Source organism: Ruegeria sp. CL7 (genome assembly GCF_056536445.1).
On the sequence record NZ_JBQFPQ010000001.1, the window covers coordinates 1009770 to 1235348 of the forward strand.

Sequence of the window (225579 nt, forward strand, 5' to 3'; positions counted from 1 at the left end):
TAGAGACGATGAGAATTTTGATATGCGCGTTTTGCCAGAAACTGGGTAAAAGCCACGTACACCGCAGTGGGCACAAAACGTCGCTTGGAAAGCGTCGTGTGTCGAAAATCGACCGACCCAGGCCTACATTGAAGTTTAGAACCGGCCCATCGGGTTAGGAGGAATCACAGCAATGCCTGACGTCACCATCGTGTATTGGCGCGACATTCCCGCTCAGGTCATCGTCGGCAAAGGCCGTCGGGGCGCAAAGCGGCAGTTGGAAGAACGGTTTGAACAAGCCATCGACCGTGCGGCCATGAAGGTGAACGCCAAGGACAGTGATGCCTATCTGGCCGAATGGCGCAAAGCCGAACCTTTCGCGATTGAAGGCGATCCTGCCGAGATTGCCGAAGCCGAGGCTGTGCGTCTGGAAACGGAATACGATCAGGACCGCGTCAAAGCGCTGATCGCAAATGACGGTTGGGCATGAGCCCCAGACTTTATGGGAGGCCGAAATGGCTTTGCTGAACTTCAAGAAACGTGATGCGGTCGAAAGCGGCCCAGTAAATCCGACCGTCGAAGCCTTTTTGCAAGGCTATTCGATCGAGGTCATGCCGCGTACCGCGGAAAAGGTCGACGATTTCCGCGCGCTGCTGCCCGAGGGTACACGCGTTTATATCGCCCATATCGAGGGCACGCCCATCGAAGACATGGTCAAGACGGCCAAGCGAATTGCGGCGGAAGGTTACCCTGTCATGCCGCATTTTCCGGCACGCATCATCAAGGATGCGGCGACGTTGGAGAACTGGATCGCCACGTATCAGGGCGAAGCAGGCGTTGAACAGGCGCTGTTGCTGGCGGGCGGTGTCGCCAACCCGCACGGCGAGTTCGACAGCTCGATGCAGCTGCTGGAAACCGGTCTGTTTGACAAGGCGGGCTTCAAGCGCCTGCACGTGGCGGGTCACCCCGAAGGCAACAAGGACATCGACCCGGACGGTTCGAACAAGAACGTCGATGACGCGTTGCGCTGGAAGCAGAAATTCAACGAGACAACGGATGCCGAAATGGCGCTGGCAACACAGTTCGCCTTTGACGCCAAGCCGATCATCGCCTGGGCCGACAGCCTGAAAGAAGCGGGCATCGATCTGCCGATCCATATCGGAATCGCGGGTCCGGCCAAGCTGCAAACCCTGATCAAATTCGCCATCGCGTGTGGCGTTGGGCCGTCTCTGAAGGTTCTGCAAAAGCGCGCCATGGATGTCTCCAAGCTGTTGCTGCCCTATGAGCCGACCGATGTCGTGACCGAACTGGCCAACCACAAGGCGGCCAACCCGGATTTCAACATCACGAACGTGCACTTCTTCCCGCTGGGCGGGATCAAGACCAACGCCAACTGGGCGATCAATAACGGCGGCGCTTCGGCAAAGCCTGTAAACTCCTAAGGAACGGACATGACCCGAACAGTCGTAGAATCAAAAACAAAAACAGCCGTCCTGGGCTTTGATGAACCGTTCTGCGTGATCGGTGAGCGGATCAACCCGACCGGCCGCAAGAAACTGGCCGCCGAGCTGGAAGCGGGCGACTTTTCGACCGTTGAGAAAGACGCCATTGCTCAGGTAGCGGCTGGCGCGACCGTTCTGGATATCAATGCGGGCGTTGTCTACAACTCGAACCCCAACCCGAACGAGACCGAACCACCGCTGATGCGCAAGATCGTCGAGCTGGTGCAGGGTCTGGTTGACGTGCCGCTGTGTATCGACTCGTCGGTTCCGGGCGCGCTGGAAGCCGGTCTTGAGGCGGCTGAAGGTCGTCCGCTGCTGAATTCGGTCACCGGTGAAGAAGAACGTCTGGAACTGGTTCTGCCGCTGGTCAAAAAGTACAACGTACCGGTCGTGGCGATCTCGAACGATGACACTGGTATTTCGGAAGACCCCGATGTGCGCTTTGACGTCGCCAAGAAGATCGTCGAACGCGCTGCCGATTTCGGCATCCCTGCACATGACATCGTGGTTGACCCGCTGGTCATGCCCATCGGTGCGATGGCGACCGCCGGTCAGCAAGTATTCGCGCTGGTCCGTCGTCTGCGCGAAGAACTGGGCGTGAACACCACCTGCGGAGCGTCCAACATCTCGTTCGGTCTGCCGAACCGTCACGGCATCAACAACGCGTTCCTGCCGATGGCGATGGGCGCGGGCATGACCTCGGCCATCATGAACCCGGTGGCTCTGCCGGTGACGCAGGCAAAAATCGCCGAGAAAAAAGAGGCTGTTGCCGCGGCGGGCATCATCCTGCCCGAAGGCATGGATGACGAGGCGTTCGTGCAGATGTTCGGCCTGGGCTCCACCAAGCCGCGCGCCGGTAAAGAGATGGAGGCCATCCGCGCCGCCAACCTGCTGACCAACAACGACCCGCATGGCGGCGAGTGGATCCGGTTCAACAAAGCACCGGACGAAGCGGGTGCCGCAGGACCCGTAGGTGGACGTCGCGGTGGTGGCCGTCGGCGCCGCGCCTGATCTGAACGACACAGACTGCAAAGGCCGGGCTCAGCGCCCGGCCTTTTGCATTTGACCCTGATCAATGTCGAATTTGCAGAAGGTTTCAGAATACCCTGATCCAGGATGCATTGATCAGGTGGCAGCATGAGCAAACATCACCCCCCAAAACTCTCGGATGCGGATCTGACCAGGAAACTGAACAAAAAGGTCTACTTCGATCAGCTGATCAAGTTGCAGACACGATTGGCGAGAATTCAGCAAGCTTATCTGTTTCACGGGCTCAAGGGCGTGTTGGTTTTCGAAGGGTGGGACGCTGCCGGAAAAGGGGGGACCATTCGCCGGATTAGTCAGGCCCTGGACCCGCGCAGCTTCAAGGTTTGGCCGATCGGTGCGCCCCGGAACTACTATCTCAACCGGCATTATCTGTTGCGTTTCTGGGAACGCCTGCCGCCTTCGGGTGCGATTTCCGCTTTCGACCGCAGCTGGTATGGCCGAGTTTTGGTTGAGCGGATCGAAAAGCTGACCCCGGAAACACGCTGGCGGGCCGCGTATCAGGAAATCAATGATTTCGAACGAATGCTGGTCGATGACGGGACTCGAATCGTGAAACTGTTCTTCCACATTTCACAGGAAGAGCAGATGCGCCGATTTACCGAACGGCTGACCAACCCGATGAAACGCTGGAAGCTGACTTATGAAGATTTCAGAAACCGCGAAAAATGGGATGTCGCAGAGGTGGCCGTGGATGAAATGCTGGCACGGACGTCTACGGAAGTTGCCCCTTGGCACGTGATCCCGTCCAACAACAAGAAATATGCCAGGATTACGGCCATGAAGGCTATTGTCGAGGCGTTTTCGGAAGGGGTTGATCTGAACCCCCAGCATCTGGATCACCGTACTTTGGAAGCAGCGGGCAAGACCTTGGCCGTCGACCCGTCCCTGATTGACAGCCTGCGGGCCCGAACCGAGTAAGAACCCGAAAAAGGTTGGTTACGATCCGGGTTGAACGTCTGGATGTTCTGGTGTTATTTCATCTGACAAGGCGGGTATGATGTAATGGTAGCCTGTCAGCTTCCCAAGCTGAACGCGCGGGTTCGATTCCCGCTACCCGCTCCAGTTCGGACTGTAAGGCTTTGTTAATTAATCAAAAAGGTGACGTTGCGTGGCTTAGCCACCGCCTTTACGGATCTAGCTGGCACGTGTTTCCACGGATCTGCTCAACGGGCTTGCAAAGCCGGTTCTAGCTGTTGAGGCCAAGCAAGGACTCTCTGCCAACGATGTGCGTCGGCAGTTCAACAGATTTTCCCGGTGCGTTGGATTCGATCATCTGAATCAGCGCCTGAGCAGCCTTGCGTCCCATGTCACGATGAGGAACATGGACAGTTGTCAGCGCAGGGGCGACAATGCGCGCTAGCTCGATATCATCAAATCCGGTGATCGATACATCTTCGGGCACCCGAAGTCCCATCTGCTGAGCTTGCCGTACCGCACCGACGGCCAGAACGTCGTTGCCGCACAACACCGCGGTCGGCGGGTTGTCATTCGACATGAGACGCTTGAACGCATCGGCGCCGTTTTCAATCTCGTACGAGGTTTCGATCACGGCCAGTTCATCCTGCGACAGTCCATGTCGGGACATCGCGTCTTTTATCCCCTGGATCCTAAGACGCGCACGGTCGTTGCCCTTGCTGATGCCTGAAATCGTTGCCAGGCGTGTGTGGCCCAATTCGATGATCTTGCTTGTCAAAGCCTCCATCGCCCGCCTGTTGTCAAACCCGACGGACGGTATTGGTTCGTCTGGCAGGAAAGACCACGCTACAAGGGCCGGCACTTTTCGCTTTTCGAGATAGTCGTAGATTTGCACGTCCCGGTCATGCCCGATCAGCAACAGCCCGTCCACGCCCCGTGCAACCAGCGTTCGGATCTGATCTTCTTCTGCGGCCGGCTGGTAGGCCGAGCTGGAGACCAGCAAGGTGTAGCCCTGTTTGTGGATCTCCTCTTGGAACGCCTGCAACCCCCTTGCGAAGATTGCATTTTCCATCGTCGGAATTATCGCACCTATCGTGAAAGAACGCCGTGCAGCCATCACTCGGGCCGCAAAGTTCGGCGTGTAGCCAAGGGTGTCTACGGCAGACAGAACACGTTTCCGCGTTGCCTCGACCACCTGTTGCGGGGTGTTCAGGCACCGTGACACGGTGGCAGTTGAAACGCCTGCTGCCTTGGCAACGTCATCCAGCGTCGGTGCGGACCGATGTTTTGACATTCTCGAACTCTCAATTCCGGTTCGCCTAAGTTAGTCGCATTTTTCCAGGGATGAAAGCGTTTATGTAAGCGCTTGCATTTGTGATGTAAGCGCTTACAAAGGTATCTGAGCCGATTCTGAAGGGAGTCCCGGAAATGTATCTCGCTGCATCAGTCATCGTTTTTGCGATCTATTTCGCAAATGTCGCTTTGGGTGCTTTTGCGAGCAGCGCGTTTCTTGGCGACGTTGGAGAGATGTTGGTTCTGTTCGCGGCTTCGATCCTGTTCGTTGTCGCAATTCTGAAAAAGGAAGCTGACCGGGACGCACAAGACGGCAGCTGAACTTTTGCTTGGGAGGGCAATTGATGAAAACCGACAAGACCGAACTGGCATCGGCCGAGCGCCGCAATTTTCTGAAACTGAGCGCCAGTGGCGCATTCACAGCCGCATTGGTCGCTGGGGCAGGGGGCGTTTTGTGGTCTTCCGAGGCCGCCGCGCAGACCGCGAAGGAAGAGAGCGAGCGTGAAAAGGCCGCAGATCACGTGATGACGGTGGCCACGGCTTATGTGCTTGGCGCGTCGCGCAGCTATCCGATCATGCAGCTGGACCTAAAGGAAAACATTCAGAACGCCACCAACGGCAAGGTCTATGTCAAACTGGCCCCCGGCGGTCAGCTTGGTGCAGGCGGCGCGCTGGTGCAGAAAGTGCAGGGCGGTACCATCCAGGCCGCGCAGCATTCGCTGTCGAATTTCGCGCCGTTCGCGTCGACAGTCGACCTGATCAACATGCCGTACCTGTGTGGCTCGAACCAGCGTTTCACCAACCTCGTCCATTCGGACACATGGAAAAGTGAGGTTCACCCCAAGGTCGAAGCGGCAGGGTTCAAGGCTCTGTTCTATGTTAACATCGACCCGCGGGTGGTTGCGGTTCGTCAGGGCGGCAATGCCGTGCTCACACCCGGTGATATGAGCGGGATCAAGTTCCGCGTGCCGGGATCGAAGATGCTGCAACAATACTACCGGATGGTCGGCGCCAACCCGACACCCGTTGCCTGGGGCGAGACCCCCTCGGCCATCAAGCAGGGCGTTGCGGATGCGCTCGATCCTTCGGTTGGCGCGCTCTATGTCTTTGGGTTCAAGGACATACTCAGCCATGTGACCTTCACACAGGCGGTGCCGGACAGCCAAGTTTATTCCTGCAACCTGGAATGGTTCAACTCGATGCCGGCAGATGTGCAGGAAGGCATCATGTGGGGGTCGGAAATGACCAGCCATCAGAACCTGTCCAAGGTTCCGTCGGCCCGCGCCTATGCCATGGCCGAGTTGAACAAGGCCGGGGTGCAGTTCCACTCGCTCAGTGACGACCAACTGGCGGAATGGCAGGATGCCGGCGGGTATCAGAACGCCGATTGGGATCCGTTCAAGACAGAACTGGCCGGATCGATGGAAAACTTCGAAAAGCTGGTCGAAGCCGCGGGTACTCAGGGCAAATACTACGTCCACGACGCCTAAGGCCCAAGCCGTGGGCGCCAGACAGGCGTCCACGAACTTTACTTTCAGTCAGCCCGGCAACAACCCGCCACGTCAGGCGCGGGTCAGGCTGTCCCTGCGCCGGAGGATCAGATGACCATTCTTCAAAACATAGACCGAAACGCAGAGCGCTGGTTGCTGCTGGTGTTCTACGTGATGCTGGTGATTACCATGGCCATCGAAGTGCTGCGGCGCGAGATTTTTGCTTATTCGTCGATCTGGGGTGAGGAAATCGTTCGGTATTCCTTCATCTATCTGGCCTGGATCGGTGCCGCGGCTGCGGTGAAAGAGCGGGCGCATATCCGGATCGATGTGATCATGCATTACATCGGACCACGCCCCAAGGCGGTGCTGTATATTTTCGGCGATCTCGTGATGTTCGGCGTGGCGATCATCGCGCTCTACTGGTCGTATGAGGCGGTTCATGTCTCGGCCAAGTTCGGCTCGGTCACGGATGGTCTTCGGGTCTCGAAAGTCTGGTTCCTTATGGCGGTGCCCGCCGGATTCGCCCTGATGATATGGCGGCTGATCCAATCTTTCCTGCGTGACGTGAAATCGCTTCGGGACGGCACCCCCGTCTTCGAAGGCGACAAGCTGTTTGACTGAGGAGAACACGAATGCTTTGGAATTCCCTCAATCAAACCGTTGAACTGGGCTGGGATTTTTACCTGCCGGTGATCCTGTTCGTAGGCCTGATCGCCTTGGCCGTGCCCGTTTGGGCCGCCATTGGCACAGCGGCGATCGTGATGCTGATCATGTCCGGTGATCTGCCCCTCAGCCTGGTCGGAGAAAGCCTGTTCACAGGTATCGACGCATTTGCCCTGACCGCTGTTCCGTTGTTCATTCTGACCGGAGACGTTCTGGTGCGGACCGGTCTGTCGCGCAAATTCCTGGACGTGGCCGAGGCGCTGACATGCTTTGCCAAGGGCGGGTTCGGGTCGGCCACGGTTCTGGTCTGCGGCATGTTTGCTGCGATTTCAGGGTCGGATGCTGCCGGGGCGGCTGCGGTGGGTCGCATGACCATCAACCGGCTGGTGGAAAGCGGATATCCGCGCCCCTATGCCTGTGCTCTGGTTGCGGCTGGTGCCTGTACCGGCATCCTGATCCCGCCTTCGATCGCCTATATCATCATCGGCCTCGTGCTGGGTATTTCCGCCTCGACCCTGTTCCTTGCAGCCTTGATCCCGGGTCTGGCCATCCTGGTGTCGATCCTGATCACCAACATCATCATGAACCGTCTTTATGCCTATGAGGGTGGCGGCATGATGACCATGGGGGAATGGCTGGCCAATCTGGGCAAGGCGCTGAAATCGGGCTGGTACGCGTTCATTGTGCCGGGGATCATCTTCTACGGCATCTTCTCAGGTCGCCTGACCCCGACTGAAGCCGGCGCAACGGCCGTTGTCGTCACCATAATCATGGGTTTTATCCTGCGCACCCTGACGCTGGCAGATTTTCCATCGATGCTGGTCAGTTCGGCCAAGGTGAACGGAGTCATCCTGCCGATCATCGCCTTCTCGGCACCTTTGGCCGAAGCACTTGCGATCATGGGTGTCCCGCAGGGGTTCGTGGCCTCGGTCACGTCGCTGACCGATGATCCCTATCTGTTGATCTTGCTGATGATCGGCATCCTGATCGCAGCAGGCTGCGTGATGGAGACAACGCCGAATATCGTGATCCTGGCACCAATCCTGAAACCGCTGGCCGACAATATCGGCATGAACGAGATTCAGTTCTGCATCATGATGATCACCGCGTTGGGTGTGGGCTTTATCACGCCGCCGCTGGGACTGAACCTGTTCGTCGTATCTGGCATTACCGGTGAGTCCATTCTGAAGATTGCCGCCCGGGCCGTTCCTTTCGTACTGACCATGCTGATCGTGGTGATCCTGATTGCCTACGTGCCTGCTGTGTCGACCACCCTGCTTCCTGAAATCTACCAATAGGACCTGCTGAAAATGCCTCGTGAATATTTGAAAAAGGCGACTCTCACCGCTCAATCGCATGCCTCTGAGGTGCATGATACGGTCAAGACCATCCTTGCCGACATCGAGGCGGGTGGCGACGACAAAGCACTGGAATATGCCCTCAAGTTCGACAAGTACGAAGGAAATGTCCTGATGACGCAGGACGAGATTGATGCGGCCATCGTACAGGTGCCGGAAAAACTGAAGGCCGATATACGCTTTGCCCACGACAACGTCCGTCGCTTTGCCGAGACGCAGAAGGCCACCGTGTCGGACGTACAGATGGAGATCGTTCCCGGTTTTGTTGCGGGGCAAAAGGCGATCCCGGTGGATGCAGCAGGATGCTATGTTCCCGGTGGGCGCTACAGCCATATCGCCAGCGCGATTATGACGGTGACAACGGCCAAGGTCGCCGGATGCCGTCATATCACGGCCTGTTCTCCGCCCCGTCCGGGCGAGGGCGTGGCGCCAGCGATTGTCTATGCCGCGCATATTTGCGGAGCCGACAGCATTCTGGCCATGGGCGGTGTGCAGGGCGTGGCCGCCATGACCTATGGTTTGTTCGGTTTGCCGCGCGCCAATATCCTTGTGGGGCCGGGAAACCAGTTCGTGGCCGAGGCCAAACGCATCCTGTACGGCAAGGTTGGTATCGACATGATTGCGGGTCCGACCGACAGCCTGATCCTTGCCGACAGTTCCGCGGACGCCCACGTGGTGGCAACCGATCTGGTTAGTCAGGCCGAGCACGGGTACAATTCGCCCGTCTGGCTGGTGACGGATGATCGCGACCTTGCGCAGAAAGTCATGGAGCTGGTTCCGGTTTTGATCGATGATCTGCCAGAGCTGAACCGGGAAAACGCCTCGGCCGCGTGGCGCGACTATGCCGAAGTCATTGTCTGTTCCGACCGCGAAGAGATGGCCGCCTGTTCCGATGAATATGCGCCCGAGCACCTGACGGTTCAGGCCGAGGATCTGGATTGGTGGCTGGATCGCCTGACCTGCTATGGTTCGCTGTTCCTGGGTGAGGAAACCACCGTGTCCTACGGGGACAAGGCAACCGGAACGAACCATGTTCTGCCGACTTCGGGTGCGGCCAGTTACACCGGCGGTTTGAGTGTTCACAAATACATGAAGATCGTCACCTGGCAGCGGGCTACACGTGAAGGATCGAAATCGATCGCAGAAGCTACCGCACGGATTTCCCGACTGGAAGGTATGGAAGGTCACGCTCGCGCAGCGGATGTGCGTCTGGCCAAGTATTTCCCGGATGAACAGTTCGATCTGACCGCTGATGGATGACCCGCGCACATTGTTTGACCTGACGGGCCGGGTGGCCTGTATCACCGGCGCCAGTTCGGGGCTGGGGCGGCAGGTGGCGCGGACACTTGCCGCGGCCGGCGCGCGTGTTGTCGGCGTGGCGCGGCGCGGCGACGCTTTGGCGCAGATGCAGGCTGAAATCGGCGAACACGCAGAAGCCGTTGTTGCTGATGTCGCGGATCGAGCCGGAATCGGCGGGCTGGTGCAGGTGATCAATTCCAAGTTCGGCGCACCGGATATTTTGGTGCACGCGGCCGGGGTCAACACGCGTGAGCCCGCCGACGAGGTGACACCTGATGGCTGGGATGCCACGCTTGCCCTGAACCTCAGCGCGCCGTTTTTCCTCAGCCAGGCGATGGTGCCCGAAATGAAAAGGAAGGGGTGGGGGCGCATCGTCAATTTCGCCTCGCTGCAAACGACGCGGGCCTTTCCGGGCGGCATTGCCTATGGGGCCACCAAGGCCGGGATCGCGCAATTGACCCGTGCCATGGCCGAAGCCTGGTCGCCATTTGGCATTACCGCCAACGCAATCGGTCCGGGGTTCTTTCCGACCGAGCTGACCCAGGCCGTGTTTGACGACCCCCAGCGCGCGGAACGCAACGCCGCTCAAACCTGCATAGGGCGCAATGGGCGGATGCAGGATATCGACGGGCCGATCCTGTTTTTGTGCTCGAACGCGTCCGGCTATGTCACGGGGCAGGTTCTTATGGTCGATGGAGGGTTCACAGCCAAATGAAGGCACTGGTTTACCAAGGAGTGGAACAGATGGTGTTCGGTGATGTGCCGGATGCCGAGGCCGGTCCGTCCGAGCATTTGATCCGGATCGAAGCGGTCGGCATCTGCGGCTCGGACATGCACGCCTATCTGGGCCATGATGCCCGCCGTCCGGCTCCGCTGATCCTGGGGCACGAGGCGGCCGGTGTGATTGTTGACGGGATACGTGCCGGTGATCGTGTCACGATCAATCCGCTGGTAAGCTGCGGGCAATGCGCAGCCTGCCTTGCCGGCCGGGAAAACCTGTGCCCGGATCGCCAGATCATCTCGATGCCTCCGCGCGAAGGGGCGTTTGCTCAATACGTTACAATGCCTGCCAGCAATCTTGTTGAAGTACCTGAGGATGTTTCGTTTGCCAAAGCCGCGCTGGCGGAACCGCTTGCCGTCAGCTGGCATACGGTCCGGTTGGGGATCGAGGCTCTGCATCCTGCAATGGACCGTCGCGCACTGGTGATCGGCGGCGGGGCCATCGGCCTTGCGGCGGCATTGGTCTTGCGGGCAATGGGCGTTGACGATGTGACCATCGCGGAACCAAACCAGCTGCGTCGCAACTACCTGGCGAAAATCGAAAGCTTTGCGCTGGTGGAGTCAGCCAAAGGGACTTACCCGTTGGTCATAGATGCCGTGGGGTACGCTGCGACGCGGTCGGTTGCCTCGGCCAAGGCCGAACCGGGCGGCGTGATCGCGCATGTGGGTTTGGGTGAGGATACCGGTGGTCTGGATATTCGCCGGATGACCTTGCAGGAAATCACATTCATAGGGACTTACACATACACCACCAAAGACTTTCGCCAGACGGCTCAGGCGATCTTTGACGGGCGGCTGGGGGCTCTGGACTGGATAGAAGAACGCGCTCTGGCCGACGGAGCGCAAGCGTTTTGCGATATCCGGTCTGGCGCCGTGGCCGCACCGAAGATTATCCTGAGACCCTGGGGATAGAACTGACAGAACTGGAGACCTTCATGTACACGAAAATACTGGTCCCGTTAGCTTTGGATCACGGCATATCGCAACACACGCTGGAAATCGCACGGGCCTTGTCAGGAGAGGGCGCAGAAATAATTGCGCTGCATGTCTACGAGATGCCTCAGGGATCGGTCAGCGCCTATCTGGACAAATCGGTTGTCGCCGAAGGGTTCGAACGGGCCCGTTTGCAACTGTTGCAAAAAGTCGAAGGGCTTGAAGGGGTGAGGGCCGAAATCGTCAAAGGCCATACCGCGCGGTCAATCATCGACTATGCCAGCAGCAAGAATGTCGACTGTATCGTAATCGGCTCGCACAAGCCGGACCTGAGCGACTACTTCCTTGGATCGACCGCTTCGCGCGTCGTCCGCCATGCCCCCTGTGCCGTACACGTGCACCGAAGGGCCTGAATTCCTCAATCGCGCGTCTAGCGCCCCAAACAGGACCAAAAGCTGGATCATGAACATAGACAAAAAGATCACCGACGATCTGCTGGCCAACGATATCTCGTTTGTCACCACTGTCCCGTGCAAGCAATTGGCAGGTGTCATCGCGGAAATCGACGAGCGCGAAGGCATCTATCACATCCCGTCCAACAAGGAAGACGAAGGGATGGGCCTGTGTGCAGGGGCGTGGATGGGCGGCAAGCGGCCCGCGATCATCATGCAGAACACAGCCATTGGCGTGACGATCAATACGCTGGCGACGCTGATCCAGTATTACCGGATGCCGCTGCCGATGCTGATATCGTACCGGGGGGAACTGCGCGAACCGATTGCCTGCCAGGTTGAAATGGCGGTTCACACCAAGGCGCTGCTGGCTCAGCTGAACATCCCCACCTACCACTTCCACCATCAGGCCGATGTCGAAGAGCTCGACGCGATCCTGAAATATACCTTCATGTGCAACAAGCCGGTCGCCATCCTGACCGACGCCAATTTCTGGGGAGGCTATGGCGACCAATGATCCGTTCTGAAATCCTGAAGGAAATCGCCCCGATCCTGCGTGATCAACTGGTTGTCTGCAACATCGGCATCCCCAGCCAGGAACTGCATGCCATCGACGACCAGCCAACCAACTTCTACATGCTTGGCACCATGGGGCTTGCGTCCTCGATCGGTCTGGGGTTGGCGCTGTCACAGCCGAAGCCGGTGATCGTCATCGACGGCGACGGCTCGATCCTGACCAATCTTGGCACCCTGCCAACGATCGCCAACAACGTGGCGGACAATTACATCCTGCTGATCGTGGACAATGGCTCGTACGGCTCGACCGGCGATCAGCCGACCTATGCGGGGCAGAAAACCTCGCTTGCGAAAATGGCCGAGGCCGCCGGGTGTGAGCGCGTGATCGAATGTGCCGCCGAAGACACCGGGCGCGTACTGCAAGAGGCGCTGGATGCCAAACAGATGACCATCATCGTCAGCAAATGCGAAAGCGGCAATGCCAAGATGCCGCCGATCACGATGGATCCGGTGGTCATCCGCGACCGCTTCATGAAGGCCGTTCAGGCCTGATGGGCGCAAGCGCCATCCACAGCGCCGAGGACGCCCGCCGCCTGGCGCGGCGGCGTCTTCCGTGGATGGTGTTCGACTATATTGATGGTGCAGCCGGGGCCGAGATGGGTGCCGGTCGCAATCGGTCCGCTTTGGATGCAATGACTTTGCGCCCGCGTATCCTGCGCGACGTCAGTGAAAGATCTCTGGCAAGTTCGCTGTTCGACCGGCCCGCGAAACGCCCGTTTGGTATCGCGCCGATGGGCATGTGCAATTTGTCCGCGCCGGGTGCCGACTTGATGCTGGCCCGCATCGCGGCACGCCACGAGGTGCCGCTTGGGGTTTCGACTGTGGCCTCGACCGCGATGGAGGATCTGATCGTCGAAGCGGAAGGCCATGCCTGGTTCCAGCTGTATTTCAGCGGCGATGGCAGCGGCACGTTCAAGCTGGTCGATCGCGCCAAGGCAGCGGGGTACGAGACACTGGTGCTGACCGTGGATGTGCCCGAGGTTGGCCGACGCCCGCGCGAGTTGCGTCATGGGTTCAAGATGCCTTTCAAAATGGGGCCAAAGCAGGTGATGGATTTTGCCCTGCACCCCCGGTGGTCCTTGCCGGTCCTGCTGAAAGGCAAGCCGGAAATGGCGAATTTCCGGATGGATGGCTACGATTTCGACCGCACCGAAAGCCGCGCCAAGGCCACGTGGGAGACATTGGCCCGTCTGCGCGACCAGTGGACCGGAAAACTGGTGGTCAAAGGCGTATTGGATGCAGACGACGCGCAAAGGCTCAAGTCAGCGGGCGTGGACGCCATTCAGGTCTCAAGCCATGGTGCGCGCCAGTTGGAAAGTGCGCCCGCGCCAATCACGGTTCTGCCCGAGATACGCAAGGCCGTCGGTCCGGATTTTCCGCTTTTCTACGACAGCGGGCTGCGTTCTGGTGAAGACGTCCTCAAGGCACTTGCGAACGGGGCGGACTTTGCCTTTTTCGGCCGTATCCTTCAGTTTGCAATTGCGGCCGAAGGCGAAAAGGGTCTGGCGCAGCTATGGTCGGTACTCAGCGAAGAAATCAGCATCGCCATGGCCCAGCTGGGCGTCACGTCGCTGGACGAGGTCAGACGCAACGCCTGATGTGGGTGACGGCAATGACCCGAGGTTTCCCACGGGGCATTGAACTGTCGGTTTAACCGCGGCGCCTGCGACGCCGTCCGCCACCTGCTTCGGTTTCGCCGCCGGTGTTGAAGCTTGGGTTGGGCAGTGTGACAACCTGGGCCAGTTCCGGAAACGGATCCGTCTTGTGCGGGATCGCATTGGCGGCCACGAAATGATCCTGAAACTTCGGCTCAATGGCGGTTTCGATCTTGGTGATCTCGCGCACGACGCGCTCGATCTCGGCGCGCGATCCGATGTTACACAGCGCGATACGTGCGCCGGTGCCTGCGGCGTTGCCCGCGCTCGAGACTTTTTCCAGCGGCGCATCGGGAATCATTCCCAGTACCATGGCGTGTTTGGTCGAGATATGCGCGCCGAACGCACCGGCCAGAACCACGCGATCCACCTTTTCGACCTTCATTTCGTCCATCAGCAGGCGTGCACCTGCGTACAATGCGGATTTCGCAAGCTGGATGGCACGGATGTCACCCTGCGTGACCGTGATGCGGGGGCCGCCTTCGGCGCTGGCATCGTGGATCAGATAGGCGTGTGTGCGACCTTCGGGCACGCAGCGGGCAGTGCCGGTCTGTTCCGCCGATCCGATCAGGCCGCCTTCGTCCAGCAGGCCTGCGATACGCATCTCGGCCACTGCTTCGATGATACCGGATCCGCAGATGCCTGTGATCCCAGTAGTGGCGATCTCCTGATCAAAGCCGTCTTCGTCGGACCATTTATCGGACCCGATGACGCGGAACCGGGGTTCCTTGGTGACAGGGTCGATCTCAATTCTCTCGATCGCCCCGGGTGCGGCGCGCTGGCCGGAACTGATCTGAGCACCTTCAAAGGCAGGCCCGGTGGGCGAGGAGCAGGCGAGCACGCGGCTGGTATTGCCAAGCAGGATTTCGGCGTTGGTGCCCACGTCGACGATCAGAACCAGATCCTGCGACTTTCCGGGTTCTTCAGACAGGGCCACCGCCGCGCAGTCCGCGCCCACATGGCCTGCGATACAGGGCAGGATATAGACCTGCGCGCGTGGGTTCATGGTTGTCAGATCCATGTCGCGGGCGGGCAGGGACACGCTTTCCGACGTTGCCAACGCAAACGGGGCCTGACCCAGTTCCACCGGGTCCAGCCCCAGCAGCAAGTGATGCATGACCGGGTTGCAGACGAACACAGTTTCCACGATCAGAGAGGCATCGATGCCTGCCTCTTTGGCAATCGACGTGGCCAGGTCATTGATTGCCTCGCGCACTGCCTTGGTCATCTCCTGATCGCCGCCGGGGTTCATCATGGAATACGAAACACGGCTCATCAGGTCTTCGCCGAACCGGATCTGGGGATTCATGAGGCCGGAGGATGCCTTGACCTCGCCGGTTTCCAGATCGGTCAGATGCGCGGCGATGGTGGTCGATCCGAGGTCGATGGCCAGACCATACAGCCCGCCTTCATGCAGGCCGGGCCAGATTTCGACGATACGCGCCACGCTGTCCTTGTGACCTTTGTGGACCGCCACGGTGACTTCCCATTTACCCTTGCGCAGAACCGGTTGAAGTTTGGACATCAGCGTCAGGTCCGCCGTGACGGCTTCGATGTCCCACTGTTCGCGCAACGCGCGCTCGAGCCGTTCCAGATCGCCGGTGGGCGAATGCATGTCGGGTTCTTCCACCACAACGAAGTAAAGGCGCGTGGCCGGGTCCATCGTGATGGCACGCGCGGCGGCTGCCTTGCGCACGACCTGCCGGTGCACCTGGCTTTCCGGCGGTACGTCGATCACCACGTCGCCCTGAACCGCGGCCTGACAGCCCAGACGGCGGCCCGGTTTCAGACCACGTTTGTCCTCATAACGCTGTTCGACGGCGTTCCATTCGCTTAACGCATGCTCTGACACCGTGACGCCGTGCTTGGGAAATTCACCATAGCTGGGTGTGATCTGGCACTTTGAACAGATGCCGCGGCCCCCGCAGACCGAATCCAGATCCACCCCCAATTGACGGGCTGCCGTCAGAATTGGGGTGCCGACGGGGAAGCGCCCGCGTTTGCCGGAAGGGGTAAAGACGACAAGAGGGTCGGTGGTCATCAGTGACATACCTTTTAATATTCGCGCGTATGCCGGGCAAGATATGGGTTTGCGCGAAAAGGGAAAGACCATCTGCGGCACGATCTGCACAACGAGCGTCGTTTTCTTCCACTGCAACGACAACCAGAGCCAAAGAGTTGCCCCCAAGGGCTTTTCCTTTGGTTCAATCCATGTAATAGGGTCACCGCCAAACGGGCTTTTGCATGGGGTATTCAGATGCAGATTCGTGAGGCACTTACCTTTGACGACGTTCTCCTGGTTCCGGGCGCATCTTCCGTGCTGCCGGCAACCGCGGATACGACCACGCGTGTGACGCGCGAAATCACCATGAACATCCCATTGCTGAGTTCGGCCATGGACACCGTGACCGAGGCGCGCATGGCCATTGCCATGGCTCAGGCGGGCGGCATCGGTGTGGTACACAAGAACCTTTCGGTGGAAGAACAGGCCCGCGAAGTCCGCCGGGTCAAGCGGTTTGAATCCGGTATTGTCTATAACCCGGTGACATTGCGGGTGGATCAGACATTGGCGGACGCCAACGCGCTGGTACAGCGCTACAACTTCACCGGTTTTCCGGTCGTCGACGAGCAGGGCCGCGTGGTGGGTATTCTGACCAACCGCGACATGCGCTTTGCGAACTCGGACGATACGCCGGTACACGCGATGATGACTTCGGAAAACCTGGCGATGCTACAGGAACCGGCCGATCTGGAAGAAGCCAAAAGCCTGATGCGGGCGCGCCGTATCGAAAAGCTGCTGGTCGTGGATGGTGGCGGCAAGCTGACCGGTCTACTGACGCTTAAGGATACAGAGCAGGCCGTTTTGAACCCAACCGCCTGCAAGGACCGCCTGGGTCGCCTGCGGGTCGCTGCGGCGACGTCAGTCGGGGATGCCGGGTTCGAACGATCCGAGCAATTGGTGGATTCGGGTGTCGACATCATCGTCGTCGATACGGCGCATGGTCATTCTCAGGGCGTGCTGGACGCTGTAAAGCGGGTCAAGACCCTGTCGAACGAGGTTCAGATCATTGCCGGGAACGTTGCAACAGGAGAAGCGACCAAAGCCCTGATCGATGCTGGTGCCGACGCGATCAAGGTGGGCATCGGCCCGGGATCGATCTGTACCACACGGATGGTGGCGGGGGTTGGCGTCCCGCAGTTGACCGCGATCAGCGATTGTGCGGCGGCAGCGGGCGACGTTCCGGTCATCGCGGATGGTGGCATCAAGTTCTCGGGTGACTTTGCAAAGGCGATCGCGGCCGGGGCGTCCTGCGCCATGGTCGGGTCGATGATTGCGGGCACCGACGAAAGCCCGGGCGAGGTGATCCTGTATCAGGGCCGTTCGTTCAAATCCTATCGCGGGATGGGCAGCCTGGGTGCAATGGCGCGCGGTTCAGCCGACCGCTATTTCCAGAAAGATGCAGCCAATGACAAACTGGTGCCCGAAGGCATCGAAGGGCAGGTGCCCTACAAAGGCTCGGCCAGTGCCGTGATCCACCAGCTGGTTGGCGGCTTGCGTGCGGCGATGGGGTATACCGGCTGCGCCACTATCGAAGAGATGCGCAAGAACTGTAATTTCGTGAAAATTACAGGCGCTGGTCTGAAGGAAAGCCACGTCCACGATGTTCAGATCACCCGCGAAAGCCCGAACTACCGGGTCATGTAAGCCATCCAGCAAGACACATGGCACCCGTATACGGGTGCCTATTTGCCACTTGGATCGGCCAGCCGGGCCCATTTCCACCGAGGTATTCCACAATGACACCCGCCGCCCGTGTTCAGGCCTCGATCGAAATTCTGGATGATATTCTGGCTGGCGCGCCGGTCGAAAAAGCACTCACCGGCTGGGCTCGGCGCAGTCGCTTCGCCGGATCCAAGGATCGGGCAGCCATTCGCGATCACGTATTCGACGCGCTGCGACGCAAGCGCTCGTACGCTGCGTTGGGAGGGTCCGACACCGGGCGCGGTTTGATGATCGGTGCGACCCGTGCGTCAGGCGGGGATCTGGCCGACCTGTTCACCGGCGACCGTCACGCTCCGACACTGGTTCAGGAAACGGAAGCGGCGCGGGTTTTCGTGTCCGAGGCCGAAAGATATGACATTCCGGAGTGGCTGTGGCCTCGGTTCGTTGACTCTCTGAAGGATGCCTTGGTTCCTTGCGCGATGTCATTGCAGAACCGGGCGCCCGTTCACCTGCGGGTCAACTTGCGAAAAACCGATCTGGGCGGGGCTATAGACGCCTTGAAGTCCGAGGGCGTGATCGCCCATCCGGTTCAGGTCTGCCAAACCGCGCTCGAGGTGACAGAGGGGGCCCGGCGCATTGTCCAAAGCCAGGCCTATGCCCAGGGTCTGGTCGAACTTCAGGACGCTGCAAGCCAGGCGGTCGTGGCCGCGCTGGATCTGCGGCCGGGGATGCGTGTTCTGGATTATTGCGCGGGTGGTGGCGGCAAGGCGCTGGCGCTTGCAGCGCACGAGGGCGTCGAAGTTTTTGCACATGATGTGAATGCCGGGCGCATGAAGGATATTCCGACCCGGGCGGAACGAGCAGGCGCAAAGATTACCATCCTCAACACCGATAACCTTTCAGGTGTTGATCCGTTTGATGTTGTTTTGGTTGATGCGCCGTGCTCTGGCAGCGGATCGTGGCGAAGGGCGCCGGCCGGGAAATGGGCCTTGACCGAGGATCGCTTGCGGGACCTCACCACCATTCAGTCCCGTATTTTATCCGACATTGCGCCTTTGGTGCATCCGGGCGGCCTGCTGGCCTACGCAACCTGTTCGGTTCTGAAGGATGAAAACGGCGCGATCATAGACGATTTTCTGGATCACTTTTCCCAGTGGCGGGAAACCTTCCGGAAAACGTGGCACGTTACACACGAATCTGACGGGTTCTTTACGTCGCACTTGACGCGCTGAGCTTTTGGCAAATAACAACCTAGGGTAGATTGCTGCTTTCCGAACGCCGTTAAGCGGGAATTAACCAATTTTGGCCGTTATAGCCGATAACTTTGCGCCCGAGCCGTTTTATGTCTGACACAGTAGAATTTTTCAGCGACCCATCTCTTGTCCACACGCCCTCGGCATCTCGTCTATGGTCGTTGGTGGCGGTGGCATTACTGATCAGCATTGCCCCCATGGTCGGGTTGTTGCCACCGGATTGGACCATGGGCATGATGGTCGCGGGAACTTCGCTTTTGATTGTGGCACTATGCGTCGTGATCAAAGGCCAGGTCGACGTCAGACATGCGCAACAAACCACTGCCGTCATGGCCGCGTTTGCAGAACAGGACGAGTCACCTTTCCTGATCGCAAATGCCTATGGCGACATTCTGGCATCCAACGCACCAGCGCGGGAACAATTCGGCGCGGCGAAAGGAGCCAGCCTTGAAAACTGCCTCGGTTCGACGTTCTCGACGCCTCAGGTGATTTTGTTGAGGTTGCAATCTCAGGCCCGATCATTCGGTCGGGCCCGGGAAGACTGCGTGATCAGGGGAAACACAAGCAGTGTAACCGTGTTTCAATTGGCTCCCGACATTTTTTGCTGGCGGTTTCAACAGTCAGAACAGGAAAGCTGGCAGTCTCTTGACCTGCCGGTCCTGACCATCGGATGCGCGGATGACGTGGTGCGCCCAAATCCGGCGGCGAAAAAGTGGCTTGGGCCGCGCCCCGGTCGGGTTCGCGACATCTTCGGTGATGCTGACCCCCGAGTCGGAGCCTCAAACATCATCAAGTCACAGGACGGAATGATACCGGTCGCTGTGACGGAGCTTTCCCGATCCAGCAAGGAACGAAACCTTGGTTTGGTGCCGCTCATTGAAACTCCGGCGCCCGGGGCCAGCACGTCTTTTGCAGATCTTCCGGTTCCGGTTCTCACCCTGTCTCCGGCGGGGGCCATTCTGAATGCCAACAGGCTGGCGAATAAGTTGCTTGGAAATGAAAGCCTGGAAGGCACGAACATAGCCGACATCATGCGGGGTATGGGGCACCCCATTCTGGATTGGCTGGCGCGGACGGCCGCGCAAGAAGATGCGCAACGATCCGAGTTTCTTCAGTTGACCCGAAAAGACAAGGAAGTCTTCGTACAGGTCACGCTGAGCCGTGTCGTTGTCGATGGCAAGATCTGTCTGATCGCGGTTCTGAATGATGCGACCGAGTTGAAGACTCTGGAGGCTCAATTCGTCCAAGGGCAGAAAATGCAAGCTGTGGGTCAATTGGCCGGCGGGGTCGCACATGATTTCAACAACCTGCTGACGGCCATTTCCGGGCATTGCGACCTGCTGTTGTTGCGTCACGATCAGAATGACCCGGATTATGGGGATCTGGTTCAGATCAATCAGAACGCCAACCGGGCCGCTGCGCTGGTCAGCCAGCTTCTGGCATTCTCGCGCAAACAGACTCTCAGGCCCGAAGTTCTGGATTTGCGCGACACGATCTCGGATCTCATTCACTTGTTGAACCGGTTGGTGGGCGAAAAAGTTCTGCTGACCCTCAGTCATGATCCGGTGTTAAAGCCGGTTCGGGCGGACAAACGGCAGTTGGAACAGGTGTTGATGAACCTTGTCGTAAACGCGCGCGATGCCATGCCAGACGGGGGCGAGATCCGTATCGAGACCGAGGTATTGAACCTGTCGCAACCGCTCAGCAGGGACAGGGCGACCGTCCAGCCCGGCGAATACGTTACGGTCAGGGTCATGGACAGCGGTGTGGGAATACCCGCCGACAAACTGCAAAAGGTTTTCGAGCCGTTCTATACGACAAAGCGTACGGGTGAGGGCACAGGGCTTGGGCTTTCAACAGCGTATGGCATCGTCAAGCAGACGGGCGGTTTCATCTTTGTCGACAGCACGGTGGGTCGAGGCACCGAATTCACCGTTTGTCTACCGGTTTGCGCCACGGTGGCAGAGGCTGAACAGGACATTCCGGCCCAGCCCGAAACCCAAAGCGCCCGGCAAGGAGAGGGCGTCGTGCTTTTGGTTGAAGACGAAGCGCCGGTCCGCGCCTTCGCAACCCGGGCCCTGCGTCTCAAGGGCTATACCGTGCTGGAGGCGGATTCGGCCGAGGAAGCTCTGCGGCTTCTGGAGGATCCATCTTTGAACGTCGACGTATTCGTAACGGATGTGGTCATGCCCGGCATGGATGGTCCGACCTGGGTGCGTAAAGCTCGGGAATCACGCCCGGATGCCCGCGTGGTCTTCGTATCCGGTTACACGGAAGGTGCCTTTGGCGATTCAGAACCCGAGATCGCCAATTCGACCTTCCTGCCCAAGCCGTTTTCCCTCACCCAGTTGACCGAGGCGGTTTTCCAACAGCTGAACTGAGCACCCTACAAGGCTGCATCGTGGAGCGCGAATTCCTCTACGTGTCTTTTGCGAAATTTCTGCCGTGTTTCGGGCGTCAGCGTCAGATCACCCGGTGGTGATACATTCTCTCGTGGCAGGTCGATCTGCATATTCAGTCGCGCTTGCAGGAAGTCGAGAATTTTGTCCTGGTTTTCGTATTTGAAAATATGCGTGGCGCCGCGACCATTGCTGCGGGTACGGAAAAACTGGCTTTGGCTACCAACATCGGCAAAATCCGGACGCGGGTTTGTCATATAGGCCTGCACAAACGTGTCGAAACTCATGTCTCGGGTCGAATGGACGTGACCGATCAGGTCGGCGCGGCTGCGAAATCGATACCAGCTGCCCAGCCAGTCAACGGGTTCGCGAACAACTGCCAGGATCTCCATCTCGGTATCGTACATTTTCCGAAAAGTGTTCTGGAAAAACCGATCATACCTGCGCACCGGAGCATGTTTGAGCTCGGGAGGATGAGTGACGACGATATCAGCGCGATCCCGCAACGCCGTGTGATAAGCCGTGCTGCCGGTTTTCGGAACGGCAAGGAAGGCAAGGCGTTCCTCATAGAAAACAAGCATTTAATTGCTCCAATTGTCATCCGGCTATGCGCGCAGATTGTCGTAAAGGACTTCTTAATACAATTGCTGAAGACTAAATCCCGTAAGTTTTTATTGAAATGTTCTTCTTTTGGTCCCATAAGGAACAAGAGGCGAACAAAGCAGCGATTGCCGCCCGATCAAGGGTGTGACAAAAGGGAAGGCGACAGGACAATGGCGGATCTTCTGACAATGAGCGACAAGAAAAACGCAGATAAGCAAAAGGCGCTCGACAGCGCGCTGGCCCAGATCGAACGGCAGTTCGGCAAAGGCTCTATCATGAAGCTTGGCGAAGGCGCCAAACAGGACATCGATGCAAGTTCGACAGGCTCGCTCGGGTTGGATATTGCGTTGGGAATTGGTGGTCTGCCAATGGGGCGGATTGTTGAGATTTACGGCCCGGAAAGCTCGGGGAAGACGACGCTGACGCTGCATTGCATTGCGGAACAGCAGAAACGCGGCGGCGTCTGCGCCTTTGTTGACGCCGAGCACGCGCTGGACCCGCAATATGCGCGAAAGCTTGGTGTTGATCTGGACGAGCTTCTGATCTCGCAGCCCGATACCGGAGAGCAGGCGCTGGAGATCACCGATACGCTGGTGCGCTCGGGCGCGGTCAACATGGTCGTGGTCGATTCGGTTGCGGCGCTGACGCCGAAATCCGAACTGGAAGGCGACATGGGTGACAGCAATGTTGGCGTTCAGGCCCGTCTGATGAGCCAGGCGATGCGGAAACTGACGGGTTCGATCAGCCGCTCGAACTGCATGGTGATCTTCATCAACCAGATCAGGATGAAAATCGGCGTGATGTTCGGCAGCCCCGAAACCACCACCGGCGGTAATGCACTGAAATTCTACAGCTCGGTTCGTCTGGATATCCGCCGCATCGGCGCGATCAAGGACCGGGACGAAGTTGTCGGCAACCAGACGCGCGTCAAGGTCGTCAAGAACAAGGTTGCACCCCCCTTCAAGCAGGTGGAATTCGACATCATGTATGGTGAAGGCATCAGCAAGATGGGCGAATTGCTGGATCTGGGTGTCAAAGCCGGTGTGGTCGAAAAGTCAGGGTCATGGTTCAGCTATGGCGACGAACGGATCGGCCAGGGGCGTGAGAACGCCAAACAATATCTGCGCGACAACAGTCGCATTGCCTTTGAGATCGAAGACAAGATTCGGGCGGCTCACGGGCTGGAGTTCGACATGCCTCCGGGCGCAGCCGAGGATGATGACATCCTTGAAGCCTGACGGTCGCTGACGGGGTGCGATACGTTCCCGGTCCGAGGTGTTGTGTTGAAAATACTATGAACAAGGCGGTCCCCCGGGTCGCCTTGTTTCGTTCGGACACGCCTCTGCTGTGGACACTCGTTTGACAGGGGGATAAACCTGCGGGGACCAAGTTTTTTGTGCGCCGAGAGAGCCCTATGCCAACCCTGAACGACATCCGATCGACCTTTCTGAATTACTTTGAAAAACAGGGGCATGAGGTCGTGGCGTCCAGCCCGCTGGTGCCGCGCAACGACCCGACGCTGATGTTCGTCAATTCGGGCATGGTGCAGTTCAAGAACCTGTTCACAGGATTGGAAACACGTGACTACAAGCGCGCCACCACGGCGCAGAAATGTGTGCGTGCCGGCGGCAAGCACAACGATCTCGACAATGTGGGTTACACAGCGCGCCACCATACATTCTTCGAGATGTTGGGGAACTTCTCGTTTGGTGATTACTTCAAACACGAAGCTATCCCATTCGCGTGGGAGCTGATCACCAGGGAATTTGGGATCGACAAGAACCGCCTGCTGACAACGGTCTATCATACTGATGACGAGGCGTTTGAAATCTGGAAAAAGGTCGGTGTTCCCGAAGACCGGATCATCCGCATCGCCACCAGCGACAATTTCTGGCAGATGGGCCCGACCGGCCCCTGCGGCCCGTGTACCGAGATCTTTTATGACCACGGAGACCACATCTGGGGCGGTCCTCCGGGCTCTGCCGAGGAAGACGGCGATCGGTTCATTGAGATCTGGAACGTGGTCTTCATGCAAAACGAGCAGTTCGAAGACGGCTCGATGGTCGAGCTCGACATGCAGTCGATCGATACGGGCATGGGTCTCGAGCGGATCGGTGCATTGTTGCAGGGCAGCCATGACAACTATGATACCGATCTGTTCAAGGCACTGATCGAGGCATCAGCCGATGCAACTGGCGTGGATCCTTACGGGGATCAGAACGTGCACCACCGCGTGATCGCGGACCACCTGCGTTCGACTTCGTTCCTGATTGCTGATGGCGTGATGCCCAGCAATGATGGCCGCGGCTATGTTCTTCGCCGCATCATGCGTCGTGCCATGCGTCATGCGCATCTGTTGGGCGCCAAGGATCCGGTCATGCACCGTCTTGTCCCGTCCCTCGTTCAACAGATGGGCGGTCACTATGCCGAGTTGACCCAGGCACAGCCATTGATCGAAGAGACCTTGTTGCTTGAAGAAACGCGTTTCAAGCAGACGCTGGACCGGGGGTTGAGGCTGCTGGACGATGAGGTGTCCGGCCTTTCCGAGGGGGCGCCTTTGTCTGGTGAGGCGGCATTCAAACTGTATGACACCTACGGTTTCCCACTGGACCTGACACAGGATGCGCTGCGCGAAAAAGGCCGGACAGTTGACACCGAAGGCTTTGAAACGGCGATGGCCGAACAAAAGGCCAAGGCGCGGGCTGCCTGGGCCGGGTCAGGTGAAGCCGCGGATCAGGCGGTGTGGTTCGATGTTCTGGACAGCGCCGGGGCGACCGACTTCCTTGGCTATGACACCGAGAAAGCCGAAGCTCAGGTTGTGGCACTGGTTGTTGACGGTGCTTTGGTTGACAAGATCGAAGCGGGCGACAGCGGCTGGGTCGTGGTGAACCAGACGCCGTTCTATGGCGAGGCTGGTGGCCAGGTGGGCGATACTGGCGAGATGCGTCGCCTTGAAGATCGCGATCACCTCAGCCGAGTGGAAGACACCAGAAAATTCGCTGATGGGAAGGTCTATGCGCATAAGGTGACGGTCGTCAGCGGTGCCGTTTCAAAAGGCGATGCTGTCGAGCTCGAAGTCGATCATGCGCGCCGGACCGCAATCCGGGCCAACCACTCGGCCACGCACTTGCTGCATGAAGCGCTGCGGGACACGCTGGGGGACCATGTGGCGCAGCGCGGCTCGCTGAATGCGGCGGATCGTCTGCGGTTCGACTTCAGCCATTCCAAAGCGCTGAGCCTGGAGGAAATCCGGAAGATCGAGCGTGAGGTGAACGATTTCATCCGCCAGAACTCGGCTGTCGAGACACGGGTCATGACACCGGATGACGCGCGCAAACTGGGCGCGCAGGCACTGTTCGGCGAGAAATACGGTGACGAGGTGCGTGTTGTTTCGATGGGCAAGGCACCTACGGGCAAGGGCCATGATGGCGAAACCTGGTCGATCGAACTGTGTGGCGGTACTCATGTGCGTCAGACGGGTGATATCGGCACCTTTGTCATCCTGGGTGACGGCGCAAGCAGTGCCGGAGTGCGCCGCATCGAAGCACTGACCGGGGATGAAGCGTTCCGTTACCTTTCGGCACAGGATCATCGTCTTGCGCAGGTGGCGACGGAACTGAAGGCGCAGCCGGATGATGTGGTGGCCCGCGTGAAAAGCCTGCTGGAGGAACGCAAATCATTGCAGAACGAAGTGGCTCAACTGCGTCGAGATCTGGCGATGGCCGGCGGGAACGGGCAGGGCGGCGGTGCCGAAGCGCGTGATGTGAACGGTGTGAAGTTCATAGCGCAGGCCCTCAGCGGGGTGTCCGGCAAGGATCTTCCGGCATTGATCGACGAACACAAGGCGCGTCTTGGGTCGGGGGCGGTTTTGCTCATCGCGGATACCGGCGGCAAGGCCGCGGTTGCGGCTGGCGTCACCGAAGACCTGACAGGAACCGTTTCGGCGGTCGATCTGGTCAAGGCCGCAGTAGTGGAATTGGGCGGCAAGGGCGGCGGCGGCCGCCCGGACATGGCCCAGGGCGGTGGACGGGATGCGTCGAATGCGGATTCGGCGATCAAGGCTGCAGAACAGGTTTTGGGAGGGTAAGATGGCTGCACTTTGGATTGCACACGTGACGGTGACCGATGCCGAGGCGTATGGAAAATATGCCGAATTGGCCGGGCCAGCCATTGCCAAGCACGGGGGCACTTTCATCGCCCGTGCGGCGCGTTACGTTCAGTTGGAAGGCAAGGAACGGCCACGCAACGTTGTTGCCCGTTTCCCGTCGCTAGAAGCAGCCGTCGAATGCTACAACTCGGATGACTATCAAGAAGCATTGAGTCATGCGCGCGACGCCAGCGAACGTGAATTGGTTGTGGTTGAAATCACGGAGTGAACGACTGCGTTCACGACGTGTAGCGCGGTTTGCCCGGTAAAGGGGCAGCCAATAGGCAATCATTGGCTTATACCACCACTCGGCCAAGGGAACTCAGCCCGTCAACAGGGGGCTGAGTTTAATTTTTAATTATTTCAATCACTTAACAGGCCACGCTGTCGCGTATTTGCGCGATCGGCACCCGAATTGTGGCCGCGCCACCCAAATTCTTGCGCAAAAAGGTCAGATTGACGGACGAATTTCCGCCCTTTTTCCCCTTCAACTTTTTAGGTGATTGCCTGGGCGGGGTTATTCGCGGATAGTTTCACGAATCGGAATGCGACCCTGTTTGACGTGCAATCGTGCGAAGAACATCGGATTGGGGTACAGGCATGAAACACTTCACAAATCTGGCCAAGCGGTTTGGTGCAAGACTTCTGCCGGTTTCAGTACGGGCCTTCAGCATCTGTTTTTTGGGCGTCTGCACCCTAGCCGTGGCCCCCGTCGCACATGCGTCCGGTAACGGATTTATCCCAAGTGTCGCGGCCTCTCCGCCACCGTCAGGGGCGGCCAATCTGTGCGCTGAGTACAAATGGGCCTGTGCCAAAAAACGCTCCGTATCCCTGTCCAGCCAGCAAGAACTGAAGGTTGTCGAACAGGTAAATCGGCGCGTGAACAGATCGACGCGAGAAGTCACCGATCAATCCCAGTACAAGATGACCGAGCGTTGGGCGCTTCCGACAGCCAGGGGTGGCGATTGCGAAGACTTCGCGCTGTTGAAGAAAAGGGATTTGATCCATGCCGGCGTCGATCCAAGTAAACTGTTGATCGCTACGGTTCTGGACACGCGTCGCGTGCCTCATGCGGTGCTGGTGTATCGCTCTTCCAAGGGTGATTTGGTTTTGGACAACCTCACAAACCGTATCAAACCCTGGACGGCAACGCGGTACCTGTTTCTTCGCATGCAAGACCCGAATCGGCCCGGACGTTGGGTTGGTGTGTACGGCCATAGCTGACGAAACCTGGAAATCTTTTTGAGAAACTGAATACCGGTGCAATCGTATCTTGCACCGGTAATATTGCTTCCCAATTAGAACGTTTCGCCGCCGCCTTCGTTTTCGCCGCCGCCTTCGTTTTCGCCGCCGCCTTCGTTTTCGCCGCCGCCTTCGTTTTCGCCGCCGCCTTCGTTTTCGCCGCCACCTTCGTTTTCGCCGCCGCCTTCGTTTTCGCCGCCGCCTTCGTTTTCGCCGCCACCTTCGTTTTCGCCGCCGCCTTCGTTTTCGCCGCCACCTTCGTTTTCACCGCCAGTGCCGCCACCTTCACCGCCAGTGCCACCACCGCCGTCTCCAGCGCCAGTGGTGCCAGCTCCACCGCCTGAACCGCCGCCGCCACCGAAAGCCGGGCTGCTGTCGACAGTCTCATCAGACGGCCCATCTCCGGACCGCTGATCACTTGCACCGATCGAAGCCGTGGGAAAATCAGAAAGCAAGTCTGCAAGTGGTGTGCATTCAGCTCCGACACGCGCCAGAATTTGATCGAAATCGTGCCGGCGTTGAATGTATCGGATCATGCCCGATGTTACAGCGTCGCACTCACATAATACCTGTGCGGATGCTGCGGATTGTCTGGCTGTTTGAACGGTACATGTACCTGCCGCGAAAGCTTCGCCCGCGGGTGAAAACAAAAACGTCGTAGCAACAAAAAACAGCGGGATATTGCGGGACCGGATACCCATTTGGAACTCCTCGAAACTCGATACTTTACTACGTGTTCATATGAACCATCGGAGCGAAGGTGTTTATGAACGACGTCACACAACTGGCACATTTTCACCTTAAACGGGTCTCAATCACAATATGTGGATCGAGGGAGCAGGGGAAAAATAATGCAACCTAAAGAAGAAACATCCCTGTTTTCAGAAGAAAACCGGGCGTATTGCCCGGTTGTCCGTTTTTCATCTTTTGTCCGTTTGGACGCAAAATTGCCACACTTGGGCAATTGTTTCCGATTGCGGTAGCGGTCTGCCAGGTAAATCAGGCCGACTTGGCCATCCGCTTGCGCTCGTGCGGGTCAAGAAAACGCTTGCGCAAGCGCACCGCGTTCGGGGTGACTTCGACCAGTTCATCGTCGTCAATATAGGCAATTGCCTCTTCTAGCGAGAACTGAACATGTGGCGTCAGACGAACCGCGTCGTCCGAGCCACTGGCGCGTACGTTTGTCAGTTTCTTGCCCTTCAGCGGGTTCACTTCCAGATCATTGTCACGAGAATGCTCGCCAATCACCATACCTTGATAGACATCCGTTTGAGGACCAACAAACATCCGGCCACGCTCCTCGAGGTTCCACAGAGCATAAGCGACGGCCTGACCGTTCTCCATCGAAATCAGAACCCCAGCCCGGCGGCCCGGGATCGGGCCTTTGTGCGGCGCCCAGTCTTGGAACACGCGGTTCAGAACGCCTGTGCCGCGGGTATCGGTCAGGAATTCGCCGTGATAACCGATCAGGCCACGGGACGGTACATGCGCGATGATGCGGGTCTTGCCTGCACCTGCCGGGCGCATCTCGACCAACTCACCTTTGCGGGCCCCAGTGATCTTTTCGATCACGGCGCCCGAGTATTCATCGTCTACGTCAATGGTGACTTCCTCGATCGGTTCCAGCCGCTGGCCGTTTTCCTCGCGGAACAGAACCTGCGGGCGCGAGATGCTGAGCTCGAACCCTTCGCGACGCATGTTCTCGATCAAAACGCCCATCTGCAATTCGCCACGGCCGGCGACCTCGAAAGCCTCGCCGCCGGGTGTGTCGGTGACGCGAATCGCGACATTCGATTCGGCTTCTTTCATCAGACGATCACGGATGACGCGTGACTGAACTTTCTTGCCGTCACGACCGGCCAACGGTGAATCGTTGATACCGAAAGTTACGGTGATCGTCGGCGGGTCGATGGGCTGTGCAGGCAGGGCTTCTTCGACCTGCGGAGCAACCAGAGAATCCGCCACGGTGGCTTTGCTCATGCCGGCGATGGTGACGATGTCACCGGCTTCGGCCACATCGATAGGTTGCTGAGCCAGCCCGCGGAATGCCAGTATTTTTGAGGCGCGAAAGTTTTCGATCAACGATCCGTCACGGCTCAGGGCTTTCAGGCTGTCGCCAGCTTTCAATGTGCCGCTTTCCACACGACCCGTCAGAATGCGGCCGATGAATGGATCGCTGCCCAAAGTGGTAGCCAGCATCCGGAACGGCTCACCCTTATGCGCGATTTGTTTCGGGGCAGGAACGTGATCGACGATCAGATCAAACAGTGCGCTCAGGTCCTTGCGCGGGCCGTCCAGCTCCATATCCGCCCAGCCTGAACGGCCCGAGGCATACATGGCCGGGAAATCCAACTGATCATCATCGGCGCCGAGGTTGGCAAACAGGTCAAAGCACTCGTCCAATGCGCGATCAGGCTCCGCATCCGGCTTGTCGACCTTGTTCAGAACCACGATCGGGCGCAGGCCCAGCGCCAAGGCTTTCGACGTCACGAACTTGGTCTGCGGCATCGGGCCTTCGGCCGCGTCAACCAGCAGGACGACACCATCGACCATGCTGAGGATACGCTCGACTTCACCACCGAAATCGGCGTGGCCCGGCGTGTCGACGATGTTGATGCGCGTGTCTTTCCATTCGACCGAAGTTGCCTTGGCCAGAATGGTGATGCCGCGCTCGCGCTCCAGATCGTTGCTGTCCATGGCGCGTTCCGCCACGGCCTGGTTTTCCCGGAACGCGCCGGATTGTTTGAGCAGCTCATCCACCAGGGTCGTCTTGCCGTGGTCCACGTGAGCGATGATTGCGATATTGCGCAGGTCCATGAGAGGTCAGCCTTTGAACGGGAAGTTGCCGCGCGCATAGCGCGGCGCGACAAAATATACCAGCCCTAACCGTGGATCAGTGACCGGCAGTCTTGGAAAAGAGGTGAATGATCAGGATTCCGGACAAGATCAACGTCAATCCCAGGATTGCAGGCCAATCCAGCCTTTGGCCGAACACGATGAACCCAATCACGGCGATCAGAAAGATGCCCAGACCCGACCAGATTGCATAAACGATACCGACAGGCATGTATTTCAGTGTCAGCGCCATGAGATAAAATGCGACTCCGTACCCCACGACCACAAGGACGGACGGCCAGAACCGCGTGAATTGCTGACTGGCCTGCAAGGCCGTGGTGCCGATGGTTTCCGCAACAACAGCCAGCATCAGATACAGATACGCTTGGGGCATTTTGATCCTCGAAACAGGAAAGATACCCCGCGTTGAGCATGAAACCGAAGGAGTGGGCAAGGCAATTTTGGATCTGAAGATGGAAGAAAACCACCTGAGGTCAGGTATACCTGACTATTCAGAGAATCGAATTAGTGTAATCTTCTCAGCGTATTTTAGGATTTGTATTTGAGTATTGAGTTATGACGACATTTTCGAAATCCGTAATATTTGCTGCGGGTCTGATAGTGGTGATTGGGTGGCTTGCTGACGGGGGGTCCGTCGAAGTTGAAGCAGCCAACATGGTTCAACAGTTTGATGGTAGTAGTGTTTTTTAAATACCACGTAGAGCTTAGCAGGGAAAAAGGAGCCGTCGGGCTCCTTTTTTCTTTTCTGTCTAGGGGTGTACAACCTCGACGCTTTGGAAGTGTGCTGCCAGTTGCGGTTGCAGCCAATCCCACAGCCGAGGAGAACCTGCTGCAATCGCAGGCTGCACGCGCGCCTCAAGCTGGGCATATGTAACCTTGTAATCGACCCACGACCCGCCGCCGGTTTCCAGATTGGCGACAGGTGTCTGAAACCGATCAACGGCTTTGGCGAACCTGGCGTCCGGGCTGTCTGCCGCTTCAAATTCCTGCCACAGGGCAGTGAAGGTGTTGCATTGGGTGTCGGGCAGCAGTCCGAACAAGCGCTTGGCCGCCGCTTGTTCCTTGGCTGCTTGCGCTGCGTGATCGACCTGCCCGTGGATCGGATTGTCGCCGGCGTCGATTTCGACGATATCGTGCAGCAACAGCATCTGAAGGACCCGATCAACACTGATACCTGAGGGCGCATTTTCAGCCAGGACCCAGGCGTAGAGCATGATGTGCCACGAGTGTTCTGCCGAGTTTTCGAAACGATCACCCGCCATCAGCCGCGAGGCACGCAGAACGGACTTCAGCTGATCAGCTTCGGTCAGAAACGCCAGCCGTTGCGTAAACGCGTTGGCCTGCGTATTTGCACCAGCCAGCAGGTTTGCGGCGTGCTCGTAGGCCAATGGAAAAACCTGTTCCAGATAGGCGGCGCGACCGCCTTCGAGATTTGAACGCGCTATGTCCACGTGATCCGGATCGGGGTTCGGGGCACACAGAACCTGAAACAGTGGCTGACAACGATCCAGAACCTTGGCAAATCGGGCGTCGGCGGTCTGATCCTCTTCAAATTCACGCCAGACAGCGTGAAACGTATCGGCCTGATCCTTTGGCAACAGCCCAAACAGATCTTTGGCTGCAGCTTGCTCGGCCTTGGCAACCGAGGTCCAATCGGTCTCAAGGTGAATTGGGTGGTCGCCGACAACAATTTCAACCAGGTCATGCAGCAATAGCATACGTATGACCCGATCAATCGAGACATCCGGCCTTGCCAACGGGGCCATGACCAGGGCCCACAAGGCCAGATGCCAGCTGTGCTCTGCCGAATTTTCGGGTCTGGACTGGTCAAGCAGGACATTTGCCCGCTCGACCATTTTCAGTTCGTCGGCCCGTTTCAGAAACGCGATTTGCGCCGACATTCGGTCGGTCATTGCTTTTCTATCGCCTTCTGCTTTGCACGATGCGCAGACAAGCGTTTGATCACGAACTGCCTGGCTTTCCGCTCAGCCAACCGAACACGAATTTCCGTCAGAAACGCCTCTTCCAGAGACTGAGAAGCGGCCCCGAGCACTTCACCAACTTCGACAAAGAACCTGTCTTCGCCTGTCTCATCCATAACCTTCATCGTATCTTCGGCCAGTTTGGCGGCAAGAGATGTGATGGTGTCGGACATCAGCGGGTGTTCTCGGTCAGGCGGCGTTTCACATAGTCGCTGACATTGGTGATCAGCGTGTCCATATGACGATCCTGAAAGAAGTGATCTGCACCTTCCACTTCGGTGTGCGTGATGGTGATTCCCTTCTGCTCGTGCAGCTTGTTCACCAGCGAGGTCGTGTCAGCCGGTGGCGCCACCCTGTCAGCCGTGCCGTTGATGATCAGGCCGGAAGACGGGCAGGGGGCAAGGAACGAAAAGTCATACATGTTTGCAGGGGGCGATACACTGATGAACCCCGTGATTTCAGGGCGGCGCATCAGCAGTTGCATACCGATCCACGCACCGAACGAGAAACCTGCGACCCAGCAGTGTTTCGAATTGTTGTTCATCGATTGCAGGTAATCCAGCGCCGACGCCGCATCGCTCAGCTCGCCCACGCCCTGATCATACTCGCCTTGGCTGCGACCGACACCGCGGAAGTTAAAGCGCAACACGGTGAAGCCCATGTTGTAGAAGGCATAGTGCAGGTTGTAGACCACCTTGTTGTTCATGGTCCCGCCGAACTGAGGGTGCGGGTGAAGCACGATGGCGATCGGTGCGTCTTTTTCCTTTTGCGGGTGGTAGCGGCCTTCCAGGCGGCCTTCGGGTCCGGGAAAAATCACCTCGGGCATGTGTGCTTTGGTCCTGTCTTTTTCGTGCCGATGCCCGGATATACTTGACGATAATCGTCGGGCACCTTAGAACGGTTCTAATTACATTGCTTGGCGCATACCAGCGCTGTCAGTCGGAGATACGCACTGGCAACGTCGGCGTCAATGATTTCGCGCAAATCCTGCTGAAAGGGGACATGGAATGAAGCTGTCGACCAAAGGGCGTTACGCAATGGTCGCCCTGGCGGATATTGCGCTCCAGCCGACGGAACGACTGGTGACGCTTGGAGAAATCTCCGAGAGGCAGGACATTTCGTTACCATATCTCGAGCAGCTCTTCGTCAAACTGCGCCGGGCGGACTTGGTGTCTTCCGTGCGGGGGCCCGGTGGCGGGTATCGACTGGCACGCCCGGCATCCGAAATTCGTGTCGTCGAAATTCTGGCCGCCGTGGACGAAACCGTTGATGCGCTGCAAAAAGGGGCAGGCGCGTCCGGGGCCTCGTCCGGCAGCCGCGCTCAATCATTGACCAATCGGCTTTGGGAAAGTCTCAGCGCGCATGTCTATGTGTTCCTGCATCAAACCCGTTTGTCAGATGTGATCAAGAACGACCTCGCCCCGTGCCCGGCCGTGCCGAGCCTGTTCTCTGTTGTAGATGAATGATCTGAACGGGCGGGATATGAAATGAAGTCTGCCGGCAAAAAGATGTATCCATGAAACGTGTTTATCTGGATCACAATGCAACAACGCCGCTGCGCCCCGAAGCGAGGGACGCGATGATTGCGGCGATGGATGTCTGCGGCAATCCCTCGTCGGTTCATGCGGAAGGTCGGGCCGCCAAAGCTCTGATCGAGCGCGCCCGGGCCCAAATTGCATCGGCCTTTGGGGCGGATGGGGCGGATATCGTCTTTACATCAGGGTCAACCGAAGGTGCGGCGCTGGCATTGTCGGGGCGCCAATTGCACGGCGCGGAGATTGAACATGACGCGGTAAGATCTTGGATTAATGAGGATCTTACGGTTTCCGAGGCCGGAGACGTGCAGGTAATCGCGCCTGAAATGTCGACATTGCAACTGGCAAACTCAGAGACGGGGATTGTTCAAACACTGCCGTCCGGCCTGGCCGTGACAGACGCCACACAGGCTTTTGGAAAGCTGCCCGTCGCGTTCAACTGGATGAATGCCCAGATGGCCCTGGTCTCGGCGCATAAACTGGGCGGTCCAAAGGGTGTCGGTGCCGTTGTGATGCAACGCGGAACCGATCTGGCGGCACAGATCAAGGGGGGCGGCCAGGAAATGGGCCGCAGGTCAGGAACCGAAAATGTCATTGGTATCGTGGGGTTCGGCGCCGCAGCTGAAGCTGCGATGCGGGATCTGGCCAATGGCGTTTGGGAGCAGGTCGAGGAATTTAGAAATATTCTAGAAAACGCTCTTGAGGCTGCTGTAAAATCACCTATTTTTGTCGGGAAAGGGCGGCAACGCCTGCCGAACACCCTGTGTTTTGCCGCCCCCGGCTGGAAAGGTGAGACCCAGGTCATGCAGATGGATCTGTCGGGTTTTGCGGTCAGTGCGGGCTCTGCCTGTTCAAGCGGCAAGGTTCGTGCCAGCGCGGTGCTCACCGCAATGGGATACGACGAGGTGACAGCCAGCAGCGCAATCCGCGTATCGCTGGGACCTCGGACAACGGAAGAAGATGTGCTGCGTTTCGCCGAAACGTGGCTTGAGAAAGAGAAAAAGCATCGCGCGCGCCGCGTGATCTGACGGAGGGCAAGTTATGGCCGCTTTGGACCAGACCCAGGTGAAAGAGGGTGTCGATCAGGAAACCGTGGATGCGGTGCGCGAGGTCGGAACCTATAAATACGGCTGGGACACGGACATCGAAATGGAGTACGCGCCGAAAGGTGTGAACCCGGACATCGTTCGTCTGATCTCGGAAAAGAATGAAGAACCGGAATGGATGACCGAGTGGCGTCTGGCCGCGTTTGAACGCTGGACCAAGATGGAAGAACCGAAATGGGCCATGGTCACTTATCCAAAGATCGATTTTCAGGACCAGTATTACTATGCGCGTCCGAAATCGATGGAAGAGAAACCCAAGTCGTTGGACGATGTCGACCCCAAGCTGCTGGCCACATACGAAAAGCTTGGTATCCCTTTGAAAGAACAGATGATTCTGGCTGGTGTCGAAGGTGCTGAGGATGCTCCGGCCGAGGGGCGCAAGGTTGCTGTGGACGCGGTGTTTGACTCGGTGTCCGTCGGCACGACCTTTCAGGCCGAACTGAAAAAGGCCGGTGTGATTTTCTGTTCGATTTCCGAAGCGATCAAGGAACATCCTGAGCTGGTCAAGAAGTATCTGGGCACTGTGGTTCCGGTGTCGGACAACTTTTATGCGACTTTGAACTCGGCCGTGTTTTCGGATGGGTCCTTCGTCTACATTCCGCCCGGTGTCCGCTGCCCGATGGAGCTGAGTACCTATTTCCGCATCAACGCCGAAAACACCGGCCAGTTCGAGCGCACGCTGATCATCGCCGACAAAGGTTCGTACGTGTCCTATCTGGAAGGCTGCACCGCGCCCCAGCGCGATACCGCGCAGCTGCACGCGGCCGTGGTCGAGATCATTGTCGAAGAAGACGCCGAAGTGAAATACTCGACCGTTCAGAACTGGTTCCCGGGCGATGAGAACGGCAAGGGCGGCATCTACAACTTCGTGACCAAGCGCGCCGATTGCCGGGGCGACCGGTCCAAGGTGATGTGGACGCAGGTCGAAACCGGCTCGGCCGTGACGTGGAAATACCCGTCCTGCATCCTGCGCGGCAACGAAAGCCAGGGTGAGTTCTATTCGATCGCGATTGCCAACAACTATCAGCAGGCCGATACCGGCACCAAGATGGTTCATCTGGGCAAGAACACCAAGTCTCGCATCGTGTCCAAGGGCATCAGTGCGGGCAAGGCGCAGAACACCTATCGCGGTCTGGTCTCGATGCATCCGAAGGCCAAGGACAGCCGCAACTACACCCAGTGTGACAGCTTGCTGATCGGCGACAAATGCGGCGCGCATACGGTTCCGTATATCGAGGTCAAAAACAACTCATCTCGTGTCGAGCACGAGGCGACGACATCCAAGGTGGATGACGATCAGCTGTTCTATTGCCGTCAGCGTGGCATGGATGAAGAAGAGGCCGTGGCTTTGGTGGTCAACGGGTTCTGCAAGGACGTTCTGCAAGCACTGCCGATGGAGTTCGCCATGGAAGCGCAGCAACTGGTGGCAATCTCGCTGGAAGGGTCGGTTGGCTGATGACGCGGGCGTCACGAAGCGGCATCCGGAAAGAAGACGTGTTGACCTGGCTGGGTTACGCGTTCCCGGTTCTTGGCGGTCTGCTGGGTATTGCTTACGTCAACATCAACCACATGGAATTCATCAACCCGGTTTGGGCGGTTGGCGGAGGGGCGATCCTGGGTTGGATCGTCGCGCGTCTGATCCGCAAGTTGCTGGGATAAGAAGGTTTCGGGGCCACGGTGCCCCTTGCGATACGCAAAAGGATAAAAAATGCTGGAAATCAAGAATCTGCACGTGAAGCTTGAAGAAGAAGACAAGCAGATCCTAAAGGGTGTGGACCTGACGGTTGAAGCCGGCAAGGTACACGCGATCATGGGGCCGAACGGGTCAGGCAAGTCAACACTCAGCTACGTGCTGTCGGGCCGCGACGGGTACGAAGTGACCGAGGGTTCTGCCACGCTGGATGGCGAGGACCTGCTGGAGATGGAACCGGAAGAGCGCGCCGCTGCCGGCGTGTTTCTGGCTTTCCAGTACCCGGTCGAAATTCCGGGCGTGGGCAACATGACCTTCCTGCGCACCGCCGTGAATGCACAGCGCAAGGCGCGGGGTGAGGACGAGCTGTCCGCCGCTGATTTCCTCAAGGAAGTGCGTGCCAAGGCCAAGACGCTGAAGATCGACGCGGATATGCTCAAGCGTCCGGTCAATGTGGGCTTCTCGGGCGGTGAGAAAAAGCGCAATGAAATCCTGCAAATGGCCATGCTGGAACCCAAGATGTGCATCATGGACGAAACCGACTCGGGTCTGGATGTGGATGCGATGAAGCTGGTCGCCGAAGGTGTGAATGCGCTGCGCGATGAAGGTCGCGGGTTCTTGGTCATCACCCATTACCAGCGCCTGCTGGATCACATCAAGCCCGACGTCGTGCACATCATGGCCGATGGCCGCATTGTCAAAACCGGAGGCCCAGATCTGGCGCTCGAGGTTGAAAACAACGGTTATGCCGACATTCTTGCCGAGGTGAACTGATGGCCTTGCCCGAAGTCAAACAAACCGCGACCGAGGCCCGGCTGTCTGCCTTGACCATGCCCGACGCGGGATGCACCCGCGCCGCGCGCGAAGACGCGCTGGCCCGTGTTCTGGAAACTGGTCTGCCCGGACGGCGTGACGAATATTGGAAATACACTCAACCGGACACTCTGGTCTCGCCAGACGCGCCTCCGGCTGCGGTGTTTGCCGATGATGAGCCGTTGATGTTCAGCGGACTCGACCGGCTGAACATCGTCTTCGTGGACGGTGAATTCAGCGCCGGAGAGTCGGACGACCTGACGCTGGAAGGCGTGACCATCGACCGGCTCGAGGATATCTGCTGCAAGGACATTCATTGGGCGAAAGACCTGTATGGCGTGCTTGAGACGCGCGGTCAATCGCCGGTCCAGCGTCCGCTGGCGGCGCTGAACACGGCTTTTGCGTCGGATGGTGTGGCCATTCATGTCACCGGCAAACCGTCCAAACCGATCAACCTGGTCTATCGTCATGCATCGCCGACCTCGGATGCGATCCTGCACCACGTCATTCGCGTGGAAAGCGGGGCCGAGGCCACCATTCTGGAAACCGGCCCGGCTGCGTCACGCTTCAACAAATGCATGGAGATCGACATCGCCGACAAGGGCACGCTGCACCATGTGCGCGCCCAGGGCAGGGACCATGAACGCCGGGCCGCGACCCATATGTTTACCCGTCTGGGCACGGAGTCTGTCTATAAATCCTTCACTTTGACAGTGAATGGCGTGCTGACCCGCAATGAGCAGGTCGTCGAGCTGACAGGCGATGACGCGGTGGCCCATGTGGCCGGGGCCTGTGTTGGCGATGGAGACTTCCATCATGACGACACGGTTTTCATCACCCATGATGCGGTAAACTGCGAAAGCCGTCAGGTGTTCAAGAAAGTGCTGCGCAACGGGGCGACCGGCGTGTTTCAGGGCAAGATCCTTGTGAAGGAAGGCGCACAGAAAACCGACGGTTACCAGATCAGCCAATCGTTGCTGCTGGATGATGACAGCCAGTTCCTCGCCAAGCCCGAGCTTGAGATCTATGCCGATGACGTGGCGTGTTCGCATGGCTCGACCTCGGGTGCGATCGACGAAACCGCGCTGTTCTATCTGCGGTCCCGTGGCGTGCCGGTCAAGGACGCAACCAACATGCTGACTTTGGCCTTTCTTGCCGAAGCGGTGGATGAGATCGAAGACAGCGCCTTGGCGGAAGAGATCGTAAGCCGTCTGGAAGGGTGGCTGGCGCGTCGTAGCTGATGGCCGTCTCGTCTGACATACTGGCCACATACCGGGGGCCGGGGCGCGTGGTGCGCCGGCTTCTTGAAATGGGTCAGCGGGAAGACAGGGCACTGGTGTTTGTCATGGCGTTTTGCGTTGTGGCCTTTGTCGCGCAAATGCCCAGCCTTGCCCGCAAAGCGCATCTTGAAGGCGTCGAGCTGAACATGCTTCTGGGCGGCGCTTTGCTGGGGTCGGTGTTCATACTGCCGTTGTTTTTCTACACGCTGGCGCTGATTTCCTATTGGGCGGCGCGGATGGCGGGCGGGCAGGGCACTGCTTATGGCGCACGACTTGCCCTGTTCTGGGCTTTGTTGGCATCCGCCCCCCTGGTCTTGTTGAATGGTCTGGTTGCCGGGTTCATCGGGCCCGGGCCCGCTTTGACAACTGTGGGCATCGCCTGGGTTGCTGTTTTTGTCTGGTTCTGGTTATCCGGTCTGAGACAAGTACAAAGGTCCGCTGCATGACTATCAATTCCCTCGGCGCTCTGGCGGTTCTGACGATCAGAAGCCCCGACCAAGCCGCCCGCCAGTTGTTGTCCTTGAAACCGGGGCGGGAAGGGTTGTGGCTGGCCTTTGCGCTGGCAGTGGTTTTGAACTGTCTCGTCCAGTTGGGAATCGATTTGTCGGTGCCCGTGCCGCAAGGTCAGATCGCACCGCCTCCCGAAAGTATCCCCGTTGTTTTGCTGCGATCCGCCGGAGCAATGCTGCTGAGCATCCTTGCGTTCTTCGTCGTCGGAAAAGCAATAGGCGGCAAAGCAAGCTTTGACGATCTGATGGTCCTGACGGTGTGGTTGCAGTTCCTGCAAATCGTCGCCCTTGTCATGACCCTTGTTCTAAGCCTGACGATGCCGTTTCTGATGATGATAATGCTGTTCGCGACGGCGATCCTGAGCCTTTACATCACGCTTCATTTCCTGAACGAAGCGCATCAATTCGGATCCCTTTGGAAGTCCTTCGCCGTAATTCTGTTGTCAGCCCTGATTGCGGTTCCCTTCGTCCTGTATTTAACACCGGCCGCGCCTGTCTAGGAAAACCGTATCATGTATGATGTGCAGAAAATTCGCTCTGACTTTCCGATCCTGTCACGTCAGGTGAATGGCAATCCGTTGACCTATCTGGACAACGGTGCGTCGGCTCAAAAGCCTCAGGTCGTCATCGATGCGGTGACCCGTGCCTATTCCGAAGAGTATTCGAATGTTCACCGTGGATTGCACTATCTGTCCAATCTGTCGACCGAGAAATACGAAGCTGTTCGGGGGATCATCGCCCGTTTCCTGGGGGCATCGAACGAGGATGAGATCGTTCTGAATTCAGGAACGACCGAAGGAATCAATCTTGTTGCCTATGGCTGGGCCATGCCGCGCCTGGAAGCCGGGGATGAGATCGTCCTGAGTGTCATGGAGCATCACGCCAACATCGTGCCCTGGCATTTCCTGAGGGAACGGCAGGGCGTTGTTCTGAAGTGGGTGGATGTGGACGCTGACGGGGGGCTGGATCCGCAGGCGGTAATTGATGCGATCGGCCCGAAAACCAAACTTGTGGCCGTGACGCAATGTTCCAATGTTCTGGGTACCGTCGTGGATGTCAAAGCCATCACCGAAGGTGCACATGCCAGGGGCGTCCCGGTGCTGGTTGATGGCAGTCAGGGCGCGGTGCATATGCCGGTGAACGTGCAGTACATCGGTTGCGACTTTTACGCCATCACCGGCCACAAGCTGTATGGCCCGTCGGGGTCGGGTGCGATCTACATCAAGTCCGAACGCATGGCCGAGATGCGCCCCTTTGTCGGTGGCGGTGACATGATCAAAGAGGTCAGCAAGGATCAGGTGATCTACAACGACCCGCCGATGAAGTTCGAGGCCGGAACACCCGGCATTGTCCAAACCATCGGCCTGGGCGTTGCGCTGGAATACATGATGGATTTGGGAATGGACAACATTGCCGCCCATGAATCCGGCCTGCGGGACTATGCCATGCAGCGCCTGAACGGTCTCAACTGGCTTCAGGTTCAGGGCACGCGGCCAGACAAGGCAGCCATCTTCAGCTTTACGCTGGACGGGGCCGGCCATGCCCATGATGTATCCACGATTCTGGACAAAAAAGGGGTTGCCGTCCGCGCCGGGCATCACTGTGCGGGCCCGCTTATGGATCACCTGGGCGTCACGGCGACCTGCCGTGCCAGCTTTGGTCTCTACAACACGACGGATGAGGTCGACACACTGATCGAAGCGCTTGAATTGGCGCATGATCTTTTCGCCTGATTTTGGTTTCAAAGAGGGTGCAACAATCACGATTTTCAGTTGCACCCGGATTGGAACAAGGTTAGCTAACGGCCAAGGCACCTGTAGCTCAGCTGGATAGAGCGCTGCCCTCCGAAGGCAGAGGCCAGAGGTTCGAATCCTCTCAGGTGCGCCACCATCGCTATATTTCTAAGGTTTATTGGGCAAAGCAGGAACTTCTGCACCAAATTGGGAGAAGTTCCCGGGCCGCATAGCTATCGCTAATGAAGGACAAGGGTCTTGCGCTGCTCCGGGGATATGCCGCAGCATAGCGTTATTCAACATCTGCCCCGGTCAAGCGCTTCTTTAGTTTTCGCGTTTTCGGTTTCCAGCGCCCGAAACATCTTGGCTTACAACAGTTCCAAACAGCATCTAGTGTTGAAACTACGAAAGGTGCCCTGGCTGATCCCCTCTCGGGATATTTTCCATGCGAAGACCCTTTCGGGCCATGGATAGTGTCTGCACGCCTCCGTTTTTCGCCTGCTTGCCACCACGCGAACAATCCTGACAATCATTTTGAGGCTTAACCCCTCAAGCAGTGGTTTTTTTGATGTACACTTTCCGAACGAGGCTGGCGCGCGTCAGCTCAAATGGAGGAAGGAATGTGAAAGTCATCTCTTCAAATAAGAAGCTGATAATCGTTGTCGTGATTGTAGCACTATTGGGTAGCGCGATTACCGGGGTTTCAGCTTCAAGCGTTTTAGGATGGATCTTGGTCGCCGTAATTCTGGCGTTTATCCTTGGAAAGCTGACCGATGATGAAGAACCCGAAAGCGATGATGATTCAGAAAGCGACAATGCTTCCGGTTCCAGTGTTCCCGCTGACGTCGGCGATGAAAAGTCTCGTGAGACCAGCAATTCCACTGCGGCGACAGCATCCAGCAATGACACCGGAGGCGGTGATGCCGGCGGCGGAGGGGGAGACGCGGGGATGTAACTGGCCGCCCCCGTCAAACCCCTGTCATATAAGCCGAGATCGCGAAGTCGCTGTCTTAGCCGCGCCAGGTGCGGACGACACCGCAGTCCATATGCACGAAATTGGACCCGTTATATTGACCGACACCGCCGGCCCGGCATGACATAGCAGCCTTAGCCATCTGCGAGACGGAGCGGGAAGACAGGCGCAGGTCTGCCGCTTGTCCCTTCATATGAAGCGACTTCCGGGCAACGCCGCGAGAGCGGGCGCGGAGCATGGCGTTGGTCTGAGGGGAGCGATAGCCCGACAGCAACATGTAAGGTTCGTTGACATCCAGAAGGTTGTGTGATGCCGCCATGATATCAATCGTGCGTAAATCGATGGATTTTACGTGATCCGTGCGCCAATCGCGCATGAAATGGTTCACTTCTTTGACTGCGTCCTTGATATATTTACCATCGACCCAATAAATCATGTCCAACCGTTCGCCCGTGCGACCGGAATACATGCGAATGCGACGGATATCGCCGCCGCCGCGCAAAAAACCTGCTGCTTTGGAGTAGGTGGGTGCTGCTGCGACTGCTGTTGCTGCAAACGCACCCAATAGGGCACGTCGGGTCAAGCCCGAGGAACTGCTCTTGGTCATTTTGGTTCGTCCCGTACTGTTCCTGCCTGCGCACGATGTTACGCGCGCTGTCTTAATTTTTTCCCATCCCAGATGCGGAATTTATGACACAATCGGATTCGACGGCCAAGAAGTGTTTCATAGGCACCTTTTCAAGGGGGAATTTTCGGCAGATTTTTGCGCAAATGTCACAGCCGAGCGCAGAATATTTGCAGGTGTGGGCTGCGCATCACCGGGCCGATGCAAACGCGCATCAGACGCCAACAGAAGCAATTCGGTAAGGAATTTGTGAATAGACAAGTCTGCGCAGCCAAACTCATAGTTGTTCGACGCACATATCACCAACCAAGCCATTGATTCCAAGGCCATCCAATGCTTTCTGTATTCCGAACCTGTACCAGTATCCTGCTTGCCGCCTGTTTTGCGGCCACTGCGAGTATGGCAAACACCACTTCTGAACCTGCGCACAACACGGCGTTTCAGATGGCCGTTGCAGAACATACCCCACGGGAATCGCAGATCGCAGAGTTTTACCGGACAACCGGGTTTTCGCCGATTTGGGTGGGTGAATCCGATGAGCATATGCAACGCCGGGCCGCATTGATCCAGGCACTGTCACATGCGCATCTGCACGGTCTGCCAAGGGCCGATGCGACAGTTTCATCCTTGATGCAGAAAATGCAGGATGCACGCTCGACACGCGATCTTGGCGCCGTTGAAGCGGAACTGAGCCGGGTTTTTGTGGATTTTGCCGACGCATTGTACTCGGGTTTTATTCGGCCCCGAAACATCGACGACGGGCTTGTTCGGTCGGTGGATCGTCGCAGCGCGGCCGAGCATCTGAACGCCCTGAACACACATGGCGCCGCGTATCTTGCGCAATTGGCTCCTCAAACCCGTCAGTACCGGGCTCTGATGAAACAGAAGCTGGCGCTTCAGAATTTGGTAGATCAAGGCGGTTGGGGGGCGACAGTTCCGGAAACTAAGTTGGAATTCGGGGATACCGGGCCCAATGTCGTGAAGCTTCGCAATCGGCTGGTGTTAATGGGCTACATGAAACCCTCGGCCAGCCCGTCGTTCGACGCCGCGTTGCTGGAAGGGGTCAGGGCCTTTCAAATCGCGCATGGGTTGGAACCCGATGGCGTTGCAGGCAAGGGCACGATTGCCGAGTTGAATCGTCCCGCCGTGGACCGGCTCAAGGCTGTTTATGTCGCTCTGGAACGGGAGCGCTGGTTGCCTCGGGAACGCGGCGCACGTCATGTCCTTGTCAACCAGACAGATTTTTCGGCAAAGATCGTGGATGACGGGCAAGTCACCTTTGAAACCCGTGCGGTGATCGGCAAGAACACGCATGATCGCCGCAGCCCAGAGTTCTCGGATGTGATGGAACATATGGTGATAAACCCCAGCTGGTATGTTCCGCGCTCGATCATCACCAAGGAATACCTGCCGAAGCTGAAAGCGAACCCCAACGCGGTCGGTCATATCCAGATCACGGACAGCAGGGGGCGGCAGGTCAATCGCGGGGCGGTTGATTTCAATCAGTTCACCGCGCGAAGCTTTCCTTTTGCGATGCGCCAGCCGCCCAGCAAAAGCAATGCTTTGGGGCTGGTCAAGTTCATGTTCCCCAACAAGTACAATATCTATCTGCATGATACGCCTCAGAAAAGCCTGTTCGCGCGCGAGGTGCGGGCGTTCTCGCACGGCTGCATCCGGCTGGCGCAGCCTTTCGAATTTGCATATGCGTTGCTGGCCAAACAGGAAGAGAATCCCAAGGCATTCTTTCATCGTGTTCTGAGCACGGGAAAGGAAACCAAGGTCAATTTGGAACAAAATGTTCCGGTCCACCTGATCTATCGAACGGCATATGTCGGGCCAAAAGGCGAGGTGCAGTATCGCCGTGATGTCTATGGCCGGGACGGCAAGATTTGGGAGGCCCTGCAAAAGGCAGGGGTGGCCCTGCCGGACGTTCAGAGTTAAGCACAGGGCAAATCCTGCCAAAAGGAAGCCCGAGATGCAGTTTACCATTCAACAAATCGCCGACGCTTTGGGTGCTGAATGCCAAGGCGACGGTGGCCTGACGATCGTGCGGGCGGCCGAACCGGGCGATGCTGACCCAACCGATCTGGCCATGGCCATGTCTCCGAAATACGCCGAAGCGCTTTCGAAAGGGCGCGCGCGCGCCGCCGTTCTGTGGGAGGGCGCGGATTGGCAGGACATGGGGTTGCGCGCGGCCATATTCGTGAAGCGTCCGCGCATGGCGATGGCGGGGATCACCTCAATGCTGGATCGCGGGCAAGGGATTGAACCGGGCATTCATCCTTCCGCAGTGATCGATCCAACGGCCGAAATTGGACCAGATGTGGCGATAGGACCTCTGACTGTTGTTGGTGCTCGGGCGCGAATAGGTTCGGGCTCGGTCATCGGAGCACACTGCGTGGTGGGAATGGACGCCATTCTTGGCGAACAGGCCCTGTTGCGTGAAATGGTCAGCATTGGCGCGCGCGCACAAATCGGGGATCGGTTCATCGCGCAACCCGGTGCAAGGATTGGTAGTGACGGGTTCAGTTTCGTGACCCCCGAGGTTTCTGGCGCTGAGAACGCCCGCAAAACGTTGGGCGATCAGGGCGACGCCAAGGCCCAAAGTTGGCTCCGTATCCATTCTTTGGGCGCGGTTGAGATCGGTGATGATGTCGAGGTTGGCGCCAATTGCACTGTCGATAATGGAACAATCCGCAACACGCGGATCGGTGATGGCACCAAGCTGGATAATCTTGTCCATGTCGGGCACAACACCCGCGTCGGGCGGGATTGTCTGCTGTGCGGTCAGACAGGTGTCTCCGGCTCGGTCGAGATCGGCAACAACGTCGTTCTGGGTGGTCAGACCGGAGTGGTCGACAACATTTTCATAGGGGACGGCGTTATTTCGGGTGGGGGCACGAAGATTCTGTCAAATGTGCCCGCCGGGCGCGTGATCATGGGGTATCCGGGCATCAAAATGGAGACCCACACCGATGTCTACAAGGCGCAGCGCCGACTGCCCCGAATGGCACGCGACGTTGAGGCATTGAAAAAGGCTGTTTTCAAACAGACCCCAAGCGATTAAATCATCGTCAAACTGAAAATCAGGGGATCGACATGAGCATCAGCGACCGCGTCATCGCAATCATTGCAGAGCAGGCCGTGCTGGAGCCATCGGATGTGACGCCCGAAAGCACGCTGGAAGATCTGGGAATCGACAGCCTTGGTCTGGTGGAAAGCATATTCGCCATCGAGGAAGAGTTCGACATTTCAATTCCGTTCAACGCCAATGAACCCGAGGCCAACGATTTTGACATATCCAATGTCGCTGCGATCATTTCCGGGATCGAAAAGCTCGTGTCGGAAAAGGTCTGACTGACGCTCATGAAACGTGTTGTCATTACCGGCGCAGGTACGATCAATTCACTGGGCCATTCGGTTCCTGACACGCTGGAAGCCATGCGCGAAGGCCGTTGCGGCATCTCGGAACTGGAATTTCGGGACGTTGATCGGTTGGCCATCAAGATCGGCGGGCAGGTTCGCGGCTTTGAGGCTGAAGGTCGGTTCAACCGTCAGCAGATGTCGCTGTATGACCGGTTCACTCAGTTCACTCTGACCGCCGCCAAAGAGGCCATCGATCAGTCCGGCATCGAGTTTCACGGAGAGTTGGCCGCAAAATCAGGTGTTGTTCTGGGGACCGCCGGCGGTGGCGTATCGACCTGGGATGACAATTATCGCTCGGTTTATGAGGACGGAAAGAATCGGGTACACCCGTTTGTTGTTCCCAAACTCATGAACAATGCGGCGGCCAGCCATGTTTCCATGGAACACAACCTCAAAGGCCCCAGCTTCACCGTGTCGACTGCCTGTGCGTCCTCGAACCATGCCATGTCTCAGGCCTTTCAGATGGTCCGAAGCGGCATGGCCCCGGTCATGATCACAGGCGGGTCCGAATCCATGTTGTGCTTTGGAGGCGTCAAGGCCTGGGAAGGGTTGCGCGTCATGTCCAAGGATGCGTGCCGACCGTTTAGCGCCAATCGCAACGGAATGGTACAGGGCGAAGGGGCCGGGGTCTTTGTTTTCGAGGAATACGAACACGCCCGCGCCCGTGGCGCCGAGATCATGTGCGAAGTCGTTGGTTTTGCCATGTCATCGGATGCGGCCGATATCGTGATGCCCAGCAAGCAAGGGGCTTCACGGGCCATGTCAGGTGCCTTGGCTGATGCCAGATTGAATGCAAGCGATGTGGGTTATATCAACGCGCATGGCACCGGGACGGCTGCGAATGACAAAACCGAATGTGCCGCCGTGGCGGATGTTTTCGGGCCCCATGCTGACGACCTGATGATATCGTCGACCAAATCCATGCATGGTCACCTGATTGGTGGAACCGGTGCGGTGGAACTGTTGGCATGTATCATGGCGCTGCGGGACGGTGTGATCGCACCCACCATCGGATACGAGGAACCCGATCCGGAATGCGCGCTTGATGTTGTGCCGAACGAAGCTCGGGAAGCCAAAGTTGACGTCGCGCTCAGCAATGCGTTTGCCTTTGGCGGGCTGAATGCGGTTTTGGCGCTGAAGCGGATATAACGAACAACGTACAAAACAAGGCCGCCGCATTCAGAGCGGCCTTTGTCTGCGATCTGTCAGTTTTGCAGGACTTCCAGCTGATCGTAGCCACTGGTAAATCCAGCCAGCGACATTTCGATTTGCAAAAGTTGGCTCGGGGCCAGAATTGACACCAGCGAGATTGTTGCCTCACTGCCCGCTTTCATGGCGTCTATATCGCCTTGCGTAAAGCCCAATTGCGCGACGCAGCCTACCGGGTTGCAGTGATGATAGTTGTATCTTTTACCCGGTGCGCCGTCTATGGACACAGCAATTTGTGCTTGCAGCATGGTCTCCAGCGGCACAGTCAACCTAGCTCCGGCAACGGCCTCCGCTCCTTCGGGAAGCTTGTTGATCGAGATTTCCGCAATCGGCTGGCCCTCGGCGCCGGAAAGAACTTGACGCAGCAGGCAAGGATCGTCGCCTTCTTCGGTCCGTAGACAGGTTATATTCCAAGCACCGCTTGTTTCTTTGACGTATTGCTCGCCGATACGTGGGCCAGTCTCTCCCAGATCCAGTTCTTGCGCGGCTTCGGTTTGGGCGGGCTCGGCCTGCTGCGGGCTTTCGTCGTTGGCCTCTTGGGCATAGACTGCGCTGCTAAGAAAGGCGACGGCCACTGTATTTGCGGTTAGAAGTTGCTTGATCATGAATGCCTCGACTTGATGCTTGAGCTTTTTGCTTCGTTTAACACTCTTCTGAACTGGTGTCAGGCACTAACAGAACGGCTGGTCTGAACGTGAACGGATTCTTGCCAGAACACCAGAAACCAACTGCCCTGAGACAGAAAAAGAGAGCTGCATAAGCCAGCTCTCTTTTCCAAAAGGTTCTCCCCGTCGGACTGGCCGACTTATTTATGCGCAAACCCTACGAGAGGGTCGCAGACGGGTCAACAGCTATCCTCAAATTTTAATACTGCGGTCAGAGCTTTGAAACCATTTTTGAACCTGCAAAAAAGCCGTGCCCGAAGGCACGGCCAGTCGACAGGGAGGAAGTCTGCCCCACGTGAAGGAAACAAACGCGGGGCAAATTGACTATCGCAGTCAAAGGTTAACTTTGTATGCTGGTCACGGATCGGTGAAACATAAGGCAATGTTAATGGGCAAGAATATATTTTTGGGTGGCGGAGGCGAAGGCTATGGCCAGCCGCAGGAACTGGCACTGAAATATGCCAACCGCCATGGGCTGATTGCCGGCGCCACTGGGACCGGTAAGACCGTAACGTTGCAAATCCTCGCGGAAGGGTTTTCCCAAGCCGGAGTTCCGGTGTTTCTGTCCGATGTCAAAGGTGATCTGTCGGGCCTGGCTTTGCCCGGAAGCGACGCGCAAAAACTGCATCAGGCATTTATGGATCGTGCCAAACGCATAGGGTTCGACGATTTTGCTTATTCCGCCTGCCCGGTTACGTTCTGGGATCTTTTTGGTGAACAGGGCCATCCAGTGCGGACGACGGTCACTGAAATGGGCCCGTTGCTGCTGTCCCGGTTGATGGAATTGAGCGAAGCGCAGGAAGGTATCCTGAACATCGCGTTCCGCGTGGCCGATGAAGAGGGAATGCCTCTTCTGGATCTCAAAGACCTTCAGGCGCTGCTGGTCTGGATCGGCGAGAACCGGGCCCAGCTTTCATTGCGATATGGCAATGTATCGACATCTTCGATCGGTGCGATCCAGCGGCGATTGCTGGTATTGGAAAACCAGGGTGGAACAAAACTGTTTGGCGAACCCGCGCTGGATCTGTCCGATCTGATGCGCACCGATGAAAACGGGCAGGGGATGGTGAACATCCTTGCTTCGGACAAACTGATGGCAGCGCCACGGCTTTATGCGACATTCCTGCTGTGGCTGCTGAGCGAATTGTTTGAGGAGCTTCCCGAAGTCGGTGATCCTGACAAACCCAAGCTGGTGTTCTTCTTCGACGAGGCGCATCTGTTGTTTGACGGCGCTCCGAAAGTGTTGGTGGACAAGGTTGAACAGGTTGCGCGCCTGATCCGGTCCAAAGGGGTGGGTGTCTATTTCATCACCCAGAATCCCGCCGATATTCCCGAGGATATTCTGGGGCAGTTGGGCAATCGCGTTCAACACGCTTTGCGGGCCTTCACGGCGCGTGACCGAAAGAACCTGCGTCTGGCGGCGGAAACCTATCGCGAAAACCCCGCCTTTGACACCGAAGCCGCAATTCGCGAGGTGGGCGTTGGTGAGGCTGTCACGTCGATGCTGCAGAAAAAAGGTGTTCCCGGAATTGTCGAGCGCACATTGATTCGTCCGCCGGGATCCCAGTTGGGGCCCATTTCTGATGCCCAGCGGCGGGCCATTCTCGATGCCTCGCCGATGGCGTCTAAATATGACGATGGTATTGATCGAAAATCGGCCTTTGAAATCCTCCAGGCTCGGGCCGAGGCGGCTGCCAAGGCCGCTGAACAGGCAGAGGCCGATGAAGTTCTAGAGGCACAATCACCGATGGAACGAGAGTATTCTTCGGCTCGCAGATATTCGGGAAGCCGGGTCGGCAGATCCTCGTCCCGGGTGCAACGGCGGAAAGACACGTTTGCATCGGCGATGACCGACGCAGTTATCAAAGAACTGAAAGGAACGACCGGACGCCGAATCGTTCGTGGTATTCTGGGTGGATTGTTCCGCAACAGATGACGGAACGGCGCCCATCACGGGTGCCGCAATGTTTACTTCAGACGGCGCTGGCCTTCCCGACGGCAGTAGGCGTCAGCCTCCGGCACGGACATTTTCGAAGCCGGGAAGTCAATCGCCCGGTCCCAGGTCACCCGGTCGTGACGATATAGCTGACAGGTTACGACACCTTTGGGCGTTTGAACTTTGACGGGAGTTGTTTCAAGTTCTTCCGGAGTGGGAATGCAGGCGGTTGTTACGATGGCGACAACCGGAAATAGAAGCAGTGTCTTGAACCGTGGTGCTTTCATTTTTGACTCTTTTCAAAACGTGTAAATGATCGTTACAGATCGGCGTAGACGGATGTGAGTGCCGGCGACATACCGCAAAAAGAAAACGCTGCGGTGTGTCCGTTTATTCAAAAAATCGTTAAGAATCAAGAAACCGCGCCGGATAAGAGGCGCGGTTTCGCTTATTGAAGGTGGAAGCGATCTATTTCTCTGGGATCAGCCCTCTTGGGCTGAATCTGAGAACAATCAACAGGATCAGACCCATCGTGAACAGACGCATATGTGCGGCGCTGTCCAGCAGGTGGACTTTCAATGCACTTCCGTCCGGCAAGCCGGCGGTAATGACATTCATCAGCCACAAGCCGATCGGTTCAACCTGAACCCACAGGAACCAGATGAGGAATGCGCCCAGAACGGCCCCGAAGTTGTTGCCCGAACCACCCACGATCACCATCACCCAGACCAGAAAGGTAAAGCGCAGCGGTTGATACGCGCTTGGCGTCAACTGGCCGTCCAGCGTTGTCATCATCGCACCCGCGATACCGCAAACAGCCGAACCCAGTACGAATATTTGCAGATGACGACGGGTGACATCCTTGCCCATGGCCTCAGCCGCCACTTCATTGTCACGGATTGCGCGCATCATCCGGCCCCACGGGCTTTTCAGCGCCATCTGAGCCATCCAGAGTAGAACCAGAAGCACAATCAGGAACAGCAGCGAATAACCGAGTTTGACCGAAAGGGTGGATGCGGTGACGGGGTCCAACCCCAACCATTCGGCCCGCGCCAGAAAGGCCGGGTCGTTCTGCAAATCCACTTCGTAGCCCACAACAGGGGACGGGCGTGGGATGCCGTAGACATTCTTGACGCCCCGGGCCAGCCAGTCTTCGTTTTTCATGACGGCGATAATGATTTCGGCGATACCCAATGTGGCAATCGCCAGATAATCCGAGCGAAGGCCCAGCGCCGTTTTACCGATCAGCCACGCAGCACCCGCCGCCAGCAAACCACCGGCCGGCCAGGCCAGCAGAACCGGCAGATTCAAACCGCCAATATTGCCGGCAATCGCCGGGTCGATGGCCTCGACCGCCGCAATGCTGGGATCGAACACCGCGCGATAGACAAAAAAGCCCACGACAAGAACGGCGATGATCGTCAGGGTTTGCACACGGCCTTTCGGCAGTTTCGTTGCCACCAGAACGGCGGCAACCACTGTCGCGGCACCCAGCAGCAAAGACAGAACGATGCCATAACCTCCGGCAGCCCAGGCACCGGGCGTGGGCGGCGTTGAAACCAGTACGACGGCCAGACCGCCCAGAGCGACAAAGCCCATCACGCCCACATTGAACAGACCGGCAAAACCCCATTGCAGGTTTACACCGATCGCCATGATGGCGGAAATCAGCCCCATATTCAGGATCAGGATCGCGGTGTTCCAGCTTTGCGTGAAACCGGTCAACAGGATTAGGCCGCCGACAATTGCGAAGAGCAGCGTATTTTTGACAGCGTCGGTCATACTGCTTTCCCCTTGAAAAGGCCCGTGGGCTTGAACAGAAGCACGATCAGCAGGATGACAAAGCTGACGGCGAATTTGTAATCGGTCGAGAGGAGTTGCACCAATCCTGACGGCTCAAGGTTTTCCGGCGCAAGATAGGTCAGCACCTTCTTCCAGGCGTATGTTATCGTCACTTCGGAAAACGCGATGATAAACCCGCCTGCGATGGCGCCCAGAGGATTGCCCAAACCACCCACGATGGCCGAGGCAAAGATCGGCAGCAGAAGCTGGAAATAGACGAAGGGTTTGAAGCTTTTGTCCAGCCCGTAAAGTACGCCAGCAGTTGTGGCCAGCGCCGCAACGATGATCCATGTGATCATCACCACACGTTCCGGGTTGATGCCTGACAGCAGCGCCAGATCCTCGTTGTCCGAGTAGGCCCGCATCGACTTGCCTGTGCGCGTCTTGTTCAGAAACCAGAACAGCAGCGCCACGGCAACAACGGCCACGATCACCGTGATACCTTGCGACGTCTTGATGGCCAGACCCTCGCGCAGACCGGTCATCGCCTTGAAATCGCGTGCCGAAACAATGAACCGGGCACCGTCCGAAAACCTTTGGTCGTCTGGCCCGATGATAAACCGGACCAGGCCGTTCATGATGAACATCACGCCCATGGAAACGATCACCAGAATAACGGGCTTCGCCTTTTGGTCACGGTAGAATTTGTAGACCAGCCTGTCGGTGATCAGCACCAGAACGATACAGCCCAGTATGGCAAAGGGCAGGGCGAGCAGGGCGGTTGGCAGCGGTCCAAAGCTGATCCCGGCGGCCTGCAACCCCCATGTGACCAGCACGGCGATCATCGCGCCAAAGGCCATTGTGTCGCCATGGGCAAAGTTCGAAAATCGCAGAATGCCGTAGATCAGGGTCACGCCAAGCGCGCCCAACGCCAGTTGACTGCCATAAGCGACCGCAGGCACCAACACAAAATTCGCAAGCGCAACAAGCGCGTTGAGTAGATCCATTATTTATTCTCACTGTCCGGGTGCGGTCTTATGGCATGACGGTCCGCGCAGGCACAATGTTTCCTGCGCTGTTTTGCGTCATATTTTTCTGCTGGTTGTGAAAAAAATCCACGAGAAAACCGGAAGCAGGCAAGACTATTCAATTTTGGCCTGGCTCAGTCACGCACCGGCCAATTCCGGTGAGTGACTGAGATGGTAAGAAGCGGGATCAGGCGTCCGTCTCGGTGCAGGTGCCGTGATCGGTTCCCGCGTGGGGACCCTTGACCGAGAGGTCAAAGGACATGTCGTCATAATGCACGACAAAGGTCATGACATCTTCGCCTTCAATATGGACAAACGTCATGTTACCAACGCCTTTGAACACCATCGCGTCGCCAGAAACACTTGCAGTTTCGATGTAGCCTTTGTCTCCATCCGGTGCCCGATTTAGGCGCACTTCACTGCCGTCGCGGTCCGACACACAGACAAAGTGACGTTCTTCCGCAGTTGCGGCGGTCGCACACAAGGTGGCAATGGCCACACACATCCATTTTTTCATTTTTGGGTCCTGAACAGAGTTTTTATTCAGAAGGTTCGCTTAATTTCACGGAACTTGATTTGTTTGACCGGGAAACCGTTTCCTTCACAGCGCCCGGCGTTAAACGCACAATGTGACCGGATTGCAGCCGACGCGTGGAAATCTTGGGAAGGTTGTCGAAGTTAAAGACAGCCAGATACTGAGATCAACGTGCGTTCTCTTCTAAACTCGCGACTTCAGTCGATTGCGGAAACAAGAAGGAAGTTGGAGGGCGTAATAATTGCTTTGAGAAAGCCCACTGGTTCTGTTGCTCGCCTTGGCAAAAACCCTCAACGGCCACTACTATCAACCTTTCGCGCCCAACAAGCGTCTCGCTGAGGATTGCAGTTCCAAGGTCGTAGTCGGGCTTATCAGCGTGGACGATACCTTGGTAAATATCGAGCCTCGGGCTTCCGATGCCCACACCATAAGCAAATACTGACAATATTGGGTCATGCGATATCCGAATATGTGTCCAATCACTGGTAGGGTAATCAGAACCATTTTCCTGCCAAACAATCCTGTCATCGAGCGCCGATAGGATGACCGTTCGTTGAATCTCGAACTCGCAACGGACGATCACGCCATTTCTAGACTGCTTAGCTTGCGGTGCTAGGCTCTGAGCAAACGCGATGCTACCTAACAGACATGAACAGAAAACGGCGAGTAGGCTGGTTTTCACAGGCCTCACCCCCCCAAGAAGCTCTTCCGAACCTCCGGATCGGCCAGCAGTTCCTTGCCCGTGCCGGTATAGGCATTGCGCCCCTGAACCAGAACGTACCCCTTGTCGGCAATCTCCAGAGCCTGGCGGGCGTTCTGTTCGACCATCAGGATCGGCAGGCCGGTGCGGGACACTTCGATAATCCGGTCGAACAGTTCATCCATCACGATCGGCGAAACGCCTGCCGTGGGTTCGTCGAGCATCAGCACCTTGGGCTGGGTCATCAGCGCGCGGCCAACTGCGACCTGTTGGCGTTGTCCGCCCGACAACTCTCCGGCGGCCTGATTGCGCTTGTCGCGGAGGATCGGGAAGAGGTCATAGACCTGCTCCATCGTCTGGCTGATGTCGTCGCGGCGGATGAAGGCACCCATTTCCAGGTTCTCTTCCACCGTCATCGAGGTAAAGATGTTCTGTGTCTGCGGCACGAAACCCATGCCACGCATGACCCGGTCCTGCGGGGAGAGGTTGGTGATATCCTCGCCATCCAGACGCACGGACCCTGAACGGACATCCAGCATCCCGAACACAGCTTTCATCGCCGTCGACTTGCCCGCACCGTTTGGGCCGACGATGACTGCGATTTCACCCTTGTCCACGGCGATGGTGCAATCATGCAGAATGTCCGGCCCTTTGCCGTAACCACCCGTCATGGTGTCGCCGATCAGAAACGGGCCGCCTTCGACCTTATGCGTCGCACCACTTTTGCGATGGGCCGGGGTCATGGTGCCGACACCATGCGGATTGGTGATCGAGGCGTCCTTGTTGCCCTTGTCATCCTGATAGGGGTTGTCGCTCACGCGCCTGCCTCCAGTTTGTCTTTGTTCTTCAGGCCGGTGCCCAGATAGGCTTCGATCACGTGCTCGTTCGCCTTGATCTCGTCCAAGGTACCCTCGGCCAGTACCTTGCCTTCGGCCATGCAGATGACCGGATCACAGATCTTGCCGATGAAATCCATGTCATGTTCAATGACGACGAAGGTGTATCCACGCTCCTTGTTCAGACGCAGGATCGTGTCGGCAATAGTCATCAACAGGGTGCGGTTCACACCCGCGCCGACCTCGTCCAGAAACACGATCTTGGCGTCTACCATCATCGTGCGGCCCAGCTCCAGCAGCTTTTTCTGACCACCCGAGACCTGACCCGCCTTGTGATCGGCCAGATGTTCAATCGTCAGAAACTCCAGCACCTCATCGGCCTTGGCCTTCAGCGCGCGTTCTTCATCAGCAATGCGTTTGCGGCCAAACCACGTGTTCCACAGCGACTCACCTGATTGCGCGCCAGGCACCATCATCAGGTTTTCACGGCAGGTCATCGACGGGAATTCATGTGCAATCTGAAACGTGCGCAACAGCCCCTTGTGGAACAGCTCATGAGGGGGCAGACCGGTGATATCCTCGCCGTCCATCACCACCTTGCCGCTGGTCGGCGGCAAAACACCTGCGATCACATTGAACAGAGTGGTTTTTCCTGCCCCGTTGGGCCCGATCAGGCCGGTGATCGACCCTTTCTGGATTTCCAGCGATGCCCCGTCCACCGCATGAAATCCGCCGAAATGCTTGTGCACGTCCTCGACGACGATCATCTTTTCCCCTTGCCGCCTGTTCGGCGCTGTTGTCTCGACCCCGTTTGCCGGGTGCGGTCTTTTTTCATTGAAACAGCCCGGACACAAGGCCCGGGCTGCTTGCATTCATAGCTTTTGGCGATCAATCAACGGAAGTTGACGGTCTTGTTTTCACCGTCGGTCACTTCGATCTCACGATAGGACCCCGCGCTTTCGCCGGGGCCGATCAGCTCGACACCGGACGCACCGACATAGTCGATGTCCTGACCGTTTGCCAGCAATTCCAGACCCTTGGCCAGTTCGCCGGGATAGATCTTTTCGCCCGGAGCGTTGGCGACGTCCATGATCTTACCGCCATAGTCGGCCGGATTGGTCGATCCGGCAGCCTGCATGGCCAGCATGAACAGAGCAGCAGCGTCATAGGATTCGGGCGAATAGGGCGACGAACCGTCGAACCCTGCGGCTTCGGCCATGGCGAAATACTTCTCGGCGCCTTCACCGCCCGAACCGGCGATCTGACCGAACGAACCGTTCAGGTCGGGGCCGACATTGGCCGGCAGCGAGTCACCGATCATGCCGCCGGGCAGGCCAAAGGTGTCAAACGCACCGCTGTCCAGCGCCGACTGGATGATGCCCAGACCGCCCTGATCCAGATAGCCCGCAACAACCAGAATGTCGCCACCGGCCGAGGCCAGAGCACCAACTTCGGCCGAATAGTCGGCCTTGCCATCCTCATGCGCTGCAACGATGGTCACTTCACCACCTGCTGCCTCGAAAGAGGTTTGGATCGCGTCCGCCAGACCCTTGCCGTAGTCGTTGTTGGTATAGGTCAGAGCGATCGAGTTGATGCCGCGATCCTTCAGGATATCCGCCATCACCTGGCCTTCGCGCGCATCTGAAGGCGCGGTCCGGAAGAACAGGCCGTTGTCTTCCATGGTCGACAGGCCCGGCGAGGTCGCCGAGGGCGAGATCATGACCATGCCATTCGGAATCGCGACATTCTGAAGGATCGCGCCGGTCACGCCCGAGCAATCGCCGCCGATGATGCCGGCAACACCGTCGGCAATCATGCGTTCGCCGTTCGAAGTGGCCAGACCGTTATCAATGCAGCCGGTGTCGGCGCGCGATGCGGTCACTTTGGATCCATCCAGCAGTTTTCCGGATTCGGTGACTTCCGCCATCGCCAATTCAGCGCCCGAACCCATTGCGGGTGCCAGCGATTCAATTGGGCCGGTGAATCCGAACAAAACACCAAGCGTAATGTCTTCGGCCAGCGCAGGTCCGGCCAGCAAAGCGGATGCTGCAGTTGCTGTAAGCAGCTTTTTCATATGGTTACTCCCTATTGTGAACGCATTCGTTCTGGCCACGAACCTAGGCAAGCTGCCCGGAAAAGAAAAGTCCTAACGCAATCGTGTTTTTATCGATCGGAAATCTATCTGTTTTGTTAGGGTTTGCCTAAGATTGTCCGGAGAAGTGTCAACATGCTCAGAGCTGCCGCGATTCTGTTCTTCACTATTTACAGTGAAAGCGCCTTGGCACAGGCGTTGTCGACCTCGGTCGGGAAAATTGAACTCACCGAAATGGCAGGTGGGCTGGATACGCCCTGGGCCGTCGGCATCTTGCCTGACGGCAGTTTTCTTGTCACCGAACGCGACGGAAACCTGTTGTATGTTCAGGGCGGAGAGGCGAATGCCATATCCGGCGTTCCCAAAGTCGCAGCTTCGGGGCAGGGCGGATTGCTGGACGTTACGATCCCGCGCGATTTCAATCAAAGCCGCGAGGTCTTTCTGACCTTTTCAAAACCGCAAAAGGGTGGCGCGGGCACGGCTGTCGCGGTGGCGCGCCTGTCCGAGAACGGCACGCGCCTGACGAATCTGCGGGTCATTTTCGAGGCTTCCCCCGGCGGATCAGGCGGGCGGCATTTCGGCTCACGCGTTGTAGAAGCCAATGACAGCACTCTTTTTGTAACCATCGGAGATCGAGGGGATGCGCCACAGGCGCAGGATCGCTCGAACGCCATGGGTTCCGTGATCCGTATCAACCGCGACGGCTCGGTGCCTTCAGACAATCCTTTCATCGGGCAGGCAGATATCCGACCTGAAATTTGGACCTATGGGCACCGCAACCCACAGGGGGCCGATTTGGATACGCGCGGCCGATTTTGGGTGTCGGAACACGGTGCGCGCGGCGGTGACGAGGTGAACCTTGTCAAACCCGGCGCCAATTACGGCTGGCCGGTTATCTCTTACGGCACACATTATTCCGGAGAGAAGATCGGCGAGGGCACCAGCAAGCCCGGTATGGAACAGCCGCGCCTGTACTGGGACCCGTCGATCGCGCCGTCGGGGTTGATGGTCTATTCCGGCGACATGTTTCCAGAATGGCGGGGCGACATTTTCGTGGGCTCGCTGAAATTCGACTATATCGCGCGGCTGTCCGAAGATCCGCTGCGCGAGGTCGAGCAGATCAAGGGCCCCGATACCGAACGGGTCCGTGACATCGTGCAGGCCCCGGATGGGGCGATCTGGTTCATTTCAGTCGGGCAGGGCGCGGTTTACAGGATGTCTGTCAAACAGTGACATACGAAGCATGCCAGCAGACTTTTCAATTCCATTTGCGCGTTTCCATCGTCGCAGTCACTCTGTCCAACAGGTTACACGGTTAAGGGGATATTAATGAGTGATTTCGACATTGAATTGTGCACAAGTATCCCGCCAAGAACCGAGCTGAATATGATTTTGGAGCAATATTATGCTCTTATCGCTCAAAGAATGCAGGGTATGGGGTTCGAATTGGATCCTTCCGCACCGCAAAGCGCACTGGAGGAATTCTGGGCGAACACGGATGACTACATGCCTCCGAACGGATGCCTGATCGTCGCAAGAAACCACGGTGGCAAAATCGTGGGGTGTGGAATGATGAAACGGTTTGATCAGTCTACCGGCGAGTTGAAACGTGTATTTGTAACCGAAGACGCTCGGGGCACCGGAGTGGGGCGCGCATTGATTCAAGCACGAGAACAAGCCGCCAGAGCTATGGGGCTGAAGCGGTTGATCGCAGATACACTCACCCCAAATGTGGAAATGAGATCTTTGTATCCCAAGCTCGGGTTTGTGGAACTGGACTCTCCGATCGAGACAACAACCTACAAAGATCAGCCCATGCTCCGACCGTACTTGCACTATTTCGTCAAAGAACTTTGACGCTGGACCTTAGACTGACAGTCTTCCACTTTGCGCACCACGTTCGCGATAGGGCGTGGTGTTGTAATGCGCCCGGTAGCATTTTGAAAAATGGCTGGGCGAGGCGAAACCACAGGCCAGCGCCACGTTGATGACGCTCATATCGGTCTGCATCAGCAGGTTGCGGGCTTTGTGCAGGCGCAGTTCCATGTAATAGCGCTTGGGGGAACGGCTGAGATACCGGCGGAACAGACGCTCCAGCTGGCGGGTTGACATACCCACTTCCTTGGCAAGGATCGAGGGCGAAATCGGTTCTTCGATGTTCTTTTCCATCATCAGTATAACCTGGCTCAACTTCGGATGCCGCACACCGATTCGGGTCGGAGTTGACAAACGCTGCGTGTCCTGGTCGGTTCGAATCGAGGAATAGATCATCTGATCCGCCACCGCGTTGGCCAGATCCTCGCCATAGTCATCTGCAATCAGTTTGAGCATCAGGTCAATCGACGAGGTGCCGCCCGCAGTCGTCATGCGACTTCCATCGATCTGAAAGACGGCTTTGGTCAGTTTGACCTCGTCGAACTCTTCGATGAAACTGTCAGAGTTCTCCCAATGGATCGTTGCCTTCTTATTGTCCATCAACCCGGCCTTTGCCAGAGTATAGGCCGCAGTGCAGAGGCCACCGATCCGCAATCCCCTTCGCGCTTCACGCCGCAGCCAGTTCAGCACGCGCTTGGTGGTGGCCGCCTGAACGTCCACGCCACCGCAAATCAGAACAACGTCATCTCGCTGCAACTCCACCAGATCACTGTCAAGACTGAACTCGGTCCCGGCCGAGCAAGTTACCGTTTCTCCGCCTTCTCCTATCAGCTTCCAGGTGTAAAGCTGTCTGTTCGCCATGCGGTTGGCGATGCGCAGACTGTCAAGCGCCGAAGCAAAAGACAGAAGCGAGAATTTGTCCAAAAGGACAAACACGAAATTCCGGGGTGGGGCCGCAGTGTCTTCCACCGTGACAACTTGGCGTTGCTCTTGCATGGCGAGATGTCCTTGCTTCGCTGCTGGACGTGTGATTATCCAGCCGCAGATTTGACAGCCACCATGATCAAAGCTTGTTTGCGTCGTCAAGAGGCGCAAATGGGATATGGTCACTCTTCATTGCATTTTGTATAGAGACCACCTGAAAACTTCAGCGGAGATCAAAGCTATGACCGAATGGCAAAAATCGAACTGGCGCAACAAGCCCCGGGTTCAGATGCCAGATTATACCGACGCGGCCGCGCTGGCCAAGGTCGAGGCTCAGCTTTCAAAGTATCCCCCGCTGGTCTTTGCAGGCGAGGCGCGGCGTCTCAAACAGCATCTGGGTGCCGCCGGGCGCGGCGAGGCCTTCCTTCTGCAAGGCGGGGATTGCGCTGAAAGCTTTGAACAATTCAGCGCTGATGCGATCCGTGACACCTTCAAGGTGATGCTGCAAATGGCGATGGTTTTGACTTATGGCGCCAAGGTGCCAGTGGTCAAAGTCGGTCGTATGGCCGGGCAATTTGCCAAACCACGCAGTGCCCCGACCGAAGTCGTGAATGGTGTGGAACTGCCAAGCTACCGCGGCGACATCATCAACGAATTGGCCTTCACGCCCGAAGCCCGGATTCCGAATCCCAACAAGATGTTGCAGGCCTACACGCAGGCGGCGGCGACGCTGAACCTGCTGCGGGCGTTCTCAACCGGCGGCTTCGCGGATATGAGCCGCGTGCATGCCTGGACTTTGGGTTTCGCGGATGAACAGGACGTTCAGAAATATTCCGAGGTTGCCGATCGTATTCAGGACACCATCGACTTCATGGAAGCCGCTGGAATCACTGCGGAAACAACCCATGAATTCTCGACCGTCGAATTCTACACCAGCCACGAAGGGCTGTTGCTGGAATACGAAGAGGCACTGACGCGACTGGATTCCACCTCGGGCAACTGGCTGGCTGGCTCCGGTCACATGATCTGGATCGGCGACCGCACCCGTCAACCCGACGGCGCGCATGTCGAGTTCTGCCGCGGGGTACTGAACCCGATAGGTCTGAAATGCGGCCCAACCACTACGGCCGAGGACCTCAAGGTTCTGATGTCAAAGCTGAACCCGGACAACGAAGAGGGGCGGCTGACCCTGATCGCGCGCTTCGGCGCGGGCAAAGCGGGCGAGCATCTGCCGCGTCTGATCAAGGCGGTCAAGGAAGAGGGCGCCAAGGTCACCTGGGTCTGCGACCCCATGCACGGAAACACGATCAAATCGGCCACGGGCTATAAAACCCGCCCGTTTGATTCTGTTCTGCGCGAGGTGCGTGACTTTTTCGGAGTGCATCAGGCCGAGGGAACCATCCCCGGCGGTGTGCATTTCGAAATGACCGGGCTGGATGTGACCGAATGCACCGGCGGTGTACGTGCCGTGACCGAAGAAGACCTGTCGGACCGCTACCACACCGCCTGCGATCCGCGCTTGAACGCATCGCAGTCGCTGGAACTTGCGTTCCTGGTGGCGGAAGAGCTGACCAACCTGCGTCGCAACGGCTCGAAACGCGCGGTAAGCTGAGCGCATCCGAAACACTGACAACAGCGGGCCATCGGCCCGCTGTTTCTGATCACGGCAATTGGCGGGTCTCAATCGTCGCGAGACACCACCAGATGCAGATGGCCGGCAGAGCGTTTGAATTCGCGTTGTTCCTCAGCAAAACCTTCCACAGGGCGGCGCAGTGTGGGCGCGGGTACCTGAATTTCAGAAACCGGTTTGATCCGCGTATCGGTCAGTGAAAACCGGCGCGGTGTCTTGCCGATTGCGCCATCGGCGATCATGACCCCCAAAATACGGCTGACATCCCCAAGGTCACTTTTCAGCGGCAGAAGGATCATCCGGGCCTGCATCCGGGTACGTCCCAACACCCCGTCCGAGTTCAGACTCAATTCGGCAACAGCAGGGGACGCAAATACCTGTTCCAGTACATCCTTGGTCTGTGCGCGGGCATCGGGTTGAAAGAACGCGGTCAACGGCATTCCCCGCACTTCCATACCTGCAAGCGCGTTCAGATGGCTGCCTGCCAGACGAAAACGGGCCAGGCCGGGTGCGATGCGTTCCAGGATGAAAGTATATTCAAGAACATTCTCAAGACCGCGCGGGTCGATTTGAGACCGCATCGGCACGCTGTCGCCGCTCAACAATGCGGTCCAATACGCCTCGGCCTGGCGGATCGGCGATAGGCTGCGCCCACTGTCAAAGCGATCCATTGCGACGATCTTTCCAAATTCTGACCCGGAACCTATCCCGAAAAAGGTTTTCATTTTCATCACCCTACCGTCAATTGGCCGCCTTTTTCATAAAATGCAACACAATGGAAGCATCTACGGCCCGCAAACCATTGCTAAGGGTATTTTGACTCGGGTTAATTCAATTTTGGAGCAATTCTTTAACGAATGGTTAACTTGCGCCAAACAAATGCGTCTTCAGCAAACTCTTGCTCTGCACCAGTCAATGGCATTAGGTGCGCACATGCTCGAAACAGCTGGGGAACAGGAAAGGGCCATCATGATCAGATCCATGACCGGGTTTGCCTCGGGGAAGGGAACTTTTGGCCCGCACAGCTGGTCGTGGGAACTTCGCAGCGTAAACGGTAAGGGGCTGGACATGCGTCTGCGCGTGCCCGATTGGTTGACCGGTCTCGAAGTCGCGTTGCGGGCGTCCCTGTCCAAATCCCTGAGCCGGGGAAACGTGACCCTGTCGATGCGCTTGAACCGCGAGGATTCTGCCCCGGAACTGGCCTTGAACGAAACCGCGATGGCTGCGGCCCTGACCGCTCTTGAGCGAACGGAAGCGCTGGCAGCTGCGCGCGGCATCACGCTTGCGCCGTCGCGTGCGTCAGATCTTTTGGCGCTCAAGGGGATGATGGACGCAGGAACCGAGGCCGACGATCCGGCTCCGCTTGTTGCTCATCTGACGTCCGAATTCAAAGACCTTCTGGCGGCGTTCATAGATATGCGCAAAACCGAAGGGGCAGCTTTGGCCGCGGTCTTGAACACGCAACTGGATCAGGTCGCGGAACTGACGGCGCAGGCCGCAGAGATTGCCGAGCAACGCAAAGACAAGATGACCGAGGGGCTGCGCGAGAATCTCGCGCGGGTGCTGGAGAATGCGCAGGGCGCGGATCCCGATCGTGTCGCGCAAGAGCTGGCGATGATCGCGGTCAAGGCGGATATCACCGAAGAAATCGATCGCCTGACCGCGCATGTAGGGGCCGCTCGTGAGTTGTTGGCACAGGAAGGGGCCGTGGGCCGCAAGCTGGATTTCCTGATGCAAGAGTTCAATCGCGAAGCCAACACGCTGTGTTCCAAGGCGCAAAGCTCGGACCTGACATCGGTCGGGCTGGAACTGAAAGCGGTGATCGATCAGATGCGCGAGCAAGTGCAGAATGTGGAATAAGAATGGGAACGACTGACATGGCGGACCGCCGAGGCCTACTAATCATCCTGTCTTCTCCGTCCGGAGCGGGCAAATCGACCCTGGCCAGACGGCTGATGGCCTGGGATACGGATCTGGAATTCTCGATCTCGGCGACGACCCGTGCCCCGCGCCCCGGGGAAGAGCATGGGCGCGAGTATTTCTTCCTGTCCGAGGACGAGTTCAAACAGCAGGTCGCTGATGGGCAGATGCTGGAACACGCCCATGTATTCGGAAACTTCTATGGTTCGCCTGCCGAGCCGGTCAAAAATTCGATCAATGCCGGTAAGGACGTATTGTTCGACGTCGATTGGCAGGGCGAAGTGCAGATCCGGAATTCGGATCTGGGCAAACACGCGTTATCGATTTTCATTCTGCCGCCGTCCATCCCCGAGCTGCGCCGCCGGCTGGAAACGCGCGGGCAGGACAGTGATGACGTCATCGCCCGTCGGATGCTCAAAAGCTGGGATGAAATCAGTCACTGGGGCTATTACGACTACGTCCTGATCAACGATGACCTCAAGGCAACCGAAGAAAAGCTGAAAACCATCGTCAGCGCGGAACGGATGCGCCGCATTCAGCAACCCAGGTTGCAACAGCACGTCCGCAAGTTGCAGAGAGAATTCGAGGGACTGTCATGACAGTTTACGCTTTGGGCGAGCACGCTCCGCACATTCACGACGACACCTGGGTCGCGCCGGATGCCAATCTGATTGGCAAGGTTGTGCTGGAGCAAGGAGCCTCGGTCTGGTTCGGATGTACTATTCGCGCGGATCACGAAGAAATCCGGATCGGCGAGGGCAGCAACGTTCAGGAAAACTGCGTGATGCATATCGATGCCGGTTTTCCCCTGACAATTGGTCGAAATTGCACCATCGGCCACAAGGTGATGCTGCATGGCTGCACCATAGGCGAAAACACGTTGGTCGGAATGGGCGCGATCGTCCTGAACGGGGCAAAGATCGGCCGGAACTGTCTGATCGGAGCAGGGGCCCTGATCACCGAGGGCAAGGAAATCCCCGACAATTCGCTTGTCATGGGATCGCCGGGCAAGGTCGTACGCCAGCTGGATGAGGCTGCGGCGCAAAGGATCACGTTCAGTGCGCTGCACTATCAGGAAAACATGCGCAAATTCCGCGAAACCCTGAAACCTGCGCTTTAACGCGGCGGAATGAGTGGGTTTTGACGCATGACCGAAGACGTTCTTGAGGACATTGTTCTTGCGATCCCTCTGCCGGCGCTGATGGTGGATCAGACCGAACGGATCATTGCCGCGAACACGGATGCAACGTCCCTTCTGGGCCAGAACATTGTTGGACGTCATTTTGCGACCATATTGCGACAGCCACAGGTTCTGGACGCGATCGAGCAATGCCTGACAAGCAGAAGCGCAAAGAAAGCACGTCATCTGTCCAATGACGGCGCGCAGGACACAACATACACAGTTGAATGCAGATACATGAACGGGGTCGCTTCGGAAGGGGCCGTTATGGTCACGTTTCAGGACACCACCCATCTGGAGCACGCCAGCCAGATGCGGAGGGATTTCGTGGCCAATGTCAGCCATGAATTGCGCACGCCGTTGACTGCCTTGATGGGGTTTATCGAAACCCTGCGCGGTCCGGCCCGGGATGACCCCGCCGCGCGTGACCGGTTCCTCAAGATCATGGCCGATGAGGCCAACCGGATGAACCGTCTGGTCGGGGATCTGTTGTCGTTGAACCGGGTCGAAAGCGAAGAACGTGTTCGACCCAGACAACAGCTGGAACTTACCGGTCTTCTTCAATCCACGATAAACTCGCTGCGGCCCCTTGCCGAAGACGCCGGTGTGGTTTTGTCGCTGGACGTGAAAAACGGCCCGCTTTCAGCCACCGGTGACGGCGACCAGTTGCGACAGGTTTTCACCAATCTTATCGAGAACGGGATCAAGTATGGTGCCAGTGGCGGTAGTATTACGGTACGTGTCCTGCCGGTGGACAGGGATCCGGCGATGCGCGGCCCGGCGGTCCGAATCCAGTTCATAGACAAAGGCCCCGGCATAGATGCCGTTCACCTGCCGCGCCTGACAGAGCGATTCTATCGCGCCGACAGCCACAGGTCGCGGCAGCTGGGCGGAACCGGGCTTGGCCTTGCGATCGTGAAGCATATCGTCAATCGCCATCGTGGAAGACTTCGTGTCGAAAGCGAATTGGGAAAAGGCTCTGTCTTTACAGTTATTTTGCCCCGTTGAAACAGCTTGGAATGCAAGTCTGCTTTTGATCTGACCCCGTGGGGCATTGGCGTTTCATTGGAAAAAACGCAAAAAAACCCCTGCTGTCATAAAACCGTTACGCATGTGTCACAAAAGGCTTACGCACGCGCCATAGGGGTCCCCGCAGGATCATCATGGTGGTGATCAAGCACATCTTTTCAGGGAGACTGAAATGTCCTTTGTAAAACTGTCGGCATCTGCGCTGGCTATCGCTGCCGTCTCGGCGACCACTGCTGCGGCGCGTGACAATGTTCAGATCGCCGGTTCGTCGACCGTTCTGCCTTATGCCTCGATCGTAGCCGAACTGTTCGGTGAAAACACAGACTTTCCAACTCCGGTTGTTGAATCCGGCGGTTCGTCGGCTGGTCTGAAGCGGTTCTGCGAAGGCGTTGGCGAAAACACCATCGACGTTGCAAACGCATCCCGCGCGATCCGTGAAAAAGAGATCAAAGCCTGTGCCGAAAACGGTGTGACCGACATCATGGAAGTCCGCATCGGTTATGACGGCATCGTATTCGCAAGCCAGCAGACCGGGCCTGCCTTTACCGCGTTCGAACCGTCCGACATTTTCAACGCTCTGGGTGCAAAAGTTCTGAAAGACGGCCAGATCGTTGACAACCCGTACAACACCTGGGCCGAGTTCAACCCGGAACTGCCCGATGTTGAAATCGCAGGCTTCATCCCGGGCACCAAGCACGGCACCCGCGAAGTATTCGAAGAAAAAGTTCTGCTGATCGGCTGTGAAGAAACCGGCGCCATGGAAGCCATGATCGCGGGCGGTATGAGCGAGGACGACGCTGAAGACGCCTGTCTTGCGGTTCGCACCGACGGCAAATCGGTCGATATCGACGGTGACTACACCGAAACCCTGGCGCGTATCGACACCAACCCCAACGGTATCGGCGTGTTTGGTCTGGCGTTCTACGAGAACAACACCGACAAGTTGAAGGTTGCCACCATGTCGGGTGTCGCACCGTCGACCGAAACCATCTCGACCGGCGAATATCCGGTTTCTCGCCCGCTGTTCTTCTACGTGAAGAAAGCTCATATCGGCGTGATCCCGGGCCTGAAGGAATACGCGCAGTTCTTCACCCATGACGAAATCGCCGGTCCGTCGGGCCCGCTTGCCAACTATGGCCTGGTCGCCGATCCCGAACTGGCAAAAACTCAGGACGCGATCTCCAACGAAGTCACCATGGGTTCGGGCAGCTGAGCCTGACGTCAGTTTAACGCAAATAGGGGCGACGGATCAGTCGCCCCTTCACTGTCTTTTTACTACACGCAATCGAAGGCAATGGGGGTGTTATGCCGATACTTTGGCTCTTTCTGATCGTTTCGGCGATCGCGGCTGTCGGCTATCTGTTGGGACGCAAACGCGCGCTGCAAAACGCTGGTGGTGACAGTCGGAATCTGCATTCCCTGCCATCATTTTATGGTGCAAACGTTGCGCTGAAGACGCTTGTGCCGGCCTTCGGCCTCTTGATCGTGTGGCTGTTGGCGCAGCCTTTCTTTCTCAATGCGCAGGTGTCGGGCATGATATCCGACTCCGTGATAAAGGAAGGTTCCTCTCGCAGCCTGGTGATGGCCGAAGTACGCCGCACAGCCGCCGGGCTGGACAATGCGGTTGCGCAAGGAAACCTGACCGAGAACGCCGCCAGTGATGCCGATGCGAATGTCGCCGAGATCACCCAGCTTTTGAAGGACGCGGGGCAGGTGGTGACCTCGGACATCACTCAACCGGTATTGCGCGCTGCGCAGAGCTATCGCGCCATGAGCTCGACCGGGTATGCGATCATGTCCATTGCCGTTGTCGCGGTTGCCTTGATCGGTGCCGTAGCGGGCTGGTTGCAAACCAACGCCGAATACCGTGCGCGCAACGTTGTGGAACAGGGGGTTCGTGTCCTGCTTATGGCGGCCGCGTCGGTTGCCATTCTAACAACGGTGGGCATTGTCCTGTCTCTTGTGTTCAACACCTGGGAGTTCTTCAAACTATACCCGGCGTCAGATTTCTTTTTCGGCATGACCTGGGCGCCCAGCTTTTCGGGCCGCGGCGGGTTGTCCGAACTTGGTATCTTGCCGCTGCTGTGGGGGACGCTCTACATCTCTGTCGTGGCGTTGCTGGTTGCAGTGCCGATCGGGTTGTTTGCCGCGATCTATCTCAGCGAATACGCTTCGCCCCGCTTGCGCTCTGTCGCCAAGCCGCTGCTTGAGGTGCTGGCCGGGATTCCGACCATCGTTTACGGTCTCTTCGCTTTGTTGACCGTTGGTCCGCTGCTGTTGGATGTTTTTGGTGAAAATGGCCTGGGCTGGATGAAAGCCGGCACCGCCGTCATGACTGCGGGTCTGGTGATGGGGATCATGTTGATCCCGTTTGTCTCATCGCTGTCTGACGACATTATAAACGCCGTGCCGCAGGCAATGCGCGATGGTTCCTACGGTCTTGGCGCCACGCAATCGGAAACCATCCGTCAGGTCGTTCTGCCCGCCGCGTTGCCCGGTATCGTCGGCGCGATCCTTCTGGCGGCATCGCGCGCCATCGGCGAGACCATGATCGTGGTTCTCGGGGCAGGGGCCGCGGCCCGCCTCAGCCTGAACCCGTTCGAAGCCATGACAACCGTGACAGCTAAGATCGTCAGCCAGTTGACGGGGGACGCCGACTTTGCCTCGCCCGAGGCACTGGTCGCCTTCGCACTTGGCATGACCCTTTTCATTCTAACCTTGGGGCTCAACGTGTGTGCCCTGTATATCGTGCGCAAGTATCGGGAGCAGTACGAATGACCGACACCAGTATGCAAAGCCCCCAATCCGGTCGCCATATGATCTCGCTTACGGCTCCGGATGAACGTACGACGAAACGTGCCAAAGCCGAGAAACGGTTCCGCGCTTATGGCATCGCCGCAATCGCAACCGGTCTGTTCTTTCTGGTTGTTCTGTTCGCTTCGATCCTGTCGCAGGGGATTCCGGCCTTCCAACGCACGGTCGTCAGCATTGAATTCACACTGACCGAACCGCAGCGGGACGAGGCCGAAGGGGCCCTGTTCAAGACAAAAGTCTATTCCGACTTGTTCGTCGCCCAGTTGAACAGTGAACTTGCTGAACGCGGAATCAGCGTTGATTTTGATGAGGCCGCGATCGAGCGTCTTTTGGGTAAAGTCGGCGGAACGATCCGGACCTTCTATACAGAAAACCCTGACAAGCTGGGCCAGCCGGTTCAATTCGATCTGGCAGCATCCAGCCGGGTGGACGGATACTTCAAAGGCCGCGTATCCCGCGACACGATACAAGACAGCCGGTTTCTGCAAAAAAGCGATCTGGATCTGGTCGATGCGCTGGAACAGGCCGGCATCATCAAGCAGGCATTCAACTGGCCCTTCATCACCGGAGCGGACGCAGGCGTGGACAACCCCGGCGGCGCAGGCATCGGTGTCTCGGTTGTGGGATCATTCTTCATGATGCTGGTCGTTCTGTGTCTGTCTCTGCCGATTGGCGTTGCAGCTTCGATCTACCTCGAAGAATTTGCGCCGCAGAACAAGCTGACCGACCTGATCGAAGTGAACATTTCGAACCTGGCCGCGGTTCCGTCCATCGTCTTCGGTATTCTGGGCCTGGCCGTTTTCATTCAGTTCATGCACCTGCCGCAATCGGCACCGCTGGTCGGCGGTCTGGTTCTGACCCTGATGACGCTTCCGACGATCATCATCTCGACCCGCGCGTCTTTGAAGGCCGTGCCTCCGTCGATCCGCGACGCGGCGCTTGGGGTAGGGGCGTCAAAAATGCAGGCGGTGTTTCACCACGTGCTGCCGCTGGCTGCGCCGGGCATTCTGACGGGTACCATCATCGGTCTGGCGCAAGCCTTGGGAGAAACCGCACCTCTTTTGCTGATCGGCATGGTTGGATTTGTCGCGCGCGGTTATCCTGACGGCTTTCTGGCAGGCTTTACCGAGCCGAATTCAGCCATGCCCGCCCAGATCTATACATGGGCCGCACGTGCTGACGTTGGCTTTTACGAGAAGGCGTGGGGTGGGATCATCATACTTTTGATGTTCCTGCTGACCATGAATATCATCGCAATCATCTTGCGCCGCCGCTTTGAACGCCGCTGGTAAATGGGGGCTGGAATGAACGACATGACACGAGTGGAGAGAACCGTGGACTCCAAAGACATCAAGATCAACGCCAAGAACGTACAGGTTTTCTACGGTGAAACCCACGCCATCAAGGACGTGAGCGTTGAGATCGAAGACAAGACCGTCACGGCCTTCATAGGGCCATCTGGTTGTGGCAAGTCCACCTTCCTGCGCTGCCTGAACCGGATGAACGATACCATCGATATCTGCCGCGTCGAAGGCGACATCCTGCTGGATGGTGAAGACATCTATGACAAGCGTGTCGATCCGGTCCAGTTGCGCGCCAAGGTCGGGATGGTGTTCCAAAAACCCAACCCGTTCCCGAAATCGATCTATGACAACGTGGCCTATGGCCCGCGCATTCACGGCATGGCCCGCAACAAGGCGGAACTGGATGAAATCGTGGAAAAATCCTTGCGCCGCGGCGCGATCTGGGATGAGGTCAAGGATCGTCTGGATGCACCTGGAACCGGCCTGTCCGGCGGCCAGCAGCAGCGTTTGTGCATCGCCCGGGCCGTCGCCACCGAACCCGAAGTTCTGTTGATGGACGAGCCGTGTTCGGCCCTTGATCCGATTGCGACCGCACAGGTCGAAGAGTTGATCGACGAACTGAGGTCGCGGTTTTCCGTTGTGATCGTCACCCACTCGATGCAGCAGGCGGCACGGGTCAGTCAGAAAACGGCCTTTTTCCACTTGGGCAATCTGGTTGAATTCGGTGAAACCGGGCAGATTTTTACCAATCCGATAGATCCGCGCACGGAAAGCTACATTACCGGCCGCATCGGCTAAGCACAGGTATCTGACAATGAGCGAACAACATATTGCAACTGCTTTTGATCGCGACCTCGAGGCGATCCAAGCGCATATCATGAAGATGGGCGGGCTGGTCGAGGCCGCCATCATAGGCGCGGCCCGCTCGCTGGAAACCCGCGATGAAGAGTTGGCGCAAGAGGTGCGAAAAGGCGACAAAGCCATCGACGCGCTTGAAGAACTGATCAACGAAGAAACGGCCAGGTTGATTGCGCTGCGTGCACCCACCGCCGGTGACTTGCGGCTGATCCTGTCGGTTCTGAAGGTATCCGGCAACCTTGAGCGTATTGGCGACTATGCCAAGAATATCGCCAAACGAACCACGGTTCTGGTCAATGCCAGCGAGATCAACGGAAGCGCTGCGGCCCTGCGCCGTATGGCACGCGAGGTCGAACGGATGCTGCGTGATGCACTGGATGCCTATATCCAGCGCGATGCGGAACTGGCCACAGACGTCATCAACCGTGATGAAGAGGTTGACCAGATGTATAACGGGCTGTTCCGGGAGTTTCTGACGTTCATGGCCGAAGACCCACGCAATATCTCGGCCTGCATGCACCTGCATTTCATTGCCAAGAACATCGAACGCATGGGCGATCACGTAACCTCGATCGCCGAACAGGTCGTGTATCTGGTCACCGGCGACCGCCCGGCCGAAGCCCGGCCCAAGGCTGACAACACGTCGCAAACCGTGTAGGAGACGAGTGAGATGTCCGCAGATCAACCTACCGTTCTGGTTGTAGAGGATGAAATGGCCCAGCGTGAAGTCTTGGCCTACAACCTTGAAGCTGAAGGGTTTCGGGTTTCAAAGGCTGGCAACGGCGAAGAAGCCATGCTGTTGGTAGACGAAGACTGTCCGGACATCATTGTTCTGGACTGGATGATGCCCAATCTGAGCGGTATCGAGGTCTGCCGACGCCTGAAAAGCCGCCCGGACACGCGTTCAATCCCGATTATCATGTTGTCGGCCCGGACCGAGGAAGTCGACAAAGTTCGCGGTCTTGAAACCGGCGCGGATGATTACGTGGTCAAACCATATTCCGTGGTCGAGCTGATGGCGCGCGTTCGCACGCAATTGCGCCGCGTCCGTCCTTCGACCGTTGGTTTGCGCCTGGAATTCGATGACATCATTCTTGACTCCGAGACGCACAAGGTTAGCCGGGACAACAAACCCCTAAAACTTGGGCCGACCGAGTTCCGGCTTCTCAGCACATTCATGGAAAAGCCGGGCAGGGTCTGGAGCCGCGAGCAATTGCTGGACCGGGTTTGGGGTCGCGACATCTATGTCGATACGCGAACCGTTGATGTGCATATCGGGCGATTGCGCAAAGCTCTGACGCAATATGGCGGGACCGACCCAGTACGAACCGTCCGCGGCGCTGGATACGCCTTGGGGTAACCACATCCTGCGCACATGACGCCAAAATCGTTTGAATTTTGGCAGGAGCCGTATTCGTGGGTCGCGCGCACCGTGGCGGCATTAGACATCGCATAATCGGTATTATGGTAATTAATTAGTAGTTCCTTGTAACTTGGCCGCAAAGTGAACACTCTGCCCAGAACACGCAAAACTAGTTTTGGAACGCGCCATGGAGCTCAGAGATAAAACTGTCATCGTGACCGGTGCCGCAGATGGCATTGGCCGGGGTTTGGCGGAACGTTTTGCTCAGGAAGGTGCGCGCGTCATCTGTTCGGATATTGACGAGGCCGGAGCCCGTGAAGTCGCAACCCAAACTGGCGGCGTTGCCTTCACATGTGACGTTTCGGATGAGGAACAGATCAAAGCGTTGATTGATTCCACCGAAGATACTGTTGGCCCAATTGATCTGTTCTGTGCAAATGCCGGAATCCTGACGCTTGGCGGTCTGGATGTTCCCAATGATCAATGGGAAAAAATTTGGAAAATCAACGTGATGTCCCACGTGTGGACCGCGCGCCATTTGGTGCCTCGTATGATCGGTCGCGGCGGCGGATATATTCTGACGACGGCCTCTGCGGCGGGTTTGCTGAACCAACCCGGTGCGGCGCCATACGGTGTCACGAAACACGCGGCGGTCGGATTTGCCGAGTGGCTGTCGCTGACATATGGCGCCAAAGGTCTGCGGGTTTCGGTTCTTTGTCCTCAGGCGGTTCGGTCGAAAATGACTGAAGGACATGAGGTTTCAGTAGCATCGATCGACGGAATGCTGGAACCCGAAGACGTCGCTGAAACCTGCTTACAAGCCATCCGGGAAGAACGATTTCTGGTTCTTCCGCATCCGCAGGTGTTGGATTACCTGCAACTCAAAGCGGCCGACTACGATCGCTGGCTGGGCGGAATGCGAAAGTTGAATCAACACTTTACGCCGGATACTTGACGTTTTCTCTGAACCTTCCTCATAAGACCTTCCTGAGCTACCGACGCGACCAGGGTTCCGTCTTCTGAATAGATCGATCCGCGATTAAAGCTGCGTCCCTGCCCCGTCCACGGAGAATCCATCACATACAGATGCCAGTTTTGAAATTTCACAGGTGCATGAAACCACAAAGCATGGTCCAGACTGGCGCCGTTGAACTCTCCGGAAAACCAGCTTAGCCCGTGCGGTCGCAAACCTGACGACATCAGGTTCATATCAGACGCATAGGCCAAAAGCAGGTGTTGAGTTTTTGCGTCCGCAGACGCGGCAGCCGCCATGCGAAACCAGGTTTTGTTGCGGTCATCCGACACTTCGGGGTTGAACGGATCCAGATGGTCCACCTCGCGGACTTCGATCGGGCGTTCACGCAGAAGCTCACCGCGAAAACCTTCGGGCACGCGATCCACATATGCGTGTCGAAGCTCGGATCGCGATGGGTACGTCTGCGGAGGATTCACGGTTGGCATCGGATGCTGATGATCCCAACCTTCATCCTGAACGTGAAAGGAAGCTGACATGTTCAGGATCTGCTTTCCATTTTGAATGGCGACAACGCGACGGGTTGTGAACGACCCGCCGTCACGCGCTCTATCTACCTGATAAATAACAGGTTTATCTGGATCCCCGGGGCGGATAAAATAGGCGTGCAGGGAATGGCACAACCGGTCTTCCACGGTTTTGTATGCTGCGGCAAGGGCCTGCGCGATGACCTGACCGCCGAAAATTCGGGTCGGTGTTTCTCCACCCGATCCTGTGCCGCGGAAAAGATCGACTTCAAGCCGTTCGATATCCAGAAGGTCCAATAAGATGCGTTCCGCTTCGGTCATTGTCTGCTCATGGGCTAATTGATCGAAACCCGGGTATCAGCCTAAGCAATATCATTCAATCATGGCGGCGTGCACCAAGGCCTTGAGTTCAGCCCGGGATGGATAGGAACTGGACGGCGACAATTGCGTGAAGAACACAGCCGTCAGATCGTTCTGCCAGTCGATCCAGAAATAGGTCGAGGCCATACCACCCCAGCTGAAATCACCGACGGACCCTGGCACGCGCACCCGACCCGGGTTGAGGACAATCGACCCTGCAAGGCCAAATCCCATGCCTTCCATGGGCTGTTCCGCAAAGCTCTTTGGTCCCATCGAAGCGATATCACCCGGCAAGTGGTTGCGCATAATGAAGTCCACCGTTTTCGGGCCAAACAGTTGATGCCCGTTGCCGGACCCGCGATTGCGAAGCATGTCAACGAACTTGACATAGTCATCGATTGTGGAAACCAGCCCACCGCCGCCCGAGAACGTTGTCGCATTCGCGAATGGAGAGGTTTCGTGGGCATCCACCAGCCGCAAGGTATCGCCTCCTTGGTCCGCGGAATTCAACGCCATCGCGTCGCCAGCCAGCGGCGTATAAAGCGAGGCGAACCGGTCCCCTGCCCCGTCGGGCACGGAAAACCCGGTTTCGCGCATCTCGAGGGGCGCCAGGATTTCCTGCCGGAAGAATTGTTCCAAGGTCTGTCCCGAGACGACCTCGACAACGCGCCCAACCACATCGGTTCCAACCGAATATTCCCACCGTGTTCCGGGCTGGAAAGCCAAGGGTAGCTCTGCCAGTTCACGTACGCGATCTTTCAGAAGGCCCTGATTTGGTTTGAAAATAAGGTCCTTTTCATCCATCGCCTCCGGTAGTATCCCGGGATTGAACGGATAGCTGAAACCGCCAGTATGGGTCAGCAACTGATGAAGGGTCGGGCTTGCCGCGTCCTCGGTTTGATCCAGCTTGTCCGCGCCGGGTACCAGAGCCTGCATCTGTTTGAACTCGGGAAGGAAATCCGACAGCGGCGCGTCGAGGTGAAACAGCCCACGTTCCGCCAGCATCATCAAGGCAACAGACGTGACGGGTTTGGTCATCGAGTAGATGCGTACCAGCGTGTCGCGTTGGAACGGCAAGTCCTGTTCAAGATTTCGCAGGCCGCTGGAGTGGAAAAAGACCTCATCCCCCTTGTGCTTCAGCAAAAAGGACGAGCCCGCGTATTTGCGCTGCTCAACATAGCGGTCCATCCAGATGCGAATCCGGTTCAGGCGCGTTTCATCGAACATGACTTGTTTTCGAAGCATTTTTTGAGTTCCACCAGAAGTTGACTAATATCGAGCATACGCAGGGCCTGAAACAACCGCATAACCCGGGCTGAAATGAATGGTTATACAAGCACAGCCAAGAGGCACGCCTTAAATTCAAGTGATACAGTGAAACCGATACAGATTCGCTTGTAAATTGTTGGACGGCGACGTGCCGTATTGGCCGGGAGGAATAGCATGACGCAAAGCATAGATTTCGTTTACGATTTTTGCAGCCCAAATGCCTTTCTGGCCCACAAGATGCTGCCAGAGCTGGCCGCGCGGCATAATGCCAAGATCACGTATTCCCCCGTCCTTCTGCCTGTTGTTTTCAAGGCAACGCATAACCAAAGCCCGTTTCAGGCGTTTTCCGAAAACCGCCAGAAAACCGCCTATCTTACCCACGACTTGCATCGGTTCGCGCGGCGTCGCGGGCTGAGCTTTCACATGAGCCCGCATTTTCCGATCAATACGAAATTTGCGATGCGCGGCGCCCGGCTCGCCAGCGGTAAATCATGGGAAATCAAGTACATAAACGCCATATTTGATGCCATATGGGTGCATGGGCAAAAGGCGGATGAGCTGGCCGTTCTGATTGACATTCTACACGAAAACGAACTGCCGGTTCGCAAGTTGCGCGAGGCCATGACAAGCCCTGAAATCAAACAGGACCTGAAGGATCAGACCAAATCGTTCGTGCGCCGCGGCGTTTTTGGCGTTCCCAGCCTGTTTTACGGCTCTGAAATGTTCTTTGGCAAGAACAGCTTGCCGAACCTGGAAATTGAACTGTCGAAAAACAAGAAACGAAACAAATCCAACACGTTGTGAGCAGGAGCGGCTTTGACCGCAGCGCGACTCAGAAGGCTTCGGCGAAGATATTGCCCGATGTTACAACGTTGATCCCACCAGAAACCGGGATAATCGAACCGGTTACATAACTGCCCCCTCGTCCGCACAGAAACAGCACGCACCCCGCTATATCTTCGTCACAGCCGACGCGCCCAAGCGGCACTGACTTGCCGACCTTTTCACGCTTGTCCTCATCCGCCGTAGCAAAGGCTGTCATCCGCGATACGAACGGCCCCGGAGCCAGCGCGTTGACCGTTACGTGGTAGGGCGACAGTTCCTTGGCCATGATTTTTGTCAGATGCAGTACCGCAGCCTTGGAGGCTGAATAGCTATAGGCGCCATCCCCCATGGGAACCTCTCCCATCACGGACCCGACGTTCACGACCCTGGCCGGATCGTCTGCGGTTCCGGATTGCATCAACATCGGCAGCAGCCTTTGGGTAAGCTCGAATACCCCGGCCACGTTGACCGACATCACCTTGTCCCACGCGTCATACGGAAACTGGCCCATGGGTGCTCCCCAGGTCACGCCAGAATTATTCATAAGAATATCAAGCCTTTCCGTCCGGTCCTGAATGTCCGAAACCAGTTTGGCTATACTTGCCTCGCTGCCGATGTCTCCGGCAAACCCTTCGGCACTTCCCGGTGCCTCCAGTGCATTCAGATCGGCGGCGGCCGCGACACACGCGTCCCCGTTCCGAGAAGCGATCAACACGCGCGCGCCGGCCCTGACCAACGCCTCTGAGGCCATCCGACCGATACCCGTGGCGCCTCCGGTGACCAATGCGGTTTTGCCGGGCAGCGAGAAAAGGGTATCGGGGGTCATTGTCGTGTTCCTCTGCTAAATCTGATTTCGGTTGCATTCCGACCAGATTCAAAACCTTGTTGTCTTTACAGCAATTAGCCGTCCGCTGCGTTGGCGCGAAACCGGGTTGCACCAAAATTCCACATGACAATCTTCAATCGCATCAGACACGGTTTGCAAGGATTACTCAGCGTCGCAAAGGGCCGGCCGATAAGCCCGGATAGTTTCAATGTTCGGATACTGAAACCGACGACAATGCGCCCGAAAACCTGTTTTCCCGCTAACGAAAAGCGGATGTAGATGTGCGGCCCAAGTCCAAACGGACGCGCGGCGTCGTCATGTCGAAGGACTGAACTTGGTTTACTCTTCCATCTCAAGGTCTGTTTTTAGGGCAACTGTCTGTATTCAATCCACCAAAGTCAGGTAGACAACCCGGCCTTTTCGCGTCTATGAACCAAGTATGGGGATCGTGAAAACATGCATAACGTTTTGGTATTGAATGGCCCAAACCTCAATCTGCTTGGCACACGGCAGCCCGAGGTTTACGGCAGCACGACACTACATATGATCGAGGACCGTTGCGTTCAGCATGGCGCCTCCATTGGGCTGGACGTCACCCACCTGCAATCCAATCACGAAGGTGTGCTGCTTGACGCCATTCACGCGGCCCGCGGTGTACAAAGCGGGCTGATACTGAACGCAGGCGCGTTCACGCATACGTCGATTGCCCTCATGGATGCGATTGCATCGGTGGAACTGCCGGTTGTCGAAGTGCATCTTTCCAACATTCATGCCCGGGAAGCCTTTCGGCACAGGTCCTACATAGCCCCCGTCGCACTGGGTCAGATCTGTGGCTTCGGTGCCCACAGCTATATCCTCGCGCTGGACGCGCTCGCGGCCCATCTGAAGGCGGGCAGCGCGACATGAAGCTCAAGGAATATCTTCGCTTTGTCAGCTACGCCAAAACCCTGGAAGACCTGTGGGACGCACATTGCCGCCAAATGGCCGAGTTCGGATTTACCCGCCTGATCTATGGGTACACGCAATTCCGGACGGCCACGTCCTTGGGTGACCCGGAAGATTTCGTAATCCTGACGAACCACAAACGGGCTTATGTGGACGGGTTCATCAAGGATGGTCTGTATTTTCACGCTCCGATGTTGAAGTGGGCCTTGGACAACGAAGGCGCCGCCAGCTGGAAAATGTTGCAGGACATGAGCTCGGGCGGAACGATGACCGCGAAGGAGCGCGAAGTTTTCGAGTTCAACAAATCCATGGGCGTGGTTTCCGGCTATACCGTAAGCTTCAACTCGGTTTCCATGCGCTCGAAGGGGGCGATTTCCCTGTCGGCCAATGATGGGCTGAGCCAAGAAGATGTGGATGCGGTCTGGGAAGAGCACGGCGACGACATTCTGCTTATGAACAATGTCGCCCACCTGAAAATCCTGACATTGCCGTTTCTTCCGCCGAACCGGGCACTTACCAAACGCCAACGCGAAGCTTTGCAGTGGGTTGGTGACGGGAAAACCACTCAGGATATCGCGCTGTTGATGGGACTGACATCTGCAACGGTAGAGAAGCACCTGCGACTCGCGCGTGAGGCGCTTTCGGTCGAAACGACGGCACAAGCGGTTCTCAAGGCGTCACTGCACAACCAGATGTTCATTATGGAAGCATAACCGCAATATTTTGACGCTATCCCGCGTCAGTTTACCCTAGGTAAGGAAATCACTACTTTTCAAACTAATCGTAAAAGTTGCAAAGTGAGAGTGTTCCGTGAGTGGTGGCTTTAGCCAGGGAACATTGGATTGGATCTTTGCAATAACAAAGCTCTCCGATCACTCTGACAAGGGGGCGCTTATTTGTCCGCGTACCGGTGTCGGAATTTTGGGGGGCCTCGACCATCCCCATCATGCGGGGCCCTCCAATCCTTCTCTACTTATGGAAGTATGCTTTTTGCCGGTGGCAGAAAAAAAGGGTTACGCAGTGCGTAACCCTTTAGATTTGTTGGGAAAGGCCGTTGCCGGTACTTTCCCTGTAACGTTTTAGCCTTGCGCGGCTTTGGCGACTTCAGCAGCGAAATCTTCTTTTTCAACCACGATACCTTCGCCAACTTCCAGACGGATGAAGCCGGTGATGGTTGCGCCGGCTTCCTTGGCCGCTGCTTCGACGGTCAGGTCAGGGTTCACGACAAACTGCTGGTTCAGCAGAGTCGATTCCGCGACGAACTTCTTCATACGGCCTTCGATCATCTTTTCGATCACTTGCTCCGGCTTGCCGGATTCGCGGGCGATGTCCATCTGGACCTGCTTTTCTTTTTCGACAATTGCCGGGTCCATGTCTGCTTCGGACAGGGCCGCCGGGTTCACAGCCGCGATGTGCATTGCAACCTGCTTGCCGATCGCTTCGTCGCCACCGGTCAGAGCAACCAGAACGCCGATTTTGCCCATGCCGTTGGTGGCTGCGTTGTGGACGTAGGACACAACAGTGTCGCCCGACAGTTTGGCCATGCGGCGTACCGACATGTTCTCGCCGATGGTGGCGATCTTGTCGGTCAGGGTGTCGGCAACGGATTTGCCACCCAGATCAGCAGCCAGCAGCGCGTCAACATCTGCAACGCCTTCTGCGGCAAATGCGATCTTGCCAACCATTTCCTGGAACTCGGCGTTTTTCGCAACGAAGTCGGTTTCCGAGTTCACTTCGACAGCAACACCGTTGCCACCGTTGACGTGGACTGCAACCAGACCTTCTGCTGCGGTACGGCCCGATTTCTTGGCCGCTTTGGCCAGACCTTTGGTGCGCAGCCAGTCAACGGCTTCGTCCATGTTGCCGCCGGTTTCGGTCAGCGCTTTTTTTGCGTCCATCATGCCTGCGCCGGTCGAGTCGCGCAGTTCTTTAACCATTGCTGCTGTGATTGCCATCTTTAGGCTCTCCTCAATTCAAACGGAATTGGGGCAGGTCATACCCTGCCCCATATGTCATTTACGTGACGGGCAGCTTACGCTTCGGCTTTGGCTTCCGGTGCGGCTTCTGCTTCGGCGGGCGCTTCTTCTGCAACGACTTCTTCAACCGGTGCTTCTTCGAATGCGCCAAGGTCAACGCCTGCCGCACCCATCTGAGCGGTCATGCCGTCCAGAGCGGCACGTGCGGCCAGATCACAGTACAGCGCGATGGCGCGGGCTGCGTCATCGTTGCCGGGGATGATGTAGTCAACGCCGTCGGGCGAGCAGTTGGTGTCAACCACAGCCACAACCGGGATACCCAGCTTGTTGGCTTCGGCGATGGCCAGTGCTTCTTTCTTGACGTCGATAACGAACAGCAGGTCAGGAACGCCGCCCATCTCGCGGATACCGCCCAGCGAAGCCTGCAGCTTGGCCTGGTCACGCTCCATGCCCAGACGCTCTTTCTTGGTCAGGCCTTCGGCGCCCGATTCCATCGCTTCGTCGATCTGGTTCAGACGGTTGATCGACTGGGAAACGGTTTTCCAGTTGGTCAGCGTGCCGCCCAGCCAGCGGTGGTTCATGTAGTACTGAGCCGACTTTTCAGCCGCTTCCGCGATCGGGCCAGCAGCCTGACGCTTGGTGCCAACGAACAGAACGCGGCCGCCTTTGGCAACGGTGTCACGAACGGCCTGCAGCGCCTGGTCCAGCATCGGAACGGTCTGGGTCAGGTCCATGATGTGGATGCCATTGCGCGAGCCGTAGATGAACGGGCCCATGCGGGGATTCCAACGCTGTGTCTGGTGACCGAAGTGTACGCCAGCTTCCAGCAGCTGACGCATGGTGAACTCGGGAAGAGCCATGCTATGTTTTCCTTTTCCGGTTTACGCCTCGGCGGGGGTGAAAGAAGCGAATGCTCCAACCGGCGGGCCAGATAGGGATGTCTCCCCTACAAGGCCCAAACCCCGCCTGCGGGTTTGAATGGCGCGCGTATACGGCAGGTTTGAAGGCAGCGCAAGGGTCAAACCCTTATTTTTCAAGCCGCGCCAATGCATGCGCGTGGCGCACTGCTGCCTCGCAATGGGCCGCCAGTTCCTTACGGTTGGCGAAATCCCTGACCCGGGCGGGTGCGTGATAGATCAGTTCAACGGACCCCTGCCTGCGCGCGCCCAATGTCTTGAGCAGATGGGGTGCGAAATCCATATCACCCCACCAGCCATAGAACCGGTCAGGCTGACCTTTCGGCGCGTGAAACACCACCGAGACCGGTTGAACATACATAAAATCCCGCAGCTCGTCTGCGAAGAAAGCGGCAAAAAGCGTTGTTTTAAATGGCAAAACACGCAATCCGTCGGTCGAGGTGCCCTCGGGGAAAAACAACAGCTTATGTCCGGCCTTCAGGCGTTCTTCGAAGATCGCCGTCTGCTCGCGCGCCTTTTTGCGATCCCTCTCGATGAATACGGTCCCGGTGGCCCGTGCCAACCACCCGATACCCGGCCAGTTCGCAACTTCTGCCTTGGACACGAAGTAGACCCTTTTGCGGGCGTTCAGGGCAAAGATATCCAGCCAGGATGTGTGATTGGCGACAACGGCACCGTGTTCCTTCATCAACGCGCCCGAGCAGCGAAATCCGATTCCCAGGATTCGGAACGCGTTTCGGCACACGAACTGGCTGATGAACGGTGTGACGGGACGACGAACACCACAAAGTGGCAACTCGATCAGTCGAATGGCCAATAGAACTATCAGCCCACCGAACACAAGGATGGCCAAGGGCAAGCCCCTCAGGATCACCAGAATCCAGCCGACAAAACCCAGTTCGATCGGATCCGGCGCATCCTCACTGTTCCAAAGCGGATCATTCACCGGATCAAGCTCCGCCATAGATGCGCTTCTGCCGCTCGTTCATACGGCTCGTATCCAGGATCAGGCACACATCGGTGGTGTTGAAGGAATGATCGATGAACGCCCCCTCACCCACAAACCCGCCAAGCCTCAGATAGGCTTTGATCAGGGCTGGAACCTGCACCATGGCACGGCGACGATCCAGCGCGTCCGGTGCGACAATATCCATGGTCTGAAACACGCTCGGCTGGGCGCGCACCCGCAGGTCTGGCGGCGCCAGATGATTGTGATGCAGCATCGACAGCGGCTGGGCCAGTTCCTGAACATCCGTGCCGTGAAAGCTGGCGACGCCGAACAGAACTTCGATCTGGCGTTCGGCCACATAGCGAGAGAGACCATTCCAGAGATGATACATGGCCGTACCGCCCCGGTAGTCCCTGTGCAGGCACGACCGGCCCAGTTCCAGCAACTTGCGGCCACTTTGCTTGAGAATGCTCAGATCGTATTCGTCTTCGGAATAAAACTGCCCCAACTCAGCGGCGCGATCCCCCGGTAACAGCCTGTAAACGCCGACAACTTCTCCGGTCGCATCATCACGGGCCAGCATGTGATCGAAATAGGGATCAAACCGGTCCCGTTCCAGCCCGGCCACATGATCGACCAGCGCCCCTCCTCCGCCGAGTTCGCGCACAAATACGTCATAACGCAACCGCTGCGCTGCGCGCAGTTCGTCCTGGGTTTCCGCCAGTTTGATCGTGAACGAGGGGCCAGCGTCCGGCATGTCAGACTTATCAATCCTGTTTTATCAACGCGGCTGATACCTCAGTTCTTCGGGGGAAGGCAACAAGTGGGAATCTGGTCTTTTCCGTTAACTCTTCTTAAACCAGTTTCACGGATCAAAGACCGGCATCAGGGCGATGCGTGTTCCGTCGATTACCACTTTCCCCTGCTCGCGAAAGTTTACGGTGATCTTGCCTGCGATGTTGGACTGAACCTGTCCGACACCCCATTCGGGGAAATCCGGGTGGCGAACAAACATGCCCGGTGCAAGAATAGCATTCATGTCTGTCATTTGGGGCTTCCGGTTCCTGCGGCAGATACCGCAGGAGGTATGCATGGGCAACACGAACGTCAACCTGGCTGAATTGATCGGCTCACGGATCTGCCACGATCTGATCAGCCCGATCGGGGCGATCACCAACGGGCTGGAGCTGTTGGACATGGTTGGTGCTGTCCAGGGCCCCGAGATGGAGTTGATCTCGGGCAGCGTCGGCAGTGCGGGCGCGCGTATCCGGTTTTTTCGGGTTGCCTTCGGATCAGCAGGAGAACAGCCGCTGGGCCGCGCCGAAGTGGCCGAACTGCTCAAGGACATCGAACGCACCGGACGCATGCGGGTAAACTGGTTTATGACCGAGCCCATGCCGCGCAACCAAATCAAGCTGGCGTTCCTTGCGCTCATGTGCTGCGAAAGCGCCATGCCGATGGGCGGAGAGGTTGAGATCGAGAACCAAGGCGCCAATTGGACAGTGACCGGAACTGCCGACAAGTTGAACGTAGACAATACCTTATGGAAACACGTTGCAACCGGCCGGTTCCCCAACAAGATTACCCCCGCACAGGTCCAGTTCGCTCTGTTGCCGGAAACGGCAAACGCGATGGGTCGGCGCGTTTCCGTGGAAACCGCTGCGACCCGCCTTGTGCTGCGTTTTTAATCCCGAATCGTTCCGTTCCCGCGCACCAGATATTTGAAACTGGTCAACTGGGCGGCCCCCACCGGGCCGCGGGCATGCATTTTGCCCGTGGCGATACCGATCTCGGCGCCCATCCCGAATTCACCACCATCGGCGAACTGAGTCGAAGCGTTGTGCATCAGAATCGCGCTATCTAAGCGCTCAAAGAAACGGGCCGCGGCCCTGTCATCCTCGGTCATGATACAGTCGGTATGGTTCGACCCGTAATGTTGGATATGCGCGATGGCGGCGTCGATATCGACGACGGGCTTGGCCGCGATCACGCTGTCCAGAAACTCTTTTCCCCAATCCTCCGCCGTCGCGGGAATTGTACCCTCGACTGCAAGTGCGCCTTCGGCGTGTACCTCGACCCCTGCTTTCAGCAGCGCGGCGATCACGTCACGCCCCAGCGTTTCGGCGATGTCCTGATGGATCAGCAGGCATTCGGCAGCGCCGCAAATCCCGGTACGGCGCGTCTTGGCGTTCAACACCACGTCCAGCGTTTTCTGCGGATCAGCGGCCTTGTCGACATAGATGTGCACGATGCCTTCAAGATGGGCAAAAACAGGCACACGGGCCTCACGCTGGACCAGCCCGACCAACCCCTTGCCGCCGCGCGGAACGATGACGTCGACATAGTCGGTCATGGTCAGCAATTCCTGAACCGCCGCACGGTCACGCGTCGGCACCAGTTGAATCGCATCTTCCGGCAGATCGGCGGCCTTCAGCCCCTCGACCAGGCAGGCATGAATAGCAGTCGAAGAATGAAAGCTCTCGGAGCCGCCGCGCAGAATGACGGCATTTCCGGATTTCAGACACAGCGCACCTGCGTCGGCCGTGACATTGGGGCGGCTTTCGTAGATCACGCCGATCACACCCAACGGGGTGCGTACGCGTTGGATTTTCAATCCGGTCGGGCGGTCCCATTCGGCCAGCACTTCGCCCACCGGATCGGTCTGTTCAGCCACCGCGCGCAGACCATCGACCATGCCCTGAACACGCGCCTCATCCAGCATCAGCCGATCCATCATCGCCGGGCTCAGACCTTTTTCTCGGCCGAACTCCAGATCCTTCCGGTTGGCTTCGATGATCTGCGCCCGATTGGCCCAAACCGCGTCGGCCGCTGCAATCAGGGCGGCATGTTTGCGTTCTGGGCTCGCAAAAGCCAGATCGCGCGATGCCGCTTTGGCACGTTTCCCAAGATCAGCCATCAGAGCGGGAATGCTGTCGAAATCTTTCATGTCGCGTGCCTTTCAGGTCGTCTTTTCGGTATTTACAGGGCCAGATCATCCCGGTGAATCAAGGCTGCACGGCCGGGATATCCAAGGGTCGCCTCGATCTCGGACGACTTGCGCCCCTTGATCGCGTCAGCCTCCTGCGCGGTGTAACGGCTGATCCCCTGCGCCAGCCGGCGGGCTTTGGGGTCAAGAATCGCGACAGGGTCGCCGCGCCCGAAATCGCCGGTCACTTCAACAATGCCCGCGGGCAACAGGCTTTTGCCATTTGCCAGCGCGTTGGCAGCCCCTTCATCGATGGTGATTTCGCCACGCGGTTTCATGGCTGAAATCCAACGCTTGCGCGCAGCGTGCGGATCCAGCGTTGCTGTAAACCACGTACAGTTTGCGCCATTTTCCAGCGTTTTTAGTGGGTTCAGAACCGACCCTTCCGTGATCGCCATCGCACATCCGCCCGCGGTGGCCATCTTGGCAGCCAGCAGCTTTGTCTTCATTCCGCCCTTTGACAAGCCAGAGCCCGCATCGCCCGCCATGGCTTCGATCTCGGGCGTGATCTTGTCGATTGTTTCGAAACGCGTGGCCGAGGCGTCCTCGTTGGGGTTGCCCGAATAGAAACCATCGACATCCGACAGCAGGATCAACTGGTCCGCCCCCACGGTCACCGCGATTTGCGCGGCCAGACGATCATTGTCGCCATACCGGATCTCATCCGTTGCCACGGTATCGTTTTCGTTGACGATCGGCACGACACCCAAACCCAGCAGAGTTTCCAAAGTCGCGCGTGAATTCAGATAGCGGCGGCGATCCTCGCTGTCCTCCAATGTCACCAAAACCTGCGCCGTGGTGATCCCATGAGGCGTCAACGCCTCTTCATATGCGCGCGCCAGACGAATTTGCCCGACGGCAGCGGCAGCTTGCGACTTTTCCAAAGGCAATGTCGCCATGGACAGCCCCAAAACGCCGCGGCCCAGTGCAATCGACCCGGACGAGACGAGGATTACATCTATCCCCTGCCCCTTGAGCCATGCGACATCCTGCGCCAACGAAAACAACCATTCCTTGCGCAACAGGCCGGTTTCGCGATCAACAAGCAAAGCCGACCCGATTTTGACAACCAAACGGCGCGCTGAAGTCAGGGTTGCCAAGGTTGCGTCTCCTCAGCGGATTTCTGACGAACACGATTGTCATCGATCTGGCCGCGCAACGCACGCAAAACCTCGGTTACACCTTGATGTGCAACACCGGACATCATCATCACAGGGCCGCCAACGGCCTCTTCAAGCTCGGCTTTGGCCAAATCACGTTCTTCGTCATCCAGTGCATCGACCTTGTTCAGGACGGTGATCCGGGGTTTCTGGGCCAGTTCGCCACCATAGGCCTCCAGCTCGTGGATAATTGTGCGGTAATCATCGGCAACCGTTTCCGAGGTACCATCGACAAGATGCAGCAGCACGGCGCAGCGCTCAACATGACCAAGAAAGCGGTCGCCTATCCCGCGTCCTTCATGCGCGCCTTCGATTAGGCCGGGGATGTCAGCCACTACGAATTCCACGTTGTCGACCCCCACGACACCCAGATTTGGGTGCAGCGTGGTAAACGGATAATCCGCGATCTTGGGCCGCGCGTTTGACGTGGCTGCAAGAAAGGTCGATTTGCCTGCATTCGGCATGCCCAGCAGGCCCACATCGGCGATCAGCTTCAGACGCAGCCAGATCGTGCGGTCAATGCCCGCCTGCCCCGGATTTGCACGCCGGGGGGCCTGGTTGGTGGCCGATTTGAAGTGCAGATTGCCGAAACCGCCGTTGCCCCCTTTCGCCAGTAGAACGCGCTGTCCCACCTCGGTCAGATCGCAGATGACGGTTTCTTCATCCTCATCCAGGATCTCGGTGCCGACAGGTACACGCAGGACAATGTCATCGCCATCCTTGCCGGTACGTTGCTGCCCCCTGCCCGGCTGGCCGTTCTTGGCAAAGAAATGCTGCTGATACCGGAAGTCGATCAGGGTGTTCAGCCCGTCCACGACCTCGGCCCAGACAGAACCGCCCTTACCGCCGTCCCCGCCATCAGGGCCGCCGTATTCGATGTATTTTTCGCGTCGGAAGCTGACGCAGCCGCTACCGCCGGCCCCGGACCGGATGTAGACCTTTGCAAGATCGAGAAATTTCATGGTCTGTCCCCTACTGCAAAGGCCCCATCGGCCACAAGTCAGAGTTTTTTACTGTATGTCCAGGTGGGCACATTCGCATCACGCGCCACCGAATAGCTTTCTGCATCGCCAAGATACTGGAACCCGCAATGAGTCAGGACCCGGGCCGACGCCGGATTGTCTTGAAACACGCTGGCAAACATCGTCGCGTTTTTCAGCGGGTTGGCATTTACCAGTGCTTCGACAGCCATCGACGCAATGCCAGTGTTCCAGTAGATCGGCGCCACCCAATAGCCGACTTCGGACTGGTTCCGATCCAGCCGCTTCAGCGTGATCAGACCAATCAGTTCCGGACCGCCGTCTTTGGTGGCATCCATGACCCATACGTCCTCGTCCCGGTCCTCGGCCATCGAGCGCGTCACAAAGGCCTCGGTCGAGCCGGGGGCCAAAGGATGTGCAATACTCGTCGTCATGCGTGCCACACGCTCATCGCCGGCATAGTGCTCGATCAGCCCCATATCCGACCGGCGCAGAGGGCGCAGATCGAACCGCTCGGTTTCTATGACCGGCTGATTTATTATTGTTTCAAGTTTCATGAGTGTGTTCCTCCTCCGAACAACACGAAAAGTACGGACGCAACAGTGAGACTGGCTAACGTCCACATCAGATATTTTTCCGCGGGCCGACCTTCAACCACGTGGGCAATTCTATCTCCGGCAAAAGTCCAGATCGGGTGTAAAATCACCTGGCAAAACAATAAACAGAGAGCGATCGTGAACGTCGCGTTAAGGCTGGACGTGCCAGCCGCGACAAAGCCGGTAAACCCGGCAATGATCATCGCCCAAGCTTTTGGATTAAGGGGATGAACGATCAAACCCGCCCAAAAACCGGGCACCTCTGCGGCGGTTTCACCGCGCGTAAGGCGCATGTTGGCAATTTTCCACGCAAGCCAGCAGATATACGCCGCCGAGGCGTATTTCAGCACCAAAAAGACAAACGGTGCCTGATCCGCAAGCTGCAACAGTCCAAATCCAACGGGCCAGATGATCAGCTGCTTACCCAGGATCACCCCACCCACGAATGGCAGCGCGGCCCGAAAGCCATAGCGCGCACCGGTGCCCAGCAGGACCATATTGGCGGGTCCCGGTGTGCCGATCTGACTGGCGGCGAAGATCAGGAAACTGGTGGTGGCGACCGTCATGTCCGCGCTTCCCATGTGTTCCTCTGCAGTTCCATCCACTGCAGAGCCACAGCTTCGCCGGTCGAACGCACAACGGTTTCAGACCGCGAAGTTGGAACAAAGCCAAGCTTGGACAGCACCAAACGCGAGCGTTCATTGCCAAGATGGTAAGAAGCCTTCAGGCTATTGCTGTCGCCTTTGAAGTGACGGTGAACAACGGCGCCTGCGCTTTCGGTGGCAAAACCTTGCCCCCAATAGGACTGTCCTAACCAATACCCGAGTTCGTCACCTGCAGATACAGTTCCGATCAGTTTGCCGTCTTTTTCAATCGCAAACGCATCGTAAACTTGTGACGCCAAATTGGTGACAAAGTTCTCCGCGTCTTCAATGCTAAAAGGAAACGGAATGCTGGTTACCCAGCGCGCCACATCGAGGTCATTCAGAAGCGTGACCAGACGCGACGAATCCTCACGCCGGAACCGACGCAGGACAAGACGCTCTGTTTTAATCACTTCGGTCATGAGACCACTCCTGAAAACGAGAAAGGGGACCGGCACTTTGTGCCGGTCCCCCATGAATTTTTCTTAAACCTTCTGGGTTTCGGCTTACTCTGCGGCCTCCGCCACTGGCAGGACCGAAATAAAGGTGCGGTTTTTCAGTCCCTTGTGGAACTTCACGGCGCCATCCACAGTTGCAAAGATGGTGTGATCTTTGCCCATGCCTACGCCTTCGCCCGGCCAAAACTTGGTGCCGCGCTGACGCACGATGATGTTGCCTGAAATGGCGGCCTGGCCACCATACAGTTTGACGCCAAGGCGGCGACCCGCTGAGTCGCGACCGTTACGGGAGGAACCGCCAGCTTTTTTATGTGCCATTCTCTCTCTCCTTAGCCTTTGGCCAGCTCTTTGGCCTGCTCAACCCATTCGGGTTTCACTTTGACCGTTTCGATAGCAGCAATCTGCTCGTCCGACAAGGCGGCCAGAGCGGCAAAGCTCTCGATACCGGCTTCAACCAGCTTTTTGGCAGCGGCAGGGCCGACACCGTTCAGCTTGGTCAGGTCGTCAGCGGCAGCAGCGGCGGGTGCCTCTGCTTTGGCTGCAGCTTTCTTGGCAGGCTTAGCAGCAGGTGCCGCTTCGCCAGCCGGAGCCGAACCGGTTGCAGCCTTGATGCCCGACTTGTCCGCGCCCGACGACAGGATGTCGGTGATCTTGACCAGAGTCAGCTTCTGACGGTGGCCAACGGTACGCTTCGAGCTGTGCTTACGACGGCGCTTGACGAACTTGATGACCTTGTCACCTTTGATCTGTTCGATCACTTCGGCCTGTACGCCTGCGCCTTCAACGAAAGGTGCGCCAACAACCGGAGCGTCACCGCCCAGCATCAGAACATCGTTGAATTGAACTTTTTCACCTGCGTCGGCAGCCAGCTTTTCAACGCGGAGGATATCACCCGCCTGAACCTTGTACTGCTTGCCGCCAGTCTTGAGGACCGCAAACATGCGTCTTTCCTTTGTCTAACCGCGTTCTGTGGTCCCCTTCCGGGAGTTTTCGGCCCCAAGACACTTGAAAGCCACCTCGAACAGCGCGCCCTTTTCGGGCTGTGTGAATGACCATCAGGACATCCCAAGGGTCAAATAATAACGATACCCGGCACGGAAAACCGGCCGGGATGCGCGCTTATCCATAGATCGCCGGGAAAAGTCAACACCAAAGCGTCGTCAGAGATCAGACGCCCTGAGTGTCTGTGCGACCGCCCGCCCCAATCGGAAAGAGATATCGTTGAACATCCGGTCAAAGCCGTCAAACAGCGCCTCATTCAGGGCGCGCCCGGTTTCGGTTCTGGAAAACGCAATATTCTCGCGCATCTGGGCCTCGTCCAAGGGCCGATAGGCCATCAGAAGAAAAGAATAAAGCCACGCCTCGGTTTCTGCTGCGCGGCTTTCTTTCTGTGAAAGAAGTTCGGCCAGCAATTCCTGATCGTCGCCTTGCGCATCGACATCAAGACCCTGAAAGAAGCTGAAGTCGGAACTCAGCGCCCCATGAACGTTCTTTTCGACAAGGTCATTCGCCTGGATGTACTCATCGACCAACTCGAAACGAGTCGAGTCGCGCTCAACGGACTCGTAAGCTTCGCGGGCCATGTCCTCGATGGCCTGGTCCGACATCGCCTGCCGGGCCGAGTTTTCCAGCGACACGATCGTCTGACCAAGATCGCTTTCGAAAAACAGGATCGCCTGATCAAGCTGGGCAACGGACAGACCCGCCTCAAAGGCATCCGTCAGGAATTTCTGCATCCAGACCGGGTCGTAAATATCTTTGACCTGCGCTTCAAAATAGGCGCCGCCGGTATTGTCCAACAGCGTTTCGTCAAGTTCCTCGCGGTGCCCTTGACCTTCCTGTACGAGAATTTCCATCACATGCGACAAGTGCATGGCCTGCGCCAGCCGGTCGACCTTTTGATCGGCCAGCAATTGAGCGCCCCACAGAACAAACGCAATCGCCAGAAAAACGCGGTGCATCAAATATCCTGCGCGGGATGCAGTTCGGCCATTCGGGCCGCAAGTACTTCGAACCGCATGGCCATGATTTCGTATTGGATCGCGTTCAGCAATTCATACACTTCCTGCATCAGGGGTTGTTCCAGCGCCTCGACATACGAGTCGACATCCGCATCGGAAAAGTCCTGATAGGTATAGGCTGCCCCCGCAAGGCTGGACAGTTGCAGTGACTGGCGCATACCGGCTTCGTTCCGCTTCATCAGCGCACGCAATTCATCCGCATCAAGTTGCAGGTCAATGACACCTGAAGCGCTGGCTGCCAGAAGAAAACGCACCTGAATTTCTTGCAGGGCCCGCACTGCGGTACCGGTCGAATCGATCGCCTTGTTCATACGCTTGAAACTTTCGACCCGCTGCGATCCGTCCTTGATCAGGTCTGCGATGATTTTTTGGCCTTCCAGCTGCTTAGCTTCATCGTCCTCAAGCATATGCGAGACGTTCTCGGCCTCTACCAGGCGCTGCCCCAGATCCGACGCATAAAAGTCAACCGCGTGTGTGAGGGCCTCATCACTCAGGGTTTGTTCGAGGATGGAAACCGCGGTCTCATGCATGGCGCCGACGTCAAAGACTTCGTCTGCCAGACGCGTCCAATCCGATCCGAATCCATCCGGATCAATCCCCAGCATCTGGGGGGCAGACCTCGAGCTTAGCGCGATGCTTTCCAGGGCAACGTCAAACCCGGTCGTGGTCAGAAAGGCCTCTATCCGATCGCGGCTGGCGGCGGAAAGTTCCATGGGGATCAGAACAAGCGCAAAGAGCGGGGCCAGAAACCAAAAGGCGGAGCGGCGTACAAACTGTATCATAGATATCAGACTAGGAGTTTTGCGCTGGCAGGCAACGGAAAATCCCGGGTTTCTTCAATTCCCGAATTTTCTGCTTGCACCCCTGCCCGTTCCTCACTAAATCCCCCCCTCACAGACCCCCGCGGAGAGGTGCCGGAGTGGTCGAACGGGGCGGTCTCGAAAACCGTTGTGGGTGCAAGCCCACCCAGGGTTCGAATCCCTGTCTCTCCGCCACTATCCCAATGCTGGCTCAATGCTGCCTTTGGCCCTCAGGAAGCGCCCGAAAATTGGTTACGTCTGCGGGCCATTCCCGGCGGATCGCTGCCAAAACCGGTCGCCTCATCTTTGTGCAGGCGTGTTCTTGCCGCGTTTCAAAGGACAATGAGCATAGCCCGGCTTATACTCTATTCTGCTGAGAATTATCGGGAATTCCCCTTTGTACCTGAGTTATTTTTAGCGCATCCCGGCGACACAATTTCCAAAGGAGACACACATGTCGCGTACTCTTATTCTTGCCATCGTCATCGCCGCAATTGGCGCTGGCGGATACTATTACCTCAATCAACCCGAACCCACACCCGCTGAGCGTTTGGAAACTGCGGCAGAAAAAGCCGCCGAAGCGGTGACTGACGCAGCTTCATCTGTACAGGACGCTGCCTCTGACGCTGTCGATGCAGCGACCGAACAAGTCGCCGAAGCAGCTTCGTCGCTGACGGACCAAGCGACAGAAGCCGCGTCATCGGTTGCAGATCAGGCAAGCGAAGCAGCGTCATCGGTGGCGGATCAGGCCTCTGATGCTGCTCAGGAGGCCAGCGATCAGGTGGCCGCGCTGGCCGGTCAAGGGCAGGAGTTGCTGAACTCATGGATTCAGGAAGGCAAGCTGGACCCGACCAACTTCGACTATGATGGCATTATGACATCCATTCAGGACAGCACTCTGGCCACCGATCTGAAAGATCAGGCGATCAAGATTGTGAACGATATCAAGGATTCGCCTGAAACGATTGTTCAGAAAATTCAGGAACTAACCAACCTGCTGACCCAACAGTAAAGTGTTGAAGGCCGATCCACGGGTCGGCCTTTGCCCCTGGGCGCATCTGCGCTGCCCCTACGTTACGGTGTCGTTGAATTGACCTCCTGCGCGGCTTTTGATTGGCTGTGCCTGACAAAATGCCCGCGCCCTGCCCGACTGGTCTGAAGGCTTTTCGGACAAGGCGCGCGCTTTGATTCAGCCAAATTCGAGGATCAACCGATGACCGACCTGCCCCAGACTATGTTCGCCGCAATCCTTAAGCATGACGGGTATTCCGGTACGGCCACCGGACCGGCCATTGAAACCGCCGCCGACTGGTTGGAAGAAGCCGAAGTTCCCACGCCTGAACCCGGCCCGGGCCAGGTGCTGATCCGTTTGCGCGCGGCTTCGGTCAATCCGTCAGATCTGCATTTCATCAAGGGTGAATACGGGCAGCCGAGGGTAAAGGGATCCCCCGCCGGATTTGAAGGATGCGGAGACGTCGTGTCCGCCGGCAAGGGCGCCGAGGCCTTGCAAGGGCAACGCGTCGCGTTCGTCGCCGCCGGATCGGGGGCCTGGGCGGAATATGTCGTCACACAGATGCAGATGTGCATCCCTCTGCGACCTGATATCTCGGACGATGACGGGGCCGCCCAGATCGTCAATCCAATGACGGCGATGGCTATGGTGGATATGGCCAAGGCCGACGGCGATGCCTTTGTGGTATCAGCCGCGACCAGCCAGTTGGGCAAGCTGATGTGCAGCCTTGGTCGGGATCTGGGTTTGAAGCCGATCGCTTTGGTACGCCGGGCCGAGACGGCAGGGATGTTGAAAGACCTTGGCGCGGCCGAAGTGCTTGTGACAACCGACGAAGACATTGTCGCAAAGTTTGCGGATCTGAGCGCGCAGCTGAAACCGCGCGTTTTTCTGGATGCCGTGACGGACCAATTGTCCGAACAATTGTTCTGCGCCATGCCCAACCGGGCGCGCTGGATCAGTTATGGCAAGCTTTCTACCGAGGCGCCGACACTGACTCAGACAGGGCAGTTGATTTTCATGGGAAAGCGGATCGAAGGGTTCTGGCTGACAAGCTGGATGATGTCGACCCCGCCCGCCGATCAGATGCGAGTTGTGGCCGAAGTTCAGGCCCGGTTTGCCGACGGGCGCTGGAAAACGGATGTTTCTGAACACCTTACACTCAGAAATCTTGTGCCAAACCTGGCTGATGCGCTGAAAAAGAGTGACGGCAAGGTGATAATAACGCCATAGTAGAACAAACCCGCGTCACCGGAGGATGCGCGCGGGCGGAACGCGACACCGGCAAACCGGTCGAGGGAGGACAGTTTGGATAACGCGCAGCTGCTGATCAGCGGACTGGCAAACGGGTGTGTCTATGGCCTGATCGCGCTTGGCTTTGTTCTGATCTACAAGGCGACCGAAGCGGTGAACTTCGCACAGGGCGATTTCATGATGCTGGGGGCCTTTGTCACCATCGGCCTGACCAACACCGAATATATGGGCCTGCCGTTCTGGCTGGCCCTGCCGATCTCGCTGGGGATCATGGGGGCATTGGGATATCTTCTGGATCGCCTGATCATCCGTCGCCTGTTTGGCGAAAGTCAGACCGCCGTCGTTATCCTGACCATCGCCCTGGGCTTTGTGATCCGTTTCGTGGCCGGATTGATCTGGGGGCACGAACCGCAAACGCTGCAAAACCCGCTTGCGGGGAAAGAGCTGCGCTTTGGCGGCCTTGTACTGGGGCTGGAGGATGTCGCCGTGATCGTCGTCACCATCCTGCTGACATGGGGCCTTTACGTCTTTTTCAACCGTTCCAAACTCGGGCTGGCGATGCAGGGGGCGTCGCAAAACCAGCTGGCGGCGTATTACATGGGCGTGCCTGTCAAGCGGGTTCAGGGGTTCATCTGGGCGCTGGCCGGGATCGTTGCGGGGATTGCAGGAATTCTGTTCGCCGCCAAGGGCGCCGTGGATCCGACAACGGGATTGCTGGGAATCAAGGCATTTGCCGCCGCCGTCATCGGCGGGTTCGGAAGCCTGCCCGGGGCGCTGGCCGGTGGTCTTGTCGTCGGGGTGATCGAGCCCTTCGCCAGCCGCTATATAGCGGCGGGTTACAGCCAGATCGCGCCATACGCCCTGCTGCTGGCCGTGCTGATCTTTCGCCCCAACGGGTTGTTCAGTCAGGTTCGGGTCAAAAAGGTCTGAGCCATGCGGATCATCTTCAAAACCGACTACATGCAGGATATCCGCCCGTGGAAAGACCGTTACCAGCTCGTCCTGCATCTGATCCTTCTGACGGTCGTTGCCGCAGCCCCGTGGTGGCTGGATGAGTTCTATCTGGGCGAGCTGACCAACGTCCTGATCTGGGCCATCGCCGGGTTGGGTCTGATGGTCCTGACCGGGCATACAGGGCAAGTCAGTCTGGGCCACGCAGCCTTTCTGGCTTTTGGCTGCTATGCCAACGTTGCCCTGATTGAAGCCGGGGTGCCCTTTCTTATCGCTTTTCCGCTGGCCGGCATCCTGACGGGGATCGCGGGCGTGACCGTTGCGATCCCTGCCCTGCGCCTGCATGGCATCTATCTGGCCATCTTCACCATGGCTCTTTCGATCCTGATGGACGACATCATCGTTCTGTCCGAACCCATCACCGGCGGTGTTGCGGGCAAGTACGTCGGCGGGGTCGAAATCTTCGGCCATCTGGTAGACCGCTGGGGAACGCCCGATCAGTTTTTCTGGCTGGTCCTGACCGTCGCCGTTCTGGTCACACTGGGATATATCAACCTGCTGCGCGCGCCTTTGGGGCGCAGCTTCATCGCGGTGCGCGACTCGGAGGTTTCGGCCCAGGCGATGGGCATCGACATCGCGCGGACAAAGATGATCTCTTTCGCGTTGTCCTGCGCGGTGACGGGCTGGGCCGGGGCGCTGATGGGATTGTTCGCCGGAGCGTTCAACAACGAAACCTTCAGTGTTCTGATCTCGATCCAACTGCTTATGATGATCGTCATCGGCGGGCTGGGGTCGATCCACGGCGCGTTTCTGGGCGCGATCGTGATCGGGTTCCTGCCGCAGTTTCTGTCGATCTCAAAAGAATATGCCGGCGCCCTGTTCGGCGGCAATACAGTCGCCATTCCGGGGTTGGAGTTCGGCATCTTCGGCATGATCCTGATCGCTTTCATCCTGTTCGAACCCATGGGCATCTATGGCCGCTGGCTGAAAATCCGCACCTGGTTCGAGCTGTTCCCCTTCTATCGAAAAGACATGTTCAAACGGCAGAAATCCTATCTCAAGACGGAGCGTCTGAGATGAGCTTGCTGGAGTTCGAAAATGTCACCCTCAAGTTCGGCGGCCTGACGGCGGTGGATAACCTGTCATTCGACGTTCGGGATGGTGAAGTCTTTGCCATCGTCGGCCCAAACGGTGCGGGCAAGTCCACTGTTTTCAACCTGATTTCCCGGTTCTACGATCCCGTTGACGGGGCGATCCGGTATGACGGTCATGATCTGCTTCGGGTCAAACCGTCCGGTGTCGCCGCCTATGGCGTCGCGCGGACATTTCAGAACATCGAGCTGTTCGAACACGCAACCGTCCTGCAAAACCTGCTGGTCGGACGCCACCGCCACCGCAGGACAAACCTGATTTCCGAGATTCTTTTCACCCCGTCGGCAAAGCGACAGGAACTGGAAAACCGCGAGAAAGTGGAACGGATCATCGACTTTCTCGACCTGCAAGCCTATCGCGACAAGATGATATCGGGGCTGCCCTACGGCGTGCGCAAAGTGGTCGAAGTTGCACGGGCTTTGGCAACTGACCCAAAACTCTTGCTGCTGGATGAGCCGGCCTCGGGGTTGTCCGTGGAAGAAACAACGGACATGCGTTGGTGGATCGATGATATCCGACGGCAGATGGGCATCACCGTTTTGATGGTAGAACATGACATGGGCCTGGTCTCGGGCGTGTCAGACCGGGTTCTGGCCATGGCAGACGGCGCAAAACTGGCGCTTGGGACCCCGGCCGAAGTTCAATCGCACCCGGCAGTGATCGAAGCCTACCTTGGGAAAGTTTCATGAGCGCGCCAATCCTGAAAATCCAAAATGTCGAAAGCTTTTATGGCCCGATCATGGCCATTCGCGGTGTTTCGCTGGACGTTCACGAAGGTACGATTGTTTCGATCCTTGGCGCAAACGGTGCCGGCAAGACGACGTTGATGAAAACCGTCTCGGGGGTGATGGACCCGGAAAAAGGCACGATCACCTTTGATGGAGACGACATTCAGGGGGCCGAGCCGCATACCGTCGTCCAGCGCGGGATCGTGCATGTACCCGAAGGGCGCGAGGTGTTTCCTCTGCTCACCGTCGATGAAAACCTGAGCCTCGGCGCGTATACCCGAACGGACAAAGTGCAGATCGACCAGGATCGCGAGCTTGTTTTCAGTTACTTTCCCGTTCTCAAAGATCGTCGCACGCAAGAGGCCGGTACCCTTTCGGGCGGGCAGCAACAGATGCTGGCAATCGGACGGGGGCTGATGGCCCGTCCCCGCATCATGCTGCTGGATGAGCCGTCACTGGGTCTGTCACCGCTTTTGGTGCAGGAAATATTCGCCATTCTGAAACGTCTGAACGAAGAACAGCATATGACGATGCTTCTGGTCGAACAGAACGCCAATGCGGCGTTGCGGCTGGCGCATCATGGATACGTGATGGAGGTAGGCCGCATCGTCATGGACGGTGCTGCGGATACGTTGCTGAAATCCGAAGACATCCAGAACTTCTATCTTGGCGTGCAGGAAGAAGGCGCACGCGAAAGCCGCCGTTGGAAACGCAAGAAGACGTGGAGGTAAGCAAGATGGATGCCACGCCCCTCGCCTCGCAAGTCAAGATCAACGGCGTTGAACTGAATGCAACCCCCGGACAACGCCCGTTGCGCGTGGATGGGTGCACCACCATCAGCATGCTGTTTCAACACCGTTGCGCGGAACTGGGGGATCGTACAGCCCATCGCGAAAAGGATTTGGGCATCTGGAAGTCATATTCCTGGGCCGACTACTGGCAGCGCGCCAAGTGGATCGGGCTTGCCCTGCGCAAGCTGGGCCTGGAACGCGGTGACGTTGTTTCGATCCTGTCCGAGGACCGCAAGGAATGGATGTGGTTCGATATGGGCATTCAGTGCGTCGGGGGCATTTCTTCTGGCGTCTACACCACGGATTCGGCCAATCAACTGCAATATCTGGTCAACAACAGTAGCAGCAAGTTCCTCATCGTCGAGGACGAAGAGCATCTGGACAAATTTCTGGAAGTCGAAAATCAAGTTCCGGATCTGATCAAGGTGATCATTCTGGAAGACGAAGGCTTGCACGACCTGACCCATCCGCGCTGCATGATGATCGACGATCTTTACGCTTTGGGCCAGCAGGCCGAACAGGAAGATCCGGGACGGTTCGAAGCCGAAATCGCATTGGCCAAACCTCAGGACACAGCATTGCTGGTTTACACATCCGGCACCACGGGCCAGCCCAAGGGTGCGATGTTGAGCCATGAAAACATCCTGGCCGGCATTGAGGCCGGTGCCTGGTCATTGCCGACGCAGGCCAGTGACGAACAACTGTGCTTCCTTCCCCTCTGCCATATCCTGGAACGCGACGTATCGGTCTATTTCCCACTGGCCGCCCGCTGCACGGTGAATTTCGCGGAAAGCCCCGAGACGGTCTTTGCAAATCTGCAAGAGGTCTCGCCTTCGACCTTCACGGCGGTGCCGAGAGTCTGGGAAAAGATCTATGCGCATGTGCAAATCCTGGCGCAGGATGCAACGCCGTTGGGTCGAATGGCATACGGTCTTGCCCTGAAGGCCGGCGCACGGCGGGCCGATTATGTGAGTTCGGGAAAACCCGTTCCCGCCGCCATCGCGGCCCGGTTCTGGTTTTGGGATCAGTTGGTTCTGAAAAATCTGCGCCGGATGCTCGGTTTGGACAAACTGCGCCGGGGTGGCACGGGTGCTGCGCCTATCTCGGCGGATTTGTTGAAATGGTACTGGGCCATCGGCGTGCCGATCGTCGAGGGCTTCGGCATGACCGAAACGTCCGGCCTTGCAACACTCAACACCGTGGAAAGCAACAAGATCGGAACCATCGGCAAGGTCGTCCCGGGGTGCGATATCCGCATCTCGGACGAGGGTGAAATTCAGCTCAAAGGCATGAACATCTTTCAGGGCTATTGGCAAAACAACGCAAAGACAGCGGAAAGCTTTACCGCCGATGGCTGGCTGCGCACCGGCGATATGGGGCGTATCGACAAGGACGGGTACGTTACCATCACCGGCAGGTTGAAAGACATCATCATCACCGCCGGTGGCAAGAACATCACCCCGGCCGAAATCGAAAGCCGGCTGAAGTTCAGCCATTACATCTCGGACGCGGTGATCATCGGCGACCGGCGCAAATACCTCACGGCGCTGATCATGATCGATCAGGAAAATGTCGAGAAATATGCGCAGGACCAGAAAATCCCTTTTTCGAACTTTACCTCGCTTTGCGCCGCGGCCGAAGTCAAGGAGTTGATCGGCGCCGAAGTGGCCGCAGTGAACAAGGAATTCGCACGGGTCGAGCAGATCAAGGATTTTCGCCTGATCGACGTTCTGCTGACCGCCGAGGATGACGAGCTTACCGCCACGATGAAGCTGAAACGCGGCCTGGTCGAAAAGAAACACGGACATCTGATTGAAGACATGTACACTTAACCAAAGAGTTTTCGGGAGGAGAAAGATGAAGAAGTCATTCAAATGGCTGGCCGCCGCCACAGCGTTGACCGCCTCGGCAAGCATCGGTTGGGCTCAGACGCAGGGCGTGACGGATGATGAGATTGTCATCGGATCGGTCAACGACCTGAGCGGCATCTTTGCCGCGGTGGGTGTCCCGGCGACCAAAGGTGCGAATGTGGTATTCGACCGGGTGAACGAAGCCGGTGGCATACACGGGCGCAAAATCCGCTATGTGGTCGAGGACAACGGATACCAGATGCCGCGTGCGATGCAGGGCTACAACAAACTGCTGAACCGCGACAAGGTGTTCGCCATGCTGCAATCGCTTGGCACGCCGATGAACATGGCTGGGTTCAAGCTGTTGGATCCCAAGGGAATTCCCAACGTGGCACCTCTGACCGCTGCGCGTCAGATGTTGCAAGAGCCGATGCGAAACAAGTTCACGTCTTTCTCGACCTACTATGATCAGGCGCGTGTCGGTGTGAAATACCTGGCCGGAGAATTTGGATCAAAGACGGTCTGCACCATGTATCTGCCAACAGATTTTGGCGAGGAAATTCTTGAAGGCAGCAAGGCCGGTGCCGAAGAAGCCGGGATCGCTTTTGGATCTGAAACAACCCACAAACCGGATGAGACGGATTTTGTCGGGTCGCTCAGCAAGCTCAAGGAAGAAGGCTGCGATATCGTCACCATGGCGCTTGGCGTGCGTCAGGCGATCACCGTAGTAGGCACGGCCAAGAAGATGGGCCTGACGGACATGAAGTTCCTTGGGACTTCGGCCAGTTTCCTGACAGTCGTAGCACAGGTTCCCGGTGGAGTGACTGACGGGTTCTATGCAGCAGCCTCGTGGCAGGATCTTTGGGCGCGTGCGGACCAACCTGCCCCGGCGGCATTTATCGAAGAATACAAGGCCGCGACCGGCGAAGATCCGGTTGGATTTGCCATGTTGGGCTATTCCGCTGCCGAAATGATGGTCAAAGCGCTTGAAGCCGCGGGCCCTGACCTGACCCATGACAGCTTTATCGAAGCGATGGAGTCACTGGACTATCAGGATGACCTGGTCGGCAATCACATAACCTATGGTCCTGACGACCATCAGGGCGCGGATACGGTTTTCGTCAATGTCGTTGAAAACGGCGCGTGGAAGCTCGTCTACGAAGAATAAGATTTCCCGCAACACAATGCAAAAGGGCTCGCAATTGCGAGCCCTTTCTTTGTTGGGTTTTCCCGGCGAATTAACGCTTGGAGAACTGGAACGAACGGCGGGCTTTGCGCTTACCGAATTTCTTACGTTCCACAACGCGGCTGTCGCGGGTCAGGAAGCCAGCAGCTTTCAGAGCGCCGCGCAGGTTGGGATCGTACAGTTGCAGCGCTTTCGAGATGCCATGCTTGACCGCACCGGCCTGACCGGTCAGGCCACCACCTTTGACAGTGGCGACAACGTCGAACTCGCCTTCGACACCAGCAACCTGAAACGGCTGGCGCAGGATCAGTTGCAGAACGGGGCGTGCAAAATAGACGTCTTGGTCTTTGCCGTTCACGGTGACCTTGCCGGAACCCGGCTTGATCCAAACGCGGGCAACAGCGTCTTTACGCTTGCCGGTGGCGTACGAACGGCCCAGCTCGTCACGTACGGGTTCACGCACGATGACTTCATCGGCCACGGTTTCAACGCCTGCGACGGCGCTCAGCTCTTCGAGAGTATTGATCTGATCAGCCATCGGTCATTAGCTCCGGGTGTTTTTCTTGTTCATGGACTTGACGTCCAGAACTTCGGGCGCTTGCGCCTCGTGGGGATGCTCGGCACCGGCATAAACGCGCAGGTTGGTCATCTGCTTGCGCGACAGGCGGTTGCCCGGCAGCATGCGCTTGACCGCCTGGGTCACGACGCGCTCGGGGTGTGCGCCCTCAAGGATCTGCTGTTTGGTGCGCGACTTGATGCCGCCCGGGTGGCCAGTGTGCCAGTAGAAGTTTTCTTCGCGCTTCTTGCCGGTCATCTGGATCTTGTCAGCGTTGATTACGATGACGTTGTCGCCCATGTCCATGTTCGGGGTGAACGACGCTTTGTGCTTGCCACGCAGACGCATGGCGACGATCGACGCAAGACGGCCCAGAACAACGCCCTCGGCGTCGATCAGGATCCATTTCTTGTCGATGTCTGCAGGTGTTGCAGAAAAGGTTTTCATGGCAGGATAGTCCTGTTTGATGTGAAAGACCGCCCCAAGCGAGGCGGCCCGAATTCGATGGATGCGTATCTAGACACCCATGACCGCCACGTCAAGCGACCAAACGCCATTTAAAACGTTTCAAAACAATGGCTTGTTAAATAGGTATTATTTTACCCCACGCTTTCAGCACCGAGATCGCCCCAATTTCGACACTCTGATACACTCGGTTGGAATTGATCATGCCCAACCACGGAGGGTCGAATGCAGGAATTGATGCGCACGATTGAAAACTATGGCGCGGCCTGGCAGGAAAAGTCGGCCGAAAAACGGCTTGCGCTTCTGACCCAGTGCTTTGTGGAAAACGGTCGGTACGTGGATCCGACAGCCGATGTTTCAGGCCGTGAGCGGTTGAGTACACATATCGGCGAAGTCCTTTTGAATTCGAATGGGCGTGTCGAAATCACCAGCAGCCCTGTGTCGCACCATGATGTCGTCCACTTCACTTGGCATATGGTGGCCCCGAACGGCGCAATCATGGTGGCCGGGCATGATTTCATTCGATTGGACGAGGACGGAAAAATTGCCCATCTGGCCGGATTCTTTGGCGACCCGCCGCCGCTGAGTTGAATGCTAGACGCTGATCTGTTCAGGCGGATTGTCCAGCAAAGCGCGCAACCTCAGCATTGCGTCCTCGAACCGTTCCAACGAAACGTGACCATTCATTGCGATGCGCACTGCGTTTGGAGCGCGCCCGTCGCGCAGGGCAAACTCATCCGCTGATCTGAGCTGAATGCCTTCCCGCTCTGCCGCGCGGCTGAACGCGGCAGACCGCCACCCCGATGGCAGGTTCAGCCAGACAAAAGGCACATCCGGTGCCCAGTTCAGATCGAACCCACCCAGCGCGTTGACGGTGATCCGAACATAATCGCCCATCCGTTTGCGCACATCCTGTGCAATTTGGCGGGTACGCGGATCCGACAGCAGCAGCCGGGTCAGTTCGGCCAAGGGTTGAGCCAGGCCAAAATACCCATATTCGGCCGATCGGCGCAGATCGACGCTGCGATCCTTTGGGGCAATGGCAAAGCCAACGCGCAAAGCGGGTGTGAGTATCTTTGAAATGGACGACACGTGCCAGCCCCGCTCGGGGGCAAGCGCGCGATAACTGGGTTCACGCGCCTCTCCCATGCGATAGCAATCGTCTTCCACAATCTGAAGGTCGAAGCGCCGGGCGACGTCCACGATCTCTTTCCTGCGTTCCAGCGGCGTGTGGATGCCGGTGGGGTTCTGAACTTCTGGCGAGACGCAAACGGCCTGAGCATTGGTTTGCCGCAAGACATGCTCCATCGACACCGGATCGATGCCCCATTTGTCCATCTTGACGCCAATGACTTCGGCGCGCATCAACTCTCCGGCCCGACGAAACCCGGCATAAGAGAGGTCTTCAACCAACACGATTGGTTTGGGTCCGCGCAGGATGGTCTGGAACACCAGACACAATCCGTTCTGCCCGCCATGGGTCAAGACTATGTCGTCATGGGTCAGCGGGCCCAGCGGCAAATCCGACAGCCAATCCACGACCGATTGCCTCATGGGTATATACGCGTCCCGCGTGGGGTAATTCAGAAACAGGCCGGGATCAGCTTGCGAAACTTTTTGCAGGCATTCCCGGATAAGCGCGACCTGCCCCGCATCCGGCAAACGCGGGCTGAACAGGCTGACATTGGCGTTGTACTTGTCTTCCCTCAGATGCAGTTGCCTGGCCCAGACATCATCCAGAATCGGTGATTTCGGCGGGGCCACAAATGTACCACGCCCAACCTCGGCGTGGAGCAAGCCCTCGTCGGTCAGGATCGTATAGGCACGTGCGACTGTACCAGGTGTGATTTGCAGGCGATACGCCAGCTCACGAACCGGCGGAAGCTTGGCGCCAACATCTAATTTCCTGTCACCAATAGCTTTTCTTATTGCGTCAGCAACCAATGTGTATTTCGGACCCTTGGATTTTGGCAGAGCGTCCGGCCAAATTGTATCCATTACAATTCTTCCTTTGCCTTTGACACAATTTCGAATGTATCAAACTTATGTACCAAGCAATACTGTTTTGTGTCAATACAATTTGAAAGGAATTCCGAGATGACACGCACAATGCACACCCCAGCCCTTCTGCTGCTGAACGACAGCCCACGGCTGCCTCTGCTCGCGGCTCTGGCCGTGCGGTTTGCGGCGGCGGTCACTCAATGGGAACGCCGTCGCCGCAGTCGCGTCAATCTGAGCTATCTGGATGACCGTCTGCTTCAGGACGTCGGGCTGACCCGCCATCAGGCTGGCTGGGAAACAAAGCGCTTTTTCTGGCAGCCCTGACTGATCCCCAGTCCCAATTATTGGGACCTCTTCCTGGGCCGGGGCCTGTCCCCGGCCTTTTTTATCCGAAATTCGCGGCAGCGGACCCTGCTGGCGGCAGGGAATAGGTCATCGTTGCCCGTGCAACCGGAAGATCACTGCCTTCCGAGTATAAAAGCACATCCCCAACGGCCAGTGTTTTTCCCAGCTTCAACAAACGACAGGCCGCAATCATATCGGCGCCGCCTTCCGGCTTGCGCAGGAAATCAAAAGAACTGTTGGTGGTAACAGCCAGTGACTGGCGCCCTTTCCGTGCCAAAACCATCGCATAGACACTGACATCGGCAAGCCCGAACATCGACGGGCCGGAAACCGTGCCCCCGGGGCGCAGATGTTGATTCTGAACCACTAGGCGCATGGTGATCGTATCTTCGGTCAAATCTTCAACGAAGAAATCCTTGTGCACCTGCGGGAACACCTGTTTCAGGTATTGTGACAGTTCGTCCCGGTTCATTGCCAAAGCCATACTTCCCCTCCTGCTCTTGCCGACCTAGAGTTGGCCCAACTTGGGAATGGAGGGCAAGATGGCAATTCTGGAACGTTACGACACGGGCGCGGTGGCACGGCTGACACTGAACGCCCCGGACCGGCTGAACGCATTAAGTGATGAGATGCTGGCTGCACTGCAAGCCGAACTTGATTCACTGCGCGACGACAGCTCGATCCGGGCCGTGGTCCTGTCGGGGGCAGGAAAGGCGTTTTGCGCCGGGCACGACCTGAAGCAGATGACGGCCGGACGCCAATCCGAAGATGGTGGCAAGGCCTACTTTCAAGATCTCTTTTCCCGTTGCGCCCAGATGATGATGTCGATCCAGTCCCTGCCGCAACCAGTTATCGCGCAAGTCCATGGCATTGCGACCGCCGCCGGATGTCAACTGGTTGCAACCTGCGATATGGCGGTGGCCGCAGAAGGAACGCGGTTTGGCGTCAACGGGGTCAATATCGGCCTGTTCTGTTCCACGCCGATGGTTGCTCTCAGCCGCAACATCCCCAGAAAGCAGGCATTTGAAATGCTGACCACCGGCGAATTCATTTCAGCAGAGCGCGCCGCCGAATTGGGGCTGGTAAATCGCGTCGTTCCTGAAGCGCTGCTGGAACAAGAAGCCAACGGGCTTGCGGAACTGGTCGCATCCAAACTTGGCATGGCCGTGAAGATCGGCAAGGAAGCGTTCTATCAACAGCTGCAAATGCCTTTGGATCAGGCTTATGCCTATACCGGAGACGCAATGGCGCAGAATATGTTGTACCGCGATACAGAAGAAGGCATTTCCGCCTTTATTGAAAAGCGCCCCCCGAATTGGACCCAATGACGCAATTGTTTTGAACATTTTTTGCCACTGTCTTCATTTTTGCACTTTTCAAAAGGGCAACTCTGTGGCAAAGCTGGGTCGAGGCCAAGGCCTCAAGACACTTTTGGGTCGCCGTGGGCGGAAGGTCCCTCCAGCTGGTCTCTCTCACCAGCGCTGACATTCCCGCAGCGGCGACCCCAAGACCCCTCCAGCAAATCAGTCAGATACAATACGGCAGTTGCGCCTGTGTGTGCGGTGCCCTATGTGGCTGCACATGACACAAGTTTTGCATATCGTCGGCGGTGGAATGGCCGGGTCCGAAGCGGCCTGGCAAGCCGCTGAAATGGGCGTTGACGTGATCATTCATGAAATGCGTCCCACCGTTGGCACCTTCGCACATCAGACAGGAAACCTGGCGGAAATGGTGTGTTCGAACTCGTTCCGATCGGATGATGATGAACAGAATGCTGTCGGTCTGCTGCACTGGGAAATGCGAGCAGCCAATGGGCTGATCATGACAACCGCCGACGCACACAGGCTTCCTGCCGGGGGGGCTCTGGCCGTGGATCGCGACCCGTTTGCCGAAACGGTCACCGCAAAACTCCGCGCCCACCCACGCGTGAGCATCACCGATCAGGAAGTCACCTCGCTGCCTGATGACGGCCATTGGATATTTGCGACCGGCCCGTTGACCTCACCCGCATTGGGGGAAGCCATCCGGGCGGAAACGGGATCGGACGCGCTGGCCTTCTTCGATGCAATCGCGCCCATTGTCTATGCCGACAGCATCGACATGAGCAAAGCGTGGATGCAATCCCGATATGACAAAGGCGAAACCGAGGAAGAACGCACGGCTTACCTGAACTGCCCGATGGGCCGTGATCAGTACGAGGCTTTCATCGACGCCCTTCTGGCAGCGGAAAAAACCGAGTTTCACGAAGGTGAGACCGCAGGCTATTTTGATGGCTGCCTTCCCATTGAAGTCATGGCCGAACGCGGGCGTGAGACACTGCGCCATGGTCCGATGAAGCCTGTTGGGCTGACAAACCCTCATGCGCCTGACGTCAAACCCCATGCCGTGGTTCAGTTACGGCGCGATAACGCGTTGGGCACATTGTTCAACATCGTGGGGTTTCAGACCAAGATGAAATACGGCGCCCAGACCGACGTGTTCCGCATGATCCCCGGCCTGGAAAACGCCAGCTTTGCCCGGCTGGGCGGCATCCACCGCAACACGTTCATCAACTCTCCTACCCTGCTCGATGCACAGATGCGCTTGAAATCCAAGCCCAACATCCGCTTTGCCGGGCAGATTACGGGTGTCGAAGGCTATGTTGAAAGCGCCGCGATGGGATTGCTTGCCGGTCGCATGGCCGCCTCGGAAATACAGGGGCGTGACTTGCCCGAAGTGCCCAAAGACAGTGCAATGGGTGCGTTGATCCATCACATTACCGGCGGGGCCGAAGCCAAGACGTTTCAGCCGATGAACGTAAACTTTGGCCTGTTCCGCCCCGTGGACGGCCTGAAAGGCGGGCGGCGCGGCCGGAAAGACCGGTACAAGGCCTATACCGATCGTGCCAAGACAGAATGGCAAACCTGGTTGGATCAATGCTGACTGGACGCGCGGCGTGATCTCGGCCTAGCATGACGGGATGAGCGACAAGTTCCTGGACAACACCTACAAACTCGACACGCCTGAAGACACTGAAACGCATTATCAGAACTGGGCGGCGACCTACGAAAAAGAGGTCGCGGAACAGGGATATGCAACCCCGGGACGGGTGGCCGCGGCTTTGCGGCAATTCCACCCTCACCCCCAAACGCCGATTCTGGACTTCGGCTGCGGAACGGGGCTTTCCGGTCTCGCCTTGCGGGCGGCGGGATTTGAGGTCATCGATGGTATCGACCCCACCCCCAAAATGCTGGAAGAGGCAGCGGCCAAGAGTGTTTACAGAACCCTGACCGGGTTTGACATCACCAAACCGGCTCCGCTCAGGCGCGGTGCGTATTCGGTGATCACCGCCATCGGTGTCATCGGTCAGGGCGCGGCCCCGCCCGAGACCTTCGACCAGTTGATGCACGCCTTGCCCAAAGGTGGGTTTCTGGCGTTTTCCCTGAACGACCATGCGCTGTCAGATCACAAATTCACCTGCCGACTGACGGATTGGGTCGACATGGGTGCCGCACGTTTGCTATTTCGTGAACACGGGCCGCACTTGCCCGGCATCAACCTTAACTCTGACGTGTATATATTAGAAAAAGCGTGACTTTCGTAACGCGTTTCGCGCCATCCCCGACTGGCCCGCTTCACCTTGGGCACGCGTATTCTGCGATGATCGCCAGCGACATGGCCAGATCCGAACACGGTCGGTTCTTGCTTCGCATCGAAGATATCGATCGGTCCCGCTCGCGTCCGCATTGGGAGGATCAGATCTATGATGACCTCAATTGGTTGGGGCTGACATGGCCGGAACCGGTGCTGCGTCAATCAGATCGGCTGAGTATCTATGATCGCGCGTTGGAGCGGTTGTGGATGAAGGGTCTTCTGTATCCCTGCCTGTGCAATCGCAAAGATATTTCCGCCGCCGCAAGCGCCCCCCAGGAAGGCGCGCCATTGCTTGGCCCAGACGGAGTTATCTATCCCGGAACGTGTCGAAAAATTAACCAGGGCATAGACTTAAGTCAAAACCCTCACCCAAGGGACAAAGTTTTGCGACTGGATATTGCCAAGGCCTGTCAAACAATCCACGATCCGGCCAGACTCCAATTCTTGGAACTGGGCTCCGGCCCCGGTGGTGAAACAGGAACAATTTCTTTTACCCCGGATGAGATGGAAACCAGTGTCGGCGATATCGTTCTGGCTCGCCGCGACATGGGCACGTCCTACCATTTGTCCGTCGTTCTTGACGACGCGGCCCAGGGGATCACCCATGTGGTCCGAGGTCAGGATCTGTTCGAAGCCACCCGCATCCATGTGCTGCTTCAGGTGCTGTTGGATTTGCCGACGCCTGCGTATTACCACCACGATCTGATCCGCGACAATGCCGGCAAACGACTGGCGAAACGTGACGATGCGCGTGCCATCGCGAAATTCCGGGCCGATGGTGCCAGCCCGGCAGACATCCGGCAAATGGTGGGGCTTTGATCTGTCTCGGTTACGCCATCGGGGCCATCAGTTCGGTCTCGGCCCCGTCCCGCACCGCAGTATAAAAGCACGTCCGGCGGTTGGTGTGACAGGCAGCACCGGTTTGACGCACCAGAACCAACAGGCAATCGCGGTCACAGTCGATGCGGAAATCCACCAGTTCCTGCACATGGCCCGAGGTTTCACCCTTGATCCAGAAAGACTGACGCGAGCGCGACCAATAGGTCACCTTGCCCGTTTCCAGTGTCTTTTCAACGGCCTGTGCGTTCATCCATGCCATCATCAGAACTTCGCCCGACACCTCATCCTGCGCAATTGCCGGAATCAGTCCCGCATCGTTATATTTCAGAGTCGATGGATCAAACGCGACGGGGTGAGACATGACAAAAACCTTTTGCATCCGTTGGGCTGGCCACTATGTATGAGGAACACACGACGAGGGAAAGCCATGAGCGGCGAGAACGACCTGATCAAGCTGTATTCCGGACGCATTCTGGCGTTGGCGGCGGACATCCCGCATCTGGATCGGCTGGAAAACCCGGATGCAACGGTCAAGAAACGCTCGCCTCTTTGCGGCTCTACCGTGACGGTTGATCTGAAGGTTCAGGATGGACGTGTCAGCGCCTTCGGGCAGGACGTCAAAGCCTGCGCGCTGGGACAGGCCTCTGCTTCGGTGGTTGGCGACGCGATCATTGGTGCCACGCGCGCGCAGGTCGAAGCAGCGCGCGATCAGCTTGCGGCGATGTTAAAAAAGGATGGCCCCGCCCCGGATGCTCCATTTGACGGTCTTGAGGTCTTGATGCCGGCGCGGGACTACAAGAACCGCCACGCTTCAATCCTGCTGGTGCTGGATGCCGCCGTCGAAGCCATGGCGCAGGCCGAGCAGGCAGATTGCGCCTGATCATAGCTATTTGATGTAAACCCGTTTACCTTCCGCTTAAATTTAAGGAGGTATGGGTTTTGGAAAATCTACTCGAGCATTTTGTCACTCTTTGGGTCGTGATTGACCCGATTGGAACTATTCCCGTTTTTATTGCCGTCACTGCGGGGCTAGAGGCCGCCGCCCGTCGCAAAACAGCGCTGTTGGCGTCATTGATAAGCGCCGGTGTCCTTTTGTTCTTTCTCGTGTTTGGGCAATTGCTGATCGAGGCGCTGGATATAGGACTGAATTCATTTCAGGTCGCAGGCGGCATCATCCTGTTTCTGTTCGCTCTGACTATGATCTTTGGTGAAAGCAAACAAGACATAGAACAGCGTCAGGCCGAAGAGGATCAGGAAGATAAGTATCACAAGCAGAATCCCGCGATATTTCCTCTTGCTGTTCCATCTCTGGCCTCGCCCGGCGCGATGCTTGCAGTGGTGATCCTGACGGACAACCATCGATACAGTGCAGCCGATCAGGGGATTACCGCATTGGTCATGCTGTCGGTTTTGGTAGTCGCCTTTGTTCTCATGCTTCTGGCCGAACCGATCATCCGCCTGATTGGCCATTCAGGAGCAGCGATCATCAGCCGTATCATGGGGATGATCCTGGCCTCGGTCGCGGTCAATTCGGTTCTGTCCGCATTGCTTGAGATTTTCAAAACCGGCCAGTTGTAAAAAAACCGCCGCACCTTCCGGGCGAAAGGGCGGCGGCAGGCATTGCGTGTCTCGCGTGGGGTCCGGATTACCGCACGGGGCCGAGGCAAGGCCCCTCAAGGGGTTTGGGACAGGCAGGTCACCCTTGACTGAAATGGGGATGACAGCGCGGTTTTTTCGGCACGAGATCGCAGGCAGAAAGGTTCAGAAGCCAACCGGCAGGTGCAAGGCGACCATCAGGATCACGACCAGAGACATCACGCCCACGGCATCCTGCAGGATCGTCGATTGCGAGCGGCTGAATACGGTCTTGATCTGGGTCAGCATAGGGTCACCTCCGTTCAGAGCTTTAATCCTTTGTTGACCTTTTGTTCTCATATTTGCCCGAGTCGGTAAAGAACTTTTTGAGAACATTTGTGAACTTTCTGGAACTTTTTGCCTAACCCACTGAAATCAAACGGATCGCCTGATCCTGCTTCATCAGCCACAAAAGTACGCGCGCCGCGCGCCCCCGGTCCGAGGTCAGCTTAGGATCCGCATTCAGCAATGCCCGGGCATCGGATTGGGCCACGGCCATCAATCCGGCCTGACGCTCCAGATCCGCAATGCGGAACTTTGGCAGACCGGACTGCGCAGTTCCGATCAGATCCCCGGCACCGCGCATCTCAAGATCGGTTTCCGAGATACGGAACCCGTCTTCGGTTTCACGCAGAACCTCCAGCCTTTTGCGCCCCCCTTCGCTGAGCGGCGGCTGATACAGAAGCAAACACGTCGATTCCGCATCACCCCGGCCCACGCGGCCGCGCAATTGATGCAGTTGGGCCAGACCAAAGATTTCGGCCCGTTCGATGACCATGATCGTGGCATTGGGCACATTGACCCCCACTTCAATGACGGTCGTGGCCACAAGAACCTTGGAGTCCCCGTTCTGGAATGCGGACATTGCCGCGTCTTTTTCCGATGGCGGCATTTGCCCGTGAACCAGCCCGACCACACCTTCGCCCAATATGGCACGCAAGCGTTTGAACCGTTCTTCAGCTGCCGTCAGGTCTGAAACTTCTGATTCATCGACCAAGGGGCAGACCCAATAACATTGCCGCCCCTCATCAATCGCCCGACGCAGATGCGACACGACCTCGTCCATGCGCTGCGTACTGACAATCGCTGTCTTGATCGGTTTGCGCCCCGGCGGTTTTTCGTCCAGCACCGACACATCCATATCGCCATATTGCGCCAGTGCCAGACTGCGTGGAATCGGGGTGGCGGTCATCACCAATACATCCGAGCCCTGCCCTTTTTCTGACAACTCCATCCTCTGGCGCACGCCAAACCGGTGCTGTTCATCAACTATGGCCAAGCGTAGCGCTTTGAATTCCACATCACTCTGAAACACGGCATGGGTGCCGACCAGAATTTGGATATTGCCATTTTTCAAAGCCTCAAGCTTGGCGCGCCGCTCTGCGCCCTTGTCACGCCCGGTGAGCAGCTCCAGCACCACTCCGGCCTCTTCCGCCAACGGGCGCAACCCTTCCAGGTGCTGGCGGGCGAGTATCTCGGTCGGGGCCATCATCACGCCCTGCCCTTTGGCCTCGACTGCAATCAGAAGGGCCATGAAGGCCACCAATGTCTTGCCGGCCCCCACGTCACCCTGCAACAATCGGTTCATGCGGGAATCAGATGCCATATCGACCGCGATTTCCTCGATTGCGCGGCTTTGTGCGCTGGTCGGACGATAAGGAAGACTGGCCAACACCCTGGATTGCAACGCGCCTGTCCCTACGCTGACGACACCACGGGATTTCCGCTCTCGCTGACGCGCCAGAGCAAGCGTCATCTGATGCGCGAACAGCTCGTCATAGGCCAGACGCTGACGCGCGGGCGCAAATGGTGAGACATCATCAGCCCCCTGAGGATTGTGGCCGGCACGAATTGCCGAAATCCAATCCGGCCAGTTTTGCTGTGCCATCTGCGCCGGGTCGATCCATTCCGCCAGCTCTGGCGCCCGCGCCAATGCGCTGCGGGTAGCCTTGAAAGCCGTCTTTTGAGTCAGCCCCTGTGTCAGATGGTATACCGGTTCGAATTCCGGAATTTCACTGGCTTGCTCGACCGGCAACATATGATCCGGATGCACCATCTGAGCCATACCATCGAACAGCTCCAGCTTGCCCGAGATCACGCGGCGTGCGCCCTGAGGCAGCACTTTCTTCAGATAGTCCCCGCGCGCGTGAAAGAAAACCAGCTGAAAATCGGCCTGGCTGTCTTCGACATGCACCCGATACGCGCCCCCCTTGTTTCGAGGCGGCCTGTGCGGGCCGACCGTTACTTCGACCGTCAACGTCGCAGGCAGATCGACACCCTGAATCGTCTCTCGTCGACGTCGGTCGACGACCGCGTAAGGCAGGCCGAACAGAACGTCGCGTGGGCTCTCAACGCCGGCCTGTTGCAGGACCTGAGCGGTCTTGGGGCCGACGCCATCGAGTGTTTCAAGCCCCGCAAACAGCGGGAACAGCTGTTCCGGCCTCCCGCTCATGCGCCTTCGATCAGCTGCAACCAGCCATCCTCATCCAGAGTTTCGATACCCAGCTCTGCGGCTTTCCTGGCTTTCGAACCCGCACCGGGCCCGGCGACCAGAATGTCGGTTTTCTTGCTGACGGAACCAGAAACCTTCGCACCCAACGCCTCGGCCCGTGCCTTTGCCTCGGCTCGAGTCATCTTTTCCAGAGTACCCGTGAACACAACCGTCTTGCCAGCCACCGGGCTGTCTGAGGCAGGCGCATCAGGTGCGACGATTGTCAGTTCCTTGCGCAACGTATCGAACGCGCGCCTCTCTTCCACGTTCGAAAACGCATCGGACAGGGACAGACCCAGCGTTGCGCCGATCCCGTCTATTCCGATCAATTCAGCCCAGGCGGCATTGGCATCGGGCGGAACACGCGCCGCGGTTATGGCCGCATCCCGCACTTCCTTGACACGTGCCCGACGACCTTCTGCCAGCGCGGCCGCCCGTTCGGCATCCTCGGCCTCATCTGCTTGCCGCTGCGCCAAAGCCGCAGGGCGGGCCGTGTCCAGGGCTTGCGTCATGGTCTCCCAATCGCGGTAAAACAGCGCCAGATCGCGCGCTCCGACCTCGCCGACATGTCGAATACCCAAAGCGAACAACAGGCGCGCAAACGGAATGGTCCGTTTTTCGTCGATCGCGGCAAACAGATTTCTGGCCGAGGTTTCTCCCCACCCATCCCGGTTTTTCAGCCGTGCCAGATTGGTCCTGTCACGCTGCTCCAGTGTAAAGATATCCGCCGGAGTCTTTATCGGAAGGATCGGATCATCATAGAACATCTCGATCTGTTTTGCACCAAGGCCTTCTATGTCAAACGCCTTGCGTGAGACGAAATGTTTCAGTTTTTCAACGGCCTGCGCGGGGCAAATCAAGCCACCGGTGCAGCGGCGGACCGCATCACCTTCTTCACGGATCGCCTCGCTTTGACATTCCGGACAGCGCGTCGGAAAGATAAACGGCTGCGAACCGGCCGGGCGCTTGGACAGATCAACATCTGACAGTTTCGGAATCACATCCCCGGCGCGGTATACCTGAACCCAGTCACCGACACGAATATCCTTGCCATCGCGGATTGTGCCGCCCTTCGCATCGCGTCCCGCGATATAGTCTTCATTGTGCAATGTGGCGTTGGACACAACAACACCGCCCACCGTCACCGGATGCAACCGTGCGACCGGGCTAAGCGCGCCTGTACGACCGACCTGAATGTCGATCGCCTCCAGCCTCGTCCAGGCCAGTTCGGCCGGGAACTTGTGAGCGATTGCCCATCGCGGCGTAGTTGAGCGGAACCCCAAACGCGCCTGAAGCGACAGATCATTCACCTTGTAGACAACCCCGTCGATGTCATAGCCCAAGGTGGAACGTTGCGCCTCGATATCCCGGTAATGCTCCAGCATCTCTTGCGTCGTTTTGCACAGTTGGGTCAGGGGATTCGTCGAAAATCCAAGTGATTTCAACCGCTCGACCGCCCCTATCTGCGAGTCGGACAATGGCTCTGAAATCTCTCCCCAGGCGTAAGCAAAGAAACGCAACGGGCGCGAGCGCGTGATTTCCGGATCCAGTTGCCGCAAAGACCCCGCCGCCGCGTTTCTTGGATTGGCAAAGGGTTTGCCGCCGCGCTCTGCCTGCCGCGCGTTCAACGCCTCGAAATCCGCGTGAGACATGTAAACCTCACCCCTGACTTCCAGAACCTCTGGCGCGTTTTTCAGGTGCTGCGGGATATCGGAAACCGTGCGGGCATTGGCCGTTACGTTTTCACCGATTTCGCCATCTCCGCGCGTGGCAGCCTGAAAAAGCTGTCCGTTTTCATACCGCAATGACAGCGACAGGCCATCTATCTTGGGTTCGGCGGTGTAGGCCAGACTTTCACCAGCCCCAAGGCCCAGGTATTTCCGGATCGACCTATCGAAATCGGCCACGTCGTCATCATCGAAAGCGTTGCCCAGCGACATCATGCGCACGGCGTGCGTGACTTTCGAAAAACCATCGGCAGGCTTTGCACCCACTTGATCCGTCGGACTGTCGGTACGCTTGAGATGAGGGAAACGCGCTTCTATCTCGGCATTGCGCCGTTTGAGAGCGTCATAGTCGGCATCCGACATGTCAGGCGCATCAGCCGTGTGATACAGCGTGTTTGCCTTCGACAATAGTTCGGCCAGACGTGCAAGCTCGGCACGCGCCTCATCTTCCGTCAGCTCGGATATGGAAATTAAGTTGCTCATGGCCTCGCCCTGTCACGCGTACTTGGACCTCAGTGATAGGGCGAGGCCATGGCCAGGTCCAGACGTGCTGAGCCGTGAGTGCAAAGTGCCACCCTGGACCACCGGCGGCACTGGTGGTTCAATTCAAAGCCCGACTGCCATCCGTGTTTCGTCCAGCGTGTTGCTTTGCGGGTCTCGCAGCACATAGCCACGGCCCCAGACGGTTTCGATATAGTTCTCTCCACCGGTCGCATTGCTGAGCTTTTTGCGCAGTTTGCAGATGAACACATCGATGATTTTCAGCTCAGGTTCATCCATGCCGCCATACAGGTGGTTCAGAAACATTTCCTTGGTCAGAGTCGTCCCCTTGCGCAGGCTGAGCAACTCGAGCATCTGGTATTCCTTGCCGGTCAAATGAACCGTCTTGCCATCCACTTCCACGGTTTTTGCATCAAGGTTCACCGCAATTCGCCCTGTATGAATGATCGATTGCGAATGCCCTTTGGAACGGCGGATGATGGCATGGATGCGTGCCACCAGTTCTTCGCGATGGAAAGGCTTGGTCAGATAATCATCGGCGCCAAAGCCGAATCCCTTGATCTTGCTTTCGGTATCATCGGCACCGGACAAAATCAGAATCGGTGTTTCCACCCTGGCGATCCGCAACTGGCGCAGAACCTCATGCCCGTTCATGTCCGGCAGGTTCAAATCCAGCAAGATCAGGTCGTAATCATAGAGTTTTGCCAGATCGATTCCTTCTTCGCCAAGATCCGTCGCATAGACGTTCAGGTTCGCATGCGTCAGCATCAGTTCGATGCTTTTGGACGTGGTCGGATCATCCTCGACAAGAAGTATGCGCATTTTTCACTGCTCCAATTCGGGTCAATAATTCCAATTAAAATTAAACCTGACCAAGAATGGTTAATCTGACGTTACCGTTGAATCATTTATTCACGCTCTCCTTTAGGTTGTCGATACTTTTTTAGCGCCGTCGCCTTCAACGCCTCAACGCCGTGTTCCGCGATCAAAGAAACCCAACCGTTGAATTCTTCGTCGCTCAGGCCGTATTTCTTTTTTGCGTCAGACAGGCTGATCAACCCGTAAAGCACGCCACGCACGACAAGAATCTTGCGTGACGCCACCCATCGCCTTGTGTTCGCGGGCGGCAAATCCGCATGCGTCAAAATGGATCCATCCGGCAGAGCAACAAACCTTGGCCCTTCAACTTTGTGCAAATACATCGCTTTACCCTTCTTGCTGCACCAAAGCTGCCCTCAGCCTACTTAAAGTCGCGTGAAACCGCCCCTTGAGAGTGTGTAGAATTTTCCTATATTCTGCCGGTCTTTCTTAACCCGGACTGGAATCTGCAATGGCCCTCGACACCGAGACCCCGCTGAACTCGCTTGGCTTTGCCAAACCACCCTCGGAAACGCGGGTCGTTGTGGCGATGTCGGGGGGCGTCGACAGTTCCGTTGTCGCGGCCTATCTGGCCGATCAGGGCTATGATGTGGTTGGTGTGACTTTGCAGCTTTATGACCACGGCGCGGCATTGGCCAAGAAAGGCGCCTGTTGCGCTGGAATTGATATTCATGATGCGCGACGCGTGGCGGAAGAGCGGGGATTTCCACATTACGTTCTGGATTACGAGAACATCTTCAAGGATGCCGTGATCGACGAGTTTGCCGACAGCTATCTGGCAGGCGCGACGCCGGTTCCCTGCATCCGCTGCAACGAGCGGGTGAAATTCAAGGACCTTCTGGAAACCGCCAAGGATCTCGAGGCAGACTGCATGGCCACCGGCCATTACATTCAGCGCAAGATGGGCGCCAACGGACCGGAACTGCACAGCGCCGAAGACGCCAATCGCGATCAGTCCTATTTCCTGTTCTCGACCACGCCAGAGCAATTGAACTTTCTGCGCTTCCCGCTGGGCCACTTACCGTCGAAAGACGCAACCCGTGAGATGGCGGCGCAGTATGGGCTGTCGGTGGCGGACAAGCCCGACAGCCAGGATATCTGCTTCGTGCCCGACGGCAACTATGCCAGCGTCATCGAAAAACTGCGCCCCGGAGCCGCGGAACCCGGCGAGATCGTTCACGCCGATGGCCGCGTACTGGCGCAACACAACGGTGTGATTCACTATACGATCGGCCAACGTCGCGGTCTTGGCATCGGCGGCCTCAGCGAGCCGCTTTATGTCGTCAAACTGGACGTCGACAAAAAGCAGGTCGTTGTCGGCCCGAAAGAGATGCTGGCAACGCGAGTCGTTCCGGTGCGCGAGATCAATTGGCTGGGCGATGACCCCTTCTCGTCACGCGATGAATGGCATCTTTCCGTCAAAGTCCGCTCGACCCGCCCGCCGCGCGAGGCAATCATTCGGCCGCTGTCGGACACTACGGCCGAGGTCGAACTGCTGACCCCCGAGGAAGGCATCTCGCCAGGGCAGGCCTGCGTGTTTTACGCAAACGAAGGCAGCCGCGTGTTCGGCGGTGGCTGGATCTGGCGTGGGTATTAGGCCGAAACCGGCTCGACCTCGGGTTCGATCTGAATCTGCAATGCATCGTTGAACCGATTGAACGCACCGCACAAGGCGATGCGCCAGGTCAGCTCGACGATCTGAGCATCGGTGAACCATTCCCTCAGATCCGCCACTTCGGCATCCTTCATACGGCCCGACCGGATCGTCACGGCTTCGGCATAGCGCACGACCGCCTTGTCACAGGCATCCAGTTCCGGATGATCCTCGACGTCCGGCAGACGCGCCGCCCCTTCGGGGCTCAGCCCCGCGACGGTCAGCAGCGGTGTGTGATGCGAGACGCAATAATCGCAGGCATTCAGTTTTGAAACCGTCACCATCGCCAGCTCCAACGCGCGGCGCGACAAGTTCTCTTGCTCTCGCAGGGTTGTCAGCATTCCCGTGACATGGTTCAGAACCGGAGGGCAATACGCTGCGACGCGGGCCCAGTTGTCAAACGGGCCATAGGCACCCAATGCAGCGTGGGACGCGCGCGCGTCGGCGGTCATTTCCTGATCCGACAAAGGGGGGATGCGGGTCATGTTGAAAACTCCTTTTCTGGGTCACGATACCCTGGACCTGCGCCCCAGCAACAGACCTTTGCAGGTCACATATGCGAGACAACGCGCTCTCTTTGCCGGGTCACACCATATCGGTGGGAGAGTTGAAGAGAATATAGAGCCCGACGCAGACCATGATATAAGGCGCAATCCGATCCAGTCGGGCAACGCGCGGACCAAGGCTTTTGGCGTGGGGCGCGCCCCATGCCGCAACAACAACCAGCAAGGCGGCCGCGCTGGCGGCACCGATCAACGCAACAACCCGATAGGACGGCGCCGAGTCCGCAAGCAGAGGGGTCATTACCGCAAAACTGTCTATCGAGAGGCTCAGGAAAAGCGTCACCACCGAAGTCACCGCCCCTTTTGACTCCGCACCTTCGGTGTCCGCGTCGCGAAACTGATGCCAGATTCCGCGCAAGCCAAACACCAGCGGGACAAGGCCAAGATAGCCGATCCAAAACGGAAGGCCGCTCTGGTTCAGGCCCATGGCCACGGTCATGGCCAGGGAAAGTACGATCGTCTGAGCGACGGCAAAGCCCACGATCGCACGGCGCTGTTCCATTACCAGGATCAAGCCCAACAAGACAGCCAGATTGTCCAGATTGGTAGAGATCATCGCGATCCCGGCAGAGACTGCAAACAGCGCGTGGTCAAGCATTGCGTGGCTGCATTCTGTTCAAAACCGCCCGCGCCGCGCGCAAGCCGGGTGCTTCGCCCCCTCGCCCCAACCTGTCCATGGTCAGGTTCATGGCATGCTGTTGCGCATAGGGCGCGTCGGCGACCTTTCGCAAGGCTTCGGCGATTTTCTGAGGCTGACAATCATCCAGCAGGCATTCCGGCACGGCGCGTGTTTCCGAAACCAGATTGACCAGTGTAACGGTGTCCAGCTTGACCATCCGTTCCGCCATTTTCTGCGTCAGCCAGTTCAGCTTGTACGCAATGACCATCGGCGTATTCTGCGCTGCAAGTTCCAGCGAAACCGTTCCCGAAGCAGCAAGGGCAAGATCTGCGGCGCCAAAGGCCGCTCGTTTGTCGGCCATGGCTTGTTCCGCACCCACCCGGCGGGGATCCAGCACCACGGGCGCGCCAGGCCATTCTGGTACCAGTTCATTTATCAGATCTGTTGTCGCACCTACGGTCGGGATCACCACGCGGTAATTCGGGTGGTCATCGAAAAACAACCCCAACGCGCCGCCGAAAGACTCTGCCAGACGTTCAATCTCACCCCGCCGCGACCCGGGCAAGGCCAGCAGGATCGGCGCATTGCCCAGATCAAAGCGGTGGCGGAAGGCGGCGATCTCATCTGGTGTGGCAGTCGGTTCGCCAACCACAGGATGGCCGACAAAGTCGCATTCCATCCCTGCCCGCTCCATGTACGGAGGTTCAAAAGGAAGAAGAGCCAGCACATGGTCGATGACCTTTGCCATCTTGTCTGCACGCCCGGGGCGCCAGGCCCAGACACTGGGCGCAACATAATGCACGGTTCGGATTTTGCTGTTGGCTTTTACGATTTTGGCGACGCGCAAGCTGAAATCCGGGCTGTCTATGGTGATCAATACATCCGGTTTCGTGTCCAGCACCGCCTGTGCCGTCTCGGATATCCGCCGTTTCAGGTGAAAAAACTTCGGCAGCACTTCGACAAGCCCCATGACAGACAGCTCGGACATCGGGAACCGGCTGCGCAGGCCCTGCGCTTGCATCAGCTGGCCTCCCACACCGTCGAATTCAATCTCGGGCACCAGGGTTTTCAACCCCTCCATCAGCGCGCCGCCCAACCGGTCGCCCGAAGGTTCACCGGCGACCAGAAAGACACGCATCAGACTGCCCGCTCGCGGATATAGAGAAACAGACCCAGACGGTTGCATTCAGCGATGACGCGTTCTTTTTCCAGAACGAGCACACCGCCTTTTTCCAAAACGATCCCGGACAAACCTGCCGCAACCGTGTCGGTAACAGTTTCCGGCCCGATGGCGGGCAAATCGGCGCGCCGATCCTGATCGGGTTTGGGGCCTTTGAACAGAATGCCCCCGCCAGCGTCGGGGCGTTGGGTCAGGGATTGCAGCATCCACGCGGTGCCGAACACCCCCTCGATGGCCAGCGCCTGCCCTTTGGACACGGCACAAGCCTGCCCGGTATCCGCCGCCCCCATTGCCCGAAGAATCCCGGCGGCGCGGTCAGCGTCGGCCATGTCGGCGTCTGAGGGCTGGGCCTCGGTCAGACATCCCACAGGCGGCAACAAACCGGGCGCGATCTCATGTGCGGCCCTGAGGGTGAGGCCGGCACCCTCAAGAATTCCGATCACGGCGCGCAAAGCTCCGTCATCGCCGGACAGGATGGCCTTTTGGATGATCGGAACCAGCGGCAGCGTCGCGGCGTCGATGCGGGAAGGGTCGATTGGCGGGCGTCGAACAGCGCCGGCCAGACAGATATCGGTCACGCCCCGCGCCTTCAGGTCAGCGATGAAACTGCCCAATTGTTCCAGAGGAAACACGACATCTGCACTCAGGCTGTCAGGCAGAAACCCCTCCATCGCGCAGATCAGAGGGCGTTCTGTCAACTGCGCAACAACTTCGGTCGGCAGCGCCCCGGTTCCCGCAATCAACGCAAGCATGACCCTATTTCCTCGGGGTCAGGAAGGATCGGTCACTGTGGCCGGTGACGAAATCCACGATCTGCTGCACATAGTCGCTTTCGTTGCCTTCACCGATCCGGCTGGCGCGATCCATAAAGGTGCCTTCGCCGTCGGACAATTCCTTGAATGCCGCGCGCAGCGCCGAGATATCTTCACGCGATACACCCTTGCGCTTGAGACCGACGAGGTTCAGGCCATCCAGCTCACCCCGCGACGCCTGTACCAGGCCGTAAGGAATAACATCTTTCGGCACCATGGTCAGCGCGCCAATAATGGCCCCGCGTCCAACGCGCACCCATTGATGCAGCCCTGAAATGCCACCGACGATCACGTCGTCTTCGACGATGCAATGCCCCGCCGCGCCGGCATGGTTCACCATGATCACACGGTTGCCGATCTGAACGTCATGGGCCACGTGAACACCCGCCATCAACAGGCAGTCGTCACCGATCCGCGTGACCCCTCCGCCACCTTCGGTCCCGGTATTGATTGTCACATGCTCGCGAATTCGGTTGCGTTTGCCAATCTCAAGCCGGGTGTTTTCGCCGCTGAATTTCAGGTCCTGAGGGATCTCACCAATCACCGAGAAATTGAACACGACGGTATCGTCGCCGATCGAGGTGTCGCCCGTCACGACCACATGCGATTTCAACTCGACCCGATCGCCCAGTTTCACCTGTGGGCCCACGTGGCAGAAGGGACCGATGATACAATCCTGTCCAATCTGCGCACCGTCTTCAATAATTGCGCTGGGATGGACTCCGTTCATGTTGTCTTTTCCATATCCCAGTCGACATAAGCCGAGAATTCCGCCTCGGCGGCAACTTCGCCTTCGACAGTTGCACGGCCGCTGAATTTGAACAGCTTTCCGCCTTTTTTCCCACGCACTGTTTCCACATGCATTTCCAGCACATCACCGGGCACCACCTTGCGGCGGAATTTGCACTTGTCGATGCTCATGAAGTAAATCAACAGCTCGGTGTCGATGACGTCCATTCCCACACCCAGCATCACACCGGCGGTCTGCGCCATTGCCTCGACAATGGTGACACCCGGCATGATTGGCGTACCGGGGAAATGCCCCTGAAAATGCGGTTCGTTCATGGTGACATTCTTGATTCCGCGCGCCGACTGATAGCCCGAGATATCTACCACCTTATCGACCAGCAAAAACGGATAGCGGTGCGGCAGGATCCTCTGGATCAGCTGAATGTCTGCGCTTTTGGTTTCTGTGCTCATGATGCAGATATCCCGTTTTGGATGTTTCTTTTTTTGCGTGGTTAGCAATACAGCACTGCAAGGGCAAGCGAACCTATTCGCCCTGACCCTGTTGCAAATCGCTTCCATCACCAATCGCGGCGTTTATTCGGATGATTGCGGCTTCGGTGATGTCGGACGTGCTGACGACGACATTAGATCGCTCGATCATCACGCTGGCCCCAATTTCGCGCAACAGATCGACAAGGACCGGGCGCACAATCTCGGAAAAGGTCTGCTGGGCTTCTTCGCTGCGACGGGCCAGTACGTCCAGCTTTGCCCTTTGCCCCTCGCGATGGGACTGAACCTTGAGATCAAACGCCTCGGCCAGGGGGCGGAACTCGTCGGCCGACATGGTGGCGCGCTGCTCGGTAAGTTCCTTTTCTTCGCGGCTCAGTTCCGCGACAATCCGTTGGTTTTCTTCGGACAGTAAGGCGCTTTCCTTTTCAATTTCGCGCAAAACGCGCTGTCCGAAAGCGGACTTGGCAAACAGCTCTTCACTGGACAGGGTGACCACACTGGCTTGAGGCACACCAAGCTGCTGAGCATTTGCCAAAGGCGCCAGGACCATCGTCATAAATGCACACAGGGCCCAAAGCGGGCCCCGTGTTCTGCCAAGCAATCTGTTCAGCATCGCGGATCAGAACCGGGCCTGGATCGTAAAGTCAAAGTTCTGCTCCTTGTCGAAAGATTCTTTCTTGAGAGGCTGCGAGAAGTTGAACTGCAACGGCCCGAACGGAGTTTCCCACAGCACCGAAATGCCGATCACGTGGCGGATCGATCCGTTAGCACCGACAATGGTTGCACCTGCCGTATTGACGTTGTCGATGTTGTAGAGGTTGCCGACATCATAGAACAGGCCGCCACGCAGACCCAGCTCCTCGGGCAGACCCAGCGGGAAATCGGTTTCGAAACGGGCAACCCAGTAGTAGTTGCCCCCGATCGCGTCATCCTGACCGTTGGACAGGTCACGCGGTCCGATACCCGCAGGTTCGAAACCCCGAAAGGTATTGGGCCCCAGCACAAACCGGTCAACAGTACGGCTGAAATCGTTTCCGCGCCAGTGCAGCGCGCCCAGCTCCATCGTGGCCCGAAGCACCACTTCTTCGTTCCATACCCGGGTTTGCGCGATACCACGCGCCGTGGTCTTGAAGTACTTGTTGTCCCCGCCAAGTCCAGCGGCATCAACGCCAACCTCGAACAGAACGCCGGTATTGGGGTCCAGACCGCCGATACGGCTGTCATAAATGTAGGACAGTCCCAAAGAACTGGACGTCCGTTTGCCCTGCGCAATTTCAGAAGCAATCACCGCGCCGTTAACTTCGTTGTCCTGCTGCGTCATCTCGCTGCGGTCCCAGCCATAGCGGAGCCGCAGAGCCGACAATTCACCGATCGCATAGGTCAGCTGCGGTGCAAAGAAAAGACTGCTTGTGTCGTAACTTGCAAACCCGGAATTGGTGGCAGACAGCCCCAGACCAAGGTCAAAGCGCAGCTTGCGACCCAGAAGGTAAGGCTCTGTGAAGCTGAGCGTATATTGTTCCGAGTCCTGCGCGGTCGAGATCGACACACCAAGGTTCTGGCCACGACCCAGGAAGTTGGATTCGTTCAGGGCAACGGCAATCCCGAAGCCGTCCGTAACCGAGTAGCTGCCTCCGAGGCTCAGCGAGCCGGTAGGTTGTTCTTCAACGTCTACATCCAGAATGACCTGGCTGGGCGACGATCCCTCGCGCGGCTCGACTTCCGCGACGGCGAAAAAGCCCAGGGCATTGATGCGCTCGGCGGCCTGACGGATTTCGCGGGGATTGAACGGGTCACCTTCGACGGTATCGAACTGACGGCGGATCACCCGGTCCAAGGTGGTTGTGTTACCTTCAATATCAATCCGCTCGACAAAGATCCGAGGACCTTTTGTCAGAACAAATTCGATATCCAAAGTCAGATCGCGGTCATTGCGTGTAACACGTGGTTCCACGCGAAGGAAATCCACACCTTGCTTCAGGCCCAGCCGTTCCTGTCGCGTAATCGAATTTTCAACCAGCGTCGGCGTATATGTCACGCCGGGCTTGATCTTCAGCGCGTCCTGATAAGGGGCCGGATCCACGCCCGGAATCTCACTGACGGTCGTGATCTTACCAAATGAGAATTTCTGGCCCTCGGTTACATTCATCACCAGGAAAAACGCATCCCGTTCGCTGGTAAACTCGACATTGGCGCTGTTCACGCGGAAGTCGACATAGCCTCGTGACAGGTAGAAATCCCGGATGACCTGCTTGTCGAACTCGATACGATCGCCGATGAAGGTGTCGTTCCTGAAGAACGTCCGCAGGAAAGTTGCCTGCTTGGTTTCCAGAACGCGGCGCAAGCGTCGGTCCGAAAAGGCACGGTTGCCGACAAAGCTGACACGTTCCACTTCGATGGTCGTGCCTTCGGCCACTTCGAAAACCAGATCAACCCGGTTGTCGCTGCGGCGGATAATCCGAGGGATCACGGTCGCGGCAACACGGCCTTGGGCTGAATACACTTCGGCAATCATATCAGCGTCAGACTCGGCCACCTGCGGGGTAAAGACGCGGCGCGGCTGCGATTCGATGACGTCCAGCAACACGTCGTCTTTGACACGGGCGTTACCCTCGATGCTGATCTGATTGATCGTCGGATATTCCTGAACCGTGATGACCAGCGTAGACCCCCGCGGCGTCAGCTCGACTGTTTCAAATACACCACTGTCAAGCAAACGCTGATAGGCATCATTGAGCTGGCCCGCAGTTACAGTCTGGCCAGGTTCGATTCCCGTTCGGGCGATGATCGTACCGGTTTCAATCCGGCGATTGCCCTCAACATCAAACGAATTGATCGTATAGTTTTGCGCCTGTGCTGCATGCGGAAAAGTCATTAAGCTTGCAGCAACAAAAAGGAAAAGAACCGCTAGCGCCTGCCACAAAATCTTGTTTGTTGGCATTTGCTGCCCGCAGGATGTGCCCGCCCCTCGCCTGTCAGTCATTTTATGCTCTACCCAGAATTTAAGACTTTAATGCTGAGTAACGGGATTGAATGAGCTTGTCAAAAGGCGAAATAGAAGCAGCCGCGAAGACTGCCATTCAAATTGACGACGTTAATTTCAGTAAGAATCACATGGCCGCCAGATAGGCGGCACCTGCCATAGCCGACGCCGTAACTGCAAAGCTCAGCAGAACATCCCAATTCAGCACGAACAGGAAGCTAAAGCTCTGATACGATTTTTTCAGCGTTTTGGTCATGGTTTTTCCCTCAGACGCAAAAATCATAACGTCAGAATGAGGCAATTTTGCGGCCCAATCTTGCGCCACGCGCCACAATTAGCAGAACAAATCGTTGCTCACTGAAAACAGCATGAGGGTGAGAATTAAGGTGATCCCTACACCCATGAGCACCCGCAAGGCCCCATCACTGGGTGGTTTCCCTGCAATGGCTTCATAGGCGTAGAACACAAGGTGCCCGCCATCCAATGCCGGGATCGGAAACAGGTTCAGCAATCCGACCGCCGTCGACAGAACCGCGATGAAGAAAATGAAGTTCTGCGCCCCCTGGCTGGCCATTGCCCCCGAGGTTTCGGCAATCCCGATCGGCCCCGAGATGTTACAGGTGCTGATTGCCCCCGTCACCATGTGCCACATACCAGACAGCGACCCTTCGATAATGCGGCCCGTCTGTCTGACACCGCCGGTCAGTGAATCCAGAATACCGGCCGGTTCAGTTGCTGGCTCCAGCATCATGCCCCCGATGATCCCAATCCGCCAATGGGTGACGAAACCGCCATCCGGCTGAGGTTCATCCGTGCGTCGGGGGGCCAATGCGAATTCCAGCTCGGACCCATCCCGCCAGACGTCCAACAGCAGAACCCGGCCGTCGGACCCTTCGACAAAATCCTTCAGCTGCTCGAAGGCAAAGATCGGCTCTCCGTTCACCGCCGTGATGACATCGCCTTGTTTCAGTTGAATATCCATCGCCGCGCTGCGTGGGGCCACTTGGCGGATCAGGGGTGGAAACATCCATGGTGCTTGTACATCCAGCGTTTCACCGTCCCGGATCACCGTGTAATCCAGAACCGGTTCCACAGGCAGCGCATCGATAAAGTCCTGCCAGGCCCCCTCTTCATCATAGTCAGGTGTCGGTGTGCCGGCGATTGCGGTGATCACATCACCTTCTCTCAGTTCCTGCACAGTGCCTGGCAAGGGTTGCAACGTTCCGACCGTCAGCGGCTCCTTCGATACGCCCTGTGACCAGAAAATCAGGCCAAACACCAGAATGGACATGACGAAGTTGAAGACAGGTCCGGCCGCGACCGTTGCGGCTCGTGCCCACAAAGGGGCACCATGCATGGTGCGGCGCAGCTCTTCCGGGCTTTGGGTAGCGATGCCTTCCATCGCCTTTTCATCCTTGCCCGATGCTGCATTGGCATCGCCCAGGAACTTTACGTACCCCCCAAACGGCAGCAACGCGATCTGCCATCTTGTCCCCCGTTTGTCGACACGGCTCCAGAGAACCGGGCCAAACCCGATCGAGAACACTTCGGCATGGATACCGGACCAACGCCCCACAATGTAGTGGCCGTATTCGTGCACCGCGACGATGACCGACAATGCGATGACAAACGCGACAATCGTCCAGAGAAGATTGCCAAATTGCGGGATTAGGGAAAGTACGTCCAAAATTCTATCCTGCTCGTTCCACCACAGCGTCATCGACCCACTGACGTGCCAGATGGTCTGTTTGCTGTACGTTATCAAGGGTCATCGGGGCATCAATAAGGCTGTCTGACGCGTCGAACCTGTCGAGAACCGCGGCGACGGCATCAGCCATATCCAGAAATCCGGTCCGGCGCGCGATGAAATGATCCAGCGCACGTTCCTTCGCGGCGTTTAAAACAGCACCCGCCAGGCCGCCACGCGCCATCACGTCCCGGGCCAGTTTCAATGCGGGATAACGTGCCAGATCCGGAGCGTTGAAACGCAACTGCCCCAGCTTGGCCAAGTCAAGGCGCTGTATCGGCAATTCCCGTCTTTCGGGCCAATGCAGCGCGTAACCGATGGCGTGGCGCATATCGGGTGCCCCCATATGGGCCATCACCGCACCATCACGATACCCGACCAGGGCGTGTACTATGGATTCCGGATGCACCAGCACTTCAATCTGATCCGGTTTGACATCGAAATATTCTTTTGTTTCAATGACTTCCAACGCTTTGTTGAACATGGATGCGCTGTCGATGGTGATACGCTGCCCCATATCCCAATTCGGATGGCAGGAGGCTTGTTCCACCGTCGCGTTCACCAGTTCACTCAGGGGCCAATCACGAAACGCCCCGCCACTGGCGGTGATGATCACACGCTCGACTGTTTCGATGTCTTCACCGACCAAAGCCTGAAACACCGCCGAATGTTCGCTGTCGACCGGCAGCAATCGCGCACCATGCCGTTTGGCCGTTTCCAGAACCAACGATCCTGCGCAGACCAATGTCTCTTTGTTGGCCAGCGCGAGGGTCGTGCCCTGTTTCAACGCCTCGATGCCCGGCGCCAACCCGGCCGAGCCGACAATGGCCGACATGATCCAATCCGCCGGACGTGCCGCAGCCTCGACGATGGCACGCGGGCCCGCAGCCGCCTCGACGCCACTGCCGGCCAAAGCGGAACGCAGGTCATCAAGCCGGTCTTCATGAGCGGTGACGGCAATATCGGCACCGAGCCGACGCGCGTCATCCGCAAGTCTTTGAATATTGGCGCCACCGGTCAAGGCCACGACGTCATACTCGGACGGTGCACGCGAAATCAGATCAATCGTATTCTGCCCGATCGACCCGGTAGCTCCAAAAACAGATACCTTTCGCATTACATTTCACCCGGCGAATAGATCAGCCCCGCGATCAGAACGAACAGCGCGGCCCCCATCATGCCATCAAACCGATCCAGAAAGCCGCCATGGCCCGGTATCAGGTTCGAACTGTCTTTGACACCGAACTTGCGTTTGACCGCACTTTCAGCAATATCACCGGCTTGGCTTGCCATTGAAGCCAAAACGGAAACAACGACAAAAGCGAATCCAAAGCCGGCCAGGCTTGCAAAAACCGCGCCGACACATGCCGCGGCGGCCCACCCTCCGGCGGTTCCCGACCACGTCTTCTTCGGGCTGACCTTGGGCCAGAATTTCGGGCCACCAACCGCCTTGCCCACGAAATAGCCCGCGACATCAGTGGCGACCACGACAGCAATCAGCCAAACCATCCAGCCAAAACCGGAATTTTCGCGGATCGAAATGAAACCCAGCCCGGCCCCGACGATCCAGACCACGAACATCCCGAACAGAACCTTCGAACGACTGATCTGCCCCACTCCCACAAGCGCAGGCGCAAGCACGACCGGCAAAGTGTAAATCGTCGGCAGATGATAGCTGAGAACCACGGTGATGCTTGTCAGAATCCCCAATTGAACAGCCACGCCGCGGGCTTGCGGGTCGATCATCCGAACCAATTCCCACGTCATCAGACCACAGGCTGCGGCGATGAAGGTTTCGAACCACCACCCGCCAAGCCAGACTTCGATTGATCCGATCACGACAAGAACAGCAGCAGAAAGAACCCGTGTTGTCAGGTCAGACCATCGGCCGTCTCTCATGCCAGAACCGCTCCGAACCGCCGATCTCTGGTGCCGTAATTCTGGCACAGACGGGCCAGTTCAGCAGCAGTGAAGTCCGGCCAGAGGGTGTCGATGAATTCATATTCCGAGTAAGCCGATTGCCAAAGAAGAAAGTTTGAAATCCGCGCTTCACCGCTGGTTCGGATAACAAGGTCGGGATCAGGAAGAACACGCGTATCCAGATACTTAGGAAGAGTTTCTTCATCCACCTCTTCGGGTTTCAGCCGGCCTTCAGCCACATCCCGTGCCAGACGCTTGGTGGCGCGTGCGACCTCGTCGCGACCACCGTAATTCAGCGCGACGGTCAAATGAACCAGATCGTTGTTCTTGGTTTCTTCTTCCAGCGAGTCCATCAACTCGATCAACTTGGAATCCAGCCGGACCCGATCTCCGATGAACCGAACGCGGATGCCATTATCCGCAAGTGTCCGGGTTTCCTTGATGATATAGCGGCGGAACAGGTTCATCAGGCCGGCCACCTCGACCTGGGTCCGCTTCCAGTTTTCGGTCGAAAAAGCGAACACCGTCAGATACTTGATCCCCAAACCAGGGCAGGCCTCGACAACCTCGCGCACGCGCCGCGCGCCGGCATGGTGGCCGAACAGCCGGGGACGGCCGCGTGCCTGCGCCCAACGACCATTGCCATCCATGATGATGGCCACATGGCGCGGGCCGGACTCCAGCTCGGTTTGCGGGTCTTTTGGCATCAGTTCGGCTCAGACCTGCATGATTTCGGCTTGCTTGGTTTCGAGCGCAGCATCCACGGCCTTGATCATCTCATCCGTCATGTCCTGAACTTCGCTTTCCCAAAGCTTCTGGTCATCTTCCGACATGCCGTCCGCCTTGGCCTTCTTGATCTGATCCATGCCATCGCGACGCACGTTGCGGATCGCAATGCGCGCGTTTTCCGCGTACTGACCGGCGACCTTGCTCAGCTCGCGGCGGCGTTCTTCGTTCAACTCGGGAATCGGCAGCATTATGATGGTTCCGTTCAATTGCGGATTGATACCAAGGCCGCTTTCGCGGATGGCCTTTTCCACCTTACCCACCAGTGACTTGTCCCAGACGTTAACAGTGACCATACGCGGTTCGGGCACGTTCACGGTGCCCACCTGGTTGATCGGTGTCATCGAGCCGTAAGCGTCAACCATGACAGGTTCCAGCATCGAGGCCGAAGCACGCCCTGTTCGCAATGATGCAAATTCGGTTTTCAGATTGGCCATTGCGCCATCCATGCGGCGCTGCAGATCATTGGTGTCCAGTTCGAAGTCGTCAGACATTCTGCTCACTCCCCGTCTTCAGGTACTCTTTGGATGGGTCTTACGCCATCGCAATTGGGATGTATAGCAATCATGATCGGGAATTGTATCAATGGCCAGAGGTGTTGCGACCAATTTGGACAAACATCGTTTTCCGGAACCTGGCCGAGTTTCTTCGGCCAGGTTGCTTTCATGGGTCAGCCTCAGGCGTTCACATCCACCACGACGCGGCCCTTGACCTGACCTTTCAGAATGTCGGCGCCCAGTTGCGGCAGATCGGACAGACCGGCCGGTTGAACCATCGCCTCAAGCTTGTCCATCGGCAGATCCGTGGCGATCCGTTTCCATGCGCGCACCCTGTTGTCATAGGGCTGCATCACGCTGTCGATGCCCAAAAGGTTCACGCCGCGCAGCAGGAACGGAATCACCGTCGCAGGCAAAGCAGCCCCCCCTGCCAAACCTACCGCAGCAACAGAGCATCCGTATTTCATCTGGCCCAGAACGCGTGCCAACATGGCGCCGCCCACAGCGTCAACGCAGCCCGCCCATGTTTCGCTTTCCAGAGGGCGTTTTGTGGCCTCGTTCAGGTCGTCGCGCGGCACGATGGTCGTCGCTCCAAGTGATTTCAGATAGTCACCGGTTTCGGGCCGTCCGGTGACCGCAGCGACCTCATAGCCCAAATTGCCAAGAATGGCCGTGGCCACCGACCCGACGCCGCCCGCGGCCCCGGTTACCAATACCGGTCCACGATCCGGGGTCAGCCCATGATCCTCCAGCGCCATGACCGCCAGCATCGCAGTAAACCCGGCAGTGCCCACTGCCATTGCCTGACGCGTTGTCAGCCCATCGGGCAGCGGCACCAGCCAATCGGCCCGCGCGTTGGCTTTTTGCGAATAGCCGCCCCAATGTGCCTCACCAACGCGCCATCCGGTCAGAACAACCTTGTCTCCGGGTTTGTAGCGGTCATCCGATGAGGCCTCGACCGTGCCGGCGTAGTCAATGCCGGGGACATGCGGATAGGCCCGCACCAGCCCGCCCCCTTTCGGAGACAGGCACAGGCCGTCCTTGTAGTTCACCGTAGAATATTCGACCGCAACCGTGACATCACCATGCGGCAGGTCATCCACCGACAATTGTTTGATCGAGCCGGTGGCAAGTCCGCTCTCTTCATCCTTGTCCATCACAAGTGCATTGAACATTTGTCATTCCTTTCGTGTTCAGCGACCAGCCCATGTCGTCAGCTGGTTCAAAATATCCCGAGGTCGACGCGGCAGCGTCCTTGATTCTGCTAGATCCAGAAATGCGATTGCACGGTCGCGCGGCGCATCCCGGCCGGTGTTTCCACTTCCAGTTCCGTCCCGGCATCCCAATGGCTCAGGCGCACCATACCGATCGCCACATTGGTTTCAAAATCCGGAGACCAGGCCGCTGATGTCACCTGCCCCACGCGCTTGCCGCTTGCAAACAGGTCCCAGGGACGATCGCAGCCCGGTACAGGCTCACCGGCGATGGCGATTGGCCGGATTTGCTGCACCGGCCCTTCCTTGGCGACACGCAACAGAGCATCCCGACCGATACAGCCAATCGCGGTATGCGTGTTGCAGAACTTTCCCAGACCGCATTCATGCGGGGTATTGTCGTCGGTCATGTCGTTCCCATAGGACAACAGCCCGCCCTCAATGCGTTCGATCAGGTTCGGGCAGCCCGCGCGCACGTGCAGGTCTTCGCCGGCGGCAAACAGGGCGTTCCACAAAGGCATGCCGATATCGCCACCTTCAACGTATATCTCGAAACCACCCTGTTTCGAATAACCGGATCGCGCGACGGCCAGATCGCGCCCCTCGAACTCGAACATGTCAAATTTAAAGAAACGGATGTCGCGCACTCGGTCCCCGAAGACACGCGCCATCAGCTCGTCCGCCTTTGGGCCCTGAACGGCAAGCGGCGACACGTCCGGTTCATCCACCAGCACATCCAGACGGTACCCAACGGCGATACCCTTGACCCACAGCAACAGATCACTGTCGGCAATCGAGATCCACCATCGGTCTTCGGACAACTTCACCGCCACCGGGTCGTTCAGCATGCCGCCGGTTTCGTCAACGATCGGCACATAGAAACATTGCCCCGGCAGCATACCGCGCAGATCGCGCGGGGTCAGCATCTGCATCAGACGCGCAGCATCAGGGCCACGCAATTCAACCTGCCGCTCGCACGACACATCCCAGACCTGCACATGGGTCTTAAGATGCCGGTAATCGGCTTCAACACTTTCAAAAACCGTCGGCAACAACATACGGTTGTAGACCGTATAGCCCTTGACCCCGGCAGCTTCGACTCCTTCAGAGAACGGAGTGCGCCGCAAGCGGCGTGAGGCGGAAATCTGCGGCATTCATACCTCCTGCGGCATAAAGACGATATCACTGACAGGCGCTTCCGAGCCCGTCTCGGTCAGCATTTTGTGCACTTGCCCCCTGTGATGGGTCTGATGATTGAAGAAATGGATCACGCACAGCGCGTAAGGCATTGTGACATCAGCCTCTTTTGCGGTGGAATACCACGTGAACGAGCCGGTCAGCGGATCATCCCCCAGCCCTTCTGCCCAGTTCAGGATACGCGCATCGATCTTTTCGCGTAACGCCAACCAGCTTTGCAGGTCCGGGCACAGGTATACGCTTTCATGGATACCACCGCCCGCCTTGTGAATATTGCCATCTGGCCCGTCGCGCTTTTCGAAACGCGACATCCACATCCAGTCACCCCACAGCAGATGGTTCACCGTGCCCATAATCGAGCCAAAGAATGCTCCGCGTTCAAGGGTCAGTTCCTTCGGTGTCAGAGATTGCAAAAACTCTGCCAACTGATTGTTCTGCCAGCGATTGTAACGAGCCATTTCCTGCGCATACCCGCCCGTGATCATCATTTGGGCCCGTGCCAGTCGATCGGGCAGATTTCAGCGGACTTGCCGCCAAAGTCCCAGACCCGGCCATAGTCTCGCACCTTCGATTTGGTGCCACGCGCCACGATGATGTCAGGTCCCATCCAGTATTTGGAATTTGAGACCATCACCGGATGCTCCGGGTCCTTGCCCGCAAGCATCTCGATCTCTCCTTGTATCTTGCGACCAATCGCGATCCGACGTTTGTTTCCGTCGCGCTCGATCTGGACCGGCGCCCGTTCCGCACCGATGATCTCGCTGACCAGCATGGTAAACAGACCCGTCGTGCCGCCCGCCTGACCGCTGAAGATTTGCAACAATCCGTTGTAAGCCTTGCCGCTTGCGCGCTCGTCGACATAAGCGGCGACTTTCCACTGGCCTTCCCCCATCCGGCCCGGAATATCGACCAGCAAGCCGACATTCAGACCCGACAGATCCTCGCCTTCATAGTGGCCTTCATCAACGATGATGCCCATCCAAGCATGGCAGTGACCTTCCGTAGGGGGATGTGCGCCCAGCGACACCACGCAGGGGCAAAACACGTCACATGAACAGTTCAGGATCAGTTCACCCTTGATGGCCCATTCCGTCGGACTCATCTCTCGCCGCTTTGGATTGGGCATGCGGCTGTCGATACGCTGACTGACGGGCAGCCGATCGGCATCTGGTTTTCTGTTTTTAGCCATTGGCTTATCCTCCGTAGCTAATTGGATACACGAGCAGGACGATACCGCCCGCAATCAACACAAACCCCATTGGACGGGTCACGGCGTGCCCGATCTGAGGAAGTTTCTCCAAAACCATGAACAGGGTCGCGAGCCCCATCCACAACAGGCTCATGACACCGCCTACAAAGCCGAGTGCCATAAAGCCCCAGCAACAGCCGACGCAAAAGGCGCCAAGACCCAAGCCCATGCGCACGCCACCTGCAAAACCGGTTCTCCAATGTCCCAGGAAATAGGTCATCGGGGCATGGCAGACACCGTGGCACACCTCTTTGGCGCGGGAAAACTGAAAGGCGCCCACGGCAATCATCAAGCCGCCCGCGACCCAGCCGGATTTGGCAATTCCCAGCATATCGACAACACCGCCAAACAGCAGAACCAACTGAATTCCTGCGATCACGGCCGCAAACCCGACCCAGACGATGGAATACCCGGCCAGAACCCCCAGCCAGCCGGCGCGGCTGCCATTTGCGCTGCGGATCAGGTCATCGTAACTGCGCAGGGTCGGGATCAGGGTCGGCAGCATCATGGCCGCCATCATGATCGCCCACATTGAAAACAGCGGCCCGAACTCGGCCATGGGCATGTACATGTCCATGCGCGGATCCATCGCGGCCATCGCCTGCCCCATCGGCCCCGGACGGCCGATCAGATCAAGGCCCATGTCCCGGCTCATCGAGAACATGACCCACCACGCCCACAAGATCAGAACATAAAAGCCCAGCCACATTCCGCTGCGCAGCCACGTACGACTCACTTCGGCCTCCCGACTCAACTCCCTTGCTTTTCAAATGTCAGACTTTTAAATGTCAGACAAATAAAAATTTGCCCAAGGTCGTCTGAAGATGAAAACCGCGCCCCGGAAAACCGCAGACCTGTCTGCCCAGATCGCCCAGGCCATTCGGGATGCGATCGTATCGGGTGAACTGATCGTGGACGCGCGCCTGCCGTCCGAAGCCGAGCTGTCGGATCAGTTCCAGGTCTCTCGCCCGACCGTGCGTGAGGCATTGAAACGGCTGGCCGCGCAATCCTTGATCCGCACACAACGCGGCGCTTCCGGCGGGGCGTTCGTGAATCGCCTGAGCTTTGAGGATGCCTATTCTCAGCAAGTCACGACTTCGACATTGCTGCTGTCGATGAATGCGGTCAGCTTCGATACCGCATGCGAGGCGCGATATGCCCTGGAAAGGGCCTGTGCGCCTTTGTCAGCGCAGCGGCGCACGGCAGATCACCTGGCGACCATGCGGGCAGAAATATTCCGCCAGTCCCAACCGGGCCTGACGGACGAGGCATTTTGCGCCTCGGACGTGACTTTCCATCGCGCGCTGGTGGATGGGGCTGGCAACCCGGTCCTGTCCTATCAGCTGGCGGGCGCCGTGGAAGCGATGCAACCGCTGATGAACATGATCACATTCACGGCGCGATCCCGCGAAGAGATCATCGGACTGCACAGCAGAATAGTGGACGCGCTTGAGGCAAAAGACGCGGACACCGTAGACTCCGCACTTGTTGATCTGGAACACTACACACGACGGCTGGCCCATGACGTGGCCGAAAGCAAACGTAAACCGACCTGAGGGCCGCATTCGAAACAAGATCAGAACAAGGGGCAAAAAAGCGGGCAGATTTTCATCCGGCGCCAAGATCGGAACTTTCAATATGAATTGAAGTTCAATGACTTACGGGAGGACGTTATGAACCAAAGACCGGACCCAAGTTTTTATCCATCCGCGAAACTTGCGATGGAGGGCCCCGCTGAGACGCTTGCATTCACGCTGATGCTCAGCCCTGACTTTTCTCAACCCGACGGGCTGGCGGTTGTGAATGTCGATCCAAGCTCGGACGATTTCGGAAAGATCGTGCATCAGGTGATCATGCCCGAAAAGGGCGACGAATTTCACCATTTTGGCTGGAACGCCTGTTCTTCTTCCCTGTCGCCGCTGAGCGGTCATGCGTTTCTGGAGCGGCGCTATCTGATCATCCCGGGCATCCGGTCCAGCCGGATTTATGTCATTGACGTGAAGAACCCGCTTGAGGCCAAGATTCACAAGATCATCGAACCCGAAGAAGTCTTTGCAAAGACAGGGTATTCCCGTCCGCACACGATCCATTGCGGGCCCGAGGGCATCTATGTCAGCACCCTTGGTGGCGGCGGCCCCGACGGCACAGATGGCCCTCCAGGCATATTCATCATGGATTGCGAGACCTTCGATATCATCGGGCGCTATGAGATCGAGCGCGGCGTGCAGGACAAGCATTATGATTTCTGGTGGAACCTGCCGCGTGACTACATGGTCAGTTCCGAATGGGGCCTGCCGCCGCAATTCGAAAACGGGCTGGTGGCCGAGGATCTGTTGTCCAACAAGTACGGCCACCGGATCCATTTCTGGAACCTTCGGAACCGGACGAATATTCAAACCATCGATCTGGGCGAAAACCATCAGATGGCCCTGGAAATCCGCCCCGCGCATGATCCCGTAAAACAATACGGGTTCTGCGGCGTTGTCGTCGATACGACCAACCTGCAAGGGGCGATCTTCACCTGGTGGCGCAATGATGACGGCACGTTCGAAGCCAAGAAGACCATAACAATCGATCCGCAACCCGCTGATCCTGATGATCTTCCTGACCTTCTGAAGGGCTTCTCTGCCGTTCCGCCGCTGGTCACTGATATCGACCTGAGCCTGGACGACAAGTACCTCTATGTCGCGTGCTGGGGAACCGGCGAGATGCATCAATACGATGTATCCGACCCGATGAACCCAACCCTGGCAGGCAAGGTCGAGATCGGCGGAATCGTCAAAAAGACAAAGCATCCAAATGGTCAAACCTTTGGCTATGGTCCACAGATGGTCGAAATCAGCCGCGACGGCAAACGCGTCTATTGGACCAATTCGCTTTATTCCACGTGGGACGATCAGTTCTACCCCGAAGAAGGTGGTGCGGCCATGGTCAAGGCTGATGTCGGCGAGAATGGTGGTCTGACATTGGATCCGAAGTTCTGGGTAGAGTTTCCCAAGGGCTATCGCAGCCACCAGATACGGTTGGAGGGCGGAGACTGTTCAACCGACAGCTTCTGCTATCCGTCGGTCTGAGTTGGAATTATTGATGTCATCAACGGCTGGCCTGTGGCTGGCCGTTGTTCTGAGCGGAGCCTATCACGGCCTGAACCCCGGCATGGGTTGGCCGCTGGCGGTGTCTTCGGCTCTGATGGAACAACGCCAATCCGCGCTTTGGGGTGCACTCGCGGCTTTGGCTGGCGGGCATTTCGTGGCCATGCTTGGCGTACTTCTTCCTTTTGCCCTGATGGCCGTACTGGTCGATTATCAGAATGAAATCCGCATCGGCGCGGCTCTGGTCGTGATTGGCATGGGCCTGTACATCGCGATAACCCGCCGTCATCCCCGCTTTCTTTCGCGGATCCCGCCAAGCAGGCTCGCGCTGTGGTCTTTTCTTGTGGCGCTTGCCCACGGGGCTGCCCTGATGCTGGTTCCAATCTATCTGGGCCTGTGTGCCGTGGATGAACTGGACGCGGGCCATCAAGCGATTTCTCAGATCATGACCACGAACACCCTTTTGGTTCTGGGCGTCGCCGCGCTGCATACGGCCGCCATGGTTCTGGGTGGCGGTTTTTTGGCCTTTGCGGTCTATAGTTGGCTTGGTCTGCAATTCCTGTCGCGCAGTTGGTTCAACCTGGAGCTCATCTGGGCCCTGAGCCTCATTCTGGTCGGTGGTCTGGGTCTTTGGTCCGCCCTTGGCTGACCTTGTACTTTGTTTTGAAACGCGCTTTGTCTGCATCGAAACAAAACTGGAGCTTCCGAATGCAGGACCAAACCCGCCCAACCGAAGTGCTGCGTCAGGGCAAAATCGACGACTGGACGGCCGCCACAACCCATGCTTTCACCCGCGAGTTGTCTGACGGCACCCTGCCCGAGAACAAGATGCGCTGGTATCTGCAACAGGATTATCAGTTCGTCGACGGTTTCGTGCGTCTTTTGGCCAGCGCCATCGCGCATGCGCCGACCCTTGCTGACAGCGTACCGGCCGCGCAGTTTCTGGCGGTGATCACAGGCCCCGAGAACACCTATTTCCTGCGCGCGATGGACGCTTTGGGCACTGAGCCCAGCACCGAGCCCGCGCCTGCCACGCGGGCGTTTCAAGATCTGATGGCCGAAGCCGCAGCCTCTGGCCGTTATCAGAACATGCTGGCGGTACTCGTCGTGGCGGAATGGGTTTATCTGAGCTGGGCCAGCCCAGAAAACCCGCCCAAAAACGGCTTGCCGTTCTGGTTTGCAGAATGGATCACGCTACATGCGGGCGAAGGGTTCGAAAGCGTCGTGGAGTATCTGCGCAGTCAGTTGGATAACGTCTGGCCGACGCTGGATGCGGCCGAACAGGCCGAGGTCACGCGACTGTTCCATCGCGCTGTCGAACTGGAACGTGATTTCTTTGACGCCGCCTACGCGGCCTGAACCATAAGGGGGCCGGAATGGTCGCAACTCTGAACGTCATCGCGGCATTGCTGACCATCGGGTTCGGCGCATTCGGGTTTCTGGCGCCGGCCCACACCGCGTCGGCCCTGGATCTGGCCCCGACCAACAGCACGATGGGGTTGTCCGAGATGCGCGCCTCGGTCGGTGGTTTGTTTGTTGTGACGGGGATCGCCGTTATCTGGCTGAACAACCCAATGGCCTATGTCATGCTGGGCATTGTCTATTCCGGTGCGGCGCTGGGCCGGTTTGTGTCAGTCGCGCTGGACAATCCCCCCTTGGCCAAGGCGTTGATCTTTGGGGGAATCGAACTGTTTCTGGCCGTCTGGCTCATCGCTGCAAACTTCAACAAAGCCACCTAACAGATTGGAAATGTTAAACACGGCTGAGTTCATTCTGAGTTTGCATCCACCCATCACCTCACCTATATAAGAATCGTCCTTCGGGACTATGGACATAAACGCGCTCGTAATAAGCGGATCGGACCCGGGGGCGGTACCCGGCGGCTCCACCAACCATCCTTCGTTTGGGGATTTTGGGGCCGAAACAGGATCGACGAACGTCTAAAGGGGTTAGCTTTGTCTCGGCTGTCTGCCACCGTTACCGGCGAAAACAGTACAATTGCAAACGACAATCGTGCTCCGGTTGCAGTTGCTGCGTAAGCAGTAGCAAGACCGAAACTTAAGCCCTTGCGCCTAGCCGCGTAAGGCGGGGTTCGCAGGTACCTGGCAACAGAAACCTGCATTAATCCCCCACATGTCTGATTTTATTCACCCGTCCCTTGGCAGATTCAGAGTTTATTCATTCCTTTTTGCCATCTTGCCAGCACTTGGACAGGAGAACTGGGATGACGAATTCAGAGATACTCAGAAAGTGGTACTCCGAAGTTTGGGAAAATGGAAACACCGAAGCAATTGATCAGTTCTTTGCACCCGAAACGACGGCCGAGGGGCTGATTCCGGAAATGCAGGTCGGTGCGGACGATTTTCGGGATCTGGTCATGGCGTTCCGCCATATTCTGGGGGACATCAAGGTCGAATTGCCCAAGATCATCGAAAACGGCGACTGGGTGTCTGCCATTCTGCATGTTCGTACTTTTCGGGCTGACAATGGCGCGCCACTGGAAGTCACGGGCCAGGTCATGGCGCGGTTCAAGGCCGAAAAGATGGTTGAAGCCTACAACCATTTTGACTTCATCTCGTTTTTTGAAGAGCTGGGCCAGTTTCCATCGGACACCCTGCCCGTATGCATGACCGGGCAACGCCTGGACTGGGCGTGAACCCAAAGCAATCTTGACCCCCATGACCCTTGCGCGCTAGCAAGTGCCATGGGGTAAGATTGCGAACGCCCCGTGAGGCGACAGCCCAAGTTTCGCATGTATCCGCGGTCACAAGGAAACATGCCATGGCATCGCCCAACTCTATTTCTCCCAAACAACTCCTGCGTCTGATTGGTACTCCGAATGCGCCCGTTCTATTCGACGTCTGCCTGAATGACGATTTTGAAGAAGATCCCTATCTGATCCCCGCATCAATCCGGCACCCGGCCACGGATCTTCAGGGGCTTTTGTGCAAGATCTCGGGCCGTTCGGTCGTTATTATCTGTCAAAAAGGCAAAAAGCTGAGCCAGGGCGTTGTCTCCTGGTTGCGCGGCGAAGGGCATCAAGCCGAATATCTGGAAGGTGGAATGCATGCCTGGCGCGACATGGCCGATGCACCACGTGTGCCCGCAACACGCATTCCTGATCGAATTGGTGGCCATACGCTGTGGGTCACACGTCACCGACCCAAGATCGACAGAATCGCATGTCCCTGGCTGATACGCAGGTTTGTTGATCCCGACGCCAAGTTCCTGTTTGTGGCACCCGGCGAAGTCGAAAGCGTTGCGACTGTTTTCGGGGCGTCACCTTTTGATATCGAGAACACGTTCTGGAGCCACCGAGGCGACAACTGCACGTTTGACACAATGTTGGATGAATTCGAGCTTCACTCCCCTGCGCTGGACCGGTTGGCGACGGTCATCCGGGCAGCGGACACGAACCGGCACGCGCTTGCACCCGAAGCGGCGGGATTGTTGGCGGTGTCTGTCGGGCTTTCAAGGCAGTACCGCGATGACCATGAAAACCTGAAAGCCGGGATGAACCTTTACGACGCGATGTATCGCTGGGCGCGCGATGGGTTTGACGAAAGCCATGACTGGCCCACCGGGCGAACGTCATGACACCGACACTGGCCGAGATTTTCAAGGTCTTTGGCAGGATCGGTCTGCTGTCTTTCGGCGGTCCTGCGGCTCAGATTTCCTTGATGCATCAGGAATTGGTCGAACGCCGACCCTGGCTGGATGAACAGACTTACCTGCGCGCCCTGTCTCTGTGCATGTTGCTGCCGGGCCCCGAGGCGATGCAGCTGGCAACCTATGCCGGGTGGCGCCTGCGCGGCGTTGCCGGCGGGCTGATTGCCGGCAGCTTGTTCGTGTTGCCCGGCGCGTTGGTGATTGCGGTTCTGGTCGCGCTCTATTCAGTATTTGGCGATGTTCCCTTGGTGCAGTCGGCCTTCACGGGCATCAAGGCAACCGTCATCGTCATCGTTTTGCAGGCGCTCCGCAATCTTTCGCGCAAGGCATTGAATGATCGCGAGCATCGAACAATCGCAATCCTGTCCTTCCTGGCCATTTTTCTGCTGAACCTTCCTTTTCCGGCGATCATATTCGTTGCCGCAGCTTGGGGGTACGTGACCTTCAAAGGACCCGTAGAAACTCCCACGCGAGAAGGAACACCACATCTGGCGCGGTCTCTGCGAACGATTGCTGTCTGGTTGCCCCTTTGGTTGAGCCCGCTCGTTACTCTGAGCGTCACAGGCCATCAACTGCTGAGCGATCTGGGGTGGTTTTTTGCCCGACTCGCCGTTGTGACCTTTGGCGGCGCATATGCCGTATTGGCCTATATGACCCAAACGATTGTCGACCAGTACCACTGGATCAGCACGGATCAGATGATTGATGGGCTGGGTCTGGCGGAAACGACTCCGGGGCCGCTCATACTTGTCACACAGTTTGTCGCCATGCTGACCGGGCAACTGACCGGCGGGTTCACGCTGGCGCTTGCAGCCGGTGCGGTTGCATTGTGGGCGACGTTCGTTCCGTGCTTTCTTTGGATTTTTCTTGCGGCCCCATATCTTGACCGTCTGGCTGCGCGTCCTCGCCTGTCCGCGGCCCTTCATGGAATCACCGCGGCCGTCGTCGGAGTGATTCTCAACCTTTCCGTGTGGTTCGCCCTGAATGTTCTTTTCGAATCGGTGTCTGAAAAATCATGGGGTCCTCTGGCAATCCCCATGCCGCAGATTTCCGCGTTGAATTTTACCGCATTCGGTCTAACTATCCTTGCTGGGGCCTTGATTTTTCGACTGAAATTAGGGATGGGAACCGTGCTTGCCCTGATGTCGATTGCCGGCCTGGCTGCACACAATATCTGATCAATCCGGTCGTACCCGCCCTTTCGTTTCCGAACAAAACCCCTATGCTGAGCATAACCACTTTTGAGGATCACACATGTCGCAAGGCATCGACTATGGAAACCTGATGCACACCGCCATGCGCGGCTTGATCAAAACAGTGCTGAAGGACGTTTCTGAAACCGGTCTACCCGGGGCGCATCACTTTTTCATCACGTTCGACACACGTGAAGATGGTGTGGAAATCGCCGACTGGCTGCGTGAACGATATCCCGAAGAAATGACCATCGTCATGCAGCACTGGTTCGAGAACCTCGAAGTCGGTGACCTCGGCTTTGGCATCACTTTGAACTTTGGCGATGCCCCAGAACCGCTGTACGTCCCTTATTCCGCAATAAAGACTTTCGTGGACCCATCCGTGGAATTCGGCCTTCGCTTCGAAAGCCCGGAAGACGAAATCGAAGAAGATCAAATCATCGAAGACGACATCGAAGTCGAAGAAGAAGAAATACATCACGATGCGGATATCGTGTCGCTGGACAGCTTTCGGAAGTGAACCTTCAAACCCCGCCCGGCGCGGGGTTTATCGTTTCATTAGGAAAGTCTCGACCGATCGTGATTTTTGACCATCTATGAATCGTGAAAACGCGAGGTTCAGCCCGCCCTGAGCAAGCGTGCGGTCGAATTGCTGCAACTCATATCCTCCGTCCTCGTCAATGAACAAAGAAAACACGGTCAGTGTTTCGCCGACGATGCGGCCCCATACAAATGGCTCGCCCTTCATCGGGTCCAACGGGACTTCGTGACCAAAAACATTGCGTTTCATCGCCGCCGAAAACACATCCGGTCGATCCGACGGAACAAAATCAATCGAGAACTTCTGTTCCTTTACGCGTCCATCCAACTTGTATGTCGTCGTCCGCCAACTGACGTTGAAACCGTTCTTGGTCTCGAAGATGGAAACGCTCATGTCGCGGGGCGTTGTCGTGCCATCCGCGTCCACAACTTCGGCTGAACCGATATAATCTCCTGTGAACGGTGTAATGTCTGCCGCGCGGGCCGCTGCGCTCAGAACCGACAGCCACAAAGCGCAAACTGCAAGTATCGCGACTGCTTTTCCAAGCGTAAGGCGATGGAAATCTGGCATTTTGTCCTCCATGGCGTCTATTGCTCCATTGTAGCCCAGCGGTATCGGCAAACAATGCACATTCCCCGCCTATAACGATTAAAGTGACGCACCCCGCGCCTATACCTTTGACGCCCTTAAGTTTAAGGTGCGCGCAACTGGCCGATTGCGTCACGGCGTGGCTGCGGCTAAACGGCATACAACTGCATACCAGACGGAGTGACCGATGTCTCAAACCCGCACAGAATCCGACAGCTTTGGCCCGCTCGAGGTTCCTGCCGACAAGTATTGGGGCGCACAGACGCAGCGCTCGATCATGAATTTTCCCATCGGCTGGGAAAAACAGCCGGTCGCCATCGTGCGCGCGCTGGGCGTGATCAAGAAAGCCTGCGCCATGGAAAACAAGGCAACGGGCAAGCTGGACGCAAAGATAGCAGATGCGATCATTCAGGCCGCAGGCGAGGTGATCGAGGGCAAGTTCGACGACAACTTTCCGTTGGTCGTGTGGCAGACGGGTTCGGGCACCCAGTCGAACATGAATGCGAACGAGGTCATCGCCAACCGAGCCATCGAGATTCTGGGCGGCAAGATCGGTTCCAAAGACCCGGTACACCCGAATGACCACTGCAACATGGGACAATCGTCGAACGATACTTTCCCAACCGCCATGCATATCGCAACAGCGATGAGCGTACGCGACGTCCTGCTTCCCGGCCTTGAAAAACTGGCGTCCGGGCTCGAGCAGAAGGCCGAGGAGTTCAAGGACATCATCAAGATCGGCCGAACCCATACGCAGGATGCGACACCGCTGACCTTGGGTCAGGAGTTCAGTGGCTATGCCCACCAGATTCGTCAGGGAATCGCACGCGTACATGCGGCGATGCCGGGGATTTATGAACTGGCCCAGGGCGGAACGGCCGTTGGCACCGGCCTGAACACCCAGCACGGCTGGGACAAAGCGGTCGCAGGACATATGGCCCAGATCACTGACCTGCCCTTCGTGACGGCGCCGAACAAGTTCGAAGCGCTGGCCGCGCATGATGCCATGGTCTTCCTTTCGGGCGCTTTGGCGACGATTGCCGGCAGCTGCTACAAGATCGCAAACGACATTCGTTTCCTGGGCTCCGGGCCTCGTTCCGGCCTGGGTGAGCTGATTCTGCCGGAAAATGAGCCCGGCTCGTCGATCATGCCCGGCAAGGTAAACCCGACGCAGGCCGAAGCGCTGACACAGGTCGCCGCGCATGTGATGGGCAACAACGCGGCGATGAATTTTGCCGGGTCGCAAGGGCATTTCGAATTGAACGTCTACAATCCGATGATGTCCTACAACCTGCTGCAATCGATCCAGCTGTTGGGGGATGCCACCGACAGCTTTACCGAGCGGATGCTAATGGGCATCAAAGCGAACGAGCCGCGCATCGACAAGCTGATGAAGGAATCGCTGATGCTGGTCACGGCGCTTGCCCCTACCATCGGTTATGACAATGCGACCACCGTTGCGAAAACCGCCCACAAGAACGGTACCACGCTCAAGGAAGAAGCCATCGCGCTGGGCTTTGTGGACGAAGCGACCTTTGACGCTGTCGTCCGCCCCGAACAGATGATCGGCCCAAAAGACTGATGGGCAAGCCGGTCAATCTGAACCGGTATCGAAAGGAAAAAGCGCGGGCCGAAAGAAAGGCCCGCGCTGACCGGAACGCCGTCGCATTTGGGCGTACAAAAGCTGAAAAAGAAGTCGTGAAGCTTCAACAGAAAAAACAAAAGCGCGACCTCGACAATCATGAGCTGGACGAATGAGCGGCCGTCCTGTCAAACGCTCTCTGACCCTGAAAGGACACCGAACTTCGGTATCACTCGAGGATGAATTCTGGCGTTCTTTTCGCGAGATCGCTCAGGAACAAGGTAAGCCAATCAATGCCTTGGCGGCTGAAATTGATGTGGCCCGCGACCCGGAAACGGGTCTTGCATCGGCCATACGCGTCTTTGTGCTGAACTGGTTCCGCAACCCTGATTGAGACTTGTCACGCCCTCTACTCGACGTGTAACGTGAGCTGGAACAAAAAGGGTACAACCATGAGCGACACCATTACCGGGCCGGATGGGCAGCAAAGATGCGCATGGTGTCAGGCCGCGCCCGAATTCTTTGAATATCACGACAATGAATGGGGTTACCCTGTCGACGATGACCAACGGTTGTTTGAAAAACTGTGCCTCGAAAGCTTTCAGTCAGGTCTCAGCTGGCGGACAATCCTGAACAAGCGCGAAAACTTCAGGAAAGCCTTCTGCGGATTTGATTTCAACAAGATGGCCGCGTTTTCTGATGCCGATGTGGAACGCCTGCTACAGGACGCCGGGATCATCCGTCATCGCGGCAAAATTGAAGCGGTGATCAACAATGCGCGTTGCGCGCAGGACCTTGTGGCCGCCGAAGGATCTCTGGCGGCTTATGTCTGGCGTTATGAGGCTGAAACACCCCCGCCCCCGCAAACAGCATCCACATCACCCGAATCCGTGGCCATGTCGAAGGATCTCAAGAAACGGGGGTGGAAGTTTGTCGGCCCAACAACCGTGTTTGCGTTCATGCAGGCCATGGGGCTGGTCAATGACCACGCCGAGGGCTGCATCGGCAGAAAAAAAGCGGCACAGATGCGCCGCTCTTTCATCAAACCTGCCTGACGGATCAGACCGAGGCTTTGTAAATCTTGTCGATGTTGCCACCTAGAGCCGCGTTGAATTCGGCATCTGACTGCTGCTTCGACAGACCTTCGGTCAAAGCCCGCGAGAAGGATGCGATCATCTTGCAGTTTCGGCTCAACAGGTCGCAGGCTTCTTCCGTCGAATAACCGCCGGACAGGGCCACAACCCGCAAGACCCGCGGGTGGTCTGCCAGCGCGTCATACAGGTTTGCCTGTGTCGGGATCGTCAGCTTCAGCATCACTTCCTGGCCTTCGGCCAGTTGATCGAGGTTTTTGAGAATTTCAGCCTTCAGAATGTCTTCCGCCTCGGCCTTGGTTTCCGAATGGATGTTCACTTCGGGTTCCACGATCGGAACCATACCGGCATCGGTGACTTCGCGGGCGACGTCGAACTGTTGGGCAACCACCGCGGCGATGCCGTCGGCATTCGCTTCGTGAATGACCGAGCGTTCCTTGGTGCCGAACACACCATCGGCCTTGGCCAGGGTCTCGGCCAGACCGGGGATCGGTTTCATCATCTGAACGCCATTTGCCTGTTCTTCCAAGCCTTTGTCGATCTTCAGGAAAGGCACGATACCTTTGACCGACCACAGGTAATCGGCAACCTTGCGGCCTTCGATCTCTTCGCCCAGGGTACGTTCGAACAGGATTGCACCAATCACTTTGTCCTTTGTGAAATCGTCGGCCAGAATGATGCGGGCACGCATCTTCTGGATTTCACCGAACATCTCTTCGTCTGAGTTGTAGTCGGATGCCTCGACACCATACAACGCAAGCGCTTTCGGGGTTGATCCGCCGCTTTGATCCAGTGCCGCGATAAAGCCCGTGCCGTTGATCATCTGCGCGCGCTGTTCTGCTTTGGACATATTGTTTTCCCGTTCAATGATGATTCCGATGTTCTTCCCCGCATACAACAGGGCGTGAACCGATGGTAGGTTGTTAGCGCTCAAACAGGCGTAACCATATGCCATCTTTGGATCGAACCGTCAGGTGAGCGACCGGAACAGGTGTTTTTCCCGGGATTGTTTCGAACCGGTAGCGGCGCAAGAGCATTGACAGGATCAGCGGCCCTTCGACCATTGCAAACCCTGCCCCGGTGCACACTCGGGGGCCTGCTGAGAACGGGATGTAAGCGTCGCGCTGGCACCGCTTGCCGTTTTCCGTGCCCCAACGGCTGGGATCAAAACCGTCCGGATCGTCCCACAAACGCGCCTGACGGTGCAAATGCCACGGGCTGATCACGATCTGCGCGCCAACCGGAACATCCCGGTTACGGAACCGTTCGGGGCACGTGGTCTCGCGGACCATCATGGGCACCGGAGGATAAAGGCGCAGCGCTTCACGGAACACATCCCGGCTGATCCGAAGTTTTGAAACAGAGGCAAATGAAGGATCATCCAGAACGGCGGCCTCCTCTGCAACCTTCTGCTGCCATTCCGGGTAAAGGGCCATCAGGTACAGCGTCCAGGCCAAGGCTGACGCGCTGGTTTCATGCCCGGCAAGAAAAAAGATCGCCACCTGATCAACCATTTCCTCGGGGTCGAAGAATTGCCCGGTTTCGGGATCAGCCGTCGTCATGATCTTGGTCGCAAGATCATCAGGTGCCGTTCCGTCCTTGATGGCCTTTGCGCGTGTTCTGGTCAGTTCGGCAATCAGCGCCCTGATATCCCGCGCGTTTTGTTTGGTCGCCCCGGAATGAAACCGGGGCAGCCACTTTGGCAAGGGAACAAAAGCCGCCAGATTCAGCAAAGGTTGCGCGCGTTGATAGGCCCGGAACTTTTCGAACACCTGGCTGGCGATAGCGTTGTCGATAGGAACGGAAAACAGGGTGCGAAATATCACATCCGCCGCCGCATGGCTTGTCTGCTCTTCGAATTCGAGCTCCCCTCCGACATGAGGCCGCAGCCGTTCTACACACGCCTCGGCGGCGGCCAGCATGGCCGGGAATGTATCCTTCAGACGCCCCCCTTCGAACGCGGGATCGATAATCCGCCGCTGTCGTTTCCAGGTCTCGCCATTGGTCAGAAACACCGAGTTGCCAAGCAACGGGCGCAGGCCTTCGCTGATCCTGCCCGATTTGGGGAAATCGTCAGCCCGTTTCTTGAGGACCGTTTGAACCAGTTCCGGTTGATTGATCAGAAACGACCGGAAGAACGGGGTTTTGAATTCTGCCATCCATGCTCGATACAGCCGGGCTGGCTGGGCCGACAGCAGGTCATGTCTAAACAGTTTCACATAGCGCAGCAACGAAACTTTCTCGGGGCGCGGGTCTGGCTTGGGCGGGGTCATGGTCATGGGTGTACCGAGGTGAACTTGGAGACAGGCGTCTCGATGCGGCTGCGCGAAGCCTCACGATCCGCAAACCTTTGCCCCAACGTCAACGGGCCAGCCGTTATCCGGAAATAATCATAACTTTCCGGCTTGTCGAAGGCGCAAAGATACTGAAAATGAAGCCGAAAAAACCGCCATCGCAAAGCCTTCCAGCGTCCCGGAGACAAGGTTTGCGAAAAAGCCGCTGAAAGGACCAGCGGCCAGCGTTTATCAGCATCGGCCACCCCCGTGACCGCAACCGGATCGCAAAGCGCAAAGGCGCAGCCATCACCGGGGGCCGAGACATCGAGCCAGCTGAGCTCGGACCGTGTGGACAGGAAATGCAGATCGGACCGCAAATCGTGTGCCCGGGGCAGAAACGAGACCATGGGAACCACCTGTCCCAGGCTGAGAAACGACAGCACCGCGCGTTGCTCGTGCACTTTCGTTTTTCGGATCAGCTCGGCCAGAACAGACACCCCCAGATGCGCGCCCGAGCTGTGGCCAACGACCAGCACTTCATCCACATCGGAATTCAGCGCCTCTTGGATCGTTTCACGAAACGAAGACAACCTGTCTCGCAGCTCGACCGGCATTTGCCCGCTCAACTGCGCTGAATAGGCGTAATCATGCATAAGGTAATACGCAAACAACCGGTTATCGACCTTGCGAAACCACAGCAGTAACGCGACGGCGATAGCCGCTCCGGGGAATATCCCCCACCAACCTGCCATGGCTATGCACGCCCATGCCAACGCAAGCGCGATCAGCAGCTGAGACACCAACATCGCCACTGGATACAACGCGGCGATCACCGGGCCCTTGCGCAATCGCATCAGACGCCACAACGTACCGGTTGACATGTAAATCCACGCCGTGCGGGCCAATTGCCAATAGGTCGCCGGGATCGAGGCCGACATGCTGTCGCGCACGATGTCGGACCAGACCAGAACCTCGAATTCCGTTTCAACAGTCAGGCCATCTTGTTCCGAGGTCACACGCCACCCAAAACGCCCGTCCGTTGTCTTTGGGGATATGGCGATCTCGTACCCCGAGATCCGGGCCTGATTCTGCGATTCACTGCGATACAGCTCGCGATATCGCCGGGGCGGCATCGGATCATAGCCGGGTATATAGAACACCCGACGTCTGCGCACCTGCGGCTGATTTGTGTGACTGCTCATGCCCTTACCTTCTGATGCGCAGGTTAACGCAGGCTTGCAGCCAAGGTAAGAGGGTCAGTTGATCACCCGAAATTTGCCAGCGCCGGAAAAGTCTCCAGCAACCACCAGCTGAAGCGGGTGAAAAGCCCGGTTATCAGCATGATGCCCACAAATAACAACAGCCCGCCCATGATCTTTTCGATCGTGCCCATATACGGTTTGATCCGGTTCATCACGGTCATGGAGCGATTCAGGAACATGGCTGCCAACAAGAACGGAATACCCAAACCCGCAGCGTAGACCCCCAGCAGAAACGTGCCACGCGCGACCGACGCTTCGTTCGCCGCCAGTGACAGGATCGCACCCAGTTGAGGACCAATGCAGGGGGTCCAGCCAAATGCGAAAGCCAGGCCAAGGATGTAAGCGCCAAAGACCGACCCACCGGAATCACCGGTTTCAATCCGTGCTTCGCGATCCAGAAAAGGAATCCGGAAAACATTCAGAAAGTGAAGGCCAAAGACGATGACAACGGCACCGGATAGCTTGGCGAACAGAACCTGATTTTGCAGCACAAACGCGCCAAAGGCCGATGCGGTAAAGCCAAGCAGCAGAAACACGGTCGACAGGCCCATGACAAAGAACAGCGCCGACAGGGTCGCCTTGCGCCGCGCACGGGCCTCGTCCTGCATCTCATGTATGGTAACGCCGCTCATATACGCCAGATAAGGCGGTACGATTGGCAATACGCAAGGCGACAGAAAGCTGATCAGGCCACCCAGAAGCGCGACCAACATGGCGGGCAGCAGTCCCGCGTCTATGATTTCGATTCCGAACATGTTTCTGCACATATGTGATGAAGAGCAATCCGTCACGGGGCCAAACAGTCACATCCTCGTGCTCGGAATCTGGACAATATTACAACTTCGCCCTATCCCGAAAATCATGTCAGAGATTACAGATACCCTGGACGCTTTGGGCCTGTTGTGCCCCTTGCCCGTCCTGAAAGCCCGCAAACGATTGAAATCCATGCCCGAGGGTGCCGTTCTGCGGGTGCTGGCCGATGACCCTGCGGCCATCGTGGATGTTCCGCATTTTTGTGCTGAGGCCGGGCATACACTGCTTTCCCAGAACACTGACGGCGCACATCAGATCTATCTGATCAAAAAATCCGGCTGACCTACGTTGCAGGCCAAAAAAGGCGGGCCGATCAGCCCGCCTTTTTTGTTAACTTCCCAGCGACCACCAACCGCGACGTTTGGGTTTGGCGGGTACAGGTTCAGGCTCTTCCGCCACGCTTTCAAGCACCGGCACGGGCGTTGTTTCCGCTGGCCCGTCTTCGGCAGGATCGTCGGTTTCTGAAACGTCAGCGGCTTCTACAGCTTCCGCAGAAGGCTTTTCACCCTCATCCGCTTCTTCAACCGCTTGTGCCGCATCCACACCGTTTGCAGGTTGCTCTTCCGACGGCGGAGCGTCAGCCTGTGCTTCGGCTGGTTCAGCGGCCACCTCAACTTGTTCCGCCACGACCTCTGCGCTTTCGCCCTCGATGCTCTCGCCGGTTTCCTCGGCTGCCGGCTCTTCCGTCACGGCGTCCGCCGTCGTGGCGGATGGCTCTTCAGGCTGATCCGCAACTTCTTCGGCCACCGCATCTTTCTTGCGACGGCGCGGGGCGCGTTTGCGCTTGGGCTTTGCCGGTTTTTCTTCCTCCGAAGCCTCAGCTTCAGCCGGCTCAGCACTTTCGACGTCAGGCGTATCGCTCTCTGCGTCTTCTTGTGCTGGCGCTTCACCCTCTTCTGCGGTCTGCTCCGGCGTATCCCCATTGCCCGCGCCTTTCTTGCGACGACGACGACGGCGCTTGCGCTTGGGCTTTGCCTCTTCTTCGGTCTGAACGATTTCCTCTTCGGTCTCTTCCGCGTCCGATGAATCGACAAGATCCATCAGCGACGCATCGACAGAAACAACAGGCGCCGTGGCCTCGGGAACAATCCGGCTGGCCGTCTTGAATTTCTCCATCGAGAAGTCCGGGCTGACCAAATGGATATCCCCTTCGATCCTCACCGAAAGCCCATACCGCGCCTCGATCTGGGCAATATGCTCGCGCTTCTGGTTCATCAGGAAGTTCGCGATACTGACCGGGCAGCGCACCAGAACCTCGCGCGAGCGGCGGCGGGTGCCTTCCTCTTCGATCTGACGCAGGATCGACAGCGCCATGTTGTCGTCCGAACGGATCAGGCCGGTGCCGTGGCATGCCGGGCATGGCTGTGTGGTCGCCTCGATCATACCGGGGCGCAGACGCTGACGGCTCATCTCCAGCAGACCAAAACCCGAAATACGACCAACCTGAATGCGGGCGCGGTCGGTTTTCAACTTGTCTTTCAGACGCTTTTCGACAGCAGCGTTGTTCTTGCGCTCGTCCATATCGATGAAATCGATGACAATCAGACCTGCGAGGTCGCGCAGGCGCAACTGACGTGCAACCTCTTCCGCAGCTTCAAGGTTGGTCTTGAGTGCGGTTTCCTCGATCGAGCCTTCCTTGGTTGCCCGGCCCGAGTTCACGTCGATCGCCACCAGCGCTTCCGTCACGCCGATCACGATATAGCCACCGGATTTCAGCTGTACGGTGGGATTGAACATCCCGGCCAGATAGCTTTCCACCTGATAGCGCGCGAACAGAGGTAGCGCATCTTCGTACCGTTTCACGTTCTTGGCGTGCGACGGCATGATCATCTTCATGAAGTCCTTGGCGATGCGGTACCCGCCCTCACCTTCGACCAAGACTTCGTCGATATCACGGTTGTAAAGATCTCGGATCGACCGTTTGATCAGATCACCTTCTTCATAGATCTTTGCCGGCGCGATGGATTCCAGTGTCAGCGCCCGGATCTGCTCCCACAAACGCTGGAGGTATTCATAGTCGCGCTTGATCTCGGATTTGGTTCGCTTGGCTCCGGCGGTTCGAATGATCAAACCCGCCCCGGTTGGCACATCGATATCCGTTGCGATCTCTTTCAGCTTTTTCCGGTCCGCCGCGTTGGTAATCTTGCGGCTGATGCCACCACCACGTGCGGTATTGGGCATCAGAACGCAATACCGTCCTGCCAGCGAAAGATAGGTCGTAAGCGCAGCACCCTTGTTTCCGCGCTCTTCCTTGACAACCTGCACCAGCAGAACCTGACGTACTTTGATGACTTCCTGTATTTTGTAACGACGCGGGCGCGGTTTGCGCGGCGGACGAATGTCTTCGCTGTCATCATCGTCAGCAACCGATTCAATCGATGCGTCTTTTGATGCAGCGTCTGTACCTTTGGTTTCGTCAACGTCCTCATCAGGGTCTTGTTCATCATCCGCAGCTTCGACAGGTTCTTCTGCTTGCTCGGGCTCGGATTGGGCTTCATCGCCTTCCGATAAAACGTCTTCAACGGCCTCCACCGCCTCTTCGGCCTGATCCTCCGCCTCGTCGTCCGAGGCCTCGACAGCCTGTTCAGTTGCTTCCTCGGCAACGTCGTCCAGCGCAGCCTCACCCGAAGCGGTTTCGGTTGCTCCTTCAGTGGCCGCCGCGTCATCGTCAACCGGCTCCTCTACCGGAGTTTCAGCGACGACTTCCATCGGCGACGTTCCTTCCGGAACATCAACATCTGCTTCTTCACCCTCGTCCAGATCGATGGTTTCCATGCCGGTTGGTTCGGTCGAAACCTCCATCGTTTCAACCGGATCATCCGATTTCACGTCAGCAGCCTTCGCACGAGACCGGGTCCGCCGCTTCTTGGATTTGGCCTCCTCAGCCTCATCGCGCGCCTTCATAGCCTCGGCATAGGCGCGCTCTTCCTCCATCAGCGCCTCACGGTCAGCGACAGGGATCTGGTAATAATCCGGGTGAATTTCAGAGAATGCCAGGAAACCATGCCGGTTCCCGCCATAATCCACAAAGGCCGCCTGAAGCGACGGCTCAACCCGCGTTACTTTTGCAAGATAGATGTTGCCGGCAAGCTGGCGTTTGTTTTCGGATTCAAAATCGAACTCCTCGACCTTGTTTCCGTCAACCACCACGACGCGGGTTTCCTCCGCGTGGGTGGCATCGATAAGCATTTTCTTAGCCATTTGTCCTTGGTGCACCGCGCCAAACGCGTTGTCCTGACCTGTCCAGGCGGACAGGCGCTTTTGGGGAGGTGTCTTGTCAGGGCGATATCAGACGGCGCGCGGCAGGGTCTGGCGCTGTGGCCCCCTGCCCGTTCTCTCAATCGTTGCGCGCGCGTCATCGCGGTTCTTCTCCGACAGGCGCGTCTGAACGCAGCCTGCCCATTTATTCCTTTCGCCCAGTGATCCCGGGCTCAGGTACTCCACTGCCCGTTGATGGGCATAATCGGTCTGCTGAACCGCGAGGTCTTGACCCTCACCAACGGATCAGCAGCGAAACTCAAAGATTCGGGACTTGCAGGCGTCAAATTCGCCCGGCCCGTTCCGACACAATAAAAGCAACCCTGTGGAAAAGACAATGGGCAAACTGCATTCTGCGCCCAAACCAGCGGTGACGCCCCCTTCATCTGGCCAAAAATATCCCGGGGGAGGCGCCACAGGCGACGGGGGCAGAGCCCCCAAATCGCATCGCTTACAGATAGTCCGAACGCTGAAGGCCGTATTTGGCCATCTTCTCGTTCAGCGTCCGGCGAGGAAGGCAAAGCTCGTCCATGACTGACGCGATAGAGCCTTTGTGCCTGCGCATCGTATTATCAATCAGCATTCGTTCGAACGCTTCGACATATTCCTTCAGCGGCTTGCCCTCGGTGGTCATCACCGGCTGCATCTCTTCGTGATCGGACATCAACAGAGACGCGATGGTGCCCGAGCCACGGCGCGATTGCAGCACCGCCCGTTCGGCAATGTTGATCAACTGGCGCACATTGCCGGGCCAAGGGGCCTGCAACAATTGCGCAGCCTCCTGCGCGCTCACCTGGGGTGCATCGCAACCGTATTCTTCGGCAAACTGCTCGCTGAGACGGGTAAACAGGGTCAGGATATCTTCGCCCCGCTGCCGCAACGGTGGCATGGTGATGCGCAGCGCCGCCAAGCGATAAAACAGGTCCGGGCGCAGCACGTCTTCCGACGTCTTGCCCGCCTCCTGCAAGTTCGAGATGGCAACGATCCGGGTCTCCGCAGGTGTGCCCTGCTCGTTCATCACGCTCAGCAGTTTGGCCTGCAACGTATCGCTCAACGCTTCCACGTCTTCCAGAACCAGCGTCCCGCCACGCGCCTCTTCGATGGCGGGCAGTTGCGCATCTTCGGGCATCATCGGGCCAAACAGGCGCTTGGCCAGTGCATCCTCTTCAAGCGCGGCGCAGGACACCAAAACAAACTTCTTACCGGCACGGCTGCCAACGGCATGAAGCGCGTGAGCCACAAGCGTTTTTCCGGTGCCGGTTTCACCGTCGATCAACACATGGCCGTCGGCCTGGCCGAGATCCAGAATATCCTCACGCAGCCGCTCCATGACCGGGCTGGCACCGATCAGCTTGTTCATGATCTGGGTGCCGCCGGACAGCTCGCGCCGCAAGGCGCGGTTGTCCAAGGTCAGACGGCGCGCATTGCTGGCGCGTTTGGCCAGTTCGGACATCCGATCGGGGTTGAACGGCTTTTCAAGGAAGTCGAACGCGCCAACGCGCATCGCTTCAACCGCCATCGGCACATCACCGTGGCCGGTGATCATGATCACCGGTAAGGTGCTGTCGGCCCCCATCAGCTTTTTCAGAAGCTGAATGCCATCCATTCCCGGCATCTTGATGTCCGAGATCACGATCCCCGGATAATCCGGCCCCAGAACCTTGAGCGCGTCCTCGGCGCTGGCAAAGGTTTCCGTGTCATACCCGGACAAAGCAAGCCATTGGCTGATCGATTGGCGCATGTCCTGTTCGTCATCCACAATGGCGATTTTCATGGCCTGTGCCATAGTCATTCCTCGTTATTCCGCGGCCTCAAGGCCGTCGCTTCCCAGTGCTGGCAACTGCATTTCAAACACCGCGCCGCCGTGTTGGCCGTTGCGCGCAGTCAGCCGTCCCCCATGGTCGTTCACGATCCCCGACGAGATGGCAAGCCCCAGGCCCACCCCGTCTCCGGGCTGTTTGGTGGTATAAAACGGCTCGAACAGGTTCTCGATATCCTCGATCCCATGCCCGTTGTCGCGTACCGTCAGGACAGCCGTGTCACCCGCCGCCAGGATGATTTCCACATCCGGCTCTGCCACTGATTTGGTGGCGTCCAGCGCATTGCGCAAGAGGTTGACCATAACCTGCTCGATCCGCATCCGGTCCCCCATCACCACCACCGGTTCTTCCGGCAGGATCTGGGTGATCTTTACATGGCGCTGACGCAACTGCGGTTCCATCATCGACAAGGCCGAGGCCAGCGCTTCGCCAAGATTTACAGGTGAAAACGCATCTGCCCCCTTGCGCGCGTAAGATTTTAGCTGCCGCGTAATCGCCCCCATCCGCTCGATCAGACCATCGATGCGACCGAAACTTGCCAACGCTTCTTCCGGCCGGTTTCGACGCAACAGCAGACGGGCGCCGGCCAAATAGGTTTTCATTGCAGCCAGAGGTTGATTCAGCTCGTGACTGACCGCCGCTGACATCTCACCCAGAGCTGCAAGTTTCGAGCTTTGGGCAAGGGTCTGTTCGGCCAAATCCAACGTCTTTTCAACCCGTTCGCGTTCAGCGATTTCCCGCTGTAGCCTGGCGTTCAATGCGCGAAGCTCTGCCGACTCGCGCTGAAACAGGGTCATGCGCAGCGTCGCCCTTCGGCTCAGCGCGTAGAACGCCAGCGCCAGAAGAATCGCAAAGCCCATGATCTCGAGCGCCAGAACGCTGTTCACTTTCTCGCGGATCGAGGCATAGGTCGTGAAAGATGTCATTTGCCAGCCGCGGAACGGGATGCGCGTCTCCAGACGCATCACGGCCTCGCCTTGCAGGTAGGCGTCAGGTGGCAAAGCGGTCCAATCGGTGGTCGCGCGAATGGCCCGCTGGATCGCCCCTTGCGGCGGTTGACGCAGCAGGGCCGCCCCCTCATCCAGACCCCGCCAGCGCGGTTCGGTGGACAGAATGATGGTCCCGGTGCTGTCAGTGACCATCACCGCATCCGAAATACCGGCCCATGCCTGTTCAAACTTTTGCAGATCAACTTCGACAACGATCACGCCCAGTATTTCCGCACTGTTTTCAAGCCGGCGCGAATAGACAAAGCTGTATCCGCCGGATTCCTTGGGAATAACGGAAAAGATCGTCGCATTTGACCGGATCGCATCCACAAAATACGGAATATTCCTGTGCGCCTCGCCCAGCCTGTTCCGATCCGTCGCCGCAACCGTTCGCCCGTCACCATCCAACAGCATCAACGACGCCGCACCGATTTCCTCAACGAACGAAATCAAACGCTGCGTCGATAACGAATAGTCTCTGGATTGCAGCGCCGAAATCAGTGTCGGGTCCCGCGCCAGCAACTGGGGCACGATCGAGTTGCGGCGCAGTTCGCTCAGCAAATTGCCCGAATACAGCGCAAGGCGCAGCTCGGCCCGGTTGCGGGTGGATTCGGTGAACCTGTCGGTCAACAAGCGGTTGGTGATCCAAACCGTTGCGATTGTTGCCACCATCAATACAATAACAGCCAGCCGCAGCCGCCACCCCAACGGGGCGCCGCGAAACGGTTTCAGCAGCTTTGACCAGCCTGATCGCACGTCCGAGTTCATGATCAGACGTTACGCGCGGGCGCGCGTGACCTCAAGTCACGCCGCTTCAAACACACCTGACAATGCGCGGAACAGCGCCGCCCCGTCGGTGCCGCCATGCCCTTGATCGGCCGCACGCTCGGGATGCGGCATCATACCCAGAACACGACGGTTTTCGGAAAGGATCCCCGCGATATCACCGACTGAGCCGTTGGGGTTCTCGGTATAGGTGAATGCGATCCTGTCCTGATCTCTCAACGCCGCCAGCGTTGCGTCATCCGCGAAATAGTTGCCGTCGTGATGCGCGATCGGAATACCGATCACGTCGCCTGCGTTATAGCCACCGGTAAACACGCTGTCGCTGGTTTCGACTTTCAGGCCCACAGTCTTGCAGATGTATTTCAGCCCGGCATTGCGCAGCAGCGCCCCCGGCAGGATACCTGTTTCCGTCAGAACCTGAAATCCGTTGCAGATCCCGACCGCATAACCGCCGCGTTCAGTGTGGTTGACCACGGCCTTGCAGATCGGCGACTGCGCAGCGATTGCACCGCACCGCAGATAGTCACCGTAAGAAAACCCGCCCGGAACGCCCACGATATCAATACCGTCCGGCAGCGCCGCATCTTTGTGCCAGACCATGTCGACCTGAAAACCAGCCTGCTCAAAGGCGACCGCGAGGTCTCGGTCACAGTTTGATCCGGGGAAAACGATTACGGCTGCGCGCATGGCGGGCCCTCCTACGAGACAAAATCGGTGACGACCGCAACGCCCGGAGGGGTTGGGTGGTCAAAGGCGGCAAGCTCGGCGCTCACCTGGTTGAGAGATATTTTTCGCGTAACCAACGGGCTCAGGTCAATTCCACCGCCCGCGATCAGCGACAACAAAGACGGATAGCGCCAGCTTGGCATTCCGCGTGTGCCAAAGACGGAAAGCTGGTCAGAGTAAAGCACATCCATCGGCAACGCCATCTGGGTGTGATCTCCGGCAGGCATCCCGATCTGCACCATGCGCCCCATTTTGCGCAGGGAACGCATCGCGGAAACGGTCGTAGCTTCGACGCCAAGCGCCTCGATCGCAACATGGGCGCCGCCACCGGTGATTTCCTTCACCACCTTAGGCGCATCGCAGGTTGCCGCATTGACCACCGCGTCAGCGCCCAGAGCCTTGGCATAGTTTAGTTTGTCATCCGTGATGTCGACAATTACCACACGTGCGCCAAGCGCCTTGCCCAGCAGCAAAGTGGAAATCCCGACACCGCCGCCGCCGCCGAAGACGGCAATCCATTCACCGCCCTGAACCTGTGCCCGACCGACCAATGCCTGCCACGCTGTCGTCACGCGGCAACCCAACGCGGCCGCGATGTCCGGCGCGATGCTGTCCGGCAAGGATGTCAGGTTCGCGTCGGCATGGGCCACCGCGACATATTCTGCAAAAGCGCCGTCACAGGTGAACCCCGGCACAACCTGATCCGCGCAGATCGTCTGATGACCCTGCGCACAATCCGGACACCGGCCACAGGCCAGAATGAAAGGCGCAATCACCCGATCCCCGACACGCCACCGGGTGACGCGCGCGCCGACGGAAACAACCTCGCCGCAATATTCATGACCGGGGGTCATGGGCAGGATGACATCCGGGTCCGAACCAGACCACGCGTGCCAGTCAGACCGGCACACGCCGCAGGCCAGCACCCGCACGACCACGCCGTCTTCCGCAGGTGCGGGATCCGGGATCGTCGTTACCTCAAGCGGCTGACGGTAAGTGATCAGACGCGCGGCCCGCATTCCGTCAGACCAGTTCGATCTCGTAGCGTTCGATAACCGTGTTGGCCAAAAGCTTTTCGCACATCTCGGTCACATCTGCTTCGGTCGCGCCGTCGGCCAGTTCAAGGTCGATCACCTTGCCCTGCCGCACACCTTCGACCTGATCAAAGCCCATTGCGCCCAATGCGTGCCGAACCGCTTCGCCCTGCGGGTCCAGCACCCCGTTCTTGAGCATCACATGAACCCGTGCTTTCATTTTGGCAACTCCACCTGCGGGCCGCAATCCGGGACCCATTTCGTTGCGCGGGGGATAGCGCGCCAAATGGCTTTCGACAACCCTGTTTGCAAAGCAGTTTGCCGCAGCAATCCAACTATTCGCCTTCTTTGACCAATCCCGGATAATGCGCGTCAATCGCATGGAACGTGCCAGTCAGAACCATCTCGACCGCGACGGCGACCAGCAGGATGGCCATGATCCGGGTCAGGACGTTGATCATTGTCTCACCCAACAGGCGCGAGATCTGATCTGCGAACAACAATCCCAGCCCCACGATCGCACAGGCAATCAGGATCGCCGAACCCAGCGTCACGATTTCGGCACCGTTCGACAGTTGGTGCGAAAAAACGATCGTGATGGCAATCGTGCCCGGCCCGATGGTCAAAGGTATCGCCAGCGGTACGACGGCAAAATTCAGTTTCCGCTCGTGCCCGTCGTCCATCGCGGCCTGATCGCCCGGCGGCCGGTCCTCGGCCTTCAACATCGACATCCCGATTCCGAAGATGATGATCCCTCCGGCTATCCGGAAAGCCGGCACATCAATGCCAAAAACCCCAAGCACCTCTTCCCCGATCACAACAGCGGTCAGTGCAATGACGGTAACCGAGATCATGACAACAACCGCAACATGCCGCCGTTCTGCCGCGGTGCAGTTTTTCGTCATGCTCAGAAAAATCGGGATGTTGTAAAGCGGATTGAAGATTGCAAGCACGGCGGCCAAAAACTTCAGAAATACTGTCTGATCAAACAGTTCCGCCATTTGACACCCATCCTGAACCTTTTGTGCCTGCCCGAGGCAAACATGCTGGGGAAACAGGAAACTGTCAATTTCAACCGCGAACGAAAAAACGCCGCAAACACGGTTGCGGCGCTTTGGCAAACTTGTGGTCCGGCTGTTCCTAGTTGATCAGCGTCGGCTTGGTGACATTGTTGCTGGGCAGGACACCCAGACGGCGTGCAACTTCGGAATAGGCGTCGGTCAAACTGCCCAAATCACGGCGGAACACGTCCTTGTCCAGTTTCTGGCCGGTTTCAATATCCCACAGGCGGCAGCTGTCGGGGCTGATCTCGTCAGCTACGATCAGTCGCTGATAATCGCCTTCAAACACGCGGCCGATCTCGATCTTGAAGTCGACCAGACGAATGCCCACCGCCAGCATCACACCGCTCATGAAATCGTTCACGCGCAAGGCAAGGCTGAGGATATCGTCCATGTCCTGCTGGCTGGCCCAGCCAAACGCGGCGATGTGTTCTTCGGTGACCAGCGGATCACCCAGCGAATCGTCCTTGTAGCAATACTCGACAATCGGGCGCGGCAGTTGCGTGCCCTCTGCAATGCCCAAGCGCTTGGACATCGATCCGGCGGCATAGTTGCGCACGATCACTTCCAGCGGAACGATTTCGCAGTTGCGAACCAGCTGTTCACGCATGTTCAGGCGGCGAATGAAGTGGTTCGGAATGCCGATCTGGGTCAGGCCGGTCATGAAGAATTCCGACAGGCGGTTGTTGAGCACACCCTTGCCGTCGATCACGTCCTTCTTTTCCGCGTTGAAGGCGGTGGCGTCATCCTTGAAATACTGGACGATCGTGCCCGGTTCGGGGCCTTCGTACAGAATCTTGGCCTTGCCTTCGTAGATTTTCTTGCGACGCGCCATAAGCGACCTTTCCACTCTGCACAGAGGGATTGAGTCCCCTCACGTTGGCGTCCTCATAGTCCAAGCACCCATTTCCCGCAAGTTCATGTACCCGAGAGGCTTTGACGCAGCGCAAATCCCTTGCGCATGGGACGTCGTATAGTCATATCATCAGGAAAGAAGACATAACCCAAGAGGTCCTTGCCCTATGACGACGTTCGACGAACGCGAAAACGCCTTTGAAGCCAAGTTTGCCCATGATGAAGAGATGCAGTTCAAAGCACAAGCCCGCTGCAACAAGCTTTTGGGTCTTTGGGCTGCTGAAAAACTGGGTAAATCCGGTGCCGACGCCGAAGAATATGCAAAGACGGTCGTGATTTCCGACTTCGAGGAAGCCGGGCACGAAGATGTCGTTCGCAAGGTTTCGGGTGACCTGGGCAACCTGTCCTCGGACGAGGAAGTCCGCGCAAAAATGGCCGAGCTTCTGCCGGAAGCCAAGGCACAGGTTCTGAGCGAGACCAACTGAGCCCAGGGCGTCCGACTCATGATCTTCATGAGTTTTATGAATTTGATTTGACGCCTTGGTCATGAGACACGGGGCGTCTCTTTTTTTAACGGCGTTTTGCGCCTTTTCCTGGAACAACCCTATGACAAACGCGCTGAGCAAGCTTCTGGAATCCAATGACGCCATTCTGGCCGATGGTGCCACGGGAACGAATCTGTTCAACATGGGCCTGCAATCTGGTGACGCTCCCGAACTCTGGAACGTGGATGCCCCGGACAAGATCCGGGCTCTGTATCAGGGGTCGGTTGATGCAGGCAGCGATCTGTTCCTGACCAACACGTTCGGCGGCACAGCGGCACGGCTGAAACTGCATGACGCGCACAACCGCGTGGGCGAGCTTAACCGCATCGGCGCCGAGCTGGGGCGCGAAATCGCCGACAAGGCGGGACGACCTGTCGTCGTTGCAGGATCGGTCGGCCCGACTGGTGAAATCATGGAACCGGTCGGCAGCCTGTCGCACGCGGAAGCCGTGGAAATGTTCCACGAACAGGCGGAAGCGCTGAAAGAAGGTGGGGTGGATGTTCTGTGGGTGGAAACCATCAGCGCCCCGGAAGAGTTTCGCGCCGCCGCCGAAGCCTTTGCCCTGGCCGACATGCCCTGGTGCGGCACAATGAGCTTTGACACGGCCGGACGCACGATGATGGGTGTCACCTCGGCCGATCTGGCACAACTGGTCGAAACCCTGCCGAATCCTCCCATCGCTTTCGGTGCGAATTGCGGCACCGGCGCATCCGACATTCTGCGCACCGTACTGGGATTTGCCGCGCAAGGGACTGAACGCCCGCTGATTTCGAAGGGCAATGCAGGCATTCCGAAATATGTGGATGGTCACATCCATTATGACGGCACGCCCGAACTGATGGGGCAGTATGCCGCCATGGCGCGGGATGCCGGCGCGACCATCATTGGCGGGTGCTGCGGAACCATGCCCGACCACCTGCGCAAGATGCGCGAGGCGCTGGATACCACACCTCGTGGCGAACGCCCGACACTCGATCAGATCACTGATACGCTGGGTCCGTTCACATCCGCCTCGGACGGGACGGACGACGATGCGGCACCGGATCGCCGCACACGCCGCCGCCGCCGCGCATGATGCCAGCCTGATCAGCGCCCTTCGAATTTCGGAGGGCGTTTTTCCATGAAGGCCACAACACCTTCGGCAAAGTCCCGCGAACGGCCACATTCGCCTTGCAGGTGCGCCTCGGTCGCAAGCTGCTGTCGCAGGGTGTTTTCATACGTTCCGCGAATGGCTTGCTTGATTGCGCCATAGGCGGCCGTGGGGCCTTTTGCCAGATACTCTGCCCTCTTGCGCCAATGATCGGCGAAGGCGTCATCCGGCACGGCTTCCCAGATCATGCCCCATTCATCCGCCTGCTTTGCGGTGATCTTGTCGGCAAACAAGGCCGCGCCCATTGCTTTGGCCAACCCCATCTGACGGGGCATGAACCATGTTCCCCCGGCATCGGGAAGCAGACCGATACGGGCAAATGCCTGTAGGAAATAGGCGCTTTCGGTGGCAATCACCACATCTGCACAAAGGGCAAGGTTCGCGCCTGCCCCGGCCGCCGGTCCGTTCACCGCGGCAATCGTGGGCACCGGGCAATTGTGGATCGTCTCCAGCATCGGTTCATATTCATCGCGCAGCGACCGTTCCAGATCGATCTTGCCGGTTGAAGACGCATCGCCCAGATCCTGCCCGGAACAAAACGCAGGGCCCGAACCGGTGATGACGACACAGCGCGCCTTGACCGCTGCATCTTTCATCGCGTGCGTAATCTCTGCCCGCATCTGGGTGGTCAGCGCGTTCATCTTATCCGGCCTGTTCAGCGTCAGAACTGCCAGACCATCTGCAATCTCCAGAGCAACCGTTTCGTAATTCATGAAAACCCTCCCGTCGCGCCATGTGTTTTTGCACACTTACTGGCCCGGACGGGACGGGAAAAGCAGAACCACGCGTCAGTCTTCAAGAATTTGACGCAGACGTTCTTTTTCGTCCTCACTCAACGCGGCAGAGTCCACTGACGCACGGGCCTTGGACCGGGTACGGAGAAAGTTCAACCCAACCGCTGCAGCGATCAACAGCATGATTGGCCCGGCCAGCCACAAAAACAGGTTCGAGCCGCTGGCAGTCGGTTTCAGAAGTACGTATTCGCCATACCGATCAACGATAAACGCGATCGCCTGTTCGTCCGTATCCCCAGCCACCAACCGTTCCCGCAACAACACGCGCAGATCACGCGCCAAATCCGCGTTGCTTTCGTCGATGCTCTCATTGCGGCACACAAGGCAACGCAGTCCGGCGCTGAGATCCCGCGCACGCTGTTCCAGAACCGGATCATCCAGAACCTCGTCAGGCTGCACCGCAAAGACAGGGGTTGCGAACATCATCACAATCAGAACAAGGCGTTTCATTCCGCAGGTACTCCGCCGACCGGGGTTTTTCTTGCGCCTGCGGCCACGCGGAAGCGCCTGTCACACAGGCTCAGGACACCGCCAAGCGCCATCAGGATACAGCCGCCCCAGATCCAGTTTGCCAGCGGCTTGATATAGGTTCGCATCACCCAGCCACCATCTGCCTGTTGATCGCCGATCACGACGTAAAGGTCCCCGAGGAAACGATAATCGATCGCCGCTTCGGTCGTGGGCATCCGCGCAACGGGGTAGTCCCGTTTTTCCGGGTGCAATGTCCCGATCGGACGGCCATTCTTTTCAACCAGAACATCCGCCGTAGTCGAAAAATAGTTCGGCCCCTCGACCCGACGGACATCTTGCAGCGTCAGCGTGAACTGTCCCACTTCGAAAGGTTGGTTGGGTTGGGCGACACGAATATCCTCGTCCTCCCACGCAGTCAGGCCTGCAATGGCAAAGATGGTAACACCCAGCCCGGTATGAGCAACGGCTTTACCCCAATCCGCCCCAGGCAGACGGAACAAGCGTTTCAGGCTGCCATTGCGCCCCGTACGGCTCCACAGATCAACGATGGCGCCAAATGTAATCCACGCCCCAAGGAACAGACCCACCGGCCCCAAAGCGCTGCGGCCGGTCTGCATCGCCCAAACCAACAGGGCAATCGCCAAGGCGAGACCAAAGGCATAGCGCAGCGACCAGGCCGTTTTTCCAATCCGCCCGCGTTTCCACGGCAACATGGCCCCGATGGGAAGGATCAATCCCAGCAAAACCATGAATGGGGAGAATGCAGCGTTGAAAAACGGCGCTCCGACCGAGAGTTTGCGATCAAACATCATCTCGGCCACCATCGGCCACATGGTACCGACAAAGACCACGAAACAACTGACCGCCAGCAGGACGTTGTTTACGATTAGCGCGCTTTCGCGGCTGACCATGCCGAAAACACCCTTGGCCTCCATCGCCTGCGCCCGCGCGGCAAACAAAGTCAGCGCCCCGCCGATGAAAACCACCAGAATGAACAGGATGAACACCCCGCGTTCCGGGTCATTGGCAAAGGCGTGAACCGAGGTCAGCAGCCCCGAACGAACGATGAATGTTCCGATCAGCGAAAACCCAAAGGCAATGATTGCCAGCAGGATGGTCCAGCTTTTCAGCGCCTCGCGCTTTTCAACAACAATTGCCGAATGCAGCAGCGCTGCCGCCAGGAGCCACGGCATGAAAGAAGCGTTCTCAACCGGATCCCAGAACCAGAAGCCGCCCCAGCCCAGCTCGTAATAGGCCCACCAGGACCCCAGCGCGATGCCGATTGTCAAAAACACCCAGGCGGCCAGCGTCCATGGGCGAACCCAGCGGCCCCATGCCGCATCGATACGCCCTTCGATCAGCGCCGCGATGGCAAAACTGAACGCCATGCTCAGCCCCACATAGCCGAGATACAGAAACGGCGGATGGAAGGCCAAACCGGGATCCTGCAACAACGGGTTCAAATCCCGCCCGTCAAACGGCGCGATTGCCAGCCGGTCAAACGGGTTCGAGGTAAACAGTATGAAAGCAAAAAATGCCACAGCAATGGCAGATTGAACCGCAAGCACACGCGCCTTCAGGCTTGGGGGCAACCCGCCCCCAAAGAACGCCGCCATCGCTCCGAACAGCGTGACAATCAGCACCCAAAGCAACATCGATCCTTCGTGGTTTCCCCACGTCCCGCTGATCTTGTAGATCATCGGCTTGGCCGAATGACTGTTTTCGACCACGATCCGCAGCGAAAAGTCCGACACGATGAATGCCCAGATCAGCGCACCGAAGGAAAATGCAGTCAGCAGAAACTGGACGATGGCAGCAGGCTCGGCAAAAGCCATCCAGCCGGTCCAGTTTTTTGACGCACCGATCAGAGGCACCACGCTTTGTACGATGGCGACGAAAAAGGCGAGGATGAGGGCGAAATGGCCAAGCTCTGTAATCATGCCCCGGAATATACTGCGAGGCCGAACCGGGGGCCATTAACTTTCGCACGATCCGGGGGCACATAGTGTCGCGGGTCAAAGCCCTCGAAGCTTGCGCCAATCGGTCAATGCTGGATTCGCATCAGGACGCGAGGCGTTCTGCATCAGGTTGCCATCAGGGCCGGGGTCGGCGACGCCCGGGCTGTCGCTGCGCATGGCCCGTACTGTTTCTATGTTCCCCATGACCGTCGGCAACCGCTGCATGGCTGCGCCTATATCCCGCTGAAAATCCTGCATTTTGCTCTGATGGCGCGCGCCAAAATAGAAAGACACAATCACGCCCAGCAACCACCAAAGAGGTTCCGGCACCAGCGCAATGCCCTGCATGCGTTCAGCGAACCACAGCGGATCCACCATTGCGGCAACAAACAATCCCAGCGTTCCAAGTGCCAACGCCGGGCGCGGCAACCGATTCACGCCATCCATAACGCGGTCGTACAGTCCTTTTTGAGGAACCACGAACTCTCGGCCGAACTGCGTCATTGCCTGACTTTGCAACTCTGTCGCGCGCTCGGCACGGGACTCGGCGTTTTCCCGGTATATTTCAACCGTCTCACGCACAGCGTTGCGACCGCCCCCAAACAGCAGCGCCAATACCCCCGAGATCAACCCCATGCCGCAACCCTTTCCTTGAATTCACTTTCCGTAAGACGATAGCGTGGCGACAGAAACTCTTCGGCCCGTTTGATCCAGCCTCCTTTGCCACCGGATCGGGTGCGCGCGTATTTTCTGGATGCCGGGCGTTTGTCGGCCAGCCGAAAGTAATAGTTCCGCCGCGCCACACCATACGCATCGCGCAACGCGTTGGGGTCTGGTTGGGCCGCGTCTTCGCACGCCTGTGCCGTTTGCGCGCCGATCACGCCATCTGCCACGACGTCAAACCCCATATCACGCAAAAGCCGTTGCAGGATTATTACTGCTTGCGCACCGGCATTGACGTACATGTCAAAAACAGGGGCATGCAGAACATCTGGCAACAGCACGATGCGTGGCTTTTCAAAGTAGTGCTGAACAAAGATGTCGACCGCCTCGCGCTGAGTAAGCGCCCGGACATCCGCCACGTCAACCAGCCCATCCCCGGTCCGATCCAGTCCAAGCCGGCGCATCGTATGGATGGTGACACCGAATTTGGTTGCCCCGCCCGGATCGTCCGGGTCATTCACGTACCCGCCTTCCCGACGCACAATTTCATTGGCAATCTGCCGAACCGTTTGCATAGCGCCCTCATTTCGTTGAATGGCGCTGACGATCCCGAAAAAGAATTAACAAGCCTGAACGACCGAGGGCGCTGCCCGCATCCCGCGCGCAACGCCCTCAACACAAATGTGGGTCAGGTCAGCTTTCTTCAGCCTCTTTGTACACGCCCTGCTCTTTCAACGCGTCCACGACTTCCTTCGGCATATAGGTTTCGTCATGTTTGGCAAGAATTTCCGTGGCTTCGAACACGCCGTTCACGTAACGTCCGGTGCCGACCATGCCCTGATTTTCCGAAAACAAATCAGGCAGAACCCCGGTGAAAGAAACCTTGACGCTTTCGCCGCCGTCGGTGACGACAAAATGTACGGTTTCGCCCTGCCCGCGGATGATCGAACCTTCTTCGACCAGGCCGCCAATCCGAAAGACCTCGGTCGGCTTGGGTGGTTCGGCAATCACCTGGCTTGGCGAGCGGAAAAAGTTGATCCCGTCGCGCATGGCATAGCCAATCAACGCCGTCGATGCCACCAAGGCAACGACAGCTACCAGAATGACTTGTACTCGGCGACGTTTCTTGAGCGTTTTCATACCGTCCTCACGGGAATAACGGTGCCATCATCAGGCCCCGGGTTTCAATCTCACCTAACATCAGGTTGGCGTTCTGCAAGGCTTGGCCACTGCTACCTTTTGTCAGGTTATCCAGCGCCGCGATCACGATCGCACGCCGTTCGATCCGATCTGCCACAACTCCGATATGACAGAAGTTGGACCCGCGCACATGGTGGGTCGATGGTGTCTCGCCCATCGGCAGCATCTGAATGAAAGGCTCATCCGCATAAGCCTTTGCAAGCGTTTCATAGATGCTCAGCGGGTCACCTTTTACGTAGGTCGTGGCCAGAATGCCCCGGTTTGCAGGGATCAGGTGCGGAGTGAACTGCACATGAACCGCACGACCGGCCAGCTTGGAAAACTCCTGATCGAACTCGCCGAGATGCCTGTGGGTCCCGCCGACGGCATAGGCGTTGGTGCCCTCGCTCAGTTCGGCGTGCAGCAGGTTTTCCTTCAGCGACCGCCCTGCCCCGGATACAGCACATTTCAGATCCAGCACGATATCGTCCAGATCAATCACCCCGGCAGAAACAAGCGGCCGCAGAACGTATTGACCGGTTGCCGCGTTGCACCCCGTACCCGCCACCAGCCGTGCGCCCCGGATTTCGTCGCGATAGAACTCGGTCAGGCCATAAACGGCCTCTTCCTGCTGCTCGAGCGCGGTATGCGGGTTTCCGTACCACTTTTCATATTCATCCGGGTCAGTCAGCCGGAAGTCAGCAGACAGATCGATGATCTTCAGATCCTTGGGCAGTGCACTGATCACTTCCTGGCTGGTCTTGTGCGGAAGGGCACAAAAACACAGATCGATCCGGGAAAAATCGATCTCGGAAATCTTGCACAAGTCCGGCAGATCCATGTGGCGCAGATGCGGGAAAACCTGCGCCATGGTCATCCCCGCCTTGCGTTCGGCGGCCAGCGCGGCGATTTCCATGTTAGGGTGTTCGGCGATCAGCCGCACCAGTTCCGCACCGGTATAACCCGAAGCGCCCAGAATTGCGATTTTATGGGTCATGTCAGACCTCTTCTCAACGTGTGTCACATGTTACGACCGCCGATGCGACGGTCTTGAAATAATGAAAGCAGAGCGGCCGCGTCCTTGACCGAAGTCAGGCAGCCTCGAATGTGATTTGTCGTCGGAGGAACTGTGTCGCCCGATCGCTCACCACATTGGGTTTCCCCGTCGTCAGGAACCCTCCCGGGCCACTACCCAGCATGTTGGGGTGGCGATGCAGATAATCCGCAAGGCTTTCCGCGACCAACTCCCCCTGGCTATAGACCTGCACGTCAGGTCCCAATGCCGCCTGAAACACGTCAGCCATTAGCGGGTAATGCGTACAGCCCAGAATGGCCGCCTGCGGTTCAGGCATCTTGCGCTTGAGGGCTTCCACATGGCTGCGCACCAGCGCCTCGGCCAGGATCATGTCACCGTCTTCAATGGCATCCACGACTCCACCACATGCCTGCGCCTCGACATCCACGCCAATTGCCCGGAACGCCAGCTCGCGCTGAAAGGCCCGGCTGGATACAGTGGCGGGCGTGGCGAACAAGGCGACATGCTTGACCGCCACTTCGCGTGGTGGGGAATTGTCGCCCCATTGCCGTTCGGTCAGGGCTTCGATCAAGGGAACAAAGACACCAAGCACACGTTTGCCTTCGGGCACGCCCTCTTCCTGCATCCGGCGCAGCGCCGCCGCGCTGGCTGTGTTGCAGGCCAGAATCACCAAGTTGCAGCCGCGATCCCAAAGGTCCTGCACGGCCTTTCGGGTCAGCTGATAGATGTCCTCGGCATCGCGCACACCGTATGGGGCATGCGCGCTGTCCGCGTAATACAGGAAATCAACGTCAGACAGTCGTGTCTGCGCGGCGCTCAGGACGGTAAGACCGCCCAATCCGGAATCAAAGATACCTACTGCCATTAGCCCCTTCAGGCGCGATGCCGTTCCTCAAATTCATAGCCATAGTCATAAGACTTCAGCGGTGTCGGAGACAGCTCATACGTCGCTTTGCGCAGGAAATCCATCATCTTGCGCGTATCCTTGCCCAGCGGATCCAGAATGTCGCGCCCGATAGGCGTGCCAATCACCACTTTGACCGGTGTATCGACACGTTTTTTGAATTCCTTGATCAGCAACCCCATGCGCAGGGTGTTGTGCATATGGCTAGCAATCTGAAACAGACGTGACGTGTGCCCGTCGAAGAACACCGGAACGACAGTGGCGTTGGATTTCGCCACCATTCGGGCCGTGAAACCGCGCCAACCCGGATCCATAGGATGGGCAAACGGATTAACGCCGGTGCTGACCGTACCCCCAGGGAAAATCCCGATCGCGCCGCCATCGCCAAGGTAATTCAATGCAGTCTTCCGCGTATCCAGGTTCAGTTTCACCGCTTCTTTCGTTTCATCAAACGAAACAGGCAAAACGATACGGTTCAGGTCTTCAGCCTTGCGGAAAACGCGATTTGCGAGAATTCGGAAATCACCACGGGTCTGAGACAATATATGCCCCATCATCAGCCCATCCAGAATTCCATATGGATGGTTTGCAATCAGGATAAGCGGACCTTCCTTGGGGATATTCGCCAGCGCGCCACCAACGACATCCAAGGTCAATCCATAGCGATCGACCATGACCGACCAAAAATCCCGACCCTTTGCGACTTCTTTTTCGTATCCGTCCGCCCGTTTGATCAGACGCAACCGTCCCGTGGTGTTCTCCATCAGCCTGATGACCAACCGCCCCCCCTTGGTTTCGGCGGAATGCGCATACGAGATCTCACGAACGACATGACGACGAGAAGACATGAAGGGCTCCGTTTTGCTGCCCGCAAAATAAGTACAAGCAACAGGTTTGACCAGCTATCGTGACACCCTTGTGACGAATTACTCTGCCGCAGCTTGCAATTCAGGCCCACCGCTGCGGATGACGGCCAGCAGCTCTTCTCGCCGTTTCGCAGCCTTGGCCTCATTTTCCCGCAGTACCGGCCCAAATCCGCGGATATCCAGCGGCAAACGAGCCAGGGCAGCAATCGCATCACGGGTGTCCTGCGACACCAAGGGCAGTACCTCGCGCATGTCCTTTTCATACTGTCGGATCAGGGCGCGCTCCATCTTGCGTTCGGATGAATATCCAAAAATGTCCAGTGGTGTGCCGCGCAATGCCTTGAGTTTGGTCAACAGCTTCAATGCAGTCAGGATGGATTCGCTGAACGCGCGCTTTTTCGGCCTGCCATTGCTACCCGATCCGCCGAATATCGGCGGGGCAAGGTGAAAGGTCATCTTGAAGTCACCATCAAACTCGGCCGCCGCTTTTTCCCGACTGGTCAGCAGAAGACGTGCAACCTCGTATTCGTCCTTGTATGACAACAGCTTGTGATACCCTTTCGCTACCGCTTCGCGCACATACGCGTCCTCGACACTGTCCACCAGCTTGCGGTACCGCCTGGCCAGCCGGGCGCTTTGATATTCCGTCAGGTGCTGCGCGCGAAACGCGATGATTTGGTCCAGTGCCTTGGGCATCTCGGCCACGGTCGGCGCAAGGATGGATTGCACGTCTTCCGGGTGCAGAACCGCCCAACGTCCGATATCAAACGCACGTTTGTTGCGTTCGACCGCCGTGCCGTTCAATTCGATGGCCTCAAAGATCGCCTGATGGCTGACCGGCAACAGCCCGCGCTGCCAGGTCGCGCCAAAGATCATCATGTTGGAATAGATTGAATCCCCCATCACCGCGCGCGCCAGTTCGGTCGCATCAAACAGCGAGACATCTTCTTTCAGCCGCGCTTGCAGGGCCAGTTCCAGCTGATCCGCCGGAATGCGGAACTCGGTATCACGCGTGAAGTCGCCCGTCACCGTTTCATGGCTGTTCACGACGGCCCCCGTACGTCCGGTGCGCGTCAGGCCCAACGTCTTTGCGCCGGCCGAGACCACCAGATCGCCACCGATCAGCGCGTGGGCCTCGCCAGTGGCGACGCGAATCGCGCTGATGTCCTCGGGGCGGTTGGCCAATCTACAGTGGATGTGGACTGCGCCGCCTTTTTGCGCCAGCCCCGCCATTTCCATCATGCCCGCGCCTTTTCCGTCGATCTGCGCCGCCTGCGCAAGGATGGCGCCAATGGTGACGACACCCGTACCGCCGACGCCGGTAATCACGACGTTGTGCGTGCCGGTGATCTTCGGCAGATCTGGTGTTGGCAAATCTGGCAGATCAATTTCGGTCGTCGCCTCTTTGCGAATTTTCGCGCCCGCAAGCGTCACGAATGACGGGCAGAAACCGTTCAAGCACGAGTAATCCTTGTTGCAGCTCGATTGATCAATGGCCCGCTTGCGGCCCAGCTCGGTCTGTTTGGGAACGATCGACACGCAGTTTGACTGTACACCGCAATCGCCGCAGCCTTCGCAGACATCGGTGTTGATGAACACGCGCTTGTCGGGATCGGGGAACGTACCGCGCTTGCGGCGGCGGCGCTTTTCGGCAGCGCAGGTTTGTACGTAAACGATGACCGATACGCCCTCGATCTCGCGAAACTTCTCCTGCACCTGCATGAGATCGGCACGCTCGTATGTCTGAACGCTGGCGGGTAGAGCCTTGAAGTTGACGTCCTCTTTTTCATCGTAAACCACGGCTACCTCTCGGACACCCATTGCCTTGACCTCGGCAACGATCCGTTCGGCGGTCAGGTCGCCTTCATTGTCCTGCCCGCCGGTCATGGCAACCGCGTCGTTGAACAATATCTTGAAGGTGATGTTCGTTCCTGCGGACAATGCAGCCCGGATCGCCTGAACGCCCGAATGGTTGTACGTGCCATCGCCAAGGTTCTGGAACACGTGCTTGGTCGTCGAAAACGGAGCCTCGCCGATCCAGTTGGCGCCTTCCCCTCCCATCTGAGTGAAACCGGTCGTCTCTCGATCCATCCATTGAACCATGTAGTGACAGCCAATACCGGCATAGGCGCGGCTGCCTTCCGGTACCCTTGTCGAGCTGTTATGCGGGCAGCCGGAACAGAAATACGGAAGCCGCGTGGCTATTTCCTGTGCGTTGTCGGCCCGGCGCGCTTCTGACAAAGACGCCAGCCCGGCCCGGATACCATCGGTCTCGCGCCCCTCTTCAATCAGGATCTCGCCCAGCTTTTCAGCGATCATGATCGGGTCAAGCGCACCGCGCGTCGGGAACAGTTCTTCGCGGTGCAGTGTCCCGGCACCGCCTTTGTACCAGCCATAGACCCGGCGTCCGCGCCGGTCGTCAAAGATGGCCTCTTTGACCTGAACCTCGATCAGCTTGCGCTTTTCTTCGACGATCACGATCAGGTCCAGCCCCTCGGCCCAATCGTGGAATCCGACCATATCCAGCGGGAAAGTCTGCCCCACCTTGTATGTGGTAATCCCCAGACGCTCGGCCTCGGCTTCGTTGATATTCAGAAGCGAAAGCGCATGTGTCAGGTCCAGCCAGTTCTTGCCCGCCGCGACAAAACCGATCTTGGCGCCGGGTTTGCCCCACATCCGCCTGTCCAGCTTGTTGGCGTGTGAAAACGTTTCGGCCGCGAACCTTTTGTAATCGATGACACGCGTTTCCTGCAGATGCGGCGTGTCGCCCAACCGGATGTTCAACCCACCTTCCGGCATGTCGAATTCTGGGATGACCATTTGCATCCGGTCCGGACTTCCATCCACGACCGAGGTGACTTCGATCGTGTCCTTCATCGTCTTCAGGCCCACCCAGACCCCCGCAAAACGGCTGAGTGCAAATCCGTAAATTCCATAATCAAGGATTTCCTGAACGCCAGCGGGGCTGACGATCGGCATGTACATGTCGACCAGCGACCATTCCGACTGATGCAGCACCGTCGAGCTTTCGCCGGTATGGTCATCGCCCATCGCCATGAGCACACCGCCATGTTTGGCTGTCCCTGCCATGTTTGCGTGGCGCATGACGTCACCGGACCGGTCAACGCCCGGCCCCTTGCCATACCAAAGCCCGAAGACCCCATCGAATTTGCCGTCGCCGCGCAGGCCCGCCTGCTGGCTGCCCCAAAGCGCGGTGGCCGCCAGGTCTTCGTTCAAACCGAATTGAAACGTGATATCGCTTTCGGCCAGTGGCTTTTGGGCCCGCATCATTTGCTGATCCACTGCCCCTAAAGGCGACCCGCGGTATCCGGTGACCAATCCCGCGGTGTTAAGGCCCGCTTGCCGGTCTCTGGCCTTTTGCATCAGCATCAAGCGCACAAGCGCCTGCGTTCCATTCAGAAGAACCGGGTTTTTCTCAAGATCGAACCGGTCGTTCAGCGTTATCTGTGGCTGGCTCATCAGACGTCTCCCCTCGTCAGATCAGTGTGCTATACTTGGATTTATTTTAGGTCATAATTTCTGACCTGTATAGAATTTATCCACTGATATGTAACGATTTCGTCCATTGAATGTAGAACTTGTCACCTATTTCATATAGGGCTTCTGAAAGATAACGAAAGTTGCGGTAATGGATTGGGACAAGCTTAGAATATTTCATGCGGTGGCCGATGCGGGCAGCCTTACGCACGCCGGAGACAAGCTGAACCTGTCTCAATCCGCCGTAAGCCGACAGATCCGCGCACTGGAAGAGTCTCTGGATGCCACTCTGTTCCACCGTCACGCGCGGGGGCTGATTCTCACCGAACAGGGCGAGTTGTTGTTTGACGCCACATCTGCCATGTCGAAACGGCTGGATGCCGCAGCCGCGCGTATTCGGGACAGCGAGGAAGAAGTCTTCGGTGTTTTGCGTGTCACAACGACCTTCGGCTTTGGTACACTCTGGCTGGCACCGCGCTTGCCGAAACTGTATGAGCAATACCCTGACCTGAACATCGACCTGATGCTTGAAGAACGCGTTCTGGATCTTCCGATGCGCGAAGCGGACGTCGCCATCCGCATGAAAGAGCCAAGCCAGGCCGACCTGGTGCGCAAGCGCCTTATGACCGTTCAGATGATGTTGTATGCAACCCAGGATTATATCGAGAACCACGGCGGCATGTTGCAGTCCCTGGAAGAGATCAAGGACCACCGTCTGATTTGTCAGACCCCTGCGGCGCCGCAGGTTGGCGCCAGTGCCGCCATGGTGCGCCACCTGATGACCTATAATCCCGGCTCTTTGCTGACTGTGAACAACTATTTTGGCGTGCTTCAGGGCGTTTTGCACAATCTGGGCATCGGTGTTCTGCCCGATTACGTCACACAGGATTTTCCGCACCTCGTGCCCATCCTGTCAGACATAGAAACCGCAGATGTTCCGGTTTATCTGGCTTACCCGGAAGAATTACGGCATTCAAAACGCGTTGGAGCGTTTCGCGATTTCGTGCAGGACGAAATCATCGCACAGCGTAAACAACTGAAACAGATGGGAAAACTGTAGCTATGCGTAAATAGCATAACGGACATGAAGTGTTCACAGGGTTAATTGTCTTGAACGTTCACTAACTGACCCCTAAATGAGCACTCGAAGGCGGTGATGCTGAAACGCTCATCATCTTCATACCTCCCTGTTGGACTACGGCCGAGCTTATAGCTCGGCCTTTTTTTTGGCTGGACCCTGCATTAAGTCAGCGAAAGCTCTGGGAAAAATACACGCATAGGCATATGATCCTCAAAAAACGATACAATTTCGTGTTTGAGGGAAAATACATGTTCCACCCACTCCGTCTGGTTTTGGCGCTCGTCTCCGCGTTATTCATGGCAGTGCCACTATATGCACAGGACTCCGGTTCAACTTCTACAGTGACCATCCCGGAAGACCTGACACCCGAGCAGGTCGACGATCTTGTTGCTCGCATGTCCGATGATCAGGTTCGCGCAATTCTGTTGGAACGCCTTGATGCCGTGGCGGAAAAACAAGCCGCCGAAAAAGCAAACGTAGAAGACCCGTTGACCGAGATAAGCGAGATCTGGGCTGAAATGGTCGCGTCCTGGACACATGTCCTGACCACGCTTCCCAACATAGTGACGGCGCAGATTACCGCGTTCAGCAATTTTAGCGATACGTTCGGATCGACCGGTGTCTTTACACTTATAGGGCTTGTCCTCTCTGTGCTTGTTGTCGGGTTCATTGCGGAAAAGCTGTTCATTTTCCTGACCCGACGCTGGCATGAAGCAACCGAAGCCGCGGACGAGGCCGACCTTTGGGGCGCCGTCAGATACCTGTTTCGCCGGTTCTGCCGCGAAATCGCCGGGCTGATCATTTTCTATGTAGTGATCCGCGCGGTGGGCCGCGGTCTTCTGACGACGGAACAGATCACCTATGCTGCACCGTTTGTATTCTATCTCATCTGGGTGCCGCGATTGGGTGCAGCAGCGTCCCGGTTTGTTCTGGCGCCGGAGAAGCCGCAATTTCGGTTGGTCAATATCGACGACCACTGGGCAAAGTACCTGCACCGTAACCTGATCGGTCTGTTGATCCTGATCGGGTTCACGCTGTTCGTCGTTCGGTTCAACGCACTCAATGGCGTCACGGGTGACGATACCCGCATTGGCTTCTGGCTGAACGCGGCAATTCACGTCTATATCGCCGCAATCGCCTGGACCGCGCGTGAAGGTCTGTCGCAGATGATGCTGGGGACAGACCCGGATCACACGAAATTCGATGAAGAAGTTGCACATTATTACCCCTATTTTGCCATCGGCGTTTCGGTGGCAATCTGGCTGCTGGTCGAGTTCCTGGTCGCGCAGCGTGATCCGGCAACATTGAGATTGCTGACCAGCGGCGCGCATTTCACGACGATGTTCTGGTTGTTGATTGCACCTGCGCTGGATACGCTGATCCGCGGTCTTGTGCGGCATTTGCAACCGCCAATGTCGGGCGAAGGCCCTCTTGCTGAACGCGCCTACCGTTCCGCGAAACGCAGCTACATCCGGATTGGTCGCGTTATCGCCGGCTTGGTCGTAGTTTTCATGATTGCACGCGTATGGCATCTTGACCTGCGCAATGTCGCTTCGGCCGGTGTCGGTGCCGAAGTCGGCGGTGCCGTGATCGAATTCCTGCTGATCATCGCCGTTGGCTATATCCTAAACGAGGTCGTCTCGCTCTGGATCAACCGCCGATTGGCCAAGGAACAGACTGCGGCCGAGGCGCTGGACGAAGAAGCAGGCGGTGAAGGCGGCGGTGTCGGCGGCTCTCGTCTGGCGACGGTTCTGCCCCTGATGCGGATCACGGCCCAGATTACGATTGCCGTGATTTTTGGCCTGCTGGCGCTGGGCGCATTGGGCATCAATATAACACCGCTTTTGGCCGGTGCCGGTGTTCTGGGACTGGCGATCGGTTTTGGTGCGCAGAAGCTGGTTGCTGATATCGTGGGCGGGGTTTTCTTCCTGATCGACGATGCCTTCCGCGTCGGAGAATATGTCGATGTCGGCGGCACGATGGGCACTGTCGAGAAAATCTCGGTTCGCTCGATGCAGTTGCGTCACCATCGCGGCCCTGTACACACGATACCCTACGGTGAGATTCAGAAGCTGACAAATTTCAGCCGCGACTGGGTGATCATGAAGCTGAAATTCACCGTGCCGTTCGACACCGATCCCAACAAGGTCAAGAAGATCTTCAAGAAGATCGGTGCTGAGATGATGGAGGACGAGACCCACAAGGATGGCTTCCTGCAACCGTTCAAGTCGCAAGGTGTGTTCGATTTTGACGATGTCGGCATGATCATCCGCGGCAAGTTCATGGCCAAGCCCGGCAAGCAGTTCACACTGCGCAAGGAGATCTTCAACCGGGTCAAGGCGGCCTTCAAGGAAAACGGCATCGACTTTGCCCGTCGCGAAGTGCGCGTTGCGATTCCGGGGCTGGACGACAATGAAAACCTAACCCCGGAACAAAAGACGGCTGTTGGTGCAGCAGCCGCAGCGCAGCTCAACAAGGATCAGGGATCGGCGTAAGCTTCGCGGTCCGCGCCAGCTGCATGCACCCATTTTGGGACGCATTCATCCGGAACCGGCAGTGATGCCGGTTCCGTTTTTCTTTGAAAGACGCAACCTGCGCCGTCTTGACCCTTTCCACACGCGCGCGCTTGCCCTACAAGGCGCGCAATCTCGGCCCACTTGGACACAGGACAGAAGATGCAAGAGCCCGCCATCACACCCGATCTGATTGCCGCACACGGGCTCAAGCCCGAGGAATATGACATGATCCTCGAGATCATCGGGCGTGAACCTACTTTCACCGAGCTCGGCATTTTCTCGGCCATGTGGAACGAGCACTGTTCCTACAAATCTTCGAAGAAATGGCTGCGCACCCTGCCCACCTCTGGGCCCCAGGTGATCTGCGGACCCGGTGAAAACGCAGGCGTGGTGGACATTGGCGACGGTCAGGCCGTGGTCTTCAAGATGGAAAGCCACAACCACCCGTCTTACATCGAACCCTATCAGGGTGCGGCGACCGGCGTGGGGGGCATCCTGCGCGACGTCTTTACTATGGGCGCGCGTCCCATTGCGTCCATGAACGCATTGTCTTTTGGCGAACCCGGCCATCACAAGACCCGTCAACTGGTCAACGGCGTGGTCGAGGGCATCGGTGGCTATGGCAACTGCTTCGGTGTGCCTTGCGTCGGTGGCGAAGTGCGCTTTCACCCCGCATACAATGGCAACTGCCTTGTGAACGCCTTTGCCGCTGGCCTGGCCGACAGCGACAAGATTTTCTACTCGGCCGCGTCGGGCGTGGGTATGCCCGTCGTCTATCTGGGCGCAAAAACCGGTCGTGATGGTGTGGGGGGCGCGACCATGGCATCCGCCGAATTCGACGACACGATCGAAGAAAAACGCCCCACCGTTCAGGTCGGCGACCCCTTCACCGAAAAGCGCCTGATGGAGGCGACGCTGGAACTGATGCAGACCGGTGCCGTGATCTCGATCCAGGACATGGGCGCAGCGGGCCTGACCTGCTCGGCCGTTGAAATGGGTGACAAGGGTGGCCTTGGCGTACGTCTTGATCTGGAAAACGTTCCTCAGCGCGAAGAAAACATGACAGCCTATGAAATGATGCTGTCCGAATCTCAGGAGCGTATGCTGATGGTCCTCAAGCCCGAGCTTGAGGCCGAGGCCCGCGCCGTGTTCGAAAAATGGGATCTTGATTTCGCGATCGTTGGCGAAACCATTGCCGAAGACCGCTTTCTGATCATGCATAACGGTGAAGTCAAAGCCGATCTGGTTCTGTCCAAACTGTCTTCTACCGCGCCGGAATACGACCGCCCATGGGAGCCTACGCCACAGGCAGAGGAACTGGCCGAAGTGCCCCAGATCGACCCGATTGACGGGCTGCGCGCCCTGCTCGCGTCGCCCAACTACGCAGGCAAACAGTGGGTCTATGAACAGTACGACACCATGGTGATGGCGGATTCCGTCCGCACGCCGGGTCTGGGTGCGGGCATGGTCCGCGTCCACGGGACCGACAAGGTGCTTGCCTTCACATCCGACGTGACCCCGCGCTATGTGCGCGCAAACCCTATTGAGGGCGGCAAACAAGCCGTGGCCGAAGCCTATCGCAACCTGACCGCCGTCGGAGCCAAGCCGCTGGCCACAACCGACAACCTGAACTTCGGCAATCCTGAAAAGCCCGAGATCATGGGCCAGTTTGTCGGTGCCATACAGGGCATCGGCGCCGCAGTCGGCGCCTTGGATATGCCGATCGTGTCGGGCAACGTCTCGCTGTACAATGAGACTGACGGACAGGCCATTCTGCCGACCCCCACCATTGGCGCAGTCGGCCTGTTGCAGCACTCGGACGAGATCATCGGCAATGAGGTGCGCGAAGGCCACGTTGCGCTTGTGATCGGTGAAACCAAGGGGCATCTGGGTCAATCCGCCCTTCTGGCCGAGGTGTTCAACCGCGAAGACGGCGACGCCCCGCATGTCGATCTGGATGCCGAAAAGCGCAACGGTGATTTCATCCGCGCCAACCGCGAGATGATCAAGGCCTGCACCGACGTCAGCGATGGCGGCATCGCTCTGGCTGCCTTCGAACTGGCAGAAGCCGCAGGCGTTGGCGTATGTCTTGACGACGCCCCGACTGAATTCCTGTTCGGTGAAGATCAAGCCCGCTATCTTGTTGCGTGCAATTTCGATCAGGCCGAGGCATTGATGATTGCGGCCGGTCAGGCCGGCGTTCCACTGAATGCGGTTGGTCGTTTCACCGGCGATACGGTGAAGATCGGCAGCTCGGAAGCCTCGCTTGATGAACTTGCCGCGATTTACCGCAACAGCTTTGCCGACGCTGTCGCCTGACAACGCAACGCGAATGCCAATCGAAACCCGCGCTGTGATCCGGTGCGGGTTTGGTTGTTTTTGCATGTGCCAGTGCTCTTGCACGCCCGGTTCATGCGCTCTACATCTTGGGAAAGACCTTCTGGAGTTATCTACATGCCGATGAGCGCCCACGAAATCGAACACCTGCTGCGCGAAGCCTTTCCCGACGCCGAGATTCAGGTCGGCGGAAATGACGGTGTTCATATGTCTGCCATGGTGGTGGATGAGAGCTTTCGCGGAAAGAACCGGGTACAACAGCAGCGTGCCGTTTATGCCGCGCTGAAAGGCAAGATGGATGGCCCAGATGGTGAGTTGCACGCGCTGGCGCTGACCACCAAAGTGCCGGAGTAAAATGGAACATGCGATTGTAATCTCAATTGCGGTCACTGTCTTTGTCGTGCTTGTCGCGCTATTGGCTTGGAGCCGATCCAAAAACGAACCGCAACCAAAGCGCGGATCGCTTCCTGGGATAGGTTATCGCACAATCCACGCAAACTATGATTCAGGCGGGTCTGGCGGAGGGCATTCCACGCAATATCGTGTCCCCAAAGACCCTCAAGACTACGCCAAAGCTATGATGCCGAAGAGCAAAGGAAACGCAAAATGACCGATGTAAAAACCCAGATCGACGAAACCGTCAAAGCCAATGACGTGGTGCTGTACATGAAAGGCACCAAGGAAATGCCTCAATGTGGCTTCTCGTCCCGTGTTGCCGGCGTTCTAAACTACATGGGTGTTGAATACACCGACGTGAACGTACTGGCCGACGAAGATGTGCGTCAGGGCATCAAGGATTATTCCGACTGGCCGACCGTGCCGCAGTTGTATGTCAAAGGCGAATTCGTAGGCGGTTGCGACATTATCACCGAAATGACCCTGTCCGGCGAACTGGACACGCTGTTTGATGAAAACGGTGTCGGCTACAACAAGGAAGCAGCCGACAAAATCCGCGAAGCAAACGCGTAATCCTGCCTATCGGCTGGAACAATTCTGATAAATAGCCTGCTCATTGGCGGCGCCTGCCGCCAAATAGCTGATTGACGCGTTCCAACCTTTTGAGCGCAGGATATAGGTTCCTTCGGCTCCGAGAGATTCATAGCGGATGCCCGATCCGCTTTCGACCTGGCGCATCGCGACCAGAGTGTTGTCCACCATCGTCGCCGCCGCGCCTGAACCGTCGGGTGCATTGAAATAGGTCACCGGCAACGGCACGCCGTTCTCGCAGGTAAAGGTGACAGACAGAATGTCGATTTCGGCGAGTGCAGATGTTGCCGGGAAAACAAGCAAAGCACCGCAGAAGAAATTGCGCAGATAGGTCATTGTGCCTTCTTCTCCTCGACGACGGAAGCCAGCGCTTCCGCACGTGCTGCCAGCTCGGCCAGCGTATCCGTGACGGATGGCGGCACCACCGCGACTTCAATACGTTCAGGTTCCGGCACGGGCGCATTTCTCAGCGATTGAAGCTCGGCCTCGGCCTCGGCCAGCCTGGCCTCCAGCGACTTGACCTTGTCTTCCGTTGCCGCCGTCTTGTCGGCCAGCAGCAGACCGGCCATCAGCAACATACGCGCTTCGGGCATCCGCCCAATCTGATCGGACAGAACCTGCGCTTCGTCATCCAGCATTTTGGCGGCCGCCTGCAGAAAGGGTTCTTCCCCGTCCCGGCAGGACACGTCAAAACCCCGCCCGCCAATATGAATGGTTACCTCGGGCATTACTCTACCTCACCTTCTACAAGTTTTGCCTGCGACAGCAGAGGTTCCAACCGTGCCAACACGGCCTGCGCTTCGGCGGCGTCCGAAGCCTGCGCCGCACGCGTCGCCTCAAGCTCGGCAACGGTGGCGCGGTTCAGCAATTCAGCATCCGTCAGCCCTTCTGCGGCCGCGGAACGCAACTCTTCTACGGAATTCCGCAACTGCTCGTTCGCCTTGCGCATACGTTGCAGATCGTCATCCAGCCGGGACATCGCAGCGCCATGGCTGGCCCGTTCGGCCCGCAGCATCTCAAGCTCGGCGCTCAGATCATCGACCCGTACCGTATCTTCAAGTTGTGCCTTGAGGCGGCTGTTTTCCGCCTCGACTTCTTTTGCCTGAGCAAGCAATTCACGCAATTGCTCAAGCTCGGCTTTCACCGCCGAAGGATCTTCGATGCCGTCAAGTTCGGCGCGCAGTCTTTCGTTCTCGGCCTTCAACGCGTCCAGTTCGGCATTGTTGTCCAAGGCCGCCTTGGCCTCGGCCAGCTCGGCGCGGGCCGCTTCGACAGACGCGATTTTCGCCCGGGCTTCTTCCAGCTCTGTTCGCAGCGCATCCGCGTCGGCGGCACCCGCTGGTTCCGTGCGCAGCTCCTCCAGATCGGCACGCAGCGCGTCCACTTGTTTTTCGTGCTGCTCTTTCAGGGTCTTCAGTCGTTCCTGAAGCTGCGCATTGGCAACTCTTTCGTCTTCAAGTTCGGCCTGAAGCCTCTCACTTACTTCAGCATTCCGGGACGCACCGCCCAACCCTTCGACGCCCGCACTGATACGATCCATCGCAGCAATAATGCGGTGCTGTAGTTCCTCTAACTGGCTCATGCCCCTGTCACCTCTTTATCAAGGTTCATTCTGTCGCGAAGTGATCCGAATCAAAACCGAATCCCGCTTGCCGACAGTCTAACGGAATGCGACAGAAAATACCCACTGTTTGGTTTCAATCACTTGGGCCTCGCTCTTCACCTATCGGGCGTTGCCAAAGCCCGGTTCCGCTTGCACTTTGGGTGCTGAATGGTATTGAGCGCGCAATCTGCTTTTTATCCAAAGGAACAACGCCCGTGGACCTGACTGCGCTGCGCAAAGCCAACCCCGAACACTGGGACAAAGCTGCGGCCATCCGCACCCTGACCCTTGACGCCGTCGCCGCCGCAAATTCCGGCCATTCCGGCATGCCGATGGGCATGGCCGATGTTGCGACCGTTCTGTTCGAAAAGCACCTGAAATTCGACGCCTCGGCCCCGAACTGGCCGGACCGCGATCGGTTCATCCTGTCGGCTGGCCACGGTTCGATGCTGGTCTATTCACTTCTCTATCTCACCGGTCATGCCGACGTGACGCTGGAAGAGATCAAGAATTTCCGCCAGTTGGGCGCCAAGACCGCGGGCCACCCTGAAAACTTTCTGATCGATGGTGTTGAAACCACGACCGGCCCGCTTGGTCAGGGTATCTCGAATGCCGTGGGTTTCGCCATGGCCGAGGAAATCCAGCGCGCGCATTACGGCAAGAAGGTCGTGGATCACTATACTTACGTGATCGCGGGCGACGGCTGTCTGATGGAAGGCGTCAGTCAGGAAGCGATCACTTTGGCCGGCCGCCATGAGCTGAGCAAACTGATCGTCTTCTGGGACAACAACAACATCACCATCGACGGCACTGTCGATATCGCTGATCGCACCGATCAGGTCCGCCGGTTTGCGGCTTCTGGCTGGCACGTGATTGAAATCGACGGCCATGACTCCAAGGCCATCGATGCGGCCATTGTTCAGGCGAAAAAGTCCAAAAAACCAACCATGATCGCCTGTGAAACCCATATCGCTCTGGGTCATGCTGCGCAGGACACCTCGAAAGGTCATGGGGCACTGACGGATCAGGATCAGCTGAAAGCCGCGAAAGAGGCCTATGGTTGGCCGCACGACACATTCGAAGTTCCAGCCAACGTCAAATCCGCTTGGGAAGCCATTGGTGCACGCGGCGCAGACGAACGTGGGGCTTGGGAAGAACGTTTTGCCCAGCTTTCCGAGAGGAAACAGGCCGAATTCAAACGCGCCTATGCATTTGAGGCCCCCAAGCGGCTGGCTGGCGCCATTCGTGCGTTCAAAAAGCAGATGTCTGAAGAGCAGCCGAAACTGGCCACCCGCGCCTCGTCCGAAAAAGTTCTGAACGTCGTGAACCCGATCATGACCGAGACTGTTGGCGGCTCGGCTGACCTGACCGGATCGAACAACACAAAATCGGCTGATATGGGCGTGTTCCTGCCGGAAAACCGCAAGGGCCGCTATATCCATTACGGCATTCGCGAGCACGGCATGGCCGCTGCGATGAACGGCATGGCGCTGCACGGCGGTATCCGCCCCTATGGCGGTACCTTCATGGCCTTCACCGATTATGCCCGCCCGTCCATGCGGCTGGCGGCACTGATGAAGATCCCGTCGGTTTTCGTAATGACCCATGACTCGATCGGTCTGGGCGAGGATGGCCCGACCCACCAGCCGGTGGAACATCTGGCCATCTCGCGCGCGACGCCGAACACTTATGTGTTCCGTCCCGCCGATACGATCGAAACCGCCGAAGCCTGGGAACTGGCGCTGACCTTCAAGGACAGCCCCTCGGTCCTGTCGCTGACCCGCCAGGGCGTGCCGACCGTGCGCAAGGATCACAAGACCAAGAACCTGACCGCACAAGGCGCCTATGTTCTGGCCGAGGCCGAGGGCAAGCGTCAGGCGATCCTGATTGCAACAGGTTCCGAGGTTTCGCTGGCCATGGAAGCCAAAGCGATGCTCGAAGCCGAAGGCATCGGCACCCGCGTCGTCTCGATGCCCTGCATGGAGCTGTTCGCCGAGCAGGACGAAGCCTATCGCAAGCGGGTACTGCCTGCCGGTCCGGTCCGCGTCGGCATCGAGGCCGCCGTGCGCGCCGGTGGCTGGGATCGCTGGCTGCTGGGCGAGCGTGGCCGCGAAGCCAAGGCAGGCTTCATCGGCATGTCCAGCTTTGGCGCCTCGGCCCCTGCCGGTGAGCTGTACAAGCATTTCGGCATTACGGCCGAAGCAACTGTGGCCAAGGTCAAGGAATTGTTGGGACTGTAAGACAGTCCCTTCTGATCGAGCAAAGGGCGGCTTTGGCCGCTCTTTTCATTTTGGTTTCAATGCGTTTCGGATTTGCTGAACAGGGGCATGATTATCTTGGTTGCCACCGGGATCAAAACCAATCCCCAAGCCAAACCAAATACGCCATCCATCGTGGCCTTGGATACCCACTCAACCGCACCAACCCATTGATCAGACGCGGAATGTCCAATGGCATAGGCCCAATCATGGATATGATGTCCCAGCCAGCCAAAACCCAGAACCTCCATCCCGTGGATGACGATCGAGCCCCCCACCCACAGCATCGCGGCAGTTCCGACAATGGACAGTGTTTTCATCACCCCGGGCATTGCCTTGACCAACCCTCGGCCCAGACCGCGACCGATAGGTGTTGGCGCGTTCTGCGCCAGAAAAAGTCCCACATCATCCATTTTCACGATCAACGCGACGGATCCATAGACGGCCACCGTCACGCCGATCCCGACAACAGCCAGCGTAGCGGCCTGCATCCACAGGTTCGGGGCTTCGATCGCCGCCAGTGCAATGGTCATGATCTCGGCAGACAGGATGAAATCAGTCTTGATGGCGCCCTTGACCTTTTGCTCCTCCAGGTGGCCCGGATCGCGGATTTTCATGTCGTCCTCAATCACATGGCTGCCATGAGGAAACAGAACATGAAAAATCTTCTCGGCCCCTTCAAAACATAAATATGACCCGCCAAGCATCAACAAGGGCGTGATCAGCCACGGCGCAAAATTGGCCAGCAACAAGGCGACGGGCAGCAAGAGTATGATCTTGTTGAAGATCGACCCGCGCGCAATGCGCCAGATGATCGGCAACTCGCGCGCCGGGGCGAAACCCTGCACATATTTCGGCGTCACCGCTGCGTCATCGATGATCACACCGGCGGTTTTGGCCCCCGCTTTGCCTGCCGCCGCAACCACATCGTCCACTGATGCCGCCGCAACCTTGGCAATGCCCGCCACATCATCCAACAGGGCCAAAAGACCACTCATCGCGTTTCCCTTCAATCTGCTGTCGCCAACCGGACCCTACCTGATCCAACGGCTAGCGCAAGCGTTAGCGCAACCGGCGCAGGTTTGCGCTAACACCTTAAAAATATGCCGCTTTTGCCCTTTTGAGATTCCTTTTTCGCCGTTATATGGCCCTCAAGGCAAGCGCATCTGGAGACATCTTATGACCATCAAGGTCGGTATCAATGGTTTTGGCCGTATTGGCCGCTGCACCCTGTCGCACATCGCCGCGTCCGGGCGCAACGACATCGAAGTGATCAAAGTCAACGCAACTGGCCCGTTGGAAACCTCGGCGCATCTGCTGAAATATGACAGTGTTCACGGGCGTTTTCCGCGCGACGTCACCATTGACGGCAATACCATGGATCTGGGTCGCGGCCCGATGCAGATGTTCTCGACCTACGACATGACCGAGTTGGACTGGGAAGGCTGTGACGTCGTCCTCGAATGCACCGGTAAGTTCAACGATGGCCTGAAGGCCAAAACGCATCTGGAACGTGGCGCCGGCAAGGTACTGCTGTCGGCTCCGGGCAAGAACGTGGACAAGACCATCGTTTTCGGCGTCAATCACAACACGCTGGCCGCCAATGACAACATGGTATCGAACGGTTCGTGCACGACCAACTGCCTCGCCCCGCTGGCCAAGGTGCTGGACGAGGGCGTCGGTATCGAACACGGTATCATGACGACCATCCACGCCTACACAGGCGACCAGCCGACACTGGACCGTCGCCACAGCGACCTCTACCGCGCCCGCGCTGCTGCAATGTCGATGATCCCGACCTCGACCGGCGCCGCCAAGGCGCTGGGTGAAGTTCTGCCGAACCTGAAAGGCCGCCTGGACGGTTCCGCCATTCGCGTCCCAACCCCGAATGTTTCGGCGGTGGACCTGACGTTCCGTGCCTCACGCGACACAAGCACGGCGGAAATCAACGCGATCGTCGAAGAGGCCGCCAAAGGCCCGATGCAGCGCGTTCTGGGATATGAGCCCGCTCCGCTGGTGTCGACCGACTTCAACCACACCGAGGAAAGCTCGATCTTTGCACCGGATCAGACCCGCGTCGTCGATGACCGCATGGTCCGCGTTCTGGCCTGGTATGACAATGAATGGGGCTTCTCGGTTCGTATGGCCGACGTAGCTGTTGCGATGGGCCGCCTTAACTGACCCTTCGGACTTCGCTTGTACCTTGATGCCCGCTCAGGTTATCTGAGCGGGCATTTTACGTTCGGGACAGCCATGACCAACCAAATCGCTATCTGGCTCGGCCTTCTTCTTCTCGGCGTTATCATGTTGGATGTAGCGCTGTACGGCACCGAACATCTGCTTTTCCTCGGAAAGAAGCTTTACGACTTTCTGGACTGGCTCGCTTTCTGGCGCTGACAGAGGTTTTCCTTGACATTTCGCTTGATCTGTCATTGTTAGCGCTAACTCATCTTACTGAGACATTTGGACGGAGCAGACCATGACCTTGAAACTGGCGATCAACGGATTTGGACGGATCGGGCGCGGGGTTCTGCGCGCGGTGATGGAAAGCGGACGTACAGACGTTGAGATCGTCGCGATCAACGATCTTGGAAAACCCGAAATGAACGCGCACCTGTTTGAATTTGACAGCGTTCACGGCCGCTATCCCAACCCGGTTACGCTCAGCGATGCAGGTCTGGACGTTGGTCGTGGTCCAATTCGGCTGAGTAGCGAGCGCAACCCCGAGGATCTGCCCTGGTCGGATATTGACGTCGTTCTGGAATGTACGGGTGTGTTTCGTACGCGCGAGGCGGCGGAACGTCACTTCAAGAACGGATCCCGGAAAGTTCTGATCTCTGCCCCGGCCCGAGGTGACGGCGGTGTGAAAACCATCGTCTTTGGCGTCAACGATGGCGAACTGACCGCCGATGATCTGGTGGTGTCAAACGCATCCTGCACCACCAACTGCCTGTCTCCTGTTGCTGCCGCTCTGGATGCCGGCCTTGGTATCAAGCACGGCAACATGACCACTGTTCACGCTTACACTGCCAGCCAGCCTGTGCATGATACAGTGGGAAAAGATCCCTACCTGTCCCGAGCGGCGGCGCTGTCGATGATCCCCACGACAACCGGTGCGGCCGCTGCCGTGGGCCTGGTGCTGCCGCAACTCAAAGGAAAACTGACCGGTCAGGCCATCCGCGTTCCAACCCCGAATGTCTCGGTCGTTGATCTTGTGGCCGAGGTTTCACGCCCCACGACCGAAGAAGAGGTCAACCAACTGTTCGTCGATGCGGCTGCCAAAATCCCCGGCGTTCTTGCCGCGGAAAGCCGTCCTCTGGTTTCCATCGACTTCAATCACGACCCGCACAGCTCGACCGTGTCACTGGCTGAAACCAAGGTTACTGATGGCACGCTGGTTCGTGTGCTGGCGTGGTATGACAATGAATGGGGCTTTTCGAACCGGATGCTTGATACGGCGGCCGCAATGGGTGCCCTAGCCTAACCTTTTTTTCAGCGCATCATTGACACGGGGCGTGACGAATTTCGACACGTCCCCGTTCAACCGGGCGATTTCCTTCACCAGCTTGGACGCGATCGCCTGATGACGCGCTTCGGCCATCAGGAACACGGTCTCGATCGAATCGTCCAGAGCCCGGTTCATGCCGACCATCTGAAACTCGTATTCAAAATCGGCAACCGCACGCAGGCCGCGCACGATGATTTGTGCGCCTACATCCCGCGCACAATCAATCAGCAGGTTTTCGAAGGGGTGCGCGATGATTTCGGTTCCGGTCTGCTCGGACAGCCGGGCGCATTCCGCTTCGATCATGGCCACGCGCTCTTCCAGCGAGAACAGAGGGCCCTTGTCCCGGTTGATGGCCACACCGATAACCAGTTTGTCCACCAAAGCTGCCGCCCGACGGATGATATCGATGTGCCCCATGGTGATGGGATCAAAGGTTCCAGGATACAATCCAACCCGCATCGCGCCCTCCTGCGCAACAAAATTTCTGCGCAAGCAAACATAACTTTGCTGCAGGTGCAAGTGATTGCTTGGGCAACCCTTGTCGTCAGTGCCCCATTATCATGCCTTCAAGGGCATCTTTTTCCATCGCAAGTTCGGAAAGCTGAGCCTTCACCACATCACCCAAAGTGACAATGCCTACGAGTTTTCCGTCTTCAACCACCGGCATGTGGCGAAAGCGCCCCTCTGTCATACGGGACATGATGTCTTCCACGGTGGTCTGGCGCGTCGCCGTGACGAGGTTCTGGGTCATATAAGACTTAACCGGTTGGTTCAGACAACCACTGCCGCTGGCCGCCAATTCCCGGACGATGTCACGTTCTGACAGGATGCCGACCGCGGTATTGCCACCATCGTCGGAAACAACGACCGTACCGATGCGCTTGTCCGCAAGAATCTTCGAGGCCTCTGAGACTGTCGCCGTTGACGCCACGGTCACGACACCATCTGTCGCTTTGGACTTCAGGATGGCCTGAACTAGCATGAAGAATACCTCCGGAATAATAACACTTATTCCAAAGCGTTGCGCGATTGCCGCGACCTGTCAAGCGTCGGGGCCTGCTTCCAAACGAAGCACTTCATCGCGAATACCGCGTGTCAGGGCATCCGCAAAGCGGTTCAACCGCTCGTTGCGCTGGTCACCCTGATGCCTGACCAGATAGAAGCTGCGCGTCAAACTCACTTGATCCGTCAGGATTTTCCGAAGCCCCGGGTGGAATGGCAACGTGAAATCATGCGCCACGCAAACCCCTGTTCCCAGGCAGACCTGCCGCAGTTGAACCGATACCGAATTCGATGCAAGAGCGACACGGTCAACGCCAATGTCATTCAGGTAGTCAAGTTCCCGGTCAAAGATCATATCAGGGATATAGCCGATCAACCTGTGGCCCTTCAGGTCAGCTATGCTCCGGATCGGATCATGTCGCTTCAGATACTCTTCGGTCGCGACCATGTGCAGCTTGTAGTCGCTGATTTTCTTCACCAGCAGCTGACCGGCGGTCGGCGCACTGACCGTAACCGCCATATCCGCCTCGCGACGGGACAGGTTGATCACACGCGGAAGCGCCAGGATCTGAATGTCCAGATCAGGGTTTGCGTCGCTGATTTTGGCACACACCTGCGGCAGCAGATAGTTGGCACTGCCGTCCGGCGCGCCAATCCGGATTTGCCCGCTCAGGGTTTTCGTTGGTCCTGTTACCGCCCCGGCCGCCGCGCGCATCGCTTCTTCTGCGTGCAGCCCGTGTTCCAACAGCCGCTGTCCCGCCGGGGTCAGAACATAGCCTTGCTGCGACTTGGTGAACAATGTGGAATCCAGCGTCGCCTCCAGGCGCGCAATGCGCCGACCAACGGTGGCCGGGTCGATCTTCAGGATACGACCAGCGGATGACAGGCTTTCCTCGCGCGCGACAGCCAAGAATATCCGCATATCATCCCAGTTTGGGGTCATTTTGATCCCTTTTGCATTTTTGCAAAACTCTTTTGAGACATTGCCTCTGTTCGCGGGATTTCTGCAAGCCTATTCTGCGCGCAAATCTATCGGAGGAGCTATTGATGCAAAACCTGACCCATTTCCTGAACGGCGAAATGGTCGCCGGAACGTCCGGTCGTTTCGACGACGTCTACAACCCGGCAACGGGTGAAGTTCAATACAAGTGCCCGATGGCCAGTGCAGCGGAAACCACCGCCGCGATCGAGGCCGCCGCTGCGGCCCAGCCCGCATGGGGCGCAACCAACCCGCAAAAGCGCGCGCGCGTCATGATGGCCATGGTCGGCCTGATGAACCGCGACATGGACAAACTGGCCGAAGCGCTGAGTCGTGAGCACGGCAAAACCATCCCCGACGCCAAGGGTGATTTGCAGCGTGGTCTGGAAGTGATCGAATACTGCATTGGCGCGCCGCAGATGCTGAAGGGTGAGTTTACCGACAGCGCGGGCCCCGGCATTGACATGTATTCAATGCGCCAGCCTCTGGGCGTTGTCGGCTCGATCATGCCATTCAACTTTCCGGCCATGATGCCGCTCTGGCATGTTGGCCCTGCGCTGGCCTGCGGTAACGCCGTTGTTCTGAAACCGTCCGAACGCGACCCGTCCGTGCCCCTGATGCTGGCTGAACTGTTCGTCGAAGCCGGCCTGCCCAAAGGCGTTTTCCAGGTCGTAAACGGCGACAAGGAAGCTGTCGACACCATCCTCGACAGCGAGATTATTCAGGGCGTCAGCTTTGTGGGTTCAACCCCGATCGCACAGTATATCTACAGCCGCGCAACCGCGAATGGGAAACGAGCACAGTGCTTCGGCGGTGCCAAGAACCATATGATCGTCATGCCCGACGCCGATCTGGATCAGGCCGCGGACGCGCTGGTTGGCGCTGGTTTCGGTGCGGCCGGCGAACGCTGCATGGCAATCTCTGTCGCGGTTCCCGTTGGGGAAGAAACCGCAGACAAGCTGATCGAAAAGCTGATCCCGCGCGTCGAAAAGCTAAAAGTGGGCCCCTACACCGCTGGTGACGATGTCGACATGGGCCCTGTAGTAACAGCGGCCGCGAAACAGCGCATTCTGGGCCTGATCAATTCAGGCGTCGAACAGGGTGCGAAACTGGTTGTCGACAACCGCGACTTCAGCCTGCAAGGCTATGAGGACGGTTTCTTTGTCGGCCCGCACCTGTTCGACAACGTGACGCCCGAGATGGACATCTACAAACAGGAAATCTTTGGCCCGGTTCTGTCCACCGTGCGCGCGGGTTCTTACGAAGAGGCCCTTAAACTGGCGATGGATCACGAGTACGGAAACGGCACCGCGATCTTTACCCGCGATGGTGATACCGCACGTGACTTTGCCAGCCGTGTAAACATCGGAATGGTCGGCATCAATGTTCCGATCCCGGTTCCGCTGGCCTATCACACCTTCGGCGGTTGGAAGAAATCCATGTTCGGCGATCTGAACCAGCACGGCCCGGACAGCTTCAAGTTCTACACCCGCACCAAAACCGTGACCGCACGCTGGCCGTCTGGCATCAAGGAAGGTGGCGAGTTTAACTTCAAAGCAATGGACTGATCCTACAGTTTCATGACGCTTGAAGCCCGGCCCGTTCAACGGCCGGGCTTTTTGCATCTTTCCGCCGAAAAACCTGCTTTCGTCCAATCGGTCACAGGAAATTCAAGTGGTTCACTCTGGAAAAATCCAACCAACACCCATATTTTGGCGTGAACATTGTACTGAGCAGTGAACTTATCGGAGGCAACCTTGTCCCAATCTCGTATAACCCGTCGCTCTGCCTTGCTGGGCGTGGCCTCTTTGGTGGCAACACCTGCCCTTGTTCGGGCACAAAGCACGGATGCTTTCCCTGAAACGGAAGACGCGATCAGTACGCAATTGCCGGTCCGACGCAATATATCGTCCTTCTCGCAACAGAGTTGGCAGGACCATTTCGATGAATTGGGCGTTGGATGCCTGCTGGCCGACATCACCAGCCGCGCCGTCCATTACTGGGGGCCTGACGGCACCTACAAACTGTACCCAAGTTCCGTGCCCATGAGCGAAGAGCTTACCAAACGCGGGTACACGAAAGTTGTGCGTAAAACCGAATTCCCAAGCTGGACACCTACGGCATCAATGCGCGAACGTGACCCTTCGCTGCCACTTCGGATGGAAGGTGGCGATCCCGGCAACCCACTGGGAACCCGCGCCATGTATCTGGGTTGGCCTGCCTATCTTGTCCATGGCACGCACGACACGCGCAAGATCGGTCGTCAGAGCTCGTCCGGTTGCATTGGCCTGTACAACCAGCATGTCGAAGAGCTGTATCCGCTGGTAAAAGTTGGCACACAGGTTCGACTGGTCTGATCCACCCTCTCTGAAACGCAAAAGCCCCGGTCGGTCGCCGGGGCTTTCTTGTCTTCGGAAGACGGCATTTATTCCGGCAGGATTACCGCGTCGACGACGTGGATGACGCCATTGCTGGCTTCAATGTCGGCCTGTACGACCTTGGCGTCGTTCACTTTCACGCCGTTTTTGGCGTTGACGCTCAGCCGGTCGCCCTGAACAGTCAGAACCTTGGCACGTTTGCCGGCGATATCTCCAGACATAACCTTGGCCGGTACCACGTGATAGGTCAGAATCGCGACCAGTTGATCCTTGTTTTCTGGTTTCAAAAGCGTCTCGACAGTGCCTTCAGGAAGCGCAGAAAAGGCTTCGTCTGTGGGTGCAAATACCGTGAACGGACCATCCCCTTTCAGGGTGTCAACCAAGCCTGCAGCCTGAACGGCGGCCACCAGAGTATTGAACGACCCGGCGGCAACGGCGGTGTCGACGATATCAGCGGCCTGAGCTTTGAGCGGCATAGCAAAAGCAAGTGCGGCGGCTGCGCCCATGAATGTACGACGGAACATAGCTGTCTTCTCCTCTCCAGCGTGTTATGGAAAGGGTTACGGACCTTTTGCCGCAATGGATCACTTTGGTTTCAGTTTTCTTTGAGCTGCACCCAGATGCTTTGCGCCCGCCCCTCGGCCAGGAACGGCAAGGCAACAACGGCATCAGGCCGATCCTGTTGCAGGTAATACCCCGGCCAAAGCATTGAATACGCGCCAGATTGCAGCAAGCTGTGCAATACGTACTGCTCTCCCCAGCCTGGGCAATCATAGAAGAAGCGCTTGGGATATTCGTAGGGCAAAAAAACATCGTGAACGTGGATCACCACCCCGGGATTCAGAAACGGTATAATGCGGCAGAACAGATGTGCGACATCGTTGCTCATCCGCACAACATGGCTGGAGTCGATGAACAGAATGTCTCCGGCCTCCAGCTCTGCGAATAGCGCCGGGTCAGTTTCTTCAAGACGTTTTTGTTCGAACCGGTCGACCACATGGGCAATATCGGCGCGAGGGTACGGATCAATCGCGGTAATGGTGGTATCCAGATTGCCATCGATGATTGCCTGACGGGTCACACGGGTGGAATTGCCGCATCCGACCTCTATCACGCGTTTGGGCTGAAAGCGGCGGATCATCAGATACAATGCATCCGCATCCGGGCTGTCATAGTAACCATTGCCGGTACGATAACCGGTCTGGTTGCGTGCGGGATCTTTCAGCGCCTCCAGGGCAGCTTTGTGACGCTCGTATTCCGCCACAAGTTGAGAGATGTCGAACCCCTCCATCCCTGGCGACAAAGCATAAACGGGGCGCGTCAACCCACCCGCCGCTTCGAAGGCTTCCAGCCGCGCCCGTTCATCCTGTTCCGTAACTCTGTCGACCAGTTTCACCCCCAATTCTTCAAGGGCGGCATTGATCTTCGGGAATTTTCTGGGTTTCAAGGCGCTGGCTCCGCGATCTGTGATGCAATGTTCCTTACCGTTGCGAACCGTTTCTCTGCAAGGGCAAGCCTGTCAAACCCTTGGCAAAACGGAAATTTCCGTATTCACTGATGGAACGGACAACTGTGAGGGGCCCCATGCAGCAGGAATTTACACTCGGGATCGAAGAAGAATACCTGTTGGTGGATCGTGACAGCCTGCAATTGTCCGAAGCCCCCGAAGCGCTGATGGCGGCCTGCCAAAGCGATTTCGAAGGTCAGGTCAGCCCCGAGTTCCTGCAATGTCAAATCGAGGTTGGAACCAGACCACACGCCACGGTCGCTTCGGCGCGCGAAGACCTGAAGCGGCTGCGGTCATGCGTTTCGAAACGGGCCGCCGAATACAACCTGTCCCCTATCGCCGTCTCGTGCCACCCGTTCGCCAACTGGAAGGATCAACACCACACCCGGAAAGAACGGTATGACGCGCTGCAACATGCATTGGGCGGCGTTGCCCGGCGGATGCTGATATGCGGGATGCATGTACATGTCGGGGTCGAGGACCCTGCCCTGCGTGCCGATCTAATGCCGCAACTGTCATACTTTCTTCCTCATCTTCTGGCGTTGTCCACGTCTTCGCCCTATTGGAACGGCGAGGATACCGGCCTGTCTTCATACCGGCTGACGGTGTTCGACAACCTGCCCCGCACCGGGCTGCCGCCCGTGTTCGCCAGCTGGAGCGAGTATGAACGGAACACAGGCATTCTGGTCGAGCTTGGGGTCATCGAAGACACCACAAAGATCTGGTGGGATCTGCGCCCCTCACATCGTTTCCCAACTTTGGAAACGAGGATCATGGATGTTCAACCCCGTCTGGAGCACACTTTGTCGTTGGCGGCACTGGTTCAGGCATTGACCCGGATGCTGTGCCGTCTGAAAGACCGCAACCTGCGCTGGCGGCAATATGATCGTTTCCTGATCGGTGAAAACCGCTGGCGCGCACAGCGCTACGGAGTGGGTGAAGGGCTGATCGATTTCGGCGACCGGTCAGTCAAACCCATGTCTGAACTGATCGGCGATCTCATGGGGTTGTTGGCTGAAGACACCGAAGCGCTTGGCACGATGACTGAACTCGCACGGCTCAGGCAGATTGCTGAAAACGGCACCTCTGCCACGCGCCAACGCCGTATTCATGCCGAGGCAACAGCGCGGGGGGACGATCCGGGGCAAGCCGTCGTGCGCCACCTGATCGAGGAATTTCACGCCGATCTCTAAACGTTTCCGGCTTGTGATCCGTTTCAACCGACTCATTGTTGCGCCTGCAAAATTTCTGTAAGAATTCAGAAATAAACAACCGTTCAATTCATTGCCGACGGGAGGGAGCGTCATGGATTTCGCACTCAGCGAGGAGCAAACAGCCATATTCGACATGGCGCACGCGTTCGGGCAGGAAAACATCGCCCCCTTTGCGCGCCAGTGGGAGGCAGACGGAACCATTCCCAAAACCTTGTGGCCCCAGATAGGCGAACTTGGTTTCGGCGCGCTTTACGTATCCGAGGAAAGCGGAGGCTCAAACCTGACCCGCCTGGATGCCACGCTGGTTTTCGAGGCGCTGTCGATGGCCTGCCCCTCAGTCGCCGCCTTCCTGTCGATCCACAACATGTGCGCCAAGATGTTGGACAATTTCGCGGATGATGACCTAAAGGCGCGCATCATGCCGGATGTTCTGAGCCTGAATACGGTTCTGAGCTATTGCCTGACCGAGCCCGGTTCCGGCTCTGACGCGGCGGCCTTGAAAACCCGCGCCGAACGCACCAACGAAGGATATACGTTGAACGGTACCAAGGCGTTCATCTCGGGCGGTGGCTATTCGGATGCCTATGTTTGCATGGTACGCACCGGTCAGGACGGGCCCAAGGGGATCTCGACCGTCTATGTCGAGGACGGCACGCCGGGGCTCAGCTTTGGGGCGCTGGAACAGAAAATGGGCTGGAAAAGCCAACCCACTGCGCAGGTTCAATTCGACGACTGCAAAATTCCCGCTGGCAACCTCGTGGGCACCGAAGGCGACGGCTTCAAATACGCGATGATGGGCCTCGATGGCGGACGTCTCAATATCGCGGCCTGTTCTCTTGGGGCTGCTCAGGCCGGGCTGGATATGACCCTGCAATACATGTCCGAGCGCAAGGCGTTCGGCCAATCCATCGATCAGTTCCAGGCCCTTCAGTTCCGTCTGGCGGATATGGAGATCGAATTACAGGCGGCACGCACCTTCCTGCGTCAGGCGGCGTGGAAACTGGACAACGGCGCGCCCGATGCCACGAAATTCTGTGCGATGGCGAAGAAATTCGTAACCGAAACCGGGTCGAAGGTGGTGGATCAGTGCCTGCAACTGCATGGCGGGTACGGATATCTTGCGGATTACGGCATCGAAAAGCTTGTGCGCGATCTTCGCGTGCATCAGATTTTGGAAGGCACGAACGAGATTATGCGCGTGATCGTCGCGCGTCAAATGCTCGCCAATCGCTGAGGCCCCGATGTCAGACATTGAAATCCGCACCACAGGCCGTGCCGGTCGCATCACCCTCACCCGTCCCCAAGCGCTGAACGCGTTGAGCTATGACATGTGCATGGCCATCGACACGGCGATGCGCAACTGGCGGGAAGACGATGCCGTTGACCTGATCGTTCTGGACGCCGAGGGGGAAAAAGCCTTTTGTGCAGGGGGCGACATCGCCGAACTTTATGAAACGGGCACCAAAGAAGATTATGCGTATGGTCAGAAGTTCTGGCGGGACGAATATCGTCTGAATGCCCTGATCTTCGAATATCCCAAACCAGTCATCAGTTTTCTTCAGGGGTTTACCATGGGCGGGGGTGTCGGCATCGGCTGCCATGGCAGCCACCGTGTCGTCGGAGAAAGCTCCAGGATTGCCATGCCCGAATGCTCGATTGGCTTGATTCCGGATGTCGGCGGGTCACTGATGCTGGCCCTCGCACCGGGGCGGCTGGGTGAATTCCTTGGGACTACGGGCTTCAGGATGGGGCCTGCGGACGCGATCTTTGCGGGGTTTGCCGACCATTTCATCCCGCAATCGCAATGGTCTGATCTGATCGAAATTCTGGAAGCGTCTGGAAATGCGAAACTGGTGGCCGAACATGCCGAAACACCACCCAATGGTGAATTGGCAGGGGTGCTGACGGAAATCGACAAACATTTTTCCGGTGAAACTCTGGGCGACATCCTGATCAGCCTGCGCAATGACGATCAGGAATTTGCAGACAAAACTCTGGAAAAAATAATGAAAAACGCGCCGCTTTCCGTGGCCTGCACGATCGAGATGCTGCACCGTCTGCGTGGCCCCTCTCTGACCATGCGGCGCGCGTTGGAGATGGAATACCGCTTTACCCACCGGGCGATGGAGCATGGTGATTTTCTGGAAGGTATCCGCGCGCAGATCATAGACAAAGACCGCAACCCGAACTGGCAGTTTTCCGATACGGACGTCCCCCTGGTGGCCGTCTCGAAAATGTTGCAGCCATTGGGTACGGACACCCTGACATTCGAGGAGGACTGAGAGATGCAGATCGGGTTCATAGGGCTAGGAAACATGGGGGCGCCCATGGCGGCCAACCTGGCAAAGGCTGGCCATCAGGTTCTCGGATTCGACACGGCCGGTGTTGTCGTTGACGGGGTGACTCAAGCCGATACCGCGACAGAAGCCGTCGCCTCTGCCGATGCAGTCATAACCATGCTGCCGAATGGCGCCATCCTGCGGGCCGTTGCAAGTCAGATCATTCCCGCCATGGCGAAGGGTGCCGTGCTGATCGATTGCTCGACAGTTGACGTGGACAGTGCACGCGCAGTCGCGGAACAGGCCAGCGGCGTCGGTCTGATGTTCGTGGACGCACCGGTTTCGGGGGGTGTCGGCGGCGCGGCAGGTGGCACCCTGACATTCATGGCCGGCGGGTCAGACGACGCATTTGCAAAGGCGGCTCCTCTGTTCGACATCATGGGGCAGAAAGCGGTTCACTGTGGCGAAGCCGGAGCCGGCCAAGCCGCCAAGATCTGCAACAACATGATCCTCGGAGTGACCATGATCGCCACGTGCGAGGCCTTTGCCCTGGCCGACAAACTGGGTCTGGACCGCCAAAAGATGTTCGATGTGGTAAGCACCTCATCCGGATACAGCTGGACAATGAACGCCTATTGCCCTGCCCCGGGCGTTGGCCCGCAAAGCCCAGCCGACAATGACTATACTCCTGGATTTGCAGCCGAGTTGATGCTGAAGGACCTGCGCCTCAGCCAACAGGCCGCAACCAGTGCGGATGCGGATACACCGATGGGACAGGCCGCGACTGCTCTTTACGAGCAATTCGTCGAGACCGAAGACGGCAAGGGACGCGATTTCAGTGCCATGTTGCCACGGTTCGAAAAACGCGGACGTGAATAAGACAACTGGCGGCATCTTGCCCAACGATTTGACAGATATTGGGCAAGTGACCATCTAGGCAGTCATGAACAAATGGCCCCGGCTGGCCAAATCGCAAAGGAAGGCGACATGACGAGATTCTTGGTGACGACGGCAACTCTGGCGGCTTTGGCCCTTTCCCCGGTTGGCGCGGCGGCAAAGAACAAGGCCGGGCATTGCCCTCCGGGTCTGGCCAAGAAATCCGTTCCCTGTGTGCCGCCTGGTCAGGCTAAGAAAATCTACCGAGATGGAGACTTCATTACCAACGACTACCGTTGGATCAATGACCCCTATCGCTATGGGTTGAACCGAAACTATTCATATGTCCGTGCAGGTGATTACGTGTACCGGGTCGACCCCGAGACGCGCAAAGTCCTGAACCTGATCGGCGCGATCGCAGATATTCTGAACTGAGGCCGCGTCTGGGCAGTTATTCTGCCGCGACGCGCGCGCCTTTCAGCATCGGCTTCAGGTATCGCCCGGTGTGGCTGCGTTCAACATCGACTATGTCTTCCGGTGTTCCGGTGGCGACGATTTCGCCACCGCCATCACCACCTTCAGGTCCAATGTCGATGATATGATCCGCGGTTTTGACCACATCCAGATTATGTTCGATCACCACGACGGTATTGCCCTGGTCGACCAATTCATGCAGCACTTCCAACAGCTTGCGTACATCTTCGAAATGCAGACCCGTGGTCGGCTCGTCCAGAATATAGAGCGTCCGCCCGGTTGATCGTTTCGACAGTTCCTTGGACAGTTTCACGCGCTGCGCCTCACCACCCGACAGCGTGGTCGCCTGTTGACCCACCTTGATATAGCCAAGACCAACCCGGGCCAGCGCATCCATCTTGTCTCGGATCGAGGGCACGGCCTTGAAGAACTCCTGCGCATCTTCCACCGTCATATCAAGCACATCCGCAATGGACTTGCCCTTGAACTTGATCTCGAGCGTCTCGCGATTGTACCGCGCGCCCTTGCAGGTTTCGCAGGTGACATAGACGTCGGGAAGGAAGTGCATCTCGATCTTGATGACGCCGTCCCCCTGACAGGCCTCACAGCGGCCGCCCTTCACGTTGAAGCTGAAACGGCCCGGCTTGTATCCCCGCGCTTTCGCCTCGGGCAGCCCGGCGAACCAGTCGCGGATCGGGGTGAAGGCCCCGGTATAGGTTGCCGGATTCGATCGCGGAGTCCGCCCGATCGGGCGCTGGTCGATATCGATGACCTTGTCCAGATGCTCCAAACCCTTGATGGTCTCACACGGCGCAGGCGTTTGACGCGCGCCATTCAGGCGCATCGAGGCGGTCTTGAACAACGTCTCAATCGTCAGGGTCGACTTACCGCCACCAGATACCCCCGTGACACAAACGAACTTGCCCAAGGGAAACTCGGCCGTCACGTCTTTGAGGTTGTTACCCGAAGCCTTTACGACCGTTACCTTTTTCTTGTTCCCCTTGCGCCGCTCGGCGGGCACTGGAATCTCGCGTACGCCCGACAGATACTGCCCCGTGATCGAGGCCGCGTCCGCAGCGATCTGCTCGGGCGTGCCGTGGCTGACCACCTGCCCGCCATGCACACCCGCACCGGGGCCAATGTCGAACACATAATCGGCTTCGCGGATGGCTTCCTCGTCATGTTCGACAACAATCACGGTGTTGCCCTGATCCCGCAGATTCTTGAGCGTACCAAGCAACCGGTCATTGTCACGCTGGTGCAAGCCGATCGAGGGCTCGTCCAATACGTAAAGCACCCCGGTCAGGCCCGATCCGATCTGGCTTGCCAGACGAATGCGCTGACTTTCGCCGCCTGACAGGGTTCCACTTGAACGAGACAGCGTAAGGTATTCCAAACCAACATTATTCAGGAATCCCAGCCGCTCGCGGATTTCCTTCAGAATGGCCCGGGCGATCTCATTCTTCTGAGCGCTCAGATGGTTCGGAGCATCCTCGATCCAGGCAAGCGCTTCGCGGATGGACATTTGCACCACCTGACCGACATGCAGTCCCGCGATCTTCACGGCCAAGGCTTCGGCGCGCAGACGATACCCTTCGCAGGTGCCGCACGGGCGGTTGTTTTGGTACCGTTCGAATTCCTCGCGTATCCACGCGCTATCCGTTTCGCGATAACGCCGTTCCATATTCGGAATCACGCCTTCGAAGCTGCGTGTCACCTGGTACACGCGTCCGCCCTCGTCATAGCGGAACTGGATCTCCTCATCGCCCGAGCCCCGCAGGAACACCTGCTGCACTTTGCTGGGCAGGTCTTTCCAGGGCGTGTTCTTGTCAAACTCATAATGACGCGCGATGGCCTCGATGGTCTGAAGGAAATACGGCGACTTGCCTTTCCTCCACGGCGCCAGGGCCCCGTCATACAATTTCAGCGTCTGATCCGGCACCACGAGACGCTCGTCAAAGAACAGCTCGACCCCCAAGCCGTCACAATCCGGGCAGGCTCCGAATGGCGCATTGAACGAAAACAGGCGCGGTTCAATCTCGGGGATAGTGAAACCACTGACCGGGCAGGCAAAATTCTCGCTGAAGGTAATTCGTTCCGGCTCTCCTTCTCGTGGGGCGGTTTCCAGAATCGCGATTCCGTCCGCCAGATCCAGAGCGGTGCGCAGGCTATCGGCCAAACGCGTTTCCATGCCTTCACGAACAACCAGGCGGTCAACCACAACGTCGATATCGTGACGGAACTTCTTGTCCAATGTCGGGGGCTGATCCAGCTCGTGGAACTCACCATCCACCTTCACGCGCTGGAACCCCTGCTTGCGCAGTTCCAGAAATTCCTTCCGGTACTCACCTTTGCGGTCGCGCACGATCGGAGCCAGCAGATACCCCCGCGTGCCCTCCTCCATCGCCATGATGCGGTCGACCATGTCCTGCACCTGTTGCGCCTCGATCGGCTGGCCGGTGGCCGGGCTGTACGGCGTGCCTGCGCGGGCAAAGAGCAGACGCAGATAGTCATAGATCTCGGTGACGGTCCCCACAGTCGAACGCGGGTTCTTCGAGGTCGTTTTCTGTTCAATGGAGATCGCCGGAGACAGTCCACTGATATGGTCAACATCAGGCTTTTCCATCATGTCGAGAAACTGCCGCGCATAGGCGGACAGGCTTTCGACATAACGGCGCTGACCTTCGGCATAAATCGTGTCGAACGCCAGCGACGACTTCCCCGAACCGGACAGCCCGGTGATCACCACCAACTGATCCCGAGGGATATCGACATCGATGCCTTTGAGGTTATGCTCGCGCGCGCCGCGCACCTCTACATTCTTCAGCTCAGCCATTTCCGGCCCCCAACAAACAAGTGGTTTAGAGATAGGCGAGCTTGCCCGAGTCTCCAACAGAAAAGTTAGAACATTTAGTGAACGTACAGGTTTTCGCCGACCAAATCAAACGATGGGCATGGAATCGAACAGCTCAATGCCTGGCTATCTGGCGAACTTATGATTTCAAGGGGAAAATGGCGCGGTTGACGGGGCTCGAACCCGCGACCCCCGGCGTGACAGGCCGGTACTCTAACCAACTGAGCTACAACCGCGCATCTATTTCATGGCCTTTGTCCTGGACCAAGGTAGGCAGCGATGGCGCGGTTGACGGGGCTCGAACCCGCGACCCCCGGCGTGACAGGCCGGTACTCTAACCAACTGAGCTACAACCGCCCGCTGCATGTTCATTGCTGAACGTTTGGGTGTATTATGGCCACGGTCGGGCAGCGTCAAGCGGCGTTTTGAAGTTTTTTGTCAGAATCCAGTTTTTTGTTTGCCCGCTGTTTTTTGCCCGCGCGAATTGCTCAATTTCCCTTGCAGTGCACCCCCGCGGAAGATATGACCGCATGTCATGGGTGATTAGCTCAGTGGTAGAGCGCTTCGTTCACATCGAAGATGTCAGGAGTTCAAATCTCTTATCACCCACCACCCCCTTTTCGGATTTTCGCTTGGAGCCAGCGGGCTTGCCACGTCGCGCGTTCCACGGCTATCGTGTCCTATTTGGCCTGACAACAGGCCACACGCAAACGCTGAGGTCACCATGACGGGGTTGAAGCGCGACATTGGCCTTCTGGGACTGACCTTCATTTCAGTCGGAGGAATCATCGGTTCGGGCTGGTTATTCGGCCCCCTTCTGGCCGTTCAGCATGCAGGGCCCGCGGCTACGATCTCGTGGATTATCGGCGCGGTTGCCATGTTCATTTTGGCCATCACCTTCGCAGAGATTTCCGCCATGCTGCCCATTCCCGGAGGGATCGCGCGCGTGCCTCAGTTTTCGCATGGCAACATCGTTTCGATGGCCATGGGATGGACTGCCTGGATCGGCTACAACACCACAGCGCCCATCGAAGTCGAGGCCATGTTGAAGTACCTGGCGCCGTATGCGCCTTGGCTGCATACGGCCAAGACAGGTGATTTAACCGGGGCGGGTATTTTCGTCGCGCTGGTTTTCATGCTGCTGTTCGTCGCGGTGAATGCGCTTGGGGTCAAGTTCTTCACGCGCGTCAATGCTGCGCTGACCTGGGCCAAGATCGCCATACCAGTTGTCCTGTCCGTTCTGCTTGTCGCAAGCCGGTTCAACACCGAGAACTTCACACAGCCCGATGGTTTTGCGCCCTACGGCGCGCAGGGAATCATGGCCGCCGTTTCCACCGGGGGCGTTATTTTTTCATTCATCGGCTTTCGCCATGTAGTTGATATGGCTGGCGAAGTTCGAAATCCAAAATTTGCAATTCCGGCCGCATTGGTGTTGTCGATAGTTCTGTGCGCCGTCATCTACCTTGGCTTGCAAGTGGCCTTCATCGGTGCGCTGGACCCATCCATGCTGTCCAAAGGATGGGCACAGTTGAGCTTTGGGGGTGAAGGACCACTGGACGCCATCATCATGTCCGTTGGGCTGGTCTGACTTCTGAGCCTGCTGAATGTCGGATCCGTGATAGGCCCTTTTGGAAACGGGCTGGTCGCAACCGGGTCGAACGCCCGTATCGCCCTCGCCCTTTCAAAAAACGGGTTCCTGCCCAGACGGTTGCAGGTTTTATCGTCTTTCGGGGTTCCACTGTGGGCGCTGGGGCTGAACTTTGTGATCGGAACGGTTTTCCTGCTGACAGTACCCTTTACCACCGTCATTGCCTTGAACGGTGCGGCCATCGTCTTGTCATTTGCCGTCGGGCCCATCGCCGTGGTTTGCCTGAGAAACCTTATGCCAGATCATCCCAGATCGATCCGAATACCGGCCGTGCGTCTTGTCGCGCTGTCCGCTTTCGCCATCGCCACGCTGATCGTCTATTGGAGCGGATGGGCCACTGTCTGGCGGCTTGGCATTGCGCTGATTGTCGGGAAAATTCTGTTGCTGATCCGGTTCCGGGGACGTTTGGATGAAATGGACGTTACCGAGGCCCTGTGGCTTGTGCCTTATTTCTCAGGCCTTGGGCTGATCTCATTCCTTGGGCAATTCGGAGCCGGATCGTTGAAACAGATCCCGTTTGGGTGGGACCTTCTGCTTTGTATCCTGTTTTCGTCGATCATTTTTGTTCTTGCCGTCCGCTCGGCGCTGCCATCGAAAAAATTCAATGAATACATAGCCGAAGAAGAAATACTTGATGCAAAGCAACCCGTCATTGGATTGTAAAAAAGGCAGGGCATTCGCCCCGCCTTTTTCATTCTCTCAATCTGCTTAGTGCGCAGTGGCCGATGGCCCGGTCGTTTCAGACGAGGCTGCGGCGGCCGCGGCGGCCTCCTCGGCGGCTTCGTCCCACTCAATCGGTTCCGGTGTACGAACCAGAGCGTGCTCAAGAACCGCCGAGACGTGCTTGACCGGGATGATTTCCAGCCCTTCCTTCACATTGTCCGGGATATCCGCCAGGTCCTTTTCGTTTTCCTCTGGGATCAGGACCGTCTTGATACCACCGCGCAACGCAGCCAGCAGTTTCTCTTTCAAGCCACCGATCGGCATTGCGTTCCCGCGCAACGAAACCTCGCCCGTCATGGCGATATCCTTGCGTACGGGAATGCCCGTCAGAACCGATACGATCGATGTCACCATCGCCAGACCCGCTGACGGACCATCCTTGGGCGTTGCACCATCGGGCACGTGCACATGGATGTCGATCTTGTCGAACTGAGGCGGCTTCACTCCGATCTTGGGAGAAATCGACCGCACATATGACGATGCCGCATCGATGGATTCTTTCATCACATCGCCCAACTTGCCTGTCGTCTTCATCCGACCTTTGCCGGGCAGTTTCAACGCCTCGATATGCAACAGATCGCCCCCGACCGAGGTCCAGGCCAGACCGGTCACGACACCAATCTGGTCGTCCTGCTCGGCCAGACCATAGCGGAACTTGGGCACACCCAGGAACTCATCCAGATTATCCGGCGTCACCGTCACAGTGTCCGCCTCTTTCTTGATAATCTTGGTCAGCGACTTTCGCGCAACCTTGGCGATTTCACGTTCAAGGTTCCGCACACCGGCCTCGCGGGTATAGGTGCGGATTATCTTTTGCAGCGCCTCATCGGTCAGTTCGAATTCCTTGGCTTTCAGACCATGGTTTTTGACCTGCTTGGCGATCAGGTGCTGTTTGGCGATCTCGCGCTTTTCGTCCTCGGTATAGCCGGCTAGTGGGATGATCTCCATCCGGTCCAGCAAGGGCCCGGGCATGTTGTAGCTGTTGGACGTGGTCAGGAACATCACGTTCGACAGGTCATATTCGACCTCCAAGTAGTGGTCCATGAACGTGTTGTTCTGTTCCGGGTCCAACACTTCCAACATCGCCGAGGCCGGGTCACCACGGAAGTCCTGCCCCATCTTGTCAATTTCATCGAGCAGGATGAGCGGGTTGGTGGTTTTCGCCTTTTTCAGCGCCTGAATGATCTTGCCGGGCATCGAACCGATATAGGTCCGGCGGTGGCCGCGGATCTCGGATTCGTCGCGCACCCCACCCAAGCTAATGCGAATGAACTCGCGCCCCGTGGCTTTGGCGACCGATTTACCTAAGCTGGTCTTGCCCACGCCCGGAGGGCCGACAAGGCACAGGATCGGGCCTTTCAGCTTTTTCGAACGTTGCTGAACGGCGAGATATTCGACGATCCGCTCCTTGACCTTTTCAAGGCCATAGTGATCGGCGTCCAGAATATCCTGCGCACGACCCAGATCCTTTTTGACGCGGGATTTGGTGCCCCACGGCAAAGACAGAATCCAGTCCAGATAATTGCGCACCACGGTTGCTTCGGCTGACATGGGCGACATGTTCTTGAGCTTCTTCAGCTCGCCTTCCGCCTTCTCGCGCGCTTCCTTCGACAGCTTGGTCTCGGCGATCTTGGCTTCCAGTTCGGCGATCTCGTTCGCGCCGTCCTCGCCATCGCCAAGCTCTTTCTGAATGGCCTTCATCTGCTCATTCAGATAATACTCGCGCTGGGTCTTCTCCATCTGGGATTTGACGCGGGTCTTGATCTTTTTCTCGACCTGCAGAACCGACATTTCGCCCTGCATCAGGCCATAAACTTTTTCAAGCCGCTCGCTGACGCTGAGTGTTTCCAGCAGGTCCTGCTTTTGTTCGACCTCGATGCCCAGATGGCCCGACACAAGGTCGGCCAGCTTTGCCGGCTCGGTGGTTTCACCCACGGCCGTCAGCGCTTCTTCGGGGATGTTCTTGCGCACCTTGGCATAGCGCTCGAACTCGTCCGCAACGGTGCGCAACAGGGCTTCGGTCGTGGTGACGTCACCCGGGATTTCGGTCAGATATTCCGCCCGTGCTTCGAAAAACAATTCGTTTTCAAGAAACTCGGTGATCTGCACGCGCGCCTGCCCTTCGACAAGCACTTTGACGGTGCCGTCGGGCAGTTTCAGCAGCTGCAACACATTGGCCAGAACACCGGATCGGTAGATACCGTCCTCATCCGGGTCGTCTACGCCGGGATCGATCTGGCTGGACAGCAGAATTTGTTTGTCATCCTGCATCACCTCTTCCAGCGCGCGTACCGATTTGTCTCGGCCCACGAAAAGCGGCACGATCATATGCGGGAACACCACGATATCGCGCAGCGGCAGGACGGGGTATGAGGAATTCAGAGGCTCTTGCATGCTCTATCCTTATCGTTGGCAAGACGGCGCTTGTCCCTCATCGAGGCAACATCCGGCCATCTCCTGTCTTGGACGATAAAGGTGGGGCCTCATCGCCCTTTTTCAACCTTACCGCCATGTATCGTGTCGCAGCATGAACCGAGGTTTTCGGGACTGCAAGATGTCCCGGGAACATATCCACCGAAATTAGTGCGACATGCATATGCAATGCGCATATTCACTATCAGAACACCTGCTGCACAGCCCGGGACAGAAAAAAACCGCGGCCACCGAGGTTGCGGCATTCCAGACCTTTCGTGGAAGAGGCGCAGGTAAATCCTCCGAACCGACCGGTTACACCGTATTCCGCACGGTCAAATCCGTCCCGGTTCCGATTCAGCGGCTGGCACAGCATTTCCACGGGACCGGTGTCGAACATCTGAAAATCATGCCCCCCAGTCAGATTGACAGTTCGCGGGGCGCGGCAACGCCGGAGGGCCGTATCTTTTTATGATCGTGCACCGAGTGTCCGAGGACTCGGCGCCTTCGCCCACCGAGCACTGAGTGTTTTCGGATGGGGTTTCAAAGGTCCAGACATCTGCAATTGCAGGGCTTGTACAAAAAAATGACTGCGCCGAGGAAAAGGCGGGACATCAACAGTTCTCCGGGTCACATACAAAAACAACTTTGAATAAAGTTGTTTCAGAATACCGGAAGACCCCGCAATTGTCACCTGAACGGACAGGTTACAGGGGCTCGATATCGCCCTGCGCGCGTTGCGCGTGGAACGCGGCCTGCCACGCCTCAAATGAGCCTTCAGCGATCGCGTCCCGCATGCCCTGCATGATTTCCTGAAAGTAATGAAGGTTGTGCCAGGTCAGCAACATGCCCGAGATCATCTCGTTGGCGCGAAACACATGGTGCAGGTAAGCACGTGAATAGTTCGAACAGGCCGGGCAAGAACAGTTTTCATCCAGCGGGCGTGGATCGTCCGCATGACGCGCGTTCTTGATGTTCACGACGCCATGGCGCGTGAACACCTGACCGGTACGGCCCGAACGCGAGGGCAGAACGCAATCCATCATGTCGATCCCACGCGCCACTGCTCCGACTATGTCATCCGGTTTGCCAACGCCCATCAGGTAACGTGGCTTGTCCTTGGGCAGGAAATCAGGCGCATAATCCAGACAGTCGAACATGGCCTCTTGCCCCTCGCCCACTGCCAGACCGCCAACGGCGTAGCCTTCGAAACCAATCTTCTTCAACGCTTCGGCGCTTTCTTCCCGCAGGTCCCGCTCGAGACCACCCTGCATGATTCCGAACAGAGCATGCCCCGGACGATCCCCAAAGGCGTCACGGGACCTGTCGGCCCAACGCATCGACAAACGCATGGATTCGGCGATCCGGTCGCGATTTGCAGGCAATGCAGGGCACTCGTCGAAGCACATCACGATGTCGGACCCCAGAAGGCGCTGAATTTCCATTGATCTTTCTGGCGTCAGCTCGTGCTTCGATCCATCAATATGGGATTTGAAGGTCACACCCTTTTCGGTCAGCTTGCGCAAACCGGCCAGCGACATGACCTGAAACCCCCCCGAGTCCGTCAGGATCGGCCGGTCCCAGTTCATGAACTTGTGCAACCCGCCCAAACGATCAATCCGCTCGGCCGTGGGGCGCAGCATCAGGTGATAGGTGTTGCCCAGCAGGATGTCGGCCCCGGTGGCCCGGACGCTTTCCGGCATCATCGCCTTGACCGTCGCGGCGGTACCAACTGGCATGAAGGCAGGTGTCCGCACCTCGCCACGCGGAGTGTTGATCACACCAGTGCGCGCCTTGCCGTCTGTGGCCTTGAGCTTGAAAGAGAATTGCTGGGTCATGTTATTGCCTCGGATCGCCGAACCGGGCAGGATTTGCCCGATCCGATCGGTCTTTGCAACCCGTCAGGGCAAGGATGCAACGCGGTCAGTAAACAGACGCACGACCCCCGCTCCATCCACATCACGACAAACACCAACTGCGGGACGATCCCGGTCAGGTTGCGTCGCACCTATCCGGTCGCCTTCCGTCACAACACGCAGCCCGGTTTCGACCACGTCGAACATGGCCCCGTGCGAACAGGCGATCACAGCGGTTGAATCATGCAGACCGCACCCTTCCAATCCGCCGATTTCTTTATAGAATTTCAGATAAAACCGAGAGATATCACGCAGAAAAGATCCCATGCCGGGCGATTTTTGAGCCAGCGCCTCGAAATCCGCGGTCTCGTAAAGTGTTTTCAGGGTAACGTCCAAACCAACCAGCACGGTCTCGGGCGGTGCGGAAAAGACCGCATCCGCGGCAACCGCATCGTGATAAATGTTGGCTTCTGCATGGTCGGTAACGTTGCCCTTGCAGTAGACGGCACCGCCCATGATCACCAACCGGCCGAGATTACCGGCAAATTCCGGGTCCAATCGCATGGCGTTGGCAATGTTGGTCAGCGGTCCGACCGCACACACGACCAATTCGTTTTTGTGCTTCCGGGCCATCTCGGCCAGAAACTCTGCGGCAGGAAGATCATGATTCCGTCCGATCTCGGGTATCTCGGTCAGATCGCCAAACCCTTCGGGACCATGGACATGGTCCGATGGGACGTGCATGTCAGCCCCCAACGGGAAAGGCGCGCCTTCCGCCACCGGAAGGTCCAGGCCCAGCTTGTCCAGCAGGAAACGGGCATTGCGGCTGGACTGATGAACATGCGTATTGCCGAACACCGTGGTCAGGCCGATCAGGTCAAATTCAGGCGCAGCGGCGGCATAGGCAATCGCCATGGCATCGTCGATGCCGGGGTCTGTATCGATTATCAGTTTCATTCCCGCCCGATACCGCAAACAAGCCGGGATGCAAAGCAGTCACAGCAGTTCGGTTCAATGCTGAATTCCCGTAGTGAGGCGTTTGCATCCGCCAGCTTTCCCTCCATACCAGAGTTGAAATCGAGCGACTCAACCATATATGTATACCATAGTACACAATAAAAAGAGGACAGAATGACCGAAGATCAGATCATCGGACTGCTTTCGTCAAACATTATTTACCTGCTGGCCGCCGTGCTGGTGGTCATCGTTATTTTCAAGGGCATCAAGATCGTTCCGCAATCCGAAAAATACGTGGTTGAACGGTTTGGACGCCTGCATTCGGTGCTTGGCCCCGGCATCAATTTCATTGTTCCGTTACTGGACGTTGCACGCCACAAGATCTCGATCCTTGAACGCCAGTTGCCGAACGCGACCCAAGACGCGATCACCAAGGACAACGTGCTGGTGCAAATCGACACCTCTGTCTTCTACCGAATTCTCGAACCGGAAAAGACGGTCTATCGTATCCGCGACGTTGATGGAGCGATTGCAACCACGGTTGCCGGTATCGTTCGCGCCGAGATCGGCAAGATGGACCTGGACGAAGTGCAGTCGAACCGTGCACAGTTGATCACACGCATTCAGGAAAGCGTCGAAACAGCAGTGGATGATTGGGGAATCGAAGTGACCCGGGCCGAGATTCTGGATGTGAATCTGGATCAGGCCACGCGCGATGCCATGCTGCAACAGCTGAACGCAGAACGCGCCCGCCGTGCGCAGGTGACCGAAGCCGAAGGCAAAAAACGCGCCGTCGAATTGCACGCCGATGCTGAGCTGTACGCAGCGGAACAAACCGCCAAAGCGCGGCGCATTCAGGCCGAGGCCGAGGCATACGCGACAGGCGTCGTCGCCAAGGCCATTCAGGACAATGGCATCGAGGCTGCGCAGTATCAGGTTGCGTTGAAACAGGTTGAAGCCCTTAATGCACTGGGCAACGGTTCCGGCAAGCAGACCATAGTTGTGCCCGCCAATGCTCTCGAAGCCTTTGGTGACGCGTTCAAAATGCTCAAAGGAGGTAGATGATGGCTGATCCCTTTTGGCTGACTTGGTGGATCTGGCTGGCCGCCGCGCTGGCTCTGGGGATCCTGGAAATCGTTTTGCCCGGATTCATCTTTCTGGGCTTTGCGATCGGGGCCGCGATCACCGGTCTCATTCTTGTCATCTCCGGTCTGACACTGTCATTGCATGTGATCGCGCTGATCTTCGCAGTTCTTTCGTTGATCGCATGGCTAGTCCTGCGCCGGCTTTTTGCCTTGCCGCATGGTCAGGTCAAAACCTTCACGCATGACATCAATGACTAAGACACAGTGACGCTCACCCGAGCGTCACGCCCCTACTGGACGCTGTTGCAGGTATTCCCTATATAATCACTCAGGCAACTGACCCGAGGCAAAGATGACCCACCCGAGCGAACAGTTTGAAGGCACCCCGCTGATTGCGCCGTCAACGATTGAACACCCGCTGTACGAGGCAGTCGTCGAAGCGTGCCGCACGGTTTACGATCCGGAAATTCCGGTCAACATCTATGACCTGGGCCTGATCTATACGATCGACATTTCTCCGGACAACGCCGTGAAGGTCATCATGACCCTGACCGCACCCGGATGTCCGGTCGCGGGCGACATGCCTGGCTGGATTGTCGAGGCGATTGAACCTGTTGCGGGCGTCAAGGAAGTCGATGTCGAACTGACCTGGGAACCGCCCTGGGGCATGGAAATGATGTCGGATGAGGCGCGCCTGGAATTGGGCTTTATGTAGCCATCAGGCACTTGCCCTTCCAACCGTCACGAAAACTTGGCATTTTCGTCACCTTATCTTGCAGTCCCCGTCACAATCCAGACGGATATCATCTTAAGGTGGCCGTCGCGTATACGGTGCCGTGGGCTGGGCACGCCATGACCGCCCCCCGCTTCCCAGCTCAAGAATATGGGCCGTTCTTGCCCGAGAACGGTCCTTTTTTGTTCCGACAACGACGATCAATTCAGATTGCAGGTTTCCTTGATCTCTGCCGTTCTGGCATCCAGTTGCTTGACGTAGTCACCTGACAGCATTTGCAGCCTTTTTTGCTCGGTTCCCGTGACCAGCCCCAACAGAGCCCCGGCAGGTGTTATGGCGGCAATGCTTTCCAGTTGTTTGTCTTCCGCATGTTTCTTTTCCGATGCAATCGCGCGCAGATCCCCTTCCGCCGTTGCACAATTCACCGGGTGCCGTTCGGATCCCGTGGCCGCCCAAGCTTCGTCGGACATCGCGCACACGCTTACGGAAAAAAGTGCGGCCGCAAGTAAAGCTACTTTAACTTTCGACCCTAAATAATTCATATTTCTACCACTTCATGTCATGCCATCTATTCGGACGGGGTTCCAAAACGTCATAAGACCGATGCTAACCCCGCCTCCCGTATCAAAGCAAGTTTGCAGAGCGGCGACGCAGAAACACTAAGCTTTCCAGCGAATTCAATTTCTTTACACGACATTGCCTTGAGCAAAAGAGCCTTGGCCCCTAGATTGGGTGTAACGCGCGACAACGGAGATTTACATGTTCGGCATCCCCGGCAAACAGGCTGTGACAATGACGCCCAAAGCCGCAGAACAGATTACCCGCCTGATGAAATCAGGCGGTCACGCTGGTTTGCGCATCGGCGTCAAAAAAGGCGGCTGTGCAGGCATGGAATATACCATGGAGTATGTTGATCACGCAGATCCTCATGACGAAGTCGTCGAACAGGATGGCGCGCGCATCATGATTGCGCCCATGGCCCAGATGTTCCTGTTTGGAACCGAAATCGATTACGAAGTGTCGTTGTTGGAATCCGGCTTTAAGTTCAAGAACCCGAACGTCGTCGACGCCTGCGGCTGTGGAGAATCGATCAAATTCGACGAAAGCATCGGCCAACAAGGCTAAGCCCGCCTCATCCCTTTTCATTTGAACGTCGCATGCGGGGCCGATCTTCGATGTTTGCGCCCGGGATCAGCATGCGAGCAGAATTGTAAGATGGTCCTTACAATGCTATCCGCATGCTAAAATCATCGGATGATCAGGGAGATACCGAAATGCGGCAGAAGCTGGCGGCTGGAAACTGGAAAATGAATGGGACCGGCGCTGAGTTGACCGAGTTGAAGGCGCTGTCTCAGATCCACCCGGCAGCCTCGGTGGATATCCTGATTTGCCCGCCGGCAACATTGCTCAGCCGCGCATCAATTGCCGTTCAGGGCACCGCCATCTCTGTCGGTGGTCAGGACTGTCATGCGGCAAAATCAGGCGCGCATACCGGAGATATCAGTGCGGATATGCTGGTGGATGCCGGTGCAACTTCGGTCATCCTGGGCCATTCCGAGCGCCGCGTGGACCACGGTGAACATGACGAAGATGTGCGGGCCAAGGCGCGCGCAGCGATGGATGCAGGTTTGAAGGCGATCATTTGCGTCGGTGAAAGCCTTGAGCAGCGCGAAGCGGCCAATACGCTCGACATCATCGGCGGCCAGATGTCCGGGTCGATCCCGGATCAGTCGACCGGCGAGAACCTGATCGTCGCATATGAACCGATCTGGGCAATTGGCACCGGCAAAGTTCCCACCCTGGAAGAAATCGGGGACGTTCACGACTTCATGCGCGCCCGGCTGGAGCGCCGCTTTGGCGAAGGCGTGGGCCGTTCCGTCCGCCTGCTTTATGGCGGCTCGGTGAAACCCGGCAACGCGACGGATATATTTTCAGTTTCCAACGTCGATGGCGCACTTGTGGGCGGGGCCAGCCTGAAAGCGTCTGAATTCTCGGGAATCATTCAAGCGCTGGAAGGCGCCTAATTCCAGACTTCGTCCCGCAGTTTCTTCGGCTCAAGGATCGGTTTTTTCAATAGATCGTCGCTTCAACGCGATGCGGTCGGGGTTGTTCACTACAACAGGCCCCTCCCCTTTGATCGCAAAAATCCTGCCTTGCGCGCGAAATTCCGTGAGTTGACGAAGAGACGCGGGGTTCCGAACTGAGCGATGGGAAGCGAACAAATTGCACTGGGCAATGGCGAGGTATGCGGGAACAGGTTTTCTGACGCCCCGCCTTGCGCAGGGCTTCCATCTGTTCCAGCACGGTCGGGTTGCCGCCCTGTACAGGCTGATTGCGACCTTGTGAGACAACTCCGCCATCCCGCGCCAGAACCGATCCGATGCGACATCCGCCGTCGTCAAGTCCGGCCTTCGCCTTTTCAGGAGCCACGCAAAATGCGTCTGTCAGAGCCGGTCAAAATTCCGAGCTCCGCTTCGAGTGTGTGCTGTAAACTGCCGAAGTACTTTGGCTTGGCAAGTCAAGCACATCAGGCCAGCTTCATCACCACAAGGCCTGTCACGATCAGAACCGCAGCTGCGATCCGCGCAGGTGCCAGGGCTTCGCCAAGAAACAGAATACCGACACTGAACGCCCCCACCGCACCGATCCCAGTCCAGATCGTGTATGCGGTGCCCAACGGTAAGTCGCGCATTGCAAGCGCCAGCAGACCAAATGAGCCCAACATCGAAACGCCCATCACGGCCGTCGGCCACAATCGGGTAAAACCGGCCGACTGCTTCATGGCAACCGCCCAGACAATTTCCAAAAGGCCAGCAAACAGAAGAAAGATCCAGGGCATAAGACAACCTCATATCCGTACGGGTCGTCCCGAATGATGTCCCAGAAAGCAGAGGTCGTCCTCTGTGCCTCAGATAAGAACCCATCGCGTGGTTTCAAGACACGAAAAAGCCGGGCAGTTGACACCACCCGGCTTTGTTCAGTTTTCAGACAGTCTAGTTGGTTATTATTTCCGGCCCCATGAACGTGTTGGGCAGGAAGGTCGATATCCACGGAATATACGTCACCATGATCAGGAAGACGAACAGCACCGCAAGGAAGGGCAGCGCCGCCTTCACAACGCTCATCATCGGCATACCCGCAACACCCGAAGTCACGAACAGGTTCAGACCGACCGGAGGCGTGATCATCCCGATCTCCATGTTGACCACCATGATGATACCCAGATGGATCGGGTCAATGCCCAGCTCGATAGCGATCGGGAACACAAGGGGCGCCACGATAACCAACAGGCCTGACGGTTCCATGAACTGACCGCCGATCAGCAGGATCACGTTCACCACGATCAGGAAAGCGACAGGGCCAAGGCCGGCCGACAACATCGCTTCGGCGATATGCTGCGGCACCTGCTCGTCGGTCAGAACATGCTTGAGTATCAGCGCGTTGGCGATCACGAACAGCAGCGTGACCGTCAGCTTGCCTGCCTCGAACAGCGTATGCTTGGTGTCCGGGTGAAAGAACGCCGTGATCAGCGCATAGGGTTTTTTCAGCAGCGGCAGGTTCTGTGTGCCTTCTTCCGTGCTCAGCGGGCCCATGTCCTTGTACACAAAGCTGGCAATGAAGAACGCGTAGACTGCGGCAACTGCGGCGGCTTCGGTCGGGGTGAAGATGCCACCATAGATACCACCCAGAATGATGACGATCAGGAAAAGACCCCAACCGGCCTCGCGGGCCGAGGTAAAGACCTCTCCCCAGCCTTTCCATTCCCCCTTGGGCAGGTTCTTGACCTTGGCCATGACATAGATGGTGATCATCAGCATCAAACCGGCCATCAGACCGGGAATAACCCCCGCAAGGAACATGCGCCCAACCGAGACTTCAACAGCGGCGGCATATACGACCATGACGATGGATGGAGGGATCAGAATACCCAGTGTCCCCGCGTTGCAGATCACACCGGCGGCAAATTCCTTGGAATAACCCACCTGACGCATCCCCGCGATGACGATCGAGCCGATGGCGACCACGGTCGCCGGGGACGACCCGGACAGGGCTGCGAACAGCATACAGGCAAAGACGCCCGCAATCGCCAGACCGCCGGGCAAATGCCCGACACAGGCGATCGAGAACCGGATGATCCGTCGTGCGACACCACCTGTAGTCATGAAGGACGACGCCAGGATGAAGAACGGGATCGCCAGCAGGGTAAAATGCCCTTCAAAAGCCTCGAACAGCGTACCCGCGACAGACGCGAGTGAACTGTCTGAGTAGATCAGCAGAAACAGGGTCGAGCTGAGGCCAAGCGCAACTGCAATCGGCACACCGATCAGCAGCAGGCCGACGACCATCGAGAAAAGAAGTACGACGTCCATCAGTTATGCTCTCCTTGCTGAGCGCGGACTTCTTCGATCTCGTCCTCGACTTCGTGGCTGGCGACAAGGCGATCCGTTTCGCCACGCCATATCTGAACGGCAACCTGGGCGAACCGGATCACCAGCAGCAGCATCGATACCGGCAGCACCAGATAAGGCACCACTTTGGGAAGCTTCTCGTACCCTTCGCCATAGTTGATCAGGTCTTCCAGAAACCGCAGCGGAGCGACCATCGGGATATCGTCCACCTCATAGAAACTCTGGCTGCGGGCGTCGAAGTTGAACCCGGTCGGGAACCAGCGTCCGGATGTCGGCGGCAGATCCGCGAAAACCGCCCAATAGTCATAGGCGCCCTTCAGCAACAGCAGTGAAAACACCAGACAGCACCCCACGGCGATGAGCGCCAGAATGCGACGCGGCGCCGGGGCCAGCATGTTCAGGATCGCATCAACACCCAGATGAGAGTGTTTCTTGACCGCATAAGAGGCGCCAAGCAGCACCAGCCAGCCAAAAGTGAACACCGTCAGTTCAAGCGCCCACAGGATATTGGAATTGAAAACAAACCGCGCGATCACGTTGGCAAATGTCACGACCGTCATCAGGCCCAACAGACACGCGATCAGGGTTTCTTCGATATGGTCGACCAGCCCGCCTTGGCCGGAATTCGCACCAGACATCTTTCTGTCCCCGCATTTTTTGTGATGAGAGAGTGTTGGGCGGGCTTGTTCAGCCCGCCCGGCCAGCGCGTCGAATACTCCCCAGTCCCCGGACGCGCGGCCTTTGGCCAGATTCAGAAGCCGGCGTTGATGGCCTGAGCCGCGTCGATCTTGTCCTGACCCACGTCACCTGCGAACTGGTCCCAAACGGGTTTCATCGCATCAACCCAGGCCTGACGCTGTTCCGGGGTCAACTCGCGGATGACTCCGCCTGCTTCAACGATCGAAGCTTTGGCTGCTTCGTTCACGGCAAAGGCTTCTTTGTTCCTTGTTTCCGTGACTTCAGCCAGAATGGTCAGGAACTGATCACGCACGTCCGGATCCAGGCTGTCCAGCCAGTCCACAGAGGTCACGACCAGATAGTCGATGATGCCATGGTTCGTCTCGGTGATGCCGTCCTGCACTTCGAAGAACTTCTTGCCATAGATGTTCGACCAGGTGTTTTCCTGACCATCCACAACCCCCTGTTGCAGCGCGCCGTAAACTTCCGAGAACGCCATTTTCTGCGGGCTGCCACCAATAGCCTCCATCTGTGCCACCAGAACGTCCGAAGACTGCACGCGGAACTTCAGGCCGTTTGCGTCGGACGGATCGACCAGCGGCTTGTTGGCCGACATCTGCTTCATGCCGTTGTGCCAGAAGGCCAGCCCCTGAAGGCCACGGCGCTGCATGCTGTCCTTCATCGCCTGACCATCAGCCGAAGCCTGGAATGCATCCACAGCGTCGATGTTCTTGAACATGAACGGCAGGTCAAACAGCCGGAACTGCTTGGTGAACTTCTCGAACTTCGACAGTGACGGCGCGGCAAGCTGAACGTCGCCCTGCAACATCGCCTCCAGCACCTTGTCGTCGTTGTACAGTGTCGAGTTCGGATAGACCTCCACGCACATCACGCCGTTCATCTCATCATTGACGCGCTGTTCCAGCAGCGATGCGGCGATGCCCTTGGGGTGTTTGTCAGTGTTGGTCACATGCGCGAACTTGACGACGATTTCACCATCGTCACAGGCTGCCATCCCTGCGGTGGCTGTGACTGTCAGCGCCAGAGCGGTCGCTGCCGTTGTCAGGAATTTCATCTGTCTTTTCCTCCCAGACTTCCTTGAAATTGTCCTTCGACACCAATTCGGTATCAGATGCAGCGAAGTGAAACGAATCGGCACGATCCACTCAACGATTTGTTTTCTGTCCCTCGATTTTCTATTTAGTGATTTTCTTTCAGAAGGTTATAAAGCGCTTTGCAATGGATATTGGACCCATTCGAAACCCCGAGTGCGAGATTCCGCACAGCAATCTTCCAGTTTGTGCGAAAATCCGCACACGCCGCGAATCAAAACCCCCGAATCAACTGACGCGAAACCGCAGCCCGCGACAGCGGGCTGCCCGGCCCAACAGCTTTAGACGCATGTTAATGCGGAAAAAGGTGGCGGGAGCCCGGCCGTTACCGTCGGTAATCCTCGGCCCGAATCTGGTACCGTGCCAGCTTGTCGTAAAATGTCTTGCGCGGCAGTTTCAATGCCTTCGCCGCATCTGATGCCTTGCCGTTGTGACGACCCAGCGCCGCGATGAGCAGCGACCGCTCCACCCGCGCCATCTGTTCGCTAAGGCCCAGGTCTGTTGCCTGCGCGACTTCTTCCGGCATTCCCAGCACGAAGCGCATCGCGGCTGACATCAGGGATCGCGCATTCCCCGGCCAGTCGCTGGCCATAAGCGACGCCAGATGCTCGGACGAGATTTCCGGCGCCACGATCCCCGCCTGTTCCGCGGCCTGTGCAACGTAATGGCGGAAGATCACCGGAATGTCGTCGGGGCGTTCTGCCAGCGATGGAATACGAACCCGCATGACATCCAGCCTGTAAAACAGGTCTGCATTGAACCGGCCTTCAGAACTCAGCGCCGACAGATCAGCGGTCGTTCCCGCAATGATACGCCCGCCCGGTCCATGCTCGATGATCTCCAACGCCGCAAATTGCGTGGCATGGGGCATGGCCGACACTTCGTCCAGAAACAATGACCCACCTGCCGCATCTTCACAGCTCTTGGCCAAGTCGTCGGGGCTGAGGCTGGAGGCCGTGCGTTTGACAAATGGTCCCTGCCCTGCTGGCGACATCAGATGCACGACCTCGGCGACCTTCGAGATGCCGCTGCCCGGCGGTCCCGTCACAAGAACCTCGGCGCCTGTTGGAGCAACGGTCCGAACCCGTTCGCGCAGGGCCTCGGCCTGCGGCGACAGTCCGAACAGCAAACGCGCGGCGGGGTCTCCTCGTTCCAGCTCGGATTTTGCCGCTCTTTGCTCCAATATCTGCGAACGGGCTGCAAACGCGCGTTCAAGCACCTCGAGAAGGTCGGACGCGGCGCACGGCTTTTCCAGAAAATCGAACGCGCCCTTTCCCATGGCATCGACGGCCATGGGAATATCGCCCTCACCCGTCAGAAGAACCACGGGAAGATCCGGATCGACCTCTCGGGCATAAGACAAAAGATGGAACCCGTCCCGCCCCGGCATGCGGATATCCGAGATGATGACACCGGGAAACTCGCGGCTGATGTGATCCTTGGCCGCCACAAAGGATCCGGCGGTCGTTGGCTGATAGTCCGCCAATTCCAGAGTTTGAGACAAGGCCTCGCGTACGGCGGCATCATCATCGACCAACAAAACCCTGCGCATCACGCGGCCTCTTCCTTGTCGCAGGGTTCCAGTTCGACGGTAAACATGGCCCCATCCGCCGTGTTCGCGCCCCTTATGTCCCCACCAAAGCTTTGAACCAGCCCGTAGGAAATGGAAAGCCCCAGCCCCAAACCTTCTGACGATCCAACGCTTTTCGTGGAATAGAAGGGCTCGAACATCCGGTCGGGGTCTTCAATGCCCGGGCCAGTATCCTGCAAGGAAACGCTCAATCGTGCACCTTTTCGCAGCGTTATCGTTATAATCCGTTTTGGTCGTCCCAGCATTGCATCCGCCGCATTGTTGATCAGATTCACGAACACCTGCACCAAACGTACTTCACCCCCCCAAACATACACAGCCCCATTCGGGGGGTTCCAGTTCAGGGTTACATTGTCGTCTCGCAGGCGGGCCTCGGTCAGTTCAACAGCGGTGTTGAGAACCTGAATCAGGTCAACCCGTCCCATCGGTTCGCTTTCGTTGCGGGCAAAGGCGCGAAGGTTCTTGATGATCCGCGCCATCCGCGCCGCCATTTCCGAGATCCGGCCCAGATTCTCGGCAGCCATTTCAGGTTTTCCCCGCGTCATGAACGCTGAACCGTTATCCGCAAATTGCCGTATGGCCATAAGCGGCTGGTTCAGTTCATGGCTGATGCCCGCCGACATTTGCCCCAAAGCGCTGAGCTTTCCGGCCTGCACCAGGTCTGCCTGGGCCCGCCGCAGCGCCGCCTCGGCTTCTTCCCGTTCCGCCACTTCCTTGCGCAAACTGGCATTTGCCACAGTCAGGTCATGGGTGCGTTTGGCCACACGGCTTTCCAGAACGGCATTCGCTTCGGCCAACGCCCGCCGCCGCTCCATGGCTAGAAAGAGCATGGCCCCAAAGGCCAGACAGATCGCTGCGACGGCCGCCGCCTGAAGCCTGGCAAGCTGAAGGGCCGGCGCCACGTCCACCAGCACCTCGGCAGTCATGTCGATCACCGGCAAATCAAGGGTCAGATGCAGCGCATCGCGCGGCAGGTAACGTCCCCAGTTCAAGTGCCACAACTCGTGCCTGCCGACCTGTTTCGAAGAAAAATCGACGGTCGCACCATCTGGCGGCGTCAATCCCGCCTCACCGTCCGCCCGGCGCCAGAACAGCAGGTCGGATCTGTTGGAAATGAAAACGACACCATCGGAATCGACAAAGAAAACCGCCTCGGTACTGCCGCGCCACGTTTGTTCAACGTCCTGAACATCAGCAACGACCATCAACGCGCCTTCAATCTGGCCAGACGGGCCAAAAGTGGGGGCGGCATAGGAATAGATCCGGTCTTCGCCCGAAGGTACAACCTCATGCGCACTGCCCAAGGCGCCCTGCATCGCACGGCGGAAAGCCGGATGATGGGCCATGTTGCGCTGGGACACAGGCTGCGCCGATACCAGCACCTGCCCCTTCGTATCCAGATACATCATGTTTACAGCGGCCGTTTTGTCAGCGACGTCCAGCAGCGTTGCCCGGGCTTGGCGAATACCGGCCTGCGTATCCAGTTCATGCAAAACGGGATGAGTTGCCATCAGCACGGCAAGTTCTTGATACACTTGCATCTGCGTGCTCAGCCGGTCAGCCGCCAACTCAAGATCTGCCTCTGCCTTCTCGCTCAGCTGAGACAGGGCCTGTCGATAGCCATAAGACCAGACAAACCCCGACAATAACCCAACGGCGAGCAAAAAAACGGAAATGAACCAAACCCTGTGCATAGACAGGGTCTTGCATTCAATGCGCCGCATGGCAAGTGTGCGGCTCATGAAGTCTTTTTCGCAATCACCGACAGACCCGGGTTTCGTCCAAAACCCCTACCCGTTCTACGACAAGGCGCGAGGCTCGGGCGATCTGTTCTATTGGCAGGACTATGGTATGGTCGCCGCGGTTTCATACCGCGCGGTTCGCGCCCTGTTTCGGGACCGCCGATTTGGCCGCGAGGTACCGCCCGAACTGGCAGAGCAAGGTCCCGCCCATCTGGCGCCCTGGCTGGCCATCGAGGCCCATTCACTGCTTGAGGCAGAACCACCAAGGCACACACGCCTTCGGTCATTGGTGATGCGCACCTTCACGTCACGGGCGATTTCTGCGCTGCAACCTTCCATCGAAGATCTGTGCCACAGCCTGATCAAAGACTTCCCCGGGAACACGTTCGACCTGTTGGAAGCCTATTGCACTCAGGTTCCGGTGGTCACGATCTGCCGGCTTCTGGGCGTCCCCGAAGCCATGGCGCCCGATCTGTTACAATGGTCTCACGATATGGTTGCCATGTATCAGGCCAATTGCACGCAGGACACCGAAGACACGGCCGCCAAATCATCTCGGGAATTCACCGAATTCCTGAAGGAATACATAGAGCTGCGGCGCAATGATCCACGCGACGATCTGATAACCCGGTTGATAAGCGCCGAGGAAGAAGGCCAGAAACTGTCACTGGACGAGCTGGTTGCTACCTGCATCTTGCTGCTCAACGCAGGCCATGAGGCTACCGTGCACTCACTGGGGAACGGGGTGAAAACCCTGTTGCAGACCCGCACCGCCCCTGACGCCCTGGCACCGGATGGACTCGACGGAACCATCGAAGAAATCCTGCGCTATGACCCGCCTCTGCACATGTTCACACGTTACGCGTATGAGGACGTGGATCTGTTCGGCCATTCATTCAAACGTGGCGATCAAGTGGCACTGTTGCTTGGCGCGGCCAACCGCGACCCCGCTGTCTGGGCTGAACCGAACACGTTTCAGCCGAACCGTCCGATTGAAGTCAACACAAGCTTTGGGGGCGGAATTCATTTTTGTGTCGGGGCACCTCTGGCGCGTCTGGAAATGCGCATTGCTTTGCCGATCCTGTTCGAAAGCTGTCCAAACCTGCAACTGGCTGCGCCGCCGCTTTATTCGGACAGTTATCACTTTCACGGGCTGAATCAGCTGCTGGTCAGACCTTAGCCATCACCTTCCGCATACCTACACGATGGCTATGGCGATTTTGCTTCCGGCCGGATGAAAACACCCATCAGCTCATCTGGCTCAAAGCCCATTGAAAGACACAGGCGGAGGAGCCGCGGTCGAGTGTTCTAAGCCCCCTCTGCCAACGCATTCAGCGGCAGCATCGTTGTGGACTTGATCTCTTCCATGGACAACAACGCCGTGACGTTGTGCACGCGCACTTCCGAGATGAGCGACTGATAGAACTGATCATAGGCACGCGCGTTTTTAACCCGGACTTTCAGGATATAGTCGATATCACCCGCCAACCGGTGCGCCTCTTGCACTTCGGGGTGATCCTTCAATGCTTTCAGGAATTTACGTTGCCAGTCCGCCTCATGTTCCGAGGTGCGGATCAAAACAAAAAAGGTGGCTTCGAACCCAAGTGCCTCGGCATCCAGCAGCACCGTTTGCTGGCCGATGATTCCCGCCCCCTTGAGCTTGCGAATGCGATTCCAGACAGGCGTCTTTGAACTGCCGACCCGAGCCGCAATTTCGTCCAATGATTGGCCTGCGTCCCGTTGCAGCTCGGCCAGAATTTTTCGATCCGTGTCATCTATCCGCACCGACATTCCAATTTTCCTTCTGTTTCGACACCTATGTTCCGGCTTTTCCGAAAATCGGAACATTTGTCCTTATTTTAGCGGTGATATGGCGCTTCGGTGGGAATATTTCCTATATTAAGGGTCAAGTCAAACAATGTCCGAGACGATCCGATGCAGGATTTTCACACAACCAGTCCCAAAGGTCATGTCGACTTTGTCGGCGCCGGACCCGGTGACCCCGAATTGCTGACGCTCAAGGCGTTGGCCGCATTCGGGCGCGCGGATGTGGTGCTGCATGATCGCCTGATCAGCAAGCCTGTGCTGGACATTGCCGCCCAGAACGCCGCTTTGGTCGATGTCGGCAAGGCCGGTTTCGGCCCCTCGTGGAAGCAAAGCGATATCGACGCGCTTCTGGTTGAACACGCCCTGAATGGCAACCGTGTGGTGCGCCTGAAATCGGGGGATCCCACGGTTTTTGGTCGTCTAGACGAAGAAATCGAGGCCGTCGATGCGGCCGGCATTTCCTGGCAGATCATTCCCGGCATCACGGCGGCCTCTGCCGCAGTGGCTGGCATCGGTCAAAGCCTGACTCGCCGCGGACGCAACTCATCGGTGCGTTTTTTGACCGGGCACGACATGCAGGGTTTTGCGGATCACGATTGGAACGCTTTGGCCAAGCCGGGTTCCGTGGCGGCAATCTACATGGGCAAGAAGTCCGCTCGGTTCATTCAGGGTCGCCTGATCATGCACGGCGCCGATCGCGCCACGCCCATTACCCTGGTCGAAAATGCCTCGCGTCCCGACCAACGGATTTTGGCCACCACTTTGGACCAGTTGCCCACCGATCTGGCCGCCGCCGAAATGGATGGACCGGCCCTGACCTTCTATGGCCTTGCCCCGCGCGAAGCGGCGCAGGCTGTAACCGAATTCAACAAGGAGCTTGCCTGATGGCCCGCGCTTTTACCCCCAAAGTCGTCACTGCAAATGACTTGCTCGAAGGTGACGTGATTTATCTGACCGAAGATGACCGCTGGTCCCGTGACCTGAGCGAGGCAGAACTGATCACCGACGAGGCGCATGCGCAGGTTCGCCTGCTGGATGCCGCGCGTCAGGCAAACAAAATTGTGGGCGCCTATCTGGCCGATGCCGTTGCTGGCGAAAACGGCCCCGAGCCCACCCATTTCCGGGAAGACTTCCGCCGCACTGGTCCGTCCAACTATGCCCACGGCAAACAGGAAGCTTCCCCGCAGCCCCGGGCCTGACCTCTGGCCCTTCTCTCTCCCCTTCAAGGCCCCAGGTTCGGGGCTGCAACCAAGGACAGCTAGACATGTATCGCTACTCCGAGTTTGACAAAGATTTTCTGGCAGAGCGTAACGCGCAGTTCCGCGCTCAGGTCGAGCGCCGCATCGACGGTTCGCTGACCGAAGATGAATTCAAGCCGCTGCGCCTGATGAACGGCCTGTATCTGCAACTGCACGCATACATGCTGCGGGTCGCCATTCCCTACGGCACGCTGAACAGCGCACAAATGCGCCAACTGGCTCTGCTGGCTGAAAAGTGGGACAAGGGGTATGGCCATTTCACCACCCGTCAGAACATCCAGTACAACTGGCCGAAACTGAAAGATGTGCCAGACATGCTGGACGCGCTGGCCGAGGTGGGCATGCACGCCATCCAGACCTCGGGCAACACCATCCGCAACGTGACGGCCGACCATTTCGCCGGTGCCGCCGCGGATGAGGTCGCCGACCCGCGCCCCTATGCCGAACTGCTGCGCCAGTGGTCGACCGACCACCCGGAATTCCAGTTCATGCCGCGCAAGTTCAAGATCGCCATCACCGGTTCGGAAAACGACCGCGCCGTGATCAAAGCGCATGACATCGGCCTGCAACTGGTCGAACGTGACGGCGTTCTGGGTGCGCGCGTCATCGTCGGTGGCGGCCTGGGCCGTACGCCCATGATCGGCAAGGAACTGTCCGAATTCGTCGCATTCGATGATCTGCTGGCCTATCTGGAAGCCACCGTGTCGGTCTGGAACCAGATCGGTCGCCGCGACAACAAGTACAAGGCGCGCATCAAGATCACCGTGCATGAACACGGCATCGACGCCATCCGCGCCAAGGTGAATGAACGTTTCTTGCAGGTTCGCCCACAGTTCAAGGGCGCCGACATGGCGCTGCTGGATGAGATCAAAGGCCATTTTGCGCCTCCGGGCTTCCGCGAAGGTTCGGTTGCGTCGTTTGAAAGCGCCTATTCCAACGATCCGGTTTTCCGGTCGTGGGTCGATACCAACATCGCGCCCCACAAGAACGCGGACCACGCGATCGTTACGATCTCGATCAAGAAACACGGCCAGACGCCGGGTGATGCGACCGCCGAGCAGATGCGCGTGATGGCCGATCTGGCCGAAGAATTCGCCTATGATGAGCTGCGTATCAGCCACGAGCAGAACGTGATCCTGCCGCATGTCCACAAATCGGACTTGCCCGCGATCCACGCAAAGCTGAAGGAACACGAACTGGCCACCGCCAATATCGGGCTGATCAGCGATATCATCGCCTGCCCCGGCATGGATTACTGCGCGCTGGCGACGGCGCGCTCGATCCCGGTTGCTCAGGAAATTGCGACCCGCTTTGAAGATTTGAAGCTGGAGCATGACATCGGGCACCTAAAGATCAAGATCTCGGGCTGCATCAACGCCTGCGGCCACCACCATGTGGGCCATATCGGCATCCTGGGCCTGGATCGTGCAGGCGTCGAAAACTACCAGATCACTCTGGGTGGCGACGCCACCGAGACGGCCGCGATCGGCGACCGCACCGGTCCTGGTTTTGCCTATGATGAGATAGTGCCGGCCGTGGAACGCATCGTCGACACCTACCTGGATCTGCGCGAGAATGCTGAAGAAACCTTTCTGATGACTTATCGCCGCGTCGGCATGGAGCCGTTCAAGGCCGCCCTCTACCCCGAGGCTCGGGCGAATGCCGCTTGATCTGATTCAAACGGAACTGGGCAAAGACCGCAGCGACCTGACCGAGAAGGTCAACGCATTGAATGCCCGGTTCCGTCACCACAGCGCCCATGACGTGATGCATGGCGCCCTTGAAGAGATCGATGCGCTTGCTCTGGTCTCAAGCTTTGGCGCGGAATCGGTGGTGCTGCTGCACATGGCTGCGGTGATCGATAAGATGACGCCGGTGTTGTTCGTGGATACCCAATTGCTGTTCACCGAAACGCTGGAGTACCAGCAGGAAGTCAGCGAGCGCCTGGGGCTCAGGAACATCCGGATCATCCGGGCGGATGACGAAGAACTGCAACGCGAAGACCCCTATGGCGCGCTGCGCCTGCGGGATACGGATGCGTGCTGCAACCTGCGCAAGACCTTTCCCTTGCAGCAAGCCCTGACCGGGTATTGCGGTTGGATTACCGGCAGGAAACGGTTTCAGTCCGGCACGCGCGCCGCGCTCGAGTTTTTCGAGGTCGAAGACGGCACGGGCCGGATCAAGGTCAATCCGCTGGCCCATTGGGCGCCGGACGATGTGCGCGCCTATATGGAAGAAAACAACCTGCCCCGGCATCCGCTGGTGGCCAAGGGATACCCTTCGATCGGCTGTGCGCCCTGCACTTCGCCGGTGAAGGAAGGCGAAGACCCCCGCGCCGGCCGCTGGCGCGATCAGAATAAGGAAGAATGCGGCATTCATTTTGTCGATGGCAAGATGGTGCGCATCGGAGAAAAAACATGAACGTAATCGTAACAGATGAGGGCTTTTCGCCCGATGACTGGACCGACGGCTTTGTCACTCTGGATGATGCCGCGAATGACGTGGTTGCGCTGGACGTCAGCTCGGACACGGACCCGGATGAGCTTTTTGACCGTTTGGGCAGTGCCAAGCTGGTCCGGGTGGATTTTCCATCCTTTGCCGACGGTCGCGGCTTTACCATCGCCCGCACCCTGCGCCTTAAGGGCTATACAGGACGTTTGCGCGCCAAGGGTCATGTTCTGGCAGACCAGTACGCCATGGCGCGTCGCTGCGGCTTTGACGAAGTTGAGATTGACGGAGACCTGGCAGATCGCCAGCCCGAAGATCAGTGGCTTTCCCGGGCCAACTGGAAAGAGAACAACTATCAGGCGCGTTTGCGCGGTTAAAAGCCGCCCATCGCCGGCTTGAAACACAAAGGGGGCAATCTGTCCCCTTTTCCTGACTTGGATCAAAGATTAAACGGAGATGTCGGTTTAGCAGACCGGCAGGTAAACGATGACAGAGATGAAGCCCGTGAGCGAAGCAACTGCCGTGAAGGCCCCGGTCCTGCCGGATGCGCAAACTGTAACCGAGGTCAAGCATTGGACCGACAGCCTGTTCTCTTTCAAGGTGACGCGCCCCGCCACGCTGCGTTTCCGCTCGGGCGAGTTCGTGATGATCGGTCTGCTGGGCGACAATGGCAAGCCATTGCTGCGCGCCTATTCAATCGCTTCGCCGTCGTGGGACGATGAGCTGGAGTTCTATTCGATCAAGGTTCAGAACGGCCCGTTGACGTCGAAACTTCAGCACATCAAGCCCGGCGACCAGATCATCCTGCGCCCCAAGCCGGTTGGCACGTTGGTGCATGACGCCCTTCTGCCCGGCAAGCGTTTGTGGTTTTTTGCCACCGGCACCGGTTTTGCCCCGTTTGCTTCGTTGTTGCGTGAACCGCAAACATATGAAGATTATGACGAGGTGATCATCACCCATACCTGCCGCGAAGTGGCCGAACTGGAATATGGCCGTCAATTGATCGACAGCATCCGTCAGGATGAAATGCTGGCCGAACTTATTGGCGAAGGCTTTGCTGACAAGATCCGCTATTACCCGACAACCACGCGCGAAGAGAGCCCCAAGATGGGTCGGATCACCGACCTGCTGAAGGATGGCACCGTGTTCAGCGATCTGGGCA

The 225579-nt window shown here is 57.6% G+C and carries 231 protein-coding genes, 6 tRNA genes and 1 other RNA gene (1 of these 238 cut by a window edge); 123 read left to right on the top strand and 115 right to left on the bottom strand.

Annotated features, from left to right (window positions below; all coding sequences use genetic code 11):
• The first annotated feature begins 172 nt into the window (after nucleotides 1-172).
• From ACR0LI_RS05080 to ACR0LI_RS05100, 5 genes are all read left to right on the top strand, one after another.
• Nucleotides 173-469 (top strand): virulence factor, encoded by a 297-nt coding sequence (locus tag ACR0LI_RS05080; protein ID WP_171632330.1) that lies wholly within the window; start codon nucleotides 173-175, stop codon nucleotides 467-469.
• A 25-nt stretch (nucleotides 470-494) separates the two neighbouring features.
• Nucleotides 495-1421: a methylenetetrahydrofolate reductase gene (locus ACR0LI_RS05085; RefSeq protein ID WP_480718122.1), complete on the top strand. Its 927-nt coding sequence runs from the start codon at nucleotides 495-497 to the stop codon at nucleotides 1419-1421.
• 9 nt (nucleotides 1422-1430) lie between these two features.
• Nucleotides 1431-2492: a methyltetrahydrofolate cobalamin methyltransferase gene (locus tag ACR0LI_RS05090; RefSeq protein ID WP_171632332.1), complete on the top strand. Its 1062-nt coding sequence runs from the start codon at nucleotides 1431-1433 to the stop codon at nucleotides 2490-2492.
• Nucleotides 2493-2618: 126 nt separating this feature from the next.
• Nucleotides 2619-3446, top strand: coding sequence for a polyphosphate kinase 2 family protein (locus tag ACR0LI_RS05095; RefSeq protein ID WP_480718123.1), 828 nt, complete (start codon nucleotides 2619-2621; stop codon nucleotides 3444-3446).
• A 70-nt stretch (nucleotides 3447-3516) separates the two neighbouring features.
• A tRNA-Gly gene (locus tag ACR0LI_RS05100) sits at nucleotides 3517-3590 on the top strand.
• 124 nt (nucleotides 3591-3714) lie between these two features.
• On the opposite strand, the gene ACR0LI_RS05105 is transcribed toward ACR0LI_RS05100, so the two are convergent.
• Complete coding sequence (locus ACR0LI_RS05105) at nucleotides 3715-4737, bottom strand: LacI family DNA-binding transcriptional regulator (protein WP_171632337.1); 1023 nt, start codon at nucleotides 4735-4737, stop codon at nucleotides 3715-3717.
• A 134-nt stretch (nucleotides 4738-4871) separates the two neighbouring features.
• On the opposite strand from ACR0LI_RS05105, the gene ACR0LI_RS05110 reads away from it, so the two are divergent.
• The 11 genes from ACR0LI_RS05110 to ACR0LI_RS05160 all read left to right on the top strand — a co-directional run bounded on the left by ACR0LI_RS05110 (nucleotide 4872) and on the right by ACR0LI_RS05160 (nucleotide 13888).
• The gene (locus tag ACR0LI_RS05110) at nucleotides 4872-5057 is read left to right on the top strand and encodes a hypothetical protein (protein WP_171115836.1); all 186 of its coding nucleotides are present in this window, start codon (nucleotides 4872-4874) and stop codon (nucleotides 5055-5057) included.
• Nucleotides 5058-5080: 23 nt separating this feature from the next.
• Nucleotides 5081-6226 carry a TRAP transporter substrate-binding protein gene (locus ACR0LI_RS05115; protein ID WP_171632341.1) on the top strand — a complete coding sequence of 382 codons (1146 nt, stop codon included), beginning with the start codon at nucleotides 5081-5083 and terminating at the stop codon, nucleotides 6224-6226.
• Nucleotides 6227-6337: 111 nt separating this feature from the next.
• Nucleotides 6338-6850, top strand: a complete 513-nt coding sequence (locus tag ACR0LI_RS05120; protein WP_171115839.1) for a TRAP transporter small permease — start codon at nucleotides 6338-6340, stop codon at nucleotides 6848-6850.
• An 11-nt stretch (nucleotides 6851-6861) separates the two neighbouring features.
• Nucleotides 6862-8190, top strand: a complete 1329-nt coding sequence (locus ACR0LI_RS05125) for a TRAP transporter large permease (RefSeq protein WP_152458037.1) — start codon at nucleotides 6862-6864, stop codon at nucleotides 8188-8190.
• A 12-nt stretch (nucleotides 8191-8202) separates the two neighbouring features.
• Entirely contained in the window at nucleotides 8203-9510 is a 1308-nt protein-coding gene (hisD, locus tag ACR0LI_RS05130) for a histidinol dehydrogenase (protein ID WP_171632344.1), read from the top strand.
• The gene (locus tag ACR0LI_RS05135) at nucleotides 9503-10264 is read left to right on the top strand and encodes an SDR family NAD(P)-dependent oxidoreductase (RefSeq protein ID WP_480718124.1); all 762 of its coding nucleotides are present in this window, start codon (nucleotides 9503-9505) and stop codon (nucleotides 10262-10264) included. Before hisD ends, ACR0LI_RS05135 begins: the two co-directional genes overlap by 8 nt.
• Entirely contained in the window at nucleotides 10261-11241 is a 981-nt protein-coding gene (locus ACR0LI_RS05140; RefSeq protein WP_480718125.1) for a zinc-dependent alcohol dehydrogenase, read from the top strand. The genes ACR0LI_RS05135 and ACR0LI_RS05140 overlap by 4 nt, the downstream gene beginning before the upstream one ends.
• 23 nt (nucleotides 11242-11264) lie before the next feature.
• On the top strand, nucleotides 11265-11675 hold the full coding sequence (locus ACR0LI_RS05145; RefSeq protein ID WP_171632352.1) for a universal stress protein: 411 nt from the start codon (nucleotides 11265-11267) through the stop codon (nucleotides 11673-11675).
• A 49-nt stretch (nucleotides 11676-11724) separates the two neighbouring features.
• The gene (comD, locus tag ACR0LI_RS05150; RefSeq protein ID WP_171632355.1) at nucleotides 11725-12231 is read left to right on the top strand and encodes a sulfopyruvate decarboxylase subunit alpha; all 507 of its coding nucleotides are present in this window, start codon (nucleotides 11725-11727) and stop codon (nucleotides 12229-12231) included.
• Complete coding sequence (gene comE / locus ACR0LI_RS05155) at nucleotides 12228-12782, top strand: sulfopyruvate decarboxylase subunit beta (RefSeq protein ID WP_171228302.1); 555 nt, start codon at nucleotides 12228-12230, stop codon at nucleotides 12780-12782. Before comD ends, comE begins: the two co-directional genes overlap by 4 nt.
• Nucleotides 12782-13888, top strand: a complete 1107-nt coding sequence (locus ACR0LI_RS05160) for an alpha-hydroxy acid oxidase (RefSeq protein ID WP_171723245.1) — start codon at nucleotides 12782-12784, stop codon at nucleotides 13886-13888. Before comE ends, ACR0LI_RS05160 begins: the two co-directional genes overlap by 1 nt.
• Nucleotides 13889-13940: 52 nt before the next feature.
• Here the strand turns inward: ACR0LI_RS05160 and ACR0LI_RS05165 are convergent, their stop codons facing one another.
• Nucleotides 13941-15986 carry an ASKHA domain-containing protein gene (locus tag ACR0LI_RS05165; protein WP_480718126.1) on the bottom strand — a complete coding sequence of 682 codons (2046 nt, stop codon included), beginning with the start codon at nucleotides 15984-15986 and terminating at the stop codon, nucleotides 13941-13943.
• Nucleotides 15987-16202: 216 nt separating this feature from the next.
• Between ACR0LI_RS05165 and guaB the strand changes: the two genes are divergently transcribed.
• The 3 genes from guaB to ACR0LI_RS05180 all read left to right on the top strand — a co-directional run bounded on the left by guaB (nucleotide 16203) and on the right by ACR0LI_RS05180 (nucleotide 21303).
• Nucleotides 16203-17651, top strand: a complete 1449-nt coding sequence (gene guaB, locus ACR0LI_RS05170) for an IMP dehydrogenase (RefSeq protein ID WP_171632362.1) — start codon at nucleotides 16203-16205, stop codon at nucleotides 17649-17651.
• Nucleotides 17652-17743: 92 nt separating this feature from the next.
• Nucleotides 17744-18901, top strand: coding sequence for an RsmB/NOP family class I SAM-dependent RNA methyltransferase (locus ACR0LI_RS05175; protein ID WP_480718127.1), 1158 nt, complete (start codon nucleotides 17744-17746; stop codon nucleotides 18899-18901).
• 110 nt (nucleotides 18902-19011) lie between these two features.
• Nucleotides 19012-21303 (top strand): hybrid sensor histidine kinase/response regulator, encoded by a 2292-nt coding sequence (locus tag ACR0LI_RS05180; protein WP_480718128.1) that lies wholly within the window; start codon nucleotides 19012-19014, stop codon nucleotides 21301-21303.
• A 5-nt stretch (nucleotides 21304-21308) separates the two neighbouring features.
• Here ACR0LI_RS05180 and ACR0LI_RS05185 read toward each other — a convergent pair whose 3' ends face one another.
• On the bottom strand, nucleotides 21309-21902 hold the full coding sequence (locus ACR0LI_RS05185; protein WP_480718129.1) for a gamma-glutamyl kinase: 594 nt from the start codon (nucleotides 21900-21902) through the stop codon (nucleotides 21309-21311).
• Nucleotides 21903-22094: 192 nt separating this feature from the next.
• Here ACR0LI_RS05185 and recA point away from each other — a divergent pair, with 192 nt between their 5' ends.
• From recA to ACR0LI_RS05205, 4 genes are all read left to right on the top strand, one after another.
• Nucleotides 22095-23162 carry a recombinase RecA gene (gene recA / locus ACR0LI_RS05190; protein WP_171632372.1) on the top strand — a complete coding sequence of 356 codons (1068 nt, stop codon included), beginning with the start codon at nucleotides 22095-22097 and terminating at the stop codon, nucleotides 23160-23162.
• 176 nt (nucleotides 23163-23338) lie between these two features.
• Entirely contained in the window at nucleotides 23339-26011 is a 2673-nt protein-coding gene (gene alaS / locus ACR0LI_RS05195; RefSeq protein ID WP_480718130.1) for an alanine--tRNA ligase, read from the top strand.
• Between the two features lies 1 nt (nucleotide 26012).
• Nucleotides 26013-26300 (top strand): DUF1330 domain-containing protein, encoded by a 288-nt coding sequence (locus ACR0LI_RS05200; RefSeq protein ID WP_152458023.1) that lies wholly within the window; start codon nucleotides 26013-26015, stop codon nucleotides 26298-26300.
• Nucleotides 26301-26671: 371 nt separating this feature from the next.
• On the top strand, nucleotides 26672-27295 hold the full coding sequence (locus tag ACR0LI_RS05205) for a transglutaminase-like cysteine peptidase (protein ID WP_171723250.1): 624 nt from the start codon (nucleotides 26672-26674) through the stop codon (nucleotides 27293-27295).
• A 74-nt stretch (nucleotides 27296-27369) separates the two neighbouring features.
• On the opposite strand, the gene ACR0LI_RS05210 is transcribed toward ACR0LI_RS05205, so the two are convergent.
• The 6 genes from ACR0LI_RS05210 to ACR0LI_RS05235 all read right to left on the bottom strand — a co-directional run bounded on the left by ACR0LI_RS05210 (nucleotide 27370) and on the right by ACR0LI_RS05235 (nucleotide 32977).
• A complete protein-coding gene (locus ACR0LI_RS05210) occupies nucleotides 27370-27849 on the bottom strand; it encodes a hypothetical protein (RefSeq protein ID WP_480718131.1) in 480 nt (159 codons plus the stop codon).
• Between the two features lie 463 nt (nucleotides 27850-28312).
• Nucleotides 28313-30130, bottom strand: a complete 1818-nt coding sequence (gene typA, locus ACR0LI_RS05215) for a translational GTPase TypA (RefSeq protein ID WP_480718132.1) — start codon at nucleotides 30128-30130, stop codon at nucleotides 28313-28315.
• A 76-nt stretch (nucleotides 30131-30206) separates the two neighbouring features.
• Nucleotides 30207-30542 (bottom strand): DMT family transporter, encoded by a 336-nt coding sequence (locus ACR0LI_RS05220; RefSeq protein ID WP_171632384.1) that lies wholly within the window; start codon nucleotides 30540-30542, stop codon nucleotides 30207-30209.
• Nucleotides 30543-30918: 376 nt separating this feature from the next.
• Nucleotides 30919-32082 (bottom strand): HD domain-containing protein, encoded by a 1164-nt coding sequence (locus ACR0LI_RS05225; protein ID WP_480718133.1) that lies wholly within the window; start codon nucleotides 32080-32082, stop codon nucleotides 30919-30921.
• Nucleotides 32079-32324, bottom strand: coding sequence for a hypothetical protein (locus tag ACR0LI_RS05230; RefSeq protein ID WP_152458018.1), 246 nt, complete (start codon nucleotides 32322-32324; stop codon nucleotides 32079-32081). The genes ACR0LI_RS05225 and ACR0LI_RS05230 overlap by 4 nt, the downstream gene beginning before the upstream one ends.
• Complete coding sequence (locus ACR0LI_RS05235; RefSeq protein ID WP_152458017.1) at nucleotides 32324-32977, bottom strand: alpha/beta hydrolase; 654 nt, start codon at nucleotides 32975-32977, stop codon at nucleotides 32324-32326. Before ACR0LI_RS05235 ends, ACR0LI_RS05230 begins: the two co-directional genes overlap by 1 nt.
• A 181-nt stretch (nucleotides 32978-33158) precedes the next feature.
• On the opposite strand from ACR0LI_RS05235, the gene iscR reads away from it, so the two are divergent.
• From iscR to ACR0LI_RS05290, 11 genes are all read left to right on the top strand, one after another.
• Nucleotides 33159-33617, top strand: coding sequence for a Fe-S cluster assembly transcriptional regulator IscR (iscR, locus tag ACR0LI_RS05240; protein ID WP_152458016.1), 459 nt, complete (start codon nucleotides 33159-33161; stop codon nucleotides 33615-33617).
• Nucleotides 33618-33667: 50 nt separating this feature from the next.
• Nucleotides 33668-34714, top strand: coding sequence for a cysteine desulfurase family protein (locus tag ACR0LI_RS05245; protein WP_480718134.1), 1047 nt, complete (start codon nucleotides 33668-33670; stop codon nucleotides 34712-34714).
• Between the two features lie 13 nt (nucleotides 34715-34727).
• Nucleotides 34728-36248, top strand: a complete 1521-nt coding sequence (gene sufB / locus ACR0LI_RS05250) for a Fe-S cluster assembly protein SufB (protein WP_171204775.1) — start codon at nucleotides 34728-34730, stop codon at nucleotides 36246-36248.
• The gene (locus tag ACR0LI_RS05255; RefSeq protein WP_480718135.1) at nucleotides 36248-36451 is read left to right on the top strand and encodes a hypothetical protein; all 204 of its coding nucleotides are present in this window, start codon (nucleotides 36248-36250) and stop codon (nucleotides 36449-36451) included. Before sufB ends, ACR0LI_RS05255 begins: the two co-directional genes overlap by 1 nt.
• A gap of 49 nt (nucleotides 36452-36500) precedes the next feature.
• Nucleotides 36501-37256, top strand: coding sequence for a Fe-S cluster assembly ATPase SufC (gene sufC, locus ACR0LI_RS05260; protein ID WP_152458012.1), 756 nt, complete (start codon nucleotides 36501-36503; stop codon nucleotides 37254-37256).
• A complete protein-coding gene (locus ACR0LI_RS05265) occupies nucleotides 37256-38536 on the top strand; it encodes a SufB/SufD family protein (RefSeq protein ID WP_480718136.1) in 1281 nt (426 codons plus the stop codon). The genes sufC and ACR0LI_RS05265 overlap by 1 nt, the downstream gene beginning before the upstream one ends.
• Entirely contained in the window at nucleotides 38536-39021 is a 486-nt protein-coding gene (locus ACR0LI_RS05270; protein WP_171632399.1) for a YIP1 family protein, read from the top strand. The genes ACR0LI_RS05265 and ACR0LI_RS05270 overlap by 1 nt, the downstream gene beginning before the upstream one ends.
• Nucleotides 39018-39584, top strand: a complete 567-nt coding sequence (locus ACR0LI_RS05275) for a YIP1 family protein (protein ID WP_171632402.1) — start codon at nucleotides 39018-39020, stop codon at nucleotides 39582-39584. The genes ACR0LI_RS05270 and ACR0LI_RS05275 overlap by 4 nt, the downstream gene beginning before the upstream one ends.
• Nucleotides 39585-39596: 12 nt before the next feature.
• The gene (locus ACR0LI_RS05280; RefSeq protein ID WP_480718137.1) at nucleotides 39597-40817 is read left to right on the top strand and encodes a cysteine desulfurase; all 1221 of its coding nucleotides are present in this window, start codon (nucleotides 39597-39599) and stop codon (nucleotides 40815-40817) included.
• A 77-nt stretch (nucleotides 40818-40894) separates the two neighbouring features.
• Nucleotides 40895-40971, top strand: a tRNA-Arg gene (locus ACR0LI_RS05285).
• A 468-nt stretch (nucleotides 40972-41439) separates the two neighbouring features.
• Complete coding sequence (locus tag ACR0LI_RS05290) at nucleotides 41440-41772, top strand: hypothetical protein (RefSeq protein WP_171723259.1); 333 nt, start codon at nucleotides 41440-41442, stop codon at nucleotides 41770-41772.
• Nucleotides 41773-41827: 55 nt separating this feature from the next.
• Here the strand turns inward: ACR0LI_RS05290 and mepK are convergent, their stop codons facing one another.
• Complete coding sequence (gene mepK, locus ACR0LI_RS05295; RefSeq protein WP_171632409.1) at nucleotides 41828-42397, bottom strand: peptidoglycan L,D-endopeptidase MepK; 570 nt, start codon at nucleotides 42395-42397, stop codon at nucleotides 41828-41830.
• A 417-nt stretch (nucleotides 42398-42814) separates the two neighbouring features.
• Between mepK and ACR0LI_RS05300 the strand changes: the two genes are divergently transcribed.
• From ACR0LI_RS05300 to ACR0LI_RS05315, 4 genes are read left to right on the top strand one after another with little or no spacing between them, the layout of a single operon-like run.
• Nucleotides 42815-44356, top strand: coding sequence for a L,D-transpeptidase family protein (locus ACR0LI_RS05300; RefSeq protein ID WP_480718138.1), 1542 nt, complete (start codon nucleotides 42815-42817; stop codon nucleotides 44354-44356).
• A 34-nt stretch (nucleotides 44357-44390) separates the two neighbouring features.
• Complete coding sequence (gene lpxD, locus ACR0LI_RS05305; RefSeq protein ID WP_171632414.1) at nucleotides 44391-45482, top strand: UDP-3-O-(3-hydroxymyristoyl)glucosamine N-acyltransferase; 1092 nt, start codon at nucleotides 44391-44393, stop codon at nucleotides 45480-45482.
• A gap of 32 nt (nucleotides 45483-45514) precedes the next feature.
• A complete protein-coding gene (locus ACR0LI_RS05310; protein WP_171723262.1) occupies nucleotides 45515-45772 on the top strand; it encodes an acyl carrier protein in 258 nt (85 codons plus the stop codon).
• Nucleotides 45773-45781: 9 nt separating this feature from the next.
• Entirely contained in the window at nucleotides 45782-46990 is a 1209-nt protein-coding gene (locus ACR0LI_RS05315) for a beta-ketoacyl-[acyl-carrier-protein] synthase family protein (protein ID WP_171632419.1), read from the top strand.
• A 56-nt stretch (nucleotides 46991-47046) separates the two neighbouring features.
• Here ACR0LI_RS05315 and ACR0LI_RS05320 read toward each other — a convergent pair whose 3' ends face one another.
• Nucleotides 47047-47655, bottom strand: coding sequence for an invasion associated locus B family protein (locus tag ACR0LI_RS05320; protein WP_171632421.1), 609 nt, complete (start codon nucleotides 47653-47655; stop codon nucleotides 47047-47049).
• Nucleotides 47656-48103: 448 nt separating this feature from the next.
• On the opposite strand from ACR0LI_RS05320, the gene ACR0LI_RS05325 reads away from it, so the two are divergent.
• On the top strand, nucleotides 48104-49651 hold the full coding sequence (locus ACR0LI_RS05325; protein WP_209833122.1) for a helicase HerA-like domain-containing protein: 1548 nt from the start codon (nucleotides 48104-48106) through the stop codon (nucleotides 49649-49651).
• A gap of 32 nt (nucleotides 49652-49683) precedes the next feature.
• Here ACR0LI_RS05325 and ACR0LI_RS05330 read toward each other — a convergent pair whose 3' ends face one another.
• From ACR0LI_RS05330 to ACR0LI_RS05365, 8 genes are all read right to left on the bottom strand, one after another.
• On the bottom strand, nucleotides 49684-49938 hold the full coding sequence (locus ACR0LI_RS05330) for a hypothetical protein (RefSeq protein WP_171632436.1): 255 nt from the start codon (nucleotides 49936-49938) through the stop codon (nucleotides 49684-49686).
• A gap of 181 nt (nucleotides 49939-50119) precedes the next feature.
• Nucleotides 50120-51433, bottom strand: coding sequence for a branched-chain amino acid ABC transporter permease (locus ACR0LI_RS05335; RefSeq protein ID WP_171723265.1), 1314 nt, complete (start codon nucleotides 51431-51433; stop codon nucleotides 50120-50122).
• Nucleotides 51430-52440 carry a branched-chain amino acid ABC transporter permease gene (locus ACR0LI_RS05340; protein ID WP_209833126.1) on the bottom strand — a complete coding sequence of 337 codons (1011 nt, stop codon included), beginning with the start codon at nucleotides 52438-52440 and terminating at the stop codon, nucleotides 51430-51432. Before ACR0LI_RS05340 ends, ACR0LI_RS05335 begins: the two co-directional genes overlap by 4 nt.
• 208 nt (nucleotides 52441-52648) lie before the next feature.
• A complete protein-coding gene (locus ACR0LI_RS05345; protein ID WP_210092366.1) occupies nucleotides 52649-52978 on the bottom strand; it encodes a hypothetical protein in 330 nt (109 codons plus the stop codon).
• Between the two features lie 184 nt (nucleotides 52979-53162).
• On the bottom strand, nucleotides 53163-53678 hold the full coding sequence (locus tag ACR0LI_RS05350; protein ID WP_480718139.1) for a hypothetical protein: 516 nt from the start codon (nucleotides 53676-53678) through the stop codon (nucleotides 53163-53165).
• A gap of 5 nt (nucleotides 53679-53683) precedes the next feature.
• On the bottom strand, nucleotides 53684-54514 hold the full coding sequence (locus ACR0LI_RS05355; protein WP_257600743.1) for an ABC transporter ATP-binding protein: 831 nt from the start codon (nucleotides 54512-54514) through the stop codon (nucleotides 53684-53686).
• Entirely contained in the window at nucleotides 54511-55299 is a 789-nt protein-coding gene (locus tag ACR0LI_RS05360) for an ABC transporter ATP-binding protein (protein WP_152457994.1), read from the bottom strand. The genes ACR0LI_RS05355 and ACR0LI_RS05360 overlap by 4 nt, the downstream gene beginning before the upstream one ends.
• Nucleotides 55300-55424: 125 nt before the next feature.
• Nucleotides 55425-56606 (bottom strand): ABC transporter substrate-binding protein, encoded by a 1182-nt coding sequence (locus ACR0LI_RS05365; protein ID WP_152457993.1) that lies wholly within the window; start codon nucleotides 56604-56606, stop codon nucleotides 55425-55427.
• Nucleotides 56607-56759: 153 nt separating this feature from the next.
• Between ACR0LI_RS05365 and ACR0LI_RS05370 the strand changes: the two genes are divergently transcribed.
• Complete coding sequence (locus tag ACR0LI_RS05370; protein WP_480718140.1) at nucleotides 56760-57857, top strand: PQQ-dependent sugar dehydrogenase; 1098 nt, start codon at nucleotides 56760-56762, stop codon at nucleotides 57855-57857.
• A 96-nt stretch (nucleotides 57858-57953) separates the two neighbouring features.
• Nucleotides 57954-58481 (top strand): GNAT family N-acetyltransferase, encoded by a 528-nt coding sequence (locus tag ACR0LI_RS05375; protein WP_209833136.1) that lies wholly within the window; start codon nucleotides 57954-57956, stop codon nucleotides 58479-58481.
• A 9-nt stretch (nucleotides 58482-58490) separates the two neighbouring features.
• On the opposite strand, the gene ACR0LI_RS05380 is transcribed toward ACR0LI_RS05375, so the two are convergent.
• Nucleotides 58491-59495: a GlxA family transcriptional regulator gene (locus ACR0LI_RS05380; protein ID WP_171632453.1), complete on the bottom strand. Its 1005-nt coding sequence runs from the start codon at nucleotides 59493-59495 to the stop codon at nucleotides 58491-58493.
• A 169-nt stretch (nucleotides 59496-59664) separates the two neighbouring features.
• On the opposite strand from ACR0LI_RS05380, the gene ACR0LI_RS05385 reads away from it, so the two are divergent.
• Entirely contained in the window at nucleotides 59665-61035 is a 1371-nt protein-coding gene (locus tag ACR0LI_RS05385) for a class II 3-deoxy-7-phosphoheptulonate synthase (protein ID WP_171115908.1), read from the top strand.
• 68 nt (nucleotides 61036-61103) lie between these two features.
• Here ACR0LI_RS05385 and ACR0LI_RS05390 read toward each other — a convergent pair whose 3' ends face one another.
• Nucleotides 61104-61778, bottom strand: coding sequence for a PAS domain-containing protein (locus ACR0LI_RS05390; protein WP_480619393.1), 675 nt, complete (start codon nucleotides 61776-61778; stop codon nucleotides 61104-61106).
• 244 nt (nucleotides 61779-62022) lie between these two features.
• Between ACR0LI_RS05390 and ACR0LI_RS05395 the strand changes: the two genes are divergently transcribed.
• The 11 genes from ACR0LI_RS05395 (at nucleotide 62023) to ACR0LI_RS05445 (ending at nucleotide 72476) form a co-directional block, all read left to right on the top strand.
• Nucleotides 62023-62913 (top strand): YicC/YloC family endoribonuclease, encoded by an 891-nt coding sequence (locus ACR0LI_RS05395; protein WP_480718141.1) that lies wholly within the window; start codon nucleotides 62023-62025, stop codon nucleotides 62911-62913.
• A gap of 17 nt (nucleotides 62914-62930) precedes the next feature.
• Nucleotides 62931-63572, top strand: coding sequence for a guanylate kinase (gmk, locus tag ACR0LI_RS05400; RefSeq protein ID WP_171328399.1), 642 nt, complete (start codon nucleotides 62931-62933; stop codon nucleotides 63570-63572).
• The gene (locus ACR0LI_RS05405; protein ID WP_480718142.1) at nucleotides 63569-64093 is read left to right on the top strand and encodes a gamma carbonic anhydrase family protein; all 525 of its coding nucleotides are present in this window, start codon (nucleotides 63569-63571) and stop codon (nucleotides 64091-64093) included. The genes gmk and ACR0LI_RS05405 overlap by 4 nt, the downstream gene beginning before the upstream one ends.
• 27 nt (nucleotides 64094-64120) lie before the next feature.
• On the top strand, nucleotides 64121-65161 hold the full coding sequence (locus ACR0LI_RS05410; protein ID WP_480718143.1) for a sensor histidine kinase: 1041 nt from the start codon (nucleotides 64121-64123) through the stop codon (nucleotides 65159-65161).
• Between the two features lie 193 nt (nucleotides 65162-65354).
• Nucleotides 65355-66395: a substrate-binding domain-containing protein gene (locus ACR0LI_RS05415; RefSeq protein ID WP_171632468.1), complete on the top strand. Its 1041-nt coding sequence runs from the start codon at nucleotides 65355-65357 to the stop codon at nucleotides 66393-66395.
• Nucleotides 66396-66487: 92 nt separating this feature from the next.
• Entirely contained in the window at nucleotides 66488-67960 is a 1473-nt protein-coding gene (pstC, locus tag ACR0LI_RS05420) for a phosphate ABC transporter permease subunit PstC (protein ID WP_171632471.1), read from the top strand.
• The gene (pstA, locus tag ACR0LI_RS05425; protein WP_171632473.1) at nucleotides 67957-69288 is read left to right on the top strand and encodes a phosphate ABC transporter permease PstA; all 1332 of its coding nucleotides are present in this window, start codon (nucleotides 67957-67959) and stop codon (nucleotides 69286-69288) included. Before pstC ends, pstA begins: the two co-directional genes overlap by 4 nt.
• 12 nt (nucleotides 69289-69300) lie before the next feature.
• Nucleotides 69301-70098, top strand: coding sequence for a phosphate ABC transporter ATP-binding protein PstB (gene pstB, locus ACR0LI_RS05430; RefSeq protein WP_152457980.1), 798 nt, complete (start codon nucleotides 69301-69303; stop codon nucleotides 70096-70098).
• 16 nt (nucleotides 70099-70114) lie between these two features.
• A complete protein-coding gene (gene phoU / locus ACR0LI_RS05435; RefSeq protein ID WP_171632476.1) occupies nucleotides 70115-70816 on the top strand; it encodes a phosphate signaling complex protein PhoU in 702 nt (233 codons plus the stop codon).
• Nucleotides 70817-70828: 12 nt separating this feature from the next.
• A complete protein-coding gene (gene phoB, locus ACR0LI_RS05440) occupies nucleotides 70829-71518 on the top strand; it encodes a phosphate regulon transcriptional regulator PhoB (protein WP_152457978.1) in 690 nt (229 codons plus the stop codon).
• Between the two features lie 190 nt (nucleotides 71519-71708).
• Nucleotides 71709-72476: an SDR family oxidoreductase gene (locus ACR0LI_RS05445; protein ID WP_480487558.1), complete on the top strand. Its 768-nt coding sequence runs from the start codon at nucleotides 71709-71711 to the stop codon at nucleotides 72474-72476.
• Here the strand turns inward: ACR0LI_RS05445 and ACR0LI_RS05450 are convergent.
• A complete protein-coding gene (locus ACR0LI_RS05450) occupies nucleotides 72452-73342 on the bottom strand; it encodes an acyl-CoA thioesterase (RefSeq protein ID WP_171632482.1) in 891 nt (296 codons plus the stop codon). The genes ACR0LI_RS05445 and ACR0LI_RS05450 overlap by 25 nt on opposite strands.
• Nucleotides 73343-73393: 51 nt before the next feature.
• The gene (locus ACR0LI_RS05455; RefSeq protein ID WP_480718144.1) at nucleotides 73394-74626 is read right to left on the bottom strand and encodes a serine hydrolase domain-containing protein; all 1233 of its coding nucleotides are present in this window, start codon (nucleotides 74624-74626) and stop codon (nucleotides 73394-73396) included.
• Nucleotides 74627-74824: 198 nt separating this feature from the next.
• On the opposite strand from ACR0LI_RS05455, the gene ACR0LI_RS05460 reads away from it, so the two are divergent.
• Nucleotides 74825-75454 carry a 2-hydroxychromene-2-carboxylate isomerase gene (locus ACR0LI_RS05460; protein WP_209833148.1) on the top strand — a complete coding sequence of 210 codons (630 nt, stop codon included), beginning with the start codon at nucleotides 74825-74827 and terminating at the stop codon, nucleotides 75452-75454.
• Between the two features lie 28 nt (nucleotides 75455-75482).
• On the opposite strand, the gene ACR0LI_RS05465 is transcribed toward ACR0LI_RS05460, so the two are convergent.
• On the bottom strand, nucleotides 75483-76301 hold the full coding sequence (locus tag ACR0LI_RS05465; protein WP_171723281.1) for an SDR family oxidoreductase: 819 nt from the start codon (nucleotides 76299-76301) through the stop codon (nucleotides 75483-75485).
• 456 nt (nucleotides 76302-76757) lie between these two features.
• Between ACR0LI_RS05465 and aroQ the strand changes: the two genes are divergently transcribed.
• On the top strand, nucleotides 76758-77207 hold the full coding sequence (gene aroQ / locus ACR0LI_RS05470; protein ID WP_171632493.1) for a type II 3-dehydroquinate dehydratase: 450 nt from the start codon (nucleotides 76758-76760) through the stop codon (nucleotides 77205-77207).
• The gene (locus ACR0LI_RS05475; protein ID WP_171632496.1) at nucleotides 77204-77959 is read left to right on the top strand and encodes an autoinducer binding domain-containing protein; all 756 of its coding nucleotides are present in this window, start codon (nucleotides 77204-77206) and stop codon (nucleotides 77957-77959) included. Before aroQ ends, ACR0LI_RS05475 begins: the two co-directional genes overlap by 4 nt.
• 366 nt (nucleotides 77960-78325) lie before the next feature.
• On the opposite strand, the gene tsf is transcribed toward ACR0LI_RS05475, so the two are convergent.
• The 5 genes from tsf to ACR0LI_RS05500 form a co-directional block, all read right to left on the bottom strand.
• Nucleotides 78326-79201, bottom strand: a complete 876-nt coding sequence (tsf, locus tag ACR0LI_RS05480) for a translation elongation factor Ts (protein WP_171723283.1) — start codon at nucleotides 79199-79201, stop codon at nucleotides 78326-78328.
• A gap of 77 nt (nucleotides 79202-79278) precedes the next feature.
• Entirely contained in the window at nucleotides 79279-80082 is an 804-nt protein-coding gene (gene rpsB, locus ACR0LI_RS05485; RefSeq protein ID WP_171723284.1) for a 30S ribosomal protein S2, read from the bottom strand.
• A 166-nt stretch (nucleotides 80083-80248) separates the two neighbouring features.
• Nucleotides 80249-81103, bottom strand: a complete 855-nt coding sequence (gene olsA, locus ACR0LI_RS05490; protein ID WP_209833152.1) for a lyso-ornithine lipid O-acyltransferase — start codon at nucleotides 81101-81103, stop codon at nucleotides 80249-80251.
• The gene (gene olsB / locus ACR0LI_RS05495; protein ID WP_171632503.1) at nucleotides 81090-81845 is read right to left on the bottom strand and encodes an L-ornithine N(alpha)-acyltransferase; all 756 of its coding nucleotides are present in this window, start codon (nucleotides 81843-81845) and stop codon (nucleotides 81090-81092) included. The genes olsA and olsB overlap by 14 nt, the downstream gene beginning before the upstream one ends.
• A 108-nt stretch (nucleotides 81846-81953) precedes the next feature.
• Nucleotides 81954-82136, bottom strand: coding sequence for a DUF3553 domain-containing protein (locus tag ACR0LI_RS05500; protein WP_050602459.1), 183 nt, complete (start codon nucleotides 82134-82136; stop codon nucleotides 81954-81956).
• Nucleotides 82137-82179: 43 nt separating this feature from the next.
• Between ACR0LI_RS05500 and ACR0LI_RS05505 the strand changes: the two genes are divergently transcribed.
• Complete coding sequence (locus ACR0LI_RS05505) at nucleotides 82180-82776, top strand: histidine phosphotransferase family protein (RefSeq protein WP_480718145.1); 597 nt, start codon at nucleotides 82180-82182, stop codon at nucleotides 82774-82776.
• Here the strand turns inward: ACR0LI_RS05505 and ACR0LI_RS05510 are convergent.
• The 10 genes from ACR0LI_RS05510 to ACR0LI_RS05555 all read right to left on the bottom strand — a co-directional run bounded on the left by ACR0LI_RS05510 (nucleotide 82773) and on the right by ACR0LI_RS05555 (nucleotide 90715).
• Nucleotides 82773-84035, bottom strand: a complete 1263-nt coding sequence (locus tag ACR0LI_RS05510; RefSeq protein WP_480718146.1) for a glutamate-5-semialdehyde dehydrogenase — start codon at nucleotides 84033-84035, stop codon at nucleotides 82773-82775. The two genes, ACR0LI_RS05505 and ACR0LI_RS05510, sit on opposite strands and share 4 nt — an antisense overlap.
• Nucleotides 84036-84067: 32 nt before the next feature.
• Nucleotides 84068-85174 (bottom strand): glutamate 5-kinase, encoded by a 1107-nt coding sequence (gene proB, locus ACR0LI_RS05515; protein WP_171632507.1) that lies wholly within the window; start codon nucleotides 85172-85174, stop codon nucleotides 84068-84070.
• The gene (gene obgE, locus ACR0LI_RS05520) at nucleotides 85162-86196 is read right to left on the bottom strand and encodes a GTPase ObgE (RefSeq protein WP_171723290.1); all 1035 of its coding nucleotides are present in this window, start codon (nucleotides 86194-86196) and stop codon (nucleotides 85162-85164) included. Before obgE ends, proB begins: the two co-directional genes overlap by 13 nt.
• Before the next feature lie 38 nt (nucleotides 86197-86234).
• Nucleotides 86235-86771: a GNAT family N-acetyltransferase gene (locus tag ACR0LI_RS05525; RefSeq protein ID WP_152457964.1), complete on the bottom strand. Its 537-nt coding sequence runs from the start codon at nucleotides 86769-86771 to the stop codon at nucleotides 86235-86237.
• Nucleotides 86768-87376, bottom strand: coding sequence for a LysE family translocator (locus tag ACR0LI_RS05530; RefSeq protein ID WP_171723291.1), 609 nt, complete (start codon nucleotides 87374-87376; stop codon nucleotides 86768-86770). Before ACR0LI_RS05530 ends, ACR0LI_RS05525 begins: the two co-directional genes overlap by 4 nt.
• The gene (locus ACR0LI_RS05535) at nucleotides 87373-87876 is read right to left on the bottom strand and encodes a GNAT family N-acetyltransferase (protein ID WP_171723292.1); all 504 of its coding nucleotides are present in this window, start codon (nucleotides 87874-87876) and stop codon (nucleotides 87373-87375) included. The genes ACR0LI_RS05530 and ACR0LI_RS05535 overlap by 4 nt, the downstream gene beginning before the upstream one ends.
• 84 nt (nucleotides 87877-87960) lie before the next feature.
• A complete protein-coding gene (gene rpmA / locus ACR0LI_RS05540) occupies nucleotides 87961-88230 on the bottom strand; it encodes a 50S ribosomal protein L27 (RefSeq protein WP_058271644.1) in 270 nt (89 codons plus the stop codon).
• An 11-nt stretch (nucleotides 88231-88241) separates the two neighbouring features.
• Nucleotides 88242-88853 carry a 50S ribosomal protein L21 gene (locus tag ACR0LI_RS05545; protein WP_171632514.1) on the bottom strand — a complete coding sequence of 204 codons (612 nt, stop codon included), beginning with the start codon at nucleotides 88851-88853 and terminating at the stop codon, nucleotides 88242-88244.
• A 219-nt stretch (nucleotides 88854-89072) separates the two neighbouring features.
• The gene (locus tag ACR0LI_RS05550; protein WP_210092348.1) at nucleotides 89073-89873 is read right to left on the bottom strand and encodes a DUF2059 domain-containing protein; all 801 of its coding nucleotides are present in this window, start codon (nucleotides 89871-89873) and stop codon (nucleotides 89073-89075) included.
• Nucleotides 89873-90715 carry a DUF2059 domain-containing protein gene (locus tag ACR0LI_RS05555; RefSeq protein WP_210092347.1) on the bottom strand — a complete coding sequence of 281 codons (843 nt, stop codon included), beginning with the start codon at nucleotides 90713-90715 and terminating at the stop codon, nucleotides 89873-89875. Before ACR0LI_RS05555 ends, ACR0LI_RS05550 begins: the two co-directional genes overlap by 1 nt.
• A 123-nt stretch (nucleotides 90716-90838) precedes the next feature.
• On the opposite strand from ACR0LI_RS05555, the gene ACR0LI_RS05560 reads away from it, so the two are divergent.
• The 9 genes from ACR0LI_RS05560 (at nucleotide 90839) to ACR0LI_RS05600 (ending at nucleotide 99636) form a co-directional block, all read left to right on the top strand.
• A tRNA-Ser gene (locus ACR0LI_RS05560) sits at nucleotides 90839-90928 on the top strand.
• A gap of 259 nt (nucleotides 90929-91187) precedes the next feature.
• Nucleotides 91188-91745, top strand: coding sequence for a hypothetical protein (locus ACR0LI_RS05565; protein WP_480718147.1), 558 nt, complete (start codon nucleotides 91188-91190; stop codon nucleotides 91743-91745).
• A 201-nt stretch (nucleotides 91746-91946) separates the two neighbouring features.
• On the top strand, nucleotides 91947-92975 hold the full coding sequence (locus tag ACR0LI_RS05570; RefSeq protein WP_480490161.1) for an alcohol dehydrogenase catalytic domain-containing protein: 1029 nt from the start codon (nucleotides 91947-91949) through the stop codon (nucleotides 92973-92975).
• 75 nt (nucleotides 92976-93050) lie between these two features.
• Nucleotides 93051-93926 (top strand): branched-chain amino acid ABC transporter permease, encoded by an 876-nt coding sequence (locus ACR0LI_RS05575; RefSeq protein ID WP_171168199.1) that lies wholly within the window; start codon nucleotides 93051-93053, stop codon nucleotides 93924-93926.
• Between the two features lie 3 nt (nucleotides 93927-93929).
• Nucleotides 93930-95027, top strand: coding sequence for a branched-chain amino acid ABC transporter permease (locus ACR0LI_RS05580; RefSeq protein ID WP_480718148.1), 1098 nt, complete (start codon nucleotides 93930-93932; stop codon nucleotides 95025-95027).
• Entirely contained in the window at nucleotides 95024-95788 is a 765-nt protein-coding gene (locus ACR0LI_RS05585) for an ABC transporter ATP-binding protein (protein WP_480718149.1), read from the top strand. Before ACR0LI_RS05580 ends, ACR0LI_RS05585 begins: the two co-directional genes overlap by 4 nt.
• Nucleotides 95785-96558, top strand: a complete 774-nt coding sequence (locus tag ACR0LI_RS05590; protein ID WP_480718150.1) for an ABC transporter ATP-binding protein — start codon at nucleotides 95785-95787, stop codon at nucleotides 96556-96558. The genes ACR0LI_RS05585 and ACR0LI_RS05590 overlap by 4 nt, the downstream gene beginning before the upstream one ends.
• Before the next feature lie 5 nt (nucleotides 96559-96563).
• Nucleotides 96564-98450 carry an AMP-dependent synthetase/ligase gene (locus ACR0LI_RS05595; protein WP_480718151.1) on the top strand — a complete coding sequence of 629 codons (1887 nt, stop codon included), beginning with the start codon at nucleotides 96564-96566 and terminating at the stop codon, nucleotides 98448-98450.
• A 25-nt stretch (nucleotides 98451-98475) separates the two neighbouring features.
• Entirely contained in the window at nucleotides 98476-99636 is a 1161-nt protein-coding gene (locus ACR0LI_RS05600; protein ID WP_152457952.1) for an ABC transporter substrate-binding protein, read from the top strand.
• 70 nt (nucleotides 99637-99706) lie between these two features.
• Here the strand turns inward: ACR0LI_RS05600 and rpsI are convergent, their stop codons facing one another.
• A complete protein-coding gene (gene rpsI, locus ACR0LI_RS05605) occupies nucleotides 99707-100192 on the bottom strand; it encodes a 30S ribosomal protein S9 (protein ID WP_480718152.1) in 486 nt (161 codons plus the stop codon).
• Nucleotides 100193-100198: 6 nt separating this feature from the next.
• A complete protein-coding gene (gene rplM / locus ACR0LI_RS05610; RefSeq protein WP_152457950.1) occupies nucleotides 100199-100657 on the bottom strand; it encodes a 50S ribosomal protein L13 in 459 nt (152 codons plus the stop codon).
• 243 nt (nucleotides 100658-100900) lie between these two features.
• Between rplM and ACR0LI_RS05615 the strand changes: the two genes are divergently transcribed.
• Entirely contained in the window at nucleotides 100901-101266 is a 366-nt protein-coding gene (locus ACR0LI_RS05615) for a nuclear transport factor 2 family protein (protein ID WP_171632540.1), read from the top strand.
• A 3-nt stretch (nucleotides 101267-101269) separates the two neighbouring features.
• On the opposite strand, the gene ACR0LI_RS05620 is transcribed toward ACR0LI_RS05615, so the two are convergent.
• The gene (locus tag ACR0LI_RS05620) at nucleotides 101270-102673 is read right to left on the bottom strand and encodes an aminotransferase-like domain-containing protein (protein ID WP_171723301.1); all 1404 of its coding nucleotides are present in this window, start codon (nucleotides 102671-102673) and stop codon (nucleotides 101270-101272) included.
• Between the two features lie 99 nt (nucleotides 102674-102772).
• Here ACR0LI_RS05620 and ACR0LI_RS05625 point away from each other — a divergent pair, with 99 nt between their 5' ends.
• Nucleotides 102773-103000 (top strand): DUF1127 domain-containing protein, encoded by a 228-nt coding sequence (locus ACR0LI_RS05625; protein WP_171632546.1) that lies wholly within the window; start codon nucleotides 102773-102775, stop codon nucleotides 102998-103000.
• 61 nt (nucleotides 103001-103061) lie between these two features.
• Here the strand turns inward: ACR0LI_RS05625 and ACR0LI_RS05630 are convergent, their stop codons facing one another.
• Nucleotides 103062-103505 carry a PaaI family thioesterase gene (locus ACR0LI_RS05630; protein WP_171632549.1) on the bottom strand — a complete coding sequence of 148 codons (444 nt, stop codon included), beginning with the start codon at nucleotides 103503-103505 and terminating at the stop codon, nucleotides 103062-103064.
• Between the two features lie 58 nt (nucleotides 103506-103563).
• Between ACR0LI_RS05630 and ACR0LI_RS05635 the strand changes: the two genes are divergently transcribed.
• The 4 genes from ACR0LI_RS05635 (at nucleotide 103564) to gluQRS (ending at nucleotide 107473) form a co-directional block, all read left to right on the top strand.
• Complete coding sequence (locus ACR0LI_RS05635; RefSeq protein ID WP_480718153.1) at nucleotides 103564-104349, top strand: enoyl-CoA hydratase; 786 nt, start codon at nucleotides 103564-103566, stop codon at nucleotides 104347-104349.
• 253 nt (nucleotides 104350-104602) lie between these two features.
• Nucleotides 104603-105943, top strand: coding sequence for a methylenetetrahydrofolate--tRNA-(uracil(54)-C(5))-methyltransferase (FADH(2)-oxidizing) TrmFO (trmFO, locus tag ACR0LI_RS05640; protein WP_480718154.1), 1341 nt, complete (start codon nucleotides 104603-104605; stop codon nucleotides 105941-105943).
• A 37-nt stretch (nucleotides 105944-105980) separates the two neighbouring features.
• The gene (locus ACR0LI_RS05645) at nucleotides 105981-106595 is read left to right on the top strand and encodes a class I SAM-dependent DNA methyltransferase (RefSeq protein WP_480718155.1); all 615 of its coding nucleotides are present in this window, start codon (nucleotides 105981-105983) and stop codon (nucleotides 106593-106595) included.
• On the top strand, nucleotides 106592-107473 hold the full coding sequence (gene gluQRS / locus ACR0LI_RS05650; RefSeq protein ID WP_480490148.1) for a tRNA glutamyl-Q(34) synthetase GluQRS: 882 nt from the start codon (nucleotides 106592-106594) through the stop codon (nucleotides 107471-107473). Before ACR0LI_RS05645 ends, gluQRS begins: the two co-directional genes overlap by 4 nt.
• A 10-nt stretch (nucleotides 107474-107483) precedes the next feature.
• Here the strand turns inward: gluQRS and hisI are convergent, their stop codons facing one another.
• Entirely contained in the window at nucleotides 107484-107873 is a 390-nt protein-coding gene (hisI, locus tag ACR0LI_RS05655; RefSeq protein ID WP_480718156.1) for a phosphoribosyl-AMP cyclohydrolase, read from the bottom strand.
• Nucleotides 107874-107921: 48 nt separating this feature from the next.
• Between hisI and ACR0LI_RS05660 the strand changes: the two genes are divergently transcribed.
• Together ACR0LI_RS05660 and ACR0LI_RS05665 are read left to right on the top strand one after the other, a co-directional pair.
• The gene (locus ACR0LI_RS05660) at nucleotides 107922-108374 is read left to right on the top strand and encodes an iron-sulfur cluster assembly scaffold protein (protein ID WP_171723307.1); all 453 of its coding nucleotides are present in this window, start codon (nucleotides 107922-107924) and stop codon (nucleotides 108372-108374) included.
• A 59-nt stretch (nucleotides 108375-108433) separates the two neighbouring features.
• A complete protein-coding gene (locus ACR0LI_RS05665; RefSeq protein ID WP_171632566.1) occupies nucleotides 108434-109072 on the top strand; it encodes a MarC family protein in 639 nt (212 codons plus the stop codon).
• A gap of 183 nt (nucleotides 109073-109255) precedes the next feature.
• Here the strand turns inward: ACR0LI_RS05665 and ACR0LI_RS05670 are convergent, their stop codons facing one another.
• From ACR0LI_RS05670 to sciP, 5 genes are all read right to left on the bottom strand, one after another.
• Nucleotides 109256-109378, bottom strand: a complete 123-nt coding sequence (locus ACR0LI_RS05670; RefSeq protein ID WP_256367496.1) for a hypothetical protein — start codon at nucleotides 109376-109378, stop codon at nucleotides 109256-109258.
• A gap of 112 nt (nucleotides 109379-109490) precedes the next feature.
• Entirely contained in the window at nucleotides 109491-111581 is a 2091-nt protein-coding gene (gene recG, locus ACR0LI_RS05675; RefSeq protein ID WP_480718157.1) for an ATP-dependent DNA helicase RecG, read from the bottom strand.
• Nucleotides 111578-113830 (bottom strand): NAD-dependent DNA ligase LigA, encoded by a 2253-nt coding sequence (gene ligA / locus ACR0LI_RS05680; RefSeq protein ID WP_480718158.1) that lies wholly within the window; start codon nucleotides 113828-113830, stop codon nucleotides 111578-111580. The genes recG and ligA overlap by 4 nt, the downstream gene beginning before the upstream one ends.
• 123 nt (nucleotides 113831-113953) lie before the next feature.
• Nucleotides 113954-114670 (bottom strand): response regulator transcription factor CtrA, encoded by a 717-nt coding sequence (gene ctrA / locus ACR0LI_RS05685; RefSeq protein ID WP_152457936.1) that lies wholly within the window; start codon nucleotides 114668-114670, stop codon nucleotides 113954-113956.
• 86 nt (nucleotides 114671-114756) lie between these two features.
• The gene (sciP, locus tag ACR0LI_RS05690; protein ID WP_480718159.1) at nucleotides 114757-115050 is read right to left on the bottom strand and encodes a CtrA inhibitor SciP; all 294 of its coding nucleotides are present in this window, start codon (nucleotides 115048-115050) and stop codon (nucleotides 114757-114759) included.
• A gap of 128 nt (nucleotides 115051-115178) precedes the next feature.
• Between sciP and mnmA the strand changes: the two genes are divergently transcribed.
• Nucleotides 115179-116324 carry a tRNA 2-thiouridine(34) synthase MnmA gene (mnmA, locus tag ACR0LI_RS05695; RefSeq protein WP_171632577.1) on the top strand — a complete coding sequence of 382 codons (1146 nt, stop codon included), beginning with the start codon at nucleotides 115179-115181 and terminating at the stop codon, nucleotides 116322-116324.
• On the opposite strand, the gene ACR0LI_RS05700 is transcribed toward mnmA, so the two are convergent.
• The 19 genes from ACR0LI_RS05700 to ACR0LI_RS05790 form a co-directional block, all read right to left on the bottom strand.
• On the bottom strand, nucleotides 116321-116866 hold the full coding sequence (locus tag ACR0LI_RS05700; RefSeq protein ID WP_480718160.1) for a carboxymuconolactone decarboxylase family protein: 546 nt from the start codon (nucleotides 116864-116866) through the stop codon (nucleotides 116321-116323). The genes mnmA and ACR0LI_RS05700 overlap by 4 nt on opposite strands.
• A 100-nt stretch (nucleotides 116867-116966) precedes the next feature.
• Entirely contained in the window at nucleotides 116967-117542 is a 576-nt protein-coding gene (locus ACR0LI_RS05705; RefSeq protein WP_480718161.1) for a hypothetical protein, read from the bottom strand.
• Nucleotides 117535-118701, bottom strand: coding sequence for a lipid-A-disaccharide synthase (gene lpxB, locus ACR0LI_RS05710; protein WP_480718162.1), 1167 nt, complete (start codon nucleotides 118699-118701; stop codon nucleotides 117535-117537). Before lpxB ends, ACR0LI_RS05705 begins: the two co-directional genes overlap by 8 nt.
• Nucleotides 118701-119495 (bottom strand): LpxI family protein, encoded by a 795-nt coding sequence (locus ACR0LI_RS05715; RefSeq protein WP_480487509.1) that lies wholly within the window; start codon nucleotides 119493-119495, stop codon nucleotides 118701-118703. The genes lpxB and ACR0LI_RS05715 overlap by 1 nt, the downstream gene beginning before the upstream one ends.
• A 4-nt stretch (nucleotides 119496-119499) precedes the next feature.
• Entirely contained in the window at nucleotides 119500-120285 is a 786-nt protein-coding gene (gene lpxA, locus ACR0LI_RS05720; RefSeq protein ID WP_171168239.1) for an acyl-ACP--UDP-N-acetylglucosamine O-acyltransferase, read from the bottom strand.
• Entirely contained in the window at nucleotides 120282-120755 is a 474-nt protein-coding gene (gene fabZ / locus ACR0LI_RS05725) for a 3-hydroxyacyl-ACP dehydratase FabZ (protein ID WP_152457928.1), read from the bottom strand. Before fabZ ends, lpxA begins: the two co-directional genes overlap by 4 nt.
• A 73-nt stretch (nucleotides 120756-120828) precedes the next feature.
• On the bottom strand, nucleotides 120829-121350 hold the full coding sequence (locus ACR0LI_RS05730; protein ID WP_480718163.1) for an OmpH/Skp family outer membrane protein: 522 nt from the start codon (nucleotides 121348-121350) through the stop codon (nucleotides 120829-120831).
• 63 nt (nucleotides 121351-121413) lie between these two features.
• Nucleotides 121414-123774, bottom strand: a complete 2361-nt coding sequence (gene bamA, locus ACR0LI_RS05735) for an outer membrane protein assembly factor BamA (RefSeq protein WP_209833191.1) — start codon at nucleotides 123772-123774, stop codon at nucleotides 121414-121416.
• A 127-nt stretch (nucleotides 123775-123901) separates the two neighbouring features.
• Nucleotides 123902-124030: a hypothetical protein gene (locus ACR0LI_RS05740; protein ID WP_480619345.1), complete on the bottom strand. Its 129-nt coding sequence runs from the start codon at nucleotides 124028-124030 to the stop codon at nucleotides 123902-123904.
• A 78-nt stretch (nucleotides 124031-124108) separates the two neighbouring features.
• Nucleotides 124109-125461, bottom strand: a complete 1353-nt coding sequence (rseP, locus tag ACR0LI_RS05745) for an RIP metalloprotease RseP (protein ID WP_171632595.1) — start codon at nucleotides 125459-125461, stop codon at nucleotides 124109-124111.
• Nucleotides 125462-125465: 4 nt separating this feature from the next.
• Nucleotides 125466-126638: a 1-deoxy-D-xylulose-5-phosphate reductoisomerase gene (gene dxr, locus ACR0LI_RS05750; RefSeq protein WP_480718164.1), complete on the bottom strand. Its 1173-nt coding sequence runs from the start codon at nucleotides 126636-126638 to the stop codon at nucleotides 125466-125468.
• Complete coding sequence (locus ACR0LI_RS05755; RefSeq protein WP_480619341.1) at nucleotides 126638-127420, bottom strand: phosphatidate cytidylyltransferase; 783 nt, start codon at nucleotides 127418-127420, stop codon at nucleotides 126638-126640. Before ACR0LI_RS05755 ends, dxr begins: the two co-directional genes overlap by 1 nt.
• Entirely contained in the window at nucleotides 127417-128148 is a 732-nt protein-coding gene (locus ACR0LI_RS05760; RefSeq protein ID WP_171116012.1) for an isoprenyl transferase, read from the bottom strand. Before ACR0LI_RS05760 ends, ACR0LI_RS05755 begins: the two co-directional genes overlap by 4 nt.
• A gap of 9 nt (nucleotides 128149-128157) precedes the next feature.
• Nucleotides 128158-128721 (bottom strand): ribosome recycling factor, encoded by a 564-nt coding sequence (gene frr / locus ACR0LI_RS05765; RefSeq protein WP_171632603.1) that lies wholly within the window; start codon nucleotides 128719-128721, stop codon nucleotides 128158-128160.
• Nucleotides 128722-128903: 182 nt separating this feature from the next.
• Nucleotides 128904-129899 carry an acryloyl-CoA reductase gene (acuI, locus tag ACR0LI_RS05770; protein ID WP_480718165.1) on the bottom strand — a complete coding sequence of 332 codons (996 nt, stop codon included), beginning with the start codon at nucleotides 129897-129899 and terminating at the stop codon, nucleotides 128904-128906.
• Nucleotides 129900-129988: 89 nt separating this feature from the next.
• A complete protein-coding gene (locus ACR0LI_RS05775; RefSeq protein ID WP_171632609.1) occupies nucleotides 129989-131092 on the bottom strand; it encodes a dimethylsulfoniopropionate demethylase in 1104 nt (367 codons plus the stop codon).
• Nucleotides 131093-131623 (bottom strand): DinB family protein, encoded by a 531-nt coding sequence (locus ACR0LI_RS05780; RefSeq protein WP_480490125.1) that lies wholly within the window; start codon nucleotides 131621-131623, stop codon nucleotides 131093-131095.
• A complete protein-coding gene (locus ACR0LI_RS05785) occupies nucleotides 131620-132324 on the bottom strand; it encodes a DUF1326 domain-containing protein (protein ID WP_152457918.1) in 705 nt (234 codons plus the stop codon). The genes ACR0LI_RS05780 and ACR0LI_RS05785 overlap by 4 nt, the downstream gene beginning before the upstream one ends.
• A gap of 4 nt (nucleotides 132325-132328) precedes the next feature.
• On the bottom strand, nucleotides 132329-133093 hold the full coding sequence (locus ACR0LI_RS05790; RefSeq protein ID WP_480488144.1) for a DUF2182 domain-containing protein: 765 nt from the start codon (nucleotides 133091-133093) through the stop codon (nucleotides 132329-132331).
• A 115-nt stretch (nucleotides 133094-133208) separates the two neighbouring features.
• On the opposite strand from ACR0LI_RS05790, the gene ACR0LI_RS05795 reads away from it, so the two are divergent.
• From ACR0LI_RS05795 to ACR0LI_RS05840, 10 genes are all read left to right on the top strand, one after another.
• The gene (locus tag ACR0LI_RS05795) at nucleotides 133209-133940 is read left to right on the top strand and encodes a FadR/GntR family transcriptional regulator (protein ID WP_171723319.1); all 732 of its coding nucleotides are present in this window, start codon (nucleotides 133209-133211) and stop codon (nucleotides 133938-133940) included.
• Between the two features lie 117 nt (nucleotides 133941-134057).
• Complete coding sequence (locus ACR0LI_RS05800) at nucleotides 134058-135458, top strand: selenium-binding protein SBP56-related protein (protein ID WP_152457916.1); 1401 nt, start codon at nucleotides 134058-134060, stop codon at nucleotides 135456-135458.
• A 13-nt stretch (nucleotides 135459-135471) separates the two neighbouring features.
• The gene (locus tag ACR0LI_RS05805) at nucleotides 135472-136125 is read left to right on the top strand and encodes a hypothetical protein (protein ID WP_480718166.1); all 654 of its coding nucleotides are present in this window, start codon (nucleotides 135472-135474) and stop codon (nucleotides 136123-136125) included.
• A 59-nt stretch (nucleotides 136126-136184) separates the two neighbouring features.
• Entirely contained in the window at nucleotides 136185-136835 is a 651-nt protein-coding gene (locus tag ACR0LI_RS05810) for a TenA family protein (protein WP_480487497.1), read from the top strand.
• Nucleotides 136836-136852: 17 nt separating this feature from the next.
• Entirely contained in the window at nucleotides 136853-137215 is a 363-nt protein-coding gene (locus ACR0LI_RS05815; RefSeq protein ID WP_480718167.1) for a DUF4345 family protein, read from the top strand.
• Nucleotides 137216-137251: 36 nt separating this feature from the next.
• Nucleotides 137252-137599: a transfer-messenger RNA gene (gene ssrA, locus ACR0LI_RS05820) on the top strand.
• A 101-nt stretch (nucleotides 137600-137700) separates the two neighbouring features.
• A complete protein-coding gene (locus ACR0LI_RS05825) occupies nucleotides 137701-138132 on the top strand; it encodes an ester cyclase (RefSeq protein WP_480718168.1) in 432 nt (143 codons plus the stop codon).
• A gap of 125 nt (nucleotides 138133-138257) precedes the next feature.
• Nucleotides 138258-139073, top strand: a complete 816-nt coding sequence (locus ACR0LI_RS05830) for a chromate resistance protein ChrB domain-containing protein (RefSeq protein ID WP_209833202.1) — start codon at nucleotides 138258-138260, stop codon at nucleotides 139071-139073.
• Nucleotides 139070-140323, top strand: a complete 1254-nt coding sequence (chrA, locus tag ACR0LI_RS05835) for a chromate efflux transporter (RefSeq protein ID WP_480718169.1) — start codon at nucleotides 139070-139072, stop codon at nucleotides 140321-140323. Before ACR0LI_RS05830 ends, chrA begins: the two co-directional genes overlap by 4 nt.
• 76 nt (nucleotides 140324-140399) lie before the next feature.
• Nucleotides 140400-140858, top strand: coding sequence for an SspB family protein (locus tag ACR0LI_RS05840; protein ID WP_171168262.1), 459 nt, complete (start codon nucleotides 140400-140402; stop codon nucleotides 140856-140858).
• 27 nt (nucleotides 140859-140885) lie between these two features.
• On the opposite strand, the gene ACR0LI_RS05845 is transcribed toward ACR0LI_RS05840, so the two are convergent.
• Nucleotides 140886-141449, bottom strand: a complete 564-nt coding sequence (locus ACR0LI_RS05845; RefSeq protein ID WP_171632634.1) for a hypothetical protein — start codon at nucleotides 141447-141449, stop codon at nucleotides 140886-140888.
• 205 nt (nucleotides 141450-141654) lie between these two features.
• On the opposite strand from ACR0LI_RS05845, the gene fumC reads away from it, so the two are divergent.
• From fumC to ACR0LI_RS05865, 4 genes are read left to right on the top strand one after another with little or no spacing between them, the layout of a single operon-like run.
• On the top strand, nucleotides 141655-143049 hold the full coding sequence (gene fumC / locus ACR0LI_RS05850) for a class II fumarate hydratase (RefSeq protein ID WP_210092325.1): 1395 nt from the start codon (nucleotides 141655-141657) through the stop codon (nucleotides 143047-143049).
• A complete protein-coding gene (locus ACR0LI_RS05855; protein ID WP_171231680.1) occupies nucleotides 143049-143225 on the top strand; it encodes a DUF4169 family protein in 177 nt (58 codons plus the stop codon). Before fumC ends, ACR0LI_RS05855 begins: the two co-directional genes overlap by 1 nt.
• Nucleotides 143222-143443 (top strand): ribbon-helix-helix domain-containing protein, encoded by a 222-nt coding sequence (locus tag ACR0LI_RS05860; RefSeq protein ID WP_480718170.1) that lies wholly within the window; start codon nucleotides 143222-143224, stop codon nucleotides 143441-143443. The genes ACR0LI_RS05855 and ACR0LI_RS05860 overlap by 4 nt, the downstream gene beginning before the upstream one ends.
• Before the next feature lie 58 nt (nucleotides 143444-143501).
• Entirely contained in the window at nucleotides 143502-144104 is a 603-nt protein-coding gene (locus tag ACR0LI_RS05865; protein WP_480718171.1) for a DNA-3-methyladenine glycosylase I, read from the top strand.
• Between the two features lie 4 nt (nucleotides 144105-144108).
• Here the strand turns inward: ACR0LI_RS05865 and ACR0LI_RS05870 are convergent, their stop codons facing one another.
• The 4 genes from ACR0LI_RS05870 to ACR0LI_RS05885 form a co-directional block, all read right to left on the bottom strand.
• Nucleotides 144109-144990, bottom strand: coding sequence for a fructose bisphosphate aldolase (locus ACR0LI_RS05870; protein ID WP_480718172.1), 882 nt, complete (start codon nucleotides 144988-144990; stop codon nucleotides 144109-144111).
• Between the two features lie 73 nt (nucleotides 144991-145063).
• Entirely contained in the window at nucleotides 145064-146413 is a 1350-nt protein-coding gene (locus ACR0LI_RS05875) for a cytochrome P450 (RefSeq protein WP_480718342.1), read from the bottom strand.
• Between the two features lie 2 nt (nucleotides 146414-146415).
• A complete protein-coding gene (locus ACR0LI_RS05880; RefSeq protein ID WP_480718173.1) occupies nucleotides 146416-147618 on the bottom strand; it encodes a hypothetical protein in 1203 nt (400 codons plus the stop codon).
• Between the two features lie 62 nt (nucleotides 147619-147680).
• Entirely contained in the window at nucleotides 147681-148433 is a 753-nt protein-coding gene (locus ACR0LI_RS05885; RefSeq protein WP_171723327.1) for a cytochrome c biogenesis CcdA family protein, read from the bottom strand.
• 106 nt (nucleotides 148434-148539) lie between these two features.
• Here ACR0LI_RS05885 and ACR0LI_RS05890 point away from each other — a divergent pair, with 106 nt between their 5' ends.
• On the top strand, nucleotides 148540-148773 hold the full coding sequence (locus tag ACR0LI_RS05890) for a sulfurtransferase TusA family protein (RefSeq protein ID WP_171632649.1): 234 nt from the start codon (nucleotides 148540-148542) through the stop codon (nucleotides 148771-148773).
• 48 nt (nucleotides 148774-148821) lie between these two features.
• Here ACR0LI_RS05890 and ACR0LI_RS05895 read toward each other — a convergent pair whose 3' ends face one another.
• The 8 genes from ACR0LI_RS05895 to purC form a co-directional block, all read right to left on the bottom strand.
• Nucleotides 148822-151692 (bottom strand): Rne/Rng family ribonuclease, encoded by a 2871-nt coding sequence (locus ACR0LI_RS05895; RefSeq protein ID WP_480718174.1) that lies wholly within the window; start codon nucleotides 151690-151692, stop codon nucleotides 148822-148824.
• Between the two features lie 508 nt (nucleotides 151693-152200).
• Nucleotides 152201-153535, bottom strand: a complete 1335-nt coding sequence (locus ACR0LI_RS05900; RefSeq protein ID WP_050603452.1) for a sigma-54-dependent transcriptional regulator — start codon at nucleotides 153533-153535, stop codon at nucleotides 152201-152203.
• 12 nt (nucleotides 153536-153547) lie between these two features.
• Nucleotides 153548-155230 carry a sensor histidine kinase gene (locus ACR0LI_RS05905; RefSeq protein WP_371732232.1) on the bottom strand — a complete coding sequence of 561 codons (1683 nt, stop codon included), beginning with the start codon at nucleotides 155228-155230 and terminating at the stop codon, nucleotides 153548-153550.
• A gap of 132 nt (nucleotides 155231-155362) precedes the next feature.
• Nucleotides 155363-156031 carry a phosphoribosylformylglycinamidine synthase subunit PurQ gene (gene purQ / locus ACR0LI_RS05910; protein WP_152457897.1) on the bottom strand — a complete coding sequence of 223 codons (669 nt, stop codon included), beginning with the start codon at nucleotides 156029-156031 and terminating at the stop codon, nucleotides 155363-155365.
• An 11-nt stretch (nucleotides 156032-156042) separates the two neighbouring features.
• Nucleotides 156043-157089, bottom strand: a complete 1047-nt coding sequence (locus tag ACR0LI_RS05915; RefSeq protein ID WP_480718175.1) for a zinc-dependent alcohol dehydrogenase family protein — start codon at nucleotides 157087-157089, stop codon at nucleotides 156043-156045.
• A 4-nt stretch (nucleotides 157090-157093) separates the two neighbouring features.
• On the bottom strand, nucleotides 157094-157324 hold the full coding sequence (gene purS / locus ACR0LI_RS05920) for a phosphoribosylformylglycinamidine synthase subunit PurS (RefSeq protein ID WP_117872765.1): 231 nt from the start codon (nucleotides 157322-157324) through the stop codon (nucleotides 157094-157096).
• A 115-nt stretch (nucleotides 157325-157439) separates the two neighbouring features.
• Complete coding sequence (locus tag ACR0LI_RS05925; RefSeq protein WP_209833215.1) at nucleotides 157440-158105, bottom strand: MarC family protein; 666 nt, start codon at nucleotides 158103-158105, stop codon at nucleotides 157440-157442.
• 139 nt (nucleotides 158106-158244) lie between these two features.
• Nucleotides 158245-159000, bottom strand: coding sequence for a phosphoribosylaminoimidazolesuccinocarboxamide synthase (gene purC / locus ACR0LI_RS05930; protein WP_117869044.1), 756 nt, complete (start codon nucleotides 158998-159000; stop codon nucleotides 158245-158247).
• 187 nt (nucleotides 159001-159187) lie between these two features.
• On the opposite strand from purC, the gene ACR0LI_RS05935 reads away from it, so the two are divergent.
• Both ACR0LI_RS05935 and bmt read left to right on the top strand, forming a co-directional pair.
• Nucleotides 159188-159505: a DUF1476 domain-containing protein gene (locus tag ACR0LI_RS05935; RefSeq protein WP_480718176.1), complete on the top strand. Its 318-nt coding sequence runs from the start codon at nucleotides 159188-159190 to the stop codon at nucleotides 159503-159505.
• Nucleotides 159506-159626: 121 nt separating this feature from the next.
• The gene (bmt, locus tag ACR0LI_RS05940) at nucleotides 159627-160640 is read left to right on the top strand and encodes a betaine--homocysteine S-methyltransferase (RefSeq protein ID WP_171632672.1); all 1014 of its coding nucleotides are present in this window, start codon (nucleotides 159627-159629) and stop codon (nucleotides 160638-160640) included.
• A gap of 11 nt (nucleotides 160641-160651) precedes the next feature.
• On the opposite strand, the gene ACR0LI_RS05945 is transcribed toward bmt, so the two are convergent.
• The 10 genes from ACR0LI_RS05945 to ACR0LI_RS05990 form a co-directional block, all read right to left on the bottom strand.
• Nucleotides 160652-161428 (bottom strand): enoyl-CoA hydratase-related protein, encoded by a 777-nt coding sequence (locus tag ACR0LI_RS05945; protein WP_480718177.1) that lies wholly within the window; start codon nucleotides 161426-161428, stop codon nucleotides 160652-160654.
• A 75-nt stretch (nucleotides 161429-161503) separates the two neighbouring features.
• A complete protein-coding gene (locus ACR0LI_RS05950; RefSeq protein ID WP_480490111.1) occupies nucleotides 161504-161959 on the bottom strand; it encodes a cytochrome c-type biogenesis protein in 456 nt (151 codons plus the stop codon).
• A complete protein-coding gene (locus ACR0LI_RS05955) occupies nucleotides 161956-163920 on the bottom strand; it encodes a heme lyase CcmF/NrfE family subunit (protein WP_171116071.1) in 1965 nt (654 codons plus the stop codon). Before ACR0LI_RS05955 ends, ACR0LI_RS05950 begins: the two co-directional genes overlap by 4 nt.
• 75 nt (nucleotides 163921-163995) lie before the next feature.
• Entirely contained in the window at nucleotides 163996-164574 is a 579-nt protein-coding gene (locus ACR0LI_RS05960; protein WP_480490110.1) for a holin family protein, read from the bottom strand.
• Nucleotides 164565-165176, bottom strand: a complete 612-nt coding sequence (locus ACR0LI_RS05965) for a holin-associated N-acetylmuramidase (protein WP_480490108.1) — start codon at nucleotides 165174-165176, stop codon at nucleotides 164565-164567. Before ACR0LI_RS05965 ends, ACR0LI_RS05960 begins: the two co-directional genes overlap by 10 nt.
• A 118-nt stretch (nucleotides 165177-165294) precedes the next feature.
• Nucleotides 165295-165741 (bottom strand): cytochrome c maturation protein CcmE, encoded by a 447-nt coding sequence (gene ccmE, locus ACR0LI_RS05970; RefSeq protein WP_171116077.1) that lies wholly within the window; start codon nucleotides 165739-165741, stop codon nucleotides 165295-165297.
• A gap of 7 nt (nucleotides 165742-165748) precedes the next feature.
• A complete protein-coding gene (gene argC, locus ACR0LI_RS05975; protein WP_480487468.1) occupies nucleotides 165749-166777 on the bottom strand; it encodes an N-acetyl-gamma-glutamyl-phosphate reductase in 1029 nt (342 codons plus the stop codon).
• A gap of 94 nt (nucleotides 166778-166871) precedes the next feature.
• Nucleotides 166872-167681, bottom strand: coding sequence for a glutamate racemase (locus tag ACR0LI_RS05980; RefSeq protein ID WP_171632695.1), 810 nt, complete (start codon nucleotides 167679-167681; stop codon nucleotides 166872-166874).
• Between the two features lie 8 nt (nucleotides 167682-167689).
• A complete protein-coding gene (locus ACR0LI_RS05985) occupies nucleotides 167690-168568 on the bottom strand; it encodes a lysophospholipid acyltransferase family protein (RefSeq protein WP_171632698.1) in 879 nt (292 codons plus the stop codon).
• Between the two features lie 78 nt (nucleotides 168569-168646).
• A complete protein-coding gene (locus ACR0LI_RS05990) occupies nucleotides 168647-172066 on the bottom strand; it encodes an indolepyruvate ferredoxin oxidoreductase family protein (protein WP_480718178.1) in 3420 nt (1139 codons plus the stop codon).
• 169 nt (nucleotides 172067-172235) lie between these two features.
• Here ACR0LI_RS05990 and ACR0LI_RS05995 point away from each other — a divergent pair, with 169 nt between their 5' ends.
• From ACR0LI_RS05995 to grxD, 5 genes are all read left to right on the top strand, one after another.
• On the top strand, nucleotides 172236-173144 hold the full coding sequence (locus ACR0LI_RS05995) for a LysR family transcriptional regulator (protein WP_171116088.1): 909 nt from the start codon (nucleotides 172236-172238) through the stop codon (nucleotides 173142-173144).
• 269 nt (nucleotides 173145-173413) lie between these two features.
• Nucleotides 173414-175660 (top strand): mechanosensitive ion channel domain-containing protein, encoded by a 2247-nt coding sequence (locus tag ACR0LI_RS06000; protein WP_209833232.1) that lies wholly within the window; start codon nucleotides 173414-173416, stop codon nucleotides 175658-175660.
• A 180-nt stretch (nucleotides 175661-175840) separates the two neighbouring features.
• Nucleotides 175841-178000, top strand: coding sequence for a phosphoribosylformylglycinamidine synthase subunit PurL (purL, locus tag ACR0LI_RS06005; protein WP_480718179.1), 2160 nt, complete (start codon nucleotides 175841-175843; stop codon nucleotides 177998-178000).
• A 135-nt stretch (nucleotides 178001-178135) separates the two neighbouring features.
• Nucleotides 178136-178372: a BolA/IbaG family iron-sulfur metabolism protein gene (locus ACR0LI_RS06010; RefSeq protein ID WP_152457878.1), complete on the top strand. Its 237-nt coding sequence runs from the start codon at nucleotides 178136-178138 to the stop codon at nucleotides 178370-178372.
• 252 nt (nucleotides 178373-178624) lie between these two features.
• A complete protein-coding gene (gene grxD, locus ACR0LI_RS06015) occupies nucleotides 178625-178987 on the top strand; it encodes a Grx4 family monothiol glutaredoxin (RefSeq protein ID WP_171116094.1) in 363 nt (120 codons plus the stop codon).
• A gap of 6 nt (nucleotides 178988-178993) precedes the next feature.
• Here the strand turns inward: grxD and ACR0LI_RS06020 are convergent, their stop codons facing one another.
• From ACR0LI_RS06020 to ACR0LI_RS06030, 3 genes are read right to left on the bottom strand one after another with little or no spacing between them, the layout of a single operon-like run.
• Nucleotides 178994-179341: an MliC family protein gene (locus ACR0LI_RS06020; RefSeq protein WP_171723341.1), complete on the bottom strand. Its 348-nt coding sequence runs from the start codon at nucleotides 179339-179341 to the stop codon at nucleotides 178994-178996.
• A complete protein-coding gene (locus ACR0LI_RS06025) occupies nucleotides 179338-179733 on the bottom strand; it encodes a cell division protein ZapA (protein ID WP_171632712.1) in 396 nt (131 codons plus the stop codon). The genes ACR0LI_RS06020 and ACR0LI_RS06025 overlap by 4 nt, the downstream gene beginning before the upstream one ends.
• Complete coding sequence (locus tag ACR0LI_RS06030; protein ID WP_480619297.1) at nucleotides 179733-180587, bottom strand: hypothetical protein; 855 nt, start codon at nucleotides 180585-180587, stop codon at nucleotides 179733-179735. Before ACR0LI_RS06030 ends, ACR0LI_RS06025 begins: the two co-directional genes overlap by 1 nt.
• 236 nt (nucleotides 180588-180823) lie before the next feature.
• On the opposite strand from ACR0LI_RS06030, the gene tkt reads away from it, so the two are divergent.
• Nucleotides 180824-182848, top strand: coding sequence for a transketolase (gene tkt / locus ACR0LI_RS06035; protein WP_480718180.1), 2025 nt, complete (start codon nucleotides 180824-180826; stop codon nucleotides 182846-182848).
• Between the two features lie 56 nt (nucleotides 182849-182904).
• On the opposite strand, the gene ACR0LI_RS06040 is transcribed toward tkt, so the two are convergent.
• Nucleotides 182905-183864, bottom strand: coding sequence for a DUF808 domain-containing protein (locus ACR0LI_RS06040; protein WP_480718181.1), 960 nt, complete (start codon nucleotides 183862-183864; stop codon nucleotides 182905-182907).
• A gap of 181 nt (nucleotides 183865-184045) precedes the next feature.
• Between ACR0LI_RS06040 and gap (ACR0LI_RS06045) the strand changes: the two genes are divergently transcribed.
• The 3 genes from gap (ACR0LI_RS06045) (at nucleotide 184046) to gap (ACR0LI_RS06055) (ending at nucleotide 186350) form a co-directional block, all read left to right on the top strand.
• Complete coding sequence (gene gap, locus ACR0LI_RS06045; RefSeq protein WP_152457871.1) at nucleotides 184046-185047, top strand: type I glyceraldehyde-3-phosphate dehydrogenase; 1002 nt, start codon at nucleotides 184046-184048, stop codon at nucleotides 185045-185047.
• Nucleotides 185048-185119: 72 nt separating this feature from the next.
• Complete coding sequence (locus ACR0LI_RS06050; RefSeq protein WP_171632722.1) at nucleotides 185120-185263, top strand: hypothetical protein; 144 nt, start codon at nucleotides 185120-185122, stop codon at nucleotides 185261-185263.
• A gap of 82 nt (nucleotides 185264-185345) precedes the next feature.
• The gene (gap, locus tag ACR0LI_RS06055) at nucleotides 185346-186350 is read left to right on the top strand and encodes a type I glyceraldehyde-3-phosphate dehydrogenase (protein ID WP_152457870.1); all 1005 of its coding nucleotides are present in this window, start codon (nucleotides 185346-185348) and stop codon (nucleotides 186348-186350) included.
• On the opposite strand, the gene coaD is transcribed toward gap (ACR0LI_RS06055), so the two are convergent.
• The 3 genes from coaD to ACR0LI_RS06070 all read right to left on the bottom strand — a co-directional run bounded on the left by coaD (nucleotide 186342) and on the right by ACR0LI_RS06070 (nucleotide 188319).
• Nucleotides 186342-186833, bottom strand: a complete 492-nt coding sequence (coaD, locus tag ACR0LI_RS06060) for a pantetheine-phosphate adenylyltransferase (RefSeq protein WP_152457869.1) — start codon at nucleotides 186831-186833, stop codon at nucleotides 186342-186344. The genes gap (ACR0LI_RS06055) and coaD overlap by 9 nt on opposite strands.
• 85 nt (nucleotides 186834-186918) lie before the next feature.
• On the bottom strand, nucleotides 186919-187356 hold the full coding sequence (locus ACR0LI_RS06065; protein WP_171632726.1) for a CBS domain-containing protein: 438 nt from the start codon (nucleotides 187354-187356) through the stop codon (nucleotides 186919-186921).
• A 60-nt stretch (nucleotides 187357-187416) separates the two neighbouring features.
• Nucleotides 187417-188319, bottom strand: coding sequence for a LysR family transcriptional regulator (locus ACR0LI_RS06070; protein WP_152457867.1), 903 nt, complete (start codon nucleotides 188317-188319; stop codon nucleotides 187417-187419).
• 104 nt (nucleotides 188320-188423) lie between these two features.
• Between ACR0LI_RS06070 and ACR0LI_RS06075 the strand changes: the two genes are divergently transcribed.
• Both ACR0LI_RS06075 and ACR0LI_RS06080 read left to right on the top strand, forming a co-directional pair.
• Nucleotides 188424-189923 carry a CoA-acylating methylmalonate-semialdehyde dehydrogenase gene (locus ACR0LI_RS06075; RefSeq protein ID WP_171632733.1) on the top strand — a complete coding sequence of 500 codons (1500 nt, stop codon included), beginning with the start codon at nucleotides 188424-188426 and terminating at the stop codon, nucleotides 189921-189923.
• Between the two features lie 189 nt (nucleotides 189924-190112).
• Complete coding sequence (locus ACR0LI_RS06080; protein ID WP_171632735.1) at nucleotides 190113-190712, top strand: L,D-transpeptidase; 600 nt, start codon at nucleotides 190113-190115, stop codon at nucleotides 190710-190712.
• Nucleotides 190713-190780: 68 nt separating this feature from the next.
• On the opposite strand, the gene ACR0LI_RS06085 is transcribed toward ACR0LI_RS06080, so the two are convergent.
• Entirely contained in the window at nucleotides 190781-191257 is a 477-nt protein-coding gene (locus tag ACR0LI_RS06085; RefSeq protein ID WP_480718182.1) for a fasciclin domain-containing protein, read from the bottom strand.
• Nucleotides 191258-191328: 71 nt separating this feature from the next.
• Nucleotides 191329-192180: a class I SAM-dependent methyltransferase gene (locus ACR0LI_RS06090; RefSeq protein WP_480718183.1), complete on the bottom strand. Its 852-nt coding sequence runs from the start codon at nucleotides 192178-192180 to the stop codon at nucleotides 191329-191331.
• A gap of 137 nt (nucleotides 192181-192317) precedes the next feature.
• Between ACR0LI_RS06090 and ACR0LI_RS06095 the strand changes: the two genes are divergently transcribed.
• The 5 genes from ACR0LI_RS06095 to ACR0LI_RS06115 all read left to right on the top strand — a co-directional run bounded on the left by ACR0LI_RS06095 (nucleotide 192318) and on the right by ACR0LI_RS06115 (nucleotide 197044).
• The gene (locus tag ACR0LI_RS06095) at nucleotides 192318-193433 is read left to right on the top strand and encodes a carboxylate-amine ligase (RefSeq protein WP_480718184.1); all 1116 of its coding nucleotides are present in this window, start codon (nucleotides 192318-192320) and stop codon (nucleotides 193431-193433) included.
• A 112-nt stretch (nucleotides 193434-193545) separates the two neighbouring features.
• Complete coding sequence (locus ACR0LI_RS06100) at nucleotides 193546-194688, top strand: acyl-CoA dehydrogenase family protein (protein WP_171632745.1); 1143 nt, start codon at nucleotides 193546-193548, stop codon at nucleotides 194686-194688.
• 7 nt (nucleotides 194689-194695) lie between these two features.
• The gene (locus ACR0LI_RS06105) at nucleotides 194696-195736 is read left to right on the top strand and encodes an enoyl-CoA hydratase/isomerase family protein (protein WP_480718185.1); all 1041 of its coding nucleotides are present in this window, start codon (nucleotides 194696-194698) and stop codon (nucleotides 195734-195736) included.
• Between the two features lie 3 nt (nucleotides 195737-195739).
• Nucleotides 195740-196612 (top strand): 3-hydroxyisobutyrate dehydrogenase, encoded by an 873-nt coding sequence (gene mmsB / locus ACR0LI_RS06110; RefSeq protein WP_245223395.1) that lies wholly within the window; start codon nucleotides 195740-195742, stop codon nucleotides 196610-196612.
• 108 nt (nucleotides 196613-196720) lie between these two features.
• Nucleotides 196721-197044, top strand: coding sequence for a hypothetical protein (locus ACR0LI_RS06115; RefSeq protein WP_210092303.1), 324 nt, complete (start codon nucleotides 196721-196723; stop codon nucleotides 197042-197044).
• Nucleotides 197045-197060: 16 nt separating this feature from the next.
• Here the strand turns inward: ACR0LI_RS06115 and uvrA are convergent, their stop codons facing one another.
• The 3 genes from uvrA to ACR0LI_RS06130 all read right to left on the bottom strand — a co-directional run bounded on the left by uvrA (nucleotide 197061) and on the right by ACR0LI_RS06130 (nucleotide 200294).
• Nucleotides 197061-199919 (bottom strand): excinuclease ABC subunit UvrA, encoded by a 2859-nt coding sequence (gene uvrA, locus ACR0LI_RS06120; protein ID WP_480619283.1) that lies wholly within the window; start codon nucleotides 199917-199919, stop codon nucleotides 197061-197063.
• Nucleotides 199920-200096: 177 nt separating this feature from the next.
• A tRNA-Asp gene (locus ACR0LI_RS06125) sits at nucleotides 200097-200173 on the bottom strand.
• Between the two features lie 44 nt (nucleotides 200174-200217).
• Nucleotides 200218-200294, bottom strand: a tRNA-Asp gene (locus ACR0LI_RS06130).
• Between the two features lie 180 nt (nucleotides 200295-200474).
• On the opposite strand from ACR0LI_RS06130, the gene ACR0LI_RS06135 reads away from it, so the two are divergent.
• The 3 genes from ACR0LI_RS06135 to ACR0LI_RS06145 all read left to right on the top strand — a co-directional run bounded on the left by ACR0LI_RS06135 (nucleotide 200475) and on the right by ACR0LI_RS06145 (nucleotide 202248).
• A tRNA-Val gene (locus ACR0LI_RS06135) sits at nucleotides 200475-200549 on the top strand.
• 112 nt (nucleotides 200550-200661) lie between these two features.
• On the top strand, nucleotides 200662-201525 hold the full coding sequence (locus tag ACR0LI_RS06140; protein WP_480718186.1) for an APC family permease: 864 nt from the start codon (nucleotides 200662-200664) through the stop codon (nucleotides 201523-201525).
• A gap of 27 nt (nucleotides 201526-201552) precedes the next feature.
• The gene (locus tag ACR0LI_RS06145; protein WP_480718187.1) at nucleotides 201553-202248 is read left to right on the top strand and encodes an APC family permease; all 696 of its coding nucleotides are present in this window, start codon (nucleotides 201553-201555) and stop codon (nucleotides 202246-202248) included.
• Between the two features lie 45 nt (nucleotides 202249-202293).
• On the opposite strand, the gene lon is transcribed toward ACR0LI_RS06145, so the two are convergent.
• The 4 genes from lon to ACR0LI_RS06165 all read right to left on the bottom strand — a co-directional run bounded on the left by lon (nucleotide 202294) and on the right by ACR0LI_RS06165 (nucleotide 207533).
• Nucleotides 202294-204702 carry an endopeptidase La gene (gene lon / locus ACR0LI_RS06150; protein WP_480718188.1) on the bottom strand — a complete coding sequence of 803 codons (2409 nt, stop codon included), beginning with the start codon at nucleotides 204700-204702 and terminating at the stop codon, nucleotides 202294-202296.
• Nucleotides 204703-204925: 223 nt separating this feature from the next.
• Nucleotides 204926-205120, bottom strand: coding sequence for a DUF6636 domain-containing protein (locus ACR0LI_RS06155; protein WP_253284950.1), 195 nt, complete (start codon nucleotides 205118-205120; stop codon nucleotides 204926-204928).
• Nucleotides 205121-205427: 307 nt separating this feature from the next.
• On the bottom strand, nucleotides 205428-206558 hold the full coding sequence (tgt, locus tag ACR0LI_RS06160) for a tRNA guanosine(34) transglycosylase Tgt (RefSeq protein WP_480718189.1): 1131 nt from the start codon (nucleotides 206556-206558) through the stop codon (nucleotides 205428-205430).
• A gap of 63 nt (nucleotides 206559-206621) precedes the next feature.
• Nucleotides 206622-207533 (bottom strand): nucleoside hydrolase, encoded by a 912-nt coding sequence (locus ACR0LI_RS06165; RefSeq protein WP_480490084.1) that lies wholly within the window; start codon nucleotides 207531-207533, stop codon nucleotides 206622-206624.
• 174 nt (nucleotides 207534-207707) lie between these two features.
• On the opposite strand from ACR0LI_RS06165, the gene ACR0LI_RS06170 reads away from it, so the two are divergent.
• The 3 genes from ACR0LI_RS06170 (at nucleotide 207708) to ACR0LI_RS06180 (ending at nucleotide 209333) form a co-directional block, all read left to right on the top strand.
• On the top strand, nucleotides 207708-208598 hold the full coding sequence (locus ACR0LI_RS06170; protein ID WP_171723352.1) for an SPFH domain-containing protein: 891 nt from the start codon (nucleotides 207708-207710) through the stop codon (nucleotides 208596-208598).
• On the top strand, nucleotides 208598-208876 hold the full coding sequence (locus ACR0LI_RS06175) for an NfeD family protein (protein WP_480718190.1): 279 nt from the start codon (nucleotides 208598-208600) through the stop codon (nucleotides 208874-208876). Before ACR0LI_RS06170 ends, ACR0LI_RS06175 begins: the two co-directional genes overlap by 1 nt.
• 94 nt (nucleotides 208877-208970) lie before the next feature.
• A complete protein-coding gene (locus ACR0LI_RS06180) occupies nucleotides 208971-209333 on the top strand; it encodes an SUF system Fe-S cluster assembly protein (RefSeq protein ID WP_152457849.1) in 363 nt (120 codons plus the stop codon).
• A gap of 218 nt (nucleotides 209334-209551) precedes the next feature.
• On the opposite strand, the gene ACR0LI_RS06185 is transcribed toward ACR0LI_RS06180, so the two are convergent.
• Complete coding sequence (locus tag ACR0LI_RS06185; RefSeq protein WP_245217979.1) at nucleotides 209552-209821, bottom strand: hypothetical protein; 270 nt, start codon at nucleotides 209819-209821, stop codon at nucleotides 209552-209554.
• 289 nt (nucleotides 209822-210110) lie between these two features.
• Between ACR0LI_RS06185 and ACR0LI_RS06190 the strand changes: the two genes are divergently transcribed.
• Both ACR0LI_RS06190 and tpiA read left to right on the top strand, forming a co-directional pair.
• Complete coding sequence (locus tag ACR0LI_RS06190) at nucleotides 210111-210476, top strand: HesB/IscA family protein (protein WP_171632773.1); 366 nt, start codon at nucleotides 210111-210113, stop codon at nucleotides 210474-210476.
• A 149-nt stretch (nucleotides 210477-210625) separates the two neighbouring features.
• Nucleotides 210626-211375: a triose-phosphate isomerase gene (gene tpiA / locus ACR0LI_RS06195; protein WP_480487432.1), complete on the top strand. Its 750-nt coding sequence runs from the start codon at nucleotides 210626-210628 to the stop codon at nucleotides 211373-211375.
• Between the two features lie 503 nt (nucleotides 211376-211878).
• Here tpiA and ACR0LI_RS06200 read toward each other — a convergent pair.
• From ACR0LI_RS06200 to ACR0LI_RS06225, 6 genes are all read right to left on the bottom strand, one after another.
• The gene (locus ACR0LI_RS06200) at nucleotides 211879-212190 is read right to left on the bottom strand and encodes a DMT family transporter (RefSeq protein WP_480490082.1); all 312 of its coding nucleotides are present in this window, start codon (nucleotides 212188-212190) and stop codon (nucleotides 211879-211881) included.
• A gap of 154 nt (nucleotides 212191-212344) precedes the next feature.
• Nucleotides 212345-213721 carry a TRAP transporter large permease gene (locus ACR0LI_RS06205; RefSeq protein ID WP_171632781.1) on the bottom strand — a complete coding sequence of 459 codons (1377 nt, stop codon included), beginning with the start codon at nucleotides 213719-213721 and terminating at the stop codon, nucleotides 212345-212347.
• The gene (locus ACR0LI_RS06210) at nucleotides 213721-214398 is read right to left on the bottom strand and encodes a TRAP transporter small permease (protein WP_152457843.1); all 678 of its coding nucleotides are present in this window, start codon (nucleotides 214396-214398) and stop codon (nucleotides 213721-213723) included. The genes ACR0LI_RS06205 and ACR0LI_RS06210 overlap by 1 nt, the downstream gene beginning before the upstream one ends.
• Before the next feature lie 113 nt (nucleotides 214399-214511).
• On the bottom strand, nucleotides 214512-215513 hold the full coding sequence (locus ACR0LI_RS06215) for a DctP family TRAP transporter solute-binding subunit (protein WP_171632783.1): 1002 nt from the start codon (nucleotides 215511-215513) through the stop codon (nucleotides 214512-214514).
• Between the two features lie 362 nt (nucleotides 215514-215875).
• Nucleotides 215876-217105 carry a sigma-54-dependent transcriptional regulator gene (locus tag ACR0LI_RS06220; RefSeq protein ID WP_171723357.1) on the bottom strand — a complete coding sequence of 410 codons (1230 nt, stop codon included), beginning with the start codon at nucleotides 217103-217105 and terminating at the stop codon, nucleotides 215876-215878.
• A complete protein-coding gene (locus ACR0LI_RS06225; protein ID WP_171723358.1) occupies nucleotides 217102-218883 on the bottom strand; it encodes a sensor histidine kinase in 1782 nt (593 codons plus the stop codon). Before ACR0LI_RS06225 ends, ACR0LI_RS06220 begins: the two co-directional genes overlap by 4 nt.
• Between ACR0LI_RS06225 and ACR0LI_RS06230 the strand changes: the two genes are divergently transcribed.
• Complete coding sequence (locus tag ACR0LI_RS06230; RefSeq protein WP_480718191.1) at nucleotides 218882-220063, top strand: cytochrome P450; 1182 nt, start codon at nucleotides 218882-218884, stop codon at nucleotides 220061-220063. The two genes, ACR0LI_RS06225 and ACR0LI_RS06230, sit on opposite strands and share 2 nt — an antisense overlap.
• A 128-nt stretch (nucleotides 220064-220191) precedes the next feature.
• Here the strand turns inward: ACR0LI_RS06230 and ACR0LI_RS06235 are convergent, their stop codons facing one another.
• Nucleotides 220192-220674 carry an Lrp/AsnC family transcriptional regulator gene (locus tag ACR0LI_RS06235; RefSeq protein ID WP_117869097.1) on the bottom strand — a complete coding sequence of 161 codons (483 nt, stop codon included), beginning with the start codon at nucleotides 220672-220674 and terminating at the stop codon, nucleotides 220192-220194.
• 144 nt (nucleotides 220675-220818) lie between these two features.
• Here ACR0LI_RS06235 and cobA point away from each other — a divergent pair, with 144 nt between their 5' ends.
• From cobA to ACR0LI_RS06265, 6 genes are all read left to right on the top strand, one after another.
• Nucleotides 220819-221595 (top strand): uroporphyrinogen-III C-methyltransferase, encoded by a 777-nt coding sequence (gene cobA, locus ACR0LI_RS06240; protein ID WP_480718192.1) that lies wholly within the window; start codon nucleotides 220819-220821, stop codon nucleotides 221593-221595.
• Nucleotides 221595-221909 carry a DUF2849 domain-containing protein gene (locus tag ACR0LI_RS06245; RefSeq protein WP_171328572.1) on the top strand — a complete coding sequence of 105 codons (315 nt, stop codon included), beginning with the start codon at nucleotides 221595-221597 and terminating at the stop codon, nucleotides 221907-221909. The genes cobA and ACR0LI_RS06245 overlap by 1 nt, the downstream gene beginning before the upstream one ends.
• A gap of 65 nt (nucleotides 221910-221974) precedes the next feature.
• Nucleotides 221975-223639, top strand: coding sequence for a nitrite/sulfite reductase (locus tag ACR0LI_RS06250; RefSeq protein WP_209833262.1), 1665 nt, complete (start codon nucleotides 221975-221977; stop codon nucleotides 223637-223639).
• Nucleotides 223629-224390 carry a phosphoadenylyl-sulfate reductase gene (locus tag ACR0LI_RS06255; protein WP_171116163.1) on the top strand — a complete coding sequence of 254 codons (762 nt, stop codon included), beginning with the start codon at nucleotides 223629-223631 and terminating at the stop codon, nucleotides 224388-224390. The genes ACR0LI_RS06250 and ACR0LI_RS06255 overlap by 11 nt, the downstream gene beginning before the upstream one ends.
• A complete protein-coding gene (locus ACR0LI_RS06260) occupies nucleotides 224387-224794 on the top strand; it encodes a DUF934 domain-containing protein (protein ID WP_171116164.1) in 408 nt (135 codons plus the stop codon). The genes ACR0LI_RS06255 and ACR0LI_RS06260 overlap by 4 nt, the downstream gene beginning before the upstream one ends.
• A 109-nt stretch (nucleotides 224795-224903) precedes the next feature.
• On the top strand, nucleotides 224904-225579 hold the 5' portion of the coding sequence (locus ACR0LI_RS06265) for a ferredoxin--NADP reductase (RefSeq protein ID WP_152457833.1). 158 nt of this gene lie beyond the right edge of the window; 676 of the gene's 834 nt are visible here — the first part of the coding sequence; the start codon lies at nucleotides 224904-224906; the stop codon falls past the right edge of the window.

Coding starts and splice junctions, on each gene's coding strand:
- ACR0LI_RS05080 (WP_171632330.1), top strand. CDS start 173: ATGCCTGACGTCACCATCGTGTATTGGCGCGACATTCCCGCTCAGGTC.
- ACR0LI_RS05085 (WP_480718122.1), top strand. CDS start 495: ATGGCTTTGCTGAACTTCAAGAAACGTGATGCGGTCGAAAGCGGCCCA.
- ACR0LI_RS05090 (WP_171632332.1), top strand. CDS start 1,431: ATGACCCGAACAGTCGTAGAATCAAAAACAAAAACAGCCGTCCTGGGC.
- ACR0LI_RS05095 (WP_480718123.1), top strand. CDS start 2,619: ATGAGCAAACATCACCCCCCAAAACTCTCGGATGCGGATCTGACCAGG.
- ACR0LI_RS05105 (WP_171632337.1), bottom strand. CDS start 4,737: ATGTCAAAACATCGGTCCGCACCGACGCTGGATGACGTTGCCAAGGCA.
- ACR0LI_RS05110 (WP_171115836.1), top strand. CDS start 4,872: ATGTATCTCGCTGCATCAGTCATCGTTTTTGCGATCTATTTCGCAAAT.
- ACR0LI_RS05115 (WP_171632341.1), top strand. CDS start 5,081: ATGAAAACCGACAAGACCGAACTGGCATCGGCCGAGCGCCGCAATTTT.
- ACR0LI_RS05120 (WP_171115839.1), top strand. CDS start 6,338: ATGACCATTCTTCAAAACATAGACCGAAACGCAGAGCGCTGGTTGCTG.
- ACR0LI_RS05125 (WP_152458037.1), top strand. CDS start 6,862: ATGCTTTGGAATTCCCTCAATCAAACCGTTGAACTGGGCTGGGATTTT.
- hisD (WP_171632344.1), top strand. CDS start 8,203: ATGCCTCGTGAATATTTGAAAAAGGCGACTCTCACCGCTCAATCGCAT.
- ACR0LI_RS05135 (WP_480718124.1), top strand. CDS start 9,503: ATGGATGACCCGCGCACATTGTTTGACCTGACGGGCCGGGTGGCCTGT.
- ACR0LI_RS05140 (WP_480718125.1), top strand. CDS start 10,261: ATGAAGGCACTGGTTTACCAAGGAGTGGAACAGATGGTGTTCGGTGAT.
- ACR0LI_RS05145 (WP_171632352.1), top strand. CDS start 11,265: ATGTACACGAAAATACTGGTCCCGTTAGCTTTGGATCACGGCATATCG.
- comD (WP_171632355.1), top strand. CDS start 11,725: ATGAACATAGACAAAAAGATCACCGACGATCTGCTGGCCAACGATATC.
- comE (WP_171228302.1), top strand. CDS start 12,228: ATGATCCGTTCTGAAATCCTGAAGGAAATCGCCCCGATCCTGCGTGAT.
- ACR0LI_RS05160 (WP_171723245.1), top strand. CDS start 12,782: ATGGGCGCAAGCGCCATCCACAGCGCCGAGGACGCCCGCCGCCTGGCG.
- ACR0LI_RS05165 (WP_480718126.1), bottom strand. CDS start 15,986: ATGACCACCGACCCTCTTGTCGTCTTTACCCCTTCCGGCAAACGCGGG.
- guaB (WP_171632362.1), top strand. CDS start 16,203: ATGCAGATTCGTGAGGCACTTACCTTTGACGACGTTCTCCTGGTTCCG.
- ACR0LI_RS05175 (WP_480718127.1), top strand. CDS start 17,744: ATGACACCCGCCGCCCGTGTTCAGGCCTCGATCGAAATTCTGGATGAT.
- ACR0LI_RS05180 (WP_480718128.1), top strand. CDS start 19,012: ATGTCTGACACAGTAGAATTTTTCAGCGACCCATCTCTTGTCCACACG.
- ACR0LI_RS05185 (WP_480718129.1), bottom strand. CDS start 21,902: ATGCTTGTTTTCTATGAGGAACGCCTTGCCTTCCTTGCCGTTCCGAAA.
- recA (WP_171632372.1), top strand. CDS start 22,095: ATGGCGGATCTTCTGACAATGAGCGACAAGAAAAACGCAGATAAGCAA.
- alaS (WP_480718130.1), top strand. CDS start 23,339: ATGCCAACCCTGAACGACATCCGATCGACCTTTCTGAATTACTTTGAA.
- ACR0LI_RS05200 (WP_152458023.1), top strand. CDS start 26,013: ATGGCTGCACTTTGGATTGCACACGTGACGGTGACCGATGCCGAGGCG.
- ACR0LI_RS05205 (WP_171723250.1), top strand. CDS start 26,672: ATGAAACACTTCACAAATCTGGCCAAGCGGTTTGGTGCAAGACTTCTG.
- ACR0LI_RS05210 (WP_480718131.1), bottom strand. CDS start 27,849: ATGATCCGATACATTCAACGCCGGCACGATTTCGATCAAATTCTGGCG.
- typA (WP_480718132.1), bottom strand. CDS start 30,130: ATGGACCTGCGCAATATCGCAATCATCGCTCACGTGGACCACGGCAAG.
- ACR0LI_RS05220 (WP_171632384.1), bottom strand. CDS start 30,542: ATGCCCCAAGCGTATCTGTATCTGATGCTGGCTGTTGTTGCGGAAACC.
- ACR0LI_RS05225 (WP_480718133.1), bottom strand. CDS start 32,082: ATGACCGACCGAATGTCGGCGCAAATCGCGTTTCTGAAACGGGCCGAC.
- ACR0LI_RS05230 (WP_152458018.1), bottom strand. CDS start 32,324: ATGTCCGACACCATCACATCTCTTGCCGCCAAACTGGCCGAAGATACG.
- ACR0LI_RS05235 (WP_152458017.1), bottom strand. CDS start 32,977: ATGCCCGAGGTGATTTTTCCCGGACCCGAAGGCCGCCTGGAAGGCCGC.
- iscR (WP_152458016.1), top strand. CDS start 33,159: ATGAAGCTGTCGACCAAAGGGCGTTACGCAATGGTCGCCCTGGCGGAT.
- ACR0LI_RS05245 (WP_480718134.1), top strand. CDS start 33,668: ATGAAACGTGTTTATCTGGATCACAATGCAACAACGCCGCTGCGCCCC.
- sufB (WP_171204775.1), top strand. CDS start 34,728: ATGGCCGCTTTGGACCAGACCCAGGTGAAAGAGGGTGTCGATCAGGAA.
- ACR0LI_RS05255 (WP_480718135.1), top strand. CDS start 36,248: ATGACGCGGGCGTCACGAAGCGGCATCCGGAAAGAAGACGTGTTGACC.
- sufC (WP_152458012.1), top strand. CDS start 36,501: ATGCTGGAAATCAAGAATCTGCACGTGAAGCTTGAAGAAGAAGACAAG.
- ACR0LI_RS05265 (WP_480718136.1), top strand. CDS start 37,256: ATGGCCTTGCCCGAAGTCAAACAAACCGCGACCGAGGCCCGGCTGTCT.
- ACR0LI_RS05270 (WP_171632399.1), top strand. CDS start 38,536: ATGGCCGTCTCGTCTGACATACTGGCCACATACCGGGGGCCGGGGCGC.
- ACR0LI_RS05275 (WP_171632402.1), top strand. CDS start 39,018: ATGACTATCAATTCCCTCGGCGCTCTGGCGGTTCTGACGATCAGAAGC.
- ACR0LI_RS05280 (WP_480718137.1), top strand. CDS start 39,597: ATGTATGATGTGCAGAAAATTCGCTCTGACTTTCCGATCCTGTCACGT.
- mepK (WP_171632409.1), bottom strand. CDS start 42,397: ATGACCAAGAGCAGTTCCTCGGGCTTGACCCGACGTGCCCTATTGGGT.
- ACR0LI_RS05300 (WP_480718138.1), top strand. CDS start 42,815: ATGGCAAACACCACTTCTGAACCTGCGCACAACACGGCGTTTCAGATG.
- lpxD (WP_171632414.1), top strand. CDS start 44,391: ATGCAGTTTACCATTCAACAAATCGCCGACGCTTTGGGTGCTGAATGC.
- ACR0LI_RS05310 (WP_171723262.1), top strand. CDS start 45,515: ATGAGCATCAGCGACCGCGTCATCGCAATCATTGCAGAGCAGGCCGTG.
- ACR0LI_RS05315 (WP_171632419.1), top strand. CDS start 45,782: ATGAAACGTGTTGTCATTACCGGCGCAGGTACGATCAATTCACTGGGC.
- ACR0LI_RS05320 (WP_171632421.1), bottom strand. CDS start 47,655: ATGATCAAGCAACTTCTAACCGCAAATACAGTGGCCGTCGCCTTTCTT.
- ACR0LI_RS05325 (WP_209833122.1), top strand. CDS start 48,104: ATGGGCAAGAATATATTTTTGGGTGGCGGAGGCGAAGGCTATGGCCAG.
- ACR0LI_RS05330 (WP_171632436.1), bottom strand. CDS start 49,938: ATGAAAGCACCACGGTTCAAGACACTGCTTCTATTTCCGGTTGTCGCC.
- ACR0LI_RS05335 (WP_171723265.1), bottom strand. CDS start 51,433: ATGACCGACGCTGTCAAAAATACGCTGCTCTTCGCAATTGTCGGCGGC.
- ACR0LI_RS05340 (WP_209833126.1), bottom strand. CDS start 52,440: ATGGATCTACTCAACGCGCTTGTTGCGCTTGCGAATTTTGTGTTGGTG.
- ACR0LI_RS05345 (WP_210092366.1), bottom strand. CDS start 52,978: ATGAAAAAATGGATGTGTGTGGCCATTGCCACCTTGTGTGCGACCGCC.
- ACR0LI_RS05360 (WP_152457994.1), bottom strand. CDS start 55,299: ATGATCGTCGTCGAGGACGTGCACAAGCATTTCGGCGGATTTCATGCG.
- ACR0LI_RS05365 (WP_152457993.1), bottom strand. CDS start 56,606: ATGAAAAAGCTGCTTACAGCAACTGCAGCATCCGCTTTGCTGGCCGGA.
- ACR0LI_RS05370 (WP_480718140.1), top strand. CDS start 56,760: ATGCTCAGAGCTGCCGCGATTCTGTTCTTCACTATTTACAGTGAAAGC.
- ACR0LI_RS05375 (WP_209833136.1), top strand. CDS start 57,954: ATGAGTGATTTCGACATTGAATTGTGCACAAGTATCCCGCCAAGAACC.
- ACR0LI_RS05380 (WP_171632453.1), bottom strand. CDS start 59,495: ATGCAAGAGCAACGCCAAGTTGTCACGGTGGAAGACACTGCGGCCCCA.
- ACR0LI_RS05385 (WP_171115908.1), top strand. CDS start 59,665: ATGACCGAATGGCAAAAATCGAACTGGCGCAACAAGCCCCGGGTTCAG.
- ACR0LI_RS05390 (WP_480619393.1), bottom strand. CDS start 61,778: ATGAAAACCTTTTTCGGGATAGGTTCCGGGTCAGAATTTGGAAAGATC.
- ACR0LI_RS05395 (WP_480718141.1), top strand. CDS start 62,023: ATGATCAGATCCATGACCGGGTTTGCCTCGGGGAAGGGAACTTTTGGC.
- gmk (WP_171328399.1), top strand. CDS start 62,931: ATGGCGGACCGCCGAGGCCTACTAATCATCCTGTCTTCTCCGTCCGGA.
- ACR0LI_RS05405 (WP_480718142.1), top strand. CDS start 63,569: ATGACAGTTTACGCTTTGGGCGAGCACGCTCCGCACATTCACGACGAC.
- ACR0LI_RS05410 (WP_480718143.1), top strand. CDS start 64,121: ATGACCGAAGACGTTCTTGAGGACATTGTTCTTGCGATCCCTCTGCCG.
- ACR0LI_RS05415 (WP_171632468.1), top strand. CDS start 65,355: ATGTCCTTTGTAAAACTGTCGGCATCTGCGCTGGCTATCGCTGCCGTC.
- pstC (WP_171632471.1), top strand. CDS start 66,488: ATGCCGATACTTTGGCTCTTTCTGATCGTTTCGGCGATCGCGGCTGTC.
- pstA (WP_171632473.1), top strand. CDS start 67,957: ATGACCGACACCAGTATGCAAAGCCCCCAATCCGGTCGCCATATGATC.
- pstB (WP_152457980.1), top strand. CDS start 69,301: ATGAACGACATGACACGAGTGGAGAGAACCGTGGACTCCAAAGACATC.
- phoU (WP_171632476.1), top strand. CDS start 70,115: ATGAGCGAACAACATATTGCAACTGCTTTTGATCGCGACCTCGAGGCG.
- phoB (WP_152457978.1), top strand. CDS start 70,829: ATGTCCGCAGATCAACCTACCGTTCTGGTTGTAGAGGATGAAATGGCC.
- ACR0LI_RS05445 (WP_480487558.1), top strand. CDS start 71,709: ATGGAGCTCAGAGATAAAACTGTCATCGTGACCGGTGCCGCAGATGGC.
- ACR0LI_RS05450 (WP_171632482.1), bottom strand. CDS start 73,342: ATGACCGAAGCGGAACGCATCTTATTGGACCTTCTGGATATCGAACGG.
- ACR0LI_RS05455 (WP_480718144.1), bottom strand. CDS start 74,626: ATGCTTCGAAAACAAGTCATGTTCGATGAAACGCGCCTGAACCGGATT.
- ACR0LI_RS05460 (WP_209833148.1), top strand. CDS start 74,825: ATGACGCAAAGCATAGATTTCGTTTACGATTTTTGCAGCCCAAATGCC.
- ACR0LI_RS05465 (WP_171723281.1), bottom strand. CDS start 76,301: ATGACCCCCGATACCCTTTTCTCGCTGCCCGGCAAAACCGCATTGGTC.
- aroQ (WP_171632493.1), top strand. CDS start 76,758: ATGCATAACGTTTTGGTATTGAATGGCCCAAACCTCAATCTGCTTGGC.
- ACR0LI_RS05475 (WP_171632496.1), top strand. CDS start 77,204: ATGAAGCTCAAGGAATATCTTCGCTTTGTCAGCTACGCCAAAACCCTG.
- tsf (WP_171723283.1), bottom strand. CDS start 79,201: ATGGCAATCACAGCAGCAATGGTTAAAGAACTGCGCGACTCGACCGGC.
- rpsB (WP_171723284.1), bottom strand. CDS start 80,082: ATGGCTCTTCCCGAGTTCACCATGCGTCAGCTGCTGGAAGCTGGCGTA.
- olsA (WP_209833152.1), bottom strand. CDS start 81,103: ATGGCGGAGCTTGATCCGGTGAATGATCCGCTTTGGAACAGTGAGGAT.
- olsB (WP_171632503.1), bottom strand. CDS start 81,845: ATGCCGGACGCTGGCCCCTCGTTCACGATCAAACTGGCGGAAACCCAG.
- ACR0LI_RS05500 (WP_050602459.1), bottom strand. CDS start 82,136: ATGACAGACATGAATGCTATTCTTGCACCGGGCATGTTTGTTCGCCAC.
- ACR0LI_RS05505 (WP_480718145.1), top strand. CDS start 82,180: ATGGGCAACACGAACGTCAACCTGGCTGAATTGATCGGCTCACGGATC.
- ACR0LI_RS05510 (WP_480718146.1), bottom strand. CDS start 84,035: ATGAAAGATTTCGACAGCATTCCCGCTCTGATGGCTGATCTTGGGAAA.
- obgE (WP_171723290.1), bottom strand. CDS start 86,196: ATGAAATTTCTCGATCTTGCAAAGGTCTACATCCGGTCCGGGGCCGGC.
- ACR0LI_RS05525 (WP_152457964.1), bottom strand. CDS start 86,771: ATGAAACTTGAAACAATAATAAATCAGCCGGTCATAGAAACCGAGCGG.
- ACR0LI_RS05530 (WP_171723291.1), bottom strand. CDS start 87,376: ATGACGGTCGCCACCACCAGTTTCCTGATCTTCGCCGCCAGTCAGATC.
- ACR0LI_RS05535 (WP_171723292.1), bottom strand. CDS start 87,876: ATGACCGAAGTGATTAAAACAGAGCGTCTTGTCCTGCGTCGGTTCCGG.
- rpmA (WP_058271644.1), bottom strand. CDS start 88,230: ATGGCACATAAAAAAGCTGGCGGTTCCTCCCGTAACGGTCGCGACTCA.
- ACR0LI_RS05545 (WP_171632514.1), bottom strand. CDS start 88,853: ATGTTTGCGGTCCTCAAGACTGGCGGCAAGCAGTACAAGGTTCAGGCG.
- ACR0LI_RS05550 (WP_210092348.1), bottom strand. CDS start 89,873: ATGCACCGCGTTTTTCTGGCGATTGCGTTTGTTCTGTGGGGCGCTCAA.
- ACR0LI_RS05555 (WP_210092347.1), bottom strand. CDS start 90,715: ATGATACAGTTTGTACGCCGCTCCGCCTTTTGGTTTCTGGCCCCGCTC.
- ACR0LI_RS05565 (WP_480718147.1), top strand. CDS start 91,188: ATGTCGCGTACTCTTATTCTTGCCATCGTCATCGCCGCAATTGGCGCT.
- ACR0LI_RS05570 (WP_480490161.1), top strand. CDS start 91,947: ATGACCGACCTGCCCCAGACTATGTTCGCCGCAATCCTTAAGCATGAC.
- ACR0LI_RS05580 (WP_480718148.1), top strand. CDS start 93,930: ATGCGGATCATCTTCAAAACCGACTACATGCAGGATATCCGCCCGTGG.
- ACR0LI_RS05585 (WP_480718149.1), top strand. CDS start 95,024: ATGAGCTTGCTGGAGTTCGAAAATGTCACCCTCAAGTTCGGCGGCCTG.
- ACR0LI_RS05590 (WP_480718150.1), top strand. CDS start 95,785: ATGAGCGCGCCAATCCTGAAAATCCAAAATGTCGAAAGCTTTTATGGC.
- ACR0LI_RS05595 (WP_480718151.1), top strand. CDS start 96,564: ATGGATGCCACGCCCCTCGCCTCGCAAGTCAAGATCAACGGCGTTGAA.
- ACR0LI_RS05600 (WP_152457952.1), top strand. CDS start 98,476: ATGAAGAAGTCATTCAAATGGCTGGCCGCCGCCACAGCGTTGACCGCC.
- rpsI (WP_480718152.1), bottom strand. CDS start 100,192: ATGGCTGATCAGATCAATACTCTCGAAGAGCTGAGCGCCGTCGCAGGC.
- rplM (WP_152457950.1), bottom strand. CDS start 100,657: ATGAAAACCTTTTCTGCAACACCTGCAGACATCGACAAGAAATGGATC.
- ACR0LI_RS05615 (WP_171632540.1), top strand. CDS start 100,901: ATGCAGGAATTGATGCGCACGATTGAAAACTATGGCGCGGCCTGGCAG.
- ACR0LI_RS05620 (WP_171723301.1), bottom strand. CDS start 102,673: ATGGATACAATTTGGCCGGACGCTCTGCCAAAATCCAAGGGTCCGAAA.
- ACR0LI_RS05625 (WP_171632546.1), top strand. CDS start 102,773: ATGACACGCACAATGCACACCCCAGCCCTTCTGCTGCTGAACGACAGC.
- ACR0LI_RS05630 (WP_171632549.1), bottom strand. CDS start 103,505: ATGGCTTTGGCAATGAACCGGGACGAACTGTCACAATACCTGAAACAG.
- ACR0LI_RS05635 (WP_480718153.1), top strand. CDS start 103,564: ATGGCAATTCTGGAACGTTACGACACGGGCGCGGTGGCACGGCTGACA.
- trmFO (WP_480718154.1), top strand. CDS start 104,603: ATGACACAAGTTTTGCATATCGTCGGCGGTGGAATGGCCGGGTCCGAA.
- ACR0LI_RS05645 (WP_480718155.1), top strand. CDS start 105,981: ATGAGCGACAAGTTCCTGGACAACACCTACAAACTCGACACGCCTGAA.
- hisI (WP_480718156.1), bottom strand. CDS start 107,873: ATGCAAAAGGTTTTTGTCATGTCTCACCCCGTCGCGTTTGATCCATCG.
- ACR0LI_RS05660 (WP_171723307.1), top strand. CDS start 107,922: ATGAGCGGCGAGAACGACCTGATCAAGCTGTATTCCGGACGCATTCTG.
- ACR0LI_RS05670 (WP_256367496.1), bottom strand. CDS start 109,378: ATGCTGACCCAGATCAAGACCGTATTCAGCCGCTCGCAATCGACGATC.
- recG (WP_480718157.1), bottom strand. CDS start 111,581: ATGAGCGGGAGGCCGGAACAGCTGTTCCCGCTGTTTGCGGGGCTTGAA.
- ligA (WP_480718158.1), bottom strand. CDS start 113,830: ATGAGCAACTTAATTTCCATATCCGAGCTGACGGAAGATGAGGCGCGT.
- ctrA (WP_152457936.1), bottom strand. CDS start 114,670: ATGCGCATACTTCTTGTCGAGGATGATCCGACCACGTCCAAAAGCATC.
- sciP (WP_480718159.1), bottom strand. CDS start 115,050: ATGTATTTGCACAAAGTTGAAGGGCCAAGGTTTGTTGCTCTGCCGGAT.
- mnmA (WP_171632577.1), top strand. CDS start 115,179: ATGGCCCTCGACACCGAGACCCCGCTGAACTCGCTTGGCTTTGCCAAA.
- ACR0LI_RS05700 (WP_480718160.1), bottom strand. CDS start 116,866: ATGACCCGCATCCCCCCTTTGTCGGATCAGGAAATGACCGCCGACGCG.
- ACR0LI_RS05705 (WP_480718161.1), bottom strand. CDS start 117,542: ATGCTTGACCACGCGCTGTTTGCAGTCTCTGCCGGGATCGCGATGATC.
- lpxB (WP_480718162.1), bottom strand. CDS start 118,701: ATGCGTGTCTTTCTGGTCGCCGGTGAACCTTCGGGCGACCGGTTGGGC.
- ACR0LI_RS05715 (WP_480487509.1), bottom strand. CDS start 119,495: ATGCTTGCGTTGATTGCGGGAACCGGGGCGCTGCCGACCGAAGTTGTT.
- lpxA (WP_171168239.1), bottom strand. CDS start 120,285: ATGAACGGAGTCCATCCCAGCGCAATTATTGAAGACGGTGCGCAGATT.
- fabZ (WP_152457928.1), bottom strand. CDS start 120,755: ATGAGCACAGAAACCAAAAGCGCAGACATTCAGCTGATCCAGAGGATC.
- ACR0LI_RS05730 (WP_480718163.1), bottom strand. CDS start 121,350: ATGACGATGGTCCTGGCGCCTTTGGCAAATGCTCAGCAGCTTGGTGTG.
- bamA (WP_209833191.1), bottom strand. CDS start 123,774: ATGACTGACAGGCGAGGGGCGGGCACATCCTGCGGGCAGCAAATGCCA.
- ACR0LI_RS05740 (WP_480619345.1), bottom strand. CDS start 124,030: ATGACCAAAACGCTGAAAAAATCGTATCAGAGCTTTAGCTTCCTGTTC.
- dxr (WP_480718164.1), bottom strand. CDS start 126,638: ATGCGAAAGGTATCTGTTTTTGGAGCTACCGGGTCGATCGGGCAGAAT.
- ACR0LI_RS05755 (WP_480619341.1), bottom strand. CDS start 127,420: ATGAGAGACGGCCGATGGTCTGACCTGACAACACGGGTTCTTTCTGCT.
- ACR0LI_RS05760 (WP_171116012.1), bottom strand. CDS start 128,148: ATGCCAAAAGACCCGCAAACCGAGCTGGAGTCCGGCCCGCGCCATGTG.
- frr (WP_171632603.1), bottom strand. CDS start 128,721: ATGTCTGACGACTTCGAACTGGACACCAATGATCTGCAGCGCCGCATG.
- acuI (WP_480718165.1), bottom strand. CDS start 129,899: ATGTTCAATGCACTTGTGATGGACAAGGATGAAGAGAGCGGACTTGCC.
- ACR0LI_RS05775 (WP_171632609.1), bottom strand. CDS start 131,092: ATGCCGCAGATTTCCGCCTCACGCCGCTTGCGGCGCACTCCGTTCTCT.
- ACR0LI_RS05780 (WP_480490125.1), bottom strand. CDS start 131,623: ATGATGATCACGGGCGGGTATGCGCAGGAAATGGCTCGTTACAATCGC.
- ACR0LI_RS05785 (WP_152457918.1), bottom strand. CDS start 132,324: ATGGCTAAAAACAGAAAACCAGATGCCGATCGGCTGCCCGTCAGTCAG.
- ACR0LI_RS05790 (WP_480488144.1), bottom strand. CDS start 133,093: ATGTGGCTGGGCTTTTATGTTCTGATCTTGTGGGCGTGGTGGGTCATG.
- ACR0LI_RS05795 (WP_171723319.1), top strand. CDS start 133,209: ATGAAAACCGCGCCCCGGAAAACCGCAGACCTGTCTGCCCAGATCGCC.
- ACR0LI_RS05800 (WP_152457916.1), top strand. CDS start 134,058: ATGAACCAAAGACCGGACCCAAGTTTTTATCCATCCGCGAAACTTGCG.
- ACR0LI_RS05805 (WP_480718166.1), top strand. CDS start 135,472: ATGTCATCAACGGCTGGCCTGTGGCTGGCCGTTGTTCTGAGCGGAGCC.
- ACR0LI_RS05810 (WP_480487497.1), top strand. CDS start 136,185: ATGCAGGACCAAACCCGCCCAACCGAAGTGCTGCGTCAGGGCAAAATC.
- ACR0LI_RS05815 (WP_480718167.1), top strand. CDS start 136,853: ATGGTCGCAACTCTGAACGTCATCGCGGCATTGCTGACCATCGGGTTC.
- ACR0LI_RS05825 (WP_480718168.1), top strand. CDS start 137,701: ATGACGAATTCAGAGATACTCAGAAAGTGGTACTCCGAAGTTTGGGAA.
- ACR0LI_RS05830 (WP_209833202.1), top strand. CDS start 138,258: ATGGCATCGCCCAACTCTATTTCTCCCAAACAACTCCTGCGTCTGATT.
- chrA (WP_480718169.1), top strand. CDS start 139,070: ATGACACCGACACTGGCCGAGATTTTCAAGGTCTTTGGCAGGATCGGT.
- ACR0LI_RS05840 (WP_171168262.1), top strand. CDS start 140,400: ATGTCGCAAGGCATCGACTATGGAAACCTGATGCACACCGCCATGCGC.
- ACR0LI_RS05845 (WP_171632634.1), bottom strand. CDS start 141,449: ATGCCAGATTTCCATCGCCTTACGCTTGGAAAAGCAGTCGCGATACTT.
- fumC (WP_210092325.1), top strand. CDS start 141,655: ATGTCTCAAACCCGCACAGAATCCGACAGCTTTGGCCCGCTCGAGGTT.
- ACR0LI_RS05855 (WP_171231680.1), top strand. CDS start 143,049: ATGGGCAAGCCGGTCAATCTGAACCGGTATCGAAAGGAAAAAGCGCGG.
- ACR0LI_RS05860 (WP_480718170.1), top strand. CDS start 143,222: ATGAGCGGCCGTCCTGTCAAACGCTCTCTGACCCTGAAAGGACACCGA.
- ACR0LI_RS05865 (WP_480718171.1), top strand. CDS start 143,502: ATGAGCGACACCATTACCGGGCCGGATGGGCAGCAAAGATGCGCATGG.
- ACR0LI_RS05870 (WP_480718172.1), bottom strand. CDS start 144,990: ATGTCCAAAGCAGAACAGCGCGCGCAGATGATCAACGGCACGGGCTTT.
- ACR0LI_RS05875 (WP_480718342.1), bottom strand. CDS start 146,413: ATGACCCCGCCCAAGCCAGACCCGCGCCCCGAGAAAGTTTCGTTGCTG.
- ACR0LI_RS05880 (WP_480718173.1), bottom strand. CDS start 147,618: ATGAGCAGTCACACAAATCAGCCGCAGGTGCGCAGACGTCGGGTGTTC.
- ACR0LI_RS05885 (WP_171723327.1), bottom strand. CDS start 148,433: ATGTTCGGAATCGAAATCATAGACGCGGGACTGCTGCCCGCCATGTTG.
- ACR0LI_RS05890 (WP_171632649.1), top strand. CDS start 148,540: ATGTCAGAGATTACAGATACCCTGGACGCTTTGGGCCTGTTGTGCCCC.
- ACR0LI_RS05895 (WP_480718174.1), bottom strand. CDS start 151,692: ATGGCTAAGAAAATGCTTATCGATGCCACCCACGCGGAGGAAACCCGC.
- ACR0LI_RS05900 (WP_050603452.1), bottom strand. CDS start 153,535: ATGGCACAGGCCATGAAAATCGCCATTGTGGATGACGAACAGGACATG.
- ACR0LI_RS05905 (WP_371732232.1), bottom strand. CDS start 155,230: ATGGTGGCAACAATCGCAACGGTTTGGATCACCAACCGCTTGTTGACC.
- purQ (WP_152457897.1), bottom strand. CDS start 156,031: ATGCGCGCAGCCGTAATCGTTTTCCCCGGATCAAACTGTGACCGAGAC.
- ACR0LI_RS05915 (WP_480718175.1), bottom strand. CDS start 157,089: ATGCGGGCCGCGCGTCTGATCACTTACCGTCAGCCGCTTGAGGTAACG.
- purS (WP_117872765.1), bottom strand. CDS start 157,324: ATGAAAGCACGGGTTCATGTGATGCTCAAGAACGGGGTGCTGGACCCG.
- ACR0LI_RS05925 (WP_209833215.1), bottom strand. CDS start 158,105: ATGGCGGAACTGTTTGATCAGACAGTATTTCTGAAGTTTTTGGCCGCC.
- purC (WP_117869044.1), bottom strand. CDS start 159,000: ATGGCGCGTCGCAAGAAAATCTACGAAGGCAAGGCCAAGATTCTGTAC.
- ACR0LI_RS05935 (WP_480718176.1), top strand. CDS start 159,188: ATGACGACGTTCGACGAACGCGAAAACGCCTTTGAAGCCAAGTTTGCC.
- bmt (WP_171632672.1), top strand. CDS start 159,627: ATGACAAACGCGCTGAGCAAGCTTCTGGAATCCAATGACGCCATTCTG.
- ACR0LI_RS05945 (WP_480718177.1), bottom strand. CDS start 161,428: ATGAATTACGAAACGGTTGCTCTGGAGATTGCAGATGGTCTGGCAGTT.
- ACR0LI_RS05950 (WP_480490111.1), bottom strand. CDS start 161,959: ATGAAACGCCTTGTTCTGATTGTGATGATGTTCGCAACCCCTGTCTTT.
- ACR0LI_RS05955 (WP_171116071.1), bottom strand. CDS start 163,920: ATGATTACAGAGCTTGGCCATTTCGCCCTCATCCTCGCCTTTTTCGTC.
- ACR0LI_RS05960 (WP_480490110.1), bottom strand. CDS start 164,574: ATGGGGTTGATCTCGGGGGTATTGGCGCTGCTGTTTGGGGGCGGTCGC.
- ACR0LI_RS05965 (WP_480490108.1), bottom strand. CDS start 165,176: ATGCAAACGGTTCGGCAGATTGCCAATGAAATTGTGCGTCGGGAAGGC.
- ccmE (WP_171116077.1), bottom strand. CDS start 165,741: ATGAAAACGCTCAAGAAACGTCGCCGAGTACAAGTCATTCTGGTAGCT.
- argC (WP_480487468.1), bottom strand. CDS start 166,777: ATGACCCATAAAATCGCAATTCTGGGCGCTTCGGGTTATACCGGTGCG.
- ACR0LI_RS05980 (WP_171632695.1), bottom strand. CDS start 167,681: ATGGCAGTAGGTATCTTTGATTCCGGATTGGGCGGTCTTACCGTCCTG.
- ACR0LI_RS05985 (WP_171632698.1), bottom strand. CDS start 168,568: ATGTCTTCTCGTCGTCATGTCGTTCGTGAGATCTCGTATGCGCATTCC.
- ACR0LI_RS05990 (WP_480718178.1), bottom strand. CDS start 172,066: ATGAGCCAGCCACAGATAACGCTGAACGACCGGTTCGATCTTGAGAAA.
- ACR0LI_RS05995 (WP_171116088.1), top strand. CDS start 172,236: ATGGATTGGGACAAGCTTAGAATATTTCATGCGGTGGCCGATGCGGGC.
- ACR0LI_RS06000 (WP_209833232.1), top strand. CDS start 173,414: ATGTTCCACCCACTCCGTCTGGTTTTGGCGCTCGTCTCCGCGTTATTC.
- purL (WP_480718179.1), top strand. CDS start 175,841: ATGCAAGAGCCCGCCATCACACCCGATCTGATTGCCGCACACGGGCTC.
- ACR0LI_RS06010 (WP_152457878.1), top strand. CDS start 178,136: ATGCCGATGAGCGCCCACGAAATCGAACACCTGCTGCGCGAAGCCTTT.
- grxD (WP_171116094.1), top strand. CDS start 178,625: ATGACCGATGTAAAAACCCAGATCGACGAAACCGTCAAAGCCAATGAC.
- ACR0LI_RS06020 (WP_171723341.1), bottom strand. CDS start 179,341: ATGACCTATCTGCGCAATTTCTTCTGCGGTGCTTTGCTTGTTTTCCCG.
- ACR0LI_RS06025 (WP_171632712.1), bottom strand. CDS start 179,733: ATGCCCGAGGTAACCATTCATATTGGCGGGCGGGGTTTTGACGTGTCC.
- ACR0LI_RS06030 (WP_480619297.1), bottom strand. CDS start 180,587: ATGAGCCAGTTAGAGGAACTACAGCACCGCATTATTGCTGCGATGGAT.
- ACR0LI_RS06040 (WP_480718181.1), bottom strand. CDS start 183,864: ATGAGTGGTCTTTTGGCCCTGTTGGATGATGTGGCGGGCATTGCCAAG.
- gap (WP_152457871.1), top strand. CDS start 184,046: ATGACCATCAAGGTCGGTATCAATGGTTTTGGCCGTATTGGCCGCTGC.
- ACR0LI_RS06050 (WP_171632722.1), top strand. CDS start 185,120: ATGACCAACCAAATCGCTATCTGGCTCGGCCTTCTTCTTCTCGGCGTT.
- gap (WP_152457870.1), top strand. CDS start 185,346: ATGACCTTGAAACTGGCGATCAACGGATTTGGACGGATCGGGCGCGGG.
- coaD (WP_152457869.1), bottom strand. CDS start 186,833: ATGCGGGTTGGATTGTATCCTGGAACCTTTGATCCCATCACCATGGGG.
- ACR0LI_RS06065 (WP_171632726.1), bottom strand. CDS start 187,356: ATGCTAGTTCAGGCCATCCTGAAGTCCAAAGCGACAGATGGTGTCGTG.
- ACR0LI_RS06070 (WP_152457867.1), bottom strand. CDS start 188,319: ATGACCCCAAACTGGGATGATATGCGGATATTCTTGGCTGTCGCGCGC.
- ACR0LI_RS06075 (WP_171632733.1), top strand. CDS start 188,424: ATGCAAAACCTGACCCATTTCCTGAACGGCGAAATGGTCGCCGGAACG.
- ACR0LI_RS06085 (WP_480718182.1), bottom strand. CDS start 191,257: ATGTTCCGTCGTACATTCATGGGCGCAGCCGCCGCACTTGCTTTTGCT.
- ACR0LI_RS06095 (WP_480718184.1), top strand. CDS start 192,318: ATGCAGCAGGAATTTACACTCGGGATCGAAGAAGAATACCTGTTGGTG.
- ACR0LI_RS06100 (WP_171632745.1), top strand. CDS start 193,546: ATGGATTTCGCACTCAGCGAGGAGCAAACAGCCATATTCGACATGGCG.
- ACR0LI_RS06105 (WP_480718185.1), top strand. CDS start 194,696: ATGTCAGACATTGAAATCCGCACCACAGGCCGTGCCGGTCGCATCACC.
- mmsB (WP_245223395.1), top strand. CDS start 195,740: ATGCAGATCGGGTTCATAGGGCTAGGAAACATGGGGGCGCCCATGGCG.
- ACR0LI_RS06115 (WP_210092303.1), top strand. CDS start 196,721: ATGACGAGATTCTTGGTGACGACGGCAACTCTGGCGGCTTTGGCCCTT.
- uvrA (WP_480619283.1), bottom strand. CDS start 199,919: ATGGCTGAGCTGAAGAATGTAGAGGTGCGCGGCGCGCGCGAGCATAAC.
- ACR0LI_RS06140 (WP_480718186.1), top strand. CDS start 200,662: ATGACGGGGTTGAAGCGCGACATTGGCCTTCTGGGACTGACCTTCATT.
- lon (WP_480718188.1), bottom strand. CDS start 204,702: ATGCAAGAGCCTCTGAATTCCTCATACCCCGTCCTGCCGCTGCGCGAT.
- ACR0LI_RS06155 (WP_253284950.1), bottom strand. CDS start 205,120: ATGTTCGACACCGGTCCCGTGGAAATGCTGTGCCAGCCGCTGAATCGG.
- tgt (WP_480718189.1), bottom strand. CDS start 206,558: ATGACCCAGCAATTCTCTTTCAAGCTCAAGGCCACAGACGGCAAGGCG.
- ACR0LI_RS06165 (WP_480490084.1), bottom strand. CDS start 207,533: ATGAAACTGATAATCGATACAGACCCCGGCATCGACGATGCCATGGCG.
- ACR0LI_RS06170 (WP_171723352.1), top strand. CDS start 207,708: ATGACCGAAGATCAGATCATCGGACTGCTTTCGTCAAACATTATTTAC.
- ACR0LI_RS06175 (WP_480718190.1), top strand. CDS start 208,598: ATGGCTGATCCCTTTTGGCTGACTTGGTGGATCTGGCTGGCCGCCGCG.
- ACR0LI_RS06180 (WP_152457849.1), top strand. CDS start 208,971: ATGACCCACCCGAGCGAACAGTTTGAAGGCACCCCGCTGATTGCGCCG.
- ACR0LI_RS06185 (WP_245217979.1), bottom strand. CDS start 209,821: ATGTCCGACGAAGCTTGGGCGGCCACGGGATCCGAACGGCACCCGGTG.
- ACR0LI_RS06190 (WP_171632773.1), top strand. CDS start 210,111: ATGTTCGGCATCCCCGGCAAACAGGCTGTGACAATGACGCCCAAAGCC.
- tpiA (WP_480487432.1), top strand. CDS start 210,626: ATGCGGCAGAAGCTGGCGGCTGGAAACTGGAAAATGAATGGGACCGGC.
- ACR0LI_RS06200 (WP_480490082.1), bottom strand. CDS start 212,190: ATGCCCTGGATCTTTCTTCTGTTTGCTGGCCTTTTGGAAATTGTCTGG.
- ACR0LI_RS06205 (WP_171632781.1), bottom strand. CDS start 213,721: ATGGACGTCGTACTTCTTTTCTCGATGGTCGTCGGCCTGCTGCTGATC.
- ACR0LI_RS06210 (WP_152457843.1), bottom strand. CDS start 214,398: ATGTCTGGTGCGAATTCCGGCCAAGGCGGGCTGGTCGACCATATCGAA.
- ACR0LI_RS06215 (WP_171632783.1), bottom strand. CDS start 215,513: ATGAAATTCCTGACAACGGCAGCGACCGCTCTGGCGCTGACAGTCACA.
- ACR0LI_RS06230 (WP_480718191.1), top strand. CDS start 218,882: ATGAAGTCTTTTTCGCAATCACCGACAGACCCGGGTTTCGTCCAAAAC.
- ACR0LI_RS06225 (WP_171723358.1), bottom strand. CDS start 218,883: ATGAGCCGCACACTTGCCATGCGGCGCATTGAATGCAAGACCCTGTCT.
- ACR0LI_RS06235 (WP_117869097.1), bottom strand. CDS start 220,674: ATGTCGGTGCGGATAGATGACACGGATCGAAAAATTCTGGCCGAGCTG.
- cobA (WP_480718192.1), top strand. CDS start 220,819: ATGCAGGATTTTCACACAACCAGTCCCAAAGGTCATGTCGACTTTGTC.
- ACR0LI_RS06245 (WP_171328572.1), top strand. CDS start 221,595: ATGGCCCGCGCTTTTACCCCCAAAGTCGTCACTGCAAATGACTTGCTC.
- ACR0LI_RS06250 (WP_209833262.1), top strand. CDS start 221,975: ATGTATCGCTACTCCGAGTTTGACAAAGATTTTCTGGCAGAGCGTAAC.
- ACR0LI_RS06255 (WP_171116163.1), top strand. CDS start 223,629: ATGCCGCTTGATCTGATTCAAACGGAACTGGGCAAAGACCGCAGCGAC.
- ACR0LI_RS06260 (WP_171116164.1), top strand. CDS start 224,387: ATGAACGTAATCGTAACAGATGAGGGCTTTTCGCCCGATGACTGGACC.